The organism is Agrobacterium rosae, assembly GCF_002915175.1.
Lineage (GTDB): Bacteria > Pseudomonadota > Alphaproteobacteria > Rhizobiales > Rhizobiaceae > Agrobacterium > Agrobacterium rosae.
In genome coordinates, this window is the sequence record NZ_NXEJ01000001.1 from 57,395 (window position 1) to 282,753 (window position 225,359).

Here is a 225,359-nt window from a genome sequence, read left to right on the forward strand (position 1 = left end):
CGCGCACCGAAGGATTGGACGACTTGATTTCGGGGTAGTTGATGCGGCGACCAAAGATGGTTTCGACGTAACCCTTGTCGCGCGCGATAGCCTTGGTGTTTTCCATATAGTCGCGGATACCAGGGAAGCGCTCGAAATATTTCTTGATGTAGTCGCCCGCTTCCGAGCGCCCGATGCTGAGTTGGTTGGCGAGGCCAAACGCGGAAATGCCGTAGATGATGCCGAAGTTGATCGCCTTGGCGCGGCGGCGCACTTCGGATGGCATGCCCTCGACCGGAACGCCGAACATTTCCGATGCCGTCATGGCGTGAATATCGATGCCGTTTTCAAAAGCGTTTCTCAACTGCGGAATATCGGCGACATGGGCAAGAACCCGAAGCTCGATCTGGCTGTAGTCTGCGGACAAAAGCCTGTTGCCGGGCGTGGAGATGAAAGCGGTGCGAATTTTGCGGCCTTCTGCCGTGCGCACCGGAATGTTCTGAAGGTTGGGTTCAGATGAGGAGAGGCGGCCCGTGGTGGTGGAGGCCAGTGAATAGGATGTGTGGACCCGCTTCGTTTCCGGGTGAACGTAGCCCGGCAGGGCATCCGTATAGGTGGATTTCAGCTTGGTCAGCTGACGCCAGTCCACGATCTTGCGCGGCAGTTCAGCGCCTTCGGCGGCCAGATCTTCCAGAACCTGGGCCGAGGTGGACCATTGCCCGGTCTTGGTTTTGGAACCTCCGGGCAAGCCCATTCGTCCAAACAGGATATCACCCAGCTGCTTGGGAGAACCGATATTGAACTTTTCGCCCGCGAGTTCGTAAATCTCTTCTTCGAACGCGGCAGCCTTCTGTGCAAGTTCGCCGGAGAGGCGCGACAGGATTTGACGGTCGACGGTGATGCCCCGCTCTTCCATGCGAGCAAGAACCGGCAGCAGCGGGCGCTCCAGCCGCTCGTAGACGGCGGTCAGGCGGTCGGCCACGAGGCGCGGTTTCAGCACCATCCATAGGCGCAGTGTCACATCGGCATCTTCCGCGGCATAGGCGGTTGCCTTGTCGATATCGACGAAATCGAAGGTGACGCCTGATTTGCCCGAGCCCGCGACATCCTTATAGGCAATCGGCTTATGACCGAGCCAGCGTTCGGACAGGGCATCCATGCCGTGCAGCCCCTTGCCCGCTTCCAGCACATAGGACATCAGCATCGTATCATCAAAACTCTGCATGACGATGCCGAGGCGCTTGACCAGCAGGTAGTCATATTTCAGGTTCTGCGCGATTTTGAGAATGGATGGGTCTTCCAGCAGTCCTTTTAGCCGATCCAGCGCATCGCGTGCCGGAATCTGATCAGGGGCGAGCTTGATGCCATCACTGAACAGATCGCCGCCCGAACCGGTCTTGTGGGCAATCGGCACATAGGCGGCGATGATTTCCGTGCCTGTCGCATCCTTGCGATTGTTGGCAATTGCCAGTGAAAAGCCGACCATTTCGGCCTGCATCGGATCAAGCGAGGTCGTTTCCGTGTCGAAAGCAACGACACCTGTCTCACGGGCCATGGCAATCCAGCGATCAAGCTCTTCAATCGTGCGGATGGTCTGATAGGTGGTGATGTCGATCTTCGCAGCAGAGAACATTGCCTCTCGGCTAGAGGCGAGCGCCGCGGGCGTGCTTCCTTCCAGTGTCGAGGCGATGGCCGACGCGTTTTCGACCGCGCTTTCATCGAGCGACATGGGCTTGTCGCCTGCGGCCTCCGTTGCCGCATCCAGATCAGGACCGTGAGCCTGCGGTCCACGCTCCACCTGAACATGGGCGGCATCGATGGCTGCGGCATCAGCACCCGTGGTTTCGGCAACGCGACGGGTGAGCGTGGTAAATTCCATGGCCTTCAGGAAGGCGATGAGCTTGGGGCCATCCTGCGGCTCCAGCGTCAGAGCATCCAGCGGCAATTCCAGCGGCACATCGGTTCTGAGCGCCACGAGCTGCCGTGAAAGGCGCGCCAGCTCCGCATTGGCAACAATGTTTTCGCGGCGCTTCTGCTGCTTGATTTCGCCAGCCCGTTCCAGCAGCGTATCGAGATCGCCATATTCACCTAGCAATTGCGCTGCCGTCTTCGGGCCGATGCCGGGAATGCCGGGAATGTTATCGGTCGAGTCGCCGGTCATGGCTTGCAGGTCGATCATCTTTTCGGGAGCAACGCCCCATTTTTCGATGACATCGGGAACGCCGATCTGCTTGTCCTTCATCGCGTCGTACATATGCACGTTGGCGGTGACGAGCTGCATCAGATCCTTGTCGGAAGAAATGATCGTCACATCCGCGCCTATGGCCTCGGCCTGACGGGCGTAAGTGGCGATGATATCGTCGGCCTCAAACCCTTCCGTTTCGATGCAGGGCAGATTGAAGGCGCGTGTCGCGTGGCGGATCAAACCGAATTGCGGTACCAGATCTTCCGGCGGCGCGGAGCGGTTGGCCTTGTAAAGATCGTACAGCTCGTTGCGGAACGTCTTTGAGGAATAGTCGAAAATGACGGCAAAATGCGTGGGCGTTACACCGACATCGGTGTTGCGCGCATCCTTCAAAAGCTTCCACAACATATTGCAGAAACCGGAGACGGCATTGACCGGCAATCCATCCGATTTGCGGTTGAGCGCGGGAATGGCATGGAACGCCCGGAAGATGAACCCGGAGCCGTCTACGAGGAAGAGATGATCGCCTTTTTTCATGGGAAGCATGGATAGCGCGGGCCATGGTTGGCGTCCAGATAAAGTTCTGCGTCAAGCCGAAAACCCACCGTTTGCAGACAGATTGAAAGACCGCGCGATTTTCACCAGAACGTTACTAATTTGTAATCCGGGCTTCCCTTGAAAAGCCGTATTTGCGGCCTCATTTCTTAGAGGACGGCGACTGATCACGCCGTGTCTGATTGCAGGCTCGTCCCCCGCCGCATCAGACCGGACAAAGGCCTATCCCCCTCTCCGGGCCTTTGTCCTTCAATATAACCGCCATGGCTGTCCCCTCCCGGCCATGGCGGTTTTTTTATGCGCGGTGACGACATGCCTCGCGAAAGCCTGTCACTCTACATAGCCTGATATGTAATCGCGGAGAATTAGATCGCCGCATCACGCGCACAGGGGTTAGATGCGTTTTTCGAGAAACGATTCGGCGACTTATCTTGCGGCACAGCTTGCAAAGACGTTTTCGAAGGCGCTCAGCAAGCGTGCCGTTGCGCTTGGATTCTCTCCCGGTCAGTTTCCGATATTGCTTGAACTTTGGCATGAAGATGCATTGACGCAGCGCCAGTTACTGGACCGCGTTGACGTCGAGCAGGCGACGCTGGCCAACACTTTGTCGAGGATGGAGCGCGATGGCCTCATTCAGCGCAAGCCCCACCCTAAAGACCGTCGTGCGCAGATCATAGAGTTGACGGAAAGAGGACGTGAACTTGAAATGCAGGCCATTTCTGCATCCAAGGAAACGGACGATGCCGTCCTGGGAACGCTCTTGAAGTTCGAACGACAATTGCTGCTCGAATATATGAACCGCACGATTGAGGCGTCCAGAACCGAAACCTGAATTTCCGGCTCGAAACTGCGCGGCCTTTGCTCTATCCTGTTTTGATCTTTGCATGACAGGATCGCGTAATGACTGACATTTCTCCCGTACTTTCGGCGGTTGACGATAACATCAATTCCAGCCTCGAGCGGCTTTTCGAACTGGTCCGCGTCAAATCGATTTCCACCGACCCGGCCTATAAGGCAGAATGCCGCAAGGCTGCCGACTGGTTGGTCCGGGATTTGACGAGCCTCGGTTTCAACGCCTCGATCCGTGATACCCCCGGTCACCCAATGGTCGTTGCCCATCATGATGGCGCAACACCCGATGCACCCCATGTGCTGTTTTACGGTCACTATGATGTGCAGCCGGTTGATCCCATTGACCTTTGGGAAAACGATCCGTTCGATCCGGCGATCAAGGATATCGGCGCGGGTCGGCAGGTGCTGACCGGTCGTGGCACATCCGATGACAAGGGCCAGCTGATGACCTTCGTTGAAGCGTGCCGAGCCTATAAGCAGGTCCATGGCTCGCTGCCGCTTCGCATTACCATTCTGTTTGAAGGTGAAGAAGAATCCGGCTCGCCATCTCTGAAGCCGTTCCTGGACGCCAATGCGGAGGAGTTGAAGGCCGATTACGCGCTGGTCTGCGATACCAGCATGTGGGACCGTGAGACACCGGCCATTGCGGCTGCCTTGCGCGGCCTCGTGGGCGAGGAGATCGTTATAACCGCCGCAGACCGTGATCTCCATTCCGGCCTCTTTGGTGGTGCCGCCGCCAACCCAATCCATCTCCTCACACATATTCTTGCCGGTCTTCACGACGAGACGGGCCGCGTGACACTTCCCGGTTTTTATGATGGCGTCGAGGAAACGCCTGCCAACATCAAGGCATCGTGGGACAATCTCGGTCGCACGGCGGAGTCATTTTTGGGTGAAGTCGGCTTGTCCATTCCGGCGGGGGAAAAGGGACGGTCTGTTCTCGAATTGACCTGGGCGCGGCCGACGGCGGAAGTCAACGGCATCATTGGTGGCTACACCGGCGAGGGCTTCAAGACCGTCATTGCGGCCAAAGCGTCCGCCAAGATTTCATTCCGCCTTGTCGGCGCGCAGGACCCGGCCGCAATCCGCGAGAGCTTCCGTGCCTATGTCCGCTCGAAAATCCCGGCCGATTGCTCGGTGGACTTTCATGAGCATGGCGGCTCGCCTGCCATTCAGCTCTCTTACGATTCTCCAGCTCTGACAAAAGCAAAGAACGCGCTGTCGGATGAGTGGGCAAAACCTGCCGTGGTCATCGGCATGGGCGGATCCATACCTATTGTCGGTGACTTTCAAAAGATGCTTGGAATGGATTCGTTGATGATCGGCTTTGGGCTGACAGATGATCGCATCCACTCGCCAAATGAGAAGTACGACCTGCAATCCTTCCACAAAGGCATTCGCTCGTGGGTCAGAATTTTGGCAGCACTGGGCGGCAAATGACATAAAAGCGCCGCCGGGTTTTCCCGGCGGCGCTTTATAGAGGGCTCGTTGCCTTAAAAAGCAAAAAGGCCGGGCAAGCCCGACCTTTCCTACCGTTTTTGCTTCAGTGCCAGTACATCCGTGGTCAAAGTGCATAAAACGGTTTGGTGTCTCAGCACGGCGCCAACTAAATTTGCTGTCGCTCGCGTCTTCAGAAAACAGACTGCCTTGCTTTGGTTAATCTTTGGTTAACGCACAAGAAGCAATCTATCGGCTCTTCGGACGATTGCCCGAAACACTCATGAAGCCAATATTGGTATGGTGCGGACTGTTTACAAGTCCGCAAATCCTGTTTTTTAGAAAAATCGAATGGACTGCGTCGAGATTGACTGGCTTTGCCGAGCAGACAAATAAAAAAGGCCGGAAAAAATCCGGCCTTTCAAAATCTTATTCAAGCCAGCCAAGTGCCGGCCGAGAACGCCAAATTAGGCAGCGACGATGCTGTCTGCAGACATCTTGCCCGAGCGACGGTCCTGAACGAGTTCATAGGTGATCTTCTGACCATCCTTGAGGCCGTTCAAGCCAGCGCGCTCAACAGCGGAAATGTGCACGAATACGTCCTGTGCGCCATCGTCAGGCTGAATGAAGCCGTAGCCCTTAGTTGCGTTAAACCACTTTACTGTACCAGTCGCCATAACGATGTTCCTTCCGTTGGCAAATTACGTTTGCACTGAAAATCAGCGCGGTGTTCTCGAATTTGAAGGAAAGATCGTCGTATGCGTCTCAAAAAGACGTCGAAGCTCTGGTCGTCAAACAAATATCGATGGCGCAGAATTAATGTCGCACATCGGATATGTCAAGTTTCTTTGATGAGGTTCGGCGTCCCGAAACCAAGCTTTTTTCCATCCGCGCGTGTCGAATTTCGCAGCGATTACTAACGTCTGGCTCGTCGATGATTAGAAGTAGAAAAGCAAAAGCCCGGCGCGGGAGGAGGTGCGCCGGGCTCTTGATACTGACCGACAACTGGGAGGAGGAGTGTTGTCAGTCCAATCGGGCGACGCTGGGAGGAGGAGTGCGTCGCTTCGATGATTTGAAGATACAACAATTTTGCTTTCGAAACAGTCAAAACATTGCAGCACAGCATTGCGTCAGACGCATAGCTAATGGGTAATACCTTGCCCTTTGCTGCATTAGCGCCTAAACATTGCGCATGAGCCTTGAATCAGTCCGAGGATACTTTGCTTCCTTTGCGCCTGACGTCACAGTCCTGGTGACGGAAGCAAGCTCAGCCACCGTCGCCCAGGCCGCGGAAGCCCACGCTGTGGATCCGGACCAGATCGCCAAGACGATCTGTCTGAAAGCCGGCGATACTGTCCTTCTGGTTGTCACTGCTGGCACAAAGCGATTGGACAATCGCAAATTTCGAGATCGCTTCGGTGCCAAACCGCGTATGCTGGGTGCGGAAGAGGTCGTTGAATTTACGAGCCACCCCATTGGCGGCGTTTGCCCTTTCGGACTTCCTTCGCCGTTGCCGATTTACTGCGATGTTTCGCTGAAGAATTATGCCGAGGTCGTGCCCGCTGCCGGTGCCACCAACGCGGCGGTCCGTATCAGCCCTGACCGCATGGTTGCGCTGACGGGTGCCGAGTGGGTTGATGTCTGCCAGTGACGGCAACGTGACATCTCGTGTCCCTTAACCCCACCTTAAATCGCCGCATTTAAGCTTCATCGGGATGAAATGACGATCACAGGGCAGGGTGCAGAACCGCCAAATCATGGAGCGATGTCCCGCAGATGGCAGGTAATGGCAAGTCAGGCCAGCGCGTAGAACCTTCTTTCGGGGATTTTCACGAATCCGGCGACGACCTGCGTCTTGATGCAAGCGACCGGATTAACGGCACCAGAGGGGGCGCTAAAAAGTCCAAACCTTCCGATCCTTTCGAGCCGCAGAAGCGTGAACGCTCCAGAAAAGCGTCGCCGAAGAGCGCGAAACGGTCCAGTGGCGGCATCACAGGCTTTATCCGCTCATGTTTCTATTGGTGCATCGTGCTCGGTATCTGGGGCGGCATCGGTGTTGCAGGTCTTGTGCTGTATTACGGTGCGCGTATGCCAAGTGCCAGCACATGGACGATACCAGAGCGCCCACCCAATCTGAAAATCGTTGCTGTTGACGGCACCGTGCTTGCCAATCGCGGCACGACAGGTGGCGAGGCGCTAGCCCTTGAAGACATGTCGCCCTATCTTCCACAGGCTGTCGTTGCCATCGAAGACCGACGTTTTTATTCGCATTTCGGCATCGATCCGTTGGGTCTGGCCCGCGCCATCTTCACCAATATTACCAGCGGTCGAACGGTTCAGGGTGGCTCGACACTGACGCAGCAGCTTGCCAAGAACCTGTTCCTCTCTCCCGACAGAACGCTTGAGCGGAAAATCCAGGAGGTGCTGCTCGCCTTCTGGCTGGAGCAGAAATACACCAAGGACCAGATCCTTGCGATGTATCTGAACCGCGTCTATTTCGGCTCGAATGCTTACGGGGTTGAGGCGGCATCTCGCCGGTACTTCAACAAGTCCGCCCGCGACGTCAATCTTGGAGAAGCCGCTCTTCTCGCCGGCCTGCTGAAAGCGCCGTCCCGCCTGTCACCTGCGCGTGATCCGCAGGCAGCGGAAGAGCGTGCGCAGGTGGTTCTTCAATCCATGCGCGATGTCGGCTTTATCAGTGAAGACGAAATCAAGACGGCCATGTCGCAGCCGCCGACAAAAGCGAAACGCTTCTGGTCCGGTGCTGAGCACTATGCCGCAGACATGGTGCTTGAAGAAGTCCGCATGCTGGTGGGTGACGTAAAGCAGGATTTGGTTGTCGATACCACGATTGATCTCGATCTGGAAAAAGAGGCCGAGAAATCTCTCTCCGATGTTTTGAAAAGCGAGGGCAAAAAGCTCGGCGCATCGCAGGCAGCGCTTGCCTCCATCGATGGCACCGGGGCTATCAGAGCGATTGTCGGTGGGGCGGATTATACGGAAAGCCAGTTTAACCGTGCCTCAAAGGCAAAACGCCAGCCCGGCTCTGCCTTCAAACCCTTCGTCTATATAGCCGCGCTTGAAAATGGTTTGACGCCGAATTCGGTGCGCAATGATGCGCCGGTCAAAATCGGCAAATGGACACCAGAAAATTACGATCAGAAATATCGTGGTGAAGTTACACTCGCGACGGCTATCGCCAATTCGCTGAACACCATCGCAGCACAACTGGTCATGGAAGTTGGCCCTGAACGGGTGACGCAGGTCGCACACCGTATGGGGATCGAATCGGACTTGCAGGCCAATGCTTCGATTGCACTCGGTACCTCAGAAGTGTCGCTGCTGGAACTGACTGCCGCCTATGCCCCGATGATGAATGGCGGCTTCAAGGCAACCCCGCATATCGTCAAACGCATCACCGACCCTGACGGCAAGGTGCTTTACGAGAACAAATACGACAATCCACCACGCGTTTTGAGCGAAGCCATTGCTGCAACCATGAACAGTATGCTGGTCGGTGTCATCAATGAAGGTACGGGTAAGGCGGCACGACTGAAAGGTTGGCAAGCCGCTGGCAAGTCCGGTACCACGCAATCCTTCCGTGACGCACTCTTCGTCGGTTACACCAGCACGCTGACCACCGGTGTGTGGTTCGGCAATGATGATGGTACGTCTATGAAGAAGGTCACGGGCGGCGGTCTGCCTGCCAAGGCGTGGAAAGAGTTCATGACCGCGGCACATGCCGGGCTCACGCCATCTCCGCTGTTCGGGCTCGGCACTTACGGTGCCCCTGAGATCGGTCAGCCGATGGCGGAAGCGCCACCGAAGTCCATTGGCGATATCATTTCGAATGCTTTGGGTGGCGGGCCGGCACCGACACCGCAAGATTATCCAGCAGCACCCGTTGGCCCTGATCAGACCGCGTCGACATCTCCCTATCCGCCAGCCGATATTCCGGCCCAGCAGTTTCCGCAACAGAATGGCGGTCCGGTTCCCCCTGCTGATGTCGGCGGCGGGGCGCCGCAACGACAGGGCGCTCCAAAGCAGACGACATTGTTCGACGTGTTGATGGGCAACTGAACGGGGAAGACGCAGTCAGCAAAAAGCCCGGCGAACCGGGCTTTTCAAAATCATCAGTTTGTCGCCGCCGGGGCGGGGGCAGGTGCTGCTGCAGCGGGATCCGGCAAAGGTGCGGGGTTGGCTGAGAGCGTGCGAAGATAAGCGATCAGATCGGCGCGCTCGGTCTCTTTCTTGATACCCGCAAAGCCCATGGCTGTGCCTGGAACGTGCTTCTTCGGTGCTTCGATGAAGTAGCTGAGGTGATCGTAATCCCACTTCTCGGTGCTGCCCTTGGAGAAGTCCTTCATGCCAGCGGAATAGCTGAAACCTGCGTGGCTGGCGATCGGGCGGTTGACGACGTCATAGAGGTTAGGGCCGACTTTATTGGGGCCGCCGCTCTCCCCGGTGTGACAGCTCATACACTTCTTGAAAACGGTCTCGCCCTTCGCAGCATCGGCACTGGCCAGAAGCGTCGCAATCGGCGTTGCCACGGCGGCGGCCTCTCCGCTTCCGCTATCGGCACCGCTTGTCTCTGCAACAATGGCGAAACCTTCCTTTTCGGGTGTCGGTGCGTGGAAAATACCTTCCGACGCTATCGATACCGACATAAGGACGAATATCGTGCCCAGAAGGGCTCCGACCGCCATGTTTACATATGAATTCATTGATTTGCGCTCCCTCACAACCGTTCGCATCAAACGGACATCTTGAAATTGCTCAAAAGCTATGGCTTTTGCACAGCCTGCGCAACTTGAATATGTTCCCCGCACCGTGACGTATTGCCACTTTTATTGCGGGATTTGAAGGGTGTTGGATGAATAATCGATATTTCGAAAAAGCCGTCGTCCTAATTCCGGCACGAATGGCTTCTACCCGTCTCCCGGGCAAGCCTTTGGCGGATATTGCGGGCCACCCCATGGTCGTTCAAGTTGCAATGCGGGCACGCGAAGCAGGTGCGGAGCGCATCGTCGTCGCTGTCGATGATGAACGCGTATTCGAAGCCGTCAAAAATGCCGGTTTCGACGTGACCATGACCCGCCAAGACCATCAGTCCGGTTCTGACCGTATCTATGAGGCGCTTCAAAAAGCTGATCCTTACGGCAATGCCGAATTCATCATCAACGTTCAGGGTGACCTGCCAACCATCGAGCCGGAAACGATTCGCGCGTCCCTGCGCCCGATGGATAATGCTGCCGTCGATATCGCGACCCTCACGGTGGAGATCACCGATGAGGAAGAAAAGACAAACCCCAGCGTGGTGAAGATCGTCGGCAGCCCTACCTCCGAGACGCGGCTACGGGCGCTGTATTTTACCCGCGCCACGGCACCCTATGGTCAAGGCCCGCTCTACCACCACATCGGGCTTTACACCTATCGCCGCGCAGCGCTTGAAAAATTCGTGACGCTGAAACCTTCACCGCTGGAACTGCGCGAAAGCCTCGAGCAGTTGCGCGCGCTGGAAGCGGGCATGCGCATCGATGCGGAAATCGTTCAGTCGGTGCCGCTTGGTGTCGACACACAGGCGCAGCTCGACAGGGCGCGTGAAATCCTCGCAGACAAACAGAATTGATGGCGATCCACATGAGCAGCAACCGCATTGCGTTTCAGGGCGACTATGGTGCCAATTCCGACATGGCCTGCCGCGACGTGTTTCCCGACATGGACCCGCTGCCATGCCCGACATTCGAAGATGCTTTCAACGCGCTTGAGAACGGTGATGCCGATCTCGCAATGATCCCGATCGAGAACACGCTGGCGGGCCGCGTTGCCGATATCCATCACCTTCTGCCCGAATCGCGTCTGCACATCATCGGCGAATATTTCATGCCGATACGCTTTCAGTTGATGGTGCTACCGGGCGTCGGCAAAGATGAAATCAAGACCGTGCACAGCCACATCCATGCGCTGGGCCAATGCCGTAAGATCATTCGCTCCAATGGCTGGAAGCCGATCGTCGCTGGCGATACCGCCGGCGCTGCAAAGCAGGTGTCGGAGTTGGGGGACCGCAGCATGGCGGCTCTTGCGCCTCGGCTTGCTTCGGAGCTGTACGGCCTCGATATCCTCGCTGAGAATGTCGAGGATTCGGAAAACAACGTGACGCGGTTCGTTGTTCTCTCGCGCGATGAAAACTGGGCAAAGAGGGCAACGCCGGATGAGGTGATCGTCACCACATTCGTGTTCAATGTCCGCAACATTCCAGCAGCCCTCTATAAGGCCATGGGTGGTTTTGCCACGAATGGTATCAACATGACGAAGCTGGAAAGCTACCAACTGGGCGGCAAGTTCGTGGCGACGCAGTTTTATGCCGACATCGAGGGCCATCCAGATGACGAATCCGTGAGACATGCGCTGGAAGAGCTGCGCTTCTTCTCGGAAAAAGTTCGCATCTTCGGCGTCTATCAAGGCCATGAGATGCGCCGCAAGCTCAACAATCTCTGAGCTTGCGATCTAATCTCACTCTGCCGTCTTGTCCCATTCGATCCAGTCGCGCATCAGCCGGTGCGCGATGGCACCACGCGGTGGTGGAGTGCGGCCATCGGGCGCGCTCATTTCCAGAAGTTGCAGCACTTCGTCACGGGTAAACCAGCGGCAATCTTCCAGCTCGGCCTCATCGCGCGTGATGTCGAAAGACAGGGCTTCCGAAAAGCAGCCGATCATCAGCGTGTGCGGCATGGGCCATGGCTGTGAGGCGTGATAACGCACGCGGCCCACATCGATATTGGCCTCTTCATGCGTCTCGCGCCGCACGGCATTCTCGATCGTCTCACCTGGTTCGACGAAACCGGCAAGGCAAGAATACATGCCCGGCGCAAAGTGAGCTCCGCGACCCAGCAGACACAGATCGCGTTCGATATCGATGGTCAGCATGATGACGACAGGGTCAGTACGCGGAAAAATCGTATGGTCGCAGGCAGCGCAAATGCGTTTATATCCACCGATGCGCAGCTCCATCGTGCCGCCGCAACGGCCACAGAAGCGATTATCAGCGTTCCAGTTGAGCAGGCTGACAGCCTGTGCAACCTCTCCCAAAAGCTCTTCGCCAATCAATTGATCTCGATAGAGTGTCCGCGCATCGACCGGCTTGTAATGACTGGCCAGTGCATCCGCAGCAATCCCCACGGGCACGGCAACACGGGGCTCACCGTTGTCCTTGTAACCCAGCAGAATGGCATTTTCGAAGTCGGGACTGAGTTCAGCTAGCTCGTAGGCGGCAAACAGCGGGTCGAGAACCTGATCGTCATGTTTGAGGACAAGCTTGTTGCCGGCAAAGGCCAGCAAATGCGTTCCCTCGATCTTCAAGGCATTGACCACGCACTCTTCGGTGCGCTTTTCGGCCATGCGGTCGATCGCGTTTTGCGCAAATGCAGTCAGGTTGCTGGGTTCTGGATGAGGGGAATTGGTATCAAAAATGCTTTGTGAGTTCATTAGAGCGCGCCGCCCAGCTTTTTCATAAAATCGTGTCTGTCATCATCCGCATAAGGGACCGGTGTGCCTTGTCCCCATATCGGTCCGGGCCAGCACTCGTCCCCCTCATTGCGGGCGATAATGTGGATATGGAGCTGGCGAACGATATTCCCAAGAGCGCCGACATTTATTTTCGTGGCTCCAGTCAAGTCTTTCAGCGTCGATGCCACCTGATTGGTCTCAAAGGTCAGCATGGCCTGATCGAGTGGCGTCAGATCGAACAGCTCGCTCATGTCGTTTCGCTGGGGAACGAGCACCAGCCATGGCCAGCGTTTATCGTTTTGAAGGCGCAATTGGCACAGGCCCAGCTTGGTAATCAGCACGCTGTCGCGGGCCAGTCTGTCGTCAAGCCGGAATGTGTCCAAGGCATCCTCCCAAATTGTTTTCGCTGTGATAGCAGTTTTTTGACGGCTTGGCTTGCATTTGGTTTTATTATTGCCGATATGTGCCTCGGGAGGTTGGTGGTGGACGAGCCACTCGCCAACCGGGTCAGGTCCGGAAGGAAGCAGCCCTAACGAGCCAGGCACGGGTCGCCGTGCCAGCCTCCCACCTTTTCTTTTTGAAGACGTGCTCAGGTTTTGCCGGGCCAGTTCGGCCACATAGCGGGCAGCACCCAATCACTGGCGAGGCGATGAGCGAAACCGGAACCAATATGCCCCAGACCAAAGAGCAGGGTACAGGTTACCGGGTTCTGGCGCGCAAATACCGCCCAAAAGACTTTTCCGATCTGATGGTTGGCCAGGAGCCAATGGTTCGCACGCTGACCAATGCGTTCGAAAGCGGCCGCATCGCGCAAGCCTATATGCTGACCGGCGTTCGCGGCGTGGGCAAGACGACGACAGCCCGCATTCTGGCGCGTGCACTGAACTACAAAACCGACGAGATCGATAAGCCGACCATCGATCTGCGTATTCCCGGCGAACATTGCCAGGCCATCATGGAAGGCCGCCATGTCGACGTGATCGAGATGGACGCGGCTTCTCACACGGGTATCGATGACATCAGAGAAATCATCGAGCAGGTCCGTTACCGTCCCGTTTCGGCGCGCTACAAAGTCTACATCATCGACGAAGTGCACATGCTTTCGACGCAGGCTTTCAACGGCCTTTTGAAGACGTTGGAAGAGCCGCCGGAGCATGTGAAATTCATCTTCGCGACGACTGAAATTCGCAAAGTCCCGATCACTGTCCTGTCACGCTGCCAGCGTTTCGATCTGCGTCGCATCAGTGCGGCCGATCTTGTCGGCCTTTTTACGGCCATTGCTGCCAAGGAAGGCATCGAGGCCGAGGCCCAAGCGCTGGCGATGATCGCCCGCGCCGCCGAAGGCTCTGCCCGCGATGGCTTGTCGTTGATGGATCAGGCGATTGCCCATGGCGGCGGGCGTGTGGAGGCCGATGCCGTGCGTGGCATGCTGGGTCTTGCCGACCGCGCACGCATCGTTGACCTCTTCCAGCATGTGGTGAAGGGCGATGTCGCATCTGCCTTAGGGGAGTTTACGGCTCAGTACGAAGCCGGGGCCAATCCGGTCGTGGTCTTGAATGACCTTGCCGATTTCACCCACCTCGTAACGCGCATGAAATATGTGCCCGATGCTGCGGAAGATCCGTCACTTTCCGAGGTGGAGCGCGTTCGGGGCGCAGACTTTGCCGACACCATCGCGGTTTCCACCCTTTCCCGCATTTGGCAGATGCTTTTGAAGGGCATCCCCGAAACAGAAAACGCTTCGCGCCCAGCCGGTGCTGCCGAAATGGTGCTGATCCGCCTGTCGCACGCCGCCAATCTGCCCGCGCCGGAAGATGCCGCCCGTCGCCTGCTGGAGCTTTCCAATGGTGACGGCGGTGCATCGAATGGTGCGCCATCAGGTGGTGGCGGCAACGGCAGCGGTGCACGCGCCTATTCATCGACGCAAGCCGTAGCGACAGCTCAATCCTCCCCGCAACGCCAGTCCGCGCCACAGCCGACCGCGATGCTGCGCGCCGTGCCTGACAGCCGACCACAGGAAATGCAGGTTGCAGCACCCAAGCAGGAAGAGCGACCGGAGCCGAAGGTGCCGGTCAATTCCTTGAGTGACATCGTCGATCTCTGCACTCAATATCGGGATCCAATCCTCAAAGCGAAGCTGCGTAATTTTGTCCATGTCGTGCGGCTTGAGCCAGGGCGGCTCGACCTACGGCTCGGCGAAGGTGCGCCCGGCTCACTTCCCGGTGAGATTGGCGTCAAGCTGAAGGAATGGACAGGCATTCACTGGCTGGTCAGTCTGAGCAAAGAGCAAGGCCAAGCGACGCTAGTGGAAGCCGAAGTCAACGCCCGCGATGCGCGCCTTGTTGACGCCCGGCAGGACCCTGATGTTGCCGCCATTCTGGCACAGTTTCCAGGCGCAAAGATTACCGACGTCCGTATTCGCACACCTGTGCCTGATGACATCGAAGACATCGCGCCACCATCCGTCGCGGAATCCAGCGAAGGTGACATCCTTCCCGGCGACGACGTAGAGTTTTAAAAAAAGACAGGAGTTTCGACATGCGTGACATCATGGGCATGATGGGCAAGGTCAAGGAAATGCAGGCCAAGATGGAGAAGATGCAGGAAGAGATTTCTGCGCTTGAAGTTGAAGGCACCTCCGGTGGCGGTCTTGTCACAGTCAAAATGAGCGGCAAGGGTTCGCTGCTTGGCGTGAAAATCGACCCGTCGCTTCTCAAGGAAGACGAGATCGAAATCCTCGAAGACCTGTTGGTCGCGGCTCACAATGATGCCAAGCAGCGCGCCGAAACCATAACCGCTGAAAAGACGCGTGACCTGACAGCCGGTCTGCCGATCCCACCCGGCATGAAACTGCCTTTCTAGTAGGCTTCAAGCTCGCGTCTTAACTTGTAATGGATCGGGGCGGCGAGGAAACGCTGCCTCGTTTCTTCGCTCAGCCGTTTTCCGAATGTCGCCATCGTTTCAGGCACTGAAACCTTGCTGCCTTCGAATGGATCGTAAGATACGGTTTCGCCCGGGGTCACGGCACCTCCTGAAATGACCCGACAATAAATTCCCGGGCGCGCTGCCTTTGTGTAGCGTCTCGCAAAAGTCGGGTCTTGCATCCTCGCTGTGAAGGTTGCGCACGGAATGCGGGCGGATGTGGCTTCGAGAACGACCTCACCAATGGTGAAACGGTCCCCTATATTGATGTCTCTGTTGTCGAGACCGGCGATGACCAGATTCTCACCGAATGTGCCGGGATCAACAGGTTTTCCAAGCGTCTCAGCCCACCAATTGAGCGTTTCCAGCCCCTCGATGTAGATCGCTTGATCAACACCGCCATGGTGCTTGCGATTGCAGATCGCATCCCCGACGATGCCCTCTGCGTCGATCAGAACGGACCCCGTGACCGGCATTTTGAAAATTCCGGTCTTGTAGCTTTTGCCCGGTAATTTTTCGGCTTGCCCGATACAGACGGCATGAAGTTTCATGGCGCTCACCTCCCTCAAACGATTCCGTTTTCTCTTCATATGGGCTAAAAGCAGCAAATGGCAAAACGAGTCACCGGCCCCGAAATCGAAAAACTCATTCAGCTCCTGGCGAAAGTGCCGGGACTGGGTCCGCGCTCGGCGCGGCGTGCAGCCCTGCACCTGATAAAAAAGAAAGAGCAACTGCTCGGACCGCTCGGTCATGCCATGGGCGAGGCCTATGACAAGGTGAAGGTCTGCTCGCGCTGCGGCAATGTCGATACGATGGATCCCTGCACCGTGTGTACGGATGATCGGCGTGACCAGACGGTCATCATCGTTGTGGAAGACGTATCCGATCTCTGGGCCCTGGAACGTTCTGGTGCGATGAACACCGCCTACCATGTGCTGGGCGGCACGCTCTCGCCGCTTGATGGGGTAGGGCCGGAAGACCTGAATATCAAGGGTTTGATAGAGCGTGTCAGCGCTGGCGGCATCAAAGAGCTTATCATCGCAGTGAACGCCACGGTCGAGGGCCAGGCGACGGCACACTATATAACAGACCGCCTGCAGGGGCTTGGTGTCAAGATCACCCGTCTGGCGCATGGTGTTCCAGTCGGCGGCGAGCTCGACTATCTGGACGAAGGCACGCTAACGGCGGCCTTGCGTGCTCGCACGGTCATTTGAGAAGAGGAAGACTTATGCGCTTACGATTTATCGGCCCGGTCCTTGCCGCTGTCATCTGCGCGTTTTCCGCAGGGCCATCGTTTTCGCAAACGATCCCCACAGGTGCTGCCGCTGCAAAATACGATGCCGAGTTCAATACATGGCTGAAAAAAGAAATCTGGCCGGAAGCGCGCAAAGCGGGCATTTCCCAGAAAACCCTTGAGGCAACGCTGATGGGTCTTTCCATCAACTGGAAATTACCCGACCTCATCATCCCCGGCCAAAAGCCACCAAAGGATCAGGCGCAAAGCCAGGCCGAGTTTTCCTCACCTGGCGCCTATTTTTCCGAACAACGTTTGCAGGGACTGGCAGCAACCGGTCGTTCTCTGGCCGCCACCCATGCAGCAACGCTCAAACGCATCGAAGCGACCTATGGCGTTCCCGGCAATATCCTGATCGCCGTCTGGGGCCGAGAATCCGGCTTCGGTCGCGCCAAGCTGCCAAATGTCGTTATCGACGTTCTGGCCACGAAAGCCTACACGTCGACCCGCAAGGAGATGTTCCGCATGGAGCTGATCGACGCGTTGAAGATCGTGGAAAGTGGCGATATTCCAGCGTCGAAGATGATGGGTTCATGGGCGGGGGCGCTCGGCCAGCCGCAATTCATGCCCTCAAGCTATCTGAAATATGCCGTCGATTTCGATGGGGACGGCCACCGCGATATCTGGAATTCCGTGCCGGATGCCTTGGCATCCATAGCCAACTATCTTTCCAAGCGCGGCTGGCAACGCAATCGCGATTGGGGCTTTGAAGTTTCCATACCAGGCGATGTATCGTGTGCACAGGAAGGGCCTGATCTCGCACGTCCTGTCGCCGATTGGGCCAAGCTGGGTATCACCCGAATTTCAGGAAAAGGCTTTCCTGCCAATGACTTGAGTGCAGATGGCATGATGCTGGTGCCTGCGGGGCGCAATGGACCTGAGTTCGTTGTTACGCCGAATTTCTACGTCATCAAGGAGTATAACAACTCCGACCTATATGCCCTCTTCATCGGCAATCTGGCAGATCGCATCGCTTATGGTGCCGGACCATTTCAGGGAAAATGGGGCGATGTCGGCTCCATGCTACGGTCCGACGTGCTCTCCATGCAAAAAGCACTCGTCGCCAAAGGTTATGATGTCGGCAAGGCGGACGGCCTCGCAGGCTTCAAGACGCGCCGGTCACTGGGCGACTGGCAGGCAAAGAACGGCATGCGGCCGACGTGTTTTCCCGATGCGTCCTTGAAGACGAAGCTCCGATAAATAGCTGCCGCCTCAACTGATCCTGATGGCGATATAAAGAAGTACGAGCGCTATAACCCACAGCGCCATCCGCCCCCCGCGGGTATGACGCGCTTCCGCCTTGCCGATGGCCTCTGCGGTCCGCTCATCAAAGCGCAGGCCGTGTTCGCTCATATAAACGAGATCGGCATGCAGCTTTTCAGTCTTAGCTGCGATCTCAGGTGCGGCTTCCGCGAGCTTCACGGCGGCTTTCAAACCGTCTTTCAGGTCGGTGACAATGCGCTTGGGGCCGAGATTGTCACGAATCCAGCTGCTGACGACAGGGTCTGCCGCCTTCCACATGTTGAAGCGCGGGTTGAGAATGCGCGATACGCCTTCCACCACCACCATCGTCTTTTGCAGCATCACCAGTTCAGGACGCGTTTCCATGTCGAACAACTCGGTGACTTCGAACAGAAGCGTCAGCAGCTTGCCCATGGAAATGGTTTCAGCCGGCTGGCCGTGGATCGGTTCGCCGATTGCGCGGATGGCCTGGGCGAAGCTTGCGATATCATGGTGTCCCGGAACGTAACCGGCTTCGAAATGCACCTCTGCCACGCGCATATAATCGCGGGTAATGAAGCCGTAGAGAATTTCTGCCAGGAAGCGACGTTCCTTTTTGCCCAGCCGCCCGGCAATGCCCATGTCCACGGCAACGATCATGCCCTGCGGGTCAACGAATAGATTGCCGGGGTGCATGTCGGCATGGAAGAAGCCGTCACGCAGCGTATGGCGCAGGAAAGACTGGATGAGCGTATCAGCGAGTGCATTGAGGTCGTGACCGGCAGCTTTCAGAGCTGCAACATCCGACATCTTGATGCCGTCGATCCATTCCATGGTGACGACATCGCGGCCCGTGCGTTCCCAATCCACCTCAGGCACGCGAAAGCCGGGATCATCGCGCGTGTTTTCGGCAATCTCGGATAAGGCCGCAGCTTCCAACCGAAGATCCATTTCGATCTTGGTGGTTTGCTCCAATGCGCGTGTGACTTCGACGGGACGCAGGCGGCGCGCGGAACGTATAAACCGTTGCTGGAGGTCGGCAATGAGATACATGGCCTCCAAATCGTTCTGAAACCGTTGGCGCACACCCGGGCGAATGACCTTGACGGCCACTTTCTTCTGGCCCGATGCGGTGCGCACGAAGGCTGGGTGCACCTGTGCAATGGAAGCGGCTGCTATCGGATCTTTGAATTCGAGGAAAAGATCGGAAACCGGACGTCCCAGTGATCCTTCGATATTCGCCTTCGCCGCAGCATTCGGGAAGAAGGCCATACGGTCCTGCAATCGCGACAGATCGTCGGCAAATTCGTTGCCCACCACATCAGGACGAGTGGCCAGAAACTGGCCCATCTTCACATAGGAAGGCCCCAGTCGTTCCACCGCAGTTGCCAGACGGTCGCGACGATCGACCTGCTTTGCTCTGTTGCGCGCGAAAGGTTTGAGAACCGCTTTTGCGAATCTGGCTGAGGGAGGCAGGTCTTCGGACGGCAGAGCAAGTACAACGCCTTCACGCACGAGAACCCAGCCGACCTTTGCAAGCCGGAAATAAGCGCCAAGAGTGCTCATGCGAATGTCTTCTTCCTGCTCTTAAACGCCATGTCGATCAGAGCTTCCAACCGGAATGAAGGGCGGCGATGCCACCGGTATAATTGGTGTATGTGACGCGCGAAAAACCAGCCGTGCGGATCATGGCGGCAAAGTCCTCCTGATTGGGGAACTTGCGGATCGATTCCACCAGATACTGATAGGGCTCTGCATCACCTGTAATCATCTTGCCGAATTGCGGAATGGCATTGAACGACCAGGCATCATAGACCTTGTCTAGAAGCGGCATGTCCACCTCGGAAAACTCCAGCACCAGAAGGCGTCCGCCACGCTTGAGCACGCGGTGCGCTTCCTTGAGCGCCACATCGATGCGCGGCACGTTGCGAATTCCGAAAGCGACCGTATAGGCGTCGAAACTGTTGGCCTCGAACGGCAGCTCTTCTGCATTGGCTTCGACGAATGTCAGATTTTCAGACAGTTTCTTCTTCGCGGCTCGTTCTTCGCCCACGGCGAGCATCGAGCCATTGATATCGAGAACGGTGGAATGCGCCAGCCGGTTGGAGGCTTCGATAATGCGAAAGGCGATATCGCCGGTGCCGCCTGCGACATCCAGCGTCTTGTAGGAGGTGTCCTTGCGCGGGTTCAGCGCGGAAATCATCGCGTCTTTCCAGACCCGGTGCATGCCCGCCGACATGACGTCGTTCATGATATCGTAGCGTTTGGCGACCTTATGGAAGACCTCGTTGACCATGCCCTGCTTCTGGCCTTCATCGACCTTGTGGAAGCCGTAAGAGGTTTCCATGCCGCCATCGGCAGTCGTGCGGGCTTCGGTCATGAGCGGTCTCCATCATTAATTGCGTTGCGGACCATAGCGGAAAGGTGGATGCAACGCTATCTGTTGCGGTGCAAAGTGCCTGCGACATGTATGCCCGCAGGCTTTCGATCACAAGACCGTCGCGATAAACATGTGGGATAAACTCCAGTGCCAGAATTGCCCGAAGTCGAAACCGTAAAACGTGGCCTTGCGCCGACTATGGAGGGTGCCGTGGTCGAAAGGATGGAGCTCGGGCGGCCCGATCTTCGTTTTCCTTTTCCGCAGGGCTTCTCGGAGTTGGTCGAGGGCAAGCGCATCATCTCTCTTGGGCGAAGGGCGAAATATCTGCTGATCGAGCTGGAGGACGGGCTGACCATCGTGTCTCATCTAGGCATGTCAGGCTCCTTTCGTGTCGAGAGCCCGCTTGAGGTAGAAACGCCCGGAGATTTTAATCATCCACGCTCCAAGGACGGAAAGCATGACCATGTGATCTTCCATTTGCGAGGTGCCCAAGGGGCTGTGCGCGTCATCTATAATGACCCGCGCCGGTTTGGTTTCATGCATCTCGTGGATCGAGCCAATATCGATCTCTACCCGGCATTTGTCGAGCTCGGGCCGGAGCCGACCGGCAATGCACTGAGCGCTGATTATCTGGCCAGCCGCTTTGTTGGCAAAAGCCAACCCTTGAAAAGCACCCTGCTGGATCAGAAGGTGATTGCCGGGCTCGGCAATATCTATGTGTGTGAGGCGCTATGGCGCTCACATCTTTCACCACTGCGTGCCGCCGGTACGCTGGTGACGAAAACAGGCAAGCCGAAGGCGCAGCTCATCGAGTTGACACAGAAAATCCGCGACGTGATCGCCGATGCGATTGCCGCCGGAGGCTCATCGTTGCGGGATCATATCCAGACGGATGGTACGCTGGGCTATTTCCAGCATTCTTTTTCGGCCTATGACAGACAGGGCCATGCTTGCCGCACACCGGATTGCAAGGGTACTATCGAGCGGATCGTGCAGGCGGGACGCTCCACATTTTATTGCGCCGCCTGCCAAAAATAACGGGAGAGGACCTCACCATGGATTATGAGACGCTGATTGTCGAAAAACGCGATGCGGTAGGCGTCGTCACGCTGAACCGGCCACAGGCATTGAATGCGTTGAACTCGACGCTTCTCAAGGAATTGCGTCACATATTGGCATCGTTTGCTGCCGATGATTCCATCGGTGCCGTCGTCATCACCGGTTCCCCAAAAGCCTTTGCCGCAGGTGCCGATATAAAGGAGATGCATTCACTGGATTTCGTTGACGTCTATCTTGGCGACTTCCTAGGTGGCTGGGACGAGGTGGCGGCCAGCCGCAAGCCGGTTATCGCGGCCGTGTCGGGTTTTGCACTCGGTGGAGGGTGTGAGCTCGCCATGATGTGCGATTTCATCATCGCTTCGGACACCGCCAAGTTTGGGCAACCGGAAATCACGCTGGGCATTATTCCCGGTATGGGCGGCTCGCAGCGACTGACACGGGCGGTTGGCAAGGCCAAAGCCATGGACCTCGTCCTGACGGGTCGAATGATGGACGCTGCTGAAGCCGAGCGGGCAGGGCTCGTTTCCCGCATCGTACCGCAAGACAGATTGATGGATGAAGCCCTGGAGGCCGCAAACGTCATTGCAAAACTGTCTCGCGCTTCGGTTATGATGGCCAAAGAGAGCGTCAATCGCTCCTTCGAGGTCTCCTTGAGTGAAGGCCTGCGTTTCGAGCGCCGTCTGTTCCAGTCCCTTTTTGCGACGCAGGACCAGAAAGAGGGCATGGCGGCGTTTGTGGAAAAGAGGAAACCTGCCTTTCAAAATCGCTAGTCTCCGTCTATGGATCTGGCCGAAAATCACTCCGCTTTTTTCGGCTAGATCGACGCGAGGATTCGCAATATCAGCGTTTTTGCTGAAAATGCGCGTTGACGGGCAGCGGCTTTAGGGTTATATGCCCGCCCACGGTTAGGAATAGCCATCCGGCTTGTTCCAATTACTCCCGCACTCTTTGGAACACGAGGTCTTCGACAGACCTGATCCTGTGGTTGCGGATTTTGGTTTGAATTCGAAGAGAGGCATACATGGCCAATACAACTTCGGCGAAAAAGGCGACTCGCAAGATCGCTCGCCGTACTGAAGTCAACAAGGCTCGCCGTTCGCGCGTTCGTGGTTTCATTCGCAAGGTCGAAGAAGCCATCGCAACCGGTGATCTCGCAGTCGCAACTGAAGCCCTGAAGGTAGCACAGCCTGAGATCCAGCGCGCCGCTACTCGCGGTGTGATGCCAGGCAACACGGCAGACCGCAAAGTGTCTCGTTTGGCACAGCGTGTTAAGGCACTTTCTGCCTAATCCGGCTAATACAAATTTATTAGAAAAAGCCCGGTCGTTTGACCGGGCTTTTTTTGTTTCTAACGACTTNGGCTAATACAAATTTATTAGAAAAAGCCCGGTCGTTTGACCGGGCTTTTTTTGTTTCTAACGACTTGTTAATGTTTCGACTTTTGACATGACACTTCTGCGTCACAGCGATGACGGAGAAATGCTTGAAAAAACAATGACTTACAAAAGGTCTCTAAAAAGCTCCTGCCCTTACCTTACGAGAGGTTGCTGAAAGGGAGAGTCAAGAGATTTTTTATTTTTCCATCAAATCAGGCTAGGGAAAAACCAAAAAATTGAATCTCATTGATTCATAAGAGATTCTCCAGACAGCCGTCCAAACGATGCAAAATGGCCTGTGTGAGTCAATGGTCGATCTTCCGTTTCGCAGAAAAATCGCCATTGATCTCCACCCCCGATCCTGCCTAAATGCATCTCGACAAGGGGCAAGGATTTCTATCCACAAGCTATCTCGATCCTTGAGTATCGAAGGCATATGCTCCTTTCGGACGAGTTCTGTTTGAGTTCGTTTTTTCAGGTATCAAGGCCGGTTTGGCCGCAATCCAGTGGGTTGCGGGAAAGCGAACCTGTGTCTTGGTCGATGTATGTTAAAGTTGTGTTGTGGAGTTTTTGTTGAGTAATCGCAGGCCTCTCCATGATGATGAGGAAATGGGATAACCGGCTCGCGGTGATACAAATGGACTTGAGGACATATCTTTCGAGGGGAATGTCCGAGAGGGAATAATAGACGAGGGGTATCCCAGACGGACCTTGGTTCGTCGGGCTATGATTGGCAATTTGAAAGGCGGCAATATGCAATTGAATTTGGTGATGGGTGCGGTGGCAAATGGGGACCGCACACCAAAGGCATGTGATGCGGCTGGCACTGATGCGGCAGGGGACAAGCAAGATATGAAGCATGACGCGCTGTTTGAACGTTTTAGCGCGCGGCTAAAGGCGCAGGTCGGTCCTGAAGTTTACGCAAGCTGGTTTGCACGGCTGAAAATTCATTCCGTTTCCAAAAGCGTCGTGCGGTTTACCGTTCCGACGACATTTTTGAAGTCCTGGATCAATAACCGTTACATCGATCTCATCACCACGCTGGTTCAGAGCGAGGATGCCGATGTGTTGAAGGTGGAAATTCTGGTGCGCTCGGCAAGCCGCCCGGCGCGGCCTGTTCAGGTCGATGAGCGTGCTCCTTCCGCATCGGATGTCAGCACAACGGCACAAAGAGCAAAGCCATTCATTCCACCGCAGCCCTCTGCGAACGCACAGCTGCCCAGCACGTCGTCGTCTTCGATGCGCCATTCGGGCTCCGGTCCACTGTTCGGATCGCCACTGGATAGCCGCTTCACCTTCGATACCTTCGTTGAAGGCTCGTCCAACCGTGTGGCTCTTGCCGCTGCTAAGACGATTGCTGAGGCCGGTGCCGGTGCGGTGCGTTTCAATCCGCTCTTTATCCATGCAGGTGTTGGTCTCGGAAAGACGCATCTTTTGCAGGCGATCGCCAACGCTGCCATCGACAGCCCGCGCAATCCACGCGTGGTCTATCTGACAGCGGAATATTTCATGTGGCGTTTCGCAACCGCGATCCGCGACAACGATGCGTTGACCCTGAAAGACACGCTGCGCAATATCGATCTTCTTGTGATCGATGACATGCAGTTCCTGCAAGGCAAGATGATCCAGCACGAGTTCTGCCATCTGCTGAATATGCTCTTGGACAGCGCCAAACAGGTCGTCGTCGCCGCAGACCGCGCACCATGGGAACTGGAATCGCTTGATCCACGCGTCCGTTCGCGTCTTCAGGGTGGCATGGCCATCGAAGTTGAAGGTCCAGACTATGATATGCGTCACGAAATGCTCACCCAGCGTATCGCGACCGCCCGTCAGGAAGATCCGGCTTTCGACATTCCGGAAGAGATCGTGTCTCACGTTGCCCGCAGCGTAACGGCCAGTGGCCGTGAGTTGGAAGGCGCGTTCAACCAGCTGATCTTCCGCCGCTCTTTCGAGCCTAATCTTTCGGTGGAGCGAGTGGATGAGCTTCTGGCACACCTCGTGGGCACGGGTGAGCCAAAACGCGTGCGCATCGAAGACATTCAGCGCATCGTAGCCAGACACTACAATGTGTCGCGCCAGGAACTGGTCTCTAACCGCCGCACCCGTGTCATCGTCAAGCCGCGCCAGATCGCCATGTATCTCGCAAAAATGCTGACGCCGCGGTCCTTTCCGGAAATCGGTCGCCGTTTTGGCGGACGCGATCACACAACTGTTCTGCATGCCGTGCGCAAGATCGAAGAATTGATCGGCGGCGATACGAAACTCGGCCACGAGGTCGAGTTGCTGAAGCGGTTAATCAACGAAAATAATGCCTGACGACAAAACGGCCAAGGAAACTTGGCCGTTTCTGCTTTTATTAGACTGTCTTTGTAGCTTGTCATTTTGGACCGCTCATCGCGATCCAGAGATGGGTGACGGGAAACAGCAACACACCGCCGCCAATGATGGCAAAGGGCAAACTTGTCCAGCCACCGTCACTGACGACAACAGAAGCCATGACCAGTGTGGTGAAAACGAGCGGCGCGAGGCCGCAGTAAAGGCCGATGCGAAAATCACGCCAGTGGTTCAAGAGTTCTTGCGCGCCCTTGAACACATAAATATACGAGAGCTTTGCCAATTTCCATAGGGCGATCGTGCTGGTCCAGGACAGAGTTGCGATTGCGATGATGACGACACTTGCGAGAAAAACCTGGCCTACCTCGCCATTTGCATCGACCAGATACGCCGTAAACCAAACTGGACTGAACAGGATCAGCAAGCCTGCAAAGGGAGCGCTGATAACGGCCACAAGACCGTAGGTTAGGTAGAAGGGCGCTGCGAAGAGCAGAATTTCCAGACAATATATGACGCGAGCCAAGATGTTCGATGTATGGCGAGCCCTCATGCAGCGACCTCCCGCTGCTGTTCTGCGTCTCGCACCTTGCTGCTCAATCTGCGCCAGTTCTTCGAGGCGTAGCGGTGGGCCTGTTTCAAGGCGATCCAGAGTGCCAGTTGCTTGACCGGTGCCAACAATCCGTGCGCGACAAATTCGCTGCGGCGCTCGACGCGGGTGAGGTTCGGACCCATGGGAACCAGTGTAAATTCATCCTCCAGATTACCGATCCAGTCCTCGCACCAGACGGTACTGCCGATCATGCGATAACGCAGCTTTTGGTTGGGGATATAATCGAGAATGCGCTGGTCGATGGTGCCGCGATCCGTCGTGCACTGGCGGGTGTTGCCGAGAGCGCCGTAACCCTCCAGAACCTTGCAACTGACGGGCTTGGGAATGCCGAAGCGAAACAGGAACGGCTTGGAGTTGTCCATTTTGGCATGCAGAAAATGCGGCCAGATGTGGTGGGGAGCGCAATTGAAAACCCATTGGGAATGAATATACATGATCTGATCTCCTTCATTTCTACAATTAGGTAATCAACTAATTATAATCCTGTCAACAGTTAGTTGATTGTCTAATTGATTAATGGTAGAAAGATGCATGTCTATACAGTTGATTTTCGAGGCGCTTGCCTCTCCCGTCAGACGCAAAATCTTAGCCTATGTGGCGCATCACGAGATGAATGCAGGCGATATCGCCGCGCGTTTCGAGATGTCGAAACCGTCGATTTCACAGCATTTACAGTTGCTTGAGCATGCAGGACTGGTGTCTTCGGAAAAGCGGGGCAAGTACGTCTATTATCGGCAGGTGTCGGACACCTTGGCCAATAGCCTGACGGGGTTTGTGCAGGATATCTGCCCGATTGGCGCACCCCTGCGACGTGAAAGCGCAGAAAACGCGCGTAAAGCCAAAACGACGGACGCGGTAGACGCGGCCGAGTGAAGGTCTGTCTGCCGTTTCAAGCTTCTTAAATTATTGCACGGCTAGCGTAATCATAATTGCTGCAAAGCTAATCATCGCGACGCTACCGACGATAATCGATGCGAGCATTTGCGCGGAGATATAGCTGCCGGCTACGCCACCAACGACGGAGGGCCAGGCGCTTTGACCCTTTGGCGGCGTTGCCATCGGATATCCGCAAGAGGGGCAGGCATAGGCCTTGTCGGAAATCTGTGCCTCACATTCCGGGCAGGTGATCAGGGCCATATCAGCGTTCTCCGATGATGAATTCGACGTGCCGGTTCTTCTGGCGTCCCTGCGGGTCATCCCCGCCGCTCATAGTCTGGTTCGGCGCGACGGGAAAGCGTTCGCCTTTGCCCTCCGTCGTCATTTTTGACATGACGCCGTATTCCGAAAGCCAGTCTTTGACCGATGCGGCACGACGCTCGGACAGGCGATCATTATAAGCATCGCTGCCCTTGGCATCGGTGTGGCCGATGATTTGGACGTCGCTTTTGTCCATCGCACTCAGGACTTGCGCCAGTTTGGTGAGAGCGGAGCGGGCATCCGCGCGGATTTCAGACTTATCGAAATCGAAAAGAACGTCGCTTGGGAGATTGACGATGATACGGCCATCCTCCTGACGTGCACCCAGCTCTGTCAAACTAATCTGCGTCTTCACCCGCGTATCTTCGTCCATATCCTGCAATTCGAAGGTGGAGGCCTGCGAGGAGAGGTCGCCGCTGCTTGGCTCTTCCTGCTCAGCAAAAGACGAAGCCGGAAACGTCATCTCTTCGAAAGTGGACTGCTGATCGCTGACCGAACCGACGCCTGTCGTCACGGTGTAGACGGACGCAGTGGCTGGTGTTGCAAGAAGAAGCGCTAAGCAAAACGCCACCCTCATTTTTTCAATTCCAGAGGAATGGTCACGCCCGGCGCATTGGTATCATCACCGGAATTGCCGGGATTGAAAACCAGGACGACATTTGTGACTTCGGCTGGAATGGTGCCGGGAAAGACGAGGTCGCCTTCCATCGTCTTGCCGTTGGAAACCCGCATCCATTTGTTGCTGCTGATCTGGCGCATATGAAGGCGACCTTGATCGCCGTCGGCCCAGGACAGATAAGCATTTTCCCTGTCGTTCATGTTGATGAAGTTCGTCTTATGGCTGTCGAAGCTCGCCCGCAGCCGCACTTTTGTCGCGTCTTCGCCGACAACAACGGATTTAACCTGCACGGTCAAACCCACGGGAACGCTCACCTGACCGCCCGAAATTGCAAAATTCTGTTCTGCGGCCAAAGCCGTCGTGGACAGAAATGCTGTAAAAATAAGAGTTGTTATTTTGAGCAAAATCACCTCCCCAATACTGTGCACATCACATCTTATTGAAAAAGGATGATTTTGAGGCAGGCGTCAACACGCCAGATCTGCAACCACTGAATCCAGAATGAGCATGCCGGATGGCGTGCAGCGTAAGCGGGAGTTGCCGAGGCGTTCGATGAAGCCGTGTTGCAGTAGAAAATCTTCCTTATCAGGATCGAGATCGCGCCCGGAAAGGTCACTCCAGCGGGCAAGATCCACCCCTTCGCGCAGGCGCAGGCCCATCAGCAGCAATTCGTCGGACTGCTCCTCGACATCCAGCATCTCCTGATCCACCATTCCATGGCCATCGCGCTCGACGGCTTGCAGCCATGTTTCGGGATGGCGTTCGGTGGCGGTCGCAAGTTTTGCGCCCCCTTTGGTCAGACGTCCATGCGCGCCTGGGCCAATCCCGGCGTAATCACCATAACGCCAGTATGTCAGGTTGTGACGGCTCTCGGCACCGGGGCGCGCGTGGTTGGAAACCTCATAGGCCGGCATTCCGTGTTGGGCCGTAATCTCTTGTGTGGCTTCGTAGAGAAGCGCGGACTGGTCCCCGTCAGGCACGATCAGCTTGCCGGCCTTGTGCAGGCCGTAGAAGGCTGTGCCCTCCTCAATGGTCAACTGATAGAGCGACAGGTGGTCGACCGCATAGGAAATGGCTTCGACAAGCTCTTTTTCCCATTCCTCTACCGTCTGTTTCGGGCGGGCATAGATCAGGTCAAACGACATGCGCGGAAAAATCTCGCGGGCTAGCCGGATGGCTTTCAGCGCATCGGCCACATCGTGCAGGCGGCCCAGAAATTTCAGGTCACGGTCGTTGAGTGCCTGCACACCCATGGATACGCGGTTGACGCCAGCGGCACGGTAGCCGCGAAAGCGCTCCGCCTCTACGCTGGAAGGGTTGGCTTCCATCGTAATCTCGATGCCATCTGGCACATGCCAGAAACGGGCTATGCCATCCAGAATGGCGCCAACCGTCTGTGGGTCCATCAGCGATGGCGTGCCACCGCCCAGGAAAATGCTGGTCACGATTTTCGCGCCGCTCAATTGGCGCATCGTTTCCATTTCCCGCAGAAAAGCAGCAACGAAACGGTCCTGATCCACCGGCTGGTGGCGGACATGGCTGTTGAAATCGCAATAGGGGCATTTGGCGGCGCAAAACGGCCAATGCACATATAGGCCGAAACCGGGTTCACCCGTGTCCGGCAACATGAAGGTGCTAGGGGCAGGGGAGAGCCTGCTCCCAAGATCGGTCATCATGCGTCGAGACAGGTTTCGACGAATGTCTTGAACGCACGGGCACGGTGCGAAAGCGCCTGCTCATCACCCGGCTTCCAGCCATGCTTTTCTTCAGCGCTCATTTCGCCAAATGTCGTCTCATGTCCTTCCGGCTGGAAAATCGGATCATAACCGAAGCCGCTGGCACCACGGGGTGGCCAGGCAACGGTGCCTTCGATCTCGCCACGGAAAAATTCGGTATGACCATCCGGCCATGCAAGGCACAGAACGCTGACGAAGCGGCAGGTGCGGGCAGAAGGATCTGTCGCGCCGCGTGCTTGAAGCGCATCTTCCACCTTCTGCATCGCCATCGCAAAATCGCGTGTACCGTCAGCCGTTTCCGCCCAGTTGGCAGTGTAAACGCCGGGATCACCGTCGAGCGCGTCGATCACCAGACCGCTGTCGTCGGAAAGGGCAGGCAGACCGGATGCCTTGGCGGACGCCAATGCCTTGATCGCTGCGTTTTCTTCAAACGTCGTGCCTGTTTCGTCGGGTTCTGCGAAATTCAGCTCGGCAGCCGATTTGGCGGAAAAGCCGAGAGGGCCGATGAGATCAGCGATTTCGGCAATCTTGCCCTTGTTGTGGCTGGCAACGACAATGGTTCTGGTTTCAAGCTTGCGCATGGTTTGTCTGTCCCGGTTCAGGCAATTGCCTGCTTTTGCAACTCGACGAGTTCTGCACAGCCGGTTTTGGCAAGTCCCAGCAGCGTCAGGAATTCTTCCTCGCTGAAAGGCGCGCCCTCAGCCGTGCCCTGAATTTCAACGATGCCGCCGGAGCCTGTAATGACGAAGTTTGCGTCGGTTTCGGCAGAGGAATCTTCGAGGTAATCCAGATCGATTACCGGCTGGCTGGCAAAAATACCGCAGGAGATGGCGGCGATATGGTCTTTCAGGACCTTCTCGACCTTGATCATGTTGCGGGTTTCCATCCACTTCAGGCAGTCGTGAAGGGCAATCCATGCGCCAGTGATGGAAGCGGTGCGCGTGCCGCCATCTGCCTGAATGACATCGCAGTCAATGCTGATCTGGCGCTCGCCCAGCGCCTGAAGATCAACTACGGCACGCAGGGAGCGGCCGATGAGGCGCTGAATTTCCTGGGTTCTGCCACCCTGTTTGCCGGAAGAAGCTTCGCGACGCATGCGCTCATGCGTGGAACGTGGCAGCATGCCGTATTCGGCTGTCACCCAACCCTTGCCGCTGTTGCGCAGCCATGGTGGCGTCTTTTCTTCAAGGCTGGCGGTAACGAGAACATGCGTATCACCGAATTTTACGAGACAGGAACCCTCGGCATGCTTGGAGAAGTTGCGCTCAAAAGAAACTTTGCGCATCTGATCGATTTTTCTGCCTGAAGGCCGCATGTGGTTCGTCTCCGTTTTGATCTCCGCCTTCTAAGGCTGCACAGACCGATTTGCAAAGGAAAAGCGGGCAAGGGTACGGTAGATGCGGAATTTCCGTTTTTACTTAAGCGCGCGAGCGACTATATTCCATTGATGAACTGACGGGACGAAGAACGGACGCAATGAGCATCTCTCCTCCAATCGGAAAAGAACCGGGTGCGCTTCTGGATGATCGTTCACGCGAGATATTCCGTCGCATCGTCGAAGGCTACCTCGAAAACGGCGAACCATTGGGATCACGTAGTCTGTCACGCGTGTTGCCGATGTCCCTATCTCCTGCATCCGTGCGCAACGTGATGAGCGATCTCGAGGAATTGGGGCTTATCTATTCTCCGCATATCAGCGCGGGCCGCCTGCCGACGCAGACGGGGCTGCGCTTCTTCGTGGATGCCTTCATGCAGGTGGGTGACCTGCCGGAGGAGCAGCGCGCCAGCATCGACCGTCAGATCGGCCCCGTCTCTGGCCGTGAGCAGCCCATCGAGGGACTGCTGACAGAAGCCAGCCGCATGCTGTCGGGCATGTCACGCGGTGCGGGGCTTGTTCTGACCACCAAAAGCGATGCGGTGCTGAAACATGTGGAGTTCATTCGGCTGGAGCCGACAAAAGGCCTCGCTATTCTGGTGGGTGACCACAATCAGGTTGAAAACCGCATCATCGATCTACCTACCGGCATCACATCCTCACAACTGACGGAAGCGGCCAACTTCATCAATGCGCACCTGTCTGGCCAAACATTGCCGGAGCTGCGCGCGCAGCTGTTGCAACAAAAGACCGAGCTTCAGACCGCGCTCAGCACATTGGCACAGGATTTGGTGGAGCGCGGGCTTGCCGTCTGGTCCGGCGATAATGAGGACAAGCTTGGCCGGTTGATTGTGCGCGGCCGCTCCAATCTGCTGGAGGGTCTGGCCGGTGAGGAAGACATAGACCGTGTTCGCCTACTGTTCGATGATCTGGAGCGCAAGGACAACCTTATCGAAGTCCTTAATCTGGCTGAAACCGGTTCCGGGGTCCGGATTTTCATCGGTTCTGAAAACAAGCTCTTCTCCCTTTCGGGCTCTTCTTTGATCGTGGCGCCCTATCGGGACGACGATAATAGGGTGGTCGGTGCCGTCGGCGTCATTGGTCCGACGCGGCTGAATTACTCGCGCATCGTTCCCATGGTGGATTATACCGCGCAAATCATGGCGCGGCTTTCGAACAAACGGCGCTGATTCTAAAAACACTGGTCGAAAAAGCGGCGCTTTTCCCCACAAGCCTTGATTTTCGCATGGCAAAGTTCGATATCGGGCGCAAGCCATGAACATATGCAAAGCTGGAGTAACGTCATGACCGATAAGACCAACAAAGCCGGACCTGACGCGGACCTCGTTGACGAGGGAGCCGAAGGTGCAACAGTTGAGAACGCTGCGCCTGAGCAGGCCGAGCCCGATCCTGTTGAGGTGCTGAAGGCGGAAAATGCAGATCTGCGCGACAAATTTCTGCGCCTTGCTGCGGAAATGGACAATCTGCGTCGCCGCACGGAGCGTGAAGTAAAAGACGCAAAGGCCTATTCCGTTTCAGGTTTTGCCCGCGACATGCTGGCGGTTTCCGACAATCTGCGGAGGGCGCTGGAAACCATTCCACCCGAGCTCAAAGAAAATGCTGATGCCGCTATCGCCGGTGTGATCGAAGGCGTCGATATGACGGAGCGGTCGATGCTGTCGGCACTCGAGCGTCACGGCGTGCGCAAGATGAATGTCGAAGGCGAAAAATTCGACCCTAATTTCCATCAGGCCATGTTCGAGATTCCAAATACCGCGGTGCCGAACAATACGGTCGTGCAGGTGGTGCAGGCTGGCTTTACCATTGGCGATCGCGTTCTGCGTCCCGCGATGGTGGGCGTTGCCAAGGGCGGCCCAAAGGGTGAAACGCCGACGACGGCAGAACCAGGCACCAGCAGCGTTAACGAAAAAGACGCCTGACGAAACTGTGTCCATCATTCCAACTCAGCGCTGGAATGATGGACCCGTTACCTGCCGAATTGGCGATCCAGCCAGTCATAGGCATAATTCTGTTGGTCAGCCGTAAAGACATGGCCGCCTGGCCATAGTTTGGTTTCGAGGCGATCCAGCGCGTTCCATGCTTCCCAAACCAACCGCATTTTTTCGAACGCATCTTTTACCGATGCAGGGGGAAAGAGTGTATCCGCCGCTCCGGCGAAGATCAGCATCGGGTTTGGTGCAGCAAGGCTCGCAACATCGGGATAGTCAAGATATTGCATCAGCCCCGGATGGGTCATGTGCCACGCTGATCCGCCCCGCAGTTGATTGTTTCCCGGCACCATCAGCCCTTCTGCCGTCGCCATCCAGTTGACGGCTACGGTCGCGTTGATCCTGTTGCTCAGCGCTGCCGCCTGCCATGCCCGGAACGCGCCCATGGAGAAGCCAACTGCCGCTAACCGCTGCTGATCGACCTGCGGCAGGCTCGCCAGAAAATCTGCTGCCCGTGTGTCCTCGAACGCCATGAGGCCAGCCAGGGAGCTTCCCATATTGAAGAAATTTGCAGCAAGCGCCTGTTGTGCATTATAGGTGAGTGGCCCACGATCGGACCAGCCCAATGCATCTGTTGCCAGTACGACGTAACCTCGGCGGGCAAGTGCGTCACCCGGATATCGGCTGGAAAAAAACCTCTCTGCCCATGTCTTGGACGTCTGAAGCTTGGCCTCGTCATCCCAGCTTTCAATTAGCTTTTCCTTGCCGATGTCGAACATCGACCCATGGTCGTGGTACATCACGGCAGCAGGAAACGGGCCTGTGCCTTTCGGCATCAGCAACAATGCAACGACGCGACTGTCGTTCGTCAGATTAAATGCCACCTTGCGGGCGACATAAGCTCCGCGATCCACCTCATCTATCATTTCAGAGGCGAAATCCGTCTGTATCGGATTCTGGAGGGTAAGTTCCCATAGTTTGGACCGAGCAATCTCCTTCCAGCGAGGAAGATTTATTGTCCGCTCGGACCAGCCTAATGAAAAGGCCATCCGCTGTTTCATAGCGGGCGCAAAGACAGGAAGGTTGTCTTCGCTCACGCCGCGCGTCTGGTTGTTGGCCACGTCTGGAGATTTGGTTGGGTCGTCGCCACCCATCAGGCGGCGGTTGCCTGTTCCTGATTGAGGAAGGTGTAGATGGCGGTATCCGAATCTGTCGCACGTAGCTTGGCCACCAGTTCAGGGTCGCGCAGCACGCGGGCAATGCGGGAGAGCGCCTTCAGATGGTCAGCACCGGCACCTTCGGGTGCTAGCAAAAGAAAGACGAGGTCGACCGGCTGGTCGTCCAGCGCTTCGAAATCGACCGGATTATCGAGGCGCGCAAAGACACCGACGATGGAATTGATGCTGGCCAGTTTTCCGTGCGGAATAGCAATGCCATGACCGACACCTGTCGAGCCAAGCCGCTCACGCTGCAATATGACGTCGAAAACTTCCCGTTCCGGCACTCCGGTGATCCGCGCGGCTTTCGCCGCCAGTTCCTGAAGGAGTTGCTTTTTGGAATTAACCTTGAGGGCGGGAATAATTGCATCTTGTTGCAGCAAATCTGCCAACGCCATTCTTTTTATCCTTCATGCCATCGAAACGAACCGGGAGTGCCGCCGATGAGGGCCGCACTCCCTTTCGTTCTGTCAGACTATTCAGCTTTTTATCGTTGCCGCATCAATCCAGCCGATGTTTCCATCGTTGCGGCGGTAAACGATATTCAGTTCCTTGGCAGGGCTGCGGAACAGCAGCACCGGCTCATCTGTCATATCAAGCGCCATCACCGCGCTTGCGACCGTCATCGTTTTGACCTGCTTGGAGGTTTCAGCAACGATCGTCGGCGCGAAATCTTCAGGCACTTCCTCGTCTTCATCAGGCACGGCGTCCATGACCGTGTAAGGAAACTCTTCGAGGATGCTGTTGGCGGACGCACCATTATGGTGATCCTTCAGCTTTCTCTTATATCTGCGAAGCCGCTTCTCAATTCGTGCAGCTGCCGCATCGAAACTTGCCTGTGGATCATTGGCCTCGCCTGCAGCATGCAAAACAACCCCGGTATCGAGATGGATTTTGCAATCGCTTGAAAAGCGTGGCCCGGATTTCTCCACGGTTACTTGGCCAGAATACCCCCCGTCAAAGTATTTGGTAATCGCCAGGCTAATGTTGTCCTCGATCCTCTGACGGAACGATTCGCCGATATCCATATGTTTACCAGATACACGCACACTCATGGAATTTTTCCTTCTTCAGTGATTTGCGTATACCAGCTTACGTCAAGCCAAGCGCTCATCCAAGCGTTTCGAGTCCGTTTCGGTCTCATTCCGGCTTGGCACCTCAGCACAACGAGCACTTTAACGTTGGTGAGCCCCTGCCACCCGTGCGGCGAGCTTCTAGCCTTGGCGGCATGAAGAGTCAATTAAGATTATTAACACTTTGAAATATATTAATTTTTCATTATGCGATCGCGATTTTCGCCATCGCTTTTTTCTCCCGCCGCCTTTGTACGGAGGAGGGAATATTCATGGCTTCACGATATTTTGCGACCGTTCGCCGCGCCAGCTCAACGCCGTTTTTTTTCAGATTTTCGACAATTTCGTCATCCGACAGAACCCCATCGGGTGCTTCTTGCGCAATCATCAGCTTGATGCGATGGCGCACCGCTTCCGCCGAGTGGCTGTCGCCGCCCTCTACCGATCCTATGGAAACACTGAAGAAGTATTTGAGCTCGAACAGTCCGCGCGGCGTCAGCATGTATTTGCGAGAGGTCACGCGGCTGACGGTGGACTCGTGCATCTTGATGGCATCAGCCACTTGCTTGAGATTGAGAGGACGCAAATGGTCGACGCCATGGATAAGAAAGGCATCCTGCTGGCGCACGATTTCGCTGGCAACCTTCATGATTGTTTTAGCGCGCTGGTCGAGGCTGCGGGTCAGCCAGCTGGCTGTCTGCATGCATTCCGATAGAAACTCACCATCCTCGCCGCTGCGCGCTTTGATTTTGGAAACCTGGGCGAAATAGGTTTGGTTCACCAGCACGCGCGGTAGCGTTTCCGGGTTCAACTCGATAAGCCAGCTGCCATCGCTTGCTGGCCTGACAATGATGTCAGGCACAATGATTTCCGAAATCCCGGTTTCAAAACCCGCACCTGGCCGGGGATTCAGCGAGCGGATTTCGGCCAGCATATCCAGAAGATCTTCTTCTCCGACGCCACACAGACGTTTGAGCGAGACAAAATCACGTTTGGCCAGAAGCTCGAGATTTCCAACAAATGCGCGCATTGCCGGGTCGAGACGGTCTTTCTGCGCAAGTTGAATGGAAAGGCATTCACAAAGCGTTCTCGAAAAAATACCCGGCGGGTCGAGTGTCTGGAGAGCGGTGAGAATAGTTTCGACCTCGGCTATGGATTTACCAAGACGATCTGAAACATCATCCAGCGCCTCCGCGGGGATATATCCGGTCTCTTCCAAGTGATCGAGCAACGCGTCCGCAATCAAACGGTCTTTAGGTAAAGAGATGGTGAAGGGGAGTTGCTGACCAATATGATCGCGGAGGGTCTGCTTGCTTGCGACGAAATCGTCGAGATCGTAAGCCTCGGCGGAATCCGCACCGGGCATGGATTTCCATTGCCCGATGAGCTCGGGTGCATCCGCCTTCGACGGCGCTCCATCGTCTTGAAAAACATTCTCGAAACTCGTGTCGAGCTGTTCATTCAGGCTGCTCGCACGGTCACCATACCATTCTTCAGGATCGGGTGGGCTCTCGGCAAACTGTTCGGGAGCTGGTCCAGGTTCATCTAAGCTGTCTGAATTGGCGGGAGAGGAGCCGCTTAAATCGCTATCATTTGCTACAATTTCCAGCAGCGGGTTTTTCTCGACCTCTTGCGCGATGAATTGCGTCAGCTCGATATGCGTCATCTGAAGCAGTTGTATGGACTGCATCAGTTGCGGGGTCATGACCAGAGACTGACTCTGACGCAGCAGAAGACTGGCGGACAAGGCCATGGCGGACGCTAAACTCCCATAAACCCACTTTTCGCCCTCTTTTTTGAAAAAGATCGACGACAAAGTCTCACTTGGCCCAAAAATTGCTTTTTATTTTTGTTTGGTCAAGCTCAACTCGGAGCAAGGAGAAAGAATCTTTGCTGCGAACGCGTCGCAGGCGGCACTTTTTCTAAGTCGCCGCTCAAAGGCTGAAATTATTGCCCAGATAAAGGCGACGAACATCAGCGTTGTTGACGATCTCCGATGCTCGACCGTGGGTCAACACCTCGCCAGCATGAATAATATATGCCCGGTCGATGAGCCCCAATGTTTCACGCACATTATGGTCGGTAATCAAAACACCGATCCCGCGCGCTGTAAGGTGGCGCACGAGGTTTTGAATATCGCTGACGGAGATCGGATCCACGCCTGCAAACGGCTCATCCAGAAGCATGAAGGTCGGGTCAGTTGCCAGAGCGCGGGCGATTTCCAGACGTCTCCGCTCGCCACCCGAAAGGGCGACGGCCGGGGATTTACGCAGCTGTGAAATATGAAACTCTTCCAGGAGCTCATCGAGCTTGCGGTTACGCTTCTTCTCGTCGCGCTCGTGCACTTCCAGAACGGCGCGAATATTGTCCTCGACGGTCAATCCGCGAAAAATGGATGCTTCCTGCGGAAGATATCCGACGCCCAACCGCGCGCGGCGATACATGGGCATGTTGGTGACATCGTTGCCATTGATGGCAATCTTGCCGGAATCGACGGGAACAAGGCCGGTGATCATGTAAAAACACGTCGTCTTGCCGGCTCCGTTCGGCCCGAGCAAGCCAACGGCCTCACCACGTCGAACCACGAGCGATACGCCGTTGACGACGCGGCGGGTGTTGTAAGTCTTCGTCAAGCCTTGGGCGATCAAGGTGCCGTCATAGCGAGACTTGTCGCCGGCAACGCCATCCGTTTCGGGTGCGCGCGCGGAACCAGCGCCAAACAGCTTTGAGATAGATTGTATCTTCACGGGGTACGAACTACTGCTTTTTCTGCGATTTCGGGTCGAGCATGATGCGCACTGGCCCACCACAGCTTTCCAGCTTTGCCTGACCGGTCGTCATGAAAACCGTCAACTTGCAACCGGTGAAAACATTCGTGTCCTGAGACAGGACGACCTGTTTTCCCGAAAGAATAAATGTCTGCGCTGCCATATCGAACTCGCCCTTGTCGGCGGTCGCTTTTTGCGTGCCGGAGGTGAGGTAGACAGAGTTATCTACGAAAATCTTATCGATGTCGGCACCGCCGCTGGTGATCGATGAGCTTGCAGCCGCACCGTCGCCCTTGCTCTTGTAGAGCACGGTCATCTTGCCAGCCTGCAAGGTGGTCGTGCCCTGCACAACCTTCACATTACCTGTAAAATAAGCTTTGTGCTCCTGATCCCGCACTTCCAGCTGATCGCTTTCGATAGCAATCGGCTGGTCATTGGAAAGCTTCAGGCCATCCATGCTGCTGGTTGTATTCTGCGCGGCCACAGGGCCTGCAAGACATGCCAGAGCAACGGCTGCAAAGCAGGCTGCGTTGGTATAACGGGCTATGCGCGAAATCTGCATCATCTGGGTCGGGCTCTCACTTGCCTGCGTTCTGAATGGTCGATGCAGCTATACGAGCTCGTACCTGCCCCGAAAATGTAATCGTCTTGCCATTATCTGCTATATATAAACTATCCGCGTTAATGGAACCTTCTTGGGTCTTGATGGCAACAGGCGTTTTGCTGTCCATCGTTCCGGCTTTCAGGTCGACATTCGCAGATTGGAACTTAGCTTGTATGCCATTGCTGAGATTGATGTCAAAGGGGGCAGTCATTTGCAACCGGTTTGTCGCGCGGTCGAAAATACCCTCCTGCGCGACAACCTGTGCGACAATATCATTCATGGGCACAGCCGCCAGCACTTTTTCAAGCGTCATGAGGTTGGGGCTGGCAATATCCTGTAACGCGCGCTCGGCGTTCATGGAGTAATCGAAGCCCTTGTTGTTGCGCCCGGCAAGCGCCGGCTTTTCCATGACGATCTTGCCGTTTTCCACGGTGGCGCTTTGAAGCGAAACCTCGTCCGGCATCCATGTGCGCGCCAGCGATACGGCAATGAAAGCCAGCGAGATGATGGCGGCTCCGAGCGGAAGAACGATCTTCAGTTTCCTCACCCGCGCGGAATGGCGCAGCGCAAGATGGTACGCGCTCTCATGTCCGCTGGACAGAGGAAAGGCGGGCGCTGGCTGGCTTATTCGTTCAAGCATCTCTTAAAGTGTCCGGGGCAGGTCATCGCAGCCAAAAGGTACAAAGCGACGCCATCATGAGTTTTGGTTGTCTTTGGCACGAGGGCCATGCTCTGCCAATATGGTTTTTCTCTGAAATAGCGCAAGGGCTACGATATTTTTATCAAAACCGTGCTTTCCCGTTTGTTTCCTGCCAAGAGGTGAGTACAAGGCTCATAGGGTCGGCTTTAAAAGCCGTTACTGGTTTATCGAAGGTGAACACATGGATCAGATGGCAATCGCAGATCGCAGACAGTTGCGGCGCAAGCTGACATTCTGGCGCGTTGCGGTCGTGCTGCTTCTGGTCGCAGGTTGTTTCGCAATTTATAGGTTTGCTTTCTCGGCGCCGACGCAAAGCATGCGGCCGCATATTGCGCGCGTCGAAATCAGCGGCATTATTCAAGACGACACCGAGTTGTTGGAGCGGCTGCAAAAGATTGCCGATAGCGATAGTGCCAAGGGCCTGATCGTCTCGATTTCTTCGCCAGGTGGCACGACCTACGGCGGCGAGCGGATTTTCAAAGCCATTCGCGCCGTTGCTGAAAAGAAGCCGGTCGTCTCCGATGTGCGCACATTGGCCGCCTCTGCAGGCTACATGATAGCGACCGCAGGCGACACGATCATTGCCGGCGATACCTCCATTACCGGATCGATTGGTGTGATTTTCCAGTATCCGCAGGTCGGTCCTCTTCTCGACAAGCTTGGCGTGTCCTTGCAGGAAATCAAATCTTCACCGATGAAGGCAGAACCTTCGCCTTTCCACGAACCGCCGGAAGAGGCGAAAACCATGATCCGCAACATGGTCATGGATAGCTATGGCTGGTTTGTCGACCTTGTGGCAGATCGCCGCAAGCTGCCGCGGGAAGACGTTCTCAAACTTGCGGACGGTTCCATTTTCACCGGTCGTCAGGCCGCCGCTGCCAAACTCATCGACACGCTGGGCGGCGAAAAAGAAATCCGCGGTTATTTCGAGACCCGCAACGTAGCCAAGGATCTGCCGATCGTGGAATGGACCGCACCATCCAAGCGCTCGCCGTTCGGCCTGTTCAGTCTTGCCGGGATCGTCAAACTGCTCGGCTATGATGAATTTCTGCCATTCGATGCACCGCGCCAGCTGGGGGCCGACAAGTTGTTTCTTGACGGTCTTGTTTCGGTTTGGCAGGTTAGAGACCGTTAAAAAGCCAATTCTTTCAGGGGGCAACTTTGATTAAGTCTGAACTGGTGCAGATCGTTGCTGCGCACAACCCGCACCTCTACCACCGCGATGTCGAAAATATCGTCAACGCTGTGCTGGACGAGATTACGGATGCGCTGGCAGCGGGCAACCGTGTCGAGCTGCGCGGCTTTGGTGCTTTCTCGGTCAAGAACCGTCCGTCGCGGTCTGGACGCAACCCGCGCACCGGTGAATCCGTTTTCGTCGAAGAAAAATGGGTTCCCTTCTTCAAGACGGGCAAAGAATTGCGTGAGCGGCTGAACCCAGGCATGAGCGACGTCGAAGACGAAGACTGAGCATAGTGGTTGAGGCGGAGCCCTCAAGCTCCTATCTGACGTCGATGCAGGTTTGTCTGAAGGCCCCTAAGACGGAGTATCGTGGATGTCAAAAAAGATCGTCAACCTTTTGGTTCTGGTCCCTCTGGCCATTATTCTGGTGGTATTGTGCGTTGCCAACCGACAGGCGGTGACGCTGGCGCTCAACCCGTTCAGGCCAGACGATAGTTTGCTGTCGTTTTCGGCACCCTTTTTCGTATTTATTTTTCTTGCCGTTATTTTTGGTGTGTTTCTGGGTTCGCTGGTCACCTGGTTTTCGCAGGGTAAATATCGCAAGCGCGCCCGCACCGAAGCCAAGGAAGCCATACGCTGGCATGACGAAGCCAACAGGCACAAGGCTGCCGCCAACACGGTTGCAATCAGTGCGCCGGTCGATGCCCGTATCGCCTCCAAGTAAAATTGCTCGCAACGTGATAGGTTTTGACAGCGCAGCCCTTTGATAATAACGCGCCGTGATGTTATTCGCTGTCGCAAGAGATGCGGTCAGACTTGGAAAGAGCCCCGTTGAAGAAAAAAGACAATCGCCCGGGTGCCAAGCCGCGCGCGGGGCAGGAGCCTCGGCAAAGAAATGCCGCAAAATCGGTAAAGCAAAAAGACGGCGCTCCTCGCAACCGCAATGCGGAATATGTACGCCCGGCTGCAAGTGCCGCCTCAAAGGCTCCCATCAAGTCAAATGTGAAGGACGTCGCCACTGCCAAGGTGAAGATCGCTCCACAGGAGACGGAGCAGGTTCCTCCTCGTCCGCTGAAGCAACGAACAGGCGCTATGCCGGCCGAGCAGGTTCCCGTCATTCTGGAATCTCTGGGCGCAGGTGATTTCCACCTGATTGACACCGGTAACGGGCTGAAGCTCGAGCAGTATGGCCAATACCGCATCGTGCGTCCGGAAGCGCAGGCGCTTTGGCGTCCAAGCCTGCCGGATCGCGTGTGGGAAAACGCAGACTCCATTTTCAGCGGCGATACCGATGAAGATGGCATGGGCCGCTGGCGTTTTCCGAAGGAACCGTTGGAAGAAACATGGCCGCTCTCTCTTCTGGGCGTTAATTTTCTCGGTCGTTTCACCGCTTTTCGCCATGTCGGCGTCTTCCCGGAGCAGATCGTGCATTGGGAATGGCTGAAGCACACGATTGAAGCATCTGATCGGCCGCTGAAAGTCCTAAACCTGTTCGGCTACACCGGTGTTGCCTCGCTGGTGGCAGCAGCTGCTGGTGCAGAAGTGACCCATGTGGATGCTTCCAAGAAGGCGATCGGCTGGGCGCGGGAAAATCAGGCGCTGGCGGGCCTCGAAAATGCGCCGATCCGCTGGATTTGCGAAGATGCGATGAAGTTCATCCTGCGCGAAGAGCGACGTGGCAATACGTATGATATCATCCTTACCGATCCGCCGAAATTTGGGCGCGGCACACACGGTGAAGTGTGGGAGCTGTTCGATCATCTACCGCTGATGCTGGACGTCTGCCGTGATATCCTGTCGCCCAAGGCGCTCGGCCTCGTTCTGACGGCCTATTCCATCCGCGCCAGCTTCTATTCCATGCATGAATTGATGCGCGAAACCATGCGCGGCGCAGGTGGCGAGGTCGCATCCGGCGAGCTTGTCATCCGCGAAGCAGGCCTTGACGGCAAAACGCCGGGCCGCGTGCTCTCCACCTCTCTCTTCAGCCGCTGGGTGCCGAAATGATCGATGACCGACGTGAAAACCGACCAGGCCGGGTAGGGCAGGTCAAAGAGGTCACCAGCCTTGCCAACCCCATCATCAAGGACATCAAGAACCTGACCCAGAAAAAGGGTCGGGAAGAAACCGGCACCTTCATGGCCGAAGGTCTGAAGCTGGTCATCGATGCGCTGGAATTGGGCTGGACGATCCGTACGCTGGTTTATGCCAAAAATGCCAAGGGCAAATCCCTGGTCGAACAGGTTGCGACAAAGACCGTCGCCTCTGGCGGTCTGGTTCTGGAAGTTACCGAAAAGATACTTTCCTCCATCACCCGCCGTGATAATCCGCAAATGGTGGTGGGCATATTCGACCAGAAATGGACGCCGCTGAAGGACATTCAGCCGGAAAACGGTCAAACCTATATTGCACTCGACAGGGTGCGCGATCCCGGCAATCTCGGCACCATCATTCGCACGGCTGATGCGGCAGGTGCATCCGGCGTGATCCTCGTTGGCGATTGCACCGACCCGTTTTCGCTGGAAACAGTGCGGGCCACCATGGGATCGGTTTTTGCCATACCTGTGGCACATGCGACCGTGGATGAGTTTCTGAGCTGGAAGAAATCAGCTGGCGTCAGCGTCGTCGCAACCCACCTTGCAGGCTCTGTGGACTACAGAACGATCGATTACAAAAAGAAGCCGACCGTGCTTTTAATGGGCAACGAGCAAGGCGGTCTGCCGCCAGAGCTTGCGTCGAAGGCCGATCAACTGGCCCGCATCCCACAACAAGGACGCGCAGACTCTCTCAATCTGGCGATCGCGACAGCCGTGATATTGTTTGAAGCCCGCCGCCATCTTCTCGAACTTGCACCGGTAAAATGATGACGAAACCCGCATTGTTCTCGAGACCTATCCCGGCCGTTGCTCTCATCGTCATCGCGCTGATTATCGACCAGATCGTCAAGCTTCTGGTGGAAGCCTATCTGCCCTTGCAGGAGATGGTGCCAGTCATACCCTTCTGGGCGCTTTACCGCACCTATAATCTGGGCGTCGCCTTCTCCATGCTGTCAGGCATGGAAGGCTGGTTCATCGTCACGATGCGTCTGGTAATCGTCGGTTTCGTCATCTGGCTGTGGCGCAAGACGGATGCCGATCGCACCTTCGCACATCTTGGTTTCGCCCTGATCATCGCCGGTGCGGCCGGCAATATATTCGACCGGTTTCTCTACGGTCATGTGATCGATTACATCCTGTTTCACACGGACACCTGGTCGTTTGCCGTTTTCAACTTGGCTGACTCGTTCATCACCATCGGTGCCGGTTGCGTCATTTTGGACGAAATACTGCACGCAAGAACGAAGAAACGCTAAAAATTTAACGTTCGGACCAAGTCAATCAAAACGGCTGCCGTGTTAGCAGTCGTGTATGAGCGAACTGGCGAAACTGAATAACCGGCTTTCTGACGCGTTCGACCCGACCGATACGGCTGGTGTCACCGATGACACTCGGGGTAGGAGGAGCCGGAATGAGCCGTCAGCTCTGCCGTTTTACAACAGCCTTCTTCGCACCGTCACGCTGTTTACGGCAGGTTGCGGCTTTGCTTTCGCAAGCGCTGTGTATCTGGGCGGAAACGTCGCTCTTTACATGGCGGCCTTATCCGTATCGATTTGCCTGTCCTGTGCGTTCTACATGATGTTTCGAGCCGCGGCGTTGCGTCAGGCGTCTCTGCGCGATGCAGAGGTTGTCGAGGCAAGGCAAATGCAGAATGCGGCCCTCGTGGCAGAGATGCACGAGGCCATGGGCGATATCGTTGTGACACGCGATATGAACCGGCGCATTCTTCATGCCAATAGCACGTTTCGCGAAATGACGGGCTGCGGCGACCCGTATGGCAAGACATGCGAGGAAATCGGCATTGCGTTTCGTCCCGGCGACAAAGTGCACAGCTATGATGTCGAGATCGCCACACCCTATGGCCAGCGGATTTTCACATGGCACGATGCGATCGCCCATGACGGAACCAGCAGCCGTTTGGTGATCAGCACTATCGCCCGTGATGTGACCGACGAACGTGCCGCCATCGTCACCCGCGAAGATGCACGGTTGCGGGCGGAAAATGCCAATGCCGCCAAAGGCAGACTGCTGGCAACCGTCAGCCACGAAATCCGCCTGCCACTGTCGGGTATCCTGGGCATGAACCATCTGCTGTCGCAAACCCGTCTCACGCAGGAGCAGCGCAATTATCTAGATGGCATGCGCCAGTCCGGCCAAGCGCTGGTGCAACTGGTCGAAGATCTATTGGACTTTTCCACAATGGAAGCAGGGCGGTTCAGGCTCAATCCACGGGCGGAGAACTTGCGACAGTTGATCGAAAGCGTGGTGGAGATGCTGTCCCACCGCGCCCATGAAAAAGGGATCGAGATCGCCTCCATCTTTGCACCAGATGTGCCTGACTATCTCGATTTCGATCCGGCTCGTCTGCGCCAGGTGCTGTTCAATCTCATCGGCAATGCGGTGAAATTTACAGCCAAGGGCGGCGTACTCGTGCGGGCATCCATGGCGGGCAGTGCACTGTCAATCGACGTAGATGATACCGGTCCCGGTATTAGCAAGTCTGAACAAGCACGCATCTTTGGTGAGTTCGAGCAGGCTGGTTCCACCTCGCAGCGCAGCGCAGGCACCGGGCTTGGTCTTGCCATATCCGCCCGCATCATCAGAGAATTTGGCGGTACTTTGTCCGTCGCTGGTAAGAAGGGCGTGGGCAGCACTTTCACGTTGACGTTCAAACCGACGTCTTCTTTGGTACCAGCCTTACCATCCAGCCGCATCGGCGCGCTCACTCAATCAGATGTGTTGCTGCTTGCGCCACAGGGAATTGCCGCGACGGCAACATCGGATTTGATACGTCGTCTGGGCGGTACGTGCACTCATGTTTCAACACCACGGCAACTCGAAGAACTGAAACGTCAGGCCTCCGGTGGATTGGACCATGTGACTGACATCATTGTCGATCACCGAGTAGCCGGGGCATTTCGTGACATGCTTCAGAACTGGTCGGAGATGCCGGATCGCGGCATACGGCACATTCTGCTCGTTAGTCCGGAGGAGCGCGCATCTCAGCCAAGCGATGGATTCGATGCCTGGCTGATCCGGCCATTGCGGGAAAAATCGCTGACGGATGTTCTGTGCGGTCGCTTGCGCGGGATGGAGCCGCGCAACGCCATCAACGACAATCATCACCCCGGATTTGGTTTCTCGTCTTTGCTGGATGAAACCTCACGGGAACTCGATGTGCTTGTCGCCGAGGACGATCCCGTCAACGCGCGGATTTTACGTGCCGTCATGGAAAAGTCCGGATGCACGGTACGTGTAGTCGGCGATTTCAAGGCGCTTCGAGACGCCCTTTCGGATGAAGCGCGTTTGCCAGACCTCGTCATTTCCGATCTTCATATGCCGGGTGGCAATGGCCTCGATATTCTTCCCAACCTCTGCCTAAAGCTTTCGACCAGCAAGATCCCGATGATTGTGTTGAGTGGCGATACGACGCAAGAAACGCGGTCGATTTTGCTGAATGCAGGCATTGCCACGGTACTGGCAAAGCCTGCCGAACCCAAACGGTTGATCGAGGAGGTTCTTCGACTGTTTCCTCAAAAACGCATCGGTAGAGTTTAGATTTGATCCGCTGTTCGTTACGTTGCCTGCTGTCACTGTTCTGTCGTCAATAAGTGATTTATGACAGCCAGAAACCAACGGTGGTGGGGCGATTCTCCATGGTCACGGAAATTCTCGAATACGATATTCGCGAGCGAAATGTCGCCTGCAATGTGCTTCCCGTTCCCCAAAAACGCAACGATGACGTCTTTGGTCGCATAGGCCCGCTGGAAACCCGGCTTGCCCGAAACGAGCGCGAAATCGACGCCGCGCAGAATGTCCGCTTCCGTGTTTTTGTCGAAGAGATGGGCGCACGCCTTCCGGCAGAGGCCATGCGCCGCAACCGCGATATCGATGCGTTCGACGCCGTGTGTGACCATCTTCTGGTGCTGGACAATTCCATCGAGGGTGATCCGGAAGACCAGATCGTCGGCACATACCGTTTGTTGCGGCAGGAAACAGCCTTTGCCAATAACGGTTTTTATTCGGCCAGCGAGTTCAATATCGAAGAGCTGATCAAGCGCCATCCAACGAAGCGCTTCATGGAATTGGGGCGGTCGTGCGTGCTACCGGAATATCGTACGAAAAGAACGGTAGAACTCCTCTGGCAGGGCAATTGGGCCTATGCCGTCAGGCACCGCATGGACGCGATGATCGGCTGTGCGTCGTTTCCCGGTGTTCAGCCGGAAGCGCACGCACTGGCGCTTTCCTTCCTGCATCACACCTGCGGCGCAAAGGGCGACTGGGCAGCGTCTGCGCTACCGGAACTCTACTGCGAAATGGATATGATGCCATTGGAAGCGATCAATCCACGCCGTGCACTGTTTGCCATGCCACCGCTCATCAAGGGCTATATGCGTCTCGGTGCCATGTTTGGCTCCGGTGCGGTGATTGATCACGCCTTCAATACCACGGATGTGCTGGTCATCCTTCCGGTGTCGTCGATTGCGGATCGCTACATCAATTATTACGGCGGTGAGGCTGAGCGCTTCAACGGCTGAGGGCGCCTAGAGCAAAGCTTCCTGTGGGCAGTAGGCCCTGATGTGTTGTCCTGTCGGGGCGGGACCGTTAGTCTGGCAGTCGCTTCCCGCAACACAAGCCGATATTGAAAAGCCATTGACGGACGTTCATTCCACTGCCTCGCTCATTTCGGAGGAGAGCCGCGCGTCGGCCACGCCGATGATGGAGCAATATATCGAGATCAAGGCAAACAATCCCGGTTCGCTGCTCTTCTATCGCATGGGCGATTTCTACGAGCTGTTCTTCGATGACGCAGCGGAGGCTTCTCGCGCGCTTGGTATCACGCTGACGAAACGCGGCCAGCATCTGGGACAGGACATCCCAATGTGTGGCGTACCCGTGCATGCGGCTGACGATTATCTGCAAAAGCTGATCCTGCGCGGCTATCGCGTTGCGGTCTGCGAGCAGACCGAAGACCCGGCAGAGGCAAAAAAACGCGGCTCTAAATCCGTCGTGCGCCGAGATGTGGTGCGCCTTGTTACGCCCGGTACGCTGACGGAAGAAAAACTTCTGTCGCCGACGGAATCCAATTACCTGATGGCACTTGCCCGTATTCGTGGCAGTGCGGAAGCGCAATTTGCACTGGCCTGGATCGATATTTCCACCGGCGTTTTTCGTCTGGCCGAAACAACACTGACGCGACTTCTGGCCGATATCTGGCGCATCGATCCGCGTGAGCTGATCGTCGCCGACAGCCTGTTTCATGATGAGGAACTGAGGCCGGTCTTTGACATGCTGGGTCGGGTGGCTGTGCCACAGCCCGCTATTTTGTTCGACAGCGCTACGTCGGAGGGTCGCATTGCCCGGTATTTCGGCGTTTCGACGCTTGATGGTTTCGGTTCGTTCTCCCGCGTCGAACTGGCTGCCGCCGCTGCCGCGGTGGCCTATGTCGAAAAAACACAAATTGCCGAACGCCCGCCACTCGCTGCACCCGAGCGGGAGAGTGCGGCATCCACGCTGTTCATCGATCCGGCCACCAGAGCCAATCTTGAGTTGACCAAGACATTGTCGGGTGAACGGGATGGATCGCTGTTGCATTCCATCAACCGCACGCTCACCGGCGGTGGTGCGCGGCTGCTCGCAGAACGGCTGATGTCTCCGCTGACCGACGCGGATAGGATCAATGCGCGGCTGGATGCTGTCGCTTACCTGCTGGATGACGTCTCCCTCTCCGACGGGTTGCGGGATGCACTGAAACAGGTGGCGGATATGCCGCGCGCCCTGTCACGCCTTGCACTGGATCGTGGTGGGCCGCGTGATCTCGGCGCTATCAGACTCGGATTATATGCCGCCGCCAAGGTCGCGGAATTGCTGGATCAGGGATTGTTGCCGGACGAGTTGGCACAAGCACTTGCCGCCCTGAAAGCGCTACCGGTCGAACTTGAAGCGATGTTGGGTGCGACGCTGGCTGAAGAATTGCCGTTGCTGAAACGCGATGGTTGCTTCGTGCGCGAGGGTTCCAACCTGGAGCTGGACGAGATACGGGCGCTGCGCGACCAATCCCGCCGGGTGATTGCCGGGCTGCAACTGCAATATTCCGAAGAAACGGGTATCAAGTCGCTGAAGATCAAGCACAACAATGTGCTGGGATATTTCATCGAGGTCACGGCGGGCAATGCCGATGTGATGATGGCGGATGCGCAGGCCAAAGCCCGCTTCATTCATCGCCAGACCATGGCGGGCGCAATGCGCTTTACCACCACTGAACTGGCCGATCTGGAAAGCCGTATCGCCAATGCTGCCTCGCAAGCGCTGACGATAGAATTGCAGGCTTTTGCGCAGATGGTCGAGGCCGTCGTTTCGCATGCCGAAGCCATCAAGGCTGGAGCGTTCGCCCTTGCCGCTATCGATGTTGCCACAAGTCTGGCTTACCTTGCGGCAGAACAGGCCTATTGCCGACCCGTCATCGATGGTTCGATGATGTTCGACATCAAGGGTGGACGACACCCGGTGGTGGAACAAGCGCTGCGCCGACAGTCCACTGGCCCCTTCATCGCCAATCATTGTGATCTTTCGGCGGTGAATGGCAACCGCAAAGGCGCTATCTGGCTGCTGACAGGCCCGAATATGGGCGGTAAATCAACCTTCCTGCGCCAGAATGCGCTGATTGCCATTCTCGGCCAGATCGGCTCCTTCGTTCCGGCTGAATCCGCGCATATCGGCATTGTCGACCGTCTATTTTCGCGTGTCGGTGCATCGGACGATCTGGCGCGTGGCCGATCCACATTCATGGTGGAAATGGTGGAGACGGCGGCAATCCTCAATCAGGCAACCGATCGCTCGCTGGTTATTCTGGACGAGATCGGCCGCGGCACGGCAACCTTCGATGGTCTTTCCATCGCTTGGGCAGCGGTGGAGCACCTGCATGAGGTTAACCGCTGCCGTGGTTTGTTCGCCACCCATTTCCACGAGCTAACGGTGCTGTCCGAAAAGCTGGGTCGCCTGTCCAACGCCACCATGAAGGTGCGCGAATGGGAAGGCGACGTGATTTTCCTGCACGAGGTCGGTCCGGGGGCGGCAGATCGGTCCTACGGCATTCAGGTGGCAAAGCTTGCGGGCCTTCCGGCTTCTGTCGTTGAACGTGCGCGCGCCGTGTTGACCCAGCTTGAAGACGCAGACCGAAAAAATCCGGCAAGCCAGTTGATCGATGATCTACCGCTGTTTCAAGTGGCGGTGCGGCGCGAGGAAAGCAGACCACAGGGCAATTCCAAGGTGGACGAGGCGTTGAAAGCGCTCAACCCGGATGAAATGACACCCCGTGAGGCATTGGACGCGCTTTACGCGCTCAAGAAACAACTTGGCAAGGCTTAAGACTTAGAGTGCCTGTCCATCACGATTAAAAATCGCTATAGGGCTATGCCGAAAGCATAGCCCGTATGAAATGGATATCGGCATCAATGGCCACGAAAGACCTGGATTTTTCCGCGATACTGGATGTTGCTGCACTGAAACATGAGTGCGAACTCGTCTTTCAGGGCGATGGGCAGCGCGTCGCTGATGTACGCTCAGACCTGTTGCCAATTTTCAAGAAGGCCAGCGCCCAAGGCCGTGAAAGAGCCCGTGAACTTTTGGACACGGAAGGCGGTGGCATCGACTGCGCCCGTCGCATTTCCTGGCTTCAGGACCGTTTGATCGAAGTGCTTTTTGATCTGGCCTGCCAATATGTCTACCCGAACGACGCCCCGAAAATTGCGATTACGGCGGTTGGCGGTTATGGGCGTGGCACATTGGCACCGGGATCGGATATCGACCTGCTCTTCCTGCTTCCGCCCAAGAGCACGCCAGAAATGAACAAGGCCATCGAGTTCGTGCTCTATATTTTGTGGGATATCGGTTTCAAGGTTGGTCACGCCACCCGCACGGTTGATGAATGCATTCGTCTTTCCAAGGCCGACATGACCATCCGCACCTCCATTCTGGAAATGCGCGCCATTTGTGGTACGCAGGCGCTTGCCGATGAGCTGGAGCGTCGCTTCGAGACGGAGGTCGTCACCAATAGTGGCCCGGAATTCATTGCAGCCAAGCTTGCCGAGCGCGATCAGCGCCATCGCAAGGCCGGCGATACGCGTTATCTGGTCGAGCCGAACGTGAAAGAAGGCAAGGGTGGTCTGCGCGACCTCCACACGCTGTTCTGGATTGCCAAATATTACTATCATGTGCGCGACACGGCGGAGCTGGTGAAGCTCGGTGTGCTGTCAAAGCGTGAGCTGAAGCTGTGCGAAAAGGCTGACGATTTTCTCTGGACGGTGCGATGCCAGATGCACTTTATCACTGGTAAGGCTGAGGAGCGGCTGTCCTTCGACATTCAGCGCGAAATCGCCGCCTCACTGAATTACCAGCCGCGCCCAGGCCTTTCAGCCGTCGAGCGCTTCATGAAGCACTACTTCCTCGTCGCTAAGGATGTTGGTGACCTGACTCGTATCCTGTGTGCGGCACTCGAGGATAAACAGGCGAAGGACGTGCCGGGTCTGTCCGGTGTGTTCAGCCGGTTTGCCCATCGGCTTCGCAAAATTCCGGGCTCCGACGAGTTCGTGGAGGATCGTGGCCGCATTGCGCTGGCCAATGCAGATGTGTTTCGCACCGATCCGGTCAGCATCATCAGGCTGTTTCATGTGGCCGATATCAACAATCTGGAACTGCACCCGGATGCGCTGCGCGTCGTCAGCCGTTCGCTGGCTTTGATCAACCACGAACTTCGCGACAATGAAGAAGCGAACCGGTTGTTTCTGGCGATCCTGACCTCGCGGCGCGATCCGGCGTTGACGTTGCGGCGCATGAACGAAGCGGGCGTTCTGGGCAAGTTCATCCCGGAATTCGGTAAGATCGTCGCGATGATGCAGTTCAATATGTATCACCACTATACCGTCGACGAGCATCTCATTCGATCCGTTGCGGTACTGGCTGAAATCGACAAGGGACAGGCCGTCGATACCCATCCGCTGGTCAACCGGTTGATGCCCGGTATCGAGGACCGCGACGTTCTTTACGTGGCGGTGCTGTTGCACGATGTGGCCAAGGGCCGTCAGGAAGATCATTCCATCGCCGGTGCGCGCGTGGCGCGCAAGCTTTGCCAACGGTTCCGGCTAAGCAGCAAGCAGACCGAAACGGTCTTCTGGCTGATCGAGCAACATTTGTTGATGTCCATGGTGGCGCAGACCCGTGACCTGCATGACCGGAAGACGATCACGGATTTTGCCGACAAGGTGCAGTCCATGGAGCGGCTGAAAATGCTGCTCATCCTCACCGTCTGCGACATCAGGGCCGTGGGGCCGGATGTGTGGAACGGCTGGAAGGGCCAGTTGTTGCGCACACTCTACTACGAAACCGAACTTCTACTGTCGGGTGGTTTCTCGGAAACCTCTCGCAAGGAACGCGCCAAGATCGCCCGTCAGGCGCTTTATGATGCGTTGACGGACTGGGGCCAAAAGGCACGGCGCAAATATTCCGGTCTGCATTACGAGCCTTACCTGTTGTCTGTCGATCTTCAGGATCAGATCCGCCACACACGGTTCCTGCGCGAAACGGACAAGCAGGAACAGGCGATGTCCACCATGGTGCGCACGCATTCCTTCCACGCCATAACGGAAATCACCGTTCTGGCACCGGACCATCCCCGCCTGCTGTCCATCATCACGGGTGCCTGTGCGGCGGCTGGTGCCAACATCGCCGATGCGCAGATTTTCACCACCTCGGACGGTCGGGCGCTTGATACGATTCTCATCAACCGTGAATTTCCAATTGATGAAGACGAGACGCGGCGTGCCAACACCATCGGCAAGATGATCGAAGAGGTCTTGGCGGGCAAAAAGCGCATCCCGGAAATCATCGCCACGCGTACCAAGGGTCGTAAGAAAAGCAAGACCTTCAACATTCCGCCATCCGTCACCATTTCGAACGGACTTTCCAACAAGTTCACCGTCATCGAGGTTGAATGCCTCGACCGTACGGGCCTGCTGGCGGACATGACGGCGGTGCTGGCCGATCTTTCGCTCGACATCACCTCCGCTCGCATCACCACCTTCGGCGAAAAAGTCATCGATACCTTCTATGTCACCGACCTTTTCGGCCAGAAGGTCATGACCGAAAACCGGCAGGCGAGCATCGCCTCGCGCCTCAAAGCAGTCATGGCCGAGCAGGAGGATGAATTGCGAGATCGCATGCCATCCGGCATCATCGCTCATCCAGATGTCGCGGCGCTCGCCCCTGCACGAACGGCGAAGGCGTAAATCTCCATGAGCCTGATTGGAAAATTCGCAACCGTCGGCACCGCGACCCTCGGCAGCCGACTTTTCGGCTTTGTCCGGGAAATGCTAATGGCCGCAGCCGTCGGCACAGGCCCGGTGGCCGACGCCTTCAATGCAGCCTTTCGTTTCCCCAACACGTTTCGCCGGCTGTTTGCCGAAGGTGCGTTCAACTCCGCCTTCGTTCCGCTCTTTGCCAAGGAGATAGAAGCCAACGGCATGGAGGGTGCGAAGCGGTTCTCCGAAGAGGTGTTCGGCGTCCTGTTCACGGTCCTGATGGCGCTGACGATCCTCATGGAATTGTCGATGCCGTTCATCGTACGAACGATCATCGCGCCCGGTTTTGTCGATGACCCCGTCAAGTTCGATAACACCGTGCGGCTGGCAACCATTATGTTTCCCTATCTCGCCTGCATGTCGCTGGCGGCGATGATGGGCGGTATGTTGAACTCATTGCATCGTTATTTTGCCGCTGCCATCGCTCCGGTCTTTCTCAACATCATCCTCATTGGTGTCCTGGGTTTTGCCTGGTGGCAGAGCTACGACCCACTGCAGGTTGGTTATGCGTTATCCTGGGGAGTGATGGCCGCAGGCTTTGTACAGCTCGCCATCGTCTGGATTGCTGTGCGGCATGCCGGCATCAAGATCGGCTTTCGCCGCCCGAGCATGACCGGCAACGTCAAACGCCTACTGGTGCTGGCCTTGCCGGCTGCGATTACCGGCGGCATCACCCAGATCAATCTGTTGATCAACACGAACATCGCGTCGGGCGGAGAGGGCGTGATTTCTTCGCTGGCTTATGCAGACCGCATTTATCAGCTTCCGCTGGGTGTGGTTGGCATCGCCGTGGCGACGGTACTGTTGCCTGAACTTGCGCGCGCATTGCGCGGTGGGCATCAGGTAGAAGCCGCCAATCTACAAAACCGCTCCGTGGAGTTCGTTCTGTTTCTGACGTTGCCTGCCGCCGCCGCGCTCCTGGTCATGGCAGAACCGATTGTGCGCTTTCTCTATGAGCGCGGCAATTTCTCGTCCTCTGCCACGATCACGGTCGCGCAGATATTGGGGATATACGGGCTAGGGCTTCCGGCCTTCGTGCTGATCAAGGCTTTCATTCCTGGCTTTTTTGCCCGTGAAGACACCCGCACACCAATGATCTTTGCGGCCATCTCAGTCGTTGTAAACGTGTCTTTGGCGCTGACCCTGTTTCCGACCTATGGCGGCCCGGGTATCGCGACGGCGGAAATCACGGCTGGGTGGGTCAATGCGGCCTTGCTGTTCGGCATGCTCCTATGGCGCGGGCACTGGAAAATCGATGTGCCGTTGCTAACCCGCATTCCCCGACTGTTGTTTGCCGCAGGAATGATGGCGGTGGCTATCCATTATGCGCTTGCCTATCTGGCATTCGAACTTTCGTCGGCATCGTCCATTGCTGTGCGGGCCGGAACGATCATCGGCCTCGTTTTTGCATCCATGTTCGTCTATTTCGGGCTTGCATTCGCCTCGGGTGGCGCAAGCCTCGGCATGGTCAAGCGTGGATTGAAACGCAAATCCAAGGTCACTGCAGTGTCTGAAGATGAGGGCGTGTGATGGACGACTTTTCTGCGTCTCGACATATCGCGCTGGCAACATTGGTCGTCGATGACTACGATAAGGCGAAAGCCTTTTATTGTGATATTCTTGGTTTCGATTGTGTTTCGGACCAGCCGCTGCCGGATGGAAAACGTTGGGTTGTGGTGACACCAAAGGGCAGCGGTGGCATGGGCCTGCTGCTGGCACAGGCCGATGGCGCACAACAGCACCAAGCTATCGGCAACCAAACTGGCGGCCGCGTCGGATTTTTCCTCCACACTCAGGATTTCGCCACTGATTTTACCCTCATGACGACAAGGGGTGTGCGTTTTCTGGAACAGCCGCGCCACGAGGCCTATGGCTCTGTCGCGGTTTTCGAAGACCCCTATGGCAACAAGTGGGATCTATTGCAGCCACGAGGTTGAATTCGTCTAAACCCCTTGATTGCAGGCTGTTGCGGGTGCATAAGCGCGACCAATTTGAAACACGGGGCAAGGCCCTCCACAAGCCTTTTCGAGGACGATCATGAACGCATTCAAGCCCCTGGTTTTCTCTGGCGTCCAGCCCACCGGAAACCTCCATCTCGGCAATTATCTCGGTGCCATCCGCAAATTCGTCGCCCTGCAGGAAGACAATGACTGCATCTATTGCGTGGTGGATATGCATGCGCTTACAGCGCAACTGGTTCATAGCGACCTGAAGGCACAGACGCGGTCGATCGCGGCGGCCTTCATTGCGGCGGGTATCGATCCGGTCAAGCATATCGTCTTCAACCAGTCCGCCGTACCGCAGCATGCGGAATTGGCTTGGGTGTTCAATTGCGTGGCGCGCATCGGCTGGATGGAGCGCATGACGCAGTTCAAGGACAAGTCCGGCAAGAACGCCGAACAGGTATCGCTCGGTCTGCTGGCCTATCCGAGCCTGATGGCTGCCGACATTCTGGTGTATCGCGCAACGCACGTGCCCGTCGGTGATGACCAGAAACAGCATCTGGAACTGGCTCGCGACATCGCGCAGAAATTCAATATGGATTTCAGCGCCAATATTCGAAGCGCTGGCCTCGGCATCGACATTACCGTCGGTAACGAGCCGGTTCACGCCTATTTCCCGATGGTGGAGCCGCTGATTGGTGGTCCTGCGCCGCGTGTCATGTCGTTGAAAGATGGCACGAAGAAGATGTCGAAGTCGGACCCATCGGATTTGTCGCGTATCAATCTGATGGACGATGTCGATACGCTGTCGCGCAAGATCAAGAAGGCAAAGACCGACCCAGATGCGCTACCAAGCGAAGTCGAAGGCCTGAAGGGCCGTGCGGAAGCTGAAAACCTCGTCGGCATCTATGCAGCGCTGTCGGACAAGACCAAGGCTGACGTTCTCTCGGAATTCGGTGGGCAGCAGTTTTCGGCCTTCAAGCCAGCACTTGTCGATCTGGCGGTCAACGTCCTTGCCCCGATCAACAGCGAGATGCGCCGCCTGCTGGATGATGTCAGCCATATCGACGCCATCCTCAAACAGGGCGGCGAGCGCGCAGGGGTGATCGCAGAAAAGACGATGAACGAAGTGCGTGATATCATCGGTTTCCTGCGCTAACCTCCGGGTGCCATCCCAGGTAAAGAGCGTTTTTTAATCCGGGGATTTGATATAATGTCGCCCGGGCCATCGGGCGGTTTTGTCCTGCCGCGACGAACAGAGGAGTACGCAATGGTATCGAAACGGCTTTCGCGTCTCGAAGGACACCGCCGCAAATTTCTCGCGGTCATCGATGGGACGCCCGAATGCGAAAGGGCCGTTCATTATGCCGGTCGCCGCGCCAAGAACTCCAATGGCGCGCTCGTGCTTCTTTATGTGATTCCGGAAGGCGATTTCCAGCAGTGGCTCGGCGTCGAACAGATCATGCGCGCCGAAGCCCGCGAAGAGGCCGAGGCGTCACTGGCCAAGGTGGCGCAAAAGGTGCGTGAGAGCGTGGGAATGGAGCCGGAAGCTGTCATTCGCGAAGGCAATGCAGCCGAACAGATTCACGGCCTGATCGATGAGGACCGGGATATCGCCATTCTGGTTCTGGCAGCGGGATCGACCAAGGAAGGTCCGGGGCCGCTGGTATCCTCCATTGCGGGACGTGGTGCTGCGTTTCCCATTCCTGTCACGGTGCTGCCGGATACGCTCAGCGACGAGGAAATCGACGCGCTCTGCTGAAAAGCGGATTTCTTGAATGTGTTTATCATGTCAGGACTTGAAGTTGACCTTCGTCCGGCGTATTTTGGAAGTATTCTAAATTGCGGGATGTCGATCGCGTATCCCGAAGGAGATTGCAATGTTCATTCAGACGGAATCCACGCCGAACCCGGCAACGCTGAAGTTTCTTCCAGGTAAAGTCGTTCTGGAAAGCGGTACGGCGGAATTCCTGAATGCCGCGCAGGCGCAAGCCTCGCCGCTGGCCGCAGTCCTGTTCGAAATTCCCGGTGTAACCGGCGTCTATTACGGCTTCGATTTCATCACCGTTTCCAAGGACGGCGCGGAATGGCAGCACCTTAAGCCAGCTATCCTCGGCTCGATCATGGAACATTTCATGTCCGGTCGCCCACTGATGGGGACTGCTGTTGCCGCTGAAATCTCTGACGAGGAAGAAGAGTTCTTCGAAGCTGGCGATGAAACCATCGTTGCCACGATCAAAGAACTTCTCGAAACCCGCGTTCGTCCCGCCGTTGCGCAGGATGGTGGCGACATCACCTTCCGCGGTTTCCGTGATGGCACCGTGTTCCTCAACATGAAGGGCGCATGCTCCGGCTGCCCGTCTTCGACGGCAACGCTGAAGCACGGCGTGCAGAACCTGCTGCGCCATTTCGTTCCTGAAGTGCAAGAAGTCGAAGCCGTCTAATAAAGGACGGCTTATCCCATGATCGTACTTTCCATCGACACGTCGGGTGTGGACTGTTCTGCCTGCGTTTATGACAGCGCTGATGATGTCGCGCTGGGCGAAGTCACCGAAAATATCGGCAAGGGCCATGCAGAACTGTTGATGGGTATCATCGACGGTGCTTTGCAGCACGCCTCTCTGGCGCTGAAAGATGTCGAGCGGATTGCCGTCACCATCGGTCCGGGGTCGTTTACCGGTATTCGTGTGGGCGTGGCTGCCGCACGCGGCTTTGCCCTTTCGCTGGGTATCAAGGCGGTGGGCATCACGACCTTGGAAACACTGGCGGCGCATTACCATCTCCAGAATCCCGGCCTGCCAGTGGCTGTGGGGCTCGATGCCAAGCGTGACGAGGCCTATCTCCAGACCTTTGCGGCTGATGGATCACCATTGAGCGAGGCGGCGCTCTTGTCGCTGGATGAGGCGAAAGCTGTACTTGCGGGTTTTGCCGGTACCGTCATCGGTTCTGCCGCCCCGCTTTTCGCAGGCGGCGAAACAGGCTCAGGGCCGGATCGGTTTGCGATTGCAACCGTTGCACGTCTGGGTGCGCAAAAGCCGCAGGGCATGCCCAAACCCGCGCCGCTTTATCTGCGTGGGCCGGATGCCAAACCTCAGTCAGGATTTGCACTGGAACGCCGTCCGGTTGCCTGATAGGGCCATTCAGAGTTTGGATGCGGATGATTCCTTTCGATGTTTGACGATTACCTCAGCTGGAAACCTTACTTCGAGATCGTGACCATGGGCTACGGGGATTGTGTCGAGGTTGCCCAGCTTCACGCATCGCGGTTTCCACGCCCCTGGAATGATGGCGAGTTTTCAAGCCTTCTCAGCCAAAGCAGCGTTTTCGGTGCCGTTGCACGCCAGACCAACGCGTTTTTTAGCAAGCCTATGGGTGGCTTCGTTCTGTCACGCGAAGCTGGCGGTGAAGCCGAAATTCTCACCGTTGCCGTGGGTGATAAGTTCGAGCGTTGCGGGCTCGGTTGGCGGCTGATGCAGGCCGCTATGCGTGAAGCAGGCATGCGGGGTGCCGAAACCATGTTTCTGGAAGTAGACGGCGGCAATGTCTCGGCGGTCGGCCTTTATAAGAAACTCGGTTTCAAGACGGTTGCCGAACGGAAGGCTTATTACACGTCTAAGGATGGTACCAAATCGACGGCGCTTGTCATGCGTCGTGATCTTCGCTAGTTCGTGGTAACGATTTACACTGCGCTTGAGCGCCATTCCAACGAAAGCATCTGAGAGTTAGAAGACGTGATAGACCTTTCGAAAACGCTGGAAGAATTATGTGCCGAGCGCGGTATGCGTATGACCGATCAGCGTCGTGTGATTGCCCGCGTTTTGCAGCAATCCGAAGACCATCCGGATGTGGAGGAGCTTTACCGTCGCTCGTCAGCTGTCGATCCGCGCATTTCGATTTCCACGGTCTATCGCACAGTCAAGCTTTTCGAGGACGCCGGCATCATCGAACGTCATGATTTCCGCGATGGCCGCTCGCGTTATGAAACGATGCCGGAAGAGCATCACGACCATCTGATCGATCTGAAAAACAGCGTGGTGATCGAGTTTCGCTCTGCTGAAATCGAAGCGCTTCAGGAAAAGATTGCCCGTGAACACGGCTTCAAGCTGGTTGATCACAGGCTTGAGCTCTATGGTGTCCCGCTAAAGCCTGAAGATGGCTAAACCAGACATGGGGCCACGGAGCAGATGAAGCGATGATGTGGTTGCGGATGAGTTATCTCATCGTCGTTCTGGCGCTTGTGACGCTGGTTCTGTTGCCAGTGCAACTCGTCAGCCTTTATTTCGACTGGCCGCTCCGACGCTCCCTGCCACGCCTTTGGCACAGGATCATTTGCCATGCGCTCGGCATCAAGGTCCACGTACACGGCACCGTAGAGAGCGCCAAGCCGCTTCTTCTGGCCGTCAACCATGTGTCGTGGACAGATATCATGGTGTTAGGCAGCGTGGCCGATGTGGTCTTCATTGCCAAAACGGAGGTGCGCGACTGGCCGGTCTTCGGTGTCTTGGCGCGTTTGCAAAAAACGATTTTCGTCACGCGTGATCAAAAGCGCAGTGCGGGTGAGCAGGTCAACGAGATCGCTCAACGCCTTGCAGACGGTGAAATCGTCCTTCTGTTTCCCGAGGGAACGACGTCGGACGGCAATCGGCTTCTTCCCATCAAATCATCTCTTTTCGGGGCGGCATCCAGTGCAGCCGAACAGGTGCCGGGGCAGATGGTCCACGTACAACCGGTCACGGTAGCCTATACCGGCATACAGGGCATGGCGATGGGTCGTTATCACCGCAGCGTCGCAGCATGGCCGGGAAGTATGGAATTGGTCCCATCGCTTCTGGGTCTGCTGAAAGCAGGTGCGATCGATGTCGATGTGTCATTCGGTGAGGCGATTCCTTTCCGCCGTGGCGACAATCGCAAGACATTGAGTGCGAGCGCGACGGCGGCTATTCGCAGCATGCTGACTTTCAGTTTGCGTGGTGGATGGCGAAAGTCTCGCTGATTGCGCATTTTTCTGTTTAATATGGCGCTTTAAAACATTAGATAGCGGCCATGACCCAGGAACTGATCGGCCTAGAAGCCACACCATCCGCCCTTCGCGAGGGAGCAAACAGCCGCAAGGTCTTCATCAAGACCTATGGCTGTCAGATGAATGTCTATGATTCCGTTCGTATGGGTGATGCTCTGGCGAAGGACGGTTACGAGCCGACCGAGGATATAGATCAAGCAGATCTCGTTCTTCTCAACACCTGTCACATCCGGGAAAGAGCTGCGGAAAAAGTGTACTCCGCGCTTGGCCGCTTGCGGGATATGAAGAAATCCCGAGAAGAGCAGGGCCGCGAATTCGTGATCGGTGTTGCTGGGTGTGTTGCGCAGGCTGAGGGCGAGGAGATTTTGCGTCGCGCTCCCGCCGTGGACGTCGTTATTGGACCTCAGACCTATCATCGTTTGCCCGAAGCCCTGCGGCGCGTGCGCGGTGGCGAGCGTGTCATTGAAACAGAATATGCTGTCGAAGACAAATTCGAGCACTTGCCCGTTGCGGAAAAGGCAAAAATCCGCTCGCGTGGCGTCACGGCATTTTTGACGGTGCAGGAAGGGTGCGACAAGTTCTGCACCTTCTGCGTGGTGCCCTATACGCGTGGGTCCGAAGTCTCGCGACCCGTGCAGCAAATCGTTGATGAAGCATCGAGACTGGCTGAGTCAGGTGTGCGGGAAATCACGCTGCTGGGCCAGAACGTCAATGCATGGCGGTCCTCCGGGCCGAATGGCGAGCAATGGGGTCTGGCCGAGTTGTTGTACCGGCTGGCCGAAATCCCCGGTATCGCCCGCCTGCGATACACGACCAGTCACCCGCGTGACATGGATGACCAGCTGATCGGTGCACATCGAGATCTGCGCATTTTGATGCCCTATCTTCACCTTCCCGTGCAGTCCGGCTCGGACCAAATCCTCAAAGCCATGAACCGTCGCCATACGTCGGAGGAGTATATTAGGCTTGTCGAAAAGATTCGCGGAGCCCGCCCTGATATTGCCATGTCGGGAGACTTTATTGTCGGTTTCCCTGGCGAGACGGATCAGGATTTCGAAGATACGCTCGCTATCGTGGAACAGGTGAAATACGCGCAGGCCTTTTCGTTCAAATATTCTACGCGTCCTGGCACGCCCGGCGCGGATTTGGTCGATCAGGTTCCGGAAGAGATAAAGAGCGAGCGGCTGGAGCGACTACAGGCTTTGTTGTTGAAACAACAGCAGGAATTTGCCGGTTCTCTGGTTGGAAAGACGATGGATGTGCTGCTGGAAAAGCCAGGCCGCATGCCGGGGCAGTTGATAGGACGATCTCCTTGGCTGCAATCTGTGAATCTTGATGCAAACGACATGAAAATCGGCGACATTGTTCATGTACGAATCACCGCAACGGGTCCAAACAGCTTGTTTGCCGAGGTGGCAGACAGTGAGAGTGGGGACCGACACTGACTTGGACGGGAGCCTGACCGCTTGAACGCACACGAATTGGTATCACCCCCATCGCGCCAGCCACGCCCAGCCGCGACCGACGCCAATCACTTCGTCCTCACGTTCGAGAATAACAGGATAGCGGGAGAGCTATTCGGTCAGTTCGATCAGAACCTCAAATTGCTAGAGCAGCGGCTTAATATCGACGCGCGCCCACGCGGCAATTCGGTTGCCATTACCGGTGATCTCGTTGCAACCAATCAGGCCCGCCGTGCTCTGGATATGCTCTATGAGCGCCTTTTGAAAGGTGGAACAGTCGAGGTGTCCGACGTCGAAGGTGCCATTCGCATGGCCATGGCGGCGGACGATCAGCTGATCCTTCCCACCATGGAGCGCAAAGCCAAAATCTCCATGGCGCAGATTTCGACCCGCAAGAAGACCATCGCTGCCCGTACGCCGACGCAGGATGTATACATGCGCGCGCTGGAACAGTCAGAACTGGTCTTCGGCGTAGGGCCTGCCGGTACGGGTAAAACCTATCTCGCCGTCGCACATGCTGCTCAACTACTGGAGCGCGGCGCGGTGGATCGAATCATTCTGTCACGCCCCGCCGTCGAGGCCGGTGAGCGTCTGGGCTTTCTGCCGGGCGACATGAAGGAAAAAGTCGATCCTTACCTGCGTCCACTTTACGACGCACTGTATGACATGATGCCGGGCGATAAGGTGGAGCGTGCTATTCAGGCCGGCGTCATCGAAATTGCGCCACTGGCCTTCATGCGTGGGCGCACACTTGCCAACGCGGTCGTCATCCTTGACGAGGCGCAGAACACCACCACGATGCAGATGAAGATGTTTCTGACGCGTCTTGGCGAAAAAGGCCGCATGATCGTGACCGGTGACCCCAGTCAGGTCGACTTGCCGCGTGGCATGAAGTCAGGCCTCGTGGACGCTTTGCAGATCCTGACTGATGTCGAAGGCGTGTCCGTCGTTCGCTTCAAGGATGTGGATGTCGTTCGTCACCCCATGGTCGCACGTATTGTCCGCGCCTACGAAGCGCAGACCGCTGTGCCGGATGAAAGCCTTCCGAGAGGCAATTGAAGCAGGACATGACGTCACTCGATATTCAGATCAGTGTCGAGGCCAAAAATTGGCCCTCGGAAGATGAACTTTTCAAGTTGACGAGCCGGGTCCTGGACCCGGCCGTCGATTTTTTGAAATCAGAAGAAAAACAGCCTTTTCCAAAAACGCCGACGGAACTGTCCCTTGTCTTTACCGACGACGCCTCGATCCGCGAGATCAATGCCGAGTGGCGTGAGAAGGACAAGCCGACGAACGTGCTATCTTTTCCAGCCTATCCGTTGGAACCGGGCGGCATGCCGGGACCGATGTTGGGCGATATCGTCATTGCGCGCGAAACGGTGGAGCGAGAAGCCCTTGATCTGGACAAGAGTTTCGAGGATCATCTAACGCATCTTCTGGTGCATGGCTTTCTGCACCTTTTCGGTTACGATCATATGGACGCCGAAGAGGCAGAAGAAATGGAAGGGCTTGAGACTCGCATTTTGGCGAAGCTTGGTCTATCTGATCCCTACGCGGGTCAGGAGCCGCTTTGATGAACAGTTTGGGACCATGAACGAAAATTCTGCACGACCGGCACACGAGGCCAAAGAAACCGGGGAGCAATCCTCATCGGAGGAGGGCAGTAGTCCCTTACGATCCGAATATCACTTCAAACCCAGAGCATCGCTCTGGTCTCGCATCTCGCGGCTGTTGAAGCCCTCACATGGCGAGCGTCTTCGCGAAGACATCACCGACGCGTTAATGACCGATACCGAAATCGGTGCCGCGTTTACGCCCGAAGAGCGGGCGATGCTCAACAATATCCTGCGTTTCAGGGAAGTCCGTGTCGAAGACATCATGATCCCGCGCGTGGATATCGATGGGCTTGATCAGGATATGACCGTCGGTGAAGCGATGATCCTGTTTGAAGAAACCGGTCGCTCACGCATGCCCGTCTATGATGAGACGCTGGATAACCCCAAAGGCATGATCCATATTCGCGATCTCCTGTCCTTTATCGGCAAGCAGGCACGAAACAAACGCCGCGTGGGCTCGCGTGCGACAGCTGCTGCCGACGCCAAGGCTGCAAAATCGCCCCGTGCCAATTTCGATCTCGCCCGCGTTGATCTGGAAAAAACGCTCGCAGAAGCCGGTCTGGTTCGGAAAATTCTGTTCGTGCCATCATCCATGCTGGCCTCGGCCCTGTTGAAAACCATGCAGGCCCAGCGCACGCAACTGGCGCTGGTCATCGACGAATATGGCGGAACCGATGGTCTCGTCAGCCATGAAGACATCGTAGAGATGGTGATTGGTGACATTGATGACGAGCATGACAAGGATGAGACGATGTTCTCACGCCTTTCTCCTGGCGTTCTGATTGCCGATGCGCGTGCCGAACTGACAGAACTGGCAGAAGCCATCGGCCCCGATTTCGATGTGCGTGAGCATATTGAGGAAATCGATACTTTGGGCGGGCTGATTTTCTTCGCCCTTGGCCGCATTCCGGTAAAGGGTGAAGTCGTTCGGGCTGTCTCAGGTTTCGAGTTCCACATTCTCGATGCCGATTCCCGTCGCATCAAGGGCGTGCGTATCGTGCGCAACCAGTCCTCTGAGGGAGAGGATGATCAGGCCCCGGCTGAGGCTGCAAGCGATGTGGTTCTTTCTCTGCCGCCGCCGTCAAGCCATGCGGATAATGCGTCGGCCTGATCGAGGCGACTGTGTTTTATCATTTTGAGACCGCAGGATATTCGTTCTGCGGTCTTTGTATTCAAGCACAGGCCAATGCTGAGGGAAGTGCAGACGGGACGCTGTGGACGCGCGCTTTTTTTTACAGTAAGTCCGGTTAAACAGACGGTGTCGCCTCCCGTGTATCTCGTGTCGGACGGTGCCTTGAAAAGGTGGATACTGCATGGAGCGGCTGGCGGGCAAAATCATGTTGAGCAGTGGTTTTGGGAGAGTATGTACCGCCGTTCTTGCAGGTGCTATCGGTGCACTTGCCTTCCCGCCCGTTGGTTTTTTTGCGGCACTTTTCATCTCTTTTACTTTGCTGGTCTGGTTGATCGACGGCACGACCGGAAGCCCCGAGGGCGGTGCATGGTCGCGCGGCTGGAAAACCTTCGTCATCGGTTGGCTTTTCGGCTTCGGTTATTTCGTGGCGGGGCTGTGGTGGCTTGGTAACGCACTGCTTCTCGAGGCGGATGAATTCGCCTGGGCCTTACCGCTTGCAATTCTCGGCCTGCCTGCCTGCCTTGCCATTTTTTACGGGTTGGCCGTCATGCTCGCAAACCTTCTGTGGTCTGATGGTTGGGGACGGATCGCAGCTCTTGCAGCCTCCTTCGGCCTGATCGAATGGCTGCGCAGTTTCGTTCTGACGGGATTTCCCTGGAATACCGTCGGCTATGGGTTGATGCCTATTCCCTTGATGATGCAGACGTCCAATCTCATCGGCATTTTTGGAATGTCGATGATGGCCGTGTTCATCTTTTCCAGTCCGGCTCTGCTGGGCACCAGGAAGGGACTACTGCCCGGACTGTCGATTGCAGCTCTGATGATGGCATTTCACATCGGGTACGGCGCTTATCGTTTGCACCAGCCGTTGCTGCCAGGCGATGACGCTCTTACGGTGAGAATCGTTCAGCCGGGCATCGACCAGTCCCGCAAGATGCTGAATGCCGACCGCGCCGAAATCTTCAAGGAACATTTGCGCCTCTCAGCCCTGCCGATTTCAGCCGGCCAAAAAAGGCCCGACATCATCGTCTGGCCGGAAACATCCGTGCCGTTCATTCTGACGCAAAATCCCGATGCTCTCGAAGATATCGCAAAGACGCTGGAAGACGGACAAATCCTGCTGACGGGTGCTGTGCGGATGGAGGATGCAGGTGCGGGCAACGCGCCGCGCTATTATAATTCGGTCTACGCTATAGATAGTGAGGGGCAGATCATTGGTGCGACAGACAAGGTCCACCTCGTTCCGTTCGGCGAATATGTTCCTTTTGAAAATGTGCTGCGGCATCTCGGTATCGACAATCTGATTAGCTTGCCGGGTGGTTTTTCACCTGCCGCAACGCGAAATGCGATTACTCTGCCTTCGGGCAAAAAGCTCTATTCTTTTATATGCTATGAAATCATTTTCCCAGGTGAGGTTCCCGCGGACATCGCCACCTCGACAGCCATTATCAATGTGACCAACGATGGCTGGTTCGGCAACACGCCCGGGCCATATCAACATCTGCAACAGGCAAGAATACGTGCCGTGGAAACTGGTGTTCCAGTGATTCGCGCGGCCAATACGGGAATTTCGGCGATAATTGACCCTCTGGGGCAAATTGTCGCAGGGCTTGACTACGGGCAAAAAGGAATAATCGATTCTACTTTAAGTGGTTCATCCTCTGGCGTGGTCACCGCAGATATGCGACAGATACACTTTTGGTTGTTCTTTGGATTATTGCTCGTGTGTTCGGTAATCTCACGGATGGGTTTGATGAATCGGAAGAATTGACCAAAAACCCCTAAAATTGCATAGTGAACTTGTTAGGTTGCACAACGAACATGATATATTCCGAGCTGCGACAATCTTACAGTTCCGGATTGGTACAGGCGTGTAGTCGATAACCCCGAATAGAGCGAATGTCAGGACCACAACAATGACAGAGAATAAGAAGAAGCCAAACCCGATCGACATTCACGTCGGGAGCCGCATCCGCCTACGCCGCACCATGCTTGGCATGAGCCAGGAAAAGCTGGGCGAGAGCCTGGGTATTACATTCCAGCAGATTCAGAAGTACGAAAAAGGGACGAACCGCGTTGGTGCCAGCCGCCTGCAGAACATCTCCGGCATTTTGAACGTTCCCGTATCCTTCTTCTTCGAAGACGCGCCGGGCGATCACACGGTCAGCGCCACCGGCATGGCTGAAGCCTCAAGCTCCAACTACGTGGTAGACTTTCTGTCCTCATCGGAAGGCCTGCAATTGAACCGCGCTTTTGTAAAGATCAACGATCCGAAGGTTCGCCGTCGCATCGTGGATCTCGTCAAGGCGCTTGCAGCCGAAGGCGACACGGAATAACCGCTAAACAGTTTTGGTGAACTTGAAACGGTCCTTCGGGGCCGTTTTTTATTGCGTAAGGATGATTTAGGAATTCCGATATAAAGATATATTTATGTCGTTGTGTCCTTGTTTTTTTGGAGCAATGTGACTAACAACGATGACCGTTTCTTTGAGGGGAATCCCGCATGCGTGCCAATTACCTATTCACCAGCGAGTCCGTTGCTGAAGGTCACCCTGACAAGGTTTGTGACCGCATTTCCGATGAAATCGTCGATTTGATATACCGCGAAGCCGCCAAGACCGGGGTTGATCCCTGGACGGTGCGCATCGCCTGCGAGACCCTTGCAACGACAAACCGCGTGATCATCGCCGGTGAAGTGCGTGTTCCCGATACGCTGTTGAAGAAGGACAAGGACGGCTCCGTGTTCAAGGACGCAAGCGGCCACCCCGTCATCAACCCCGCCAAGTTCAAGGCTGCTGCCCGCAAGGCCATCCGTGATATCGGTTACGAGCAGGACGGTTTCCACTGGAAGACGGCCAAGATCGACGTGCTGCTTCACCCGCAGTCTGCCGACATTGCGCAGGGCGTGGATAACGCTTCCGACAAGCAGGGCGACGAAGGCGCTGGCGACCAGGGCATCATGTTCGGTTACGCTTGCAAGGAAACGCCGGACCTGATGCCAGCCCCGATCTATTATTCGCACCGCATTCTCCAGCTTCTGGCGACTGCCCGCAAAAGCGGCGAAGGCGAAGCAGCCAAGCTCGGCCCCGATGCGAAGAGCCAGGTGACCGTTCGCTACGTCGATGGCAAGGCATCCGAAGCCGTCTCCATCGTGCTGTCCACGCAGCATCTGGATGCCAGCTGGGACTCCAAGAAGGTTCGCTCCGTCGTGGAGCCCTATATCCGCGAAGCGCTCGGCGAATTGAAGATCGCTGACGATTGCCAGTGGTATATCAATCCGACGGGCAAGTTCGTGATCGGTGGTCCTGATGGTGATGCGGGTCTGACGGGCCGCAAGATCATCGTTGACACCTACGGCGGTGCAGCCCCTCACGGCGGCGGCGCATTCTCCGGCAAGGACACGACCAAGGTCGACCGTTCCGCAGCATATGCTGCCCGCTACATCGCCAAAAACGTTGTGGCAGCAGGATTGGCAGAGCGCTGCACGATCCAGCTGTCCTACGCCATCGGCGTCGCGCAGCCGCTGTCGGTCTATGTCGATTTCCACCAGACAGGTACGTTGAGCGAAGACGAAGTCGAAGCGGCAATCCGCAAGGTCATCGACCTCTCGCCATCGGGCATTCGTCGTCACCTCGACCTCAACAAGCCGATCTATGCCAAGACCTCGTCCTACGGCCATTTCGGTCGCAAGGCCGGCCGCGACGGTTCCTTCTCCTGGGAGAAGCTCGATCTCGTCAAGCCTCTCAAGGATGCATTGAAAGCCGCATAAGGCTTGTCAATCGCCGGTGATTGAGAGATACGGTCTGAAGGTTTTGAAACCCGCACAGCGCAATAAACAGGCGCGGTGCGGGTTATCCATATGTGCGAGAGTGTTGAAATGACGGAAGAGCGGCGCTCACGCGCAACGGAAGCGTTTTTTGGTCGGCGTAAGGGCAAGCCGCTGCGCAACCAGCAGGTCGATACGATCGAAAACCTTCTGCCACTGCTGAAGGTCGATCTTGAGACGCAGCCGCCGAAAAATCTTGCGGCGTTGTTTCCCGCAGATGTGAAAACCAGCCGCGTCGAAATCGGCTTTGGCGGTGGCGAACATCTCATCCACCGCGCCTCCGAAAATCCGGATACCGGTTTCATCGGGGTCGAGCCCTTCGTTAATTCCATGGCGAAACTTCTCGGCAGCGTGAAAGAGCGCGAGCTGATGAACATCCGCCTTTACGACGACGACGCAACGCAATTGCTGGACTGGTTGCCGGATGCCTGCATCGACCATATCGATCTGCTCTATCCCGACCCATGGCCGAAGAAGAAGCACTGGAAGCGTCGCTTCGTGTCCGACGTCAATCTGGCGCGGTTTCATCGTGTGCTGAAGCCCGGAGCCAAATTCTGCTTCGCATCCGATATCGACACCTACATAAACTGGACACTTCAGCATTGCGCCGCCCACGGCGGTTTCGAATGGACAGCGCAGACAGCCGCCGACTGGAACACGCCATTCGATAATTGGCCGGGTACGCGTTACGAGAACAAGGCGAAGCGCGAGGGTCGCAGCTCCGCCTATCTCACCTTCATCCGAACCTGAGTTTCAGATTTTCGCATCCACCTCGGATGCAACTGGGATGGACGGCTGCGCACCTTCGCGCGTGCAGGCCAGCGAACCGGCAACGGCGGCGCGGCGAAGAGCTGTCTCGAAGTCGAGGCCCGCATCGAGACTGGCGGCCAGATAACCGCAGAACGTATCACCCGCACCGACTGTATCGACCGGCTCGATCTTCAGGCCCTTGGCCTTGACGAGCTTACCGTTGCGAATGGCGATCACGCCTTCGGCCCCGAGCGTGACGATGATGGTTTGGCCGGTCTCGTCGTGAAGGGCGACAAGCTCCTTTTCCCGCTGGTCATTGGAGAGGCCGTTTTTACCGATCAGCAATTCGAATTCGGTTTCGTTGGCAATGACCATGTCTGCCAGCTGCGAGAGCCGTGCTGCGTCGGGTGTCAGCGGTGCCGTGTTGATGATGGTCGTCACCCGCTTTGCCTTGGCGGCCTTCAGTGCCGTTTCGATGGCCCCGGCTGGAACCTCGAACTGCAACATCAGGATGTCGCCTGCCCCCATTTCGGAGACGGCACGCTCCGCATCGGCTTCTGACACCTCGCCATTGGCAGCGGGAATGACCGAAATCATGTTTTCACCGCCCTTACCAATGAGGATGACGGCGGTACCAGTCGGCACGGCGACGGTTTTGACCAGCGAGAGATCGGCCCGCGCATCACGAAGCAGCGTAAGAGCAGGTGCCGCAAAGGCATCATCGCCGATAGCACCCGCCATCTTCACCTCTGCACCCGCTCGCCGTGCGGCCAGCGCCTGGTTGGCCCCCTTGCCACCGGCAGCGGTTGAAAAGGTCTTGCCGGTCACGGTTTCACCCGGCTTGGGAAGGCGGTCTGAAATGGCAACGAGGTCCATGTTGATGGAGCCGAAAACTGTGATCATGCGGGTCATTCCATAAAGGGCGAAAACGAAAGCGAAACAGGCGGCGACTTTGCCGAGTGGATCACTCGTCGTCAACCACCCTCAGCTTGGCAGTGCCAGCGCGCACCTCCGCCACCCGGCGCAACTGCTCGGCCTCCAGATGCGCGATTTCCTTTTGCGAGGGCGCGAAATCGAGGCTTTCGATCTTGATGCCGCGCGCCAGCACCTTGTCGGACGAGGTCAGCATCATGTCCACATCCTTCTGCACCAGCCCGAAATGCGCCTGCAATTTGCGGGTCCGCTCATCCAGACGCCGTACATCGTCCATCAGCATCGCGACCTCGCCTTGAATGAGGTGCGCCTGTTCGCGCATGCGCTGGTCTTTGAGAACGGACTGGATAACCTGCACCGAGAGCATCAGCAGCGATGGCGAGACGATGACGACGCGCGACCGGTGCGCGCGCTGCACCAGATTTTCGAAATGCTGATGAATATCCGCGAAGATCGATTCCGAGGGCACGAAGATGAAGGCGGTATCCTGCGTTTCACCGGAGATCAGATATTTGTCCGCGACATCGCGGATATGCACTTCCATATCGCGACGAAACTGCTGGGTGGCGGCGCGTTTTGCCTCCGGCGCATCATCCGCCTTCAGGGCATTCCAGGCTTCGAGTGGAAACTTTGCGTCGATGACCAGGGGCGGCGCGTTGTTCGGCATTCTGATGGTGCAATCGGGCCGGAAACCATTGGAAAGCGTCGGCTGCAAATTGTAGGCACCGGAAGGCAGGGCATCGGCAATCAGCGCTTCCATGCGCGCCTGTCCAAAGGCACCGCGCGTCTGCTTGTTGTTGAGGATGGCCTGCAGGCCGATGACGTCCTTGGCCAGATCCTGAATATTGCCCTGCGCCGCATCGATGACGGCGAGGCGTTCCTGCAATTTGCTGAGGTTTTCGTGGGTCGAGCGGGTCTGCTCCGTCAGGGTGGTGCCGATGCGCTGCGACATGCCGTCCAGCCGGTCGTTCAGCGTCTGACTCATCTCGTTCTGGCGGGCGCTGAGGCTTTCCGTCATGGCCGCGATGCGACCATGCAGCTCCGATTGTGTTCTCAGAAGTTCGGTAATTTCATCCCGCGATTGATCGGGAACCGGCGGTTTGCGCCACATGAACGCCGCAGCGATCAGACAGCCCGCTATGAGAATGCCCAAGAGAGCGCCAACCGATATCTGGAGGCTGCCGAGACTGAAAGCTGTCGTACCAAGCGCATTGAGATCGATGTTCATAGCCAAATCTAACAGATTTTGTGTGATTCGTCAGATCAAACCAAGAACATTTCTGGGGCGTAAATGAGTCGCGTTTGTTGCAGATGCGGTCGCTAATATTGGCCTTTATTTTTTGTTTCCTCCAAAGATGAGATGCGTTATGGGGAAGCCATGACGATCAAACCTCTTATTATTTTGCCTGATCCTTTGCTGCGCCAGCAATCCAAGCCCATCGAACAGGTGGATGCCGAGATCACGCGTCTGGCCGACGACATGCTGGACACGATGTATGATGCGCCGGGCATTGGCCTTGCCGCCATCCAGATCGGCGTGCCGCGCCGGATGCTGGTCATCGACATCTCGCGCGAAGACGAAGACCGCAAGCCGGTCGTTTTCATCAACCCGGAAATCCTCAAAGTGTCGGACGATGTTTCGACCTATGAGGAGGGCTGTCTGTCTATTCCCGACTATTACGCGGAAGTAGAGCGTCCCGCGTCGCTGACGGTTGGCTATATCGACCGGGACGGCAAAAAGCAGACGGTGGAAGCCGATGGCCTTTTGGCCACCTGCCTGCAACATGAAATGGACCATCTGAACGGTGTTCTGTTCATCGACCACATTTCCCGCCTGAAACGGGATATGGTCATCAAGAAATTCACCAAAGCGGCCCGCGCAAAAATCTGATCTGCCTGTCTCTAAGGATTAGCAGATCAGGCGACAGGGCAGGGGGCGAGCATGGCACTGCGTATCATTTTTATGGGAACGCCTGAATTTTCCGTTCCCACACTGCGCGCGCTGGTCGATGCGGGCCATCAGATCGTAGCCGTCTACACGCAGCCGCCACGGCCTGGCGGCCGCCGCGGGCTCGATCTCCAGAAATCGCCTGTGCATCAGGCCGCTGAACTACTCGGCATTCCCGTTTTGACGCCGTTGAATTTCAAGGCGGAAGAAGACCGGGCGGAATTCAAGGCGTTCAATGCTGACGTGGCCGTCGTTGTCGCCTATGGCCTGTTGCTGCCCGAGGCCATTTTGAACGGCACCCGCCTCGGCTGCTACAATGGTCATGCCTCGCTGTTGCCACGCTGGCGTGGCGCAGCCCCCATTCAGCGTGCCATTATGGCGGGTGATACCGAAACCGGCATGATGGTGATGCAGATGGAAAAGGGGCTGGATACCGGCCTCGTGGCGCTGACCGCAAAGGTTGCCATTGGCCCGAACACGACCGCTGGCGAATTGCACGATAGCCTGATGCTGGCGGGCGCGCGGTTGATGCGCGAGGCGATGCTGAAGCTGGAAGACGGCGATCTGCCGCTGACACCACAGTCGGAAGAGGGCGTTCTCTACGCCGCCAAGATCGACAAAGCCGAGACCCGCATCAATTTCTCCCGGTCCAGCCAGGATGTGCACAATCACATTCGCGGCCTCTCGCCTTTCCCCGGCGCATGGTTCGAAATGGACATCGGCGGCAAGGCCGAGCGCGTGAAGGTTCTGGAGACGGAACTGGCAAGCGGCATGGGCGAAGCGGGCTCCGTTCTGGACGATGCCCTGACGATTGCCTGTGGTAGCGGCGCTGTGCGGCTGGTTCGGCTGCAAAAGGCGGGTGGCAAACCGATGCTGGCCGCAGACTTCCTGCGCGGCACGCCCGTCGCTGTCGGCACGAGGCTCGGCTGATGCCACGCTTCCGCATGACCATCGAATATGACGGTTCCCCCTATTTCGGCTGGCAGCGGCAAACCAATGGTCCATCCGTTCAAGGCGCGCTGGAAGCAGCCGTGCTGTCGCTGACGACAGAGACGGTCAGCTTTCGTGGCGCAGGCCGCACCGACTCCGGCGTTCACGCCAAGGGGCAGGTCGTGCATGTCGATCTCGTCCGCGCCTGGGAGCCGTATAAGTTGCGCAACGCGTTGAATGCGCATCTGGCCATGGCGGGAGAGGCGGTTTCGGTTCTGGATGTCGAAGCTGTCACCGAGGATTTCGACGCGCGCTTTTCGGCGCTGCGCCGCCATTATCTCTATCGCATCATCTGCCGCAAATCGCGGCTGGCGCTGGAACACAAGCGGGCCTGGTGGGTGTCGAAAGACCTCGACCATGAGGCTATGCATGCCGCGGCCCAGACGCTGGTCGGACGGCATGATTTCACCACCTTCCGCTCTGTTCACTGCCAGGCCAACAGCCCGGTCAGAACGCTCGACCGGCTAGACGTGACGCGCAACGGTGACCTGATCGAGATCCGCGCGACGGCGCAAAGTTTTCTGCACAATCAAATCCGCTCCTTTGCCGGTACGCTGAAACTGGCCGGTGATGGCGGCATGACGGTCGATGATGTGAAGGCAGCACTGGAGGCACGTGACCGCAAGGCCTGCGGCCCTGTCGCGCCACCGGACGGCCTCTATTTCATGCAGGTCGATTATCCCGATGTGATACCGCCACGCCTGCCCAGAACGGAGACGAACAATGACGGTGACGATCTATCATAACCCGGCCTGCGGCACCTCCCGCAACACACTGGCCATGATCAGGCAATCCGGCGAAGAACCCGTTATCATCGAATATCTGAAGACGCCGCCATCGCGCGCCGAGATCGTATCTCTTGCTGAAAAGATCGGCGTGCCGCTGCGCAGCCTGCTGCGCGAGAAAGGCACGCCCTATGCTGAGCTTGGCCTTTCGGACGAGACGTTGAGTGACGAGGCCCTGCTAGATGCCATCGAAGCGCATCCGATTCTTTTGAACCGGCCCATCGTGGTGACGGAAAAAGCTGCGCGATTGTGCCGCCCATCTGAACTGGTACTGGACCTATTGCCGAATGCGCAAATCGGCACATTCACCAAAGAAGATGGCGAAATCGTCAAGGTGCCCTGAGCCTCAGTTCGGATAGACACCCAAGAAGCGTTGCAGAATTTCTGACAAGATCATGCCGGGAACCAGCAGCGTCATGACGAGTGCCGTGACGAGCAACGGCTGTTCGCGGATAAAGAACTTCAGGATACGGGCGAAAGTGAACACCAACGTCAGCAACAGTGCAAACCACAGAATTGCCACCAGCCCCTGCAAGGCCGGAAACAGCAGCGCAATCAGGATGAGTGTGGCGTAGCCATAGGAAAACGGCACGGAGAGCCAGTTTGCCACGACCACAATGGCTGGAAACTTTCCTTTGGAGCCCAAGGCCATCAACAAAATGCCGATGAGGATTAACGGTACCATCCAGCAAATGGCCTCGACCATGGCCAGCCGGAAAAAGAAAATGCCACCGGTGCCGACACCCTTCGGCAAAACGGACAGATAGGCCTCATGCCACCAGTACCAGGACAAAGCCATGGAGGGCAGGCACCACAGAGCCGCATAAAACGAGCGCGTCATGCCGCGATCCGTCAAATCCAGCAAACGCCCCCCGGCAGGATCACCGAGAAACAGGAGCCACAGGCCTCTGACGTATAAAGTTATCTCGTTATACGACGGCATGGTATCCCCGTTTGCTATCCGCAAATCTATTAATAGGCAGCGGATACCCCTAGAAAGCTCGCTAGTTCAGTGCTCATCACATACTGCGGTGCAAGTGTTAGAACGAGCAGGCAAAGGATTTGCCAGGCATGCGCACCGCTTGCAGTTTTTAACAAAGTCCAGAGCCACACGGCGAGAAGCAGAAATCCTCCAGCAAGCACGATTAGGGAAATTGTCGAACTGAAGCTGTCTGCCTGATCTAAGCCATAGGCCAAATAAATGATCCCGACTGATAAGTAGCTTGATGGGACCAGAAACCAGTTCGTGAGAACAATCAGTGCTCCTGTCGATATATTTATTCTCAACAGCGGAACACACAAAAAAATCAGAAGCGGCGTTGTGACAAGAGCAAGGGCTTCGATTGCGCCGACTTTGGCGTAGAAATCGAGGCTGCCTTGATCAGCATCTGGTATTTCAGTGAGAAATTCCAGTCTTTGAAATATGAGGTAGGCAATGATTACCGGGAGTGACCATATTATTGCGAGAAACGACCGCGCTACGCCAATAATCGATGTATCAAAAGCCTGCATGCCATCTTGGTCGCCTTGCCCCAGCAACCAAAGGCCTCTCAAGCTGCGTGCGAACTCGCTACGCAGAAGCATGGTCAAACCAGCGTTCGATGAAGACCTCATAGATGCGGGTCAGGGTTTCGAGATCTGCTACGGCCACGCGCTCATCCACCATGTGCATGGTCTGGCCAACGAGGCCGAATTCCACCACGGGGCAATAGTCCTTGATGAAACGGGCATCCGACGTGCCGCCGGTGGTCGATAGCTTCGGCTCGTTGCCGGTGACCTCTGCCACCGCACCCGAAAGCGATGAAATCAGCGCATTGTTGCGCGTCAGGAAAACGTGGGACGGGCGGTCGGCCCAGATGATGTCGTATGTGACCGGCGAACGATCCGGGCGCAGCACGCCATCGGCGGCGGCCTCATCCAGACGGCGGATAATTTCGGCGCGCAGCGTTTCAGCCGTCCAGGTATCGTTGAAACGGATGTTGAAGGCAGCCGTCGCCTTGGATGGAATGACGTTAGTGGCTGCGTTGCCGGTGTCGATGGTCGTTACCTCGAGGTTCGACGGCTGGAAATTATCCGTGCCGTTGTCGAAGGGCGGGTCCATCAGAGACTGGGTCAGTTGCAACATGCCACGAATGGGATTGTCGGCCAGATGCGGATAGGCGGCGTGGCCCTGCACGCCATGAACGACGATGCGGCCCGACAGCGAGCCGCGACGGCCGATCTTGATCATGTCGCCGAGCTGATCCGGGTTGGTGGGTTCACCCACCACGCAGGCATCCCATGTCTCACCTTTGGCGGCGGCCCATTCCAGAAGCTTGGAGGTGCCGTTGATAGACGGGCCCTCTTCATCGCCGGTGATGAGGAAGGAGACAGAGCCTTGGGGCTTTCCATGTTTTTCGATATAGCGGGAGATGGCCGCGACGAAGCAGGCGATGCCGCCTTTCATATCCACAGCACCGCGCCCGAACATCTCACCATCAGCGATGTCGGCTGCAAAGGGCGGATGGCTCCAGGCGGTCTCGTCACCCACAGGCACGACATCGGTGTGGCCCGCAAACATCAGATGCGGGCCTTGGTCGCCAAGCCGGGCATAGAGATTTTCGACGTCGGGCGTTCCCTCTTCCGTTGCCATCACACGCTCTACCGTAAAGCCGAGCGGGCTCAGCAGGCTGTCGAGCAGCGTCAGCGCTCCACCTTCTACTGGTGTCACCGACGGGCAACGGATAAGGGCGGCGAGATTGGCGACGGGATCGGTGGCGTGCATGGGTCAGTCTACTTCTATCAGTCGCGCAGCAACTCGTTGATGCCGGTCTTGGAGCGGGTCTTCTCATCGACGGTCTTGACGATGACGGCGCAATAGAGGCTCGGACCCATCTCGCCATTCGGGAAGGGCTTGCCCGGCATGGTGCCAGCAACAACCACGGAATAAGGCGGCACTTCGCCATAGGTGATCGAGCCTGTCACGCGGTCCACGATCTTGGTGGACTTGCCGATGAACACGCCCATGCCGAGAACGGCACCTTCGCGAACGATGCAGCCTTCCACGACTTCTGAACGGGCGCCGATGAAGCAATTGTCTTCGATGATGGTCGGGCCCGCCTGAAGCGGTTCAAGCACGCCGCCGATACCGACGCCGCCAGACAGATGCACGTTCTTGCCGATCTGCGCGCAGGAGCCGACGGTCGCCCATGTATCGACCATGGTGCCTTCATCGACGTAGGCACCAAGATTGACGAAGGACGGCATCAGCACGACGTTCTTGGCAACGTAAGCAGAGCGGCGCACGACGGCATTCGGCACGGCGCGGAAACCTGCGGCACGGAACTGGTTTTCACCCCAGTTCTCGAATTTGGAGGGCACCTTGTCCCACCATGTGGATTCGCCCGGGCCGCCGGTGACGATCTCCATGTCGTTGAGACGGAAGGAGAGCAGCACGGCTTTCTTCAGCCACTGGTTCACGGTCCAGTTGCCATCGGCCTGCTTTTCGGCAACGCGCACTTGGCCTGCGTCAAGCAGGTTCAGCGCGGTTTCGACGGCATCGCGAACTTCGCCTTTGGTCGATATGTTGACGCTGTCGCGATTATCGAATGCGGTTTCGATGATTGTTTCAAGGGAGCCAAGATCCGAGATGCTCATGAGAATTCCTTAAACTTCGCTGACTATCGTCACATAAAGGGAAATATCCGCACCGCTGGCCGGACATGGTCAATTGCTCTAAGCGAGTGTTTCAAGGGCGTCAATGTGATTTGGCGCAGGCTGACGAAAGGCATGGACATGGCAAAACTGAAAAATGGCAAGTTGCGGCGCAAGGATGGCGTCTGGGACCCTTTGAAATCCAGCTCGGATGACAAGCAGCAGGCAGAAGGCTTGCCCAAAACCCCGCAATCGGCCTCGCCATCCTATCGCCTGGCCTATGCCGATACCGATTTTCTGTGCCGCGAAGAGTTGCGCCCCATTCGGCTGCAACTGGAACTGATGAAGCCGGAAATGATCCTGACCGAGCGCGGCATCAAATCCACCGTGGTGCTGTTTGGCGGGGCGCGCATTCCAGAGCCGGGCGGCGAAGCCTGGGCGGCGCGCAACGAAACGCAGAGAAAGAACCTCGAGGCCGCCTCGGTCTATTACGACGAAGCTCGCAAGTTCGCAAAACTCTGCGCCGGTGAATCCGAAAAGCATGACCACCGCGAATATGTGGTGATGACGGGCGGCGGACCAGGCGTGATGGAAGCGGGCAATCGCGGCGCATCGGAAGCCGGTGCGCCATCAATCGGCCTCAACATCCTGCTGCCGCACGAGCAGGCACCCAACCCGCATGTGACGCCGGACCTCAGCTTCAACTTCCACTATTTCGCCATCCGCAAAATGCATTTTCTGATGCGCGCCAAGGCGGTCGTGGTGTTCCCCGGCGGCTTCGGCACCATGGATGAGCTGTTCGAAACGCTGACACTAATTCAGACCAAGCGCATGGCACCCATTCCGCTCATCCTGTTCGGTGAAGCGTTCTGGCGCTCCATCATCAATTTCGAAGCGCTGGCCGATTTCGGGACTATTGCGCCAGATGATATGGATCTGCTGCATTTCTGCGAAACGGCTGAGGATGCGTGGAAGGTTGTTGCGGATTTTTATGAGCTTTGAGTGCTCGATGGCCGCACGACGCTCACCGCTCGTCATCCTCGGCCCTGTGCCGAGGATCTAACGAACCACAACATGAAACGTGGTTAGACCCTCGGGACAAGCCCGAGGGTGACGAAGGAGAGGGGAGAACCCGCCCTCAACTTATTTTCAAATCCGCGCAAACCGCTCCGTCAGCAGCGCGAAGAAACCATCCGCATCCACATCGCGCATGACACGGGCATTCGGTTCGCGGCCCGTAACCTTCCACCAGTCGACAACCGTCATGCCGATGGTGAGTTCGGAATTCACCTCGATCTCGACATTGCAATCGCGACCGTCGAACAGTTCCGGCTTGATGAGATAGGCAATCACGGTCGGATCATGCAGCGGGCCGCCGTCGGAACCGTATTTCTCCACGTCGAAGCGTTCGAAGAACTCCAGCATCTCCGCCATGGCAATCGCAGGACGGGTGCCGATATCGCGGATGGCGGCAACGCGGGCCTTGGTGGTGAGAAGCTTGTGCGTCACGTCGAGCGGCATCATGACCAGCGGAATGCCGGAGCGGAAGACGATGTCTGCGGCCTGCGGATCGACATAGATGTTGAATTCGGCAGCGGGCGTGATGTTGCCGCCTTCGAAGAAGCCGCCACCCATCAGCACCAGTTCCTTCACGCGCGGCGCAATATCGGGTGCCTTCTGCAAGGCGGTGGCGATGTTGGTGAGCGCGCCCAATGTGCAGAGCGTGATGGTGCCTTCCGGCTCGTGGCGGATCGTCTCGATGATGAAATCGATGGCGTTCTGCGATTGTGCCTCAAGCACCGGCTCCGGCAAGGTCGGACCGTCCAGCCCGGTGCTGCCATGAACGTGCTCGGCGGTAATCGGCGCACGGACCAGCGGGCGCTCGCAGCCTTCATAGACAGGGATTTCCGTGCGGTTGCAGAGTTCCAGCATGATGCGGATGTTGCGGCTGGTCAGCTTCAGCGGCACGTTGCCTGCAACGGCGCAAAGACCGAGGACTTCGATTTCCTCCGGGCTTGCCAATGCCAGCATGATGGCGGCTGCGTCGTCCTGCCCCGGATCGGTGTCGATAATGATTTTTCTGCGCTCGGCCATGGTCTTCCTGCTTTTGATAAGAGATGTCTTTTCAGGCCTGTTTCCAAAGCTTGTCAAGCAGGTGGCAGTTGAGACTTTTTCCCGACACGCCGTTCTTGCTTTGCAACCCGCATATTCCCATATGAAACCATGCCGCCGCAAACGGGGCAAACCACGTCGCTTGGTTACAAGGACCGAAAGATATGAGCCGTATGACACCTTTCACCCATCCGCTTATGCTGGGTTTCGATGCCATGGAAAAAACGCTCGAGCGGATGACGAAAGCGAATGACGGCTATCCGCCTTACAACATTGAGCGACTGGCAGCCGAAGGCGGCAGTCCGGAGCGGCTGCGCATCACCATTGCTGTTGCCGGGTTCTCCGAAGACGATCTTGAAGTGACGACAGCCGACAATCAGCTCATTATTCGCGGACGCCAGCAGGAACAGGACGCGAAGGACTATCTGTATCGCGGCATTGCTGCACGGCAATTCCAGCGGGTTTTCGTGCTGGCGGAAGGCATGCAGGTCAACGATGCGCGCCTGCGAAACGGTCTGCTGTCCATTGATCTCACCCGCCCGGAAATCTCTAACGTGGTGAAGAAAATTAACATTTCCGTCTCACAGTAGGATTCTGTACGCCAAGCGACTCGTAAGCGGCATGGCGTCTCATGAATGGAGGCTGACATATGCTCTTGAAAGAAGCGCATGCGAGTTTGACGAAGTCGCAACTAGCCCATATCGGGGCAGGCGAAGTCGGATACATCCGAAAGATGCGCGCCGAAGAAGTAAACCGTTGCTTCCCGGAAGCACCAAATATCGATCCGACCCTGGATCTTTGGGCTTTGTTCGGTGCGGATGGTACACCGATCCTGTTGACCGACAATCGGTCCAGCACCTTCTTCAAAGCTGCCGAAGACGAACTACGCACGATAAGCGTTCATTGAACGCCGTTGGAGCGTCTGCTATTACGTCATCTCAAGGCACCCTCGGGTGCCTTTTGCATGTCTACATGACATCGTCAGGCGGTCTGCCAGGACGGGGGTGGTAGCGCGGAAAGGTCCAGCCGAAAATCAGTGCCCCGCTTCGGATTGCAAAAGCGGTGAGAACACCAGCAGCCGATGCGACTAGGAGGGGCATACCCAGCGCGTGGACCGCCGTAAACACGCAAGCGCCTGCCAAAGCGCAACTGATATAGACTTCCGGTCTTAACAACACAGACGGTTCGCCAGCCAGAATATCACGAAGAACGCCGCCGAATGTCGCCGTCATGGTGCCGGTGACAATGGCGACCGTAGGCGAGCCGCTCACGGCAAGGCCTTTGGCTGCTCCCATGACGCAATAAGCCGATAGGCCGATGGCATCGAGCCAGATCAAGAGCCTGTATCGGGATTCCAGCAGGTGTGCCGTGAGATAGACGAGTGCGGCAACAACCACGCAGACCAGAATATAGGTCGGGTTGACGACCCAGAAGACGGGGGAGCGCCCGAGCACGAGATCTCGCAATGTACCACCGCCGATACCTGTCACGGCAGCGAAAAACAGGAAGCCGATCAAATCGAGCTGTTTGCGTGAAGCGGCGAGGGCACCGGTGGCCGCAAAAACGGCAACGCCCGCATAATCGAGAAAAGCCAAAAGTGTCATGGGCAGGCGCTCTCCTCAAATGTTGCGCAAGGGTCAGTGTCACGCAAGGGCCAGACCCTATGGTCCACCGCCGAACCAAGATGACATGATCTATGCTTTCGCTTCTTTAGCGGAAACAGACCTAAAGGAAAATGCCGTGAAACGTCTTCTCGTCGTAACGCTTCAAGCTTTGGTGCTTTTGTTTGTGCCGGTGGTGGCACTTGCCCAGCAGGAGCTCGTGAGCGACCCGGAGATTTACGAGAAGGACCATTTTCGCACCGAATGCAAAGTGGCCGAATTCGGTGAGGGCTTCATCACCCGGCTGGATATCAACAATGACGGGCTGATGGACGCGATCACCAATCGCGGCGCGTTGACTTGTGACGGTGAAAAGGCACGTAGCTGCGGTGACGACGGCTGCCCTTATAATTTCTATGTTCAGGTCAAGGAAGGCGGTTATCTGATGATCGCCACCGCGACGATCTACAGCTACGACTTCGTTCAGCGTTTCGGCAACATGGTTTTCGAATTCAAGATGCATCCGCGCTTTTGCGAGCGTACCGACAGCGAACCATGCTTGATGACAGTGCGTGTGCGGGGCACGAAATTCGTAACGATTTCGAGCAAATAGCGTCAACGAGACCTGTTGATGGCAACACCCTGATTGTAACGGCTTCTGAGCGAACGCGGCATGAAAATGCTGGCGAGAGCAATAACGAACACAAGCAGGCTGACGCTGAGAAGGGCTATCTTCGAATAGCTGCTGCCAAGCACTGCTCCGGAAATAGCGCCCGCAATCATGCCAAGCCATGGTACCAGTTGGATCGTCCAATCCAGTTTGCGTTCACCCAATAGGAAGCGTCCGATGCCGCGCCCGAAGCGGGACAGAGCGCCGGTGACGTAGGTCAAGCCTATGGGCAGTCCTTCCACATGTTCCACGGCGGCGTTGATCATGCCCATGGCAAAGACCACGAGATAGAATGAGCTGAGTTTCCCACCTTGCATCTGTAAAATCGCGGCGAGAAATAGTGCGAAGCCTACCGCGCAAAGAACGGTGAACACGCGTCTGTTGGACCTGTTGGCAATGATGATGCCAATCGCATTGCCAACCACGAAGATAATGATAGCCAGAAAGAGCGTTCCGGCATGGGCATAATCACCCGATTGCAGTGACAGCGCTGCGCGCGTGGTATTGCCCGTCATGAAGGACACGAAATCTCCCGACATCGTCAGGCCGATGGCATCCGTCATTCCGGCAACGAAAGAGAGAGCAGCAACAAGCGCAACACCTGTCGCCGTGCGTCTTGTACGAATGATCTTTCGGCGTCTTAGTCTGGTCATGGATGTTCCGCCACACGGGTTTTAGGGCATCATAGCCACAGGGCAGCAATGACGCTCAAGATGCAATAGGATGCAGGGACCATCACGGAATTGGCGGCGCATTTTTACCCTCATAACGAGTGTTAGTCGCGCTGGTCCGCTTTTTCGTAAAAGAAGAGTTTACAGCGCATGTTTCGGCAATGTATTAGTTGTCAATCCTAGTCAACTTTGTTAGCGGACTGCGCGTTAAGCTGCGGCGGCAAAGTGTGGGCGTGCAGGCACCAGCTGCAAAAGATAGGCGCATAGTTACGGAACTCCGGGAATATCAAGATGGCACCTGAAAAATTGACCTCTTCGAACCTGAACGCTTTACCGCGCAAACGGCACCGATCGACGGCTGCCATTTTGTCACTTGTCGCCTGCCTTTACGCTGGTGCGGGTATTGCGCAGACGCCATCTCCCGCGACAGAGACCGCCCCAGCAACGCAGACGACGACCCCGACAGAGGCTCAACAGCAATCGCCAGAGCCAGCTCCCGCACCAATAGCACCCGCACCTGCACCGGCAGCGCCCACGGTTCAGCAGCCCACGCCCGATGCTGCACCCCAGCCTCCGATCCAGCCCACTCTGGCAGAGCCGCCCGTTGTCCCAGCCGCCAGCGCTGAGCAACGTAGCGATATTCCGCACAACCTGTCACCTTGGGGCATGTTCATGGCGGCCGATTGGGTCGTGAAGGGTGTCATGATCGGGCTTGCCTTCGCATCTCTGGTCACGTGGACCGTTTGGGTCGCAAAATCCATCGAACTTGCGGGCGCTCGCATTCGTGCCGGCTCCACACTCAAGATCATTCACAAGGCAAAAACGCTGTCAGAAGCCACCCAGGCTGCAGACAAAAAAGGTGGCCCCGCCGCTCTTATGCTGCGAATGGCAACCCATGAGATGCAACTGTCGGACGCGGTGGTGGAGCACACCGATGGCGGCGGCATCAAGGAGCGTGTCTCTTCCGTTCTGGGTCGCATCGAAACCCATGCGGGCCGTCGCATGTCTCGCGGAACCGGTGCTCTGGCCACAATCGGCTCGACGTCGCCTTTCGTCGGCCTGTTCGGCACGGTCTGGGGTATCATGAACTCCTTCATCAGCATTTCGGAATCGCAGACGACCAACCTCGCCGTCGTCGCGCCCGGCATTGCCGAAGCCCTGCTGGCAACCGCTATCGGCCTGGTTGCGGCCATTCCAGCGGTGGTGATCTATAACGTCTTTGCCCGTTCCATCACCGGTTACCGTCATTTGCTGGCGGATGTCGCCGCTGGTGTTGAACGTCTCGTCAGCCGCGATCTCGATTTTCGCCGCATTCCGCCGGGCAGCGCTGCAAAGCCCGCGGTCTCACTCGTGGGGCGTTGATCAATGGCTGGTGGTATTCGCGAAAGCAGTGGAGATGAACTCTCCGAAAACCATGAAATCAACGTAACGCCGTTCATCGACGTGATGCTGGTACTTCTCATCATATTCATGGTTGCTGCACCCTTGGCGACAGTGGATGTGAACGTCGATCTGCCAGCATCTTCGGCAAAGCCTGCAGAACGCCCGGAAGAGCCACTTTATCTGACTGTGAAGGACGATCTTTCACTGAATCTGGGCAACGACGTAGTCTCGCGAGAAGCGCTGACGGCGCGGCTGGATGCACGAACCAGCGGCAAAAAGGATACGCGCATTTTCCTGCGCGCCGACAAAGCCGTCGATTACGGACACTTCATGGAAATCATGAACATGCTGCGTGATAGCGGTTATCTCAAGATCGCGCTTGTTGGTCTTGAGGGCGCTGCCGCAGCAAGCCAGGCCGGAGCGGGTCAGCCCGCCGGCTCCGCACCCGCCGGAGCGACGCCATGACCGACCCCTCTTTTCCCCGCACCGGACGCTCCCGGCTGGGAGAATTGGCGCTGTGGACGACAGCCGCGGTGCTGACCGTTGGTGTTCATGCCGGTGCTGCTTACTATCTCATGCAGGAACAGCCCGAGCCCGTTGCCGATGCCGGACCGCCGGCAGCAATCATGATCGAGCTTGCGGCTCTTCCTGAGGCCGTCAACACCGAAGAGACAGTTGAGGCCAATGATGTCGAGGATGTGCAGGAAGTAAAGAGCGTCGTGCCTGATAAGGTGGAGGACGTGCCGCCACCGGTAGAGCCGCCGCAGCCACAGCCAGAACCCGTCGTCGAGGAAACTCCGCCGGAGCCCGAACCCACACCGGAGCCGCCGCAGGAAATTACCGAGCCGCTTCCGGAACCATTGCCCGAACCTGTAGAGGAGATCGACCCTGTTCAGGAGCAGCAGATGGCTGCGCTGGAAAATGTCGAGGTGCCACTGCCGTCCTTCCGCCCGCCTTTGCCTCCGGTCGAAAAAAAGGTGGAAAAGAAAGACGAACCCGAAAAGAAGAAGGTCGAACGCAAAAAGACAGTCGCGCCTGCCGCATCAGCAGCAAAGGATACGGCTAAGGTCGAAACAACGCAGTCGGATCGCACAGCGGCTTCGAAAAACAGCTCCGGTTTGTTTTCATCGTCAGTGTCGCCTGCCAAGTGGAATGCCCGGGTTCGCTCTGCGGTGTCGCGCCGCGTATCGCGTGCAGGCTCCAAGGGTATGTCGGTCACGGTCGCTTTTAACGTGGATGATGGCGGCTCTATCGGCAGAGTGCGGGTTATCAGCTCAACGGGTGACGCCTCTATTGATGGAAAAGTGGTGAACTCCATTGAAAAAGCCTCTGTTGCGGAGCCACCGCCGGGTGCCCAAACGGCCTTCCAGGTGAAAATAGATATTCAGTGACGATGAGCTGATTTGTTGTCCTCGTGTCCTATGGGAGGTCATCGGACTTTTCGCTTTCGCAGAAATGCGATAGGCCTGTTTTCTCACCGGGAAAGCATTCAAGATCATGAAATTCAGCATTGAGCAGGCGGAAGATTTAATCTCTTCCATATTCGAGAAAAATGGTGTCGTGCAGGAGAGTGCTCGCTCCGTGGCGCGAGCGATCGTTGCGGCAGAAGCGGCAGGGCAGGGCGGTCATGGCGTTCGGCGTGTTCCCTCTTACATCAGCCAGTTGCGCGTCGGTAAAATCGATGGAAAAGCGCTTCCCGTTACGACACTGATGCGACCATCTGTTCTGTCTGTGGATGCGGGGTACGGATATGCTTACCCGGCTATTGATGTCGCCGTGGAACGGCTTCCCGCCATTGCGCGTGAGCAGGGCATCGCTTTGGGCGTGATTGGCCGATCGCACCACGCCGGTGTCATGGCGCTGACGGTGGAACGCTTCGCTGAACAGGGGCTCGTCGCTTTCATGGTTGCCAACGCGCCCGCGTCGATGGCTCCTTGGGGTGGCATCAAGCCACTTTATGGAACGAACCCCATCGCTTTCGCCGCGCCGGTGGATGGCGCAGATCCGCTGGTCATCGATCTGGCGCTCTCCAAGGTCGCACGCGGAAAGATCATGGCAGCGCGCCAGAAAGGTGAAGCTATTCCCGATGGCTGGGCGCTGGATGCCAGTGGACAACCGACGACGAACCCCGACGAAGCAATCAACGGCACAATGCTGCCAGCTGGAGATGCCAAGGGTGCAGCCCTTGCCCTGATGGTGGAAGTCATGGCGGCGGGCCTGACCGGTGGTAATTTCGGTTTCCAGGCATCGTCCCTGCTGGATGATACGGGCACGGCCCCATCTCTCGGCCATACACTCATCGTCATCGATCCAGCGATTGCCGGAGATCAGGTTCTTGCCAAGCGTCTTGCCTTGATGGCGGGCGAAATCGAGGGGCAAGAGCACGCGCGCCTCCCTGGACGTCGGAGTCAAGGCATTCGCAAACAGTCACTGGAAAATGGTATTACCATCGATGCCGATATATTGGCGCAGATCGAAGCTCTGTAATTAGCTGTAACGGCCAAGCTGCTCTTCCAGCAGCTTGGCAAAGGCTGCCCCGGCTATGTCAAGCGGGCCGCTATTGTCGATTGTCGTCACATCGAAATCGCCACAAACATCCAGAGAACTGCGTTGAAGTCGGCGCAGAATATCCTCCCGGCTTTCACGTCCTCGGCTCTCCAATCTTGCCGCCAGAACATCTGGTGTGGCGATGACGTTGATGACCTTTAGCGCCGGAAACGCTGCCTTGAAATGGGAAAGAGCCGAGCGCGAGCCATTGGCGATGACAATGTCGCCCAGCTTCAACTTGTCCTGAACCGAAGCTGGAATGCCATAACTCAGACCATGCGCATCCCACGATACGCAAAACTCTCCCTGGTCGAGACGGCGGGTGAACTCTTCCTGCGTCACGGCTTCATGGTCCTCACCACCCGCATCACGACTTCTGGTAATGACCCGACGTGCGAAATGAATATTACGCCGCTGGCCCAGCTTTGCTGCGGCAAACGCCATGAGGGTGTCTTTACCCGCACCACTTGGCCCGACGACGACGATCATCACGCCGGCGCGTTGCGGTAAACCCGAGGTCGAGAGCTCAGCGTCACTCATGCAACACGCCTGCCCTGACGCCAGACGGAGCGTACGATCGGAACGCCGTTGTCTCGACGGACACGCACGAGGTCCGCTCTCAGGCCAAGGGCGATGCGACCGCGATCATCAAGACCGACGGTGCGCGCCGGTGTGGCCGTAACCATGGCAAGCGCCTTGGGCAAGGTTATTCCGTCCACTTGGTCGGCCAGCAGGAATGGCGCGTGAAGCAAGCTGAACGGAACATAGTCCGACGACAGAACGTCGAGAACACCCAGTTGGGCGAGATCACGCGCGGCGATATTGCCGGAATGGGATTTGCCGCGAACGATGTTGGGTGCGCCCATCAAAACGCTCATGCCTGCATTGTGGGATGCCTGGGCCGCCTCCACGCTGGTGGGGAATTCCGCCAAGGTTACACCATGTCCGATAGCCTCTTCGACATGCGCGAGCGTCGCATCATCGTGGCTGGCAACCGTGATACCGTGTTCTGCGCACCGGGCAGACAGAAAATCGCGATGCTTGGCAGAATATTGGGAAGATGCCGCAACACGCCGATCGACAAAAGCCTGGAAAGCCTCATCACTCAAGCCACGCTTCTTCTGGTAAAAAACGATGTATTGATCCATCGTCTGAAACTGTCGCTGACCCGGAGAATGATCCATCAGCGAGATCAGCCTGACATTCGGATCATTTTCGAAACCCTCGAAATGCTCCAGCACATCCGAAGCAGCAACCTCGCACCGCAGGTGTAGAAGGTGATCGGCGCGCAGGCGGTTTTCGTTCTGCGCCTGCTCGATAGCATCCGCCATGCCGCGCATTTCGCCTTTGGCGAAGCCGCCATCCTCGTCTGAGCCGAGGCGAAGGCAATCAAACACCGTAGTGATGCCTGATGATGCAATCTGCGCATCGTGAGCCTGAATGGCAGCGACCTTGTCCCAAGTCACACCGGGGCGTGGTGAGTAATGCTGCTCCAGATGATCAGTGTGGAGTTCCACGAGGCCGGGGATCAGATAATCTCCCTCGCAATCCTCACCTATGCGAGATGCGCCTTCGCTGATATCCGCGATCAGGCGGTCTCGAACAAGAACGGAGCCTTCAAGGATATCGTTTTCAAGAACGATACGGGCGTTGGAAAAAACATGTTCGGTCATGCGTGTACTGCTTTCATATCGTGTCTCTGCCCGTGGCGGGGGCGGCGGCCGTCAGCGGCAACCATGTGTGGACGGTGAAGTCTTCGCCACGGTTTTTTTCAATAAACAGGCCAAGACCGGAAACGGCCAGAGGCCTCTGTGTAAACTCAGAAAACTCACGAGTGAGGACGGCGCTCATCTCCGCTCTCTCATCTTCAGGCACCGGCCCCGTCAGTGTCATGTGAAAACGAAAATCCTCCATCACATGCGGGTAACCCCACAGAGACAGGTTCTGCCTTTGGCTCTCCGTCAGGTTCTGCGGCCGTCTCCGGGCGATATCGCTGTCCGACAAGGGGGCTCGAAATGGCTCGAAATAATTGACGACGTCAGCCGCGAAATCCTGAAGCGGTTGGTGCAGCGCATCTGGTACCAGCGCGAAGAATGGGCCGAGCGAGCCAATGACGATCTTTGGAATATCAAAGGCACGGCGGCTCTCTGCGAAAGCGTGGAATGCCGCGAGGAGATCAGCTTCGCTTTGATTTGCTGAAAGCTCGAACGGAGCTTTCAGCGTTGCATGAAACCCGTAACGACGTGGCTCGGCTGTTATCTCTGCGTAGGTTTGATAGGCGTCGAAGTGAGTGTCGGAAAATGCGTTACGGCCTAACCATCGAGATGCCTTGTCCGTGAGAGCATCATTTTCGGATGGGGTGAAATAGATGGCGTAGCGCACGTCGTCGTACTTTCGAAAATCAAAGAGACCGCAGGGGTATTTGAGCTGAATCGCTCGTGGCCTTCAAGCCGCAACTGCGACTTATGCCTTTCCCATGACGGAATGATGATATGTCGCGGAAAAGCAGTCTAACGATGTCGATTTTTAAGAAGTGGGAGGTTAGCGATGGCGCGACCCTTCCGGCCCCGATGAAACTTCTTCAAGCATCGTGCGTTGTCTTCACGAGTTTCAAAAGATGCAAGGAGTACAATCTAATGGAAATCGGCATTTTGATCACGCTATTCTTCACTGTTTTCGCAGCATCGAGCGTATTTTGCGCCTACTGGTTTGGCGAGAAACAGAACTTCTGAGGTTAACATCGATTATGTCTCAGAAACCAATTTCGAAGTAAAAAAGCGTCGCAAAAATCTGCGACGCTTTTTTTATGTGTACGCGCATCAATGCGCAGCGGACATGTCGCCTAGAACTTCTTTCGAAATAACGGTTGAATCCGCGTTCAGTTTGTAGACCATCGGCACGCCAGTCGCGAGGTTCAATTTGAGAATCTCTTCCTTGCTGAGCTTGTCCAGAACCATTACCAGCGAACGCAGCGAGTTGCCGTGGGCCGCGACAAGCACCTTTTCGCCCCGCAGCACACGCGGCAGAATTTCCGTTAGATAGTAGGGCCAAACGCGCGCACCGGTATCGCGCAGGCTCTCGCCACCTGGCGGTGGGATGTCATAGGAACGACGCCAAATATGCACCTGTTCTTCGCCCCACTTCTCGCGGGCATCATCTTTGTTGAGGCCAGATAGTTCGCCGTAATCACGCTCATTCAGAGCTTCATTTCGAATGGTTTCAAGGTCAGGCTGGCCGACATTGTCCAAAACCATCTGGCAGGTTCGTTGCGCGCGGATCAACGATGATGTGTAGGCCACGTCGAACTTGATACCGTAATCCGCAAGCGCCTTGCCACCGGCATTGGCTTCTTCAACACCAAGGTCTGTCAGGTCAGGGTCGCGCCAGCCCGTGAAGAGGTTCTTGAGGTTCCAGTCACTTTGACCGTGACGAACGAGGACGAGGGTTCCGCTCATTTCGATAGCTCTCCAGAGTTGGTTATTTGTCTTTCGCCAGACCCAGAACGTCCAGCATGGAATAAAGGCCGGGCTTTTGAGCATGTGCCCAGACTGCCGCGGCAATTGCGCCGCGACCGAAAATCGTGCGGTCGCCAGCATGGTGGGACAGTGTAACCTGCTCACCTTCCGCCGCAAAAATCACGGAATGGTCACCGACCACGGATCCGCCACGCAGTGTCGCAAAGCCGATGGTACCTGCCTCGCGGGGGCCGGTATGACCGTCGCGAACGCGCACGGATTTTTCAGTCAGATCGATGCCACGACCCTGTGCCGCCGCTTCGCCCAAAAGCAGGGCGGTGCCTGAGGGCGCATCCACCTTGTGCTTGTGATGCATCTCGAGGATCTCAATATCCCAGCCATTCGCATCGAGCGCCTTTGCGGCCTGCTGCGTCAGAACGCTGAGCAAATTGACGCCAAGGCTCATATTGCCTGATCTGACGATACGGGCATGGCGGGCGGCAGCCTCGAATTTTGTCTCATCGTCAACCGTGCAGCCTGTGGTGCCAATGACATGAACGATCCGTGCCTGTGCGGCAAGACCTGCGAAAACAACGCTTCCTGCAGGGGATGTGAAATCGATGACGCCCTCAGCATGAACAAAGGCATCCATCGCATCGCCGGTTACCGCAATGCCGAGAGGTCCAAGGCCAGAAATTTCGCCAGCGTCACGGCCGATAAACGGTGAGCCTTCACGTTCCACCGCAGCATGAAGCTGTACGCCTGGCGTTTGATGGATAAGGCGAATCAATGTCTGCCCCATACGCCCGGCGGCACCCACCACCACCAGCTTCATACCATCAACGCTCATGCCACCCTACCTATCCTTTGTGGATTAAAGACCGCGAACGCCAGTCGCCTGAAGATTGTTGAGACGAGCGTAAAGACCATCTTCCTGACGCGCAAGCGTCTCGTGTACACCCTCTTCCACAACCAGACCGTCATTCATGACGATGATTTTGTCCGCCTTGACCACGGTCGACAGGCGGTGCGCAATGACAATAACCGTGCGCCCGTTCATGGCGGTATCAAGGGCCTTCTGAACAACGGCTTCCGATTCCGTGTCGAGCGCGGAGGTGGCTTCGTCAAGCAGCAGAATGGGTGCGTTGCGCACCAGTGCGCGCGCAATCGACAGGCGCTGGCGTTGGCCGCCGGAGAGCGTCATGCCGTTTTCACCAACCGGTGTCTCGTACCCCTGCGGCTGCGCGATAATGAAGTCATGCGCGAACGCCAGTCTCGCGGCTTCTTCAATTTCCTCATCGGTCGCTTCAGGACGACCGTAGCGAATATTGTCGCGGATCGTGCCTTCAAAAAGGTAGGGCTGCTGCGAGACATAAGCGAGGTTCTGGCGCACAGACATCGTCGTTACATCAGCGATGTTTTGACCATCTATCAATATCGCGCCGCCATTTGGATCGTAAAAACGCGGAATGAGATTGATGATCGTCGACTTGCCGGCACCAGACGGACCAACAAGCGCGGTGGTTTTTCCACCTTCGGCAATAAAGCTGACGCCCTTTAGAATTTGACCGCCGTCCTTGTAAGAAAACACGACGTCACGCAACTCAACGGTCGCGTTTGCTATCGTCAGCGGCTGCGCGTCTGCTTTCTGGCGCTGTACCGGTTCCATGTCGAGGATGTCGTAGATCATCTGGGCGTTGACGACTGCGCGCTCCAGCGAAATCTGCACGCGCGCAAGCCGGCGTGCAGGGTCATAGGCTAGGAGGAGAGCCGTGACGAAAGCAAAGAATGCACCTGGTGGCACATTGTCATAGATGGCCCGGTAGGCAGCGTAGGCAAGAACGCCAGATACGGCGAGGCCTGCGATGGTTTCCGTCAATGGCGCACTTTTTTCGGTCAGTCGGGCAATACGATTTGCACGCCACTCGGCGGAATCAATGACCCTGTCGACGCGGTTTTCCAGCTGCCTTTCCATGGTGAAGGCTTTGACGATGGCTATGCCTTGCAGCGTCTCTTGCATTGCGCCGAGCACGCGACTGTTGAGGATGACGGCGTCGCGCGTGGCAGTACGCAGACGCTTGGAGATATAGCGCAGACCCAAGACCAAAGGCGGCACGATAAAGACGATGACGATCGAAAGAACGGGATCTTTTATGATCATCACGGCAACCAGCGCGATGAATGTCAGGAGATCGCGGGCAACCGTTGTGACAGTCAGGTTCATGACATCACGAATACCGCCAATATTCTGGCTGACCTGTGCAGCAAGGTGAGCGGAACGGGACTCGCTGAGATATCCCACCGACAACGTCATGAGATGGGAGAACAATCGCTTCTGATATCGCGCGACAATATTATTGCCGATTTTAGACAGCGCCACCGACTGCCCGTAAGTTGCCAGACCACGGATAAAAAATGCTGCGAAGATAGACGCGCAAATGATCCACACGAGATCTGCCCGCCTGTTGACGAAGGCCTCGTTGATGATGGAGTCCATGATCCAGGCCGTAAAGGCCGTCGTACCGGCAACGGTCAGCAGGCAGAAAATTGCAAAAGCATAGCCCGAAATATGATCGCGGGCGTTTTCTGCAAAAATACGCTTCAGGACTGACGTAATTGTATCGGTATCCACAGCATGCCGTTTTTTGGCGGTCTTCACGTTTCATCCACCTTGTGCGGTTTGGAGCAGGCAGGCTGCCCATTCAACCGGCGTCTATATCCACTTGGTCCTGTTTTGGCCAGTCCCGACTTGGTGCCTACCCTTGCCAGCGCCTGCCATCCAGCGTCAGGCCGAAGTCGCCGGGTGTTCGGGCGTAGGTGGAAAGGCCAGCAAGCGCGGCCTGTGGATGCGTCACGACATGGGTTGGAATGCTGCGCATCAGCGCGCTGTGTGGTGCCTTGTCTTCGAAGGCCGCGCGAAATTCCGGCAATTTTAGTGCCGGGATGATTTTCTGCGAGATGCCGCCGGCAAGATAAACCCCGCCACGCGCCATGAAAATCAATGCCAGATCGCCCGCGAGCCGACCGAGATAGCTGCTGAACAAGGAAAGCGTCTCTTTTGCCTGCGGGTTTTCTCCGCTCAAACCCGTGGCCGTGACGTCTGCAGGGTCAGAAAAGACGGGCGTTATGCCATCGGCTGCACAAATGGCGCGGTAAAGATTGACCAGCCCGCGTCCGCATAAAATCTGCTCGCCTGCGATACGGCCTTCAATGGTGTCGAGATGTGGAAACACCTGATAGTCGCGTGCACTGCGCGGACCGATATCGATATGACCACCTTCGCCGGGTACCGGAAACCACATATTGCGGGCGTAAACGAGACCAGCGACACCAAGCCCGGTGCCGGGTCCAAGCACGACGCGTGACGCCATCATATCAGGATGGGCAGGGCCGATGGTTTCTCTGCTGTCGCCACCGAGAGACGCTATGGCGAGAGCCTGCGCTTCGAAATCATTGATAACGATAACGTCTTTAAGACCGAGGTTGACGAGCATCTCTCTGGGTTTGACAACCCAATGGCAATTGGTCAGCGGTATCTCATCGGTCTCGATCGGACCGGCGACGGCAAGGATCGCTGAGACGGGCAGCAATGCGGTATGCTTCAGCACCGCATTTTGAATCGCGTCATCAATAGACGTGTAATCGGCGGTCTTGACGCTCGTCAGTTGGGTGGGCTGGGCGTTCGCATCCGGCAAAATGGAGAAGCGCGCATTGGTGCCGCCGATGTCTCCGATGAGAATCGGAAAGGAAAGTGTGTCGTTCTGCATCGCTGCTCCTGGATCGCCGGGATATCTCAACGTGTTGACTGAAAATCGGTAAGCTGTTCGGCCGTGGCGCGGTTCAAGGCCATGGGAATGTCGTAGACGGTCGCAAGGCGCGTCAGGGCCTTGACATCAACGTCGTGCGGTAGGGAAGAGAGTGGGTCGATGAAAAAGATCAGCATATACACGTCGCCCGTCGCAATCATCGCGCCGATCTGCTGATCGCCACCAAGCGGTCCACTTTTCAGGCGCACGACATTCAATTCTGGACAGGCATCCTGCACGCGGCCACCTGTGGTGCCGGTGGCAACGATTCTGAACTGAGACAGTGCAACTTGATGCCGACGGGCGAAATCCGCCATGTCGTCTTTTTTCTGGTCATGCGCGATCAAAGCGATACAGCGTTGCCCGGTCATATGGTCTCTGCGCCCCAGCCTTGTTCAGATCGCATTGTCTAAATCGATTTGAAGCCTTCTAGCGCAACTTTGCACCATTTGGAAAGCCGGATACGCTCAATTCGATGACGGGCGTGAGGATGGCCGCGGCACATCCGCAGGCGGCATAGGTCCACCCGAACCAGAAGCCTGCGGGACAATCTGTTGGGCCTGAGACGGGGCGTACGAGTTTTGAGCGGCATTGCTTGCCCTGCCAGCCGCAGGCGCGGCAGCGATTGCAGCGCAGGCTTTCGGCAGATCGGACACCATCATCGGACGCGGTGGCTTTGGCGGCTTGGCATTGGGGTCTTTCTTCGGCGTGGCCCAAGGTTCTTTCGTGAACCACCAAGCCAGCGACTTGTCACAGCCATCCCCTGCGCCGACAGGGGCCTGTGGCTTGCAGTTGGGTGCACCGGGCGGGCATTCCAGACGCACATGGAAATGCTCGTCATGCCCGTAGATCGGCCTGATCTTACCCATGAAGGTGCGGTCACCGGTCCATGTCTGGCATAGCTTCTGCTTGATGGCCGGGTTGACGAAGATGCGCTCTACCTGCGGATAGCTCGCCGCCATCATCACCAGCTTGGCATTGAGCGGAGACCATTTGCGGTCATCGACCGTCAGGAATTTGCTTTTGTCGAGCATGGAGATGAAGGGCGTGCTCTCGCGTTGCTCGGCACTCATGACTTGATTTGGCATTTGTCGCCACCAGATGTCGGCGTCGAGACCTATCTGGTGCGATGCATGGCCGGTCAGCATCGGCCCGCCACGCGGCTGCGAAATATCGCCGATCAAAAGGCCTGGCCAGCCGATCTTTTGTGCGTCTTGCGCAAAGCGTTCAATGAAGGAAATCATCTGCGGCTGGCCCCAGCGGCGGTTACGCGAAAGCCGCATAGCCTGGAAACCCTGGCCTTCGGTGGGAAGTGCCACGGCACCAGACTGGCACCCCTTTGCATAGGAACCATAAGATGCGGAAGGACCCGTAGATGGCAGGGAGATGTTGCCAAAGACCTGCTTGGCAGGGGCGTCTTGCGCAAAGGCTGGAACGCCATCCATGACCAGCATTGAGATCATCGAGAGTGCCAGGAGTGATGCCTTGCCCACGCCGCTTGCCAGTTTTTCCATGTCGTCCGCCGCCTGCGATGCTTGAAATGATTCTGTAGGAAATATTACGCTGGAACGCGAATTTGGTGAAAGCATGTTTGCCGATTTCTACGGCATAAACTGCTTGTGAGCCAAATCCCCTATATTTTGCCAATGTTTGTCTTATGGTGCACGGCAATGAAAACGAAAAGGACTGTCGCTTAATGGCATTGGCAACGTTGAAATCCGGTTTGTTCGCTCTGGCTGCCGTATCCTTAATTTGCGTCCCTGTGCCGGGAAATGCGCAGGAGGGTACCAACTGGCGCAGTGGTATTTCAACTGTCGGTGAGTTGAAGCATCCCAACGGTTTCGAACGTTTTGACTACGTTAATCCAGAGGCACCAAAGGGCGGGACGCTGCGTCTGTCGACAGCGGGTACGTTCGATACGGTCAACCCCTTGCTGGCAAAGGGTGAACTCGCGACCGGCCTCGGCCTTGTCTTCGATACGCTTATGAAATCATCCGAGGAGGAACTCTCATCGTCCTACGGACTGCTGGCCGAATCGGTCAGTTTTCCCGATGATTTATCGAAGGTGACTTACCGGCTTCGAAAAGAAGCAAAGTGGGCTGATGGGCAACCGGTCACGGCTGAAGACGTGGTGTTCAGTTTTGAGAAGTCGAAAGAGCTGAGCCCGCAACTGGCTACCTATTACACCAACGTCACCAAGGCCGAAGTGACGGGTGAACGCGAAATCACCTTCACCTTCGATGAGACGAACAACAAGGAACTGCCACAGATCGTTGGACAGTTGCTGATCGTGCCGAAGCATTGGTGGGAGGCAACAGGGGCTGACGGTAAACCACGCGATATATCCCGAGGCACGCTGGAGCCCGTCATGGGTTCCGGGCCCTATAAGATAGCGTCTATCGCGCCAGGCTCCAGTATCACATATGAACTGCGTGACGATTATTGGGGCAAGGACCTCAACGTCAATGTCGGCCAGAATAATTTCAAGACAATTGCCTATACCGTGTTTGCAGATCAGGACGTGGAATTTCAGGCGTTCAAGTCTGCAAATGTCGATTACCGTCAGGAGCAATCATCCAGTCGCTGGATGACGGGTTACGACATTCCTGCCGTAAAAAATGGGCAGATCAAGCGCGAGCAGCTGCCGAATGCGTTCCGCTCGGTTGGCGTCATGCAGGCCCTAGTGCCAAACGGTCGGCGTGAAAAATTACAAAATCCGAAACTGCGTCAGGCGCTGAACTATGCTTATGATTTCGAAGACCTGAACAGAACTCTGGCCTACGGGCAGCTCAAACGCGTCAACAGCTTCTTTTGGGGCAGCGAGCTGGCATCCTCCGGTCTCCCTACGGGCAAAGAGCTGGAGATACTAAATGAGCTGAAAGACAAGGTGCCTGCTGAAGTCTTCACGACAGAGTTTCACAATCCCGTTGGCGGCGATCCGGCAAAGCAACGTGATAATCTTCGTGAAGCGGTCAAGCTCATGAAGGAAGCGGGATATGAACTTCGCGGTAATCGTATGGTGGACGCCAAAACCGGAAAACAGCTGGATATCGAGTTTCTGATCGATTCTCCCGGTCTTGAGCGGACAATTCTCCCCTACATTCAGAACCTCAAAAAAATCGGCATCAATGCGACCATTCGCAGTGTCGATGCTTCGCAATATACCAATCGCGTCCGCAGCTTTGACTTTGACGTCATCATGAAGGTTTGGGCGACGGCACCAAACCCCGGAAACGAGCAGGCCGACTTCTGGGGATCGGCTGCGGCCGATAGGCAGGGCTCGAACAATGTCGCTGGCATCAAGAACCCAGCAGTCGACGCACTTGTTCGCAAGGTCATTTTTGCAGCAAATCGCGAAGATCAGGTCGCTGCTGCCCGCGCGCTGGATCGCGTGTTGTTGGCGAATGCTTACGTCATCCCGCAATTTTATCGCGGCGAAACGTCAATTGCTTACTGGAACACAATCGTTCGACCACAGACGCTTCCTGAATACGGCATAGGTTTTCCGACCGCCTGGTGGTCTGCGAATGCCGGAAAATAACGCAGGCCTTGCTTTATAAGCCAAGCCTTGATTCACATGAGCGATAACGAATCACGCCGCCTGCGGTATTCTCCGCAGGCCCGAAAGGAAACGGTTTGACGAAGCCGATGACAGCCGAGCCTCTTGCCATGCTGGGACGCGCCTAATGGGTGCTTATATTCTGCGGCGTCTTGCCCTGATGATACCGACCATCATCGGCATCATGGGCATTTCCTTTCTCGTCATCCAGTTTGCGCCCGGCGGCCCGGTCGAGCAGGTCGTTGCCCAGCTGTCCGGCTCCGGCGACAGCGCGTCTGACCGTCTATCCGGCGGTGGCGACCTCATGGGTGGCGGGGTGGATGAAAGCGGTTCGAAATATCGTGGCGCGCAGGGGCTGGACCCGGAACTGATTGCCAAACTTGAAAAGCAGTTCGGTTTCGACAAGCCGCCTTTGACCCGCTTTCTGGAGATGATGTGGAATTACATCCGCTTCGATTTCGGCGACAGCTTCTTCCGCAATTCCTCCGTCATCGACCTCATCATCGATAAGCTGCCGGTGTCGATCTCGCTCGGTTTCTGGATATTGATCATCTCCTACGCTATCTCGATCCCGCTCGGCATCAAGAAGGCTGTTTCGGATGGATCGAGATTCGATGTCTGGACATCGGGTATCGTCATCGTCGGTTATGCGGTGCCGAGCTTTCTGTTCGGCATTCTGTTGATCGTGGTGTTTGCTGGTGGTTCGTTCTTCGACTGGTTCCCGTTGCGGGGGCTGACGTCTGACAATTTTGCGCAACTGACGTGGTGGCAGAAGATCATCGACTATTTCTGGCACTTGGCGCTGCCGCTAACTGCGCTCGTTCTCTCAGCCTTTGCCACGACGACACTGCTGACCAAGAATTCCTTCATTGATGAAATCAAGAAGCAATATGTGGTCACGGCCCGTGCCAAGGGCTTGTCGGAACGCAAGGTGCTCTACGGCCACGTCTTCCGCAACGCCATGCTAATCGTCATTGCCGGTTTCCCCGGTGCTTTCATCTCGGCTTTCTTCACCGGTTCGCTTTTGATCGAAAACATCTTCTCGCTGGATGGCTTGGGGAGGCTCGGTTACCTCTCGGTCGTCAACCGTGATTACCCGATCGTGTTCGGAACGCTGTTCATCTTCTCGCTGATGGGCCTCGTCGTCAGCCTTATCTCCGACATGATCTACACCTGGATCGATCCGCGCATCGACTTCGAGCGGAGGGATGTGTGATGACCGTGACAACGTCTGCAATTACCGACGCGCCACCACAAAAGCGACCGTTCTTCTCGCCCACAAGCGTGCGGCGCTGGCAGAATTTCAAGGCAAACCGGCGCGGCTACTGGTCCTTCTGGCTGTTCCTCCTGATCTTCGGCCTCAGCCTGTTTGCTGAGTTTCTGGCCAACGACAAACCGATCATCGCCTTCTACAAGGGCGAGATTTTGGTGCCTGTGATGGTGGATTATCCGGAAGAGAAATTCGGCGGTTTCCTGGCGCAGACGGATTATAAATCCTCCTTCATTCAGGATGAAATCAACGCCAATGGCTGGATGGTCTGGCCACCGATCCGCTATTCCTACCAGACGGTGAACTCAAATATTCCGCATTCCGCACCCACGGCACCCTTCTGGCTGATGGATGCGCAGGAACGTTGCTCCGGTTATCCGCAAGGCGCGGCCGATCCCGGCTGTACGCTCGGCAATCTCAATTGGCTGGGCACCGACAATCAGGCGCGCGATGTCGCTGCCCGTGTGATTTACGGCTTCCGCATATCGGTGCTGTTCGGACTTGCTCTTACAATCGCTTCGGCCATTGTCGGTGTCAGCGCCGGTGCGGTGCAGGGCTATTTCGGAGGATGGACTGACCTTTTGATGCAGCGTTTCATCGAGATCTGGTCGTCGATGCCGGTGCTCTACATCCTGCTGATCATCGCGGCCATCCTGCCGCCCGGCTTTTTCGTGCTGCTGGGCATCATGCTGCTGTTTTCCTGGGTCGGCTTCGTCGGCATCGTGCGCGCCGAGTTTCTGCGGGCCAGAAACTTCGAATATGTCAACGCCGCCCGCGCGCTTGGCGTCGGCAACGGCACCATCATGTTTAGGCACCTGCTGCCCAATGCCATGGTCGCGACGCTGACTTTCCTGCCCTTCATCCTGTCCGGCTCGATCACGACGCTCACCTCTCTCGACTTCCTCGGCTTCGGCATGCCGCCCGGCTCTCCCTCGCTGGGCGAACTGATCGCGCAGGGCAAGAACAACCTTCAGGCTCCATGGCTGGGGCTGACGGCCTTCTTCACCATGTCGATCATGCTGTCGCTGCTGATTTTTGTCGGTGAAGCGGTGCGAGACGCCTTCGATCCGAGAAAGACGTTCCGATGAGTGCCGTAAAGGATACGATGACCGCTCCGCTTCTATCCGTCCGCGACCTCTCCGTAGCCTTCCATCAGGGTGGCAAGGAGAGTGTGGCTGTCGATCATGTGTCGTTCGACATCATGCCCGGCGAGATCGTCGCGCTGGTGGGTGAGTCGGGCTCAGGAAAATCAGTAACGGCGAATTCCATTTTGAAGCTCTTGCCCTATCCGGCGGCCAGCCATCCCTCGGGGCAGATCCTGTTCGAGGGCAAGGACTTGCTCAACGCCTCGATGCGCGAACTTCGCGCGGTTCGTGGCAACGATATCACCATGATCTTTCAGGAGCCGATGACCTCGCTCAATCCGCTGCACAGCATCGAGCGGCAGATTGGCGAAATCCTCGAGCTTCATCAGGCCATCACCGGTATGGAGGCGCGCAAGCGGACGCTGGAACTGTTGTTGCAGGTCGGCATTCGCGAGCCGGAAAAGAGATTGAAGGCCTATCCCCACGAATTGTCCGGCGGCCAGCGCCAGCGTGTGATGATTGCCATGGCGCTCGCCAACCGGCCGAAACTGCTGATCGCCGACGAACCGACGACGGCGCTGGATGTGACGGTACAGGCGCAAATCCTGGAACTGTTGGGCGATTTGAAGAACCAGCATGACATGTCCATGCTGTTCATCACCCACGATCTCGGCATCGTGCGCAAATTTGCCGACCGCGTGTGCGTGATGACCAAGGGCAAAATCGTGGAGACAGGCACGGTCGAGCAGGTCTTTACCGATCCACAGCACGCCTATACCCGCCACCTTCTGGCCGCAGAACCCAAGGGCGAACCGCCGCTATCCGATAGCAGCAAGCCTGTCGTGATGCAGGGAGACGATATCAAGGTCTGGTTCCCGATCAAGGCCGGGCTGATGCGCAAGGTTGTGGATCACGTCAAGGCGGTGGATGGCATCGATATCACGCTGCGCGCCGGTCAGACTGTGGGCGTGGTGGGCGAATCCGGCTCGGGCAAGACGACGCTGGGACTGGCGCTGTCGCGGCTGATTTCCTCCAAGGGGCGTATCAGCTTCATCGGCCAATCCATCGATGGTTATTCCTATGCGATGATGAAGCCGCTCAGAAACCGGCTTCAGGTGGTGTTTCAGGACCCCTATGGTTCGCTCAGCCCCCGTATGTCGGTGGGTGAAATCATCGCCGAAGGTCTGCGGGTGCATGAAAAGTCGCTGTCTGCGGATGAGCGCGACCGGCGTGTGGCGCAGGCGCTGGATGAGGTGGGCCTCGATACCGCCACTCGTTGGCGCTTCCCGCACGAATTTTCCGGTGGTCAGAGGCAGCGTATCGCCATTGCCCGCGCCATGGTGCTCAAACCGCGCTTCGTCATGCTGGACGAGCCGACATCGGCGCTGGATATGAGCGTCCAGGCGCAAGTCGTGGACCTGCTGCGGGATTTGCAGGCCCGGCACGATCTGGCCTACCTCTTTATCAGCCATGACTTGAAGGTCGTCAAAGCACTGGCCAACGACATGATCGTCATGCGTCATGGCAAAGTGGTGGAGAGCGGACCGGCGAAATCGATTTTCGAAGCGCCGAAAGAGGACTACACGCGGGCGCTGATGGCGGCGGCTTTCAATATCGAGGCGGTCAAGACGGCAGCGATCAGCGAGTAGGCGTTTTCAAGAACGCGCTGGCCTTCTTGGGCCAGCCCACGTACGATACAACGAGAACGTGGAAAACAATGAGGCGTGATGTCATCATGACGGCGCGATATATACTTTATCAGCTTGTGGATGCTTTCCGTTAGCGACTCTGCCGCGAACCGAAGATGAAACAACCTGCTGGTGAATGATGGTCGATATTGATTACGCAAAAAGATTTTTTGAAGAAAACCCCGATATTGAAATTCTCGAAGCCTTTGTCATCGATGTGAACGGCGTGCCGCGCGGCAAATGGATACCGCGTGAACGCGCCATCGATGTGCTGGAAAAAGGCATGGCCGTTCCCCGCTCGGTCTACGCGCTTGATATCTGGGGCCGCGACGTGAATGCAGCCGGCCTTGCTGAAGGCACCGGCGATCCTGATGGTCTGTGCTTTGCCGTGCCCGAAACGCTGTCGCGCGTGACATGGCTGGGGCGCCCCACGGCGCAGGTTTTGCTAGCCATGAAAGACCCTGATGGCAACGGCTTTTACGGCGATCCACGCAATGTACTGGCGCAGGTGCTGGCAGGCTTTACCCGTCGCGGGTTAACGCCGGTCGTTGCCACGGAACTCGAATTTTATCTGATCGACCCTGTCCGCTCCGCCCTCGATCCCGTTCGCCCGCCGCGTAGTCGCGAGGGTCGCTGGCATACGGGCCAGACGCAGGTTCTCTCCATTTCGGAATTGCAGGATTTCGAGGGAGTCTTCCACGATATCTCGACGGCTTGCCGCGCGCAGAATGTCGGGGCTGATACGACCCTGCGTGAAAACGGGCCGGGCCAGTATGAAATCAACCTCAACCATGTGCCGGATGCCCTTCGGGCGGCAGACGATGCGGTGTTCCTGAAGCGCATCGTCAAGGGTGTGGCGCGCAAGCATGAGCTTGATGCCACCTTCATGGCCAAGCCTTACGGCATGCAGGCGGGCAATGGCATGCATGTGCATTTTTCCATGCTGGACAGGGATGGCAACAATATCTACGCGGGCGAAAACGGGCCGTCCGAAGCGCTGATGCATTCCGTTGGCGGCCTTCTGGAGAATATGGGAGAGAGCATGGCGGTGTTTGCGCCGCATGCCAATTCCTACCGTCGCCTGCGCCCCAGCGAACACGCGCCGACCTATGCGTCCTGGGGTATCGATAACAGATCTGCTGCCGTGCGCGTCATCGTGGCGAGCAAGCCTGCGACCCGCATCGAACACCGAGTCGCCGGTGCCGACACCAACCCCTATCTGGTGCTGGCCATGATCCTGAGTGCGGCCCTTGCCGGCATGAAGGAAAAGCGCCAGCCGGGTGGTGCGATCTCCGGCGACAGTCATGCCGTCAACCACGAGCCGCTGCCGACGAACTGGGATTATGCGCTTCAGCGTTTTACCCGCTCCAGCTTTGCCTATGCAACCTTCGGCCAGAAATATCGTACGCTATACTCAGCCTGCAAACAGCAGGAATTGTCCGAATTTTCGCTACGCGTGACCGACGTCGAATACGACGCCTATATCAGGACGGTGTAATATGGCTCAAGTGACTGACACTCCAAATCCTGGCCACACCACGTCGTGGTACGCGGCGTCTGCCAACACCAAGACCGTTCGCACCGCGCTTCAGGGCGATCAGGATGCGGATGTCTGCATCATTGGCGCAGGCTTTACCGGCCTGTCGGCTGCTCTGGAACTGGCACAAAAGGGGTTCTCGGTTATTGTGCTAGAGGGCGAGCGGGTCGGCTTCGGCGCGTCCGGGCGCAACGGCGGCCAGATCGTCAACGGCTATAGCCGTGACCTTCACACGATTGCCCGGCGTTACGGCGCGCAGAAGGCCGCGCAGCTGGGCGCAATGTCGCTCGAAGGCGGGCAGATCATCCGTGAACGCGTGGCGAAATACGAGATCGATTGTGATCTTGTCGATGGCGGCTTCTTTGCAGCGTTCACGCCCAAACAGATCACCGAAATGGCTGCCAACAAGGGCAATTGGGAAAAGCACGGCCATACCGGGCTCGAAATGGTCTCCAAGGCCGAGGTCGGGAAATACGTGAAGTCAGATCGCTATGCCGGCGGCATGATCGACCGTTTCGGCGGGCATATTCATCCGCTGAATTACGTTCTGGGCGAAGCGGCAGCGATAGAGCGACTTGGTGGGCGTATCTTCGAAAACTCGCGCGTTATCGCGGTTGAGCAGGGCACAAACCCGGTGGTGCGCACCGCGCAAGGTAAGGTCGCGGCCAAATATGTGCTGGTCTGCGGCAACGCCTATCTCGGCGGTTTGCTGCCAGAAATCGGTGAGCGGATGATGCCGGTGTCGAGCCAGGTGATGGCGACTGAACCGCTGGATGCCGCGCTGATCGAAGAGTTGTTGCCTGCCAATTATTGCGTCGAGGATGCTAATTACATCCTCGATTATTACCGCCGCACCTCTGATAACCGCCTGCTTTATGGTGGCGGTATCGGTTATGGCGGCAGTGATCCGGCAGACCTCACCAGCGTCATCCGCCCCAATATGCTGAAGACGTTCCCGCAATTGCAGAACACCAAGATCGATTTTGCCTGGAGCGGCAATTTCGCGCTGACGCTGACCCGTATTCCGCATATCGGACGCCTTTCGCCAAACGTCTATTTCTCCCACGGCGATAGCGGCCACGGGGTGACGACGACGCAACTGCTGGGCAAGATATTGGGCGAAGCGGTTGCGGGCCATGCGGAACGCTTCGATGTCTGGTCGTCGCTGCCAAACTACCCGTTCCCTGGCGGCAAGACATTCCGTGTGCCGCTGACCATGCTTGGCGCATGGTGGTATGGCCTTCGCGACAAGCTCGGAGTTTAGCGGCTAAAGGGCGGCAGCCAGTCCCTTTAGAGCATTCTCGGTGATCTCTTCAGGCGTGGCGTCGATGCTAACTGTAACGACGCCTGGCTCACCGGTCGGAACTTCCAGCGTCGCCAGCTGTGTCTGAAGCAGCGAGAGTGGCATGAAATGGCCCGTGCGCGCACCCATGCGCTCGGTCAAAAGCGCTTCGCTTCCTTCCAGATAGACGAAGGCCAATGGCCCGCCGCAGGCGTCTCGGAGGCGATCCCGGTAGGTCTTCTTGAGCGCAGAGCAGGATACAACGATGCCATCTGCCTCGTAGCCCTTGTGCAACTCCGCGCCCACGAGATCGAGCCATGGCCAGCGATCGTCGTCGTTAAGCGGCTGCCCCGCAGCCATCTTGTCGACACTGGATTGCGGATGAAGCTTGTCGCCTTCCATGAACGGAACGCCCAATTGCTCGGCCAGTTCTTCTCCGACCGTTGACTTGCCGCAACCGCTGACGCCCATCACGATGATTGCTTGTTTCACGAGTACCTCTGCATCCTAAGATCAATCCTATCCGCCTACCGTATTAGGAAGCGGAGTGGAAACTTTTTACACATATCCGAATTGGCGGGAATACAAACTCAGTAGCCCGCCCGCCGAGCCGCCTTCACCTCCAGTATCGATAGCCCGCTATGGATCAACACGGCAAGTGCTCCGACAATCAGACCACCTTGAAGAATGAAGGCGAGGTTGTTTGATTGCAGGCCGGCAATGATCACCTCACCCAGCGTTCTGGCTGCCACGGTTGATCCGATGGTGGCCGTTGACAGGCTGATGACGGCAGACAACCTGATCCCGGCCAGAATAGCCGGAAGCGCCAGCGGCAGTTCAACCCGCCATAAGCGCTGAAATCCGGTCATGCCCACACCCCGTGCCGCTTCGACCACGGGTTGGGGTAGTGTCGTCAGGCCCGTCAGCGTGTTTTCGAAGATGGGTAGCAGTGCATAGAGAAAAAGCGCAATCAGCGTCGGCTTTTGGCCGAAGCCCATAATCGGGACGGCCAGTGCCAGCACTGCGACCGGCGGAAAGGTCTGGCCAATATTGACGATACTGCGCGACAGCGGCAGGAATTCCTTGCCGAATGGTCTGGTCACCAGAATGGCGAGCGTTACGGCGATGACGATGGCGGCACCGGTCGCAATCGCGACCGTTCCAATGTGAGACAGCGTCAAAGACAAAAGATTCGCCTGAATATAGATGGCGGGGGCACCCGACTGAACCAAAGGCCTGAATAGTGGCTCAAAGACCTCCGGCCTCATGAGAAACACGATGAGCACGATGCTGAGCGCCGTCAGCAGAAAAGGTCCGGAGCGGATGGTCATAACCGGCCCGTCGCGTTTTGCAGCAGGGTTTCACGGCGAATGCGCCCCGCTTTCTGCCCGTCGGGCCCGGTCACGGGTAAAGCATCACATCCTGCCCATAGCATCGCAGACAGTGCATCGCGTTGACTTGTGGTCGCGGGCAAGGGTTCACCGTCCGCTTCACCCGGCTCGGTGATATCCCAAACCGTAGCGACAGACAGCAGCCGGAGGGGTCTTTCACGCTCGCCAATCATGGTGCGGACGAAATCTGTTGCCGGCTTCAGCACAAGATCTGCGGGCGGCCCGTACTGAACGATCTTGCCCCTGTCCATGACGGCAATTCTGTCAGCCAGATGAAAAGCCTCGTCCATATCATGCGTGACTAGGACGATCGTCACGCCGAGCTTTTTCTGGATGGTGAGCAGATCGTCCTGCGCCTTGGCACGGATAATGGGATCGAGCGCGCCAAAGGGTTCATCCATCAAAAGAATGTTGGGTTCTGCTGCCAGCGCCCGCGCAACGCCTACGCGCTGTTGCTGCCCGCCCGAGAGTTCGCTCGGAAACCGCTTGCCATAAAGCGAAGGATCGAGCTGAAAGAGTTGAAGGAGCTCCGACACTTTGGCATCTATCCTGTCCCGCTCCCAACCCAGCAATTCCGGGACTGTGGCGATGTTTTGCGCGACAGTGCGGTGAGGAAAAAGACCGTGCCCCTGAATGGCGTAACCGATGCTACGGCGAAGCTTGTGGCCGGGCATGTCCAGAATATTGTGTCCGTCAATGAGGATAGCGCCGGAGGATGGCTCGACCAGACGGTTGATCATGCGCAGCAGCGTGGTCTTCCCCGAACCGGATGTTCCCACGATGACGGTGATGCTACGCGCCTCGATCGTCAGCGAAACATCATCCACCACGGTAACGCCATCATAGTTTTTGCTGAGATTTTGCACCTCAATCATGGGCGTCGTCCCCGTTTGAAAAGATCGCCCTCGATAAGAGCATCGAGCAGGATGGCTGCTGTGAAGCCGAGAATGACTGTCGGAATGGTACCAAGCAGCACGAGGTCCATCGCCGTTTGCCCGATACCCTGAAAGACAAAGACACCAAAACCACCTCCGCCGATCAGAGCGGCGATGGTGGCGAGTCCGATATTTTGTACGAGGACGATGCGAATGCCGGTCAGGATAATCGGTAGCGCCAACGGAAACTCGATTTTGAGGAGCCGTTGCCAGCTTTGCATGCCCAACCCCCGAGCAGCATCTGTCACGGAATTCGGCACACCTTCCAGCCCCACGACGGTGTTGGAAACGACTGGCAGAAGCGAATAGAGAAACAGCGCAACAAAAGCCGGTGCCATGCCGATGCCGCGGATACCCATATCGGACGCCCCTGGAACATTGGCGGCGATCCACCCCAGAGGCCCAATCAGCAATCCGAAAAGCGCAATCGAAGGAATAGTCTGAACGATGTTGAGTGTGTTCAGTAAGCCTGCACGCAGTTTTTCGACCTTGTGACAGAGAACGCCCAGAGGAATTCCAATTGCAGACGCGGCAACCAGCGAACCGATCGCCAGTTGCAGATGCCGCCACGCTTCCGTCCAGAATATATCAGCGCGAGCGGCATATTCCTTCATGACGGACAGGCCATTCCACTGACCGGACAGAATGATGCCTGTCGATATTGCAAGGGCCGCGAGGAGAAGCAGAACGCGCACATAGGGCTTGGGATCAAGCCTCGCGATCGTGTCCGTCACCATCAGGGCCAAGCCGGCAAACATCAGCCAGAAGCCGCTTGCCGGTGAAACCCGCGCATAAGTGTTGTCTGGGGGTGTCAGGTGAGATGCGGCGAGGCCGATCAGGACCATCAGCGTACAGAGTGCGAGCAGCGATGCGGCAAGCTTCAGTTTTATGCCGACACGGAAGAAGGCAGCAATGGCTGCGATGAGAATGATTGCAATGAGTGTGTAAGAGGCGCTTGCCGGAAGCGCGTCCACTATACCACGCGCGTCGCCCTGCACGATGCGGTTTGCGCGGAACGTCACGAAGGGCAGCGCGGAAACCGCGTAAATCAGAATGCAGGCGATGACCACCCCGACCTTATCAGGCAGGATGGTCAAACGCATTGGCTGATTGAGTGCGCGCTGCAAGTCGGCGCTCTTATTTCAAGAGGCCGCTTTTCGTCAGAAAGTCCGTGGCAACGGTTTTTGCCTGTTCGCCACCCACCTGTACCCGCGCGTTCAGCTCTTGAAGCGTCGCAAGATCGAGCTTCTCGAAGACTGGCTTCAATATCTGTTCGATATCAGGATGCTGCTTCAATACGTCTTCACGGATGATTGGTGCAGGCTGGTAGACCGGCTGCACGTTCTTGTCGTCTTCCAGCACGACGAGGCCAGAAGGGGCAATGCCGCCATCGGTGCCATAGACCATGGCTGCGTTGGCGTTGTTCGTCTGGTTGGCTGCGGCTGCAATGGTTGCCGCCGTATCACCGCCGGAAAGCGTGATCAGCTGCTCCGGTTTCAGCGTAAAGCCGTAGGTCTTTTGAAAGGCGGGAAGGGCTGCCGCGGAATTCACGAATTCCGATGATGCGGCGAGCACGATCTGTCCGCCGCCAGCGATGTATTCGCCGAGTTCGGTGAGCGTCTTTAGATTGTTCTTGTCGGCCACATCCTTGCGAACCGCGATGCCCCAGGTGTTATTGGCGGGCGAAGGCGTCAACCAGATGATTTTGTTGGCGTCATAGTCGAGTGTCTTGGCTTCTTCATAGGCTTTGGCCGCGTCTTTCCATAAAGGGTCATTGGCTTTTTCGAAGAAGTAAGCGGCGTTACCCGTATATTCCGGGTAGATGTCGATTTCGCCAGCTGTGATCGCCTTACGCACAACAGGTGTTGCGCCCAGCTGAATTCGGTCGGTGGTCTCGATATTGTTTTTGTTCAAGACAACAAGGATGATGTTGCCTAGAACACTGCCTTCTGTGTCGATCTTGGACGAAACGACGACCTGTGCCTGCGCGATTGAGGCATAAAGGGCGAGTGCCAGTCCAGCACCGGCCAATTTGATAAAACGCTTCATCAACGATCTCCATTCAGCGAGAGGGTGGAGGGAAAGTCGTCCTCGTGTCGATGTCAGCGATTGTTTCCCCGGTCCGGTGGTCCTAACGAGAAGCAGGCCGAAAGAGTTGCATTCGAACCTCAATTTATGCGCAGATTCTCACGGAGGGGTTCTGGCTTAATCTGGTTTCCTGCGCGCGTCCTTGCCCATCACCAATGGCATCAGCACCGAAAGAAACAACAGGCGCAAGACATGGTGGGAACCGACATAGGCGGTGTCGGCATGCATCATGACGGCCATAGCCGCCATGGTTTCCAGTCCTCCGGGTGCAAAGGCGATCATAACGGCATTAAGAGGTACACCGGTCAGCTTCGAAACGAGTATGGCGATAACCGAGGAAAGCAGCATGACGGCTATGGTCACAACGCCGCCCGCCAGGAACGCCTTTCGCATGTCACGCACAGATGCGCGGGAAAAACGAGTGCCGATCAAGCTGCCGAGAATAATGTAAGTCGGTTGGCTGAGCCAGCTCGGCACGCCACCATTGGTCAAACCGGTGATGTGGATGCCGATCGACACAGCGACGCCGCCTAGGAGCAGTGCTGCCGGAAAGCGCCAGCGCATGAAAATCCAGCCGACTGCAAGCGACGCAAGAATGGTCATGCCTAAAACGACAGGACTTATCGGTGGCGACAGAATGATCGGTTCTATGCTGATGAGGTCGAAATATTCAACGAGCAGCGGTACGGCGAGCGTCAGCGCCAACACGCGGACACTCTGAATGACGCTGACGGTTGCCAGATCGCTTTTTGTCTCGGCGGTGAGGCTGATGATGTAGCTGAGATGGCCGGGTGACGCGCCCAGCATCGCTGTCGTGCGATCATAGCCAAAACCATAGCGCAGAATCCAGAAGGCAATGTAGAGCAGCAGGACGACCGTAATCAGAACCGCCGCAAAACTCAGCGGCCATGTTCTGGCAGCGCCAATGACCTCCGGCGTCACGCTCGTTCCCATGGAAATGCCGACGACAACGAATGTGGCGTTTCGCAATAGGGGAGGGATCGACAGCTTCAAACCTGCCAGTCCGGCAAGGGTGACGGCAAGTGCCGGACCGCAAAGAAAAGGAGCGGGAAGACCAATGACGAAGGCGATGAGCGCGCCGATGCTGCCAATGATGATGGTCAGGATAAAGCTGTAAAGGTCTGGCTTGATGATCATTGCGAATACGAAGGGAATCGGAACAGGCGGAATATCGGTTTGTGCGCCCTTTAATCAGCCGTGGTCAACGTAAGAGCAAAAAGAAAAACCCGCAAACGAGGTTTGCGGGTATGACATTTTCAGTTCGTCAAGCTCAGGCTGCGGGGGCGGTTGCGGCAACCGCGACAGGTCGGCGCTTTGCCATGGTTTCTTCAAGGCCGAGTAGGAAGCTGATTTGTGGGCGTGCCTTGACCAGATCGTCGATCGAATACTGTGTCAAAACTTCGAAGAAGGCGTTGAGTGCCTTGCGTAGTGCAGAGTTCAATCCACAGCTATCAACAAGCGGGCACTCGACGGCACCATCTTCGAAACATTCCGCCATAGCAAAGCTGTCTTCGGTGACTTTGACGACATCGAACAGGCTGATCTTGTCCGCTGGCTTACCAAGCTTGACACCGCCGTTGCGGCCACGCACGGTTTCCACAAGGCCAGCCTTGTTCAGCGGCTGAAGGATTTTAAACAGAAACAACTCAGAAACGCCATAAGCCTTGGCGATTTCGGGAATACGGCTGAGGTTGCCTTCGTTGGCAGCGCAATACATCAACATGCGAACGGCATAATTGGTCTGTTTGGTCAAACGCATGCTGATCTCCTAATCCACTAATGTGGAGTCATATAGTCGCTTTTTCAGTTTAGAACAATTCCAGAAATAAAAAATCTGACAAGATTTGTCGTTCGTAAAATTGCCCCGTTGACCGTCCATTCGATTCATGAACAAACAACTCAAGAATCGAACTTATCGGAGGCGTTTTCCATGGCAAGCATGAAATCCGTGATTTATGCGATTGCGGCGGCATCGTTGGTTGCCAGTGGCGGAATGTCCACAGCTTTTGCGGGTGGCGAGGTCAATGTCTACTCCTATCGTCAGCCCGAGCTGATCCAGCCGCTGCTGGATGCCTTCACCAAGGAAACCGGCATCGAGGCCAATGTGCTGTTTTTGGACAAAGGGTTGGTGGAGCGCATTCAGGCGGAAGGCGTCAATTCTCCGGCAGATATTCTACTGACCGTAGATATCGCCCGCCTTGTCGAGGCCAAGGAAGGCAAGGTCACACAGCCTGTCCTCAACGATCCCGTTATCGAAAAGGACATACCGGCCAACCTTCGTGATCCTGAAGGCGAGTGGTTTGGCCTGACGACGCGCGGGCGTGTCGTCTACGCATCGAAAGACCGTGTTAGCCAGAAGGATATTACCTATGAAGAGCTTGCCGATCCGAAATGGAAGGGCAAGATCTGCATCCGTGATGGTCAGCATTCCTACAATATCGCGCTCTTTGCATCGATGATCGCCCATCATGGTGTGGATTATACCCGCACATGGCTGACGGCGCTCAAGAACAATCTGGCTCGCAAGCCCGATGGCACGGACCGCACCCAGGCGAAATCCATTTATTCCGGCGAGTGTGATATCGCGCTCGGCAACACCTATTATGTTGGCCTGATGCTGACCAACGAGCAGGAGCCAGAGGAAAAGGTCTGGGGCAACGCCGTTCGTGTGATCTTCCCCAATGCAAATGACCGGGGAACGCATGTGAATATCTCCGGCGTAGCGATGACGAAATACGCGCCGAACAAGGAAAATGCCTTGAAGTTGATGGAATTTCTGGCGTCAGGCGAAGCGCAGGAAATCTACGCCAAGCAGGTTTTCGAATATCCGGTAATTCCAGGCGGTCAGCCTTCGGAGGTGGTGAAGAACTTCGGGCCGATCAAGCCGGATACGCTATCGCTCACGGAAATCGCGGCTCACCGCAAGCAAGCGTCAGAACTGGTTGATGAAGTCGGCTTCAATGACGGTCCATCAAATTAGTCGCGTATCGAGCTTCAACGGCCGGTGTAAGTGCCGTCGTCAAGGCGGCACGATCTCAGTGATCAGCGACGTTTGCGCCGCAGGCGGATGACCACGTCGACATGGGCGATTTCCATGCCTTCTGGTGGCTCCGGCAGATTGCCGATCTGCAGGTTGTTGACGGGTATATCCAAGACCTCGTTTTCACCTTCAACAAAGAAGTGGTGATGATCGGAAACGTTGGTATCGAAATAGGTCTTTGCACCCTCGACCGCTAGAACGCGGATCAGGCCTGCCTCGGTAAACTGATGCAGCGTATTATATACTGTCGCCAGCGATACCGGCACATTTGCGCTCACGGCTTCGTCGTGCAGTTCTTCCACCGTCAGATGCCGGTCACCTTTGGCAAACAGAAGATCGCCAAGCGCCACGCGCTGGCGCGTGGGGCGCAAGCCGAAGCGGCGTAACCTTGTTCCAATATCCAGTGTGGCGTCAAATGCCATAAGATGCGGCCCCAAAAGCGGTCAAATAAACTCAATTTAGAAAGCATATAACTTTTACGGGCAATGCATTCAATAGTTTCCGGCATGGCAGCGGTGGCAATTGGCTGTAAAGCGGGCGTTTTTGCAATTTTCCTCTGGTTCAGGACTTACGCTTCCTGTATGCGGGCGCCATGTTACGATAGGACTTTTGCCAGGAGCTTAAGTGGTTGAAGATGCAAGCTGCCCTTGTGGCGCTTCATTTTGAACCTAACTTGCTCTACAGAAGTCCTTTAAACACCAGTGAACGGGGAAGCGGAAACAACATGTCAACGAGGCAATCGAGCTACAATTACGAGGAAATTCTGTCTTGCGGACGTGGCGAACTGTTTGGCCCCGGCAATGCGCAGCTTCCTCTGCCTCCGATGCTCATGGTTCACCGCATCACCGAAATTTCGGAAACCGGCGGTGCCCACGACAAGGGTTTCATCCGCGCGGAGTATGACGTGTCGCCAGATGACTGGTATTTCCCTTGCCATTTTCAGGGTAACCCCATCATGCCGGGCTGCCTCGGCCTTGACGGCATGTGGCAGCTGACAGGCTTTTTCCTCGGCTGGCTGGGCGAGCCAGGGCGCGGCATGGCGTTGTCCACCGGCGAAGTGAAGTTCAAGGGCATGGTTCGCCCTGAGACGAAGCTTTTGCAATACGGCATCGATTTCAAGCGCGTCATGCGTGGTCGTCTGGTTCTCGGCACTGCCGATGGCTGGCTGAAAGCCGATGGCGAAACCATTTATCAAGCGTCTGACCTGCGTGTCGGCCTGTCTAAAGAAAAGACCGCCTGATATTCGACGTTTGCCGTGCGGCGGTTTTTCCGCCACAGGGTAGATGCGTCATGCGGCAAACACAGAAAAGGTCAACTTTATGAGAAGAGTTGTAGTCACCGGCCTCGGTATTGTTTCTTCGATCGGCAACGACGCTGCAGAGGTTACGGCGTCCTTGAAAGATGCGAAGTCAGGGATTTCGTTCTCTCCGGATTTTGCGGAGCACGGCTTCAAATGCCAGGTGTGGGGCAAACCCTCGCTCGACCCGACCGATCTGGTAGACCGTCGCGCCATGCGCTTCCTCAGCCAGGGTGGTGCATGGAATCACGTTGCGATGAAGCAGGCGATTGCTGATTCCGGCCTGGAAGACAGCGACATCGGTGGCAATGAGCGCACCGGTATCATCATGGGTTCGGGCGGTCCTTCCACCCGCACCATCGTTGAGGCATCGGACATTACGCTGAAGAACAACAGCCCCAAGCGCATCGGCCCATTTGCCGTGCCGAAGGCCATGTCGTCTACGGCATCCGCGACGCTTGCGACCTGGTTCAAGATCCACGGCGTCAACTACTCCATCTCCTCGGCCTGCTCGACATCCGCGCACTGCATCGGCAATGCGGCTGAAATGATCCAGTGGGGCAAGCAGGACGTAATGTTTGCCGGCGGCCATGAAGACCTCGATTGGTCCATGTCGAACCTGTTCGACGCCATGGGAGCGATGTCCTCTAAATATAACGAGACGCCAACCGTTGCGTCTCGCGCCTATGACGTCAACCGTGACGGTTTCGTCATTGCGGGCGGTGCTGGCGTTTTGGTTCTGGAAGAGCTGGAACATGCCAAGGCGCGCGGTGCCAAAATCTACGCGGAAATCGTCGGTTACGGTGCAACATCCGACGGTTACGACATGGTCGCACCGTCAGGTGAGGGCGCCATCCGCTGCATGCGTCAGGCGCTGGCAACGGTGAAGGGTGAGGTTGACTATGTGAACACTCACGGTACATCGACACCCGTTGGCGACAGCAAGGAAATCGGCGCGATCCGCGAAGTGTTCGGCTCGAAAATTCCTCACATCCAGTCCACCAAGTCGCTGACCGGTCACTCCCTGGGTGCCGCAGGCGTTCAGGAATCGATCTACGGCCTGTTGATGATGCAGGAACGTTTCATCGGCGAGAGCGCGCATATCGAAACCCTCGATCCTGAATTCGAAGGCGTGAACATCGTTCGCAAGCGCATCGACGATGCGAAGATCGACACGGTTCTTTCCAATTCATTCGGGTTCGGCGGCACCAATGCCACGCTCGTCTTCCAGCGCTATAACGGATAATTGCCCATGAATGGCATCATGCAGGGAAAACGCGGCCTCATCATGGGTGTCGCCAACAATCACTCCATCGCCTGGGGCATATCCAAGGCGCTGGCCGCGCAGGGTGCAGAGCTTGCTTTCACCTATCAGGGCGAAGCTTTGGGCAAGCGCGTAAAGCCACTGGCGGCAGAACTTGGTTCCGACTTCATCGTACCCTGCGACGTGGAAGATATTGCCTCTGTGGATGCCTTGTTCGAGACGGTGCGCGAACGCTGGGGCTCTTTGGACTTCGTCGTTCACGCCATCGGCTTTTCCGACAAGAACGAGTTGAAGGGCCTTTACGCCGATACGACGCGGGCAAACTTCAGCCGTACAATGGTCATTTCCTGTTTCTCATTCACGGAAATCGCCAAGCGGGCAGCAGTCCTGATGACCGATGGCGGCTCCATGTTGACGCTGACCTATAACGGTTCCCAGCGCGTCATCCCGAACTATAACGTCATGGGCGTTGCCAAGGCCGCGCTGGAAGCATCCGTGCGCTATCTCGCTGCGGACTACGGTCCAAAGGGCATTCGCGTCAACGCGATCTCCGCTGGGCCTGTGCGGACCCTGGCAGGTGCCGGCATTTCGGACGCCCGCGCCATCTTCTCCTGGAACCAGAAGAATGCGCCACTCCGCCGCACGCCTGACATAGAAGATATCGGCGGCTCTGCGCTCTACCTGCTGTCCAACCTGTCGCGTGGCGTGACCGGCGAATGTCACTATGTCGACGGCGGCTTCAACATTACGTCGATCCCAACACTGGAAGTGCTTTACAACGCTGACGGCGGTTAAGGTCTCGATAATTCCAGACTTGAAAAAGCCCGGTCAAGCCGGGCTTTTTGCATATTCGCTTACGCGGGATCGAAGCCGAACAGTTCTTCAGGGTTTGTCACAAGTGCCTTTTTACGGGCCGCGTCGGACGGCAACCATGACAGCACCGTATCCAGCAGGTCTGCATCATCTGGATAGTCTTCGGTTGTTTTCGCGTTGTTGTGCGGCCAGTTGGTGCCCCAGATAATGCGTTCCGGGGCATGGTCGGCTATGACGCGAGCGACGGCTGCGATATCTTCGAAATCTGGCCCACCTGAGCGACTCGATTCGTAGCAGCCAGCAAATTTAAACCAGCAATTGCCCTTGTCGATCAGCCGCTTCAAAGCCGCCACCTGCGGGCTGTCGGGTGTGACGCCAGCAAAAAACTTGCCGTGATGATCAAAAATCCAGCGGCTCTTGATAGCGGTGAGCTTCTCCTCGTGGTCGAGAATATTGGAGCCATCGAACTGGACAGCAACGGACCAGCCGAGTTCCTGCGATATGCTGTCAACCTCTTCCAGATGGGTGAGATCGACGGCACCACCTGGTAGATCCATGATGCGTGCACCAACGACACCTGCTTCGACAAGTTCCTGCAACTCATCAAGCGGTGTTTCGCGCGTCACCACCGCGACACCCCTGGCGAGGCTGCCCATTTCCCGCAGGCAGGCGATCAGGTTTCCATTGTCACGCTGGTGGGCGTTTCCCTGGGTTATGACCACACGCTCTATACCGATCCATTTCATCAGGCGGCGATACTCATCCGGCCCAGGTGTGCCCTCTGGCACTGGAGGCCCGCCCTCCTGACCGGGAAAGTCGGGCAGGTACATGTGCATCTGGGTGTCTATGGCACCTTTGGGCATGGGGATGCGAGGGGATTTACCCTCAAACGTTCTGATCAGTGTCATGAAACTCCTCCGGGCATTTGCCCTTAAGTCCGGTATTCAGCCTTGTCGCAACATGGCGCGGTAGCGTTGCTGGCTGCCTTTCAGGTGTTTGCGCATGGCATCGCGGGCAGCAACGGCATCGCCGTCTGAAATGGCATGGACGATCACATCGTGCTCATCCTGAAGCTGCTGCAGATAGGATGCAGCCGTCTGTTCGGATTGTGACGACCTTAATGCCGCGCGCGGTATGATGTTCTGGCCCATGACTTCCAAAAACTCGCGAAAGCGCGGATTGTTGGTCGCATCGGCAATGGCGAGGTGGAGCTTGAAATCTGCTTCCGCCGTCGGCTCTGCCTTGTCTATGCAGTCCTGAACGGCGGATAGACAGCGGATGATCGCTTCTTCCTGTGCGGGTGATCGGCGAACCGCAGCAAGCTCTGCCGCTTCGGTTTCCACGGCGGCACGCAACTCCAGAAGCTCGATAATCGACGAGATGCGGTCGTGGTCCACATCCTGAAACGGCTGCGGTTGCTGTGTCGGCAGGGTCAGCACGAAAATGCCCGCGCCATGGCGGGCTTCCACTAGTTTATCGGCGCGTAGTGCTGCGACAGCTTCACGCACCACGGTGCGACTGACCTTGTAGAGTTCAGTCAGACCCGCTTCACTCGGCAACTTGTCGCCGGGCTTGTATTGCCCGGACAGAATCGACTGCCGCAATGCATCCGCCGTTTGGCTGACGAGGGAGCCACCGGAGCGCCCGATAGCGGAATGTTCTTTCGGGCCGCTCTCGACGGTTTCACTGAAGCTGGTCAAATGTTCACTCCGGGCAAAATGGAGACACAAGCCGGCATGCGTCTCCGTTAAAAAAACAAGTGTCGAAATATCCCGCAATTGCAGGAGATTGGCAATATTTATATTATTTCTGTGGCCATTGATATGATCTCCGATGCTCATATTCCGCGGCTATGTCTGGAAAATCGTCTCATTAGGGGAAATGCGAGGATTTCAAGCAAGGGAATATAAAGGAAGCGGCCATATGGTTCTATCTTATAAAAGCTTTCGGGCCAGACATGCTTGCTCATCATGAAGATAAAAAGCTCTATGCGATCACTGTTGTCAAAAACAAATCCGGCCGCCCGATTTATTCGTTCCCGTGATGGGTCGGCAGCGATCGAGTTCGCGATTCTGGCCATACCTTATTTTCTGATCGTGTTTGCGATCATCGAAACCTTTCTGGCCTTGGTCGGCGAGCAACTGGTGACGAATGCGACAGACACCATGGCGCGCAAGCTGCGGACAGGGCAGATAGCCAGTACCATCACAAAAGAAGAATTCCGAAAGCAGTTCTGCGCGGAGGTATCGATCCTCATTACCTGCTCGGAGGACGAGATCAAGACGCCGCAGAAACTCTATGTTGATCTGAGGCGTTTCAACACCTTTGCCGATATTCCGAAAACCATTCCGTTGACGCTGAACGGTCAATATTACGATCTTGATGATTCGACGTTCGGGTTCACGCCTGGCGGTCCCTCATCCATCAACATGCTGCGCGTCTATTATCGCTGGCAGGTGATTACCGATCTTGTCAGGCCTTATCTCACAAAAATCCGCCCCAAGGATGGCTCAATGCCATCTCATTTTCTGATTGTCGCAACGGACGCTTTCCGCAATGAAGCCTATCAATGATCGCGCCCAGACCATGAGAAAAATTAAGCGAGCCCTGCGCACTCTTGGCGGAACGTTCAATCGTCTGAAAGGTGACCGTCGAGGCGTAGGCGCTGTAGAATTTGCCATTATTTTCCCGATCCTGCTGTCGCTGTACATCACAGCATTCGAGCTTACGATCGGTTTCAGCGTCTATAAACGTGCGACGCGTGCAGCGGGCGCAATCGCGGATTTGACGTCACAGCCGCAGACCGTCAACAAAGCCTATCTCAACACCATGAAGGACGTGGCTGCGGCTATTTTCGTGCCGTACGGAACAACTGGCCTTACCTTGAAGATCAGTGGGATACAGGTTGATGCCAACAAGGTCGCCAAGATCAGCTGGTCATGGGATCAGGACAATAAGCAGCCGTATCCCGTTAATTCGATCGTGAAGATTCCCGACAATCTGAAGCAGGCCAATGCGTTTCTGGTTCATGCGGAGCTGACGATCCCTCACACGCTTCTGATGTTCATGTCGAGCTTGTCGTCAAAGATAACGCCGATCACCATTGGCCGGGATTATTATTTCGCCAAGCGCGAAGCAGACCCGATTACCTGCTCGGATTGCTGACGCTGATTGACAACAAAAAAGCGGCGCAGAATCGAATGTGATTCTGCGCCGCTGTTGTTTCAATTCATCTTATTCGGCAGGCATATCCAGCGTACGGCTGAAATACAGTGCGACAAGCGTGCAGACTGCACCGGACAGAAGATAAATTCCGACCGCGAACAATCCGAATTTAGACGAGAAGCCGAGCGCCACCAGAGGAGCAAATCCAGCGCCAATCAGCCAGGAAATGTCTGACGTGAGCGACGCTCCGGTATAGCGATATTCGCGGCTGAAACGCGATGCCAGTGCTCCACCGGATTGGCCGAAGGATAAGCCCAGCAGAGCAAAACCAATCAACACGAACAGGTAGCGACCAATATCGCCCGAGGACAGGAGAACCGGCGCGATGAAGCTGAAAACCGCAATCATTGCGGCCGCAGCGCCCAACAGCTTGCGACGGCCGAACTTGTCGGAGAGAACGCCTGAAACGACGATCATACCGCCTGCGATGATGGCGCTGACGAATTGAACGAACAGGAAGTCCGAAACTTTCTGGTCGGTGTTGAGCGACACCCAGCTGAGCGGAAAAACCGTAACGAGGTGAAACAGGGCGAAGCTTGCCAATGGCACGAAAGCACCCGTCAGCACCACCCGCGATTGCTTGCGCAGCATTTCAAACATCGGCTTCGGCTCGAGTTCATGCTGTTGCAGCATCGTCTGGAATTCTGGCGTCATAATCATCCGCAGCCGCGCAAACAGAGCCAGAACATTAAGCGCCAGTGCAACGAAGAACGGGAAGCGCCAGCCCCAAGCCAGAAATTCCGGGTTCGACAGCTGTGTCGTGAAGATAATGAAGAACGCGCTCGCAAGACCAAAGCCCATGGCAGCACCCAGCTGCGGCATCATGGCGTACCAGCCGCGCTGCTTTTCAGGCGCGTTCATGGCAAGCAGCGAGACAAGTCCATCCCAGGCACCGCCAAGGCCAATACCCTGACCGATGCGGAAGACGGCGAGAAGGATGGGCGCAATCATTCCAGCTTCGGCGTAGGATGGTAGAAAGCTGATCGCCATGGTGGAGCCACAGAGCGTGAACAAAGCGGTCGCTAATTTGACAGCACGGCCGAATCTACGGTCGATCTGCAGAAACAAAAGGGAGCCGATCGGTCTCGCGATGAAAGCCAGCGAAAATACGGCGAAGGAATAGAGCGTCGCGGTAAGAGGATCAACGAAGGAGAAAAAGACGTGAGGGAAAACCAGCGCGGATGCGATGGCATAGACGAAGAAGTCGAAGAACTCCGTCATTCTGGCCAGAATGACCGCAATCGTGATGCGGTCTGGATCGACAGCTACCGGTGCCGGAGATTGACCGGTTGGTCCTTTGTGTTGCGGAAAAGCCGTGTCGGTATAACTCATAAAATTCCCTCCTGCGTAGGGCAGAGCCCTCATCCATAACGCACCCGCCTCCTCTTGCGTTGCGTCATATGCGGCGGATTGTCACACAGGGGTTTGAGCCCGTCAATTACAGAATGTGCGTAGGGGCTTGCCCAGACCGTATCGTGTGAGATAATGGGGCGCACCCATCCTTTCGGTTCCAAATCCGATTGCCGCAATGATCGCGGTTTAAAGTTTATGCTGCACCGCGACAAACTACCTCATGTCCTTTATGACGTTTGACAATTATACGCGACATTACCAAAAACAGTACGAGTACCAGAACGTGCGCACGCTCATGAAAATTCCATCTGCCCTGTTGGCCATCTCGTCGCTTCTGCTTTTGAGCGGCTGCAATCTCGTTGTGATGAATCCCGCGGGTGACATTGCTGTCCAGCAGCGAGACCTCATCATCACCTCCACGGTGCTGATGCTCCTCATCATCGTTCCGGTTCTTGCTCTTACGCTCTTCTTTGCGTGGAAGTACCGTGCGTCCGCCAAGGCGGAGGATTATGATCCGGAGTGGCACCACTCCACGCGTCTTGAAATGGTGATCTGGTCGGCCCCGGTCGCCATCATCCTCATGCTCGGCACGGTAACCTGGATTGCGACGCACCGTCTCGATCCTTACCGGCCAATTGAGCGTATCGATGAAAACCGTCAGGTGACGGTCGACATGAAGCCGATCACGGTCGAAGTTGTCGCCATGGACTGGAAGTGGCTGTTCTTCTACCCGGAACTCGGCATCGGCAGCGTCAATGAATTCGCAGCGCCCGTCGATGTGCCGATCAATTTCAAGATCACCGGTACCACGGCCATGAACTCGTTCTTCGTTCCTGCGCTGGCCGGTCAGATTTACGCCATGGGCGGCATGCAGACCAAGCTTCACGCTGTGATCAACAAGCCGGGCGTCTATGATGGCTTCTCGGCCAACTTCTCCGGCCCTGGCTTCTCGCATATGCGCTTCAAGTTTCATGGTCTGAGCCAGGAAGGCTTCGACCAGTGGGTTGCCAAGGCCAAGGATGGCGGCAAGGGCTTCGGCCGCATGGAATATCTCGAATTCGCCAAGCCGAGCGAACGCGAGCCCGTGCAGTATTTCGCCAATGTCGATCCGCAACTTTACGATGCCATTCTCAACCGTTGTGTGGAGCCCAACAAGCTCTGCATGCGCGACATGATGCACATCGACGCCAATGGCGGCGGCGGCAAGGAAGGCATCGATATCGCCAAGGCACTGAACTCCGTGGTCTGCACACCGCTTTCGCCCTATGGCATGGCGTCGGGTCCGCAGTCCGTGCCAGCAGCCATCGAAGGTCAGACATTCCAGCCTGCGGCTCTCCCAGATACGAAGGCGCAACTGCCATCGGCAGGCAAGAGCGCGGGCTGAACAGAGTGATTATGCGGCGCTTCGTTCGCGCTGCTCTGAGCGCATCGGTCTTTTCGGTGCGTAGATTCAATGACGTGGGAATGTTCGGTTCGTCCCGGTGGACGAGCGGCACTCCGAAAATCGCAAGAGGCTAAAATGGTCGTCAATACCGATCAAACGTCGTTCCTTTTCGGGAAACTGACGTGGGAATCCATCCCCATCCATGAGCCCATTCTGATCGTGACCTTCGCGGTTGTGGCGCTTGGCGGCGCAGCCGTGCTTGGCGCGCTGACCTACTTCCGGCTCTGGGGATATCTCTGGAAGGAATGGTTCACCAGTATCGATCACAAGAAGATCGGTATCATGTACATCATTCTGGCTCTCATCATGCTGCTGCGTGGGTTTGCCGACGCCATCATGATGCGCCTCCAGCAGGCCATTGCCTCGGGCGGTTCTGAAGGTTATCTGAACCCCCACCATTATGACCAGATTTTCACTGCCCACGGCGTGATCATGATCTTCTTCATGGCAATGCCGATGATCACTGGTTTGATGAACTACATCATTCCATTGCAGATCGGTGCGCGTGACGTCTCGTTCCCGTTCCTCAACAATTTCTCGTTCTGGATGACGACGGCCGGTGCCATCATCACCATGATCTCGCTGTTCATCGGTGAATACGCGCAGACGGGCTGGCTGGCTTATCCGCCGCTGTCAGGCATTCAGGGAAGCCCGAGCGTCGGCGTCGACTATTATATCTGGGGTCTACAGATCGCCGGTGTCGGAACCACGCTCTCGGGTATCAACCTGATCGTGACCATCATCAAGATGCGCGCTCCTGGCATGACATTGATGCGCCTGCCGATCTTCGTCTGGACGTCGCTGTGTTCCAACATCCTGATCGTGGCCTCGTTCCCGATCCTGACTGGTACGCTCGCACTTCTTACGCTTGACCGTTACGTTGGTACCAACTTCTTCACCAACGATCTCGGCGGCAACCCGATGATGTATGTCAACCTCATCTGGATCTGGGGTCACCCGGAAGTCTACATTCTCGTGCTGCCAGCCTTCGGCATCTTCTCCGAGATCGTATCGACCTTCTCGAACAAGCGCCTCTTCGGTTATGCTTCGATGGTCTATGCGACGGTGGTTATCACCATTCTCGCTTACGTCGTCTGGCTGCACCACTTCTTCACCATGGGTTCGGGTGCCAGCGTCAATGCCTTCTTCGGTATAACGACCATGATCATCTCGATCCCGACGGGTGCGAAGATATTCAACTGGCTGTTCACCATGTACAAGGGCCGCATCACCTTCGATGTGCCCATGTTGTGGGCCATGGGCTTCATGATCACCTTCGTCATCGGCGGCATGACGGGCGTTCTGCTCGCTGTTCCCCCGGCTGACTTCGTGCTGCACAACTCGCTGTTCCTGATCGCTCACTTCCACAACACGATTATCGGCGGCGTGGTATTCGGTGTTCTGGCTGGTATCTCTTACTGGTTCCCGAAGGCCTTTGGTTACCGTCTCGACCCATTTTGGGGTAAGATGTCCTTCTGGTTCTGGTTCGTTGGCTTCTACTTCGCCTTCATGCCGCTTTACGTGCTCGGCCTGATGGGGATTACGCGTCGTCTCAGCCAGTTCGAGGACACGTCGCTTCAGATATGGTTCATCATCGCGGCCTTCGGTGCATTCCTTATCGCCCTCGGTATTGCATCCTTCGTCATCCAGCTCATCGTCAGCTTCCTGCGACGCGAACAGCTGCGTGATGTGACCGGCGATCCCTATGGCGGTCGTACGCTGGAATGGTCCACGTCTTCGCCTCCTCCTGCCTACAACTTCGCTTTCACGCCGGTCGTGCATGAAATCGATGCCTGGGCGCATATGAAGAAGCACAATGCAGAACGTCCGGTCGATGGCTTCATCCCCATCCACATGCCGAAGAACACCGGTACGGGCGTTATCATCAGCGCAATCAGCGTCGTCCTCGGTTTCGCACTGGTGTGGCACATCTGGTGGCTGGCAATCGTCTCATTGGTTGCGATTATTGCGGTCTCCATTGCCCACACCTTCAACTACAATCGCGACTATTACATCCCGGTATCGGATGTGACGGAAGTCGAAGCAGAACGTACGAAGCTGCTGGCAACTCAGGCGTAACAGAATGTCTCAAGCACCTGCCCAGAGCGCCAATGGCGCAGAAAAGCCGGTCTTCTATCTGAAGGAAGACCACCACCCGGAAAACGGTACATCTATCGGTTTCTGGCTGTATCTGATGAGCGACTGCCTGATCTTCGCAACGCTCTTTGCAACTTACGCCGTTGTCGGCCGCAGCTATGCAGCGGGCCCGTCCGGTGCGGATCTGTTTGATCTGAAGCTGGTGGCGATCAACACCGCCTTCCTGCTGTTTTCTTCCATCACCTATGGCTTTGCCATGCTGGAAGCGCAGAAGAAGAACATCAACACGACCCTGATCTGGCTCGCCATCACCGGCCTGTTTGGTCTGGCCTTCTTGAGCTTGGAACTCTACGAGTTCTACCACCTGATTCATGAAGGTGCGACGCCACAGCGCTCGGCGTTCCTGTCGGCTTTCTTCGCGCTGGTTGGTACCCACGGCCTGCACGTCACCTTCGGTGTCATCTGGCTGGTAACGCTCATGGTACAGGTCAAGAAGTTCGGCCTGCATCCTGAAAACATGCGCCGCCTGACCTGCCTGTCCATGTTCTGGCACTTCCTCGACGTGATCTGGATCGGCGTCTTTTCCTTTGTCTATCTGGTTGGAGTTCTGTGATGAGTACAAACACACACGACCATAACCACGATCATGGCCATGCCCACGCGCATGGCGACGATCATCACCACGATAGCGGCGAAGATCACGGCTCGTTCAAGAGTTACATGATCGGCTTCATCCTCTCGGTCATCCTGACAGCAATTCCGTTCTGGCTTGTCATGGGTGATGTCATCGACAACCGCACGACCACCGTCATCGTCATCATGATCTTCGGTGTCATCCAGGTTTTCGTGCACATGATCTACTTCCTGCACATGAACACCAAGTCGCAGGGCGGCTGGACCTTCATGTCGCTGCTGTTCACGCTCGTCGTGGTCATGATCACGCTCGTCGGCTCGCTCTGGGTCATGTACAACATGAACAAGAACATGATGCCGACCATGACCATGGAGCAGATGCGCAACATGCCGTAACCGGCACCGTTGCAACGATATCGCGGCCCGCGCAATAAGCGGGCCGCTCTTCTCCGAGAGACAGAAAACCCCATGAATCGGAGAGCGGATTCATGGGGTTTTCTGTTGAGCGGGAAAGCTCCAATGATCATTCAAAATGAAACCACATCCCGCAAAGGCATCCGCCCTGCGGCCATCGTCGTCATCCTTATGACTGTTGTGTTGACCGGCTGCCTGCTGGCGCTCGGCACATGGCAGGTCAACCGTCTGGCATGGAAGCGCGAACTGATTGCCAATGTCGAAGAGCGCGCCCATGCCGCGCCCGTTGAGGCTCCTCCGGCAAGCGAGTGGCCCACGCTGACCGACCCATCGCAATACGAATATCGCCGCGTCCATCTGTCTGGCACTTTCCGCCACCAAGACGAGGTTCAGGTCTATACCGTGTCAGATCTCGGCCCCGGTTACTGGGTGCTGACGCCGGTGCAACGGGACGACGGTTCGTCCATCATCGTCAACCGTGGCTTTGTCCCGACGGACAAGCGGGAACCCTCCGCGCGCGCTGAAGGCGAGGTCGAAGGCCGCGTCGATATCGTCGGATTGATGCGTGCGCCTGAGACGGGCGGCCTTTTCCTGCGCACCAACGATCCGCAGAACAATCGCTGGTATGCCCGCAATATTGCTGAAATCACACAGGCCAAACGTATCGAGAATGCTGCGCCGTTCTACGTCGACGCGGATGCAACCCCCAATCCCGGTGGTTTTCCTGTTGGTGGCAAGACGATGCTGACCTTCCCCAACAACCATCTGTCCTATGCCATCACATGGTACATTCTGGCGGGCATGGTGGTAGCTGCTGGCTGGTATGTCACGCGCAATCTCAATGCGCCAAAGAAAGCCAGGACAGACGATCAAGACAGTGCCTGAAGAAAGCGTTTCACCTTTTTCATCCCGATGATTATATCACTCGTTTGTTATCGCGGCCGTTTGGGCTGCGCTTTTTCTGGGTGACGTATGGCACGAGCCTTTCTTCTCGTTCTCGATTCCTTTGGCGTGGGTGGCGCACCGGATGCCGAAGATTACGGCGATCTCGGTTCGAACACGCTCGGCCACATCGCCGAGTTCTGCGCCGCCGGTGCGGCAGATCGCGCAGGCCTGCGCTCAGGCCCGCTGAAATTGCCGAACATGTCGGCGCTTGGCCTTTTGAACATTGCGACACTGTCAAGCGGCGAGACACCCGCAGGCATAGAGCCGCCGGAACGCATCTATGGCATCCATGGCTGTGCCAATGAGGTTTCCAAGGGCAAGGACACACCATCAGGTCATTGGGAAATCGCTGGTACCCCTGTACGTTTCGATTGGGGTTATTTCCCAACTGAAGGCGATGCCTTTTCCCCCGAACTGGTTGAAGCCATTTGTGAGCACGGCGAGGTTCCCGGCATTCTCGGCAATTGCCACGCATCCGGGACTGATATCATCGCCCGCTTCGGGGCGGAACATATCCGAACCGGCAAGCCCATCTGTTACACGTCCTCGGATTCAGTTTTCCAGATCGCGGCACATGAGGAGCATTTCGGGCTGGAGCGGCTGATCGCCTTTTGCCAGACGGTGCGCAAGCTGGTCGATCCGCTGAATATCGGCCGTGTCATCGCCCGTCCCTTCACCGGTGAAACCGTCGCCACCTTTGAGCGAACCGGCAATCGCCGCGATTTTTCCGTTTTGCCGCCGGAGCCGACTTTGCTTGATCGTCTGGTGGAGATGGACCGCAAGGTGCTGGCCATCGGCAAGATCGGCGATATCTATGCGCATCAGGGCATTTCCCGCGTCATCAAGGCTAATGGCAATGACGCGCTGACGGATGCAACCTTGCAGGCGATGGACGAGGCTGAAAACGGCGATCTCGTCTTCACCAATTTTGTCGATTTCGACATGAACTACGGACACCGCCGCGATGTTGCGGGTTATGCCGCAGCACTTGAGGCTTTCGACGCTCGCTTGCCGGAAATTCACCGCAAGATGCAGCCGGGCGATATTGCCATTCTCACTGCCGACCACGGCTGCGACCCGACATGGCGCGGCACGGACCACACCCGCGAGCGCGTGCCGATCATGGCCTTTGGCCCCGGCATTCGCGAACGCAATATCGGCATTCGCTCTTCTTTTGCCGATATCGGCGAAAGCATAGCGTCCCATCTCGGCATCCCAACTGGCCGCCACGGCAGGAGTTTCTTGTGACGTCCCATCTCTTAAAGGCAGAAATCCATTGCCATCTGGAAGGTGCCGCCCCGCCTGCGTTGGTGGCACAACAGGCCCGGAAATACGGCATAGACAGCAGCAGCTTCCTGCGCGATGGCGCTTACATCTGGACGGATTTTGCCGAATTCATTCGCTGCTACGATGCCGTGGCCCAGGTCTTCAAGACCGAGGAGGACTACGCCCTTCTAGCCGAGACCTATCTGACCGAACTGGCCGGTGAAAACACCATCTACAGCGAACTCATCATTTCGCCCGACCATGGCGACCGTATCGGTTTGAGCGCGGATGCCTATCTCTCCGGCATTGCCGCAGGCATTGCGGCGGCCAAGGAGAAGACGGGCATCGAGGCGCGCATCATCGTCACCGGCGAGCGCCATTTCGGCCCCGAAAGCGTTATTGCTGCTGCGGAATATGCAGCACGCGTCAAACACCCGCTGATCACGGGCTTCAACATGGCAGGTGAAGAGCGCATGGGTCGTGTGGCCGATTACGCCCGCGCCTTTGACATCGCCCGTGATGCCGGGCTCGGGCTCACCATTCACGCGGGCGAAGTCTGTGGCGCGTTCAGCGTGACGGATGCGCTCGATCTCGTCAAACCGCAGCGGATTGGCCACGGCGTGCGATCCATCGAAGACGATGTAGTGGTGGCGCGGCTGGTCGAACTCGGCACGGTGCTGGAAGTCTGCCCCGGCTCCAACATTGCGCTCAACGTCTACCCGGATTTTGAAAGCCATCCGCTGAAGCGCCTCCGCGATGCGGGCGTGCGCGTCTGCATCAGTTCCGATGATCCGCCGTTCTTCCATACATCGCTGGCGCAGGAATATGAGATTGCCCGCCACGCCTTCGGGTTCAGCGATGCGGAGATCAATGCCATGACCCGCACCGCGCTAGAGGCCGCATTCGTGGATGAGGACACACGCGCCAAGCTGGTTACTAAGCTGGATGCGCAGTCTCCAACGGCATAAATCGGGCGAGAACGGAGGTGCAAAATGTGCTTCCGGTCTTGCGAAAGCCGCGCATTCGGTGAAATACAGAGACATCATAGATAAAAGAAAAGGCCAGCTTCATGGACGGCGTCACCGTTATCGCTCATCCCCTCGTGCAGCACAAACTCACCATCATGCGCAAGAAGGAAACCTCGACCGCCGGTTTCCGTCGTCTGCTGCGGGAAATCTCGACGCTGCTGTGTTACGAGGTCACGCGCGATCTGGAAATGACGATGGAAACCATCGAAACGCCGATGCAGACCATCGACGCGCCGGTTCTGGAAGGCAAGAAACTGGTTTTTGCCTCCATCCTGCGTGCTGGCAACGGCCTGCTGGAAGGCATGCTGGAACTCGTGCCCTCCGCCCGCGTCTCGCATATCGGTGTCTACCGCGATCACGACACCCTTGAGGCCGTCGAATATTTCTTCAAGGCGCCCGACAATCTCGATGCGCGCCTGATCATCGTGGTCGATCCGATGTTGGCCACCGGCAACTCCTCCATCGCTGCCGTCGACAAGTTGAAGGAACGCGGCGCGAAGAACATGCGCTTCCTCTGCCTGCTGGCCGCCCCTGAAGGCATCAAGAATTTCCGCGAAGCACACCCGGATGTGCCGATCTTCACGGCCTCGATCGACAGCCACCTGAACGAACAGGGCTATATCATGCCCGGACTTGGTGACGCGGGCGACCGTATGTACGGTACAAAATAACGCGCACAAAAAATGCGCCCTCAGCGATGAGGGCGCATGATCAGAGAGACAGCTCTCTTACTTCATCGTCGGCATGACGAATTCAGCACCGCTCTTGATGCCCGAAGGCCAGCGTGCCGTGACCGTCTTGGTCTTCGTCCAGAACTTGATCGAATCTGTGCCGTGCTGGTTGAGATCGCCGAAGCTCGATGCCTTCCAGCCGCCGAAGGAGTGGTAGGCCAAGGGAACCGGGATCGGAACGTTGATGCCGATCATGCCGATATTGATGCGGCTGGCAAAATCGCGGGCCGCATCACCATCGCGAGTGAAGATCGCAACGCCGTTGCCATATTCGTGCTTCATCGGCAGATCGAGCGCCTCTTCGTAGTTCTTGGCGCGAACGACCGAGAGAACCGGTCCAAAGATTTCCTGCTTGTAAATATCCATGTCGGTGGTCACGTTGTCGAACAGGCATCCGCCGACGAAATAACCGTCTTCATAACCCTGAAGCTTGAAATTGCGGCCGTCAACGACAAGCTTTGCACCTTGCTCAACGCCACTGTCGATCAGGCCACTCACGCGTGTCTGCGCTTCCTTGGTGATCAGTGGACCCATATCGGCCTTGTCATCGGTATAAGGGCCGATCTTCAGTGCCTCGATCTGTGGAATGAGCTTTTCGATGAGACGGTTGGCGGTCTCTTCGCCCACGGGAACGGCAACGGACACCGCCATGCAGCGTTCGCCAGCCGAACCGTAGCCGGCACCCATCAAGGCGCTGACGGCCTGATCGAGATCGGCATCCGGCATGATAATCATGTGGTTCTTGGCGCCGCCGAAGCACTGCGCACGCTTGCCGTTTGCGGCGGCTGTGCCGTAAACATAGCGTGCGATGGGCGTGGAGCCGACAAACGAGATCGCACCGATATCCGGGTTGGTCAGAATGCCGTCAACCGCACTCTTGTCGCCATTGATGACGTTGAGAATACCTGCGGGAAGACCGGCCTCGATCATCAGTTCTGCCAGACGGATCGGTAGCGATGGATCACGCTCGGATGGCTTCAGGATAAAGGCGTTGCCGCAGGCAATCGCGGGCGCGAACATCCACATCGGTATCATGCCGGGGAAGTTGAACGGCGTAATGCCAGCGCCGATGCCGACAGGCTGGCGGATGGAGTACATGTCGATGGCGGGACCGGCGCCTTCGGTATATTCACCCTTGGACAGATGCGGAATGCCGCAAACGAACTCGCAGACTTCAAGGCCGCGAATGATATCACCCTTGGAATCTTCCACCGTCTTGCCGTGTTCGCTGGAAAGTAGTGTCGCCAGCTCGTCCATGTTCTGGTTCAGCAAATCCACGAATTTGAAGAACACGCGCGCCCGGCGCTGCGGGTTGGTTGCTGCCCATTTCGGCTGCGCGGCCTTGGCGCTTTCAACGGCGGCCAGAATTTCCGCGTCGCTGGCCAGTGAAAGCGTTGCCTGCACTTCGCCCGTTGCCGGATTATAGACATTGGATGTGCGGCCGCTGGTGCCCGCCACATGCTTGCCGTTGATGAAGTGACCGATTTCTTTCATGGATGTTCCTCCGGGATTTTTTGATAGCGAACCATCGCACTTCAATTTATACAAATCAATGAGCTGATATAAGAAGCCGTTGTGCGTAAATTGAAGCCCAAAACTGGACCGCCAAACAGTGAGAAAATCGATGTATCAAGACCTTGTCGTCAGAATGGCGGACATCGAAATCGATCCGCTTCACCTAGATGCCTATCGCCATTTGCTTGCCGAGGAGATCGAGGCTTCGGTCACTATGGAAGAGGGCGTGATCTCATTGAATGCGGTGGCGATAAAGGATTGCCCGGAGAAAATTCGTATCCTTGAGATTTACGCCAACTCCGCGGCATATGAAGCCCACTTACAAACACCGCATTTTCTCAAGTACAAGGCAGCTACGGCGGCAATGGTGAGGTCGCTCACGCTGATCGACGTCGAACCCGTGATTTTGCGTAGCAAATCATGAATTGGGATGACGTCCGTATCTTCCTTGCTGTTGCGCGCACGGGCCAAATCCTTGCTGCATCAAAACGTCTCGGCTTGAACCACGCCACATTGTCGCGACGGCTGACATCCCTGGAGGAGGCGCTCAAAACCCGGCTTTTCACCCGCCGCACCAACGGCTGTGAGTTGACGGAAGATGGTGGCCGCTTTCTGATATCGGCCGAACATATGGAAGCCGAAATGCTTGCGGTTCAGGCAAGTCTCGGACGCAGCGATGCCGCGATTAGCGGAACCGTGAGGATCGGTGCCCCGGACGGTTTTGGCGTTTCGTTTCTGGCACCGCGCCTTGGCGCATTGATGTCGCTACACCCGGAACTCAAGATCGAGCTCGTTCCGGTACCACGCTCTTTTTCGCTGTCGCAGCGTGAAGCAGATATTGCCATAACGATTGAAAGACCGGAGCAGGGCAGGCTGGTTTTCTCTAAACTAACCGATTATTCGCTGGGTCTCTATGCGTCGAAATCCTACCTGACGCAGCACGGAACGCCTGGAACCGTTGAGGCGCTAAAACTTCATCGCCGTATCGGTTATGTCGAAGATCTGATCTTCTCGCCATCGCTCAACTACACCGGCGAAATCATGCGGGACTGGAATGCGAGTTTCGAAATTTCCAGTGCCATAGGCCAGACGGAGGCGGTGCGCTCCGGTGCGGGCATTGGCATTTTGCATGATTATATCGCTCGCAGCCATCCGGAACTCGTGCAGGTTTTGCCGCAGGTTTCGATCCGCCGATCCTACTGGACGGCCTTTCATGAGAATGCACGGCAACTTGCGCGCGTCAGAACCGTGGTGCAGTTTCTTCAGAATATCGTATCCAGCGAGCGACGGATGTTTCTGTAATTCATATGGCTGAAGTCTACCTGCCAGATTGCATCGTATGCGATGAGATAAGTTTCGTTGGAATAGACATCTCTCATATACATATCGAACCATCCTTGGGCTTGACTCGGAAAAGGACCTCGCGGAGTCATGGGCTTCTAGGGAGTTCAAAAACAAAATGCCCAATTTCATTCGCCAGCTTTCACCCACGGGTCTCGGGGTGGCTGTCATGCTGCTCGGCATGCTTCTCTTTGCGTTGAACGACGCCATGGGCAAATGGCTGGTCTCAACTTACAGTCTGGGGCAAGTGGTGCTGGTGCGCAGCGTTGCGGCGATCATAGTACTGACCCCGATTTTGTGGAGAGCGGGCTTGAGCAACGTCGTGCGTGTCGAGCGTCCGGGCTTGCAGGCAGCCCGCGTGTTCTTCTCCACCTCCGAACTCTTCTGTTTCTATTTTGCGGTCAAGGCGCTGCCTTTGGCGGATGTCATGACCTATTGGCTGGCGGCCCCCATCTATGTCGCGGCGCTATCGCCGTTTCTGCTGGGCGAAAAGGTTGGCTGGCGGCGCTGGACGGCGATTGCGATTGGTTTTGTCGGCGTCTTGATCGCGCTGAAACCAAGCTCAGCATCGCTGACGTCAGCGGCTCTGTTTTCCATTCTGGGCAGCGCGGCTTTTGCATTCATGATGTTGTCCGGGCGTCAGCTGCGGAATACGCCCGATACGGTTCTGGCCTTCTGGCAGATCGTTGGGGCCGCAATTGCCGGTATCGTCGCCATTGCCGTGACACCTGCGGGCTGGGTGCCGCTGCAATCCGGCTTCGACCTCTCGCTGCTGGCGCTGCTAGGCATTGTCGCTATGACGGCCCACGTGCTGGTCAACCGCGCGCTGAAGCTTGCCGATGCTGCAACGGTGGCACCCTTGCAATATACGCTGCTGCTCTGGGCGGTGGTGTTCGGATGGCTGATCTTTGGCGATGTTCCGCAGTCGAGCATTGTCGTCGGGGCCGGCCTCATCGTCCTGGCAGGCCTCTATATCTTCTTTCGGGAAAACGCGCTTAAGCGCAGACAGGCGAAATCCGCAAATCCACCGCTGGATGACCTCGTCTGATCTTTCGGATCAACGCGCCAGCCAGCCGCCATCGACCGGCAGAACGGTGCCGTGAATATAATCGGCAGCGCTGGAGGCAAGAAACACCGCCGCTCCGCCAAGCTCTTCCGGCTTGCCCCAATGGCCTGCGGGAATACGCGCAAGGATTGCCGCGTTGCGATCCGGGTCGTTGCGCAGGGCTTCCGTATTGTTGGTGTCGAAATAGCCGGGCGCGATGGCATTGACGTTGATGCCCTTGGCAGCCCATTCGCAAGCCAGAAGACGGGTAAGACCGGCAAGACCGCTCTTGGATGCGGTGTAGGAGGGAATGCGGATCCCGCCCTGAAACGACAGAAGCGAAGCGATGTTGATGATCTTGCCCGGCTTGTTTTCCGCCACGAGATGACGAGCAAATGCTTGGCTCAGAAAGAAAACCGATTTCAGGTTCACGTCCATCACCGCATCCCAATCGGCCTCGCTAAAGTCCAGCGAGTCGGCGCGTTTGATGATGCCCGCATTGTTGACGAGAATATCGGCGCGGCCGGACAGGCGCACGGTTTCACTGATGATTTCGCCAACGGGTGCAATGGATGAGAGGTCGGCTTTGATGCTGTAGCTTCGTCCGCCCATGGCCGAAATCGCGGCTTCCGTTTCCTCCATGGACGAACGCCCAACAAGTGCCACGGTTGCTCCCGCACCTGCCAGTGCTGTGGCGATGCCCTGTCCCAGGCCGGTATTGGCACCTGTGACGATGGCCGTTTTGCCGGTCAAGTCGAAGGAAATCGTCATTCCGTGTCTCCATCCATCAATAACTCGCTGTCTGTCTCCTCTATCGCAGACACATCAAGCAGGCAAGAAACAAATAGTATCTCTTTATGAAATGATATTATGACAACGTGCTGCGCAACTGCAGTTTGTAAATTGGCTCAAATAATGCGCATTTGGTCGACTCATAGGCTGAAAAAACAACTTTCACCTTGACGGCATCACGAACTTGAGAGACTAACAAAGACATTCCCATCCCCTGACATCGGGATTTGGGAACCGAACTTTGGTGCCGGGCCCCTCTGGCGAGAGTTTTACGGCGCTCTCGCGATGTCGGTACCGCCTGCTTATGACGCCGGCGGATTTAAACCCATGAAAAATCTGACCATGCATTCCATGCGTGCGCTTTGTGCCATGCCTTCTCCACGTTTTCCCGTTCGCCCAGCTAGCGCGGGAGCACTGTGATGACGACGACAACAAAATCCACACTCACTTATTTCAAATGGGCCTTCATCGTTACGATCGTCGGCCTCATCCTCGGCGGCTATCTCGGCTGGCAGATGACGGGTACCGTCAGCGGTACCGCTACGATCTTCTTCATCTGCGCGGTTCTCGCAGTTCTGGAAATCTCGCTCTCCTTCGATAACGCCATCGTCAATGCCAACAAGCTGAAAGACATGACGCCGGAATGGCAGCATCGCTTTCTGACCTGGGGCATTCTCATCGCCGTTTTCGGCATGCGTATCGTTTTCCCACTGCTCATCGTCGTCATCGCGGCCAATGTCGGCCCTTGGACTGCCATGGTCATGGCGGCAACCGAGCCAGATCGCTATGCGCAGATCATGAAGGATGCGCATCTACCGATTGCTGCCTTCGGCGGCACCTTCCTGATGATGGTGGGCCTGAGCTTTTTCTTCGACCATGAAAAAGACGTTCACTGGGTTCGCTGGTTCGAAGAGAAGATTGCGACCTATTCGTCCATCAAGGGCATCGAGATCGCTTTTGTTCTGATCGTCATGCTGGTCTTCTCGCGCATTATTGCCAGTAGCGCTGATCCGGCTCTTGGGCCGGAGGCAGCCAATGTCTTCTTCAGTTCGGCGATCTGGGGTCTTTTGACCTTCCTTCTCGTTGAAGTTCTGGGCGGTATTCTGGATCGCAGCCAGCAGGTGCTGGAAGGTGCGGCAAAGGGCGGCTTCGGCGCATTCCTTTACCTCGAAGTGCTGGATGCCAGCTTCTCTTTCGACGGCGTCATCGGTGCCTTCGCGCTGACCTCCAACCTCTTCATCATCGCCATCGGTCTTGGCATCGGTGCCATGTATGTGCGCTCGATGACGATCATGCTGGTCGAAAAGGGAACGTTGGCGGAATACCGCTATCTTGAGCATGGCGCGTTCTATGCCATCCTCATCCTGTCGGTCATCATGTACGTACAGAGCCTCGTCCATATTCCCGAAGTCATCACGGGTCTGGGCGGCGCAACGCTCATCGGCATCTCACTTTGGTCTTCGATCCGCTACAACAAGCGCGAACGTGCGCATGAAATCGAAGCCGGTCGGAACGCCGCAGTTTGATGTCCAATTGCATGTTATTTATGCATTGGGTGAGAAAATAAAGCGCCGCCAACTCGGCTTCTGGTTCGAATGAACCGGGTTTCGAGGCTTGTTTGAACTGGCATGCTTCATGCATGTTTACATTCAAGTCCAGAGGGGACGCAAAGCTCGAACGAGCCATTAACCGCCGCCACTACCTGCGCTCTTGCGTGGTCATAGTGGCGGCGGTTTTGTTTTGTTCATTGATTTGCGGGAAGATGCGGTCACAGTGAATGCGGGCAATGCCCCAAGCGAATGGAGAGGGAAATTGTCTGTCGAGCTGTCACCAACGCAAGCGCTGAGCCTCTGGCACAGGGTGGTCCTGGCGCAGGTGGAAGACGATGCGCCGGATATGACATCGCGACAAATGGCGATCCTTCTGCATATCTATCTCATGCCGCCGCCGCATACGGTCCGCGGCCTGGCCTCGGTCCTCGGCGTCACCAAACCCGTCATCACCCGGGCGTTGGACAGCATGGGCACGATTGGCCTTGTGGAGCGGGAGCGTGATCAACGTGACAGGCGGAATGTCGTGATAAAACGCACGGTCGCCGGTGCGCTTTATCTGGAAAAATTCGGCGATCTGATTATTGATCAAGCCCGAAAAGCTTGAATACCGCCTCGAACGATCCGGCGCGCAGAGCCGACACACCAGGACGCAACGATATGACATCCGCAAATACGCCCCTTGACCGCCGCCTGCACATCTTCCGTGCCGATCTGGCCGACGAGACATTAAAAGGTCAGGTCGAGGCTGCTCGCTTTGTGAACGGTACGCCCGCCCAAGTCAAAGTTCCCGTCATTGGCCTGCGCCCAAAGCCTGACTTGGCTGTCGGCATAGATACGGAGCTGCTGCTGGGCGAAACGTTGCACGTGTTTGATAGAGCGGCGGGCTGGGCTTGGGTTCAGGCGGATGCGGATGGCTACGCCGGATATCTACCGGAGACTGCGATTGGCGAGACTATCGCTGCTACGCATCGCATTATCGCAACGCGTACATTTCTTTACCCAGAGGCCGAACTTCGGAAGCCACCTGTTGTGGCACTATCGATGGGCAGCTCTGCGACCTTTGTGGGGGAAGCTGAGACACGCGGTACGCGCTATCTGATGACGGAAAAAGGCGAGGGCGTCATTGCCGCCCATTGCCTTGCCCTGAACCAGCCATCAACGACGGACTACGTTTCGGTCGCGCTGCGCTTTCTTGAGACGCCGTATCTATGGGGCGGACGGTCCGGTTTCGGCATCGATTGCTCCGGCTTGGTGCAGCTTTCCATGGCGATGACAGGAAAATCCGTTCTGCGAGACACGGACATGCAGGTCAGATCGCTCGGGACACCGATCGACCGCGACGAACTGCGCCGTGGCGATCTCGTTTTCTGGAAAGGCCATGTCGGCATCATGGAGGACGAAGCAACATTGCTTCATGCGAATGGCCACACCATGAATGTGTCTCGGGAGAATCTGGAAGAAGCGATAAAGCGGATCGGCTGGCTCTACGAAATGCCGACAGGTTTCCGCCGCCCGTGAGGTTTCACGAAAACGTTTGGATGTAGCCGGTGTTTCGATGTCAGCCGCCCCTATATAACCAGAATGGAACTCACGGTAGGGCAACGCATATGTCACGACTAGCAACAGGCATCACGACTCTGTTTTTTGCCGGTCTTTTCGTGGTCACATCTGCTCAGGCGCAGACGGTCTATGAGAAAGGCTATATGCCCGCCCCGGATGCCTATGCCAATCTTCCGGGCGTGAAAGACCCAAAGACGCTGCAACCAAAAGAGCGTTACACCTGCTATTCGACAACCGTGAACTCTGGTTATCCGGATGGGCCTTATCGCGATGTTTTCGGCAATCGCGGCTTACCGGTGCAGGGTTACCGCTGCTCGGGCTCGCCAGGTGTCTCGATCACGGGTACGCCGGTACCAACGTCCAAAGACTGGTATCCCGGCATCAATCCCCCAGCTGTCGACTTTTGATTGGTCGGGCAGAACCGTCTTTGCCCGAACCGGTCTGGACTTGCCAAGGCTTTATCAGATAAGTCTTGTGTCAGGAGCGGATCAGGCTCCGGGAGGCTTCAGGCCTTCTCAAATGCGCGGCGAAACCGGCTCTGCCGGTGCGGGGGATAGCAGCAGCAATGACGAAGACAGATATAGCGACCCGTGTGCACAACCACACCTGGAAGCTGGACCCGATCATTCGCAGCCTCATCGATACAGACTTCTACAAGCTGTTGATGTTGCAGATGATCTGGAAACTGTACCCGGATGTGAATGCGACATTCTCGCTGATCAATCGCACCAAGACCGTCAAGCTCGCCGATGAAATCGATGAGACCGAACTGCGCGAGCAACTGGATCATGCCCGCACCCTGAGGCTTTCCAAAAAGGAAAGAATCTGGCTTGCGGGTAATACGTTTTATGGGCGCTCACAGATATTCGATCCAGAGTTCCTGTCTTGGCTGGATAGCTACCAACTGCCGGAATACGAGCTGTTCAAGCGTGATGGCCAGTATGAACTGAATTTCCACGGACGCTGGATGGACACGACGCTGTGGGAAATCCCGGCCCTTGCCATCATCAATGAGCTTCGTTCGCGCAGCGCCATGCGCTCGCTTGGTTACTTCACGCTGGATGTTCTCTACGCGCGCGCAAAAGCCAAGATGTGGGAAAAAGTGGAACGCCTTCGGGAACTGCCGGGGCTGCGCATTTCCGATTTCGGCACGCGCCGCCGTCACAGCTTCCTCTGGCAGCGCTGGTGTGTCGAAGCCCTGAAGGAAGGCATTGGCCCGGCCTTCACCGGCACCAGCAATGTGTTGCTGGCCATGGATTCTGACCTTGAGGCTGTCGGCACCAATGCGCATGAGTTGCCGATGGTCGTCGCCGCTTTGGCGCAAAACGACGAGGAACTGGCCGCAGCCCCCTATCAAGTGATGAAAGACTGGAACCGGCTGTATGGCGGTAATCTCTTGATCGTGCTGCCTGACGCGTTCGGAACCGCCTCTTTCCTGCGCAACGCGCCGGAATGGGTAGCGGACTGGACTGGCTTTCGTCCCGACAGTGCGCCCCCGATCGAAGGCGGTGAAAAGATCATCGACTGGTGGCAGAGTGTTGGCCGTGACCCGAAAAAGAAGCTCTTGATCTTCTCAGATGGTCTAGATGTCGATGCCATCATCGACACCTACAAACATTTCGAAGGCCGCGTGCGGATGGGCTTTGGCTGGGGCACCAACCTGACGAACGACTTCGCAGGCTGCGCACCCAAGACAATCGAGAGCCTGAAACCGATCTCGATCGTCTGCAAAGTCATCGATGCCAACGGCCGCCCGGCCGTGAAGCTTTCCGACAATCCGCAGAAAGCGACGGGTGAGCCGGAAGAGGTTCAGCGCTATCTGAAATTCTTCGGTCAGGAAGATCGCAAGGACCAGGACGTTCGGGTATAAGGCGAGGGCGGTTTATCGCCCCCGCGACCAGCTTACTTTTTCGCGAAGTTGCGCGAGATGTAGTGGAACAGTGCCCGGATCGCCTGCGCCTCGCCACCGATGGATGAGTGCGGGCGCTCGCTCAAGGACCAGCCGTAAATATCGAAATGCGCCCACTTCTTCGTCTGCGTCACAAAACGCTTGAGGAAGAGAGCTGCCGTGATCGAGCCTGCCATGCCACCGGCAGGCGCGTTGGTGATATCGGCCGCGCGCGAGCGGATGTCCTTGTCATAGCCCATATAGAGCGGCAGACGCCACAATGGGTCGTCCACATCCATGCTGGCATCGGAAATGCTGTGCGCGAGGTCCTCGTCGTCTGTGAAGAACGGAGGAACGTCGGGTCCAAGTGCCACGCGGGCGGCACCCGTCAGCGTCGCCATATCGATCATCAGGTCGGGTGCATCTTCATCCGCATAGGCCAATGCGTCGGCCAGAACGAGGCGACCTTCGGCGTCCGTGTTGTCGATCTGGACCGTCAGGCCCTTGCGGCTCTGATAGATATCGCCCGGGCGGAAAGCGTTGGACGAGATGGAGTTTTCTACCGCGGGTATGATGACGCGCAGGTCGATGGGCAGACGTGCGTCCATGATCATGAGCGCCAGGCCGAGGACATTGGCAGCTCCGCCCATGTCTTTCTTCATCAGCGCCATAGAGGAGGAAGGCTTGATATCGAGGCCACCGGTATCGAAGCAAACACCCTTGCCGACGAGTGTCAGGCTTGGATTGCCCTTCTTGCCCCATGTCATTTCCAAAAGGCGCGGCGCGCTTTCACTGGCCCGTCCAACGGCGTGAACCAACGGGAAGTTTTCTTTCAACAGGTCTTCACCGGCAATGACGGAGACTTGCGCCTTGTAATGGGCGGCCAGACTGCGGAAAGCGATCTCCAGTTCGTCTGGGCCCATGTCATTTGCGGGAACATTGATAAGATCGCGTGCCAGATAGACACCAGCCAGAATGCGCTTGATTTCCGCATCTTCCGCGTCGCGCGGAATAAGGAGTTTCGCGCCGTTGCTTTTCACCGTGCGATATTTGTCGAAACGGTAGGCACCAAGGCCAAAACCCAGCATCAGGCGATTGACGGTCAAAGGTGCCGTTTCGATATGCCAATCGCCTTCAGGCAACTCTCTCGCCAGTTTTCCGGTAATGAAAGGCAGCTCGGAAGGGTTCGTACCAAGGCCCAGAAGCGCGCCACCGAGAGCACCCTCTGCGGAAGGGATCAAAAGAAGAGCGCCCGCATCCGCCTTGAAGCCCGCTTTGCGCGCCCAGTCCAGAGCAATCGGATCGATCGCACCCTGCTCGATATGGGCGGGGGTGACCGCAAAAACCGGCAGCGTCTTGCCTGCTTTGGAACTGAAATGCGTGGTGCGTTCGATAAATTGATAGGGAGGCATCAGGCTGCTTTCGTAAAGGTCTGGAATCGGCAAATTAACACTCTATTAGGGTTAACAGATTATTGCTGGAGCGGGGGTTGCGGCGAGGAAAATGCGTCGCGCCGCACATTTCGATTAAAACCCAGAGCCGGGGCAATGTCATGATTGCTGTTTCCAACATTTCAGCCCGCCAAAGGACTTTGCTTCGCGGCGTATGCGCAGCGGCGCTCGCCCTTGCTCTCGCCGGATGCTCCACCAATAAGCCGGATCGTATGTCGACGGGGTCCATCCCTACGGTGTCGCATTCCTATGATCAGATGAACATGGAACAGTTGCGGCAGGCGGAAGCTTCCACCGGAAAGGCCTATGCCAGCAATCCGAAGGACCGCAATACCGGCCTCAACTACGCCAATCTGTTGATGATGACGGGCAAAAACAGCCAGGCACTTGCCGTCATGCAGCAAGTCGCGATCGCTTATCCTTCCGACCGCGAAGTGCTCGCATCCTACGGCAAGGCACAGGCCGCCGCCGGACAGTTGGAGCAGGCGCTCAACACCATCAATCGCGCGCAGACGCCGGACCGACCGGACTGGCGTCTCTATTCTGCAGAAGGAGCCGTACTGGACCAGCTGGGCCGATCGAGCGAAGCACGAGCCAAGTACCGTCAGGCGCTGGATCTGAAGCCCAACGATCCCACCATTCTGTCCAATCTCGGCATGTCCTACGTGCTTCAGAGCGACCCTCGCACAGCCGAAACCTACATGCGCTCCGCAGCCTCTCAACCCGGTGCCGATAGCCGGATCAGACAGAATCTTGCATTGGTGGTGGGCCTTCAGGGGCGTTTCGAAGAGGCGGAACGCATTGCCATGCAGGAACTGTCCGCCCAACAGGCTCAGGCCAACCTGACCTATCTGAGAAGCATGCTGTCACAGCAGAACGCGTGGTCGCAACTCTCCGACAAGAACAAGAAAACAGCTGCGAACTGATTGATGGATGCGAGATAAACGCAAGGCGGCCTTACTGGCCGCCTTTTTTGTTTGAACGCCTCAGAACGAGTCGGAAACGCGGATGCCGGCAGGGCCGAGAATAACGGCGATCAGTACGGGCAGAAAGAACAGGATCATCGGCACGGTAAGTTTTGGTGGCAATGCCGAAGCTTTCTTTTCCGCCTCATTCATGCGCTCGTCACGGCCTTCCTGCGCCAGAACACGCAGCGCCTGAGCCAGGGGGGTACCGTAACGCTCCGCCTGAATAAGCGCCTGTACCACGCTTTTAACCCCTTCCAGCTGCGTGCGAAGCCCAAGGTTTTCGAGGGCGGTCCGCCGGTCCTGCAGGAACGAAAGCTCTGCCGTCGTCAGCACCATTTCCTCGGCAAGGGCAGGCGATTGGTCGGCCATTTCTTCGGCGACACGACGCATGGCGGCTTCCATCGAGACACCCGATTCCACGCAGATCAGCATCAGGTCCAAGGCGTCGGGCCATGCGCGTTTGATGGATTTCTGGCGCTTGGACATCTGGTTGGAAACAAAGATATTCGGCGCGTAAAAACCCAGGTAACCAACGACGAGAACCACCATCAGGCGTACGCCGAAGGGCCGCTCTGGCAGGTTTCCCATGACGAAAACCCACAGAAAGGCCAGTGTGAGAAAGATGAATGGAAGAATAAACCGTGCGGCCAGAAACGTGTTTAGCGCGTTCTGCGATCGATAGCCGGCAGCCCGCAGCTTGTTGACGGTATTCGCGTCGATCAGCGCCTCACGCAGGTTGAAGCGCTCGACGATCCGCGTTGCCGATTTGTTGTTGGTGGCGCGCAGTGATGTCTTGCTGCCCTTGGCGACCTCGTTCATGCGGTCGCGTTCCCGGCTTCTGATCTGGTCTCGCTCCGTGGACACAGCCTTCATGCGCTTATCCAGATCGCCCTTTTCGAAATAGGGAATGGCGAGCGTATAAAACGTCGCAAACACGGCGACGGAAACGAGAATGGCGATGATGAGGTGCGGGTTGGTCATGCTGGATATGAGTTCTTGCGACATGCTTTCCGCCTCAAATATCGAAGTTGATCATCTGGCGCATGACGACGATACCGATGGACATCCAGATTGCCGAGGCACCCAGAATGAGATGGCCACGCGGATCGGTAAACAGCACCATGATGTAGTCCGGCGAGGTGAGATAGACGAGCGTCGCCACGATGAAAGGAAGAGCGCCGATGATGACGGCAGATGCTTTTGCCTCCATCGAAAGGGCGGCCACCTTGGCCTTCATCTTGCGCCGTTCCCGCAGCACCTTGGAAAGGTTTGCCAGCGCTTCGGAAAGGTTGCCGCCTGCCTGTGCCTGAATGGTGATGACGGTGCCAAAGAAGTTCACCTCCGGCAAAGGCATGGTCAGCATCATGCGGTTGATCCCTTCCGGGATGCTCATGCCCACCTGTTGTGCTTCAACGACCCGCTGGAACTCGCTTTTGATCGGCTCCTGTCCATCAGACGCAATCAACCGAACGGAATCGTTCAGTGGCAGACCGGATTTGATGGAGCGATACATGACATCGAGCGCGTTCGGAAACTCTTCAAGAAACTTGTTCTGCCGTCGTTTGACGAGAAACCCAAGCACCCAACGGGGCAAACCGAGTGCGCCGACGATGCTCCCACCCAGTGCCAAAAGGAGAGGTGCCCCGTAAAGCAAGGCAACCAGAAACACCGCAAGCCCCATGCCACCACTGATCACATGGAATTTTCGCACAGACATGGTGAGGCCAGCCTGAACGAGCCTGCCACGCACACTTTTGTCTTTTCTGTCCTTGTTTTTTTCTGTCTGCTTTTTTTCAAGATCTTTCAGGTTATCCTGTACGGATTTGCGCCGCTTACTCAGTTCCTGAACGCGGTCGCGTGCGATCTTGATCTTCTCTTTGTCGGTTTCAGCGGCTTTCACACGGCTGACACGGCTTGCGGTTTTCTTCTCGACCTCGATCTGCGGGAACAGGAAGACATAGGCCATCGCTCCTGCCGAAACGGCGACGAGAATCACAAGCAGCATCACCGTCATGTTCATTTGCTATTCCGCCTTGGCCTGAGAGCGACGACGTCTTCGCGACGTCAGAATAAAACTCCCACTCACTACTTTATTGAGACTTGCTTTCCATTTCATCGAGCGCTGCGGCAAGTCGCTTTTCCTCGTTGAAATAGCGTGCGCGATCCCAGAAATGCGGTTTGCTGATACCGGTTGAGACGTGACGGCCGATGATCCGGCCATTGGCGTCTTCTCCGTCCATTTCATACCGCATCAGATCCTGAGTGATGATCACGTCGCCTTCCATGCCGAGCACCTCTGTCACCTGCGTGATACGGCGTGAGCCGTCACGAAGGCGCGCAGCCTGAATGACGATGTCCACGGACGAGGAAATGATTTCCCGCACGGTTTTTGCAGGCAGGGTGAAGCCGCCCATGGCAATCATCGATTCCATTCGGCTCAAACACTCACGTGGCGTGTTGGCGTGGATGGTGCCCATGGAGCCATCGTGACCGGTGTTCATGGCCTGCAACAGGTCAAAAACCTCGGGTCCGCGCACTTCACCGACGATGATACGTTCCGGGCGCATACGCAGGCAGTTCTTGACGAGATCACGCATGGTAATTTCGCCTTCGCCTTCGATATTTGGCGGACGCGTTTCCAGGCGCACCACATGCGGCTGCTGAAGCTGAAGCTCGGCGGTGTCTTCGCAGGTAATGATGCGTTCAGTCTTGTCGATGTAACTCGTCAGGCAGTTGAGAAGCGTGGTCTTACCAGAACCCGTGCCGCCGGAGATGACCACGTTGCAGCGAACGCGCCCGATGATTTGCAGCAGCACGGCACCCTCGGGCGTGATCGCACCGAAGCGCACCAGCTGGTCGAGCGTCAGCTTGTCTTTCTTGAACTTTCGGATCGTCAGTGCCGGGCCATCTATGGCGAGCGGCGGAGCGATGACGTTGACACGCGAACCATCCGGCAGACGAGCATCGCAGATAGGGCTCGATTCATCCACGCGGCGGCCAACCTGGCTGACGATGCGCTGGCAGATGGACAGAAGTTGGGTGTTGTCACGGAACCTGATATCGGATTCGATGGTCTTGCCGCCGACTTCAATGAAAACCTGGCCGGAGCCATTGACCATGATGTCGGCAATGTCGTCGCGAGCCAGAAGCGGCTCCAGCGGACCATAACCGAGAACGTCGTTACAGATGTCTTCCAGCAGCTCTTCCTGCTCGGAAATCGACATCGCGAAGTTCTTGATCGTGATGATATCATTGACGATATCGCGAATTTCCTCGCGCGCGCTTTCGGTGTCGAGTTTGGCGAGCTGCGACAGATCGATTGTGTCGATCAGCGCGGAAAACACCTGCGACTTGGTCTGGTAATAGTCATCTGTCCGCGTTCGCTTGCGCGATTGGGGTGCCGCTGGACTTGACGACGCCGCAGCTGGAGGCGGCGCAAGAACCAGCGTGTCTGCCGCGTCCAGACGTGGTGTTGCCATAGCAGGCGACGGGGCAGGGATGGATGCCACCTGCCCGGTATTCTGGCTTTTTGAAAAGCCCTCGTTGCCGCGTTTTCCGAACATTTGTTTCTTCCGGTATGTCGCTAGAGGCGCGAGACGCGCTTACTTGCGTTTGATCAAGTCCATGAATTTGCCAAGGCTTGCACGTTTCGCCTTACGAACGGAGGATCGACCCGTCACGACGTGAGCGATCTGCGAGAAGGTTTCGGCAATGGGAGATTTCGCATCGATTTCGCTGATCATGCGTCCGCTATTGGCCGCATTACCAAACAGCTGCACATCAAAGGGAATAATGGCGATGGGCTCTATTTCCAACGGCTCGAAGAAATCGGCAGGCGCGATCTCAGGGCGCTTCAGCATGCCGACCTGGTTGAGCACCAGATGCGGAACCTTGTCATTGGGTCTCAGCTTCTTCAGCGCATCCAGAAGGTTTTTGGTGTTTCTGAGATTGGCAAGATCCGGCACTGCCGTAATCACCACTTCGTCTGCCGCCGCAAGCACGGTCTGCGTCCAGTCCGACCAGATATGGGGAACGTCCAGAACGGCGACAGGTGTGCTGCGTTGAAGGAGATCGAGCAGAGGCTGGAATGCAAGCCGCTCGAAATCGTAAGGCCTATCCAGAAGGGATGGGGCAGCAAGCAGGGAAAGATGCTGGGAACATTTGGTCAATAGACGATCGAGAAAGACCTCGTCCAGGCGCTCCGGTGCATATACGGCTTCTGCGATGCCCTGCGCCGGGTCCTGATCAAAATCGATATTTGCGGTACCGAAAGGCAGGTCGAGATCGGCCAATATGGTCTCGGTCGAAAACAGGCTTGAAATGCCGAAGGCGCAATTGTGGGCAATGGTGGAGGAACCGACGCCGCCTTTGGCACCGATAAAAGCGATGTTGCGGCCTAGTGGCTCTGCCTCGGGATCAACGAAAATCGCGGAGATTGACGCCAGCAAATCCGGCATTTTAACGGGCGCAACCAGATATTCGGAAATACCATTGCGGATAAGGTCGCGGTACAGCGCGATATCGTTGTGGCGACCGATAATGATGACGCGGGTGGTGGGATCACAGACTTCCGCAAGCGGTGCCAGGTCGTTCAGCAGATTGGATGGTTCGCGCGCTGTTTCGAGGATGATCAGGTTGGGCGTCGGGCTGGACGAAAACATGGTCGCGGCGGCTTCGACTTCGCCATTGGTAACACGCAGGCTGACCTTGTTCATACGACGGTCGCCGGACAAACGCTCCATCAGGCGCTGCATGCTTTCACTTTCGCAAAAGGCGTGGATCGAGATGCGCGGCAGGGGCCGCAGGTCATCCAGATCTCCCATGCGCAAAGGCTCTTCGGAGTGAAGTTCGTCCGGATTTGCGTGTTGAATATCGTAGTTTACCGGGCTCATTGTGTTTCCTGTTGCCGCATGCGTTGCGTGCTGGACGTCATTCTGTCGTTGCCGTGGTCTTGCCTGCACGATAATTGCCGATCACCACGGAGCGCCGTTCCGCATCGATCGGGCTCATGCCGCGCGGTCCGACAAGGTCCATGGGATTGGCTATCTGCGCAGCCAGATTGTTCTGAGAGGCGCAGCCGAAATTGTACCAGTTCTTGTTGGAATAGGTGTTGTCGGACAGGTCTTCCGGCCATTGTCCGCACTGCCCCGTCATCGCGGTGACGGCAATGTAGCTCAGCCTGATCGGAGCTGCATCGCCCGAAGGTGCCGCCCGGTAGGGGACTTCCACGATCTTTGCCGCTGGTATGCCTGAAGATGCAAGGGTCGCGCGGATATGACGTTTGAGGATGGACGCCGCAGCGGAATTCGCAGACCCCGTTGGCACCTGAATTTGAACGACACCTGATGATGTCGCGGCATAGCTTTGGGCAAAGCCCTTGATGTTGTCGGCCATGCCCACGGTCAGGCGGTTGTCGCCCGCAGACACCGGGATATCGAGCGAATGCTGCGCTTCGGAAAGCGTGATCGGGTGGCGAGTGCGGTAGTCGTCAGGAATGGCACCCGTCGACATAGGGTCGCGTGCACAGCTTTGCGCCAGCGCGGCAGTCGTCAACAGCGCGAGAACAAGTCCGGTGCGACGGATGGAAGGACGGTGGGCGAGCGGTTTCATCTGATGCATCTTTGTCATTTGTAGATAAACCCTACCGAGCCCTGATAGGGCTGTGTGTGAGCCTGCTGCTTGTTGCCGTAGACCTTGTTCACCCGGTTCATGAAATACATGCCGGCATCATTGTCCGGGTTAAAATTATCGTCCGGCCGCGCGATTTCGTTGCGCGACACGGGACGAACGAGATAGGGCGTGGCGATGATGACCAGTTCAGTTTCGTTGCGAATGAAGTCCTTGCTTCGAAACAGCGTGCCGAGAACCGGCACTTTGGAAACACCCGGTATGCCGGACATTGCCTGGCGTACATTGTCCTGCACCAAACCAGCAATGACGATGGAACCGCCCGATGGAAGTTCCACGCTGGTGGAGGCTTCGCGCTTGCGGATCGACAGATAAGTGCTGCCGGGAACGCTAATGCTGCTACCGTTACCGGTCACGGCGCTACCCTCATAGGTAGGCTCCGAGACATTTGTTTCAATTTTTAGGCTGATGCGACCGGGCGACAGAACCACGGGCCGAAAATTCAGCTCGATGCCGTAGTTTACCGTGTCAGTGGTACGTGTAACAGTTGGTTTTCCAGTGGTGTCATCGATGGCCACCTCCTGCTCGGCAGGCAGGCGGAATTCGCCGCCGACGTAGAATTTCGCTTGCTCGCCTGAAATGGCGGTGAGGCTAGGCTCAGCCAGCGTTCGCATCACGCCTGCCTGTTCCATGGCATTGAAATAGCTACCGAGGGTCAACTTGCCGATGCTGCCGGCAATGTTTCCAGTGCCTGCAAGCCCGATTGCGTTGCCAAGGTTCGACGGATTGGAGAATGAGATGCGCCCGCCCAAGTCACTGCCCGAGCCGCTGATGGAGCCGTTAAAGCCGAGCTGTTTCAGAACCTGTCGGCTGACCTCGGCAACGGTGACCTTCAACGTCACCTGATCTTCGCCCTCGATCGTCAGCATATTGACGATGGATGATTGCTGACGGTCTTCGGCAAAGATGGCGACAGCCCCGTCACCATTGCTCTGGCTGGTTTCGGTAATATTACGTGTGGTCGCCTCACCACCCTTCAAGAAAGCGGATGCCAGCTGCACGGCACGCGCTGAATCCTGTGGCGTACGGACCGTTCCCGAAAGAACGATATTATCGGAGACGATTTCGACGCGAATATCCGATTCCGGAATAAATCGGCGCAAATTGGCTTGGAGACCGGAAATATCGCGTTCAACTTCCAGATCAAGGCTGACGATTTCCTGTCCCTGATCACCGAAGATGAAGATATTCGTTTGGCCGACCGCCTTGCCGAACAGGTAAATCCGTCGCGAACTGCGCGTTACGGCATCGGCCATGCTGGGGTCGGCAACGAGAATATCATGCGCATCTTGGGGCAGGTCGATGACCAGCGCCTTGTTCAAGCCCAACTTCAACCGCTTGCGAACACCTTGACCGCTTTCGTTGATCCGCACGATGCTGGCGCTTTGTGCCAGCGCCTCATGCGTCGAAAATCCGAAAGGTGCGTTCATTCCAGGAAAGCCGGAAAATGCGATGCAAAACGCCACTCCGCCCGTGACGGAAGAGCGCATCATTTTTTTCAAGCCGGTGAGTGCGTGAAATCTGGTCATTGTGACGACCCTCCTTGTCCATCCCGGACAATTGAGCCGGATTTGATCACCTGAATTGCCGGTCGTCCCGAGCCGCCGCTCAAGAGGTAATTGGCCGATGTGGTGTCGCTGTCCTGAGCATCGGCAACTGAGCGCAGGGAAAGCGTCAAGCGGTCCGCCATCTGCTGCGCCACAATCATGATTTTTGCCTGCTCAGGCGTCAGTTCCAGCGTTGCGGTTGCACCAACGACAGCGGTCGTGCCGTCTTCGCCTTCCTTGATCTGCTGGTCGATGGCGAGAACACGGACATTGTTGAGAACGTTTTCAGTCAGAAAGCTTCCCGCATCGCCCTTGCGAACCATGATCACGTCGACACGGTCATTGGGCAACACGAAGCCACCGGCACCCGTGGCGACGGAAATCTCCGTGGCCACGGCGCGCATGCCCGCTGGCAAAAGAGCAGACATGATGCGTGTGCTGGAATCGACCACCTTCTCCGGCCGTAGCGGCTCGCCCTCGAACAGTGGCAGGCGCACGACAGAGCCAGTAAGCTCAGTTATGGCGTCGGGCCGTTTGGTTTCGGTTACGAAATTGTCGTTGATGCTGCCCTGCGGCCACGCTGCCCACCGAACAGAATCGGCGCTCAGGCGGCTTCCCACTGGCAGATTTACCGAGGAAACCAGCACGTTGACCGTTGGCTCTTTCTGGATGATGGCTTCCGCCTGTTCGACGACCTGCTGAGGGCCGCCAAGCTGCATCGCCAGCAAACCGGCAAGACCGGCGGCAACGACAGCAACGGAAAGTATGATGACACGCGACGGCTTCATGCTTGGCCCTTGAAAGAGTCAGAATCTCTGATCTGAACCTTGTCCCGCCATTGGTGTAATTATGGTTAATAAAATCTGTCGCATCGTGGTTAATGAGAAATAAACAACACGATTATTTAAAATGCGACTTTAAAGCATGTGCTGCATCGCGAGTTGCACGATTGGTGCCTCGGGGTAGGTCAGGAGGCCGCCGATGGCGATGGCAATGCCGTATGGGATTTTTTTTGCGACGAGCAGGGAGTCTGGGATGGGCAGGCCGCTCGCCATGATCTCCTGCGAGTGCGAACGTAACATCAAGATAGCGACTGTTAGCAGGCCCCCAACAACCGCAACACTTAGGATGAATAGTGCCAAAGACACATTAAATCCAAACCATATAGCTGACACTGAAAGAAGTTTTGCATCCCCACCACCCATTATATTGAGTGCGAAGAGTGCGAAGCAAATCGAAAATACAATAAGTCCACCAGCCAAATTCATTCCGAGCGTATGCCAGTCTAGGCCGATAAAAGGTGCAACGAAAATAAACGAAAGAAAAAGCATTACGGAGACACGATTTGGAATTGTCATGGTGAAAAGATCAGAAATCGCCGCCAAGGCGAGCCCCATAGGAAAAATCAAAAATATCGCTCCAGCAACCATTCTTATTTCCTAGTCCCTCGGCTTTTTTGATAAATCGGAAATCAAAATGAAAAGCCGCCCAATTCTGGGCGGCCGTCATTCGACGATGCCCAGGACTTTTACTGTCCAGATGTGGTTTTTGCTGTAGTCATTTTTGTTCCGATGTTCGTGAACAGTGCGCTGAGCTGTGTGCCGACGACACCAGCACCAGCTATAATGCCCACGGAAATCAAAGCTGCGATCAAGCCGTATTCGATGGCGGTCGCGCCGGACTCGTCTTTCATGAAGCGAGCGAAAATGTTTGTCATGCGGGTTCTCCTAAACTCTTCGTTTGTTGTTCAGCACGCCGACAACTGTTTTCCGTTGTTCGGTTGAGCTCAAATTACAGAAGGTCGATTTCCAACGACTTAAAAAATCTCGTTAAAATTGGGTTAATGAAGGCTGAAATTGAGCATAGTAAACAATAGATCAAAGTAGAAATTCAATATTTATATACCGTCTCGAATCCTTATTCTTCTAAGGTTCCTAGTCGCGCTTATCGCTCGGAATGCGTTCGAAAACGGTGCATTTTCCTGTTCTATTATGGCGCATGGCATGAAATGGCTCATCGATATGTGCCGCACCTTATCGGCGTGATGCCATAATGGGATTCATGCTTAACGCTTCATTCACCAATGCCGCGCATGGTGATTTTTGATGAAGTGTGTAACGAGTGAACCAAGGCTGCCCACATCCATGCTGTCCGTTTCTATAGCTAGAATTGCTGCGACCTTGACGGTGCTTATCGCAACGTCAGCACCGATTATGGCTGCAGACAGCGATATGTTGCGCGTGTCTATGAACCACGCCCGCGTCCTGAAGCTTGATCGCCCTGTCAGCAAAGTCATCATCGGCAACTCAAAGGTTGCGGACGCGACAGTTGCAGACGCCACCACCATCGTCCTCACCGGTCGCAGTTTCGGGACCACAAATCTGGTTCTTCTGGACGCTGATGGCAACGCCATCGTCGATGAGCGGGTGCTGGTATCGATCGACGAAGGCAACACGGTCCGCGTTTTCCGTCAGACAGCCCGCACGGTTTTATCCTGCACCCCGAATTGCGAAGAACACTCCCCCAACGAAGGCGCGGCCGCCAGCGGTCAGTGATATCTTCTAGCGTCTTCTGGATGTTGGATGCGATCGTGCGAGGCTGAATCAACAGTCACATGCAAGCGCTGAACGCAATGCGCAACACTCGATCGCCCCCAAGGGCGATGCTTTTTTATATGAAATTTCAGGTAAGTTATTGATCTGGCTAAGATCAAAAATGGAATGGTGCCCAGAAGAGGACTCGAACCTCCACACCCTTTCGAGTACCAGCACCTGAAGCTGGCGCGTCTACCAATTCCGCCATCTGGGCGACGAGGAGCGATGTACGGGGACAGCCGTCTGGTGTCAACAGCCATTTTTAAGTTTTGTGACGATCTTTGATTTTTCAGCAAAAAAATCGAAAACGGTCATCCGCGCATGCGTTGCCTAGACCTCGGCTGACGTCCAAAAGCAAGAATCAGCTATCCAGACCCTCGTTCTTGGAGCGATCCAAATGGCCGAGGTCGCGGTCTGGGTCGATGATGTCTCGTACACGTTGTTTGAGTTCTTTGGGTCCGGGGAAGCCGCCGTCGCGTTTGCGTTCCCAGATTACATGACCGTCCACCAGGATTTCGAAACGTCCGCCGGTGGCAGGCACGAGCGTCACTTCTCCTAAACTATCCGAGAAGGTTTGCAGCAACTCCTGCGCCATCCAAGACGAGCGCAGGAGCCAATTGCATTGGGTGCAGTAAATGATGGAAATGCGTGGCTTGGCTATTGCGTCTGTCACTTGGATCCTCATCGTTTGTCTGGTTGAAACGATCAGGACATGTTTCTTCAGCAAGCAGATGTTTGCAAGTGTTGATATCCGGGAGTGCTAGCCGATCCGTTTGTAAAACCATGTCGTGTCGCAATAACGGCCATCGGGATGCATCGCATAATCCGGAATGACACCCACGCGTTCCCAACCAAATCGAGGGTATATCGCTTCGGCTTCGCTACCGGTCGCCGTATCCAACACCAGAAGCGTCCTACCGAGGCGGGCGGCCTCGGCTTCCACGCGGTCCATCAGTTTGCGCGAAAGACCAAGCCCGCGAGCAGAGCGATGGACCAGAAGTTTCATCAGGTCGCCCCGGTGCGGCTGGTTGGGTTTGGAGGAAAGTCCCACCTGCACGGTGCCAACGACTTTGCCATCCACTTCTGCTACCACATGGATCGTGTTGCCTTTGTCTACACTCTTCGCGACATCTTGCCATAAGTCTGTCGCGTCGGCTGATGTGAAGGGCAACATGAAGCCCACAGACGCGCCGCCATTGACGCAGTCGGATAAAATTTCGCAAAGATCGGGCAGGGCGGCCAAGGTTTCCTCGCCGTTCAGCATGCGGATAACAGTCATTTGAAACTCCAGAAAATGTCAGCGCTTGCGCTGGTCCAGCACCACCGCATAGCGGGCAGGGAGGTCAGAGGGGTTGTGGAATGTGTGGCCGTCGCCAACCGGCATGAAAAGGCAGTCGCCTGAGGTCATCCGGTGCACCTGATTGCCTGTCGTCATCTCAAGGTTTCCCTCAAGCAGCCAGATATATTGCGTCATGCTCTGGCTTGCAGCATGCGGTGGAAAGCTGACCTTCGCATGGGGTGGGAGATTCACTTCGACAATATCGACGTCGGAACCAACACGGGGAGGTGAGACCGCACGTCGCACGTAGCCGGTATCAGGGTCCTGCCACGTCGGTTGGTCCTGTTTTTTAACGAGCGGCGAAATCGCATCTTCATTTTCTGCAAAGAAGCCCGAAAGCGAAAGCCCAAGTGCAGCGCAAATCCGCGCCAGAAGTGCTGCGGTTGGGCTGGCTTCGCCGCGCTCTATGCGCGAAATCATGGCGCGGCTAACCCCGGAGGCGTTGGCGAGTTGGTCGAGCGTCAGATTGCCTTGCGTTCGCAGATTTTTGATGCGTTCAGCAATGGAGCGCTCAAAATTGTCATTTTGATTTTCCATTATGTGAGAGTAATAATCTCATATGGTGGAGTCAATATCCACGATGATAGAAATTGCGATCTAAAAGATCAGAATTAAGCGCCGAAATCGACCATATCCCTCATCTCGTTGCCGCGCGCGCTCGGTTGCTGGTTGAAAAAGCCCAACTTAAAAGGCTTTTAACCAAATTCCCGCTTTTCCAGCGCAAAGGCCCCTGCTATAGCGCGGGGCATGAGCACAAATTCGACCCGCACCCCGCTTGACCATATCCGCAACTTTTCCATCGTTGCCCATATCGACCATGGCAAATCGACGCTAGCCGACCGGTTGATCCAGTCGACGGGCGGCCTTGCCGAGCGCGACATGTCCGAGCAGGTGCTCGACAATATGGATATCGAGCGCGAACGCGGCATCACCATCAAGGCACAGACCGTGCGCCTACATTACAAGGCGAGTAACGGCGAAATCTATGTGCTGAACCTCATCGACACCCCCGGTCACGTCGACTTCGCCTATGAAGTCTCCCGCTCGCTGTCGGCCTGCGAAGGCTCGCTGCTGGTGGTGGATGCATCCCAGGGCGTAGAAGCGCAGACGCTGGCCAATGTCTATCAGGCCATCGATAATGACCACGAGATCGTTACAGTTCTAAACAAGATCGACCTGCCAGCCGCAGAGCCGGACCGTATTCGCGAACAGATCGAGGAAGTCATCGGCATCGATGCGTCTCAGGCTGTTCTGATCTCAGCCAAGACCGGCCTTGGCATTCCTGATGTTCTGGAAGCCATCGTGCACCAGTTGCCGCCGCCGAAGAGCGAGCTTGGCGAAAAGGGCCCGCTAAAGGCCCTGCTGGTCGATAGCTGGTACGACACCTATCTCGGCGTCATGGTTCTGGTGCGCGTGCTTGATGGCGTGCTGACCAAGGGCCAGACCATCCGCATGATGGGCACGGACGCGAAATATCAGGTAGAGCGCGTCGGCGTTCTGACCCCTAAGATGGTGGCCGTCGACAGCCTCGGCCCTGGCGAAATCGGTTTCATTACAGGATCGATCAAGGAAGTGGCCGATACCCGCGTCGGCGATACCATCACCGAAGACAAGCGCCCCACCGCGCAGGCTCTGCCGGGCTTCAAGCCTGCCCAGCCGGTCGTGTTCTGCGGCCTGTTCCCGGTCGATGCTGCCGATTTCGAAGATCTGCGCGCCGCCATGGGCAAGCTTCGCCTCAACGACGCATCCTTCTCCTTCGAAATGGAATCGTCCGCTGCTCTCGGGTTTGGTTTCCGTTGCGGCTTCCTCGGCCTGCTGCATCTCGAAATCATTCAGGAACGCCTCGAGCGCGAATTCGATCTCGACCTCATCGCAACCGCCCCTTCGGTGGTCTATCAACTGACGATGACGGATGGCTCCGAGCGTGAATTGCACAACCCGGCTGACATGCCCGATGTCGTCAAGATTTCCGAAATCCGCGAACCATGGATCAAGGCAACCATCCTGACGCCTGATGATTATCTCGGTGGTATCCTGAAACTCTGTCAGGACCGCCGCGGCGTCCAGACGGAACTCACCTATGTCGGCAAGCGCGCCATGCTCACCTATGAGCTGCCGCTCAATGAAGTCGTCTTCGATTTCTATGACCGCCTGAAATCCATTTCCAAGGGCTATGCCTCTTTCGATTACCATCTCGATGGTTACCGCGAGGGCAACCTCGTGAAGATGTCGATCATGGTCAATGGCGAACCGGTTGATGCGCTTTCCATGCTGGTTCACCGCACCGCTGCCGACAAGCGCGGCCGCGATATGTGTGAAAAGCTGAAAGACCTCATCCCCCGCCACATGTTCAAGATCCCCATTCAGGCGGCCATCGGCGGCAACGTCATCGCCCGTGAAACGATTTCGGCTATGCGTAAGGACGTGACCGCCAAATGCTACGGCGGCGACGCGACTCGTAAGCGCAAACTTCTGGACAAGCAGAAGGAAGGCAAGAAGCGCATGCGCCAGTTCGGCAAGGTGGATATTCCGCAGGAAGCCTTTATCGCAGCGTTGAAGATGAGCGACGATTGATCTTGTCCCCGGGCTTGATGCGTATAAACTATGCGCATTAAAGCCGGAGGTTGCCATGACATCGAAAGTTTTTTCCCTCCAAGGGTTTTGATCTCAACAAAAAACCGCCTGCCCAAAGGCAAGCGGTTCTTCAATCACCTAACAACCTAAGTTGTTATGGCTGTGTCGACGTGCCACCAGTTGTCGGCGAAGCCGGGGCAGCGTTGTTGGTCGGTGCTGCTGGCGTCATCGGGGCAGGCGCTGGAGCCTGATCGGTGACGGCGGGTGGTGTTGTAGACGATGTCGTGGTCGGATCAGTTGTCGATGGGGCGCTCATCTGCATCCAGATGAAGCCGCCGACCAAGAGAACGGCGATTACCGCAACCCATGGAGCCCAGCCAGCAGACTTGCGGGCCGCTTCCGGCGTCGTGCGCAGTTCTGGACGGTCTGGACGAAGATTAGGGTCACGTGGAAGATTTGGATCGAATGTCATGGTGTTTTCTCCTCTCTTACTATGGGGAGAAAATGCGATTGTGCTTAATTGGTTCCAGAAATCTATAAATGGTAAAAACTGGTAGGTCTAAGATGTCGTGCGCGTCCTATCGATCGCTTCCCTCAAAACCTCCGTCAGTTTGGGGTCGTCGCACTGCGAAACGTTGAACCGCATATGTGTCGATGCGGTGTGTGACTGGCTGAAAATATTGCCCGGTGCCAAAACCACGTTTTTTAAAAGCGCATGACGTGCGACCGCCGCTGCATCGACCCCATCAGGCAAGCTGCACCACAGAAATATCCCCGATTGCGGTTCGATCCATGGCGTGATGCCGAGCCCGCGAAGCCTCGCATCTGTTTCCAGTCTTGCTCTGGACAGTCGCACTTTCACGGCCTCAATGTGACGCCGGTAGCTGCCATCTTTCAATGCGGCCAATACAACTGCCTCACAAAGCTGGTTGCCGGAAAAATTCGTGGCGATCTTCAAGTCGGTCAACGGATCGATCCAGCGCTGCGGTGCCGCGATGTAGCCGCAACGGACGGATGCCGAGAGCGTCTTGGAAAAGCTGCCGATCTGCACGACGCGGTTCAGACCATCGAAGGCCGCAAGTCTTGGCGCTTTTTGATCTTCGAAATCGGCAAAAATATCGTCTTCTATGATCGTCAGTCCGGCCCGTTCTGCCAGCATCAACACCCGATGCGCTGTAACAGGGGAAAGAACCGCACCGGTTGGGTTGTGGATTGCAGAATTGGTGATGTAGAGGCGAGGCTGATGCTCGCTTAGCGCCTGTTCGAACAGCGCGACATCAGGCCCTGAAGGCGTGTAGGGCACGCCGATGATCTTCACCCGGTGGGCGCGCAGCAGAGCGTGGAAATTGAAATAACAGGGGTCATCGACCAGCACGGTCTGTCCCGGCTCCAGCAGAAAACGGCAGAGCAGATCGATAGCCTGTGTGCCGCTGTCGGTCAGCATGATGTGCTCCGGCGCAGCGTGCACACCATTTTCCGACAATCGCCGTGACAGCAGTTTCCGCAGTGGCAGAAGTCCAAGCGGGGTGCTGTAGTCGGTCAACAGATATGGGTCGGCACGCGCCACGCTGCGCATAGCACGACGTATCGCTTCTTCCGGCATCCATGAAGGTGGCATCCAGCCACAACCGGGCTTGATCATGCCATCTTGCCCATCCAGCGCCAGGCGCGAGACCCAGAATGGATCAACCGCACGGTCGAGCTTCGGGCCTATTTCGGCGAGTGAGAGAGGAGCCAGAGCGGCCGCCACATAAAATCCCGATCCCGGCCGGGAGTGGATGGTGCCCTCCGCCACTAGTCGCTCATAGGCTTCGACGACGGTCGAGGTCGAGACCAGCATTGTCTTTGCGAAGGCGCGAACGGATGGAAGCTTTGCTCCCGGTGCAAGGATACGTGCAGAAATACGCTTGCGAATTTCCACCATCACGCTGTTGATGCGAGGCGCGTTATCGTGAATTTTGTTCGAGGTCACATCCATCCGTATTGCTCTTTATACCATAACGGTTTTACAAAACTGTACCGTACTGTCTCTGTCTGCACCATCCATTCCAACTCATAAATCCATCGAAATGGAGCATTGAAATGGATAGGCAGTTGGCTGGTTGGGTGAGCGGTTTTGTGGGCGTGGTTATTTTCAGCGGCTCGTTGCCTGCAACACGTCTAGCGGTCACGGGTTTCGATCCCGTGTTTCTGACCCTTGCGCGGGCCAGTATTGCCGGGTTGCTTGGGCTCGCGTTGCTCGTGGTCTTTCGACAGAAGCGGCCTGCGCGCGCCGATCTCGTGTCGCTGGCCATCGTTTCGCTGGGTGTCGTGGTCGGCTTCCCGCTGCTGACAGCCATGGTGTTGAAGCATATGACCTCGGCCCATTCCGTCGTCTTCATTGGTCTGCTGCCCTTGGCGACGGCAATATTTGCCGTGCTGCGCGGAGGCGAGCGACCGCGTCTCGCTTTCTGGCTTTACTCATGCCTAGGCAGTGCATTGGTCGCCGGTTTTGCGATGACGCAGGGCGGTTCGGCATCGCTGACCGGTGATCTGCTGATGCTGGCAGCCATCGCTCTTTGCGGGCTGGGTTATGCCGAAGGTGCTGCCCTGTCGCGCAAGCTGGGCGGTTGGCAGGTCATTTCGTGGGCGCTGGTTCTTTCCCTGCCAGTCATGCTGCCGCTGGCGCTTTTCACCATGCCTGCTTCGTGGAGCAATATCGCCGGTGCCGCCTGGGGCGGACTTGTCTACGTGTCTCTGTTCAGCATGCTGATCGGATTTATCTTCTGGTATCGCGGTTTAGCGCTGGGCGGCATCGCCGCCGTTGGCCAATTGCAACTGCTTCAACCCTTCATGGGTCTCGTACTGGCAGCAAGCTTGCTGGGCGAAACTGTCAGCATTCCCATGCTGCTGACAACGCTTGGCGTCGTGGCCTGCGTCGTCGGCGCAAAGAAATCGTCTCAGAAGCCGCAGCACCGTTAGCCGTTGCCGCGACGCGATGTCCAGCGGCTCCAGCTTTCCTCGCTACCGCTGAAGACGTTGAGGTCGATCTTGCCTTCGACGCCATGGGACAGGCCTGAGCCGGAATATTGCCAGAACAGCCATTTGCGGTCCGGATAAACCTTGGACGGATGCTGAGCCACGGCGCGCAGCCAGAACGGATAGTTCAGGAATTCGCCCGACAGGTGGTCCTTATAGAAATCCGGTGCCGTGTAGATGATCGGTCGCTGGCCATAGTGGCGTTCCAGCATATCCATGAAGACCTGCATCTTTTCCAGCACCTTGGCGCGGGGCAGGCGCATCTTGCAGCTGGATTCGCCGTTATATTCCACGTCGATGACGGGTGGCAGCGCATCCGGGTCACGCGGCACGTTGCGAATGAACCAGTCCGCCTGGTGGCTTGCCGGGCGGCACCAATAGAAGAAATGGTAAGCGCCGCGCCGAACGCCTGCAGCCTTTGCGCGGTTCCAGTTTGTCTTGAACATTGGGTCCAGATGGTCGCCGCCATCTGTCGCCTTGATGAAGGCAAAGTTCGCGCCGCGTGATCTCAACCGTTCCCAATCGATATTGCCCTGCCAGCGCGACACATCGACGCCATGAACGGGGAAATGTCGAGGCGTAACCCTGCCGAAATTGATCGGTTTGGCATCGCTGAAGTTGGACCGGAAGATGCGTGAACGCACCGCAGGCCCGGCATTGATCGCGGGTGCGGCCGCCATGGCCATCTGCACCGACTTTTCATCCGGTAGGCCAACACCCGCTTGTGGCGACATTGAAGTGTCGATCTGGGGCACGGCGCGGCGGGGTGCGGCTTGTTGATCCACAGCAGCAAAGGCTTTCGGTTCCTCTGGAACCGGTCCACCCCAAGCCAGAACCTTCTGAGCAGGTTCTGGACGAAGCCGCGCTTGCGTTTGGCCAACACTTGCCTGCGGCACCGGTGCCGAGGGCGTTACCGAACTCGTGGTCTCCTTGGAAGGGATGCCAGCCATCAGACCTTCCGGTCCAGAACTGGATGTACAGCCCGTGATGGATAGGCAGGCTAGAATAATGGCTGGCACTGTCGATCGATGCATGAGAACCCGTACGCAAAACAGACGGGCAAGCACAAAATGCACCACCCTGGGACCGTGAAAAAAGATGACTAACGACAAATTATCAAAAAAGGCTGAATCCAATCTTTACGATCGGAAAATGATAAAAAACGTGAGCTGACGTTTGCGTGAGATTATGGTGAGCATGACAGCAAAAAGCGCGGACGAAGCCGCCCGCGCTCGAATTTGAATTTTCAGTCGTGTAATGGTCAAGCAGCGCGACGGTGATCCCGGCGGCTATCCTGTGTGCTATCGAGACGGAACTGCTCCAGCAGACCCAGCAACTGATCCGTCTCTTCGTTCAGTTGCTCGCTGGCGGCACTTGTCTCTTCCACCATCGCTGCATTCTGCTGCGTCAACACATCCACTTCACCAACGGAGCTGTTGATTTGCTGCATGGCAACCGACTGGTCCTGCGAAGCCTGCGTGATCTGTTGAACATGCTCACTGACATGGGAGATTTGCGTGCCGATCTGGGCCAGCGCTTCGCCCGTTTGGCTCACGAGGCTGGACCCCGCAGCAACCTCCTTGTTGGAGACGGCAATCAGTTGACGGATTTCCTTGGCTGCTGCGGCTGACCGTTGCGCCAACTCACGCACTTCATGGGCAACGACGGCAAAGCCCTTGCCCGCCTCACCGGCGCGCGCCGCCTCGACGCCCGCATTCAGGGCCAGCAGATTTGTTTGGAACGAAATGGAATCGATCACCTCGGTAATGTTGCCAATGGTCTTCGATGCATTCTCGATCCGCTCCATGGCAGAAATCGCATTGCCGACGATGACAAGTGAATCGTCGGTGTTGCGGCGTGTCTTGTCGACAATGGTGTTTGCTTCGCGGGCACGGTCCACCGCATTGCGCATGTTGGAGTTGACCTCATCCACGGCGGCTGCCGTCTCCTCCAGCGAAGCGGCCTGACGTTCCGTGCGGCGCGCCAGATCAACGGCGGATTCCGACATCTGCTGGGCATTTCCGCGAATAGCGCCGACGTTTTCAAGAATGCCGCCGATTGTCTCGCGCAGGCGCAGCATGGACTGGTTGAAGTCGACGCGCAGCTGCTCGAGGCGGTCGCTGAATGGTGTATCGATGGTGGTGGAAATATCACCTGCGGACAGACGCTCCAAGCCACCGGCCAAGGCGGTAACGGCAAACTGGATTTGGCGGTCCAGCTCTTTACGCTCGGCATCGTTGGACTGACGCTGCGCCTCGGCAGAGGCGCGCTGTTCCTGCGTGGAGGCTTCAAGTCGAATGCGCTCTTCGGCATTTTCCTTGAACACTTCTAGCGCCCGCGCCATGTCGCCAATTTCGTCGTGGCGGTTTTTGCCGGTGAGCGGAATGTCGATATCGCCCTTGGCCAGACGTTTCATGGAGCCGACAATCCCGAGGATCGGGCCCTTAAACGTCATGACCAGGCCAATGCCGGCAAAGATAGCGACGAAGACGCCGATAACCATGGCAGACAGCGAGATGCCATCCGCCTTGCTGCGCTCGGTATCGGCAGCCGTGCGTTGTTTCTCAGCAAAACTCGTCAAGCTGGCCCAAACGTTGCGGATCTCGTCTTCCGCCATGCGGAATGCGACCTGGCGCTGCTGCGACATGGCGAACAGGTCTGCCGATGCGCGATCCAGCTTTGTTGCCATGGCGTCAATCGACCCGGCGCTCTTGCGCGTCGCCTCAGACATCGTGCTGTCGCCCATCATCTCGCCAGCAGAGACGTTCAGGCGGAAGGCGACATCCCTGAATTTCTCCAGCGACGGCTTGGCAGGGGCGGCAACAAAGCCTGCCATTTCAAGTTCCAGATTTTTGGCATCTTCGGCAATCTGCCGTGCGGTGGCAAGAAACGCCGTTGCCTGTTCGATAGGCTGGTCCAGCTTGCCGAAAACCTCGGTCGCCTGTCGGGATTTCACGGTGGCAAAACCCTGAAGGCGAATGGTGGAGGGGCGCATAAGATTGACCACGCGGTCGATCGCGCCAACTGTCGCGTCGTTGACGATGCCGATATCGAGCTGCGCGCGGATCTGGGTCACGCCCTCGGCCAACTGCTCGATAATCATTTTCTGATCGACCGAGGCTATAGCGACGAGTTCCTTGGCGGTTGTTTCCAAACTGCCGATCGCAGCCTTCACAACGGCGGTCTTTTCCTCCGGCGATGTCACCCTGTTGAAATCGGTGACGACAGTGGCGATGAGATTTGCACCGCGATTGAGTTTGTCGGCCTCGCGCAACAGCAACTTTGCCTTGGTCTCGTCGGTCTGCAGCGTATTTCTAATGTTGGTCGCATTCGCCAGAAGGCCGTTCAGTTCCTTCTTGATGACCGAAAGGTCTGCATCCATGCCCGCGCGGAGTGCCTGCTCCTTCTGATGACTCGACCACAATTCATCGACTTGGTTGGTGATGATTTTAGTCCGGTCGATAGCATCTTTTATTTCAGTGGAATCGCCATCTTCCGTCGCGCGCAGGAAGTTGGCCTGCTCCGCAAGCTGGCGGTGCAGGGTGGCCCGCGTTTCATCATTAGTGTTGTTAAGAAACGATGTCATGCCACCATATACTTCCTTGAACCCCGTCAAGGATTGAAGGATGGTGTTGGAAACATCCATGCGGCTTTGCAGCAGGTTTGATGCATACAAACCCGAAAATCCGACTGCAAGAATACTTGCGACGAATGGCGCGATGAACACGATGACTTTTGTTTGTATCTTAAAACGCGCGAGCAGATTATCGATCATCATTTTTTCCCCAAAGCCTTTTTGTGACTTTCAATTCTTTGCAGCCGAAAAAAACAGCGTACTTTGACTTCTGCAACTGAGGTTTGAAAATAATGTTAATATTCAGTGAGTTCCGCCTTGCGTGGTAAATGGGAAATGGAAGCCGGTGTCTATAAACCAGCTCCCATTTTTGTCCTTAATGGCTCAATCAGTAACCCGCCTTCAATGTTCGCTGGAAGGCACTCACGATCTTCGTCACCAGTTCCTCGTGAATATCCGCTCTGTCGCGCTTAGCCATTGGCTCACAAATCGGATCGATTTCACCGACTGATTTCAAAAATGCATCGACATCTTTTTTGCAGACCGGCAGAAAGCTGAAATGGTTGCTGTCGTCGACCTGCATATAGGTGGCGTCAGGCACATGCTTGGCCAGCTGGTCGGACAGGACGGAGACGGGAATTTCGCCGACACTGCCGAGATTGATGAAGGTCAGCGGAATATCGATGGCCTTCAGGCTGTCTTTGGTGAACGCCACTTCCAACCCCGGATCAACAAGCACCGCAGAGCGGATGCGGGCGTCGTGATTCGATTGTTCGAAACGCGCTTTATCGACGCTACGCAAATCGAACTTTGGAAAGACGATCTGCTCATCGTTCTTGTAGCCGCGCCCACCTGCAAACCACTGGCAATCCATGGAAGTGGCATAGTCCACGCAATATTGCGCATAGGCGTCGAGATCAGCACGCGCACCTGCAAGCTCCATCGCCGCGCTGCCGCCGAGCGAAAAGCCGAGAACACCGACGCGCTTGGCATCGACCGATACAGACCATTCGGCACTGGTGGTCAGCGATGTGACGATGGTGGAGATATCGTCTGTACGTTCCCATATTTTCGGTGTGTCAGCAGGTGTGGAATCGCCGCTCGTCGTACCAGGGTGATCCGGTGCCGCAACCAGGAAACCCGCTTCGGCAAGGGCCGTTGCAATCCAGGCCATGCCAATCGCGCGCGAACCGGAGCCATGCGATAGCAGCACCAAGGGCAGATGATCTCGTGGAAGAGAGGCGTCCTTGATGGCTGGCGCGCCGTCGAAAATTCGATTTTCTCCGACGCTGACCTTTTGGCCTTTGCCGTCGGATGGATACCAGAGCGTGACGGATAAGTCCCTGTTGCGTGCGGGAGAATGAACAGTGATATCGCGCGTGCCAACGTACTGGTCTGCTAGAACAGGCTGGATGGCGAAGACTGACAAAAGAAGTGTAGCGGAAATGGTGTGGCGCATGGAAAGCCTCTTGGGGTTGGAATAACGAGGCCGTTGTCTGCGCATCGCAGTTTTTTCACGCCCTGAAACATGTTTGAGGTCGTGCGCAAACGCGATCTGGTTCATGTAAGAAGGGTCATTGTTCCAGCTTAGGTTTTTCCGCCTTGCTTTTCCTGCCGCTACCTATTGTCGTCTCACTTTTTCTCTGGCTGATGCTGATCTCGATCCTTCGCGGGAATGGCGAAGGAAAGGCCAATCTGCCTTTTCTGGCATTACTCGGGCTGAGCGCCATTCAGTCGACTCTTGTCGGTCTGCGCTGGGGTTATCATGTGGAGTGGCTGAAACCAGCCTTACCCGTCATGGCATCGCTTTTGCCGCCGCTGGCCTATGCCAGTTTCCGAAGCTTGATGAATGATTGGCGCTTGAAAAGCCAAGAGACACTTTTCAGTATCACCCTGCCGCCACTGCTTATCATAGTGCTCTTGACGATTTACCCGCTTGCCATCGATTTGGCCCTGATTGGGCTCTTCGTAGGATATGCGTTTGCCATCGTTATGCTGGGAAGGCGTGGGCCAGATGGGTTGGAGGAGGCACAATTTGCCAGCGTGGCATCCGTTCACCGCGCGCTCTACATCGCCGCCGCCGCTCTTTGCCTCTCCGCTTCGTTCGACGTTGTGATCCTTCTCGATTTTGAGTGGACACGAGGTGAAAATGCCGGTGTCATCATCAGCAATGGCAATCTTATCGGCCTTCTTCTGATTGGTCTCACTGCATGGGTCGCGGGCGACAGCAAGCCTGAAAAACCTTTGGTGCCGATAGAGGCGGAACCCCTAAGCCCCAGCGCAGAGGACCACCAGATCATGGCAAGGCTGGAAGACCTGATGGCTCGGCAGAAGTTTTACCGCGATGAAAACCTCAACCTATCCCGTCTCGCCCGCAAGCTGGCATTGCCCAGCCGCCAGATTTCCAATGCCATCAACCGCGCGACGGGTGGGAATGTCTCGCAATATATCAATCAGTTGCGGGTGAAAGATGCCTGCCGGCTGCTGGAGGAGACGGATCAGTCCGTGACCTCGATCATGTTCGAAAGCGGCTTCCAGACCAAATCCAACTTCAACCGGGAATTTCGCCGCATCACTGGTATGAACCCGCTGGCCTGGCGGGAGCGCGAGGTTTGGAAGCTGGTATCCGCGCATAAAAATGGCCACCCGGCGTAACCGGATGGCCATCCAATACGGACGAAAGATGATTACAGATTGCCGTTGCGCTGCTGGATCATCATGTAGGTGTCATAGGTGTATTCCGCGATCTGAGCCCAGAGATAGGCATCCTTCTTGAACGCCTGCTGGCTTTCGTAAATCTTCTTGAAGTTCTCGTTGACCGAGGAAATCTCAGCATAGGTTTCAAGCGCCGCCTTGTGGCACACGTCGAGAATTTCCTGGCTGAATGGCCGCAGAATGGCACCCTGTGCAACGAGTTCCTTTAACGCCTTCGGGTTGCGGGCATCGTAACGCTCCAGCATGGATGCGCTGCCAGCCGCACAGGCGTCTCTCAGAATGCGCTTGTAGTTGTCCGGTAGGTTGTTGAACTTTTCCAGGTTCACGAAGGCGTGGCAGGCTGGGCCACCTTCCCACCATGCGGGATAGTAGTAATATTTCGCAACCTTGTAGAAGCCAAGCTTCTGGTCGTCATAGGGACCAACAAACTCCGTCGCGTCGATGGTGCCTTTTTCCAGCGCCGCATAGACGTCGCCGCCTGCGATCTGCTGCGGGGTGATGCCGACCTTCTGCATGACCTGACCGGTGAGGCCGGCAATACGCATCTTCAGACCCTTGAGGTCATCGATCGTGTTGATTTCCTTGCGGAACCAGCCACCCATCTGCGCGCCGGTGTTGCCCAGCAGGATGGAGTAGATGTTGTGCTTGGCAAAGAACTCATTCATCAACTCGTTGCCGCCTGCCTGGTTGAACCAAGCATTCGTCTGACGTGCATTGAGGCCGAACGGCACAGATGTTCCGAGCGCAAAGGTCGGGTCTTTACCGACATAATAGTATGAGCAGGTGTGAGCCATTTCCACCGTGCCGGATGTCACGGCATCTGCGGCCTGAAGGGCCGGAACGATCTCGCCACCGGCAAAATGCTGAATGGTGAAGTTGCCGCCAGATGCTTCCTTGACGTGATCTGCAACGATCTGTCCGGCACCGAAGAGAATGTCGAGGCCTTTGGTGAAAGACGATGTCATACGCCAAGTGATCTTGGGGTTTTCCTGAGCAATAGCGGGCGCGGCAAGGGCGGTTGCTGTAACGCCTGCGCCAACGGCACCGGCCTTGCGGATGAATGATCTGCGATCCATGTCGATTGAGCCTTGAATATGAATATCTAGGGCGAACCGTATGGTACGCCTCCCGTCATCTACTAACCATGTCCGGTTGCAGCCTTCAAGATAATCTTGATGATATTGAGTCGGCAGTCTTTGTTTTGCAGTAAAACGAAAATGACATTTCAATCATGGGGCGAATTAGCATTCCTGCACAGCCCTGGGGCTTGTTGATGGGCGGTTTCAGGCCACACGGTTGCGATCCATATCGTCAAAATTAGAATTATTCTAAATTGGCTTGCGCTAACTTTATGCAGGCATTATTTAGAATTATTCTAAATCGGATGGTTCTCATGTTTCGCAGTCTGTTTTCACATTCCAAGCGCCCTTTCGCATCCCTGAGCGAACAGGAAATTCTCTCACTTGCCATCTCCTCTGAAGAAGATGACGCGCGTATCTACCGGTCCTATGCAGATCATTTGCGGGCGGATTATCCGCAATCGGCGAAGGTTTTCGACGAGATGGCAGAGGTCGAGCACGCCCATCGCAACATGCTGATCGGGATGCACCAAGACAGATTTGGTGACACAATTCCACTGATCCGTCGCGAACATGTCAGCGGCTTTTATGAGCGCAAGCCGGACTGGCTGGTCAAGAACCTGTCTCTTGAGGCCATGCGGGAACAGGCCGAACGGATGGAAGACCAGGCCATCCGCTTTTACGACGAGGCCGTCAAACATGTGACCGATGCATCCACCCGCAAATTACTGGGTGATCTGGCTGAAGCTGAGCGTGGGCATCAGGACATTGCCGGAATGCTGGAAGGCAAGCACTTGGTCGAGGAGGCCAAATCCGAAGAGGAGGAAACCGCCAAGCGCCGATTTCTGCTGACCTATGTTCAGCCGGGGCTGGCGGGCCTTATGGACGGATCGGTCTCGACACTCGCCCCCATTTTTGCCGCTGCCTTCGCCACTCAGGATACATGGCAGACATTTCTTATCGGCCTTTCGGCGTCTGTCGGTGCGGGCATTTCCATGGGCTTCACGGAAGCGGCGCATGATGATGGCAAGCTTTCCGGTCGCGGTTCACCCTTCAAGCGTGGTCTTGCATCCGGCATCATGACGGCAATCGGTGGCCTCGGACACACGCTGCCTTACCTCATTCCGCATTTCTGGACGGCAACCGCAGTCGCCGCCGTCATCGTCTTCATGGAACTCTGGGCCATTGCCTTCATCCAGAACCGCTACATGGAAACACCGTTTCTGCGAGCTGTCTTTCAGGTCGTGCTGGGTGGTTCGCTGGTGCTGGCGGCAGGTATCATCATCGGTCATGGCTAAGGTGAGGGGGCTCAAAACGTTGCTGAGCCCCACATCACTCATGCGGCCTGGGGAATGCGAGCGATGACTTTGATCTCGAAGTCGAAACCCGCCAGCCAGTTCACGCCAACCGCAGTCCATGTGGGGTAGGGCTTTTCACTGAAAGCCGTCGCCTTGACAGCCATGATCGTCTCGAACTGCTTTTCCGGGTCGGTGTGGAACGTCGTGACATCGACGATGTCATCGAAGGTCGCGCCAGCGGCTGCAAGAACAGCCTTCAGATTGTCGAATGCAAGCTGCACCTGTTTCGCAAAATCCGGTTCGGCTGAACCATCGTCGCGGCTGCCGACCTGACCAGAGACGAATAGTAGGTCGCCGGACCGGACTGCTGCCGAATAGCCATGCTTCTCATAAAGCGCGTGCCGATCGGCGGGGAAAATTGCGTCGCGTTTGCTCATTTTTGATACTCCAGAATTCAAGGCAGCAGCATCCATTCCCCGCCGTGACGCAATACGCGGCGGACGAGGTCTGATGGCCGGGCCTCTGATGACTTTACTGTACGGAACAAATTTTGATATACGCACCGTATGTCTAAATATCTAGCATACGCTGCGTATGTCAATAGGTATACGTGGCGTATGTTAGTTTGGGGATGAGATATGACACCGAAAACGCGGTCGCAAATGGTCGAGGAAACGCGCGCAAAACTCATCGCTGCTGCGCGAAAAGCCTTTGCATCAAAGGGTTATGCTGCATCCTCCATGGATGAGCTAACGGCGGAGGCCGGGCTGACACGGGGAGCGCTCTATCACAATTTTGGCGATAAAAAGGGACTGCTTCAGGCCGTGATCGACCAGATCGATGCTGAGATGCTGGCGCGATTGCGCGTTGTTCAGGAGAAAGCCGATACGCCTTGGCTGGGTCTGCTGGCCGAAAGCGTAGCCTATATCGAAATGGCGCTGGAGCCAGAAATACAACGCATCATGCTGTTGGACGGCCCGGCAGTCTTAGGCGATCCCGCCAATTGGCCGAACCAGACGGCCTGCCTAAAGCGGATCGAGGAAACCGTTCAGTCGCTGGTCGATGACGGCACGTTGAAGCCGGTCGACGCAAGAGCAACGACATGGCTGCTGAATGGTGCCGTGTTGAACGCGGCGCTCTGGATCGCCGCTGCCGAGGAGCCGCGCGACGCCTTCCCAAAGGCCGTCCAGGCCTTCCGCCAACTGGCTTCGGGCTTGCTGGCGGAGGTTTGACACTCTGCTCGGATATTACCGCAGCGCGCCAACCAGAACGTCGCGACCATCTTCGATAGAAACCCAGCGTCCCGTGTTGAACGAGGCCTGACGCTTGAGATACGTATAGTTCGTATCGGTCCACAGCTTCACATCGTCAGACAGATTGTCGAGAATGAAGTCGCCGTCATTGGTGCGCAGCGTCAGCACCGCATGGCCTTCGCCATCGGGCTTGCGAACGACGGTGATCAAAAGGTCGGAAACGGCAAAGCCGCGTTCCATCAGTTTCCGGCGCTTCAAAAGCACGAAATCTTCACAGTCACCAGCGGTCTTGGGATATTCCCAGACCTCGTCTTTGCCATAAACTTCTAGGTCGGTCATGGCGATGATGGTGGAATTTACTTCCTTGTTGATGTCGCGAACTACCTTCCATCCATACTCCGTCACGCGCGGAGGAGGTGTCAGTTTGCTGCGAATATCGCACTCCGACATATACTTCTGGCAGAACTCGTAATGACCGATAGGCTGGGACGTGATGCCACCGGTCACCATGGCCGGGCTACCCTTGTTCTCGGCCTGTGCGGAGGCCACAGAAAGTATTCCGGCCGCAACTGCCAGAAGCAGTGCCCGCGCCCGCGGTGCGTTCATCATGAAACCCGTCCCTTAAAATCTTAATGAAAAGTTAAGAGACGGCAGGGGTATGTGTCAATCGGAACTCGGTGTCCATGAACGCAAGATGAATAATATGGTTAAGAGCGTGGCCGGTTTGCCTACAAAACAAGGCTTTTGGCCGCTGCCAGCATGCGCTCGATGTCCTGTGGACGCGACAGTCTATGGTCGCCATCGCGAATAAGGCTCAAGACCACATCATCGGCAGGCAGATGCTCAAGCAGTTTGAGGGCGTGCGTGTAAGGTACATCCTCATCTTTCATCCCCTGTAGAATGTACACCGGGCACCCTGTCTGGATAATGCCCTGCAACACGCGGTTGTTGCGTCCGTCCTCGATCAAGGCACGGGTAAAGATGTTGGGCTCTGGGCTATATTCGGACGGTTCCTCGAAATAACCTCGCTCCCTCAGCGAGGTCTTTTCCTCCTCGGAAAGATTGGGCTCTATCAGTTCGGCGGTAAAATCCGGGGCGGGCGCGATCAGCAGCAGGCCTGCAATGTCAGGGCCGACTTGCTGCTTGCGCAATTCCTCCACCAGTCGCAGCGCAATCCAGCCGCCCATCGAGGAGCCGATGACCACGATGCGTTTTGGTGCCGTATGCTGCAGCACGGCCATCGTTTCTTCCAGCCAGCGCGAGATGGTGCCTTTGTTGAAGTCACCTCTGGATGCGCCGTGGCCGGAGTAATCAAGGCGAATGCACGCAAGACCATTCTGTTCGGCAAACCTGTCGAGCTCCACTGCTTTGGTGCCCGTCATGTCGGACCGATAGCCGCCGAGCCAGACCAATGCAGGAGCATCGTCACCATGCATCGTCGCTGCGCGTGAGAGTATCGCGATGTCGCGGGCCTCATCGGCGGTGCCAACTGTCAGGTATTCAATCGTTTGATCAGTCATATCGGTGAGAATCTCCTGCATTTTGCTCTCCATGTAGCGTAAATTCGGAAAAAGCACGACAGGAGGTGATTTTTTTGCGCGGGCATGCTATTGACTTCGCGGCGGCATTCACGACATTTCCGCCATTTGCACCGACAAGCTGGTTTTTGCCGACGCGATCCCGAAACAGATCAGGAGAATACGACCATTCGCAGACCGTTCAAAGCCGATGCCCCCGTCAAAGAGGGCCCGCGCTCCAACAGGGAAATTCGAATTCCCAAAATTCAGCTGATTGATGAAGAAGGCCAGAACCTTGGCGTCATGGCGACGGACCAGGCTCTGAAGATGGCGGAAGACGCCGGTCTCGATCTCGTTGAGATTTCGCCGAACGCAGAACCGCCCGTATGCAAAATTCTTGATCTCGGCAAGCTGAAGTATTCGTCGCAAAAAAAGGCGGCAGAAGCGCGCAAGAAGCAGAAGATCGTTGAGGTCAAGGAAATCAAGATGCGCCCCAACATCGACACCCATGACTATGAGGTGAAGATGAAGGCCATGAACCGTTTCTTTGACGAAGGCGACAAGGTAAAGGTGACTCTGAAGTTCCGTGGCCGCGAAATGGCTCACCAGGAACTCGGCATGAAGCTTCTTCTGCAGGTCAAGGAAGACACTCTGGCAATTGCCAAGGTCGAAGCCGAGCCAAAGCTGGAAGGCCGTCAGATGATGATGGTTCTGGCACCTAAGTAAGTCGAAAACGTCTGAATTGCAGGCGTTTACGTCCCGTCGCAGGGGAATTTATCATTCCCCGTTGCTCTTTTTCATAACTACGGTTATAGGAGCGCGTCCGAACGGTCCGGCAGGGCATGCCGAGTCCGTTCTAGAATAGCTTGAAAGCAGGCTTCGTCTGCCTGTCTTTCGATACAAAAAATGGAGTAGCAAAATGCCCAAGATGAAGACGAAATCTGCCGCTAAAAAGCGGTTCAAGATCACAGGCACCGGCAAGGTTCTCGCAGCCGCCGCCGGTAAGCGCCACGGCATGATCAAACGGTCCAACAAGTTCATTCGCGACGCGCGCGGAACCATGGTTCTGGCCGAAGCTGACGCCAAGAAGGTCGTCAAGAACTACCTGCCGAACGGTCTTTAAGACTTTTCCGCACTTTTGGACATTTTAAGGAGATCATGACATGGCACGCGTAAAACGTGGCGTAACTTCCCGCGCCAAGCACACCAAGACACTCAAGGCAGCCAAGGGCTTCTACGGCCGCCGCAAGAATACAATCCGCGCAGCTAAGGCTGCTGTGGACCGTTCCAAGCAATACGCTTACCGCGACCGCAAGGTTAACAAGCGCAACTTCCGCGCTCTGTGGATTCAGCGTATCAATGCTGCTGTTCGCGAATTCGGCCTGACCTATGGCCGCTTCATCGACGGCCTGAACAAGGCTGGCATCGAAGTCGACCGTAAGGTTCTATCGGACATGGCTATCCATGAGCCAGCAGCATTCGGCGTTCTCGTAGACAGCGCCAAGAAGGCTCTTGAGTACCTCAAGGATGCCGGCACCACCAACGAATTTGAAACCGCTGTAAAGTAATTACGGCGCGAACAAATTGTTGTTCATTTTGAAACCTGCGCCGGGCCACCGGTGCGGGTTTTTTCGTTTCGACCAAGGTCGTATGCAAATCGCAAAGCGGACATTATGCCCGCATATGAGTTCTGAATGCTGGAAGCCGCCGATCCACAGGAGCAAGCACAGGGATTTCACGTCCATCTCGAGGACGCGGATATTGCTGCCTTGATGCAGGTGCTGCTGACCAGTGACGGACGGATACAGCAGCTGAACCTTTCGGTCGGCTCTGTCTGGATCAAAAGGCAGGGCACCGAACAAGCGCCGTGGTGGATAAAGCTTCAGGCGCTTGCGGCGGCGGCCCTGCCGTATAAGTTTTTAAAGCCGTCACCCATTCTCAAGCCTGTCGACATGATGGAGCGTGAAAAGCGGCGGATGATGGAATTCGGCGCAAAGGGTTTTCCCGTCCCCGACATCATTTATTCCTCGCAGACGGCCATCGTCATTTCCGATGTCGGGCCCACCGTCCAGCGCCTTTTGAAAATGAAAAGTCGTGCTGGGGAGAGCGATCATGACACGCTTCTCATCGACTGCGCCGCAGCGATCGGCGACCTGCACGCCGCTGGCTTGTGCCACGGGCGCCCACATGTGCGGGATTTCTTCTTGCGCGATGGCCGCGTCGGTTTCATGGACTTTGAGGAAGAGCCACAAGCCGTCATGCCGCTTGAAACCGCGCAGGCGCGGGATATCTGGCTGCTGTTTCTGCCCATGACGACCCTCGCCAAGAATGGCAGGGAGACACTCGATGCCGCCTACAAAGCGTGGGCAACGCGCGCGCCGGAAGCGGCAATCGCAGAATTGCGCAGGCTCGTGCGTGTTCTGGGCCGTTTTTTGCCGCTCGCCCGGTTGATTGGGCGCGTGCAGATGGGTAGTGATCTGCAACGCTTTATCGAGGCGACCGACTATCTGAAGAACGCCGTTGAAACCGAAGCCGCAGGCTAAAGCCCGGCGAGGCAGGAAAATATGACCGAACTTGATACCTTGAAATCACAATTGATATCGGAAATCACGTCTGCCGGCGATGAAGCGTCAATAGAAGCCGTGCGCGTGTCAGCACTGGGTAAGAAGGGTTCGGTCTCCGATCTCTTGAAGACGCTGGGCTCGATGACGCCGGAAGAGCGCCAGACGCGTGGTGCCGCCATCAACCAGCTCAAGAGCGAAGTGACGGATCTCATCTCTGCCCGCAAGGCGGAGTTGAAGGACGCCGCTATCTCGGCACGTCTTGCGGCTGAAACATTGGATGTCAGCCTGCCGGTTCGCCAGTCACCAGCAGAGCGCGGACGTATCCATCCAATCAGCCAGATCGTTGATGAGATCACTGCCATCTTCGCCGATATGGGTTTCTCCATTGCCGAAGGGCCGGATATCGAAACCGACTATTACAATTTCACGGCACTGAACTTCCCCGAAGGCCACCCGGCCCGCGAAATGCACGACACATTCTTCTTCCAGCCGGATGAGAATGGTGAGCGCAAGGTGCTGCGCACGCACACCTCTCCGGTGCAGGTGCGCACAATGGAAGCACAGAAACCACCGATCCGTATCGTCATTCCCGGCAAGACCTATCGTCAGGATAGCGACGCCACCCACTCGCCGATGTTCCATCAGGTCGAAGGTCTCGTCATCGACAAGAAGTCGAATGTCGGCAATCTGCGCTGGGTTCTGGAAGAATTCTGCAAGACCTTCTTCGAGGTCGACAGCGTCGTCATGCGCTTCCGCCCATCCTTCTTCCCCTTCACCGAGCCAAGCTTCGAAGTGGATATCCAGTGCGACCGCTCCGGCCCCATCGTCAAGTTCGGCGAAGGTAAAGACTGGATGGAAATCCTCGGCTGCGGCATGGTTCACCCCAACGTCCTGCGCGCCGGCGGTCTCGACCCGGATGAATATCAGGGCTTTGCCTGGGGCATGGGGCTGGACCGCATCGCCATGCTGAAATACGGCATGCCTGATCTGCGCGACTTCTTCAACGCCGACGTCCGCTGGATGACCCATTACGGCTTCCGCCCGCTTGATATGCCGACTTTGTTTGGTGGTTTGAGCAGTTAAGCTATGCCGACCGTTCTTCGCAAATATGGCTACCGTTTTCACTTCTACTCAGGTGATGGCCATGAGCCGCCGCACATTCATATTGATGGAAGCGGTAGCGAAGGTTTGGTTGGATGCTGTGAGACTAGCACAGGCAAAGGGCTTCAATCAGCGAGATATCGCTCGTATATTGGAAACGGTTGAGGAACACAGGGACCAGATGATGGAGGCGTGGCATGACTACTTCGGATGATGCATACCCTGAAAGCGATCGCCCTGTGGAAGCATGGTGCGATCCGCATGAGGTCCATGTTCGCCTAGCGGATGGTAGGCACGTTTCCACGCCGCTTTGGTGGTATCCGAGGCTCCTGAACGCTACACCTGCTCAACGCAATACGATTGAACTGATGCTTGCAGGTGTGCATTGGCCGGAGGTCGATGAGGACCTTTCCGTCGATGGCATGCTGAAAGGTCGCAAGGCCCCCCGGTGCCAAAGCACCGCAGCAAGCCGCATAGCCTGGCAAGCTGAACGCCAAGACCGCTCGACCAGAAGAGACAAATACCGTTAAGGACGCATAGACATGAAATTCACACTCTCCTGGCTGAAAGAGCATCTGGAAACCGATGCGTCTCTCGAACAGATTTGCGAACGCCTGACCGCCATCGGTCTCGAAGTCGAGGATGTTGATGACAAGGCGGCTTACAAGCCTTTCGTAATTGCCAAGATTTTAACGGCGGAAAAACACCCTGAAGCTGACCGTCTCAAAGTGCTGTCCGTCGATGCGGGTGATGGCAAGCCGGTCCAAATCGTCTGCGGTGCGCCGAATGCGCGGGCCGGTCTCGTCGGCGCGCTGGCGCGTCCGGGCGACTATGTTCCGGGCATCGATGTGACTCTGGCCATCGGCAAGATTCGCGGTGTGGAAAGCCACGGCATGATGTGCTCCGAAAAGGAGCTCAACATGTCCGATAGTCATGATGGCATCATCGACCTGCCGCAGGATGCGCCGGTCGGCACGTCCTTTGCGACCTATGCCGGTCTCGACGATCCAATGATCGAAATCAACCTGACGCCCAACCGCCCGGATTGCACCTCGATCTACGGCATCGCGCGCGATCTGGCGGCCTCTGGTCTCGGCACACTGAAGACAAAGCCAGCGCCGACCTTCAAGGTCGAAGGCGCGACCTCGGTCGACGTGAGCCTCGATCTGGACGATGCGGCACTCTGCCCCGGTTTTGGCTTGCGCCTCGTGCGCGGCGTTAAGAACGGCCCCAGCCCGAAATGGATGCAGCAGCGCCTTCTCGCCATTGGCCTTCGTCCTATCAACGCGCTGGTGGATATCACCAACTACATGACCTTCGATCAGGGTCGCCCCATGCACGTCTTCGATGCGGCCAAGGTCAAGGGCAATCTCGTCGTTCGCCGTGCCAAAGATGGCGAAACCATCCTCGCGCTCGATCAGCGTGAATACAAGCTTGGCCCGACGAATGTCGTCATTGCCGATGATAACGGCATCGAATCCATCGGCGGTGTCATGGGTGGCGAGCATTCCGGCTGCGATGAAAACACCGTGGACGTGCTGATCGAATCCGCGCTGTGGGACTCGATCAACATTGCCAAGACTGGCCGTTCGCTCGGCATCATTACTGATGCGCGCTACCGTTTCGAGCGCGGCATCGATCCCGAATACATGGTTCCGGGTCTGGAGCGCACGACCGAACTAGTGCTGGAGCTGTGCGGCGGCACGGCGGCAGAAACGAAGGTCGTCGGCTACAAGGGTTTTGAGCCCAAATGGATCGACTTCCCGCTGTCCGAAGTCAAGCGCCTGACAGGTCTGGATGTTTCGGTGCAAGAAACCCTCGAAATCCTCAAGGGCCTTGGCTTCGGCATCGAGGGCGCTGATGAGCGCGTCAGCGTCTCGGCTCCCTCATGGCGTCCAGATGTGGATGGCAAGGCCGATCTGGTGGAAGAGGTCATGCGCATTCATGGCGTCGATAACATCAAGCCGGAACCGCTGGAAAGCTTCGGTGCCGTCAATGGCCGTATCCTCACCACGCTGCAAATCCGCACCCGGACGGCCAAGCGTTCGCTCGCCAGCCGTGGCATGCTGGAAGCGGTGACATGGTCCTTCATCCCGGAAGCGCAGGCAAAGCTGTTCGGCGGTGGTTCTCCCTCGCTGAAGCTCGCCAACCCCATCGCTGCCGATATGTCCGACATGCGTCCTTCGCTGCTGCCTGGCCTGTTGACGGCGGCGCAGCGCAATGCCGACAAGGGGCACGGCGATGTAGCAATCTTCGAAGTCTCCGGCACCTATGAAGGCGACACGCCCGAAGCGCAGCGGCGCGTGGCCGGTGGCGTTCGCCGTGGAACGGCATCGCTGGCTGGCTCCGGTCGTATGTGGTCCAACACGGCCAAGGGCGGCGGCAAACCGGTAGATGTTTACGATGCCAAGGCCGATGCGCTGGCGGTTATCGAAGCCTGCGGCCTGCCGATGAGCAATGTGCAGATCGAAGCAGGCGCACCCGGCTGGTATCACCCCGGCCGCTCCGGCACCATCAAGATGGGGCCAAAGGTCATCTTGGGTTACTTCGGTGAATTCCATCCGAAGACCCTGTCCGAACTGGATGTCTCCGGTGCCTATGCGGGTTTCGAAATCTACCTCGACGCCATGCCCGAGCCGAAGAAGAAGGCGACCCGCACCAAGCCTGCGCTGGAGCTATCGCCGTTCCAGACCGTCAAGCGCGACTTCGCCTTCGTGGTGGATCGCTCCGTCGAAGCAGGCTCCATCATCAAGGCGGCGACCAGCGCCGACCGCAAACTCGTGACGGGCGTTAATGTCTTCGACGTCTTCGAAGGCGCATCCGTCGGCGAAAACAAGAAGTCCATCGCCATCGAAGTCCAGATTCAACCGGTCGACAAGACCCTGACGGATGAAGATTTCGAAGCGCTGACGGCAAAGATCGTCGGCAATGTCGAGAAGTCGACGGGCGGCGTTTTGCGCGCTTAAACCTCACATATGTTGAAATAAAGAAGGCCGAGGAGATGTCCTCGGCCTTTTGTTTTTAACGGTTCGCCATAGCCGCCATCTGCTCTGGGTAACGCCCACCGGCAACCTTCGCCGGAGACAGCAACTCACCCAGCTTCGCAGCCTCCTCCGCACTCAGCGCAACATCCGCCGCTGCGACGTTCTTCTCCAGATTGGCGATCTTCGTTGTGCCGGGAATAGGGACGATGAAATCGCCCTGGGCCAGCACCCAGGCCAACGCCAGTTGCCCGGCTGTCACGCCTTTTTCCGCAGCCATCTCTTCAAGTAACGTGATGAGCGCCAGATTGGCGTCGAAGTTTTCCGCTTGGAAACGGGGCAGGGAGCGGCGGAAGTCGGTTTCGGAGAGGCCGTCGAGTTTCTTCAGGGCGCCGGTCAGCACGCCACGGCCCAGCGGGCTGAAGGGCACGAAGCCGATGCCGAGTTCGCGGCAGGTGTCGAGCACGCCGTTGGTCTCGACATCGCGGGTCCACAGCGAATATTCGCTCTGAAGTGCCGCGATGGGGTGGGTGGCATGCGCCTTGCGGATCGTTTCTGCATTGGCTTCGGACAGGCCGAGATGACGGATTTTGCCTGCCTGCACCAGTTCGGCCATGGCACCGACCGTTTCTTCGATCGGCACGTTCGGATCAACCCGGTGCTGGTAGAAGAGATCGATGACATCGATGCCCAGACGCTTGAGAGAGACATCGGCCACCGCGCGGACATTTTCCGGTCTGCTGTCAGTGCCCACCATCATTTGCCCCGCTGGCTTGGTGGCATCGATCTTGAAGCCGAATTTCGTGGCGATGGTGACCCTGTCGCGATAGGGCTTCAGGCCTTTGCCGACGAGAACTTCATTGGTGAAGGGGCCATAGACCTCTGCGGTATCGAAGAAGGTCACGCCAAGTTCGACAGCGCGGTGCAGTGTTGCGATGGAGGCGCTTTCGTCTGCGGATGGGCTGTAAGCGTGGCTCATGCCCATGCAGCCGAGGCCAAGCGCTGAAACGGAGAGGTTGTTTCCGAGAATTCTGTTTTGCATCTGTCTGCCTTCCATAAAGGAACCGCCCGTCGCTACGGGCATGAGGTCAAGATAGCCTGGCAAGACGGCGAAAATAATCGCTGCAATTCATGTTGGCTTGTTCTATCATTTAGAACAATGAACCGTGTGCAACTTTCCCAATTGGCCGTTTTGGCTGCCGTTGCAGAAGGCCGCAGCTTTCGCAAGGCGGCAGCGGAGCTTGGCATTGCACCCTCTGCCGTCAGTCACGCCGTGTCTTCGCTGGAACTCAGCCTCGGCTTGCGCCTGCTTCACCGCACCACCCGCAGCGTCTCGCCAACGGAAGAGGGCAGGCGCTTGCTGGAAACGCTGGCGCCAGCACTCGCCGATATCGATGCGGTTATCGGCGCGCTGGCCGAACATGGTGGTCGCCCCGCCGGGCCACTGCGCATCACCATGCCACGCCTTGCGGCGGAAGACATCGTCGTGCCACGGCTAGGCGAGTTTCTTGCGCGCTACCCGAATATTTCACTCGAGATTTCCACCAATGACCGCTTCGAGGATATTGTTGCCAAAGGCTTCGACGCCGGTTTGCGGCTGGGTGAAAATCTGGAAGCGGATATGATTGCGGTTCGCGCCAGCGCCGCATGGCGCGGTGCGATCGTCGGCTCACCTGAATATTTCGAGAAGCACCCGTTACCGCAGCATCCGCGCGATCTCATGCAGCATCGCTGCATTCGCCGCCGGTTTTCGAGCGGTTTGATCTATCGCTGGGAACTGGAGAAGGATGGCAAGCCGCTGGTTGTCGATGTGCAGGGGCCGCTAATCCTTTCCGATCAAAGCCTCATTCGTGCTGCGGCAATCGATGGCGCGGGTCTGGCTTTTGTCTTTGAGCAGCGCATCGAGAGCGATGTTAAAGAGGGGCGGCTGGTGCAGGTGCTGGAAGACTGGTGTGCACCCTTCGATGGCTTTTACATCTATTATCCCTCGCGCCGACAGATGCGACCGGCGCTGAGGGCTTTCGTGGATTTCTTCCGCATCAGAACTTGATCCGGTAGCGAATGTGGCCGTCGCTTCGAACATAGCTGTCATAGAGCTTGCGAGCCTGCGCATTGTCCTCATTGGTGTGCCAGTAAAGCCGTGACCAGCCCTTGTCCTTGCAGATTGATATCAGGTCATCGATCAGCGCGCGGCCTATGCCTTTGCCACGAATATTGGCGTTGATGAACAGGTCTTCCAGATAGCAATCCGGTGTCTTCACCCAAGTACTGTCATGGAAGTGGTGGATGGCAAAGCCAACCACCTGTCCGTGGAGCACCGCAAGGCGCGCAGATACGCGCGATGCGGGGTCGATAATGCGTTCCCATGTGTGGGCGGTCACCTCGTCGGCAAGATCGACATTGTAGAAGGCGAGGTAGTCGCTCCACAGACCAAGCCACTCGGCTTGGTCCTGACTGCTGGCATCACGAATGCTGAGATCCATTTACGCGCCAGCCTTATCCAGAAGAACCACCATCTCGTCAGTCAGCTTCAGTTCCGTTGCGCGCTTGAAGCTTTCCAGCTGTGAGAGGCTGGTGGCGCTGGCGATCGGTGCGGTCACGGCCTTTTTGCGCAGCAGCCAAGCGAGCGCGATATCGGCCAGCTTTGCCCCGGTTTCGGCAGCAATCGTATCCATGGCACCCAGAATGGCCAGACCACGCGTATTGACGTAATCGCCAACGCGGTAGGAACGCGCAACACCTTCCGTATCCGCCTTGCTGCGATATTTGCCGGTCAGGAACCCGGCGGCAAGGCTGTAATAGTTGATGACGCCGATGTCTTCTTTTGCCGTCAGCTCGGCAAGTGGGCCTTCGAACCGCTCGCGTGTGTAGAGATTATATTCCGGCTGCACGACATCGAAACGCGCCAACCCGGTTTTCGCGGAGACATCGAGCGCTTCTTGTAGCTCGGGCGCGTCATAATTGGAGCAGCCGATGGCGCGCACCTTGCCTTGCTCCTTCAGCTTGGTGAACGCGCCCAGCGTTTCCTCGATTGGCGTCTCCGCGTCAGGCTTATGGGCGAGATAAAGGTCGATGTAATCGGTCTGCAGACGGCGCAGCGATGCCTCGACTGCTTCGGCGATCCGCTCGGCCTTGAGGCCTTTGTCATAGCCAACCTTGGAAACGATAATAGCCTTGTCGCGGGCCACGCTTCCGCGTTTCAGCCATTTTCCGATGATGGCTTCCGACTCACCGCCCTGATGGCCATCAACCCATGCGGAATACACATCCGCCGTGTCGATGGTGTTGAAGCCTGCATCGAAGAAGGCATCCAGCAGCTGGAAGGAGGTGTTCTCATCCGCAGTCCAGCCGAAGACATTGCCGCCAAAGACGATCGGGGCGATGGAAAGGCCGGTTCGGCCAAGCGCGCGTTTCTCCACGGATGATACTCCCTTTGTTTTTCTGATGTTTCGCAACAGTAGCAAGCGGATGGAGCCATAACCATTGAATTTCCTTGATGGCTGGACCCCTGCTTGCGTGATGGAAACGACATTCAGGAGGAAAGGGTTCGGTAAAAACTTGGCGGCTCTTCATGATGTTGCTGCCATACACGGCGAAGATGACGCGCAGAGGCGAAGCCTGACCTCTCAGCCACCGCTTCCATATCAAGCCGGGAATGAGCCAGAATATCGCGGGCGAGGTTGACGCGCATCAGGTTGATATAATCCACCACGCTGACGCCGGTGTGTTCACGAAACAGCCGGGAGAGATGCCGCTCACTCAAGCCTGCTGTTTTGGCAAGCAGCCCGAGTGACCATTCGGCGGCGGGATCGGCTACGATGGCGTCCTGTGCCTTGTGGACGGATGGGTGAATGTGGTTGCGGCCGGAAAGCCAGGGCGAAATCTGCGGATCATTCGCTGTGCGCCTGATATAGATGACCATGATCTGGGCTATGCGCGCGGCAATCACCGGACTGGTGAGAGACGACACGATGTGCAGCAAAAGATCAATGCCGGTGGAAATGCCAGCGCTGGAAAAGCGGCGGCCATCTTCCACGAACAGTCGGTTGTCCAACACCTGCGCTAAGGGCGCGAGCCGCCGCAATTCACCCATGCAATCGGCGTGAGTGGTGCAGTGGTGACCATCGAAGACGCCGGCCTCGGCGGCAATCAGTGCGCCGGAGCAGATAGAGACGATTGTGGTATCGTCCCGCACTTTTTTGCGCAGCCAGTCCGCGAGAATGCGCCGTTCAGATCGGCCTTGCTTTGTTTCCGCCAGAGAGCCACCGGAAATAACCAACATGGCATTGTCGGGCAGGGCATCTGGCAAGGCTTCTAGCCCGGCCAGCGAAAGACCTATCGTTGTCGTCTGTGTGTCGCTCGCTGCAATATATTTGCAATCGAAGCGGATTTGGTCTTGTTGCTGGTTGGCATAACGCAAGACCTCCAGCGGCCCCGCGACATCCAGCAACAGCGTTTGCGGCGGCAGCACCACGAAAACCGGAATGATCTTGGTCGATGTGCCGCCAGTCATCATCATGCGGCCTCTTTCCGTGCCTGCAACGCTTCGTCTACCGTCACGATGCGCGCGAAGCGACCGGCGAGCACCAGTTCCGTGCGTGTCGCGATATCCTCTACCGAGAAGACCTTGCCGGATGCATGCGTCATCGGAAAAGTCAGTGTCGCCTCGGTGACGAAATCGACCGTATAGCCCAGATCTGATCCCTGCCGCGTGGTGGTTTCGCAGCACTGCTCGGTGCGAATACCGGAAACGATCAGCCGGTTGATGCCGTGCTTGGTCAACCACACATCGAGACCCGTTCCGATAAACGCCGAATGGCGGTTCTTGCGAAAGGTCACGGCGGGCTCAATGCGAATGCCGTCCAGTGCGCGGATGAAACCGCTCTCCTCGGCAAAGGCCCGGTCGCCATCGACATGGAATATCTGAATGACGGGAATACCCGCTGCGTCTGCGCCATCAATCAGCTTTTGCTGGGCGGCGAGATAGGCAGGCAGGCCGCTCTCATCGAAATAGGGTGCCTGCCGAAAGGATTCCTGCACATCGATAACCAGCAGTGCTGTGTGTAGATGGGACATTTTCGGTATCTCCAATTTCTGATGAATACACTCTGCTCCCTTAAACATAAAGCCGAAAGTCCAGTTCGCGCCGAATAGAGGACATTTCCGGCCATCACATGTCTGAATCAGGGCTGGCTTTTCGAGCGGTTGCTTGTCGTCCCTGTCATGCTAAGGTGCCGCCCATCATAGTGGAGGCAGGCATGTTGCGTTTTGGAATTCTATCGACGGCGAAAATCGGCCGGGAGCTCGTCATCCCCGCCATTCAGGATGCCGAAAACGCCGTCGTCACCGCTATCGCCAGCCGAGATTTCTCCAAGGCGCGGCAGCTCGCAGACCGTTTTTCCGTGCCGCATGCCTTCGGCTCCTACGAAGAGATGCTGGCCTCTGATGTCATCGACGCAGTCTACATCCCGCTGCCCACCGCCCAGCATGTGGAGTGGTCCATCAAGGCCGCCAATGCTGGCAAGCATGTACTGTGCGAAAAGCCAATTGCCTTAAAGGCCGATGAGATCGATAGCCTGATTGCCGCGCGAGACCACAACAAGGTTCTCATCTCCGAGGCCTATATGGTGACCTATGCCCCGGTGTGGCTGAAGGTGCGCGAGTTGCTGGCCTCCGGTTCCATCGGCACACTGAAGCACGTGCAAGGCTCTTTCACCTATTTCAACCGCGATCCCGGCAATATGCGCAATATTCCCGAACTCGGCGGCGGCGCGCTTCCCGATATCGGCGTTTATCCCACAATCACCACGCGTTTTGCCACCGGTAAAGAGCCGAAGCGCGTTCAGGCCGTGGTCGAGCGTGACCCGGAATTCGGTACCGATATCTATGCCAGCGTGAAGGCGGATTTCGGAGATTTCGAACTCAGCTTCTACATTTCCACCCAGCTTGCGGGCCGCCAGCTCATGGTCCTGCACGGCACCGAGGGTTACATCGAAGTCAAGTCACCCTTCAATGCCGACCGCTGGGGTGCCGAAGAAGTCGAACTTACCAACCAGAACCACGGCCAGTCACAAATCTTCCGCTTTCAGGATAGCCGCCAGTATCGCAGGGAGATCGAAGCTTTCGCCACTGCGGCAAGCGGCGGTAAGGGCGAGGTCGTTTCCCTGGAAAGCTCGAAGAACAGCCAGCGCTTTATCGATGCGATCTACCGTGCTGCTGAAAAGGATGGCTGGGAAACGTTCTAGAGCGGCCTGCCCACCTTTTTTCTTGCTCTGATGTAGCCCGCAACGGCAAGAGCGAGGCCGCCACATGACGCCGCGAGAAATGCCATCGGCCATTGCACGAACGGGTTTCGGGTGATGATCAGCGCGAAAATGCCAAAGCTGGCACATGTGCTGACGCCACTGAGCACGATCAACAAAACGCCGCCGCTAGGAGCAGCTCTTTGTAGGCGATTGAGAGTATAGGTAAGACAGGGGAGCATGATCGCGACGCTCAACAAACGGACGACCACGATGTCAAGATTGGAACCAATCGAGATCCCAAGCGTGACAAAACCGTCCAGTACAATGAAAGCGGCGTTGATCAGGATAAATACGGGCAAATTCACGGGTCGATGTTCCGTTTCAAGACATTCGAAACGGTACTTTATCGTAAACGTGCAACGCCGCTACCGATTAAGCGGTGCGCAATCCTCTAACTGCCACCATCGCACCAAAAATGCCCGCAATGCCGACATTATAGCCTGCAAGCGCAATCAGAAGTGACAGTACGTGTACACCAGATGCTGACACCAACGCCGCAGCAGCAAAAACGACTGCAATCAGGATGCCCGTGGCTGCGACAGCCGTAACAGAGCGCAAAGCAAGCGCAGCTACGCCGAGTGAAATTCCGAGAATAAATACCATGATGCCGCTCCTCCTCCAGAGGGCCTGAGGAAAGGCACCGTCATCCTCAAAGACCCGTATTTCTCCTCCGTATATGCACGTTCAACCGCCAAACTAGCAGATTGTTGCAATTTTGTGAAATTTAATCGTCAGGAAATTGTCAACTCTGCGTCATGAAGCCGATTTGCGAATCGCGGGCCATGGGGTAGAAACGGGCATGAGCGATATTTTCAGCCAGCCACTCACCAACCTTGCCGAATTTTCGGTTTCGGAGCTTTCCGGCTCTATCAAGCGCACGGTGGAGACCGCTTTTGATCAGGTGCGCGTACGTGGCGAAATCTCCGGTTATCGCGGCCAGCACACATCGGGCCACGCCTACTTTTCACTGAAAGACGACCGCGCCCGCATCGATGCCGTCATCTGGAAGGGCAGCTTTTCCAAGCTGAAATTCCGCCCGGAAGAGGGTATGGAGGTCATCGCCACCGGTAAGATCACCACCTTCCCCGGTTCATCCAAATACCAGATCGTCATCGAAAGCCTGGAGCCAGCCGGTGCCGGTGCACTGATGGCGCTGCTGGAAGAGCGCCGCCGCAAGCTGGCCGCCGAAGGTCTGTTCGATCAGACGCGCAAGCGCCGTCTACCCTATATGCCGAGGGTCATCGGCGTCGTCACCTCGCCAACCGGCGCGGTCATCCGCGATATTCTGCACCGCATTTCAGATCGTTTCCCCGTGCATGTGCTGGTCTGGCCGGTCAAAGTGCAGGGTGAAGGTTCCGGCGAAGAAGTCGCCAATGCCATCAGGGGCTTCAATGCGCTGGAGATTGGCGGGGTCATTCCGCGTCCCGATGTGCTAATCGTTGCGCGCGGCGGCGGCAGTCTGGAAGATCTGTGGAGTTTTAACGACGAAATCGTCGTGCGCGCTGCTGCCGAGAGTGCGATACCGCTAATATCGGCTGTCGGCCACGAAACCGATACGACACTCATCGACCATGCCGCCGATGTACGCGCGCCCACCCCCACGGGTGCCGCCGAAATGGCCGTGCCTGTCAAGGCCGATCTGGAAGCCCAGCTTGCAGGTCTCTCCGCCCGTCTCTCCGGCTCCATGTCCCGCCAGATGGACAATCGCCGCCAGGGCGTGCGCGCGCTCGTGCGCGCGCTTCCCTCGCTGGATCAGCTTCTCGCCCTGCCGCGTCGCCGTTTCGATGAAGCGGCCAGTGGCCTCGGTCGCGGGCTGGAATTGAATACACTCAACAAACGCCGCAGCTTCGAGCGTACCGCGTCGGGCCTTCGCCCGGATGTGCTGGCCCATGGCCTCAAACAGCAACGCCAGCGCATTCAGGAGCGCATGCAGCGCGCCGAAAGCCTAGTTGAGCGCCGCCTGTTGCAAGCGCAATCGCGCGTCTCATCGTCGGACTCGTCTCTGCGCGCACTGCCAGCCCGGTTGCTCGGCCAGCTGGAACGCCAGAAGGAAAGGGTGGCCAGCGCCACGCGCCGCACCGATACCGCCGTTCTGCACCGCATGTCGCAAAACCGGGCTGGCATCGCCGCCCATGATCGCATTTTGCAGTCGTTGTCCTACAAGAACGTGCTGAAACGCGGTTACGCCGTCATCCGCGATGAAGACAACCGCCCACTGACCCGCGCCGCAGCCGTTGCCTTAGGTGCTGTGGTATCGATGGAGTTTGCCGATGGCCGCGTTTCGGCCGTTGCCGGTGGTGCGGATGTCCAACCCGCCGAGACGCTGACGCCAGCGCCCAAGAAGAAGACGGTGAAAACGACCCCGTCAGACCCCGTGGATCAGGGCAGTTTGTTCTAAAAACATCTCTCTTCCGTCATTCCGGCCTTGAGCCGGAATCCAGTTGTCGCGCGTCTGCGCGGAAAGAGAGTCTTTGCGCTTCAGACGTAGCGCAGCTAGACCCCGCATCAAGTGCGGGTGACGGAGGAGGGGAAGCGCTCACTCCAAATCCGCCAGAAACACCTTGAGCAACCGGTTGAACTCCCGCCTGTCATCCTCACTCACCGCGGCCATCAGCCGATGCTGGTTCGCCACATGGGCCGTCACCGCCTCGTCCACCGTGGCAAACCCCTTGTCCGTCAGAGCAATCAGCACACTGCGCCGGTCTTCTGGATTGTCGATGCGCTCCACCAAGCCAGCCTTTTCCAGCTGATCGATGCGGTTGGTCATGGTGCCGGAGCTGACCATGGTCATGGCCAGCAGCTCACCGGGGGAGAGGCGGTAGGGTTCGCCCGCCCGGCGCAAGGTTGCCAGCACGTCGAAGGCGGAAGATGACAGGCCATGTTGCAGGAGAACGGCCTCCACCTCACGCCCGAGATGGGTGGACAGCCGGTGCAGGCGGCCCATGATGCCCATGGGTTCGACATCGAGGTCCGGGCGCTCCTTTGCCCATTGCGCCAGAATTCTATCGACGTGATCATCTACGGGTTTTTCACTCATGGGAAAGAGATATCATCAAGTATCTTGACGTCAAGATAAAAACGCCTATCCTGAATTTATCTTGACATAGAGATTCTTGAAATGAAGAAAAATACGAATTACATTGCCGATGTCGTCATGACGGGCATTGCTCCGGCTATCTGGGGCAGCACCTACATCGTCACCACATCGTTTCTGCCACAGGGTTATCCCATGCATGTCGCCATGCTACGGGCATTGCCTGCCGGTCTGTTGCTGCTGCTTCTGGTGCGCAAACTGCCTTTCGGCATATGGTGGGGCCGCGCCTTTATTCTCGGTGCGCTGAACTTCGCCTTCTTCTGGGCCATGCTGTTTGTTTCGGCCTATCGCTTGCCCGGCGGCGTGGCCGCTACCGTCGGTGCTGTGCAGCCGCTGATCGTCATTGCGCTATCGCGGCTGTTTCTGGGAAGAGATATTCGCGCACCCACCATCATCGCAGGCCTGATCGGCATGGCGGGCGTGGCGCTTCTGGTGCTGACACCGCATGCCGCGCTCGATCCCGTTGGCATTGCAGCCGCCCTTGCAGGCGCGGTTTCCATGGCTTTCGGAACGGTGCTGACACGCCGCTGGCAGCCGCCGGTTTCCAACCTCACCTTTACGGCGTGGCAACTGACGGCGGGCGGGCTGCTGCTGGTGCCGGTGGCGCTCTTTCTGGAGCCTACTTTGCCAACTCTCACGAGTCAGAATGTGCTGGGCATGGCCTATCTCGGGCTGATCGGTGCGGCCTTCACCTATCTCCTGTGGTTCCGCGGACTGGCCCGCATCGAACCCTCCGTGGCGGCATCGCTCGGGTTTCTGAGCCCCGTCACCGCCACACTTCTGGGCTGGCTGGCGCTCGGTCAAAACCTTGCGCCGGCGCAGATTGCCGGTTTTATCATGGTGCTGTTCAGCGTCTGGCTCAGTCAGAAAAGCCAGGCCCCACGATAATGCTTATCAGGCCCACTCGCCCTTGCGCATCACAGGCACCTTCGAGCCATCGGCTCTGACACCGTCGATATCGACCTTGTCGGAGCCGATCATCCAGTCGATGTGGATAAGGCTGGAATTGCCACCCTGTGCCTTGATCTGGTCTTGGCTGAGCGAGGCGCCATCGAGGAAGCACTTGGAATAGCACTGTCCCAGCGCAATGTGGCAGGACGCGTTTTCATCGAACAGCGTGTTGTAAAACAGAATGCCGCTTGCCGAGATGGGGGAGGAATGCGGCACCAGCGCCACTTCGCCCAGACGCCGCGCGCCTTCATCCGTATCCAGCACCTTATTCAGCACCGCTTCGCCCCTGGAAGCCTTGGCCTCCACGATGCGGCCGCCTTCGAACTTGACCTGGATGTTGTCGATCAGCGTGCCCTGATGCGACAGCGGCTTGGTGCTGGAGACGTAGCCATCCACCCGCAGCGCATGCGGCGTGGTGAAGACCTCTTCGGTTGGAATGTTCGGGTTGCAGGTCACGCCGTTCTTGGCCATCGACGCACCGCCGTGCCATTCATGGCTGTCTGCCAGACCAATGGTCACATCCGTGCCGGGGCCGGTGAAATGCAGCGCGGCGAAACGCTCGCCATTCAGCCACTTGGAGCGCTTGGCCAGATTGGCATTGTGCTCCGCCCAAGCGGCAACCGGGTCGGCCAGATCGACGCGGGACGCGGCGAAAATCGCATCCGCCAGCTTCTTCACGGCCTCGTCTTCAGGAATGCCGGGAAACACCTGTTTGGCCCAGGAAGGGTTGGGGTATGAGATGATGTTCCAGTTGATGTCGAAGTTGGAAATCTTCTCCAGCGCCGGCTTATAGGCCATGGAATTGGCCTTGTTGGCGCGCGCCACCTTGGCCGGGTCAGCATCGGCTAGCAGCATGGGGTTGTCGCCGGAAATCGCTAGACGGGCGGCGCCATTGGCATAGGCTTTCGCCATGCCCTCATAGAGCCAGCCGGAAGCCTTGTCGAAATTGGCGTCGCTGGCATGGGCGTAACGCGCAAGCGTCGTCTCTTCGTCGGAATAGAAGGTCGTCACCAGGCCACTGCCCGCCATATAGGCATGCTTGGTCAGAAACCGCACCAGCGGCAGGGCTGCCAGCGGCGCGGTGATGACCAGATCCTGATCCTTCTGCAATTGCAGCCCGACCTTGACGGCAACTTCGGCCAGTTTTTCGAGTTTGACGGGATCGATGGGAGAAACTGTCATGATGCGCCTTCACGTCTATATTGCGAGGCGCAAAACATAGCCCATTCGCGGCGAAAGCCAACCGGCTTTCTGCTATTCGCTCACCAGCGGTGCCGCGATGGCTTTCAAAACTGACTGCGCATCCCTGGGCGAAAGGCGCACCTGCAATCCCCGTTGCCCGCCATTCATATAGACGAGATCATGGCCCATCGACTGGATCTCGATGGCTGTCGGCACCTGCTTTTTCTGGCCAAAAGGGCTGATGCCACCGACATGGTAACCGGTGGCGCGTTCGGCATCGGCAGGCTTCATCATCTGCGCAGATTTGCCACCAAAGGCCGCTGCCAGCTTCTTCATGCTGACCTCATGGTCGGAAGGCACGACAACGCAGACCGCTTTGCCATCTACCTCTGCCATCAAGGTTTTCAGCACCAGATGCGGCTCAGCCCCGATGGCCTCCGCCGCCTGAAGACCGATGCGTTCGGCATTCGGATCGTATTCATAGGTCACGGTGGTGAGGGAAATACCGGCCTTGGTCAGCACCTGCGTCGCGCGCGTCGTCTTCGACATGGGTTTCGCCTAACAGAACAGCGCCGCATAGGTGTCCGGCTTAAAGCCAACGGTAACCTTGCCATTGGCTTCCAGAACCGGACGCTTGATCATCGATGGCTGCGCCGACATCAGCGCAATCGCCTTCGCGCGCGTCAGGTCTGTCTTCTCGGTCCCATCCAACTTCTTGAAAGTCGTGCCAGCGCGGTTCAGCACCGTTTCCCAACCGGCGGCATCGCACCAGGCATTGAGATGGGCCGCATCGATCCCGGCGCTTTTGTAGTCATGAAACGCGTAATCGATGCCTTCAGCGTCCAGCCAGTTGCGGGCCTTCTTCATCGTGTCGCAGTTCTTGATGCCGTAAATCGTAATCGTCATATCATCAGCCTTTTCATGCCCTCCCAATGAATAGCAAAATATCAGCCGCATTCAATTGCCATCAACCTATGCAAATTTGCATGATCTGTCATCCAAACGAGTTCGAGCTAAGCTGCATGGCTTGTCTGCCATATCATGAGTTGTGCAAAAGCCCTCGAATGCTCATATTCTGGGCAACACGAAGGAGAGACCCACATGCGTAACGTTGCTAAGACATCCCGTAAATTCTTTGGCGAAACCTTTGCCGTTTTCGGTGCGGCTCTTGCAGTTTCCGCCGCTGTCCGTTCCCACCGCAAGCCAGCCGGCGCTGACCTCGACGCCCTCGGCATCGACCGCAAGGCTTTCGACAAGGTTCAGCTCTAATCTTGAATTGTCGCTGGCGAGGCATGATGGCCTCGCCTTGGCATGAGGCGGAATACGCCTTTTGCGTCGTAGTTGCTTAGCTGAATTAGTGCTTGGCATGTCGCCCTATCGTCCTGTGTGTGGACGTAAAACCCACATATCTCAGTTTTATCCTAGATTATTGCCACTGCGGGAATTTCATCTGTTCACCGATGGCTCGGTAGTGATTGCGATCAGCCTGTAAGCGCCACCGCCCGCATTGTTCATGTAGCGTCTCGCCATAGTGACTGAAGACGAGTTCAAAGTCGCTCACAGTCCAGCAATATGCGTGCGATACACGCATCGGTTCTATCTCTCCACATCCATAAATGATTGTCATATGCGGCGTGAAAGTGCTTTGGCATATGTGGGGCAGATTGCGCGAGCGCAACCTCGTTTGCAGCATCTGTGTGAGGCACGTCATCTCAGGAATCACCGACGCACTCTTCAAAGCGAGACTCTTGCGATTTCCGAAGTGAGCCGCCGTGTCCATAGTCATGGGGATTGGGTGCGCTGAGAAGTCCTGTAGCACCGTTTTAAGGCGTGCAATCAACCTGTCGGGGCGGGTTTGGAATGCCCCAATACAGAGCAAGCTGACATGCAGAAGTTCGGCGGGATACGCACTCCGCGTCGTCCGGCCCAAAGCATGTATCTGAGCGTCGTTGAAAATTGTCTCAGAAAGAGCGCTGGGCGGTTTTGTCATCAGCAACAATTTGCTGAGTTTCTGCCGATTATGGCCCCGCATCGTAGCAGGCGCGAGCCAGTCAAAAGACAGTTGCCGCGGTTGGTCCGCTGACGCTGCACTATCACCCATGATGATGCTCCCTGGCCTCATGCCAAGGCCAGAAAGCTACCATCAATCAATTCAAATAAAAAGAACAAAATAAGAACAAATAAGCGGGGAAAGAACCCCGCCTTTTGTTATTCCCACTCGATCGTGCCAGGCGGCTTGCTCGTCACGTCATAGACCACGCGGTTGATGCCCTTGACTTCGTTGATGATGCGGGTTGCCGCACGGCCCAGAAAGTTCATGTCGTAGGGGTAGAAATCCGCCGTCATGCCATCGACGGAGGTCACGGCGCGCAGGGCGCAGACGAAGTCGTAGGTGCGGTAGTCGCCCATGACGCCCACGGTCTGCACCGGCAGCAGCACGGCAAAGGCCTGCCAGATGGTGTCGTAGAGACCGGCCTTGCGGATTTCATCCAGATAGACGGCGTCTGCCTTGCGCAGAATGTCCAGCTTTTCACGCGTCACAACACCGGGGCAACGGATGGCAAGACCCGGGCCGGGGAAGGGGTGGCGGCCGATGAAGCTTTCGGGCAGGCCAAGTTCGCGGCCAAGTGCGCGCACTTCGTCCTTGAACAACTCGCGCAGCGGCTCCACCAGCTTCATGTTCATGCGCTCTGGAAGACCGCCGACATTGTGGTGGCTCTTGATGGTGACGGATGGGCCCCCGGAGAAGGACACGCTTTCGATGACGTCAGGGTAAAGCGTACCCTGCGCCAGAAACGCTGGAGAACCCTTGCCATCCGAGGCGATCTTGGCTGCTTCGGCTTCAAATGTCTCGATAAACAGGCGACCGATGGTCTTGCGCTTCACCTCAGGGTCGGAAACGCCAGCCAGTTCCGTCAGGAACAGATCGGACGCCTCTACATGCACCAGCGGAATGTTGTAATGGTCGCGGAACATGCTGACGACCTGCTCGCTCTCGGCCAGACGCATCATGCCGTGATCGACGTAAACGCAAGTCAGCTGGTCGCCAATCGCTTCATGGATGAGGATGGCCGCAACGGAGGAATCGACGCCACCAGACAGTGCGCAGAGCACGCGCTCGGTGCCCACCTGCTCGCGGATCTTGCGGATCATCTCGGCGCGGTAGGCCGCCATCGTCCAGTCGGATTTCAGGCCGACGATCTTGTGCACGAAGTTGGACAGAAGCTTGGCACCGTCAGGCGTGTGCATCACTTCCGGGTGGAACATCGTGGTGTAATAACGACGCTCTTCATTGACGGCGATGGCAAAGGGCGCATTCTCGGACGTCGCCGCCACTTCGAAACCGTGCGGCAATTGCGTGACGCGGTCGCCATGGCTCATCCACACGGGGTAGCGTCCGCCCAGTTCCCAGAAGCCGTCAAACAGCGGGCTCGCCTTCTTGATCTCGATATCGGCGCGACCGAATTCCGCCGCATGCCCGCCTTCAACGGTTCCGCCCAGCTGGGTGCACAGCGTCTGCTGGCCGTAGCAAATGCCGAGGATCGGAATACCGGAATCAAACACCGCTTGTGGTGCGCGTGGGCTTCCCTCTGCCGTGACAGATGCCGGGCCGCCAGAGAAAATCACGCCCTTCGGCTTCAATGTCTCAAACGCTTCCGCCGCATTCTGGAACGGGTGGATTTCGCAGTAGACTCCGGCTTCGCGAACACGGCGCGCAATAAGCTGCGTCACCTGGCTGCCGAAATCGATGATGAGGATGCTGTCGGGATGGGCTATCTGGGTCATGGCGAGCCTTTAAAGAAATCCGGGGCTTTAGGCAACCCGTGACATGGCCTGAAAAGCCAGAAAATAAGCGATTGCGCAAGAGATTTAGAGCGAAATGCTGCCATCTTCTATGGCGCGGCACAGCCTGTCCACCGCATCTGCCAGCTTCTCGTCGATGACATGCAGATACTCCGTCCAGTCGGAAATATGGCTCACATCCGCCTTTCCATCGGAGATGCCGCGCAAACCGATAAGCGGAATATCGAAACGTTGGCAGGCGCGCAAAATGGCAAATGTTTCCATCTCCACCATTTCAGCATCCACCCCTTCATAGGCTACGCCGGACACGACATTGGCACCGGTGGAAAGCCGCGCCTGGGCCACGCCGGAAATGCGCAGCGGCAGGGCGATTTCGGCGGGAAGATCAAGAAACGGTGTGCAGCCTTTTTCGAAACCGAAGGCAGAGGCATCCATGTCGCGATAGGACACAGAGGTGGCTTGATAAACCTCTGCCTGCTCCAGCACGCGCGATCCCGCAGAACCAAGCGAGACGACGAGATCGGGCAGTTGATCGGCAGCGTGGAGAGCGCTCAACGCTGCGGTCAGCGAAATCGCCGCTTCCACCGGGCCGACACCTGTCATCAACGGCTTGAAACGTGCCTTCAGATGCGGGCCATATTCAGCATCCGCCGCCATCACGAACAGCAGGCGCTTGCCAGCAACATCTACCATTTCAGAGCTCATTGAAATCTTCCCGGCCCTTCATCGCCATCATCGTCGCCGTCATGGAAGCAATCAGTTTTGCCGGTCCGGAATCGGACACTGCATAGGCGCGACCGTCTGCCACGATGATGTTGCTGCCCGGCTTGGTAATTTCACCACGAAACAGAAACCGTTCGCCCCGCCCGGGCGACATCAGGTTGACCTTGAACTCGATGGTCAAGACAGACGCATCCGGCTCGATGATGGTATAGGCAGCGTATGTGCAGGCCGTATCCAGCGCGGCGGCAATGACGCCGGCATGGAGTATCCCATGCTGCTGGGTGAGTTTGGGGTGAAACGGCAGCTCGATTTCCACCAGCCGGTGCTCGATGCGTGAAATTTCGGCCTTGATCGCCTGCACGACGCCCTGACGTGCGAAGCTCTTCTCTATCCGCTGGCGATAATCGCCGGGATCGGTGAAATCCATTCCCCTGCCTTTCCTTGCTCTTTGACAAGACATGGCGCGTGCATCGCCACATGGCAAGGGGAGTGCATCTGCTAATTGAGATAAACGATGCTGGCGTTGAGCAGCGTGGCAAAGGCCACCCACACCGCATAGGGTACGAAAAGCCACATCGAAATGCGGTCGCGCGTAGACGTCATGATGATGAAGGCGATCACGCAAATCAGCATCGGCACGATGAGAATAAGCGCGCCAGTGGGGCTTTGCATGGTGAAGAAGATAGGCGACCACAGGAAATTCAGCAGCATCTGGCTGCCCCATAGCTGCATGCGCCCGCCCATGCGGCTTTGCAGCCAAGTGCGCGCACCGGCAATGGCGATCATAACGTAAAGTGCGGTCCAGACCGGCCCGAAAATCCAGTTGGGCGGGTTGAAGAACGGTTTGTTGAGCGTCTGATACCATTCGCCCGGCACATTGTTCATACCGATGAGCGCGCCGATGGTAACGACGGCGAAGACGAAAATGAGATAGACCAGCGCTTTTTTCATGTGACATGAAAGGCGCAGAAGATGCTTTGGTTCCAGCGCTATTTCAATAATTTAGCCGGCAAGTCTAACAATGTGCTGGTCCCACGCCACAGCGCTGGTTTTGGCCGCGAATTGCCCGTCATAGGACGAGGTGACAATGCCCTTCGCGGCGGCTGCAACGCCCGCCGCCTCGCGAAGCATCGTCTCTTTGACAACCCTACCGCTTTTCTCATCCAGCATCACCGTCGCATTGCCGTTGGGCGACGTCAGGCCGATGATACCATCTCGGCGGTTGACGGCGATAGCGCCGACATAATTGGCCAACCGCGCCGTCGTTTCCTCCGGCAGATCAATGAAACGCAGATCGTCGCCCTTGGAAAAATGCCCCACTAGCGGCGGCATGGCGTTGCGCGGTCCCTCATACTGGCAGGCAAACCAGATGCGCCCGTCGCTGCCCAGATCGACATGGCGGGTGGAGAGCTGGCGCAAATCTTTCGCAAGCCCATGCCGCTGGATCAGCCGTCCCGTCGCCGCATCCAGTAGCACCAGCGAAGGCTCCATCGTGTCGATGTTCAGTTTTGTGCGCCCGAAATCCGGGTGGGTCTCGATGCCACCATTGGCGATGATGATCATTCGCCCATCGTCGCTCACTGTCATGTCATGCGTGCCGATGCCGCGCGCATCATATTCGCCGATGCGCCTGAAGCCATCGCGGGCATCATAAAGACCGATCACGCCGCGATTGCGGTCGAAGTCGTTTTCGCTGGCGTAAAGGATCGATCCGTCGGGCGAAAACTGGCCATGTCCATAGAAATGCCGGTTCTCCGGCGTGTGCATGACGATGGGCTCGCGCCGTCTGGCCGGATCAAATGCCATGAAGAAGGTGCCAGGCCGACGCGCAAACGCAACCGTCACACCGGTGGCGCGGCTGGTCGCCATGCCATGGGCGCGGGCAGGCAGAACCAACCGGTCGATGATCTCGCCCGCCTCGCTCACCGTCGCCACACCGTATGAACCGTCACGGTCGCGGAAGGCCGAGGCGAAAACGGCATCCGTCTGCTCCAGCGCGTAAAGCGAACGCGGCGCAAGCGACGCCAGAAACGGCAATCCCGCCGCTTTGATAAAGGTGCGCCGGTCGATCAGCAGCCGTTTGTCGCGCGCCACGGCTCAATCCCCATCCGCAAAGGAAAAGCCGGAACTGAGGCCAATGGCCCCGCCATATTGATCGTTGATGCGGTAGATCAGGTCCTTGCCGTTCAGAAGCAGATAATCGACCTTGGCGCGTTGCTTGTCGTCATCAAGCGCCTTTTCGACATCGGGTTCGATGGTGGATGCTACTCGAACCATGGATTTGGCAATGAAATCGATGGAGCTGATGATGGAGCGCTGGTCGGGCGGCAGAAGATCGCTCATGCCAGCCTTGTGCAATAGGCCCTGCACCGCAGCCACATTGTCGCCAATGCTCGTCCATGTCAGGCCCGAGCGCCAGTAGATCGCGGTGCGCGGAAATTTCACATTGTCCGGGCCTTTGTAGAAGGTCTCGATGCGCTGGTCGCGAATGGCTTCGGAGCCGTGCACCAGAATGCCCAGCAGCGCCACCAGCGCCTCGCGTTCATCACGAAACACGGGATTATCCGGCCCCGGTTCCTTCCAATTCTTCGCCGTACCGTCAGGCGCATCCCAGAGGTCGGAAAGCTCAGTGCCGATATTGGCGATATTGCCAGCAATAGCCGCGCCATAACGGCAGCGGAAACTGTTTTTCGCAGCCGTCACATCATCGGAACCAGTGCCGTAAAGCACATATTCCAGCGCGCCAAACCCCTGCGCCGCGACACTTTTCGCCCGCAGTCCCTGCGGCGTCGTCACGCTCTCGTCTTTTTCCGAAAGGTAACGCTGCACCTGCTTGAGACCAAGGCCCTTTTTGTCGGGATAATACAGCACCCGCTCGAACCGGTTCTGCTCGATAACGGGACCGACGCGGACTATCTCGATCCCTGCCCATGCATGCGTCGCATCGGCAAAGCCCGCTTTCGCCGCTGCCATCGTGTCAGCGGAAGGGGCGGCGCACAGCGCCTGCATCTTGCCCTCAAGCGCCTTGGCGCTATCGCGAAAACCATCATAGCCGGGGCGGATGAAGCCATCCACGGCCTTTGCCATCACGCTGCGCACCTTCACCGGGTCGAGAGGCGGTGGTGGCATCAGCTCCACATCCTGCGCCAGCGCCGTGCTGAAGCTCATCAGAAAAGCGAGCGGCAGAAGGGCATGAAATTTTCGCATCGCATTGTCCATCACAGAGACTCCAGAAATGTCAGCAAAGCCTGTCGGTCAGACTTTTGCAAGGCAGCAAAAGCATCGCGCGCTGTTTGTGCCTCGCCGCCGTGCCATAGGATTGCTTCGGTCAGGCTGCGCGCCCGCCCGTCATGCAGGTAAAAGCCATTGCCGTTGACGGCTTGCGTCAGGCCGATACCCCATAGCGGCTGGGTGCGCCAGTCGCGCCCGCCAGCCTCACCCACCTGCTGCCCATCCGCTAGGCCATCGCCCATGTCGTGCAGCAGAAAATCGGAATAGGGCCAGATCAGCTGAAAGGAATGCAGCGGGTCGTTCGTGTCGCGCTTGGTGACGAATTTCGGCATGTGACAGGATGCACATCCCGCCGCATAAAATTGCTGCTTGCCGCGCAGAACTTGCGGGTCATCAACATTGCGGCGTGCAGGCACGGCCAGATTTTCGGTGTAGAATGTCATCAGATCGAGAACCGGCGAGGGCGCTTCCACATCGCCCAACCGCTTCTGCACGCCGGTCGGCATGGAAAGACAGTCGGTCTGCTTGTCCGTGCAGTCGCCAAAGGCATTGGGCGCATCCGGCGAGGATATGCCGATATCGTGAGACAGCGCATTGGCGGCCTGATCCCGCACTCTGGCATTCTGCGCCTTCCAGCCGAAACGACCCAGCTTCAACGCGCCGCTGCGGTGATCGCGCACCCATGCCGGTCTGCCACCGCCAGGCCTGGCATTGGCGAGAATATCCTCATCCGCAATGGCCTCGATCAAGCCCAACCCCAGCGTCGGCTGGGCAATGCGGGCAGACAGCGTAGTGTCCGGTTCCAGCGGCCCATAACTCAGCCCCTCGATGCCATAGCTTGGCTTGCGGAGCGATACGGTCTCGCCATCACCCAGCGTCACCGTCTGCTCCTCATAGGATATGGCAAGCTTGCCCTCGGGATTGAGGCCAGGAACCGCAAGGTTCTGAAGCTGCCTGCCATAGGTCGCGTCAGGAAAATTCAAGACATCGTGGCTGGCTATCGCCTTTGTTTCTTCCGGCGTGCGGGCAGGGCGGGCAAGCCGCAGGAACATCGACACCGCATCCTCATTCTCCACCGGCGGTCGCCCGCGCCCGTCCTTGATGTGGCAGGTCTGGCACGACCGGGCATTGTAAAGCGGTCCCAGCCCGTCGGACGCCTGCGTGGACGACGGCGAGGACACCCACAATTTCTGAAACAGCGCATTGCCCAGCTTAAAGTCCTGGCCGCGCTCGAAGCTCATGTTGGCGGATGGTTGGGAGAAGGGATCGGTTGTGGCCGTGGTGGTTGCCGCTCCGGCGGACATGGCCTCGGATGGTTCGGCTTTCGAGAAATCCGCTGTGGGGCGTGTGATCCGGGTTACGCGCGTAAGGTCTGCGGTGGAGAGATCGTTGCGGGTAGTGGTTTCGGCTCCGGTGCCGCCCAATACACTATGGTGCGCTTGGCTTACCCCCCTCTGTCCTGCCGGACATCTCCCCCACAGGTGGGGAGATTGGCAAGTGGCGACCTCTCGCATATCTTCAACGTCGCGGATGAAGCGGAGAGCGTGAGACTGGCTGATCTCCCCACCTGTGGGGGAGATGTCCGGCAGGACAGAGGGGGGTGAGCCAAGCGCACTGTCGTGGGTTATGGCGATACTACTAGCTGCCAAGATAAACAGAAGACAGAAAAGGCGTAGTTGCCGCAAATGTCTCATGAAACCTTACACATCGGGTTTAGGGACGCGGTCGCGCCACTGTCATGCCAGTTCGCGGCCTGATGGAGAGTGAACCTTGTTTTTCGCAAAATGATCCGCCTGCAAAACGTCTGGCAGCAGTAGACAGGCCGCATGTCACCACGCGGCCCGCATTATATCGTCTTACTTGAACACCGCGTTCGGGCTGTCCAAGCTGTCAGAACCTTCCAGCTGGATTTTGCCGAGATCAAGCGCCGCAATCACGCGTTCAATCGTCTTGGTCTGATCCAGAAGCCCGTCAATTGCCGCCTGCACAACGGCGTTACCGTCCTTGTTACCTTCGGCAATCATCTGGTCATAGGCCTCAACCGTCTGGCCGCGCTTTTCCATGGCGTGCATGGCATCCAGCGTTTTGTTCAGCTTGGCCTTCATTTCCGCATCCAGCGTCTTGTCGCTGGCAGCGACGAGTTCGGAAAGAGAGGGGCCGGTCAGTTTCTTGCCGTCTACCGTCGTGTATTCGCCGCTGTAGGCAGCAGCGATGCCGATGGCGTCGTTGAGGTGCGAATTGTAGGTGTTGTCCGAGAAGCAATCATGCTCTTCTTCTGGATCGTGCAGCAGAAGGCCTAGCTTCATGCGCTCGCCCGCCAGTTCGCCATAGGACAGAGAGCCCATACCGGTCAGAATGGCGGTCAGGCCCTTCTTCGGGTCAGCTTCCACCGTCTTTGCCGCTTCGCCATCCGGTGCCCAGTTGGCCACCATTTCCTTCAGGTCCGAGACCAGCAGCGTGGAGGCGGCCTTGAGATAATCGGCGCGGCGGTCGCAATTGCCGCCGGTGCAATTCTTGGTGTCATAGTCGGTGTAAGGACGGTTGCCCGCACCGGGTCCGGTGCCATTCAAATCCTGGCCCCACAGAAGAAACTCGATGGCATGGTAGCCGGTGGTGACGTTGGCTTCCACTTCGCCCGCTTCCGCAAGGCTCTGAATCAGTTCCGGCGTAATCTTGGAGGCATCCACCTCTTCGCCACCAACCTTGATCTTTTTGTTGGCGATGATGTTTGCCGTATAAAGCTCGTTCTCGTCGCTTTCGGTACCATAGGAGCTATCGACGTAATCGATCAGGCCTTCGTCCAGCGGCCACGCATTGACCTTGCCTTCCCACTCATCGACGATCGGGTTGCCGAAGCGATACACTTCCGTCTGCTGGTAGGGCACGCGGGCCTTGATCCAGGCTTCGCGTGCAGCCTTCAGATTTGCTTCGCTCGGCGTTGCGATCAGCGCGTCGATGGCCTTGTCCAGTGTTTCCGCTGTCGTCAGCGCATCCTGATATTTCGCATGGCCCAGTTCAGCATAATGCTTGACCACGGCTGCCGGATCGGTCGCGGCGCGGACGGGAAGTGCGGTGAGGGTCACGGATGTGGCCAGAAGCGCAAGACTTGCGCCTAAAACGGTTTTGCGAAACATGATCTCTCCTATCAGCTCTCTCGTAACGAGGCCGTGAAGGCGAGTTCTGAACCAATCACAAACTTGTGTCAAATATTCTAGTTTAGAAGCTTTCCAAGCAGGCTGCCGGATTTTGACATCCCTCAAATCCGGCAATCCCGTTGGCTGTAAAACGCTCAGGCGTTCCGCTTCATCGAGCAGAAAAAGAAGCCGTCCGTATCGGTCGTGGCAGGCGTCAGCGTTATGGTCTCGCCATCGGCCGAATGCGGCTTTGCGGCATCGGCACCAAAAATGCCCGTCCAGCGATCCAGCGCAGACCGGATGGAAAACTCTGAGTTCTCCGCGCAGAAACGGCGCACCTGACGCTCGTTTTCTTCCGGCAGAACCGAACAGGTCACATAGAGCAACTCGCCGCCGGGCCGTACGAAGGTTTTGGCTTGATCCAGCGCCTGAGCCTGTTGCTCGACGCGCTCTTCCAGATTGCGCTGCGTTAGCCGCCATTTGGTGTCGGGGCGGCGGCGCCATGTGCCGGTGCCGGTGCAGGGGGCGTCGACCAGAACGCGGTCGAACTTGCCGATGTAGCTTTTCAGTCCCTCGGCGCGATCATGAACCTGCACATTGCGCGTGCCAGCCCGCTTCAACCGCTCGATGATGGGGGCCAGACGCTTGCGGTCGGTATCGAAGGCGTGAACCTGCCCCTTATTGTTCATGCTGGCAGACATGGCCAGCGTCTTGCCGCCGCCGCCCGCGCAATAATCGAGAACCTGTTCGCCTTCCTGCACACCGGCCAGATCGGCCACGATCTGTGATCCCTCGTCCTGAACCTCGAACCAGCCTTTCTGGAAGGAAAGCTCGGCGGTGACATTGGGCAGGCGTGATGGACCTTCGCCAGCGGCAATGCGCACGCCCTGGCGGGCAAGGCGCGTGGCCTCGGCACCAGCGTCCGCCAGTGCTTTCACGACCTTTGCCCGGTTGGCTTTCAACGTGTTGGCGCGCAGATCGAGCGTCGGGCGCTGGTTCAGCGCCTGTGCCTGTCGCAGCCAGTCTTCTCCGAAGGAGGACTCGAGAGACGCCTGTACCCAGTCTGGAATATCGCCCTGCACATGGGCAGGGGCATCGGATAGCGCGCGTGATGCAAAGGCGCTCAGCGTGGTTTCGGCCAGAGGCTCGGGCGCAAATTTGTCGCCGTCGAATTCCGCCAGCAGCTGTTCGGCGGATTTGCCCCATTGCCGCAGCATGACGGCGTAGCCAAGCGCGTTTGCGCTATCATCGTCCATCAGCCATGCGTGGGAAAGTTTCATGCGAAGGGCATCGTAGACGATGTTGCCTATGGCGGCTCTGTCGCCGGAACCGGCAAAACGATGCGCCAGTCCCCAGTCTTTCAGTGCGTCGGCGACGGGGCGTCTGCGCGCCTCGATATCTGCCAACACTTCTATAGCCCCGGCTAAACGCCCGCCCAAACGCATTGTCTACCTCATCATCATGAATGGCGGTTGGTAGACGCGAATGGTGGCGAGGGCAAGTCTTTGCGAAGAATTCGCTAAAGAACCGTGGCTTCGCTCACGCGCTTACTTGGAAGCGATGACCTCGTAACAGACTTTTGCCGTGCCGGAGCTCACCATACCGATGTTCTTGGCGGCAGCCTTGGAAAGATCCAGAACGCGACCCTTGATGAACGGACCACGGTCGTTGATGCGAACGACAACGGCCTTGCCATTGTTGGCGTTCGTGACTTTGACCTTGGTGCCGAACCTTAGCGAACGATGCGCCGCTGTCAGCGTTGCAGGATTCATTCGCTCGCCGGAGGCTGTTTTGGAGTTCAGCGCATACCAGGATGCGCCGCCACAGCCATTCGCTGCATGTGCTGCAAGTGGAGTGAGGATGGAACAAGCGGCTATAGTCGCAGCCGCAAAAGTCATGCGTCGTATATTCGTCAAACTGTGCTTCCCTGATACTCGGCCCCGCGCCGATAAACTAGGCTAACTGAACTGAGGTGAGTGTAGAGCGAGGGAAAAATGGCAAAAAATGGCCGAGCGCTAATCACGAAGTGTTACAGAGTGTAACATTTGTGATTTGAAAAAGCAGTCTCGATTTAGATAGCCTTCGATGCTTTCAGGAAAAATTTATTTAGAATCAACAATAAGCAAGAAATTCGTTGCGCAACCGCAATCATGTGAGTCGGATCACGAAATCATGATGAAATATTTTTCCAAAGCATGAAAATTTTAGCCAAATTTGCGCATTAACAAAAGGTTAAATGGCCAAAATGCGATTAATTCCTTCCTGAAAAGTGCCTTTGGAAGGATTTTTCATCGCAATGAATGTGAACGTTTATTCATCTCGCCACAGGCCATCGTTCCAGAGTTGCTGCAGGGACTGTCGGTAATTCGGATAGCTAAAGACAAACCCCAACTCTTGCAGCTTGTGGTTCGAGACGCGTTTGTTCTCTCCGTAGAAGGAGCGTGCCATGGGGCTGAGTTCGGCCGTCTCGAATGCCTGTTCCTCTGGCGGCTCCATGTCCATCAGGTCGGCAGCGAAGGCGACGACATCCTGCGGCGGGGCCGGCTCGTCATCCGTCACGTTGAAAATACCGCCCATATGTCTGTCGATCAGGAAGTCCGTCGCCGCGCCAATGTCCTCCACGCGGATGCGGTTGAACACCTGGTCCTTCTTCACCAACCGCCGCGCCGTACCTTTTTCCAGATTGACGAAGCCGTTGCGCCCCGGTCCGTAAATGCCCGATAGCCGCAGGATACAGACGGGGATGCCAGCCTTATCAGCCGCCGCTGTCCACGCGTCTTCCGCCTCCACACGCTCGGTAGAGCGGGCAGAGACCGGGCGGCAGGGTGTGTTCTCATCCACCCATGCACCGTCATGGTTGCCATAGACACCCACAGTGGAGAGATAGGCGGCCCACTGCAATTTTGGCATCACGCTTTTGAGGTCGCCATCGCAAAGCCGCAGCAGCGGATCGCCAGACGCACCGGGCGCTATCGATTGAACGAGATGCGTGACATTGCCAAGTTCTGCGCGCAACTCATCGCTCAACGTCTCTCCGTTAAAGATGAAGGGCGCTATCGCCTGGCATTGCAGGGTCATGATATTGTCTTCACCGCGTGTCGTACCGGATACTCTGGCCATCCTGCCTTGAAGGGCTTTGGCGATGGCCTTGCCGGAATATCCGGCACCGAAAATCATCAGATGCGACATTTACACTCCTGCCATCCGCCATTCGTCCAGCACGTTCGAATCGTCTTCCGGCGCGCGGGTCGTTGCGTAGGTAGTGAAGCTTTCGCCATCCATCAACCGTGAAAGCGCCCACACGGCCATGGCGCGGACCTCCGGCGAGCTGTCCTGTGCCAGCGTTTGACACTGCGCAATGAAGCCGCTGTCACCGGAATTTCCCGCTGCAATCAATACGTTACGCACGAAACGATTGCGGCCGATGCGCTTCACCGGCGACCCGCTGAAGAATGTCCGAAACGCCGCATCATCAAGCGTCAGCAGAAAGGTGATGGACGGTTCTTTCAGGTCGTCACGCGCTTGCAGCTTCATCTCGGAAGCGCTTGCGGCAAACTTGTTCCACGGGCAGGCAGCCAGGCAATCATCGCAACCATAGATGCGGTTGCCGATCATCGGCCTGAACTCAAGTGGTATCGGGCCTTTGTGTTCAATCGTCAGATAGGAAATGCAGCGCCGCGCATCGATCTTGTATGGCGCTGGGAAAGCATTGGTCGGGCAGGCGTCGAGACAGGCCCGGCAGGAGCCGCAATGGTCCCTCTCTGCCTCATCCCGTTGAAGCTCGGCCGTGGTAAACATGCTGCCCAGAAACAACCAGGAACCATGTGTGCGGCTGACGAGATTGGTGTGCTTGCCTTGCCAGCCAAGTCCAGCCGCCGCCGCCAACGGCTTTTCCATCACGGGAGCGGTATCCACGAAGACTTTGACGTCTTCACCAGCCCTTGCGGCAAAGCGGGTCGCGATTTCCTTCAAACGTCCTTTGATGACGTCATGATAATCGCGGTTGCGGGCATAAACGGAAATGGCACCTTTGTCCGGCCTATCCAGAATGCCGCGCGGGTCTTCGTCCGGCCCGTAATTCAAGCCGAACATCACCACGGAACGGACGTCGCCCCACAATGTCTTCGGGTCTGCGCGGCGCTCTTGCGTCTCTTCCATCCAGCCCATGGTGCCGTGAAAGCCGTTGTCGATAAATTCCCGCAATCGTTCCGGAGCCTGCGGAATGCTGTCCGGTGCGGTGATGCGACAGAGATCGAAGCCAAGCGAGAGCGCTTCCGACCGGACGAAATCCGTCAGCTTAGCCGCGCGCACCTGCTGCTTCTGCAATGCCGTATCGATGGCGTGTCTCCCGCGATTGCTGCCGGTCGGCACCGGCATGACGCGTCATTATATAGCAAGCTTTTGTATCAGGCTAAAAATCGAGATCGGCATAATGGGAGGAGGGAGCAAGACGCGGCACGCGTTCGGCCAGAAGCGGGCGGAAGGAGGGGCGTGATTTGACGCGCTGGTACCATTCCTTGGCAATCGGTGCTTCCAGCCAGTTGATCTCGCCGAGATAGTCGAGAATGGAAACGGATGCGCCTGCGGCAAGGTCGGCATAGCTCAGCCTGTCGCCCGCCAGCCACGTGCGGGATCCCGCCAGCCATTCCAGATACTTCATATGCTGATGAACATTCGAGCGTGCGGTGCGCAACAGCTTGCTGTCTGGCGGGCCACCGCCTTGGGCGGTGGACATTTGCAGCTTGTAGGCGCGTTCACGCACCAGCGGGCGCGTCACGTCGGTCTCCATCTTCTGCAGAAACCATTCCGTCAGACGGCGGATTTCCGCGCGCTGGAACGGGTCTTCAGCCAGCAAGCGCCTGTCACGTTTCAGGACACCATGGGTCTCATCCAGAAATTCGGCCAGAACATAGGGACCACAGAGCGAACGCATATTGTCGTCGAGATAGACCGGCAGCGTGCCTGCCGGGTTGAGTGCCAGAAACTCCCGCCGCTTTTCCCAGGGCTGCTCCTCGACCAGATCAGCCTGGAAACCGTATTCGGTCAAAATGAGCCGAACGAATCGCGAGGCAGTCGACATTGGAGAATGATAGAGAGTTGGCATTGGCACTCAAATTTTTTGATTAAGGGATGGTTTTGTCTTTTATCGCCAAGAGGCGGACAAGCGGTCGCTTTTGCAGAAACTATAAGTCCAGCTTTTTTAAGACAAGTTTAACGTTGGCTCTGATGCCACTGCTCTTTCAGGGTAAATAGATGTCTTTGCCCATGAAAAAAGCGCCGTCGACGGATCGATGGCGCTTTTAGAAAATTCAGCAAAGACTGCTTTGCTTAAAATCAATCAGTTTGCCGAGATCGAGCTCGTAGCGCATGGATCGACGCCATATGCTGGCGAACAACCGGTTTTGCCAGCGGCAACCGTACCCGGTGCCATGAACGAACCTGCTAGAACAACCAAAGCCGCACACGCAAAAAAGAGTGCGATAGACCTGCCCATTTGATACTTGCCTTTCAGACGATGAACGAGACGGACCAGGCCGCCACGCGATGATTGTTAGGTTCGAGAATGTGTGTTGGATGTGGCGTTTAGCAATAAAGCAGGTTGCTGAACACCGGGTTAATGTGAACTCTTGTCCACAGTTGCGCTTGTGCCACGCTTGTACCGATGAAACGCTGTTTTCATGATGTGCCCCCACATAATGGTATCGGACGGTGGATGAATCCACCGCCGTCCGGAAGCATAACTCTTCACTTGAAAATTGGTTGCATGCCTTTTTTAGGCAGCTTTACCCGCATTGCTGAACTGCCCGTGGGTGCGGTAGCTGACCATATAGGAAGGCAGAACGGAAGCCACGCGCACGGGCGTGATGCCGATGCCGTCGAGTGTCAGGCCAGCATTTTCCGCCTCTTTCGACACCACATTGTCTGTCTTCAGCATCGTCACCTGATCCACCGTCAACGGCGGCGTGATCAGCGGCACCATCGACGCGATCTTGCCCATCAGCGAGGCGATGCCGAAGGGCAGATTGACCAGCGGGCGCTGGCGATAGGTGGCGGCGAGAACCGCCTCGAGACAGTCGCGGAACGTCATGATGTCCTGTCCGCCCAATTCGTAGGTTGTGCCGGGCTTCAAGGCACCATCGACGCTGCGGGCAGCGACTTCGGCCACGTCTTCCACATAGACCGGCTGGAACTTGGTGTGGCCGCCGCCGATCAGCGGCAAGAACGGCATACGCTGCGCCATGCCGGCAAATTTGTTGAAGAAATCATCTTCCGGTCCAAACACGATCGAAGGACGCAGAATGATGGCATCCGGCAAAACGGAGCGGATCGCGGCTTCGGCGCGGCCCTTGGTGCGGGCATAACCAACGGTCGAATTGGCATCGGCACCGATGGCGGAAATATGCGTCAGTGTCGCACCGGCATTCTTGGCGGCTTCTGCCACGGCACGCGCGCCGAATTCCTGCACGGCGTCGAATGTGTTGCGGCCACTTTCAAACAGAATACCGACGCAGTTGACCACGTGGTCGGCACCTTCAACGGCCTTGTTGATCGAATCCTTGTAGCGCAGGTTGGCCTGGGCGAAGGAAATCTGCCCGACATTGCCCAGCGGCTGCAAGAAACCCGCCAGATCAGGGCGGCGAACGGCGACCCGAATACGATAGCCGCGCTTGGCCAGAAAACGCACCACATGCCGTCCGACGAAGCCCGAACCGCCAAAAACGGTGACGAGAGGGGGAAGGTTGGCCAAAGGCATGGGAGGCTCCTGCGAAGCGTTGAATATATGCGTTTCCGTCTCTTAGCTTAAAGCAGATACAACGGGAAGAGAGAACCGTATTCGCATTGAAAGTCCCACGAATACGGAGCCGATGACGGTCAGGCGCCCTCGACTATCATGAGGTCGCTATCGGCGGTTTCCTTGCGAATTTTCAGCGCAGCCTGATACTCCTCGGAATGATAGCAATCCAGCGCATGCTGCACCGAAGGAAACTCGATCACGACATTGCGGGCCCGACCTTGTCCTTCAAGCTGTGTCACCGCACCGCCGCGTGCCAGAAAATTTGCGCCAAACCGCTCGAAGGCAGGCTTTGCTGTGGAAACATAGTCCTTGTAGCGTTCCGCGTCATTCACATCCACGCGGGCAATCCAGTAACCTTTTGCCATCGTCTTCTCCTTAAAGTGCCTGTGTCATCTCATCCAGAATGGCGCGCGCAGCGACCTTCGGGTCGGCAGCCTTCACGATAGGGCGGCCCACAACAAGGTGGCTTGAACCGGCCTTGATGGCGTCGAATGGCGTGACGACCCGTTTCTGGTCACCGGCATCGCCACCTTTAGGGCGAATTCCGGGGGTCACCACCGCCATGTCGGCTCCCACGATCTCACGCACGCCAGCAGATTCTTCCGCTGAGCAGACGATGCCGCCCATGCCGGCATCGCGTGCTTGAGCGGCGCGTTTCAAGACCAGCGAACGGGCGTCACCCTGATATCCGGCCTCGATCAAATCCGCATCATCCATCGAGGTCAGCACGGTCACGCCCAGCAGCGTCAGGCCTGAACCCTCCGCCGCCTTTACCGCGGCGCGCATGGCCTTGGGGTAAGCGTGCAGCGTCAGCATCGACATGCCCATCTTGGCGATGTTTTCAACCCCCGATGCGACCGTGTTGTCGATATCGAGAAGCTTCATATCGAGGAAGATTTTCTTGCCGCTGGCAGTCAGTTCCTTGGCGAATTCCAGCCCGCCCGCAAAAGCCAGCTGGTGGCCGATCTTGTAGAACAGGACATCATCGCCCAATGCGGTGACGATCTTTTCGGCCTCGGCCACGGTTGGAAGGTCAAGCCCGACGATCAGGCGCTCGCGTGCGGTCATAGTGTCATCCCCTGCCACGTTTCCATTGCCGTCCAGTCGCATGTGATGCGCCTGTCTGCAAGGGTAAAACAGAAGAGATTTCCACCGCCCGGCGGCTGGTCGGCGCTTCGGGTAATCTCGCTTCCTGCGAGGTGGCATTTCAGCAAGGTCCCCACGCCGCCATGCCCGATAAAGGCGATCGGCTGCGTCGGATCATGGCTGGCGAGGATCGCATCTATGGCGGTTACGATGCGGGCTTGCGCATCGACCGCCGTCTCCCAGCCCTTATAGCTGGCCTGCGGATGGGCGAAGAACCAGTCCGCCGCCCGTTCGAACTGATCGGGTGGCAGAAAGCCCGTCGCACTGCGGTCATTCTCGTGCAGATCATCAGCAGTCTCATAGGCGACACCGCTGGCAGCGGCCAGAATCTGTGCCGTGTCGACGGCCTTCTTCTCGGTGCTGGAAACGATACGTCGCAGGGATTTGGCAAAGGGCAGGGCGCTTGCTCTTCTCGCCCGCGCCCGTCCGATGTCGGACAGACCCCATGAAGGGACCGGGACATTCGCCTCGATCCTGACCTGCGGGTGGGTAATGTAAAGTGCGTACATGAACGCAGGTTAACTTAGGCGCGGGTGTAGGTCCACAGCTGCGCCGGGGGAATGTTGCGCACCACGAAGTCGTAGTGGCGGATGTGGTAGAGATGCGGTTGCGCGACAATCGGCGATACCGGACCATAGGAAATCTGGATCACCGGACGTCCATGTGGAACCCGCTTCAGCAACTCGTCCAGCAGTTTGATCCGCTCGGCCATCGGGAAGTTCAGCATCGGCACGGCAGAAATCACGCAATCGAACATCTGGTCTTTCTGCGCCGCCAATGTCGTATCCAGATCGAAGGCGTCGCCATTAATGAAGTTCACACCCGGATAATTGCGCAGCAGTTGCTGGTAGAAGTCGGTGGAATATTCGATGGCTGTGACGTTTTCCGGCTTCACGCCGCGCGCCAATATCGCCTTGGTGATGCAGCCGGTTCCAGGCCCAAGCTCCAGAACGGGAAGGCCGGATTGTGGGGTAATGACGCTGGCCATGCGCCGCGCGGTCACACCGGAGGTCGGAACGATTGCTCCAACCTTTTTCGGCTGGTTCACCATTCCCTTGAAGAAACGAATTTCCTCTTCGAATTTTCTGCCGAAGCGCTGTTTCAGGCTCAGTCCCATTCGGTCCCCCTCTATGTTCCGTCAAAACAACATTTGGTGAAACTGTGGCGATATGTTGTTTTGCTCTGTCGTAAAGACAATGAAAAATGTCGCAATAGGAAAATCTTAACAAACTCTTGCAAATCCGCAAACAAAAATGCCGGTGAGGGCATCACCGGCATTTTCCGCAGTTTTACTAAATGAGAGAGCCCTAAACCCGCATCGGCATCAACACGTAGAGCGCATCGTCGCCCGCAGTATCGCGCACCAGCGTCGGAGACCCGGCATCGGCCAGCAGGAAAATCGCGTCTTCGCCGGACAGCTGCGCGGTGATATCCAGCAGGTATTTGGCATTGAAGCCGATTTCCATGCCGTCATGCTCGTAACCCACGGCCACTTCTTCCGTCGCGCTGCCCGAATCCGGGTTGTTGACGGTCAGCGTCAACTGCCCCTCGGTAATCGCAAGCTTCACGGCACGGCCACGCTCGGAAGAAATGGTCGAGACGCGGTCCACCGCCTTGGCGAAAGACTGGCAATCGACGCGCATTTCCTTGTCGTTGCCGGTCGGAATGACGCGCTGGTAATCCGGGAATGTCCCGTCGATCAGCTTGGACGTCAGAACGATATCGCCAATCGCAATGCGGATCTTGGCATCGGAAACCTCGACTGTGACTTCCAGTTCAGGGTTGTCGACCAGCTTCTGCAACTCGCCAACCGTCTTGCGGGGAATAATGATGCCGGGCATTCCTTCGGAACCCGACGGTGCATTCACATCGGCGCGCGCCAGACGGTGACCGTCGGTGGCGACAGCGCGCAGCTTCAGGTCATTGCCGCTTTCAATCGTGTGGAAGAAAATGCCGTTCAGATAATAACGCGTCTCTTCTGTCGAAATCGCAAATTGTGTGCGGTCGATCAGCATCTTCAGGTCGGCGGCCTTCAGCTTGAAGACATGGCTAAACGTTCCGGCGGTCAGGTCGGGGAAGTCGGTTTCGGGCAGGCACTGCAACGAAAACTTCGAGCGACCGGACGCAACCGTCATGGTCGAACCATCGGGGTTGGTGGCCAGAAGAACCTCGGAACCATCCGGCAGCTTGCGCACGATTTCATAGAGCAGATGCGCAGGTACGGTGGTCGAACCAGCCTGTTCCACCATGGCAGGTGTCGCCTCGGTGATTTCGAGATCAAGGTCGGTCGCCTTCATGTCGAGCTTGGCGTCGGATGCGCGCAGCAGCACGTTGGACAGAATCGGGATCGTGTTACGCCGTTCCACCACGCGGTGAACGTGGTTCAGCGATTTCAGAAGGTTCGACCGCTCGAGGGTAATACGCATGAAGACTTCCGCTTTCAACCGATGCGATCCTGTATAGCGCGGATCGCCAATATAGTGTCTCCGGCATTTTGGGCCGGATAATGTGGACGGGCAAAATGGCAGAGTTATCGAGGAAAAGGCAAGAGGCCAGACCGCGTCATTCCTCAATTTTCCACTCTATACATTTGCTTACATGAGTTGAGCGCCAAGAACTGCCCTTGTTCGAAGGCCCCGTCTTGCCCATAAAGACATGGAAATGAGACATGACGGGAATGATGCAGTGACAGATGATGCTTTGAGCGAACAGTCTACAGAAGACGCAGACGCCACAGGGCGCGGTTTTAAGGTCGGCGGCTTCACGGTTCCGGCACGCCCCATCGATGCCGCACTCTATCTCGTCGCCACCCCCATCGGCAATCTCGGCGATATCACCATAAGAGCGCTGGAAACGCTGGCCTCCGCCGATGTGCTGGCCTGCGAAGACACCCGCGTCACTCGCATTCTGCTGGACCGTTACGGCATTCGCAACCGTCCCTATTCCTATCACGAACACAATGCCGAAGAGGCAGGCCCGAAACTCATCGCTGCGCTGGATGCCGGAAAATCCGTGGCTCTGGTGTCTGATGCAGGAACGCCGCTGGTCTCCGATCCCGGCTATCGCCTCGGGCAGATGGCGCTGGACGCAGGCCACCGCGTCGTGCCTATCCCCGGCGCGTCGGCACCGCTCGCAGCACTCGTCGGTTCCGGCATGCCCAGCGACGCCTTCATGTTCGCAGGTTTTTTGCCGGTCAAAGACAAGGGCAAGCGCGATCGCTTTTCCGAACTGTCCAAGATACCGGCGACCATGATGTTCTTCGAATCCCCCCACCGCATCTGTGCCACCATCAAGGTCGCGTCTGAAGTGCTGGGGCCGAACCGCCGCGCCGTCGTCTGCCGCGAACTGACCAAGACCTTTGAAGAATTCCGCCGTGGCACGTTGGGCGAGCTCACGGAGTTCTATAATGAAGACCGTATCGTCAAAGGCGAGATCGTGCTGTTGATAGAGCCGCCCTCCTATGACGAAATTCCCGATATGGAAGATGTCGAAAAGCTGCTGAAGGACTTGGTGTCCACCATGCCCGCAGCGAAAGCCGCCGCCGAAGCCGCCAAACTCACAGGCCTGCCGCGCAAGGAGCTCTACCAGCGTATTCTCGACCTGAAGGATAATGATGGCGCGTGAGGCGAACAACAAACGCCGCGCCGAACAGCGCGGTCACAGGGCTGAATATTGGGCGGCCTTGTACCTGATGGTCAAAGGCTACCGCATCCTTGCCCTGCGACACCGCACGCGACTGGGAGAGATCGATCTGATCGTCCGAAAGAAAGACGTTATCGCCTTTGTCGAGGTCAAGGCGCGCAGCACCGAGACCGGCGCGGTCGATGCCGTCAGCTATGCCTCGCAAAACCGAATTCGCGCTGCCGCAGACCTGTGGCTGTCCCGCCGAAAGGATGCCGCTGCTTTGTCGCAACGCTTCGATATCGTCGCGGTCCTGCCGCGCCGCCTGCCCAAACATTTCATCGACGCCTTTTGAAAGGGTAGCCTATGCGCAGCGAGCGGGAAAAAATGGCCGCTGGGGAATGGTATTGCTGCTTGGATGAAGAGCTCGATGCCCTTCGCGCAAAGGCAAGGCTCGCCGTCCACCAGCACGCTACCATGGCACCGGATGCGCGCGGCGCGATGGCACCGCTTCTGCGAACCCTTCTTGGATCGGCCGCAGATGGTGCCTTCATCGAAGCGCCGTTCCATTGCAGTTATGGCTTCAACATATCGCTCGGCAAAAACACCTATCTGAACACCGGATGCGTCATCCTCGATTCCGCCCCTGTCAGAATAGGTGATGGATGCATGCTTGGCCCGGGCGTGCAGATCTACTGCGCCGACCATCACCGGGACATACAGTCCCGCGCTCAAGGTATCGAGATCGCGAAACGCGTCATGATAGGCAACAATGCCTGGATCGGCGGCGGCGCAATCCTATTGCCCGGAATAACCATCGGTGAGGGCGCGATTGTCGGTGCAGGCTCCGTTGTCACGAAAGACGTTGCACCCGGTCAGACTGTCGTCGGAAATCCGGCGCGAAAGATCATCCCGAAAGGTGCCGATACTCGCATTTGATGCATCCTTTTCGTCGTGCTGCTTGATTAGGTTGTGCTGTAATAAATCTGACATGAAATTGTAAAAACCCCGTCATGGAAGGGGCCTATTCGCATCCTCAGCCAACAAGGGCGGTAGAGGACGAAACTATGATCAAGAAATTTTCCATGGCCGCAATGGCCATCACGTTTTCGGCGACGTCTTCCATGGCGGCGACCAACATCACCTGGTGGCACGGCATGGGTGGCCGCAATGGCGAAGTCATCAATGAAGTGTCCCAGAAGTTCAACGCCGCCCAGAGCGCGTGCGCTATAACGCCGGTTTCCAAGGGCTCTTACGAAGAAGCTCTGGCCAGCGGCATCGCTGCCTTCCGTTCGGGCGAACAGCCGAACATTCTTCAGGTCTTCGATGCCGGTGCCGCCACCATCATCAACGCCAAGGGCGCTGTCATTCCTGCTGAAGACATCATCACCAAGGCTGGTTACAAGTTCGACCGCGAAGCCTTCATTCCCGGCGTACGCAGCTTCTTCGCTGCCGCTGATGGCAAGTTCGTCGGCATGCCATTCAACTCTTCCGCTCCGATCATGTATTTCAACACCGAAGCCCTGAAAAAGGCTGGCGTTGAAGCACCAAAGACTTGGGAAGAGTTTGAAGCAGCGGCACCAAAGCTGAAGGAAGCCGGTTTCATTCCGCTCGTTCAGACGCAGCTGACATGGGAGTTCACCGAGAACTTCTTCTCGCGCAACAACCTGCAATTCGCCACCAACAACAATGGTTACGACAGCGTTGTCGACACCAAGCTGAAGGTCACCGACCCGAACCTCGTCATGATGTTCGACAAGCTGAAGTCCTGGAAGGATCAGGGTTATTTTGCTTATTACGGTGCTGGCTGGAACGATAACCAGAAGCCGTTCGAAGAAAACAAGGTCGCACTCTGGATCGGTTCTTCCGGCTCCTTCGGTGGCCTGCAGAAGACGGCACAGATGCCGTTCTCGGCAACATTCCTTCCTTACTGGGGCTCCATCAAGGGCGCTGGCACCAACTCCTTCATCGGCGGCGCGGCCCTGTTTGCCATGTCCGGCAAGCCTGAAGGTGAAAACAAGTGCGTTGCCGACTTCTTCCAGTTCCTGACATCGCCTGAAATCCAGAAGTTCTACCACCAGGCAACCGGTTACGTTGCCATCACGCAGGCAGCATACGAACTGGCCAAGAAGGAAGGCTACTACGAAAAGCAGCCAGTTGCCGAAGTTGGCATCAAGCAGCTTTCCCTTCCAGGTGGCGAATGGTCCAAGGGCTACCGTCTCGGCTTCTACCCACAGATTCGCACTGTGATGGAACGCGAATACGGCCGCATCTTCTCTGGCGAAGTTCAGCCAAAGGAAGCTCTCGAGATCATCGAGAAGGAAGGCAACGAACTTCTGGCACGTTTCGCCAAGACCGCTGGCTAATCAGCTTTAGCTTGAAAAAGACGAACCTCCCTTCCTGACGAGGGGAGGTTCGTTGGTTGCTTGGAAGGCTCGTCCAACACTCCATCGTCATCCTCGGGCTTGTCCCGAGGATCTAACGAACCACAACATTGAACGTGGTTAGATCCTCGGGACAAGCCCGAGGATGACGTCGAGTAAGAATGCAAAGCCCCTCTATAATCCCGGCCTCCCTCCATTCACTTGGCAGGCCCACAACACATAAAGGTTTGCGCGCGTGGCCTATACGTCTTCACAACCGCGTCCCGTGCGGTTCCTACCCGGCTTCATCGCCAAGGCAAAAAAGCCCGTGGTAAAAGCTGAACCGGCAAAACGGGTGCAGTTTTCCTCTTCCGCGCTGCCCTATCTGTTGATCGCACCCCAACTGCTCGTCATTTTCGTGTTCTTCTACTGGCCTTCCGTTCAGGCCGTTCAGTCCTCGTTTTACATCGAAGACCCTTTCGGTTTCGGGTCCACCTTCGTCGGCCTTTCCAACTACTCCGATGCGCTGTTCAGTACCGAATATCTCAGCATCGCCAAGTTCACGGTTGTCTTCACCGTGCTCGTCACCGTTTTTTCGCTAGCGCTGGGCCTGCTTCTGGCAGTCAAAGCCGATGCGATCATTCGCGGCGCGTCCGCTTACAAAACGATGCTGATCTCGGTGTACGCCATCGCCCCGCCGGTGGCTGGCCTCATCGGCATGATGTTTTTCGATCAGCACATTGGCCCCTTCGTGAAGATTGCCGCGACCCTTGGCTGGCACATGCAGGTGGGTGTCAATTATTTCGACACCGCCTTTGCCATGATCTTCGTGTCTGTCTGGAAGCAGATCCCGTATAATTTTATCTTCTTCCTGTCGGGCCTGCAAAGCGTTCCGGTCTCGGTGCGCGAAGCCGCATTCATCGATTGCCGCTCCGGTTTTCGCCGGTTCTGGACGGTCATCATGCCGCTGCTCGCGCCCACTGCATTCTTCCTGCTCATCATCAACATCACCTATGCGCTGTTCGATACCTTTGCGGTGATCGACGTGATGGTGAAGGACAAGGCTGCCAACAACCCCATTACCCTTGTCTACAAGGTGTTTCTGGATGGCTTCCGCGGCAACGATATTGGTGGCTCATCGGCGCAATCCGTCATTCTGATGATCGTGGTCTTCGTGTTGACGGTCCTGCAATTCCGCTTCCTCGAAAAACGCATCCATTACGGTTGAGGGATATCCGACATGTACAAGACAAAACCCCTCGACCACCTCATTCTCATCATCGGCTCGCTGTTTTTGATGGTGCCGGTTCTCGTCGCCTTCATGACGTCGACCCATACCGCTGCCGAAATCCACATGAATGGTCTCGCCATCCTGCCGGGCGACAATTTCGTCGGCACCTATGAGAAGGTTCTCACCCAGAAGGGCGGCTTCACCGGTCAGGTGACCGGTCTCAACATGGTCATCAACTCGCTGATCCTCGGCATCGGTTTTGCGGTTGGCAAGATCGTGCTGTCGATGCTGGCGGCCTATGCCATCGTCTATTTCCGCTTTCGCTTTGCCACGTTCGCCTTCTGGATCATCTTCACCACGCTGCTCCTGCCGCTCGAAGTGCGCATCATGCCGTCCTATGAGGTCATGAGCAAATTGGGGCTGTTGAACTCCTATACCGGCCTCATCGTGCCGCTTCTGGCCTCGGCCACCGGTACTTTCTATTTCCGGCAGTTCTTCAAATCCGTGCCCGATGAAATCCTGGAAGCCGCCCGCATTGATGGGGCAGGGCCGGTCAAGTTCTTCATCGATATTCTGCTGCCCCTGTCGCGCACCATGATGGCCGCCATCTTCATCATCATGTTCGTCTATGGCTGGAACCAGTATCTCTGGCCCATGCTGATGACCAATGATGAGAGCTTCTTCACCATCATGCGCGGTATCAAGTCGATCCTCCAAGTCTGGGTCGGTTCGCAAATTCCCGATTACAACGAAGCTTTCGCGCTTGCCGTTCTGGCCCTGCTGCCGCCTGTGTTGATCGTCGTCATCTTCCAGAGCTGGTTCATCAAGGGCCTCACCGAAAGCGATAAATAAGGATACCTGAAATGGCCGAGATCGAAATCACACAGGTCTGCAAGGATTACTCAAACGGCATGCGCGCCGTGCACGATGTGGATATCTCCATCAAGGATGGTGAGTTCATCGTGCTTGTCGGCCCCTCGGGCTGCGGCAAGTCCACCCTTTTGCGTATGGTCGCTGGTCTGGAAGAAATTTCCGATGGCACCGTCTCTATCGGTAACCGCGTCGTCAATGACGTCGAACCCGCCGATCGCGACATCGCCATGGTGTTCCAGAACTACGCGCTCTACCCGCATATGTCGGTGCGTCAAAATCTGGAATACGGCCTGAAAAACCGCAAGACGCCAAAGGCCGAAATCGATGCGCGTGTGGCGGAAGCCGCCCGAATGCTGGAGCTTCAGCCCTATCTGGATCGCAAGCCCCGCGCTCTCTCCGGTGGTCAGCGCCAGCGTGTCGCCATGGGTCGCGCCATCGTGCGCAAGCCAGCTGCTTTCCTGTTCGATGAGCCGTTGTCGAACCTCGATGCCAAGCTGCGCGTCTCCATGCGCGGCGAAATCAAGCGCCTGCAACGCCGCCTCGGCACCACCTCCATCTATGTCACCCATGATCAGCTGGAAGCCATGACATTGGCAGACCGTCTGGTGGTGCTGAATGCCGGTCGTATCGAACAGATCGGCGCGCCGCTCGAAGTCTACCACAAGCCTGCGTCCACCTTCGTTGCCAGCTTCATCGGTTCGCCTGCCATGAACCTTCTCACGGGCGAACTGCATGGTGATCGTCTCGCCATCGGCCCAACAGTTCTGTCGCTCAACGGTTATGCGCCCGCATCTGGTCCAGTGACCGTCGGTATGCGCGCCGAGGATTTGCGCTTCGTTCACGGTGCAGAGCCGGGCATGCCGTTCCGCGTCGAATATATCGAAGAGCTTGGCTCGCAGCGCTTGATCCACGGTATGCTGGGAGAGCAGGCACTGACCGTTGCCTGCGCATCAGAGACCGATATTCCGCAGGAATTGTCGCTTTCCATCGCGCCGGAAAAGCTGCATTTCTTCGATAAGGAAAGCGGAAAGCGTATCGAAGCCGCAGCCGCCGCCATCCCGCAGCCAGCGCAGCAGCTGGCAGCCGCCCACTAGACCTGTTGAAAATGCACTTCCGTTAAACATGATTCAATTTATGGAAGAGCATTCTTACTCCATTTGTGTTATTGCGTTCCCGTTGCAAAGTGGGGACGCAATATGGTTTTACATGTCGTGATCGCAAGTGTGGCTGCATTGGCAGGGCGCTCGGTGCCGTCTATGCCACTGTCGAAAAAGCGTGAGAAAGCCGAGCCCGTGGTCTCCGCTCCCTCCCATGCCATGCACATGCAACCGTCTCCCATCAATCCGGACTGGATCATCGCTGGTGAACCCGTTGCCCGCATGGCAGACCATTCCAAAAGCGGCGACCGTGCTGCCTATACCGCCCTTTGGGATTGCACAGCAGGCACTTTCCGCTGGTTCTTCGCCTGGGATGAAACCGTCCACATCCTCGAGGGCGACGTGCATGTCACGGCGGAAGATGGCTCCGTCCATATGCTGCAGGCGGGCGATGTCGCCTATTTCAAAGCTGGCACCTGGGCCACATGGCGGGTGGACAGTTACGTCCGCAAGGTCGCCTTCCTGCGCCGCCCGTTCCCAGCGCCCATCGCCTTTGCCTACCGCTTGAAGAACAAGCTGTTGCCGGCCAAAACGCCGTCGCTTTAAGCCCTGATAACGTCAATAAAACTCATAGATACGCTACCCCGTAGCAGTTGCCTTTGAAGCTTGCCTGCCCTACACATTTCGGGCTTTCAAAAGGAAATTGCGCATGGCCAAAATCAAGAACGTCGCGATCCAGATGGATCATGTCTCCGGCATCAACATTGCGGGCGATAGCACCTTCGCGATCAGCCTTGAGGCGCAGGCTCGCGGTTACCGCCTGTTTCATTATACGCCGGACCGCCTGTCCATGCGCGATGGCAAGATTTACGCCACCGTCGAACAGATGCAGCTGCGCGATATCAAGGGTGATCACTTCTCCTTAGCCGAACCGGAGCGCGTCGACCTCGCCACCATGGATGTCATCCATCTGCGCCAGGACCCGCCCTTCGACATGGCCTACATCACCTCCACCCATCTGCTGGAGCGTATCCACCCCAAGACATTGGTGGTGAACGATCCCGCCTGGGTGCGCAATTCGCCGGAAAAGATTTTCGTCACCGAATTCGCCGACCTCATGCCAACCACGCTCATCACCAAGGACGTGGCCGAGATTTCCCGCTTCCGCGAAGAGATGGGCGACATCATTCTGAAGCCGCTCTACGGCAATGGCGGCGCAGGCGTCTTCCACTCCACCCGCGATGACCGCAACTTCTCCTCGCTGCTGGAAATGTTCGGCCAGATGTTCCGCGAGCCCTATATCGCGCAGCAGTACCTGCCCGACGTCCGCAAGGGCGACAAACGCATCCTGTTGGTCGATGGAGAGCCGGTCGGTGCCATCAACCGCGTGCCTGCGGAAAACGACGCCCGCTCCAACATGCACGCCGGTGGTCGCCCTGAACCAACGGAACTGACAAACCGCGAAAAAGAAATCTGCGAACGCATCGGCCCCGCCTTGCGCGAACGCGGCTTCCTCTTCGTCGGCATCGATGTCATCGGCGACTACATGACCGAAATCAACGTCACGTCTCCGACTGGTATTCGTGAAGTGAAGAAGTTCGGCGGTGCCGATGTTGCGAGCCTGTTGTGGGATGCGATAGAGCGCAAGCGCGACGCTCAGGGCTGAGCCGAAAAGCAACAATGTGTGGAAAGGTTCGGCAGAGTGTGTGGCTCACCCCCCCTCTGCCCTGCCGGGCATCTCCCCCACAGGTGGGGAGATCGACTCGTGGAGACCTTTCGCCCTATCAAAGGCTGCGGATGGAGCGAGGAGCAAGCGTCTAGCCGATCTCCCTCCTTGTGGGGGAGATGCCCGGCAGGGCAGAGGGGGGTAAGCCCCACCCACAAACCTCTCCACCAAAAATACTCCCCAACCAAATCAACACCTTACCCAAAAAACCGCAAAACCCTCAAAAATCCTCCCGCACTTTTCTCCACGGCGCGCGAATCACCCGCACAATCTCCCCGTTCCGCTCTCGGATACACCGCAAGGCGTTGCGGCGAGGCGGGGCCGGCGCTTGTGGTGAAGGGATACGCAAACCTTCACCATCGGGGTCTGGTAGCGATTTCCCCGGTGGTACGGGAAAAGGGGCAGCGCCGGTTTCGGATCGGCTGGCGCAACCCTTCTACCGTCCGCATCGGCCCGCTGTGCCTTGGCCCGCAGACCTTTGAAGGTTGCGGTGTCGGGTCACGGCGGTCCGGTGCGTCCGCCACCGGGTGTACCGACAGCTCATCGGCTTCTGGTCGAACGCGACCGTGAGGAGCTTGAAGCGAAAGTCAGGCGGTACACAGGAACACGCTGCATCTGCCCCGCACCAGAGATGGCGCGGACGGATCGCTAAGAGAAGCATCGGCCGGGGCTGGCGGATGTGGACCTTGCGAAAAACGGATCGACCCTGCTCCGCGCCTCAATCAATCGGCGCAGATCAGGACGAAGGCAGATGTGGCCGAACTGGCAGGCGGGATGTTTCAGCAATGAAGCCCCGCCGCCCGGAAGGTGAAGGGTCGGACCTTGAACATGTCCGACCGGTTCTCCGGCAAGGTTTCGCCTTTGCCATCCGGGACACGCCAGCCATGGCAAGAAGATCGCTGGCGGACACAAACCGCCGAACGGGGCGCTGAAAGGTGCCATATCTAAACGACCCAACGAGGCAGCTTGCAGCGCCCCGTCCGAATACCATGGCCGTGAATGGTTATGGACACTGAGAAGAGATCAAGCCACGGGCAGATGCTGCCGCGTGAACGGCGAAGCTTGCGTAAGCGGTGGCCGGGATTTTTGATAGTGATGGGATTGGATGATGGCAGGTGTGGCTGAGGGCAATTGTTTTGCCTCATGCAGCAATAGCTACCAGATGTAACGGTAGCAACCCTCATCCTGAGGTGCGGAGGCGAAGCCGCAGCCTCGAAGGACGGGGGTTGCGGATTTGGGGCAGAGTGCGCGACTGGATGCTTCGAGGCTTTGCCCTTCGGTCAAAGCACCTCAGCATGAGGGCGGAGGGTGTGGTTGTCCCACCCGTTGAGAGGGCGGAATATGCCGCTCACCCCCCTCTGCCCTGCCGGGCATCTCCCCCTGAGGTGGGGAGATCGGCAAGAGGCGCGCTTACTACCCAACAACACGCTATAGAAAAGGATAGGTCGGCCAGAAATGCCGTTGCCCCGCATCAACGTTCAAGATGTCCGGTGAGCCAGCCCCCAGCCAATCTCCCCACCCGTGGGGGAGATGCCCGGCAGGGCAGAGGGGGCGAGCTTGCTCCTGCGTTAAATTTATATCGTTCTACTGCTGGATAAGGCTGCTACCAACGTATCAGACCCTACAACCCCAACCCCTCAAACAGCGCCGTCGACAGATACCGCTCCGCAAAGGACGGAATGATCACGACGATTGTCTTGCCCGCACTTTCATCCCGCGACCCAATCTTGATGGCGGCGGCAAGGGCGGCACCCGAGGAGATGCCGACCGGTACACCTTCTAACCGTGCGACCAGGCGGGCGGTTTCGAAGGCTTCGTCATTGGTGATGGCGATGATTTCGTCGTAGATTTTGGTATCCAGAACGGCGGGCGCAAAGCCGGCACCGATCCCTTGGATTTTGTGCGGGCCGGGCGTACCGCCGGAGAGAACCGGGCTGTCGGCTGGTTCCACGGCCACGATCCTGACGTCGGGTTTGCGGGATTTCAGCACCTGGCCCACACCGGTAATCGTGCCGCCCGTGCCGATACCGGACACGAAAATATCCACGTCGCCCTGGGTGTCGTTCCAGATTTCTTCCGCCGTCGTGGTGCGGTGGATTTCGGGATTGGCGGGGTTTTCGAACTGCTGCGGGATGATGGCGTCGGGAAGCGTTGCGGCCAGTTCATGCGCCCTGGTGATTGCACCTTTCATGCCCTTGGGGCCTTCGGTCAGCACCAGTTCCGCGCCCAGCAGCGCCAGCATCTTACGGCGCTCGATCGACATGGTTTCGGGCATGGTCAGGATCAGCTTGTAACCCTTGGCGGCGGCGGCGAAGGCAAGAGCGATGCCGGTATTGCCGGATGTCGGCTCGATCAGCGTCGTCTTGCCGGGCGTGATCTTGCCCTGCGCTTCCAGCGCTTCGATCATGGCAACGCCGATACGATCTTTGACGGAAGCGATCGGGTTGAAGAACTCCAGCTTTGCCAGGATCGTTGCCTTGACACCCTTGTCTTTCGCCAGTTTGTCGAGACGCACCAGAGGCGTATCGCCGATCGTCTCAGTGATCGATGCGTAAATCCGCCCGCGTCCGGGTTTTCTGGCTTCAGACATAGTGCGCTCCCATGGTGTCAAAGACTACAATTTCGCGCAGAATAGGAGGAATGCCGCAATGAAGCCAGAGAACGAATGTGCATATATGTCGCAACTGTTGGCATATCATTCCAGAGAGGTAGGCTTGATTGGAAAACCAACCTCAAACGGAGCGCGCTGCGATCACCGCTGCGGTACCCGCAAGAATGCTGGCGGCGGTGCGGTTGAGAATGGTCAGCGCACTCGGGTGCTTCAGCAGCGTCCGCGCTCTGGAGGCCAGCAGGATGTAAGGCAGTAGAACCGCCATCAGGACCACGAAGGTGACGGCCAGAAGCGTCGCATATTCTGTGCTGCCGATCATGCGGATGTCGATCAGGGTCGGCACTAGCGCGACGTAAAACAGCATGGTCTTGGGGTTGCCCAGCGTGATGAACAGGCCGGACAGGAAGGACATGGTGATGCTGGTGCTTTTCTTGGCTTGCAAATCCTGCGGCAATAGCCCTGCTGTCCAAAGTTTCCACGCGATGTAGAGAAGATAGGCCGCACCGGCGAATTTCAGGATCATGAAGGCTTCCTGAAAGGTCTGCGCCACAAAGGCGAGGCCCAGAATGACGGCCGTCAGATAAACCATGTCGCCCAGCACGAGACCGAGCCCCATGAAGAAGGTTTCACGAAAGCCGGATCCCAGCGCCCGTGCCACGATGGCCGTCATGCCGGGACCGGGAATGGCAGCCGCAATGAAGAGAGCGGTGGCATAGGCGAGGAGGGTGGCGATGCTCACGGTCAAGTCCTTCTGAAATCGATACATCGATATAGCATGAGGACAGAGATTGAAAAGTGGAAAGGCCGGAATGCACAAAGCCCGCTGTGAGGCGGGCTTTGCTGGTCTGGTATTCAAAAAGTGATTACAGGAACGGACGATCCGGCATGTCATCGATGCTGATCACGCCATCATTGTTCTTGTCGAGGCGCGTGAACATTTTCTCGCCAGCGGCTATAAATTCTGCCTTGCTGATCTGGCCGTTGCCATCGGCGTCGACCATGGCGAACATCGCATTCATTCGGCCACCGTGGCCGCCTTTGCCACCCATGCCACCGTGACGTCCTTCGTGCTTGCGTCCTTCCTGACCTTTACGGTCAGCATGGTCAGGGCCGCCTTTTTTGCCATCGGGGCCGTCCGCATTGGCACGCTCAGGGCGTGGGTTGGCGGCGCGGAACGCTTCCATCTTAGCCTTGCGGAAATCACGCATTTCCTTCGGCGTGATAGAGCCGTCCTTATTCGCGTCGATCTCGGTGAAAAGCGCGTCCTGACGGGCTGCAAATTCTTCCTTGGAAACCTTGCCGTCCTTGTTAGTATCGGCCGTCTTCAGCAGATAGACATAGGCAAGTTCAGGACGCATGGACGGGCCGTCTTTGCCAGGGCCTCCACGCGGTGCAGCCATGGACATGGTTGCTGTGGTGCTGAGCATCAGGGCAGCGCCGAGAGCAGTGAGGGCGATTTTTCGTTTCGACATCGTCATTACCTTTCAAGTGGTGTCCCTGAGTTGGAAGGTAGGTGACCGATGGCGCGTGCACCACTTAAAGATCAGTAATGTGCATGACAAATCGGTAACATGCGTCAGCCGCGCAGAGCTTTCAGAAAGCCTGTCAGATCATCGGTGATGAAATCGATATGTTCGTCGCTGACATCAGGAATTTCCCAGCGCTCCATGAGGATGCCTTCGAGATTGCGCGGCACGAGAAGCACGGTCTTCATGCCCAGAGCCTTTGGCGCGGTGAGGTTTCGCGGCAAATCCTCGAACATCGCTGCCTTGGTCGTATCGAGCTTGGCAAGGGCGGCGAATTTCTCATAGGTCGCGCTGGCGGGCTTTGGCAGATAATCGGCGGCGACGATGTCGAAAATATCCTCGAAGTGGTCGAGAATACCCAGCGCGCCAGCCGCCGCCTGTGCATGGGGAACGCTGCCATTGGTCAGAATGAACTTGCGCCCCGGCAGCGCTTTGATGGCTTCGCCCAGCTCCGGGTTTGGCAGCAAAGCGGAATAATCGATGGCGTGAGCGCGCTCCAGAAAGGCATTGGGGTCGATGCCGTAATGGATCATTAGGCCCTGAAGCGTGGTGCCATGCTCGTGGTAATATTGCTTCTGCAGCTTGCGCGCCTCGTCCGGCTCCAACTGCAGCAACTCGGCGACATAGGCCGTCATGTTCTTGTCGATCTGCGAAAACAGGTTCACCTCGTGCGGGTAAAGCGTGTTGTCGAGATCGAACACCCATTCGGTCACATGGGAAAATTGCGCGGCGTCAGGCTGATTTTTTGGTTTCGTGCTCATGGCCTCTTATGCCCTGTCATCCGCATAAAGAAAATCGAAAAGGCGACGCCAACGCAGCTTTCCGGCCTTGGGGGCCATCGCCAGCGCATGATAACCCAAGGGTATGGAACTCTGGATACCCATCACCATCGCCGCTGCTTTCATGCAGAACCTGCGCTCGGCCTTGCAAAAGCATTTGCAGGGCTCGCTCGGCACGCGTGGGGCCAGCTTTGTGCGCTTCGGTTACGGCTTTCCGATCGCTATTCTCTATGTGCTGTTTCTGCATTTCGGTGCCGAGCAGATTTTTCCAACCTTCAGCACCGGCTTTTTCATCTGGGCGGTGGTGGGTGGGTTGGCGCAAATCTTCGCCACCATGATGCTTGTGCATCTGTTTTCGCTGCGCAACTTCGCCGTCGGCACCGCCTATTCGAAAACGGAACCGGTACAGGCGGCTGTGTTCGGTTTCGTCATACTGGGTGAAAAACTGACGCCGGGTGCGATCATGGCCATCATTGTCGGCGTCATCGGCGTGATGACGATATCCATGGCGCGGCTGCCGTTGTCGTGGCGAAACACCGTTACGGCGCTGACCAGCCGCACCGCGCTGATCGGCATTGCCTCGGGCGGCGTCTTCGGCATATCGGCGGTCGCTTACCGAAGCGCGTCGCTGTCGCTCGAAGGCGCGGGACCGATCATGTCCGCAGCCGTGACGCTGGCCTGCGTGACGACGTTTCAGACGGCGTTCATGTTGGTGTGGATGGTCTGGAGAGACAAAAGAGAGATTGTGCAGGTCCTCGTCACCTGGCGATCATCTGCGCTTGTCGGCATAGCCGGTGTGCTGGGGTCGGCGGGCTGGTTCACAGCGATGACGCTGCAACAGGTGGCTTACGTCCGTGCACTTGGGCAGATCGAACTGGTCTTCACCTTCATGGCGTCGTGGTTTCTGTTTCGCGAACGGGTCAACGCCATGGAGCTTGCAGGATGCCTGCTGATCGTCAGCGGCATCCTGGGTTTGCTGTTCTGGTAATCAGGGAACGATGAGGGTGCCTGCACCTTCGGTAAAGATTTCCAGAAGAACCGCATGTGGCGTCTTGCCGTTGAGGATGACGACACCCTGAACGCCTGCCTTGATGGCTTCGATGCAGGTTTCGACCTTGGGGATCATGCCGCCGGAAATCGTGCCGTCCTTGATCAGCGCGCGCGCCTGAGACACCGTCAGCTCCTTGATGAGTTCCTTGTTCTTATCGAGGACACCCTCGACATCGGTCAGGAACAGCAGGCGGCTGGCGTGCAGTGCACCGGCGATGGCACCTGCAAAGGTATCGGCATTGATGTTGTAGGTCGCGCCATCACGGCCCGGAGCCACGGGCGCGATGACCGGGATCATTTCGGACTTTGCCAGAAGGTCCAGCAGCGTGCGGTCGACTTCAACCACTTCGCCGACGAAGCCGAGATCAAGCACGCGCTCGATATTGCTGTCGGGATCAACAACGGTCTTCTTGGCCTTTTCGGCAAAGACCATGTTGCCATCCTTGCCGCAAAGGCCGATGGCCCATTCGCCGGTCTGGTTGATGAGGGCGACGATTTCCTTGTTGATCGAACCGGCCAGAACCATTTCGACAATCTCGACGGTCTTGGCATCGGTGACGCGCAGACCACCTTCGAATTTCGATTCGATGCCCATCCTGCTCAGCATCGCGCCGATCTGCGGGCCACCGCCATGCACGACAATGGGATTGATGCCGGACTGCTTGAGGAGAGCGATGTCTTCTGCGAAAGCCTTGCCGAGACTGGTGTCTCCCATGGCATGACCGCCATATTTCACGACGATGGTCTTATGTTCGTATTTCTGCATGAAAGGCAGAGCTTGTGCGAGAAGCCGGGCCTGCATTTCGCTTTCGGAAGTCGTCATGGGAAATAACCTCGTCATTGATTGCCGCGCTTTTAACCCAAGTTTTTGACGGATGAAACAACGGACAGCCACTCAGCCGCAGAAAAATCAAACGTGAACGCGTGGGGATAGCCAATCTGATTGACATATGTGCCCAATCGGACCAGCTTTGTGGTCGGGGAAGTGCGCGTCGGCAAGGGGTAGCTGACTGATCGCCGTTTGCGGTGGCGCTATAAAGCCAGGAGTTCGACGCCGAATGACCTTGCCGGATCGGGAAAAACGAAGCGGTTTGAAAGATGAAGTGCTTGCAGGTGAATATGTGCTGGGAGCACTCAGCGCCGACGCAACTGCGCAGCTTGCCAAGCGCGTGAAGACGGATCGCCAATTTGCAGCCATTGTGCGCCGGTGGCAGGACAACCTTGGTCATGTCAGCACAGATGAGCGGCGCAGTTTCAGGTCCTATATGGACGCATCCATGGATCATTCCCTGCGGCGATCCGATGACAGCCTGCACCGCAGCATCTACGGGCGATTCAGCATTATATCGGCGCTTTGGAATTCGGTGCGTTTTTGGCGTCTGGCCACATCGGCTGCGCTGCTATGGGCCGCTGCCCTGCTGTTTTCAGCCGTCTGAAAACTGTCTGTCCCTCAATCCTGTAACATGTAGAGGAATAAGGGAAGGGGAGGCGACTGACGCCGCCACCCTCTCAATTTCAGATGATGCCGACCGTCTTGCAGATCTCGGCGCGAAGAAGGTCGAGCCCAGCAGACTTTTCTGACGATGTTGCCAGAACCTCCGGGTAGGCCGCTGGACGCTTGCGGATTTTCTCCAACGTCTCGTTGACGAGGCGCGGAACGCCAACATCTTTGATCTTGTCGGTTTTGGTCAACACGACCTGATAGGATATGGCCGCCTTGTCGAGGATTTTCAGAACGTCCTCATCATTGGCCTTGATGCCGTGGCGGGAGTCGATCAGCAGGTAGACGCGCTTGAGAGTTGCACGGCCACGCAGATAATCGAACACCAGCTTCGTCCAGGCATCGACATGGTCCTTGGGTGCCTTGGCGTAGCCGTAACCCGGCATATCGACAAGCGCCATCGGAGGCATATCGCCAGCTTCACCGGAATAGCCTTCAGGAACGAAGTAGTTGAGTTCCTGCGTGCGGCCCGGAGTATTGGACGTGCGCGCAAGCCCCTTATGGCCGACGAGCGCGTTGATGAGGGAAGACTTGCCGACGTTGGAACGGCCTGCAAAGGCAATCTCCGGCGGACCTTCAGGTGGCAGGAATTTCATCGCGGGAACGCCGCGAATGAAAATCCAGGGCCGACCGAAGAGGGGCTTTTCCGTTACCGGTTGGCCGCCATTGATATCGCTGGTCATTTGGTTTCCACCGGCTTTCGTTTGAACAATCCCCTGATGTTGTCAAACAACTCGATCTTGGCACCGTGGCGCTTCATGATCACAGCCTGCTGGCTGATCGAGAGGGTGTTGTTCCATGCCCAGTAGATAACGAGACCTGCGGGGAACGACGCCAGCATGAAAGTGAAGATCAGCGGCATCCAGGTGAAGATCATCGCCTGTGTAGGATCGGGAGGCGTCGGGTTCATACGCATCTGCATGAACATGGTGATGCCCATGATGATAGGCCAGACGCCGATCATCAAGAAGTGCGGAACATCGTAAGGCAGAAGGCCGAACAGGTTGAACAGCGAGGTCGGATCCGGCGCAGACAAGTCGTGAATCCAGCCGAAGAACGGCGCGTGCCGCATTTCGATTGTGACGTAGATGACCTTGTAGAGCGCGAAGAAGACCGGAATCTGCAACAGCATCGGCCAGCAACCGGCGACCGGGTTGATCTTCTCTTCCTTATAGAGCGCCATCATCGCCTGCTGCATGGCCATGCGATCATCGCCATGCTTGGCTTTCAGCTCCTCCATCTTCGGCTGCATACGCTTCATGTTGGCCATGGAAGCATATTGCTTGGAGGCCAGTGGGAAGAACAGCAGCTTGACGACGATGGTGGTCAGCAGGATGGCCACACCGAAGTTACCAAAATAACGGAAGAAGAAATCCATCAGTTTGAACATCGGCTTGGTGATGAAGTAGAACCAGCCCCAGTCGATCAGGCGATCGAACTTCGGAATGTTGTATTGCGTCTCGTAACGGTCAACCAGAGGAACTTCCTTGGCACCGGCAAAGACCATGTTCTTGAGTTCGATGGACTGACCGGGGGCCACTGTCATGGCGTCGCTGCGATAGTCTGCCTGATAGCGCGGCTGACCGTCCGTAAAGTGCGAGTAGCGTGTTTCGACCGCAACGTTCTGTGGCGGTACGATGGCCGCAGCCCAATACTTGTCGGTGATACCGAGCCAGCCACCCATAGCCTTCGGCAGCGTAACCGGCTTTTCCTCGATGTTCTTGTAGGTATCTTCCGTCAGGCCCGCATCCGTGCCGGCAACGCCCAGAAAGCCTTCGTGAATAACGAAGACCGCAGGGGTCGTCGGCTTGTTGTTGCGAGTAATGCGGCCATAGGTCGAGAACGACACAGGCGTCTGGCCAGGGTTGTCGATCTTATCGGTGACGGTGATCATGTAATGATCGTCAATGGAGATCGTGCGTGTGAACACGACGCCGACATCATTGGTATAGGTCAGCGCAACCGGTGTGGCTTCAGTCAGCTTTGCACCTTCAGGCGCCGTCCAGACTGTGGAAGGGCCGGGGGCCGAACCTGTTGTCGCTTCGCCAGCGATATAGCCCAGTTCGGTGAAGTAGCCGTCATGGGTATCGGAAGGGGAAAACAGCGTGATGAGCGGGCTCGAGTCGTCTACCGTCTCGTGATAATCCTTGAGACGAATGTCATCCAGACGAGCGCCCGTCAGGCTGATGGAGCCTTGAATGGCGTTGGTGTCGATCTGAACGCGTTGCGACTTCGTCAGCGATTCCTCACGTGAAACCGTGGCTGCCTGCTGGCCGGTTGCGCCGGGCAGGGTGCCCGTCGGCGCGGCGGTGCCAGGTGCTGCATTTGTCGTCGTCGTTGTCTGCTGCGTGGCCTGCTGCGCCTGTCGAGCCTCTTCGGCGCGGCGCTGCTGCTCG

General features: G+C 56.8%; 229 protein-coding genes, 1 tRNA gene, 1 other RNA gene and 1 pseudogene (2 of these 232 running past the window's edge). 117 read left to right on the forward strand and 115 right to left on the reverse strand.

Annotated elements, in window-relative coordinates; all coding sequences use genetic code 11:
• Positions 1-2,701: the 5' portion of a DNA polymerase I gene (polA, locus tag CPJ18_RS00285; RefSeq protein ID WP_103656896.1), read on the reverse strand. 290 nt of this gene lie to the left of the window's left edge; the window shows 2,701 of its 2,991 coding nt (coding positions 1-2,701); its start codon is at positions 2,699-2,701; its stop codon lies off the left edge, out of view.
• A gap of 415 nt (positions 2,702-3,116) precedes the next feature.
• Between polA and CPJ18_RS00290 the strand changes: the two genes are divergently transcribed.
• Positions 3,117-3,551 (forward strand): MarR family winged helix-turn-helix transcriptional regulator, encoded by a 435-nt coding sequence (locus CPJ18_RS00290; protein ID WP_103656574.1) that lies wholly within the window; start codon positions 3,117-3,119, stop codon positions 3,549-3,551.
• 68 nt (positions 3,552-3,619) lie between these two features.
• The gene (locus CPJ18_RS00295; RefSeq protein WP_103656575.1) at positions 3,620-5,011 is read left to right on the forward strand and encodes a M20/M25/M40 family metallo-hydrolase; all 1,392 of its coding nucleotides are present in this window, start codon (positions 3,620-3,622) and stop codon (positions 5,009-5,011) included.
• Between the two features lie 464 nt (positions 5,012-5,475).
• On the opposite strand, the gene CPJ18_RS00300 is transcribed toward CPJ18_RS00295, so the two are convergent.
• Complete coding sequence (locus CPJ18_RS00300; RefSeq protein ID WP_045230211.1) at positions 5,476-5,685, reverse strand: cold-shock protein; 210 nt, start codon at positions 5,683-5,685, stop codon at positions 5,476-5,478.
• A 515-nt stretch (positions 5,686-6,200) separates the two neighbouring features.
• Between CPJ18_RS00300 and CPJ18_RS00310 the strand changes: the two genes are divergently transcribed.
• Both CPJ18_RS00310 and CPJ18_RS00315 read left to right on the forward strand, forming a co-directional pair.
• A complete protein-coding gene (locus tag CPJ18_RS00310) occupies positions 6,201-6,659 on the forward strand; it encodes a YbaK/EbsC family protein (protein WP_103656576.1) in 459 nt (152 codons plus the stop codon).
• Between the two features lie 125 nt (positions 6,660-6,784).
• A complete protein-coding gene (locus CPJ18_RS00315; protein ID WP_103656577.1) occupies positions 6,785-9,088 on the forward strand; it encodes a transglycosylase domain-containing protein in 2,304 nt (767 codons plus the stop codon).
• A gap of 53 nt (positions 9,089-9,141) precedes the next feature.
• On the opposite strand, the gene CPJ18_RS00320 is transcribed toward CPJ18_RS00315, so the two are convergent.
• Positions 9,142-9,732, reverse strand: coding sequence for a c-type cytochrome (locus tag CPJ18_RS00320; RefSeq protein WP_077119824.1), 591 nt, complete (start codon positions 9,730-9,732; stop codon positions 9,142-9,144).
• Positions 9,733-9,881: 149 nt separating this feature from the next.
• Between CPJ18_RS00320 and CPJ18_RS00325 the strand changes: the two genes are divergently transcribed.
• Positions 9,882-10,637 (forward strand): 3-deoxy-manno-octulosonate cytidylyltransferase, encoded by a 756-nt coding sequence (locus CPJ18_RS00325; protein ID WP_103656578.1) that lies wholly within the window; start codon positions 9,882-9,884, stop codon positions 10,635-10,637.
• An 11-nt stretch (positions 10,638-10,648) separates the two neighbouring features.
• Positions 10,649-11,506: a prephenate dehydratase gene (locus CPJ18_RS00330; protein ID WP_407026445.1), complete on the forward strand. Its 858-nt coding sequence runs from the start codon at positions 10,649-10,651 to the stop codon at positions 11,504-11,506.
• A gap of 15 nt (positions 11,507-11,521) precedes the next feature.
• Here the strand turns inward: CPJ18_RS00330 and nudC are convergent, their stop codons facing one another.
• Entirely contained in the window at positions 11,522-12,493 is a 972-nt protein-coding gene (nudC, locus tag CPJ18_RS00335; RefSeq protein ID WP_103656579.1) for an NAD(+) diphosphatase, read from the reverse strand.
• Positions 12,493-12,897: an HIT domain-containing protein gene (locus tag CPJ18_RS00340; RefSeq protein ID WP_077119819.1), complete on the reverse strand. Its 405-nt coding sequence runs from the start codon at positions 12,895-12,897 to the stop codon at positions 12,493-12,495. Before CPJ18_RS00340 ends, nudC begins: the two co-directional genes overlap by 1 nt.
• Before the next feature lie 88 nt (positions 12,898-12,985).
• Between CPJ18_RS00340 and ffs the strand changes: the two genes are divergently transcribed.
• The 3 genes from ffs to CPJ18_RS00355 all read left to right on the forward strand — a co-directional run bounded on the left by ffs (position 12,986) and on the right by CPJ18_RS00355 (position 15,376).
• Positions 12,986-13,082, forward strand: an RNA gene (gene ffs / locus CPJ18_RS00345) — signal recognition particle sRNA small type.
• A gap of 81 nt (positions 13,083-13,163) precedes the next feature.
• On the forward strand, positions 13,164-15,032 hold the full coding sequence (locus CPJ18_RS00350; protein ID WP_103656580.1) for a DNA polymerase III subunit gamma/tau: 1,869 nt from the start codon (positions 13,164-13,166) through the stop codon (positions 15,030-15,032).
• A gap of 20 nt (positions 15,033-15,052) precedes the next feature.
• Positions 15,053-15,376: a YbaB/EbfC family nucleoid-associated protein gene (locus CPJ18_RS00355; protein ID WP_103585382.1), complete on the forward strand. Its 324-nt coding sequence runs from the start codon at positions 15,053-15,055 to the stop codon at positions 15,374-15,376.
• On the opposite strand, the gene CPJ18_RS00360 is transcribed toward CPJ18_RS00355, so the two are convergent.
• Entirely contained in the window at positions 15,373-15,987 is a 615-nt protein-coding gene (locus tag CPJ18_RS00360; RefSeq protein WP_188348529.1) for an MOSC domain-containing protein, read from the reverse strand. The two genes, CPJ18_RS00355 and CPJ18_RS00360, sit on opposite strands and share 4 nt — an antisense overlap.
• Before the next feature lie 57 nt (positions 15,988-16,044).
• Between CPJ18_RS00360 and recR the strand changes: the two genes are divergently transcribed.
• Entirely contained in the window at positions 16,045-16,650 is a 606-nt protein-coding gene (recR, locus tag CPJ18_RS00365) for a recombination mediator RecR (protein ID WP_077102023.1), read from the forward strand.
• Between the two features lie 14 nt (positions 16,651-16,664).
• The gene (locus CPJ18_RS00370) at positions 16,665-17,930 is read left to right on the forward strand and encodes a lytic murein transglycosylase (protein ID WP_103656582.1); all 1,266 of its coding nucleotides are present in this window, start codon (positions 16,665-16,667) and stop codon (positions 17,928-17,930) included.
• Positions 17,931-17,942: 12 nt separating this feature from the next.
• Here CPJ18_RS00370 and ubiB read toward each other — a convergent pair whose 3' ends face one another.
• Together ubiB and ubiE are read right to left on the reverse strand one after the other, a co-directional pair.
• Positions 17,943-19,517: a 2-polyprenylphenol 6-hydroxylase gene (gene ubiB / locus CPJ18_RS00375; RefSeq protein ID WP_103656583.1), complete on the reverse strand. Its 1,575-nt coding sequence runs from the start codon at positions 19,515-19,517 to the stop codon at positions 17,943-17,945.
• 37 nt (positions 19,518-19,554) lie between these two features.
• Entirely contained in the window at positions 19,555-20,331 is a 777-nt protein-coding gene (ubiE, locus tag CPJ18_RS00380) for a bifunctional demethylmenaquinone methyltransferase/2-methoxy-6-polyprenyl-1,4-benzoquinol methylase UbiE (RefSeq protein WP_103656584.1), read from the reverse strand.
• A 147-nt stretch (positions 20,332-20,478) separates the two neighbouring features.
• Between ubiE and mutM the strand changes: the two genes are divergently transcribed.
• The 4 genes from mutM to dnaA all read left to right on the forward strand — a co-directional run bounded on the left by mutM (position 20,479) and on the right by dnaA (position 25,081).
• Positions 20,479-21,369 carry a bifunctional DNA-formamidopyrimidine glycosylase/DNA-(apurinic or apyrimidinic site) lyase gene (mutM, locus tag CPJ18_RS00385; protein WP_103656585.1) on the forward strand — a complete coding sequence of 297 codons (891 nt, stop codon included), beginning with the start codon at positions 20,479-20,481 and terminating at the stop codon, positions 21,367-21,369.
• 17 nt (positions 21,370-21,386) lie between these two features.
• Positions 21,387-22,160: an enoyl-CoA hydratase gene (locus CPJ18_RS00390; protein ID WP_103656899.1), complete on the forward strand. Its 774-nt coding sequence runs from the start codon at positions 21,387-21,389 to the stop codon at positions 22,158-22,160.
• Between the two features lie 251 nt (positions 22,161-22,411).
• A complete protein-coding gene (gene rpsT / locus CPJ18_RS00395; protein ID WP_067649628.1) occupies positions 22,412-22,678 on the forward strand; it encodes a 30S ribosomal protein S20 in 267 nt (88 codons plus the stop codon).
• A 939-nt stretch (positions 22,679-23,617) separates the two neighbouring features.
• Positions 23,618-25,081 carry a chromosomal replication initiator protein DnaA gene (dnaA, locus tag CPJ18_RS00400; protein ID WP_244554112.1) on the forward strand — a complete coding sequence of 488 codons (1,464 nt, stop codon included), beginning with the start codon at positions 23,618-23,620 and terminating at the stop codon, positions 25,079-25,081.
• Positions 25,082-25,142: 61 nt separating this feature from the next.
• On the opposite strand, the gene CPJ18_RS00405 is transcribed toward dnaA, so the two are convergent.
• Together CPJ18_RS00405 and CPJ18_RS00410 are read right to left on the reverse strand one after the other, a co-directional pair.
• Positions 25,143-25,649 (reverse strand): hypothetical protein, encoded by a 507-nt coding sequence (locus CPJ18_RS00405; RefSeq protein WP_103656586.1) that lies wholly within the window; start codon positions 25,647-25,649, stop codon positions 25,143-25,145.
• Positions 25,646-26,143, reverse strand: coding sequence for an SRPBCC family protein (locus tag CPJ18_RS00410; protein WP_188348528.1), 498 nt, complete (start codon positions 26,141-26,143; stop codon positions 25,646-25,648). Before CPJ18_RS00410 ends, CPJ18_RS00405 begins: the two co-directional genes overlap by 4 nt.
• Positions 26,144-26,240: 97 nt before the next feature.
• On the opposite strand from CPJ18_RS00410, the gene CPJ18_RS00415 reads away from it, so the two are divergent.
• Positions 26,241-26,582: a metalloregulator ArsR/SmtB family transcription factor gene (locus CPJ18_RS00415; RefSeq protein WP_153366851.1), complete on the forward strand. Its 342-nt coding sequence runs from the start codon at positions 26,241-26,243 to the stop codon at positions 26,580-26,582.
• A gap of 30 nt (positions 26,583-26,612) precedes the next feature.
• On the opposite strand, the gene CPJ18_RS00420 is transcribed toward CPJ18_RS00415, so the two are convergent.
• The 6 genes from CPJ18_RS00420 to rph form a co-directional block, all read right to left on the reverse strand.
• Positions 26,613-26,846: a zinc ribbon domain-containing protein gene (locus CPJ18_RS00420; protein WP_103656587.1), complete on the reverse strand. Its 234-nt coding sequence runs from the start codon at positions 26,844-26,846 to the stop codon at positions 26,613-26,615.
• A gap of 1 nt (position 26,847) precedes the next feature.
• Complete coding sequence (locus CPJ18_RS00425; RefSeq protein WP_103656588.1) at positions 26,848-27,483, reverse strand: OmpA family protein; 636 nt, start codon at positions 27,481-27,483, stop codon at positions 26,848-26,850.
• Positions 27,480-27,929 carry a hypothetical protein gene (locus CPJ18_RS00430; RefSeq protein ID WP_146258625.1) on the reverse strand — a complete coding sequence of 150 codons (450 nt, stop codon included), beginning with the start codon at positions 27,927-27,929 and terminating at the stop codon, positions 27,480-27,482. Before CPJ18_RS00430 ends, CPJ18_RS00425 begins: the two co-directional genes overlap by 4 nt.
• Positions 27,930-27,992: 63 nt before the next feature.
• Complete coding sequence (gene hemW, locus CPJ18_RS00435) at positions 27,993-29,198, reverse strand: radical SAM family heme chaperone HemW (protein ID WP_167397797.1); 1,206 nt, start codon at positions 29,196-29,198, stop codon at positions 27,993-27,995.
• Positions 29,198-29,842 (reverse strand): RdgB/HAM1 family non-canonical purine NTP pyrophosphatase, encoded by a 645-nt coding sequence (gene rdgB / locus CPJ18_RS00440; protein WP_103585358.1) that lies wholly within the window; start codon positions 29,840-29,842, stop codon positions 29,198-29,200. Before rdgB ends, hemW begins: the two co-directional genes overlap by 1 nt.
• Positions 29,843-29,859: 17 nt before the next feature.
• Positions 29,860-30,576, reverse strand: a complete 717-nt coding sequence (gene rph / locus CPJ18_RS00445; protein ID WP_077119788.1) for a ribonuclease PH — start codon at positions 30,574-30,576, stop codon at positions 29,860-29,862.
• Between the two features lie 161 nt (positions 30,577-30,737).
• On the opposite strand from rph, the gene hrcA reads away from it, so the two are divergent.
• Positions 30,738-31,826 carry a heat-inducible transcriptional repressor HrcA gene (gene hrcA / locus CPJ18_RS00450; RefSeq protein WP_103656590.1) on the forward strand — a complete coding sequence of 363 codons (1,089 nt, stop codon included), beginning with the start codon at positions 30,738-30,740 and terminating at the stop codon, positions 31,824-31,826.
• A 114-nt stretch (positions 31,827-31,940) separates the two neighbouring features.
• Positions 31,941-32,576 carry a nucleotide exchange factor GrpE gene (gene grpE, locus CPJ18_RS00455; RefSeq protein WP_077119785.1) on the forward strand — a complete coding sequence of 212 codons (636 nt, stop codon included), beginning with the start codon at positions 31,941-31,943 and terminating at the stop codon, positions 32,574-32,576.
• A gap of 47 nt (positions 32,577-32,623) precedes the next feature.
• Here grpE and CPJ18_RS00460 read toward each other — a convergent pair whose 3' ends face one another.
• The 7 genes from CPJ18_RS00460 to lptC form a co-directional block, all read right to left on the reverse strand.
• Positions 32,624-33,739, reverse strand: coding sequence for a dienelactone hydrolase family protein (locus tag CPJ18_RS00460; protein ID WP_103656591.1), 1,116 nt, complete (start codon positions 33,737-33,739; stop codon positions 32,624-32,626).
• Positions 33,739-34,200 (reverse strand): PTS IIA-like nitrogen regulatory protein PtsN, encoded by a 462-nt coding sequence (gene ptsN / locus CPJ18_RS00465; RefSeq protein ID WP_067649605.1) that lies wholly within the window; start codon positions 34,198-34,200, stop codon positions 33,739-33,741. Before ptsN ends, CPJ18_RS00460 begins: the two co-directional genes overlap by 1 nt.
• Before the next feature lie 81 nt (positions 34,201-34,281).
• Positions 34,282-34,857, reverse strand: coding sequence for a ribosome hibernation-promoting factor, HPF/YfiA family (gene hpf / locus CPJ18_RS00470; RefSeq protein WP_077102055.1), 576 nt, complete (start codon positions 34,855-34,857; stop codon positions 34,282-34,284).
• A gap of 223 nt (positions 34,858-35,080) precedes the next feature.
• On the reverse strand, positions 35,081-36,628 hold the full coding sequence (gene rpoN, locus CPJ18_RS00475; RefSeq protein WP_103656592.1) for an RNA polymerase factor sigma-54: 1,548 nt from the start codon (positions 36,626-36,628) through the stop codon (positions 35,081-35,083).
• Between the two features lie 181 nt (positions 36,629-36,809).
• Positions 36,810-37,598: an LPS export ABC transporter ATP-binding protein gene (lptB, locus tag CPJ18_RS00480; RefSeq protein WP_077102334.1), complete on the reverse strand. Its 789-nt coding sequence runs from the start codon at positions 37,596-37,598 to the stop codon at positions 36,810-36,812.
• A gap of 34 nt (positions 37,599-37,632) precedes the next feature.
• Entirely contained in the window at positions 37,633-38,208 is a 576-nt protein-coding gene (locus CPJ18_RS00485; RefSeq protein WP_103656593.1) for an LptA/OstA family protein, read from the reverse strand.
• A gap of 13 nt (positions 38,209-38,221) precedes the next feature.
• The gene (lptC, locus tag CPJ18_RS00490; protein ID WP_103656594.1) at positions 38,222-38,887 is read right to left on the reverse strand and encodes an LPS export ABC transporter periplasmic protein LptC; all 666 of its coding nucleotides are present in this window, start codon (positions 38,885-38,887) and stop codon (positions 38,222-38,224) included.
• A gap of 241 nt (positions 38,888-39,128) precedes the next feature.
• On the opposite strand from lptC, the gene sppA reads away from it, so the two are divergent.
• The 27 genes from sppA to trmB all read left to right on the forward strand — a co-directional run bounded on the left by sppA (position 39,129) and on the right by trmB (position 68,324).
• Positions 39,129-40,082, forward strand: coding sequence for a signal peptide peptidase SppA (gene sppA, locus CPJ18_RS00495; protein WP_103656595.1), 954 nt, complete (start codon positions 39,129-39,131; stop codon positions 40,080-40,082).
• A gap of 26 nt (positions 40,083-40,108) precedes the next feature.
• Positions 40,109-40,414, forward strand: a complete 306-nt coding sequence (locus CPJ18_RS00500; protein WP_042616207.1) for an integration host factor subunit beta — start codon at positions 40,109-40,111, stop codon at positions 40,412-40,414.
• Positions 40,415-40,499: 85 nt separating this feature from the next.
• Complete coding sequence (locus CPJ18_RS00505) at positions 40,500-40,850, forward strand: lipopolysaccharide assembly protein LapA domain-containing protein (protein WP_077119771.1); 351 nt, start codon at positions 40,500-40,502, stop codon at positions 40,848-40,850.
• A gap of 107 nt (positions 40,851-40,957) precedes the next feature.
• Positions 40,958-42,130: a class I SAM-dependent methyltransferase gene (locus CPJ18_RS00510; RefSeq protein ID WP_103656903.1), complete on the forward strand. Its 1,173-nt coding sequence runs from the start codon at positions 40,958-40,960 to the stop codon at positions 42,128-42,130.
• A complete protein-coding gene (locus CPJ18_RS00515; RefSeq protein ID WP_103585342.1) occupies positions 42,127-42,987 on the forward strand; it encodes a TrmH family RNA methyltransferase in 861 nt (286 codons plus the stop codon). The genes CPJ18_RS00510 and CPJ18_RS00515 overlap by 4 nt, the downstream gene beginning before the upstream one ends.
• Positions 42,987-43,475 (forward strand): signal peptidase II, encoded by a 489-nt coding sequence (gene lspA / locus CPJ18_RS00520; protein ID WP_077102071.1) that lies wholly within the window; start codon positions 42,987-42,989, stop codon positions 43,473-43,475. The genes CPJ18_RS00515 and lspA overlap by 1 nt, the downstream gene beginning before the upstream one ends.
• Positions 43,476-43,530: 55 nt before the next feature.
• A complete protein-coding gene (locus CPJ18_RS00525; protein WP_103656596.1) occupies positions 43,531-45,777 on the forward strand; it encodes a hybrid sensor histidine kinase/response regulator in 2,247 nt (748 codons plus the stop codon).
• Between the two features lie 98 nt (positions 45,778-45,875).
• Positions 45,876-46,757, forward strand: coding sequence for a l-ornithine N(alpha)-acyltransferase (gene olsB / locus CPJ18_RS00530; protein WP_103585336.1), 882 nt, complete (start codon positions 45,876-45,878; stop codon positions 46,755-46,757).
• Positions 46,758-46,935: 178 nt separating this feature from the next.
• Positions 46,936-49,587 (forward strand): DNA mismatch repair protein MutS, encoded by a 2,652-nt coding sequence (gene mutS, locus CPJ18_RS00535; protein ID WP_103656904.1) that lies wholly within the window; start codon positions 46,936-46,938, stop codon positions 49,585-49,587.
• A gap of 86 nt (positions 49,588-49,673) precedes the next feature.
• A complete protein-coding gene (locus CPJ18_RS00540) occupies positions 49,674-52,502 on the forward strand; it encodes a [protein-PII] uridylyltransferase (protein ID WP_103656597.1) in 2,829 nt (942 codons plus the stop codon).
• A gap of 6 nt (positions 52,503-52,508) precedes the next feature.
• Complete coding sequence (gene murJ / locus CPJ18_RS00545; RefSeq protein ID WP_103656598.1) at positions 52,509-54,104, forward strand: murein biosynthesis integral membrane protein MurJ; 1,596 nt, start codon at positions 52,509-52,511, stop codon at positions 54,102-54,104.
• Positions 54,104-54,511, forward strand: a complete 408-nt coding sequence (locus CPJ18_RS00550; protein ID WP_103656599.1) for a VOC family protein — start codon at positions 54,104-54,106, stop codon at positions 54,509-54,511. The genes murJ and CPJ18_RS00550 overlap by 1 nt, the downstream gene beginning before the upstream one ends.
• 100 nt (positions 54,512-54,611) lie before the next feature.
• Positions 54,612-55,676, forward strand: coding sequence for a tryptophan--tRNA ligase (gene trpS / locus CPJ18_RS00555; RefSeq protein WP_103585328.1), 1,065 nt, complete (start codon positions 54,612-54,614; stop codon positions 55,674-55,676).
• Between the two features lie 111 nt (positions 55,677-55,787).
• On the forward strand, positions 55,788-56,279 hold the full coding sequence (locus tag CPJ18_RS00560; RefSeq protein ID WP_077102085.1) for a universal stress protein: 492 nt from the start codon (positions 55,788-55,790) through the stop codon (positions 56,277-56,279).
• 118 nt (positions 56,280-56,397) lie between these two features.
• The gene (locus tag CPJ18_RS00565; RefSeq protein ID WP_062451583.1) at positions 56,398-56,961 is read left to right on the forward strand and encodes a NifU family protein; all 564 of its coding nucleotides are present in this window, start codon (positions 56,398-56,400) and stop codon (positions 56,959-56,961) included.
• A gap of 18 nt (positions 56,962-56,979) precedes the next feature.
• Positions 56,980-57,648, forward strand: coding sequence for a tRNA (adenosine(37)-N6)-threonylcarbamoyltransferase complex dimerization subunit type 1 TsaB (gene tsaB, locus CPJ18_RS00570; RefSeq protein WP_103656600.1), 669 nt, complete (start codon positions 56,980-56,982; stop codon positions 57,646-57,648).
• A gap of 39 nt (positions 57,649-57,687) precedes the next feature.
• Positions 57,688-58,182, forward strand: a complete 495-nt coding sequence (locus CPJ18_RS00575) for a GNAT family N-acetyltransferase (protein WP_077102089.1) — start codon at positions 57,688-57,690, stop codon at positions 58,180-58,182.
• A 114-nt stretch (positions 58,183-58,296) separates the two neighbouring features.
• On the forward strand, positions 58,297-58,677 hold the full coding sequence (locus tag CPJ18_RS00580) for a Fur family transcriptional regulator (protein ID WP_153366875.1): 381 nt from the start codon (positions 58,297-58,299) through the stop codon (positions 58,675-58,677).
• Positions 58,678-58,709: 32 nt separating this feature from the next.
• Positions 58,710-59,510, forward strand: coding sequence for a lyso-ornithine lipid O-acyltransferase (gene olsA / locus CPJ18_RS00585; protein ID WP_103656601.1), 801 nt, complete (start codon positions 58,710-58,712; stop codon positions 59,508-59,510).
• Positions 59,511-59,560: 50 nt separating this feature from the next.
• The gene (miaB, locus tag CPJ18_RS00590; protein ID WP_103656602.1) at positions 59,561-60,982 is read left to right on the forward strand and encodes a tRNA (N6-isopentenyl adenosine(37)-C2)-methylthiotransferase MiaB; all 1,422 of its coding nucleotides are present in this window, start codon (positions 59,561-59,563) and stop codon (positions 60,980-60,982) included.
• 21 nt (positions 60,983-61,003) lie between these two features.
• Positions 61,004-62,059: a PhoH family protein gene (locus tag CPJ18_RS00595; protein WP_077102097.1), complete on the forward strand. Its 1,056-nt coding sequence runs from the start codon at positions 61,004-61,006 to the stop codon at positions 62,057-62,059.
• Between the two features lie 8 nt (positions 62,060-62,067).
• Entirely contained in the window at positions 62,068-62,574 is a 507-nt protein-coding gene (ybeY, locus tag CPJ18_RS00600) for an rRNA maturation RNase YbeY (RefSeq protein ID WP_103656905.1), read from the forward strand.
• Positions 62,575-62,590: 16 nt separating this feature from the next.
• Entirely contained in the window at positions 62,591-63,727 is a 1,137-nt protein-coding gene (locus CPJ18_RS00605) for a hemolysin family protein (protein ID WP_103656603.1), read from the forward strand.
• 202 nt (positions 63,728-63,929) lie between these two features.
• The gene (lnt, locus tag CPJ18_RS00610; protein ID WP_103656604.1) at positions 63,930-65,519 is read left to right on the forward strand and encodes an apolipoprotein N-acyltransferase; all 1,590 of its coding nucleotides are present in this window, start codon (positions 63,930-63,932) and stop codon (positions 65,517-65,519) included.
• 145 nt (positions 65,520-65,664) lie between these two features.
• Positions 65,665-66,084, forward strand: coding sequence for a helix-turn-helix domain-containing protein (locus tag CPJ18_RS00615; protein WP_103656605.1), 420 nt, complete (start codon positions 65,665-65,667; stop codon positions 66,082-66,084).
• A gap of 167 nt (positions 66,085-66,251) precedes the next feature.
• Positions 66,252-67,517, forward strand: a complete 1,266-nt coding sequence (gene metK / locus CPJ18_RS00620) for a methionine adenosyltransferase (RefSeq protein ID WP_077102105.1) — start codon at positions 66,252-66,254, stop codon at positions 67,515-67,517.
• Between the two features lie 108 nt (positions 67,518-67,625).
• Positions 67,626-68,324 carry a tRNA (guanine(46)-N(7))-methyltransferase TrmB gene (trmB, locus tag CPJ18_RS00625; protein ID WP_103656606.1) on the forward strand — a complete coding sequence of 233 codons (699 nt, stop codon included), beginning with the start codon at positions 67,626-67,628 and terminating at the stop codon, positions 68,322-68,324.
• A gap of 3 nt (positions 68,325-68,327) precedes the next feature.
• On the opposite strand, the gene CPJ18_RS00630 is transcribed toward trmB, so the two are convergent.
• Positions 68,328-69,227, reverse strand: a complete 900-nt coding sequence (locus CPJ18_RS00630) for a ribokinase (protein ID WP_103656906.1) — start codon at positions 69,225-69,227, stop codon at positions 68,328-68,330.
• 61 nt (positions 69,228-69,288) lie between these two features.
• Positions 69,289-70,491, reverse strand: coding sequence for a DNA recombination protein RmuC (locus CPJ18_RS00635; protein ID WP_421423509.1), 1,203 nt, complete (start codon positions 70,489-70,491; stop codon positions 69,289-69,291).
• A gap of 144 nt (positions 70,492-70,635) precedes the next feature.
• On the opposite strand from CPJ18_RS00635, the gene def reads away from it, so the two are divergent.
• Genes def through arsC form a run of 4 tightly spaced genes read left to right on the forward strand, consistent with a single transcriptional unit; the run spans position 70,636 to position 73,323 of the window.
• Entirely contained in the window at positions 70,636-71,148 is a 513-nt protein-coding gene (gene def / locus CPJ18_RS00640) for a peptide deformylase (RefSeq protein ID WP_103656907.1), read from the forward strand.
• Between the two features lie 51 nt (positions 71,149-71,199).
• Entirely contained in the window at positions 71,200-72,135 is a 936-nt protein-coding gene (gene fmt, locus CPJ18_RS00645) for a methionyl-tRNA formyltransferase (RefSeq protein WP_103656608.1), read from the forward strand.
• A complete protein-coding gene (gene truA / locus CPJ18_RS00650; RefSeq protein WP_103656609.1) occupies positions 72,135-72,941 on the forward strand; it encodes a tRNA pseudouridine(38-40) synthase TruA in 807 nt (268 codons plus the stop codon). Before fmt ends, truA begins: the two co-directional genes overlap by 1 nt.
• Positions 72,919-73,323, forward strand: a complete 405-nt coding sequence (gene arsC / locus CPJ18_RS00655) for an arsenate reductase (glutaredoxin) (protein ID WP_103656610.1) — start codon at positions 72,919-72,921, stop codon at positions 73,321-73,323. The genes truA and arsC overlap by 23 nt, the downstream gene beginning before the upstream one ends.
• Positions 73,324-73,326: 3 nt before the next feature.
• On the opposite strand, the gene CPJ18_RS00660 is transcribed toward arsC, so the two are convergent.
• The 4 genes from CPJ18_RS00660 to dapD are packed head-to-tail and all read right to left on the reverse strand — an operon-like array spanning position 73,327 to position 76,616.
• Positions 73,327-73,923 (reverse strand): hypothetical protein, encoded by a 597-nt coding sequence (locus CPJ18_RS00660; protein WP_103656611.1) that lies wholly within the window; start codon positions 73,921-73,923, stop codon positions 73,327-73,329.
• A gap of 29 nt (positions 73,924-73,952) precedes the next feature.
• Positions 73,953-74,564: a hypothetical protein gene (locus CPJ18_RS00665; RefSeq protein WP_103656612.1), complete on the reverse strand. Its 612-nt coding sequence runs from the start codon at positions 74,562-74,564 to the stop codon at positions 73,953-73,955.
• The gene (gene dapE, locus CPJ18_RS00670) at positions 74,551-75,744 is read right to left on the reverse strand and encodes a succinyl-diaminopimelate desuccinylase (protein ID WP_103656613.1); all 1,194 of its coding nucleotides are present in this window, start codon (positions 75,742-75,744) and stop codon (positions 74,551-74,553) included. The genes CPJ18_RS00665 and dapE overlap by 14 nt, the downstream gene beginning before the upstream one ends.
• 17 nt (positions 75,745-75,761) lie before the next feature.
• Complete coding sequence (dapD, locus tag CPJ18_RS00675) at positions 75,762-76,616, reverse strand: 2,3,4,5-tetrahydropyridine-2,6-dicarboxylate N-succinyltransferase (protein WP_103656614.1); 855 nt, start codon at positions 76,614-76,616, stop codon at positions 75,762-75,764.
• Positions 76,617-76,754: 138 nt separating this feature from the next.
• Between dapD and CPJ18_RS00680 the strand changes: the two genes are divergently transcribed.
• On the forward strand, positions 76,755-77,615 hold the full coding sequence (locus tag CPJ18_RS00680; RefSeq protein ID WP_103656908.1) for an LOG family protein: 861 nt from the start codon (positions 76,755-76,757) through the stop codon (positions 77,613-77,615).
• A 147-nt stretch (positions 77,616-77,762) separates the two neighbouring features.
• On the opposite strand, the gene CPJ18_RS00685 is transcribed toward CPJ18_RS00680, so the two are convergent.
• Positions 77,763-78,707: a nucleoside hydrolase gene (locus CPJ18_RS00685; RefSeq protein ID WP_103656615.1), complete on the reverse strand. Its 945-nt coding sequence runs from the start codon at positions 78,705-78,707 to the stop codon at positions 77,763-77,765.
• Between the two features lie 182 nt (positions 78,708-78,889).
• On the opposite strand from CPJ18_RS00685, the gene CPJ18_RS00690 reads away from it, so the two are divergent.
• On the forward strand, positions 78,890-79,315 hold the full coding sequence (locus CPJ18_RS00690) for an Hsp20 family protein (protein WP_077102123.1): 426 nt from the start codon (positions 78,890-78,892) through the stop codon (positions 79,313-79,315).
• 59 nt (positions 79,316-79,374) lie between these two features.
• Positions 79,375-79,632: a BQ00720 family protein gene (locus tag CPJ18_RS00695; protein WP_067649505.1), complete on the forward strand. Its 258-nt coding sequence runs from the start codon at positions 79,375-79,377 to the stop codon at positions 79,630-79,632.
• A 61-nt stretch (positions 79,633-79,693) separates the two neighbouring features.
• Here CPJ18_RS00695 and CPJ18_RS00700 read toward each other — a convergent pair whose 3' ends face one another.
• A complete protein-coding gene (locus CPJ18_RS00700) occupies positions 79,694-80,329 on the reverse strand; it encodes a trimeric intracellular cation channel family protein (protein ID WP_077102125.1) in 636 nt (211 codons plus the stop codon).
• Positions 80,330-80,414: 85 nt separating this feature from the next.
• On the opposite strand from CPJ18_RS00700, the gene CPJ18_RS00705 reads away from it, so the two are divergent.
• Positions 80,415-80,939, forward strand: coding sequence for a hypothetical protein (locus CPJ18_RS00705; protein ID WP_103656616.1), 525 nt, complete (start codon positions 80,415-80,417; stop codon positions 80,937-80,939).
• A gap of 2 nt (positions 80,940-80,941) precedes the next feature.
• Here the strand turns inward: CPJ18_RS00705 and CPJ18_RS00710 are convergent, their stop codons facing one another.
• Positions 80,942-81,649 (reverse strand): YoaK family protein, encoded by a 708-nt coding sequence (locus CPJ18_RS00710; protein ID WP_103656617.1) that lies wholly within the window; start codon positions 81,647-81,649, stop codon positions 80,942-80,944.
• Positions 81,650-81,958: 309 nt separating this feature from the next.
• Here CPJ18_RS00710 and exbB point away from each other — a divergent pair, with 309 nt between their 5' ends.
• The 4 genes from exbB (at position 81,959) to CPJ18_RS00730 (ending at position 85,537) form a co-directional block, all read left to right on the forward strand.
• Positions 81,959-83,029 carry a tonB-system energizer ExbB gene (gene exbB, locus CPJ18_RS00715; protein WP_103656618.1) on the forward strand — a complete coding sequence of 357 codons (1,071 nt, stop codon included), beginning with the start codon at positions 81,959-81,961 and terminating at the stop codon, positions 83,027-83,029.
• Positions 83,030-83,032: 3 nt separating this feature from the next.
• Complete coding sequence (gene exbD, locus CPJ18_RS00720; protein WP_103656619.1) at positions 83,033-83,515, forward strand: TonB system transport protein ExbD; 483 nt, start codon at positions 83,033-83,035, stop codon at positions 83,513-83,515.
• Positions 83,512-84,441, forward strand: a complete 930-nt coding sequence (locus CPJ18_RS00725) for an energy transducer TonB family protein (protein WP_103656620.1) — start codon at positions 83,512-83,514, stop codon at positions 84,439-84,441. The genes exbD and CPJ18_RS00725 overlap by 4 nt, the downstream gene beginning before the upstream one ends.
• A gap of 106 nt (positions 84,442-84,547) precedes the next feature.
• Positions 84,548-85,537 carry an Ldh family oxidoreductase gene (locus CPJ18_RS00730; RefSeq protein ID WP_103656621.1) on the forward strand — a complete coding sequence of 330 codons (990 nt, stop codon included), beginning with the start codon at positions 84,548-84,550 and terminating at the stop codon, positions 85,535-85,537.
• Here CPJ18_RS00730 and phnN read toward each other — a convergent pair whose 3' ends face one another.
• The 9 genes from phnN to mepA form a co-directional block, all read right to left on the reverse strand.
• A complete protein-coding gene (gene phnN / locus CPJ18_RS00735; protein ID WP_245445266.1) occupies positions 85,538-86,137 on the reverse strand; it encodes a phosphonate metabolism protein/1,5-bisphosphokinase (PRPP-forming) PhnN in 600 nt (199 codons plus the stop codon).
• On the reverse strand, positions 86,134-87,270 hold the full coding sequence (locus CPJ18_RS00740) for an alpha-D-ribose 1-methylphosphonate 5-triphosphate diphosphatase (protein WP_103656623.1): 1,137 nt from the start codon (positions 87,268-87,270) through the stop codon (positions 86,134-86,136). Before CPJ18_RS00740 ends, phnN begins: the two co-directional genes overlap by 4 nt.
• Before the next feature lie 13 nt (positions 87,271-87,283).
• Entirely contained in the window at positions 87,284-87,979 is a 696-nt protein-coding gene (locus CPJ18_RS00745) for a DUF1045 domain-containing protein (RefSeq protein WP_103656624.1), read from the reverse strand.
• 437 nt (positions 87,980-88,416) lie between these two features.
• On the reverse strand, positions 88,417-89,052 hold the full coding sequence (locus tag CPJ18_RS00755; RefSeq protein ID WP_103656626.1) for a 2,3-bisphosphoglycerate-dependent phosphoglycerate mutase: 636 nt from the start codon (positions 89,050-89,052) through the stop codon (positions 88,417-88,419).
• Between the two features lie 22 nt (positions 89,053-89,074).
• Positions 89,075-89,902 carry a 4-hydroxy-tetrahydrodipicolinate reductase gene (dapB, locus tag CPJ18_RS00760; protein WP_103656627.1) on the reverse strand — a complete coding sequence of 276 codons (828 nt, stop codon included), beginning with the start codon at positions 89,900-89,902 and terminating at the stop codon, positions 89,075-89,077.
• Between the two features lie 24 nt (positions 89,903-89,926).
• Positions 89,927-91,711 (reverse strand): ABC transporter ATP-binding protein, encoded by a 1,785-nt coding sequence (locus tag CPJ18_RS00765; RefSeq protein WP_103656628.1) that lies wholly within the window; start codon positions 91,709-91,711, stop codon positions 89,927-89,929.
• Between the two features lie 97 nt (positions 91,712-91,808).
• Entirely contained in the window at positions 91,809-92,819 is a 1,011-nt protein-coding gene (locus CPJ18_RS00770; RefSeq protein WP_103656909.1) for a glucokinase, read from the reverse strand.
• A gap of 26 nt (positions 92,820-92,845) precedes the next feature.
• Positions 92,846-93,229 carry a methylglyoxal synthase gene (locus CPJ18_RS00775; protein WP_103656629.1) on the reverse strand — a complete coding sequence of 128 codons (384 nt, stop codon included), beginning with the start codon at positions 93,227-93,229 and terminating at the stop codon, positions 92,846-92,848.
• A gap of 96 nt (positions 93,230-93,325) precedes the next feature.
• Positions 93,326-94,372, reverse strand: coding sequence for a penicillin-insensitive murein endopeptidase (gene mepA, locus CPJ18_RS00780; protein ID WP_103656630.1), 1,047 nt, complete (start codon positions 94,370-94,372; stop codon positions 93,326-93,328).
• A 182-nt stretch (positions 94,373-94,554) separates the two neighbouring features.
• Here mepA and CPJ18_RS00785 point away from each other — a divergent pair, with 182 nt between their 5' ends.
• The 6 genes from CPJ18_RS00785 to CPJ18_RS00810 all read left to right on the forward strand — a co-directional run bounded on the left by CPJ18_RS00785 (position 94,555) and on the right by CPJ18_RS00810 (position 103,261).
• Entirely contained in the window at positions 94,555-96,399 is a 1,845-nt protein-coding gene (locus tag CPJ18_RS00785; RefSeq protein WP_103656910.1) for an extracellular solute-binding protein, read from the forward strand.
• Between the two features lie 145 nt (positions 96,400-96,544).
• Positions 96,545-97,633, forward strand: a complete 1,089-nt coding sequence (locus CPJ18_RS00790) for a microcin C ABC transporter permease YejB (protein WP_077119695.1) — start codon at positions 96,545-96,547, stop codon at positions 97,631-97,633.
• The gene (locus tag CPJ18_RS00795; RefSeq protein WP_103656631.1) at positions 97,633-98,775 is read left to right on the forward strand and encodes an ABC transporter permease; all 1,143 of its coding nucleotides are present in this window, start codon (positions 97,633-97,635) and stop codon (positions 98,773-98,775) included. The genes CPJ18_RS00790 and CPJ18_RS00795 overlap by 1 nt, the downstream gene beginning before the upstream one ends.
• On the forward strand, positions 98,772-100,421 hold the full coding sequence (locus CPJ18_RS00800; protein ID WP_103656632.1) for an ABC transporter ATP-binding protein: 1,650 nt from the start codon (positions 98,772-98,774) through the stop codon (positions 100,419-100,421). The genes CPJ18_RS00795 and CPJ18_RS00800 overlap by 4 nt, the downstream gene beginning before the upstream one ends.
• Positions 100,422-100,596: 175 nt before the next feature.
• The gene (locus tag CPJ18_RS00805; RefSeq protein WP_077102165.1) at positions 100,597-101,958 is read left to right on the forward strand and encodes a glutamine synthetase family protein; all 1,362 of its coding nucleotides are present in this window, start codon (positions 100,597-100,599) and stop codon (positions 101,956-101,958) included.
• 1 nt (position 101,959) lies between these two features.
• Positions 101,960-103,261: an NAD(P)/FAD-dependent oxidoreductase gene (locus CPJ18_RS00810; RefSeq protein ID WP_103656633.1), complete on the forward strand. Its 1,302-nt coding sequence runs from the start codon at positions 101,960-101,962 to the stop codon at positions 103,259-103,261.
• A 3-nt stretch (positions 103,262-103,264) separates the two neighbouring features.
• Here CPJ18_RS00810 and CPJ18_RS00815 read toward each other — a convergent pair whose 3' ends face one another.
• The 7 genes from CPJ18_RS00815 to rirA form a co-directional block, all read right to left on the reverse strand.
• On the reverse strand, positions 103,265-103,750 hold the full coding sequence (locus tag CPJ18_RS00815; RefSeq protein WP_153366870.1) for a gluconokinase: 486 nt from the start codon (positions 103,748-103,750) through the stop codon (positions 103,265-103,267).
• Positions 103,751-103,869: 119 nt separating this feature from the next.
• A complete protein-coding gene (locus CPJ18_RS00820; protein ID WP_103656634.1) occupies positions 103,870-104,610 on the reverse strand; it encodes an ABC transporter permease in 741 nt (246 codons plus the stop codon).
• Positions 104,607-105,545, reverse strand: a complete 939-nt coding sequence (locus CPJ18_RS00825; protein WP_103656635.1) for an ABC transporter ATP-binding protein — start codon at positions 105,543-105,545, stop codon at positions 104,607-104,609. Before CPJ18_RS00825 ends, CPJ18_RS00820 begins: the two co-directional genes overlap by 4 nt.
• Entirely contained in the window at positions 105,542-106,702 is a 1,161-nt protein-coding gene (locus tag CPJ18_RS00830) for an ABC transporter permease (protein ID WP_167397816.1), read from the reverse strand. Before CPJ18_RS00830 ends, CPJ18_RS00825 begins: the two co-directional genes overlap by 4 nt.
• 40 nt (positions 106,703-106,742) lie before the next feature.
• The gene (gene osmF / locus CPJ18_RS00835) at positions 106,743-107,654 is read right to left on the reverse strand and encodes a glycine betaine ABC transporter substrate-binding protein OsmF (protein ID WP_103656637.1); all 912 of its coding nucleotides are present in this window, start codon (positions 107,652-107,654) and stop codon (positions 106,743-106,745) included.
• 156 nt (positions 107,655-107,810) lie between these two features.
• Positions 107,811-108,851, reverse strand: a complete 1,041-nt coding sequence (locus CPJ18_RS00840) for an AbrB family transcriptional regulator (protein WP_103656638.1) — start codon at positions 108,849-108,851, stop codon at positions 107,811-107,813.
• Positions 108,852-108,984: 133 nt separating this feature from the next.
• The gene (gene rirA / locus CPJ18_RS00845; protein ID WP_103656639.1) at positions 108,985-109,473 is read right to left on the reverse strand and encodes an iron-responsive transcriptional regulator RirA; all 489 of its coding nucleotides are present in this window, start codon (positions 109,471-109,473) and stop codon (positions 108,985-108,987) included.
• Between the two features lie 171 nt (positions 109,474-109,644).
• Here rirA and CPJ18_RS00850 point away from each other — a divergent pair, with 171 nt between their 5' ends.
• Positions 109,645-110,694, forward strand: coding sequence for a Fe(3+) ABC transporter substrate-binding protein (locus CPJ18_RS00850; protein WP_103656640.1), 1,050 nt, complete (start codon positions 109,645-109,647; stop codon positions 110,692-110,694).
• Between the two features lie 62 nt (positions 110,695-110,756).
• Here CPJ18_RS00850 and irrA read toward each other — a convergent pair whose 3' ends face one another.
• Positions 110,757-111,176 (reverse strand): iron response transcriptional regulator IrrA, encoded by a 420-nt coding sequence (gene irrA / locus CPJ18_RS00855; protein WP_077102181.1) that lies wholly within the window; start codon positions 111,174-111,176, stop codon positions 110,757-110,759.
• Positions 111,177-111,478: 302 nt separating this feature from the next.
• Between irrA and fabA the strand changes: the two genes are divergently transcribed.
• The 3 genes from fabA to fabI all read left to right on the forward strand — a co-directional run bounded on the left by fabA (position 111,479) and on the right by fabI (position 114,110).
• Positions 111,479-111,994, forward strand: coding sequence for a 3-hydroxyacyl-[acyl-carrier-protein] dehydratase FabA (gene fabA, locus CPJ18_RS00860; protein WP_067649430.1), 516 nt, complete (start codon positions 111,479-111,481; stop codon positions 111,992-111,994).
• A gap of 79 nt (positions 111,995-112,073) precedes the next feature.
• Complete coding sequence (fabB, locus tag CPJ18_RS00865; protein ID WP_077102352.1) at positions 112,074-113,297, forward strand: beta-ketoacyl-ACP synthase I; 1,224 nt, start codon at positions 112,074-112,076, stop codon at positions 113,295-113,297.
• 6 nt (positions 113,298-113,303) lie between these two features.
• Entirely contained in the window at positions 113,304-114,110 is an 807-nt protein-coding gene (gene fabI / locus CPJ18_RS00870; protein WP_103656641.1) for an enoyl-ACP reductase FabI, read from the forward strand.
• A gap of 59 nt (positions 114,111-114,169) precedes the next feature.
• Here the strand turns inward: fabI and CPJ18_RS00875 are convergent, their stop codons facing one another.
• Both CPJ18_RS00875 and CPJ18_RS00880 read right to left on the reverse strand, forming a co-directional pair.
• The gene (locus tag CPJ18_RS00875) at positions 114,170-115,036 is read right to left on the reverse strand and encodes an amidohydrolase family protein (protein ID WP_103656642.1); all 867 of its coding nucleotides are present in this window, start codon (positions 115,034-115,036) and stop codon (positions 114,170-114,172) included.
• A 36-nt stretch (positions 115,037-115,072) separates the two neighbouring features.
• Entirely contained in the window at positions 115,073-115,828 is a 756-nt protein-coding gene (locus CPJ18_RS00880; protein ID WP_245445268.1) for a FadR/GntR family transcriptional regulator, read from the reverse strand.
• A gap of 288 nt (positions 115,829-116,116) precedes the next feature.
• Here CPJ18_RS00880 and CPJ18_RS00885 point away from each other — a divergent pair, with 288 nt between their 5' ends.
• Both CPJ18_RS00885 and CPJ18_RS00890 read left to right on the forward strand, forming a co-directional pair.
• Entirely contained in the window at positions 116,117-116,701 is a 585-nt protein-coding gene (locus tag CPJ18_RS00885; RefSeq protein WP_103656913.1) for a TadE/TadG family type IV pilus assembly protein, read from the forward strand.
• A complete protein-coding gene (locus CPJ18_RS00890; RefSeq protein ID WP_407026447.1) occupies positions 116,685-117,293 on the forward strand; it encodes a TadE/TadG family type IV pilus assembly protein in 609 nt (202 codons plus the stop codon). The genes CPJ18_RS00885 and CPJ18_RS00890 overlap by 17 nt, the downstream gene beginning before the upstream one ends.
• A gap of 69 nt (positions 117,294-117,362) precedes the next feature.
• On the opposite strand, the gene CPJ18_RS00895 is transcribed toward CPJ18_RS00890, so the two are convergent.
• Complete coding sequence (locus tag CPJ18_RS00895; RefSeq protein WP_077119672.1) at positions 117,363-118,685, reverse strand: MFS transporter; 1,323 nt, start codon at positions 118,683-118,685, stop codon at positions 117,363-117,365.
• A 316-nt stretch (positions 118,686-119,001) separates the two neighbouring features.
• On the opposite strand from CPJ18_RS00895, the gene cyoA reads away from it, so the two are divergent.
• The 8 genes from cyoA to upp all read left to right on the forward strand — a co-directional run bounded on the left by cyoA (position 119,002) and on the right by upp (position 127,204).
• Positions 119,002-120,090, forward strand: a complete 1,089-nt coding sequence (cyoA, locus tag CPJ18_RS00900) for a ubiquinol oxidase subunit II (RefSeq protein WP_077102358.1) — start codon at positions 119,002-119,004, stop codon at positions 120,088-120,090.
• A gap of 135 nt (positions 120,091-120,225) precedes the next feature.
• On the forward strand, positions 120,226-122,229 hold the full coding sequence (gene cyoB / locus CPJ18_RS00905; RefSeq protein WP_077102192.1) for a cytochrome o ubiquinol oxidase subunit I: 2,004 nt from the start codon (positions 120,226-120,228) through the stop codon (positions 122,227-122,229).
• A 4-nt stretch (positions 122,230-122,233) separates the two neighbouring features.
• A complete protein-coding gene (cyoC, locus tag CPJ18_RS00910) occupies positions 122,234-122,860 on the forward strand; it encodes a cytochrome o ubiquinol oxidase subunit III (RefSeq protein WP_077102194.1) in 627 nt (208 codons plus the stop codon).
• Positions 122,860-123,276, forward strand: coding sequence for a cytochrome o ubiquinol oxidase subunit IV (gene cyoD, locus CPJ18_RS00915; RefSeq protein WP_077102196.1), 417 nt, complete (start codon positions 122,860-122,862; stop codon positions 123,274-123,276). The genes cyoC and cyoD overlap by 1 nt, the downstream gene beginning before the upstream one ends.
• Before the next feature lie 123 nt (positions 123,277-123,399).
• The gene (locus CPJ18_RS00920; RefSeq protein WP_167397800.1) at positions 123,400-124,179 is read left to right on the forward strand and encodes an SURF1 family protein; all 780 of its coding nucleotides are present in this window, start codon (positions 123,400-123,402) and stop codon (positions 124,177-124,179) included.
• An 87-nt stretch (positions 124,180-124,266) separates the two neighbouring features.
• On the forward strand, positions 124,267-125,487 hold the full coding sequence (locus CPJ18_RS00925; RefSeq protein ID WP_103656645.1) for a phosphopentomutase: 1,221 nt from the start codon (positions 124,267-124,269) through the stop codon (positions 125,485-125,487).
• Complete coding sequence (locus CPJ18_RS00930; protein ID WP_103656646.1) at positions 125,484-126,473, forward strand: adenosine deaminase; 990 nt, start codon at positions 125,484-125,486, stop codon at positions 126,471-126,473. The genes CPJ18_RS00925 and CPJ18_RS00930 overlap by 4 nt, the downstream gene beginning before the upstream one ends.
• A 101-nt stretch (positions 126,474-126,574) precedes the next feature.
• Entirely contained in the window at positions 126,575-127,204 is a 630-nt protein-coding gene (gene upp, locus CPJ18_RS00935; RefSeq protein ID WP_077102204.1) for a uracil phosphoribosyltransferase, read from the forward strand.
• Between the two features lie 57 nt (positions 127,205-127,261).
• Here upp and CPJ18_RS00940 read toward each other — a convergent pair whose 3' ends face one another.
• Entirely contained in the window at positions 127,262-128,758 is a 1,497-nt protein-coding gene (locus CPJ18_RS00940; RefSeq protein WP_103656647.1) for a CoA-acylating methylmalonate-semialdehyde dehydrogenase, read from the reverse strand.
• Between the two features lie 130 nt (positions 128,759-128,888).
• Here CPJ18_RS00940 and CPJ18_RS00945 point away from each other — a divergent pair, with 130 nt between their 5' ends.
• The 3 genes from CPJ18_RS00945 to CPJ18_RS00955 all read left to right on the forward strand — a co-directional run bounded on the left by CPJ18_RS00945 (position 128,889) and on the right by CPJ18_RS00955 (position 131,168).
• Positions 128,889-129,203 carry a putative quinol monooxygenase gene (locus CPJ18_RS00945; RefSeq protein ID WP_103656648.1) on the forward strand — a complete coding sequence of 105 codons (315 nt, stop codon included), beginning with the start codon at positions 128,889-128,891 and terminating at the stop codon, positions 129,201-129,203.
• The gene (locus CPJ18_RS00950) at positions 129,200-130,081 is read left to right on the forward strand and encodes a LysR family transcriptional regulator (RefSeq protein WP_103656649.1); all 882 of its coding nucleotides are present in this window, start codon (positions 129,200-129,202) and stop codon (positions 130,079-130,081) included. The genes CPJ18_RS00945 and CPJ18_RS00950 overlap by 4 nt, the downstream gene beginning before the upstream one ends.
• 157 nt (positions 130,082-130,238) lie before the next feature.
• Positions 130,239-131,168, forward strand: a complete 930-nt coding sequence (locus tag CPJ18_RS00955) for a DMT family transporter (RefSeq protein WP_103656650.1) — start codon at positions 130,239-130,241, stop codon at positions 131,166-131,168.
• 9 nt (positions 131,169-131,177) lie between these two features.
• On the opposite strand, the gene kduD is transcribed toward CPJ18_RS00955, so the two are convergent.
• Positions 131,178-131,936: a 2-dehydro-3-deoxy-D-gluconate 5-dehydrogenase KduD gene (gene kduD / locus CPJ18_RS00960; RefSeq protein WP_103656651.1), complete on the reverse strand. Its 759-nt coding sequence runs from the start codon at positions 131,934-131,936 to the stop codon at positions 131,178-131,180.
• Positions 131,937-132,376: 440 nt separating this feature from the next.
• Between kduD and CPJ18_RS00965 the strand changes: the two genes are divergently transcribed.
• The 5 genes from CPJ18_RS00965 (at position 132,377) to pncB (ending at position 136,940) form a co-directional block, all read left to right on the forward strand.
• The gene (locus CPJ18_RS00965; RefSeq protein ID WP_103656652.1) at positions 132,377-133,483 is read left to right on the forward strand and encodes a DUF475 domain-containing protein; all 1,107 of its coding nucleotides are present in this window, start codon (positions 132,377-132,379) and stop codon (positions 133,481-133,483) included.
• A 286-nt stretch (positions 133,484-133,769) separates the two neighbouring features.
• Positions 133,770-134,114: a MarR family transcriptional regulator gene (locus CPJ18_RS00970; RefSeq protein ID WP_103656915.1), complete on the forward strand. Its 345-nt coding sequence runs from the start codon at positions 133,770-133,772 to the stop codon at positions 134,112-134,114.
• Positions 134,115-134,167: 53 nt separating this feature from the next.
• Positions 134,168-135,028 carry a C40 family peptidase gene (locus CPJ18_RS00975; protein WP_103656916.1) on the forward strand — a complete coding sequence of 287 codons (861 nt, stop codon included), beginning with the start codon at positions 134,168-134,170 and terminating at the stop codon, positions 135,026-135,028.
• Positions 135,029-135,117: 89 nt separating this feature from the next.
• Positions 135,118-135,477 carry a hypothetical protein gene (locus CPJ18_RS00980; RefSeq protein ID WP_077119650.1) on the forward strand — a complete coding sequence of 120 codons (360 nt, stop codon included), beginning with the start codon at positions 135,118-135,120 and terminating at the stop codon, positions 135,475-135,477.
• 158 nt (positions 135,478-135,635) lie between these two features.
• Entirely contained in the window at positions 135,636-136,940 is a 1,305-nt protein-coding gene (pncB, locus tag CPJ18_RS00985; RefSeq protein WP_103656653.1) for a nicotinate phosphoribosyltransferase, read from the forward strand.
• 32 nt (positions 136,941-136,972) lie between these two features.
• Here pncB and CPJ18_RS00990 read toward each other — a convergent pair whose 3' ends face one another.
• On the reverse strand, positions 136,973-138,370 hold the full coding sequence (locus tag CPJ18_RS00990; RefSeq protein ID WP_103656654.1) for a leucyl aminopeptidase family protein: 1,398 nt from the start codon (positions 138,368-138,370) through the stop codon (positions 136,973-136,975).
• A gap of 140 nt (positions 138,371-138,510) precedes the next feature.
• Between CPJ18_RS00990 and CPJ18_RS00995 the strand changes: the two genes are divergently transcribed.
• The gene (locus CPJ18_RS00995) at positions 138,511-139,335 is read left to right on the forward strand and encodes a tetratricopeptide repeat protein (RefSeq protein ID WP_103656655.1); all 825 of its coding nucleotides are present in this window, start codon (positions 138,511-138,513) and stop codon (positions 139,333-139,335) included.
• Positions 139,336-139,395: 60 nt separating this feature from the next.
• Here the strand turns inward: CPJ18_RS00995 and CPJ18_RS01000 are convergent, their stop codons facing one another.
• The 9 genes from CPJ18_RS01000 to CPJ18_RS01040 all read right to left on the reverse strand — a co-directional run bounded on the left by CPJ18_RS01000 (position 139,396) and on the right by CPJ18_RS01040 (position 148,329).
• Entirely contained in the window at positions 139,396-140,382 is a 987-nt protein-coding gene (locus CPJ18_RS01000) for a type II secretion system F family protein (RefSeq protein WP_077119642.1), read from the reverse strand.
• Between the two features lie 10 nt (positions 140,383-140,392).
• Positions 140,393-141,397 carry a type II secretion system F family protein gene (locus CPJ18_RS01005; protein ID WP_103656656.1) on the reverse strand — a complete coding sequence of 335 codons (1,005 nt, stop codon included), beginning with the start codon at positions 141,395-141,397 and terminating at the stop codon, positions 140,393-140,395.
• 70 nt (positions 141,398-141,467) lie between these two features.
• Positions 141,468-142,940 carry a TadA family conjugal transfer-associated ATPase gene (locus CPJ18_RS01010; protein ID WP_103656657.1) on the reverse strand — a complete coding sequence of 491 codons (1,473 nt, stop codon included), beginning with the start codon at positions 142,938-142,940 and terminating at the stop codon, positions 141,468-141,470.
• A gap of 39 nt (positions 142,941-142,979) precedes the next feature.
• Entirely contained in the window at positions 142,980-144,269 is a 1,290-nt protein-coding gene (locus tag CPJ18_RS01015; RefSeq protein ID WP_103585216.1) for a CpaE/TadZ family protein, read from the reverse strand.
• 37 nt (positions 144,270-144,306) lie between these two features.
• Positions 144,307-144,996 carry a CpaD family pilus assembly protein gene (locus CPJ18_RS01020; RefSeq protein WP_407026451.1) on the reverse strand — a complete coding sequence of 230 codons (690 nt, stop codon included), beginning with the start codon at positions 144,994-144,996 and terminating at the stop codon, positions 144,307-144,309.
• Positions 144,997-145,001: 5 nt separating this feature from the next.
• Positions 145,002-146,594: a type II and III secretion system protein family protein gene (locus CPJ18_RS01025; protein ID WP_103656658.1), complete on the reverse strand. Its 1,593-nt coding sequence runs from the start codon at positions 146,592-146,594 to the stop codon at positions 145,002-145,004.
• On the reverse strand, positions 146,591-147,400 hold the full coding sequence (cpaB, locus tag CPJ18_RS01030; RefSeq protein ID WP_077102239.1) for a Flp pilus assembly protein CpaB: 810 nt from the start codon (positions 147,398-147,400) through the stop codon (positions 146,591-146,593). The genes CPJ18_RS01025 and cpaB overlap by 4 nt, the downstream gene beginning before the upstream one ends.
• Before the next feature lie 129 nt (positions 147,401-147,529).
• On the reverse strand, positions 147,530-148,042 hold the full coding sequence (locus CPJ18_RS01035; protein WP_103656659.1) for an A24 family peptidase: 513 nt from the start codon (positions 148,040-148,042) through the stop codon (positions 147,530-147,532).
• 98 nt (positions 148,043-148,140) lie between these two features.
• Positions 148,141-148,329 (reverse strand): Flp family type IVb pilin, encoded by a 189-nt coding sequence (locus tag CPJ18_RS01040; protein WP_103656660.1) that lies wholly within the window; start codon positions 148,327-148,329, stop codon positions 148,141-148,143.
• Positions 148,330-148,825: 496 nt separating this feature from the next.
• Here CPJ18_RS01040 and CPJ18_RS01045 point away from each other — a divergent pair, with 496 nt between their 5' ends.
• Positions 148,826-149,167, forward strand: a complete 342-nt coding sequence (locus CPJ18_RS01045) for a pilus assembly protein N-terminal domain-containing protein (protein WP_103656917.1) — start codon at positions 148,826-148,828, stop codon at positions 149,165-149,167.
• 166 nt (positions 149,168-149,333) lie between these two features.
• Here the strand turns inward: CPJ18_RS01045 and CPJ18_RS01050 are convergent.
• From CPJ18_RS01050 to CPJ18_RS01065, 4 genes are all read right to left on the reverse strand, one after another.
• A tRNA-Leu gene (locus CPJ18_RS01050) sits at positions 149,334-149,420 on the reverse strand.
• A gap of 147 nt (positions 149,421-149,567) precedes the next feature.
• Entirely contained in the window at positions 149,568-149,879 is a 312-nt protein-coding gene (locus CPJ18_RS01055) for an Rdx family protein (protein ID WP_103656918.1), read from the reverse strand.
• 87 nt (positions 149,880-149,966) lie between these two features.
• On the reverse strand, positions 149,967-150,485 hold the full coding sequence (locus CPJ18_RS01060; RefSeq protein ID WP_103656661.1) for a GNAT family N-acetyltransferase: 519 nt from the start codon (positions 150,483-150,485) through the stop codon (positions 149,967-149,969).
• An 18-nt stretch (positions 150,486-150,503) separates the two neighbouring features.
• Positions 150,504-151,082, reverse strand: a complete 579-nt coding sequence (locus CPJ18_RS01065) for a helix-turn-helix domain-containing protein (protein ID WP_153366847.1) — start codon at positions 151,080-151,082, stop codon at positions 150,504-150,506.
• 198 nt (positions 151,083-151,280) lie between these two features.
• On the opposite strand from CPJ18_RS01065, the gene lepA reads away from it, so the two are divergent.
• Positions 151,281-153,119, forward strand: a complete 1,839-nt coding sequence (gene lepA / locus CPJ18_RS01070) for a translation elongation factor 4 (protein ID WP_167397817.1) — start codon at positions 151,281-151,283, stop codon at positions 153,117-153,119.
• Positions 153,120-153,273: 154 nt separating this feature from the next.
• Here the strand turns inward: lepA and CPJ18_RS01075 are convergent, their stop codons facing one another.
• Positions 153,274-153,591, reverse strand: coding sequence for a hypothetical protein (locus CPJ18_RS01075; protein WP_077119618.1), 318 nt, complete (start codon positions 153,589-153,591; stop codon positions 153,274-153,276).
• A gap of 87 nt (positions 153,592-153,678) precedes the next feature.
• A complete protein-coding gene (locus CPJ18_RS01080; protein ID WP_197710889.1) occupies positions 153,679-155,097 on the reverse strand; it encodes an aminotransferase-like domain-containing protein in 1,419 nt (472 codons plus the stop codon).
• A gap of 104 nt (positions 155,098-155,201) precedes the next feature.
• On the opposite strand from CPJ18_RS01080, the gene CPJ18_RS01085 reads away from it, so the two are divergent.
• A complete protein-coding gene (locus CPJ18_RS01085) occupies positions 155,202-156,080 on the forward strand; it encodes a DMT family transporter (protein WP_103656664.1) in 879 nt (292 codons plus the stop codon).
• Here CPJ18_RS01085 and CPJ18_RS01090 read toward each other — a convergent pair.
• From CPJ18_RS01090 to CPJ18_RS01100, 3 genes are all read right to left on the reverse strand, one after another.
• On the reverse strand, positions 156,077-157,171 hold the full coding sequence (locus tag CPJ18_RS01090) for a glycoside hydrolase family 25 protein (protein WP_077119941.1): 1,095 nt from the start codon (positions 157,169-157,171) through the stop codon (positions 156,077-156,079). The two genes, CPJ18_RS01085 and CPJ18_RS01090, sit on opposite strands and share 4 nt — an antisense overlap.
• Positions 157,172-157,398: 227 nt before the next feature.
• A complete protein-coding gene (locus tag CPJ18_RS01095) occupies positions 157,399-159,912 on the reverse strand; it encodes a methyl-accepting chemotaxis protein (protein WP_167397802.1) in 2,514 nt (837 codons plus the stop codon).
• Between the two features lie 187 nt (positions 159,913-160,099).
• Positions 160,100-161,170, reverse strand: coding sequence for an alpha/beta hydrolase family protein (locus CPJ18_RS01100; protein WP_103656920.1), 1,071 nt, complete (start codon positions 161,168-161,170; stop codon positions 160,100-160,102).
• 143 nt (positions 161,171-161,313) lie between these two features.
• Between CPJ18_RS01100 and CPJ18_RS01105 the strand changes: the two genes are divergently transcribed.
• Positions 161,314-162,366 carry a helix-turn-helix domain-containing protein gene (locus tag CPJ18_RS01105; RefSeq protein WP_167397803.1) on the forward strand — a complete coding sequence of 351 codons (1,053 nt, stop codon included), beginning with the start codon at positions 161,314-161,316 and terminating at the stop codon, positions 162,364-162,366.
• Positions 162,367-162,398: 32 nt separating this feature from the next.
• Here CPJ18_RS01105 and CPJ18_RS01110 read toward each other — a convergent pair whose 3' ends face one another.
• A complete protein-coding gene (locus CPJ18_RS01110) occupies positions 162,399-163,502 on the reverse strand; it encodes a TRAP transporter substrate-binding protein (protein WP_103656666.1) in 1,104 nt (367 codons plus the stop codon).
• Between the two features lie 317 nt (positions 163,503-163,819).
• On the opposite strand from CPJ18_RS01110, the gene mbfA reads away from it, so the two are divergent.
• Positions 163,820-164,803, forward strand: a complete 984-nt coding sequence (gene mbfA, locus CPJ18_RS01115; protein WP_103656922.1) for an iron exporter MbfA — start codon at positions 163,820-163,822, stop codon at positions 164,801-164,803.
• A gap of 38 nt (positions 164,804-164,841) precedes the next feature.
• Here mbfA and CPJ18_RS01120 read toward each other — a convergent pair whose 3' ends face one another.
• Positions 164,842-165,240, reverse strand: coding sequence for a RidA family protein (locus CPJ18_RS01120; RefSeq protein WP_103656667.1), 399 nt, complete (start codon positions 165,238-165,240; stop codon positions 164,842-164,844).
• 201 nt (positions 165,241-165,441) lie between these two features.
• Here CPJ18_RS01120 and CPJ18_RS01125 point away from each other — a divergent pair, with 201 nt between their 5' ends.
• Positions 165,442-166,035: a TetR/AcrR family transcriptional regulator gene (locus tag CPJ18_RS01125; RefSeq protein ID WP_103656668.1), complete on the forward strand. Its 594-nt coding sequence runs from the start codon at positions 165,442-165,444 to the stop codon at positions 166,033-166,035.
• A 15-nt stretch (positions 166,036-166,050) separates the two neighbouring features.
• On the opposite strand, the gene CPJ18_RS01130 is transcribed toward CPJ18_RS01125, so the two are convergent.
• Together CPJ18_RS01130 and CPJ18_RS01135 are read right to left on the reverse strand one after the other, a co-directional pair.
• Positions 166,051-166,665, reverse strand: a complete 615-nt coding sequence (locus CPJ18_RS01130) for a transglutaminase-like cysteine peptidase (protein ID WP_077102280.1) — start codon at positions 166,663-166,665, stop codon at positions 166,051-166,053.
• A 119-nt stretch (positions 166,666-166,784) separates the two neighbouring features.
• A complete protein-coding gene (locus CPJ18_RS01135; protein WP_103656923.1) occupies positions 166,785-167,576 on the reverse strand; it encodes an alpha/beta hydrolase in 792 nt (263 codons plus the stop codon).
• 186 nt (positions 167,577-167,762) lie between these two features.
• Here CPJ18_RS01135 and infC point away from each other — a divergent pair, with 186 nt between their 5' ends.
• From infC to pheT, 8 genes and pseudogenes are all read left to right on the forward strand, one after another.
• Positions 167,763-168,299 (forward strand): translation initiation factor IF-3, encoded by a 537-nt coding sequence (infC, locus tag CPJ18_RS01140; RefSeq protein ID WP_067649815.1) that lies wholly within the window; start codon positions 167,763-167,765, stop codon positions 168,297-168,299.
• A gap of 193 nt (positions 168,300-168,492) precedes the next feature.
• On the forward strand, positions 168,493-168,696 hold the full coding sequence (rpmI, locus tag CPJ18_RS01145) for a 50S ribosomal protein L35 (protein WP_045230036.1): 204 nt from the start codon (positions 168,493-168,495) through the stop codon (positions 168,694-168,696).
• A gap of 40 nt (positions 168,697-168,736) precedes the next feature.
• Positions 168,737-169,141: a 50S ribosomal protein L20 gene (gene rplT, locus CPJ18_RS01150; protein ID WP_045230035.1), complete on the forward strand. Its 405-nt coding sequence runs from the start codon at positions 168,737-168,739 to the stop codon at positions 169,139-169,141.
• Positions 169,142-169,267: 126 nt separating this feature from the next.
• Positions 169,268-170,116, forward strand: coding sequence for a BUD32 family EKC/KEOPS complex subunit (locus tag CPJ18_RS01155; protein ID WP_245445272.1), 849 nt, complete (start codon positions 169,268-169,270; stop codon positions 170,114-170,116).
• Between the two features lie 21 nt (positions 170,117-170,137).
• On the forward strand, positions 170,138-171,220 hold the full coding sequence (gene pheS, locus CPJ18_RS01160) for a phenylalanine--tRNA ligase subunit alpha (RefSeq protein WP_103656669.1): 1,083 nt from the start codon (positions 170,138-170,140) through the stop codon (positions 171,218-171,220).
• 3 nt (positions 171,221-171,223) lie between these two features.
• A pseudogene (locus CPJ18_RS01165) lies at positions 171,224-171,452 on the forward strand (DUF4160 domain-containing protein).
• The gene (locus CPJ18_RS01170) at positions 171,436-171,768 is read left to right on the forward strand and encodes a DUF2442 domain-containing protein (protein WP_167397804.1); all 333 of its coding nucleotides are present in this window, start codon (positions 171,436-171,438) and stop codon (positions 171,766-171,768) included. Before CPJ18_RS01165 ends, CPJ18_RS01170 begins: the two are co-directional and overlap by 17 nt.
• 12 nt (positions 171,769-171,780) lie before the next feature.
• Entirely contained in the window at positions 171,781-174,204 is a 2,424-nt protein-coding gene (gene pheT / locus CPJ18_RS01175) for a phenylalanine--tRNA ligase subunit beta (protein ID WP_103656670.1), read from the forward strand.
• A gap of 55 nt (positions 174,205-174,259) precedes the next feature.
• On the opposite strand, the gene CPJ18_RS01180 is transcribed toward pheT, so the two are convergent.
• A complete protein-coding gene (locus CPJ18_RS01180; protein WP_103656924.1) occupies positions 174,260-175,261 on the reverse strand; it encodes an aldo/keto reductase in 1,002 nt (333 codons plus the stop codon).
• A gap of 117 nt (positions 175,262-175,378) precedes the next feature.
• On the opposite strand from CPJ18_RS01180, the gene CPJ18_RS01185 reads away from it, so the two are divergent.
• On the forward strand, positions 175,379-176,269 hold the full coding sequence (locus tag CPJ18_RS01185) for a LysR family transcriptional regulator (protein WP_103656671.1): 891 nt from the start codon (positions 175,379-175,381) through the stop codon (positions 176,267-176,269).
• On the opposite strand, the gene CPJ18_RS01190 is transcribed toward CPJ18_RS01185, so the two are convergent.
• The 4 genes from CPJ18_RS01190 to CPJ18_RS01205 all read right to left on the reverse strand — a co-directional run bounded on the left by CPJ18_RS01190 (position 176,259) and on the right by CPJ18_RS01205 (position 179,295).
• The gene (locus CPJ18_RS01190; RefSeq protein ID WP_103656672.1) at positions 176,259-176,702 is read right to left on the reverse strand and encodes a GNAT family N-acetyltransferase; all 444 of its coding nucleotides are present in this window, start codon (positions 176,700-176,702) and stop codon (positions 176,259-176,261) included. The genes CPJ18_RS01185 and CPJ18_RS01190 overlap by 11 nt on opposite strands.
• Entirely contained in the window at positions 176,703-177,638 is a 936-nt protein-coding gene (locus tag CPJ18_RS01195) for an aldo/keto reductase (protein ID WP_103656673.1), read from the reverse strand.
• A 113-nt stretch (positions 177,639-177,751) separates the two neighbouring features.
• Entirely contained in the window at positions 177,752-178,735 is a 984-nt protein-coding gene (locus tag CPJ18_RS01200) for a GlxA family transcriptional regulator (RefSeq protein WP_103656925.1), read from the reverse strand.
• Positions 178,735-179,295: a cysteine hydrolase family protein gene (locus CPJ18_RS01205; protein ID WP_103656674.1), complete on the reverse strand. Its 561-nt coding sequence runs from the start codon at positions 179,293-179,295 to the stop codon at positions 178,735-178,737. Before CPJ18_RS01205 ends, CPJ18_RS01200 begins: the two co-directional genes overlap by 1 nt.
• 182 nt (positions 179,296-179,477) lie before the next feature.
• Between CPJ18_RS01205 and CPJ18_RS01210 the strand changes: the two genes are divergently transcribed.
• On the forward strand, positions 179,478-180,464 hold the full coding sequence (locus CPJ18_RS01210; RefSeq protein WP_103656926.1) for a Gfo/Idh/MocA family protein: 987 nt from the start codon (positions 179,478-179,480) through the stop codon (positions 180,462-180,464).
• On the opposite strand, the gene CPJ18_RS01215 is transcribed toward CPJ18_RS01210, so the two are convergent.
• The gene (locus tag CPJ18_RS01215; protein ID WP_103656675.1) at positions 180,461-180,829 is read right to left on the reverse strand and encodes a hypothetical protein; all 369 of its coding nucleotides are present in this window, start codon (positions 180,827-180,829) and stop codon (positions 180,461-180,463) included. The two genes, CPJ18_RS01210 and CPJ18_RS01215, sit on opposite strands and share 4 nt — an antisense overlap.
• A 67-nt stretch (positions 180,830-180,896) precedes the next feature.
• Positions 180,897-181,127, reverse strand: a complete 231-nt coding sequence (locus CPJ18_RS01220) for a hypothetical protein (RefSeq protein ID WP_103656676.1) — start codon at positions 181,125-181,127, stop codon at positions 180,897-180,899.
• Between the two features lie 196 nt (positions 181,128-181,323).
• Between CPJ18_RS01220 and xseA the strand changes: the two genes are divergently transcribed.
• Positions 181,324-182,922 (forward strand): exodeoxyribonuclease VII large subunit, encoded by a 1,599-nt coding sequence (gene xseA, locus CPJ18_RS01225; protein ID WP_103656677.1) that lies wholly within the window; start codon positions 181,324-181,326, stop codon positions 182,920-182,922.
• A gap of 138 nt (positions 182,923-183,060) precedes the next feature.
• Here xseA and CPJ18_RS01230 read toward each other — a convergent pair whose 3' ends face one another.
• A complete protein-coding gene (locus tag CPJ18_RS01230) occupies positions 183,061-183,561 on the reverse strand; it encodes a MarR family winged helix-turn-helix transcriptional regulator (RefSeq protein ID WP_103656678.1) in 501 nt (166 codons plus the stop codon).
• An 81-nt stretch (positions 183,562-183,642) separates the two neighbouring features.
• Here CPJ18_RS01230 and CPJ18_RS01235 point away from each other — a divergent pair, with 81 nt between their 5' ends.
• Positions 183,643-184,506: an EamA family transporter gene (locus CPJ18_RS01235; RefSeq protein WP_103656679.1), complete on the forward strand. Its 864-nt coding sequence runs from the start codon at positions 183,643-183,645 to the stop codon at positions 184,504-184,506.
• Between the two features lie 6 nt (positions 184,507-184,512).
• On the opposite strand, the gene CPJ18_RS01240 is transcribed toward CPJ18_RS01235, so the two are convergent.
• The 3 genes from CPJ18_RS01240 to CPJ18_RS01250 all read right to left on the reverse strand — a co-directional run bounded on the left by CPJ18_RS01240 (position 184,513) and on the right by CPJ18_RS01250 (position 186,657).
• On the reverse strand, positions 184,513-185,751 hold the full coding sequence (locus tag CPJ18_RS01240; RefSeq protein WP_103656680.1) for an aminopeptidase: 1,239 nt from the start codon (positions 185,749-185,751) through the stop codon (positions 184,513-184,515).
• Positions 185,752-185,823: 72 nt separating this feature from the next.
• Positions 185,824-186,300 (reverse strand): Cys-tRNA(Pro) deacylase, encoded by a 477-nt coding sequence (ybaK, locus tag CPJ18_RS01245; RefSeq protein ID WP_103656681.1) that lies wholly within the window; start codon positions 186,298-186,300, stop codon positions 185,824-185,826.
• Positions 186,301-186,309: 9 nt separating this feature from the next.
• Positions 186,310-186,657 carry an ArsC family reductase gene (locus CPJ18_RS01250; RefSeq protein ID WP_103656927.1) on the reverse strand — a complete coding sequence of 116 codons (348 nt, stop codon included), beginning with the start codon at positions 186,655-186,657 and terminating at the stop codon, positions 186,310-186,312.
• A 195-nt stretch (positions 186,658-186,852) separates the two neighbouring features.
• On the opposite strand from CPJ18_RS01250, the gene CPJ18_RS26705 reads away from it, so the two are divergent.
• On the forward strand, positions 186,853-187,020 hold the full coding sequence (locus tag CPJ18_RS26705) for a hypothetical protein (RefSeq protein WP_164470680.1): 168 nt from the start codon (positions 186,853-186,855) through the stop codon (positions 187,018-187,020).
• Between the two features lie 157 nt (positions 187,021-187,177).
• Here CPJ18_RS26705 and CPJ18_RS01255 read toward each other — a convergent pair whose 3' ends face one another.
• From CPJ18_RS01255 to CPJ18_RS01320, 14 genes are all read right to left on the reverse strand, one after another.
• On the reverse strand, positions 187,178-187,852 hold the full coding sequence (locus tag CPJ18_RS01255) for a 2'-5' RNA ligase family protein (protein WP_167397805.1): 675 nt from the start codon (positions 187,850-187,852) through the stop codon (positions 187,178-187,180).
• Positions 187,853-187,959: 107 nt separating this feature from the next.
• Complete coding sequence (gene guaA / locus CPJ18_RS01260) at positions 187,960-189,537, reverse strand: glutamine-hydrolyzing GMP synthase (protein WP_103656683.1); 1,578 nt, start codon at positions 189,535-189,537, stop codon at positions 187,960-187,962.
• Positions 189,538-189,621: 84 nt separating this feature from the next.
• A complete protein-coding gene (locus tag CPJ18_RS01265; protein ID WP_103656684.1) occupies positions 189,622-190,260 on the reverse strand; it encodes a 5'-methylthioadenosine/S-adenosylhomocysteine nucleosidase in 639 nt (212 codons plus the stop codon).
• Positions 190,250-190,705, reverse strand: a complete 456-nt coding sequence (locus CPJ18_RS01270) for a PaaI family thioesterase (protein ID WP_077119568.1) — start codon at positions 190,703-190,705, stop codon at positions 190,250-190,252. The genes CPJ18_RS01265 and CPJ18_RS01270 overlap by 11 nt, the downstream gene beginning before the upstream one ends.
• A gap of 71 nt (positions 190,706-190,776) precedes the next feature.
• The gene (locus CPJ18_RS01275) at positions 190,777-191,229 is read right to left on the reverse strand and encodes a TspO/MBR family protein (protein WP_103585154.1); all 453 of its coding nucleotides are present in this window, start codon (positions 191,227-191,229) and stop codon (positions 190,777-190,779) included.
• Positions 191,230-191,280: 51 nt separating this feature from the next.
• Complete coding sequence (locus CPJ18_RS01280; protein WP_103656685.1) at positions 191,281-192,372, reverse strand: DUF1513 domain-containing protein; 1,092 nt, start codon at positions 192,370-192,372, stop codon at positions 191,281-191,283.
• 3 nt (positions 192,373-192,375) lie between these two features.
• The gene (locus CPJ18_RS01285; RefSeq protein ID WP_103656686.1) at positions 192,376-193,497 is read right to left on the reverse strand and encodes an imelysin family protein; all 1,122 of its coding nucleotides are present in this window, start codon (positions 193,495-193,497) and stop codon (positions 192,376-192,378) included.
• Complete coding sequence (locus CPJ18_RS01290) at positions 193,497-194,933, reverse strand: di-heme oxidoreductase family protein (RefSeq protein ID WP_245445274.1); 1,437 nt, start codon at positions 194,931-194,933, stop codon at positions 193,497-193,499. Before CPJ18_RS01290 ends, CPJ18_RS01285 begins: the two co-directional genes overlap by 1 nt.
• Positions 194,934-195,365: 432 nt before the next feature.
• Positions 195,366-196,643 (reverse strand): imelysin family protein, encoded by a 1,278-nt coding sequence (locus CPJ18_RS01295; protein ID WP_103656688.1) that lies wholly within the window; start codon positions 196,641-196,643, stop codon positions 195,366-195,368.
• 155 nt (positions 196,644-196,798) lie between these two features.
• Positions 196,799-198,088: an RsmB/NOP family class I SAM-dependent RNA methyltransferase gene (locus tag CPJ18_RS01300; RefSeq protein WP_103656689.1), complete on the reverse strand. Its 1,290-nt coding sequence runs from the start codon at positions 198,086-198,088 to the stop codon at positions 196,799-196,801.
• A gap of 102 nt (positions 198,089-198,190) precedes the next feature.
• Entirely contained in the window at positions 198,191-198,559 is a 369-nt protein-coding gene (locus CPJ18_RS01305; protein WP_103585147.1) for a septal ring lytic transglycosylase RlpA family protein, read from the reverse strand.
• Between the two features lie 394 nt (positions 198,560-198,953).
• Positions 198,954-199,832: an SDR family oxidoreductase gene (locus CPJ18_RS01310; protein ID WP_103656690.1), complete on the reverse strand. Its 879-nt coding sequence runs from the start codon at positions 199,830-199,832 to the stop codon at positions 198,954-198,956.
• On the reverse strand, positions 199,833-201,020 hold the full coding sequence (gene queG / locus CPJ18_RS01315; protein ID WP_103656691.1) for a tRNA epoxyqueuosine(34) reductase QueG: 1,188 nt from the start codon (positions 201,018-201,020) through the stop codon (positions 199,833-199,835).
• A 34-nt stretch (positions 201,021-201,054) separates the two neighbouring features.
• Positions 201,055-201,747, reverse strand: a complete 693-nt coding sequence (locus tag CPJ18_RS01320; RefSeq protein ID WP_077107458.1) for a glutathione S-transferase family protein — start codon at positions 201,745-201,747, stop codon at positions 201,055-201,057.
• Positions 201,748-201,934: 187 nt separating this feature from the next.
• Between CPJ18_RS01320 and CPJ18_RS26710 the strand changes: the two genes are divergently transcribed.
• Positions 201,935-202,141 (forward strand): hypothetical protein, encoded by a 207-nt coding sequence (locus CPJ18_RS26710; protein WP_167397794.1) that lies wholly within the window; start codon positions 201,935-201,937, stop codon positions 202,139-202,141.
• Positions 202,142-202,416: 275 nt separating this feature from the next.
• On the opposite strand, the gene CPJ18_RS01325 is transcribed toward CPJ18_RS26710, so the two are convergent.
• The 6 genes from CPJ18_RS01325 to dnaN all read right to left on the reverse strand — a co-directional run bounded on the left by CPJ18_RS01325 (position 202,417) and on the right by dnaN (position 207,011).
• On the reverse strand, positions 202,417-203,397 hold the full coding sequence (locus CPJ18_RS01325) for a complex I NDUFA9 subunit family protein (RefSeq protein ID WP_103656692.1): 981 nt from the start codon (positions 203,395-203,397) through the stop codon (positions 202,417-202,419).
• 119 nt (positions 203,398-203,516) lie between these two features.
• Positions 203,517-203,804: a DUF1330 domain-containing protein gene (locus CPJ18_RS01330; protein WP_103656693.1), complete on the reverse strand. Its 288-nt coding sequence runs from the start codon at positions 203,802-203,804 to the stop codon at positions 203,517-203,519.
• A 10-nt stretch (positions 203,805-203,814) separates the two neighbouring features.
• Entirely contained in the window at positions 203,815-204,507 is a 693-nt protein-coding gene (gene pyrF / locus CPJ18_RS01335; RefSeq protein ID WP_103656694.1) for an orotidine-5'-phosphate decarboxylase, read from the reverse strand.
• Positions 204,504-205,094: a histidine phosphatase family protein gene (locus tag CPJ18_RS01340; protein WP_077107454.1), complete on the reverse strand. Its 591-nt coding sequence runs from the start codon at positions 205,092-205,094 to the stop codon at positions 204,504-204,506. The genes pyrF and CPJ18_RS01340 overlap by 4 nt, the downstream gene beginning before the upstream one ends.
• 14 nt (positions 205,095-205,108) lie before the next feature.
• Positions 205,109-205,702 (reverse strand): phospholipid N-methyltransferase PmtA, encoded by a 594-nt coding sequence (pmtA, locus tag CPJ18_RS01345; RefSeq protein WP_103656695.1) that lies wholly within the window; start codon positions 205,700-205,702, stop codon positions 205,109-205,111.
• A gap of 190 nt (positions 205,703-205,892) precedes the next feature.
• The gene (dnaN, locus tag CPJ18_RS01350; protein WP_045230012.1) at positions 205,893-207,011 is read right to left on the reverse strand and encodes a DNA polymerase III subunit beta; all 1,119 of its coding nucleotides are present in this window, start codon (positions 207,009-207,011) and stop codon (positions 205,893-205,895) included.
• Between the two features lie 229 nt (positions 207,012-207,240).
• On the opposite strand from dnaN, the gene rsmI reads away from it, so the two are divergent.
• From rsmI to gshB, 9 genes are all read left to right on the forward strand, one after another.
• Positions 207,241-208,209: a 16S rRNA (cytidine(1402)-2'-O)-methyltransferase gene (gene rsmI / locus CPJ18_RS01355; RefSeq protein WP_407026448.1), complete on the forward strand. Its 969-nt coding sequence runs from the start codon at positions 207,241-207,243 to the stop codon at positions 208,207-208,209.
• Positions 208,196-208,561 (forward strand): YraN family protein, encoded by a 366-nt coding sequence (locus CPJ18_RS01360; RefSeq protein ID WP_407026449.1) that lies wholly within the window; start codon positions 208,196-208,198, stop codon positions 208,559-208,561. Before rsmI ends, CPJ18_RS01360 begins: the two co-directional genes overlap by 14 nt.
• 11 nt (positions 208,562-208,572) lie before the next feature.
• Positions 208,573-209,145 (forward strand): sugar O-acetyltransferase, encoded by a 573-nt coding sequence (locus CPJ18_RS01365; protein WP_103656696.1) that lies wholly within the window; start codon positions 208,573-208,575, stop codon positions 209,143-209,145.
• Between the two features lie 128 nt (positions 209,146-209,273).
• A complete protein-coding gene (locus CPJ18_RS01370; protein ID WP_103656697.1) occupies positions 209,274-210,572 on the forward strand; it encodes an extracellular solute-binding protein in 1,299 nt (432 codons plus the stop codon).
• A gap of 253 nt (positions 210,573-210,825) precedes the next feature.
• A complete protein-coding gene (locus CPJ18_RS01375; RefSeq protein WP_083716661.1) occupies positions 210,826-211,797 on the forward strand; it encodes an ABC transporter permease subunit in 972 nt (323 codons plus the stop codon).
• Between the two features lie 12 nt (positions 211,798-211,809).
• On the forward strand, positions 211,810-212,652 hold the full coding sequence (gene ugpE, locus CPJ18_RS01380) for a sn-glycerol-3-phosphate ABC transporter permease UgpE (protein ID WP_077107449.1): 843 nt from the start codon (positions 211,810-211,812) through the stop codon (positions 212,650-212,652).
• A gap of 11 nt (positions 212,653-212,663) precedes the next feature.
• On the forward strand, positions 212,664-213,767 hold the full coding sequence (locus CPJ18_RS01385) for a sn-glycerol-3-phosphate import ATP-binding protein UgpC (RefSeq protein ID WP_103656698.1): 1,104 nt from the start codon (positions 212,664-212,666) through the stop codon (positions 213,765-213,767).
• Between the two features lie 102 nt (positions 213,768-213,869).
• Positions 213,870-214,376, forward strand: coding sequence for a cupin domain-containing protein (locus CPJ18_RS01390; protein ID WP_103656699.1), 507 nt, complete (start codon positions 213,870-213,872; stop codon positions 214,374-214,376).
• Between the two features lie 103 nt (positions 214,377-214,479).
• Positions 214,480-215,436, forward strand: coding sequence for a glutathione synthase (gene gshB, locus CPJ18_RS01395; protein ID WP_103656700.1), 957 nt, complete (start codon positions 214,480-214,482; stop codon positions 215,434-215,436).
• Between the two features lie 1,681 nt (positions 215,437-217,117).
• Here the strand turns inward: gshB and cysK are convergent.
• From cysK to CPJ18_RS01425, 4 genes are all read right to left on the reverse strand, one after another.
• Positions 217,118-218,086, reverse strand: a complete 969-nt coding sequence (cysK, locus tag CPJ18_RS01410) for a cysteine synthase A (protein WP_103656702.1) — start codon at positions 218,084-218,086, stop codon at positions 217,118-217,120.
• A 142-nt stretch (positions 218,087-218,228) separates the two neighbouring features.
• Positions 218,229-218,846 (reverse strand): LysE family translocator, encoded by a 618-nt coding sequence (locus tag CPJ18_RS01415; protein WP_103656930.1) that lies wholly within the window; start codon positions 218,844-218,846, stop codon positions 218,229-218,231.
• Between the two features lie 124 nt (positions 218,847-218,970).
• Positions 218,971-219,585 (reverse strand): EF-hand domain-containing protein, encoded by a 615-nt coding sequence (locus CPJ18_RS01420; protein WP_103656703.1) that lies wholly within the window; start codon positions 219,583-219,585, stop codon positions 218,971-218,973.
• 98 nt (positions 219,586-219,683) lie between these two features.
• A complete protein-coding gene (locus tag CPJ18_RS01425) occupies positions 219,684-220,394 on the reverse strand; it encodes a pyrimidine 5'-nucleotidase (protein ID WP_103656704.1) in 711 nt (236 codons plus the stop codon).
• Positions 220,395-220,497: 103 nt separating this feature from the next.
• Between CPJ18_RS01425 and CPJ18_RS01430 the strand changes: the two genes are divergently transcribed.
• On the forward strand, positions 220,498-221,400 hold the full coding sequence (locus CPJ18_RS01430; protein WP_103656705.1) for a DMT family transporter: 903 nt from the start codon (positions 220,498-220,500) through the stop codon (positions 221,398-221,400).
• Here the strand turns inward: CPJ18_RS01430 and argB are convergent, their stop codons facing one another.
• A complete protein-coding gene (gene argB / locus CPJ18_RS01435) occupies positions 221,401-222,285 on the reverse strand; it encodes an acetylglutamate kinase (RefSeq protein WP_077105350.1) in 885 nt (294 codons plus the stop codon).
• Positions 222,286-222,520: 235 nt separating this feature from the next.
• Here argB and CPJ18_RS01440 point away from each other — a divergent pair, with 235 nt between their 5' ends.
• The gene (locus CPJ18_RS01440) at positions 222,521-222,898 is read left to right on the forward strand and encodes a hypothetical protein (protein WP_103656706.1); all 378 of its coding nucleotides are present in this window, start codon (positions 222,521-222,523) and stop codon (positions 222,896-222,898) included.
• Between the two features lie 79 nt (positions 222,899-222,977).
• Here CPJ18_RS01440 and yihA read toward each other — a convergent pair whose 3' ends face one another.
• Positions 222,978-223,646, reverse strand: coding sequence for a ribosome biogenesis GTP-binding protein YihA/YsxC (yihA, locus tag CPJ18_RS01445; RefSeq protein ID WP_077105348.1), 669 nt, complete (start codon positions 223,644-223,646; stop codon positions 222,978-222,980).
• Positions 223,643-225,359: the 3' portion of a membrane protein insertase YidC gene (gene yidC / locus CPJ18_RS01450; protein ID WP_103656931.1), read on the reverse strand. The gene runs 89 nt beyond the window's last position; 1,717 of the gene's 1,806 nt are visible here — the last part of the coding sequence; its start codon lies beyond the right edge, outside the window; its stop codon occupies positions 223,643-223,645. The genes yihA and yidC overlap by 4 nt, the downstream gene beginning before the upstream one ends.

What these genes read in the sequence shown, in the direction of transcription:
- CPJ18_RS00290 (WP_103656574.1), top strand. Translation starts at nt 3,117, where the DNA reads ATGCGTTTTTCGAGAAACGATTCGGCGACTTATCTTGCGGCACAGCTT.
- CPJ18_RS00295 (WP_103656575.1), top strand. Translation starts at nt 3,620, where the DNA reads ATGACTGACATTTCTCCCGTACTTTCGGCGGTTGACGATAACATCAAT.
- CPJ18_RS00300 (WP_045230211.1), bottom strand. Translation starts at nt 5,685, where the DNA reads ATGGCGACTGGTACAGTAAAGTGGTTTAACGCAACTAAGGGCTACGGC.
- CPJ18_RS00310 (WP_103656576.1), top strand. Translation starts at nt 6,201, where the DNA reads ATGAGCCTTGAATCAGTCCGAGGATACTTTGCTTCCTTTGCGCCTGAC.
- CPJ18_RS00315 (WP_103656577.1), top strand. Translation starts at nt 6,785, where the DNA reads ATGGCAGGTAATGGCAAGTCAGGCCAGCGCGTAGAACCTTCTTTCGGG.
- CPJ18_RS00320 (WP_077119824.1), bottom strand. Translation starts at nt 9,732, where the DNA reads ATGAATTCATATGTAAACATGGCGGTCGGAGCCCTTCTGGGCACGATA.
- CPJ18_RS00325 (WP_103656578.1), top strand. Translation starts at nt 9,882, where the DNA reads ATGAATAATCGATATTTCGAAAAAGCCGTCGTCCTAATTCCGGCACGA.
- CPJ18_RS00330 (WP_407026445.1), top strand. Translation starts at nt 10,649, where the DNA reads ATGAGCAGCAACCGCATTGCGTTTCAGGGCGACTATGGTGCCAATTCC.
- nudC (WP_103656579.1), bottom strand. Translation starts at nt 12,493, where the DNA reads ATGAACTCACAAAGCATTTTTGATACCAATTCCCCTCATCCAGAACCC.
- CPJ18_RS00350 (WP_103656580.1), top strand. Translation starts at nt 13,164, where the DNA reads ATGAGCGAAACCGGAACCAATATGCCCCAGACCAAAGAGCAGGGTACA.
- CPJ18_RS00355 (WP_103585382.1), top strand. Translation starts at nt 15,053, where the DNA reads ATGCGTGACATCATGGGCATGATGGGCAAGGTCAAGGAAATGCAGGCC.
- CPJ18_RS00360 (WP_188348529.1), bottom strand. Translation starts at nt 15,987, where the DNA reads ATGAAACTTCATGCCGTCTGTATCGGGCAAGCCGAAAAATTACCGGGC.
- recR (WP_077102023.1), top strand. Translation starts at nt 16,045, where the DNA reads ATGGCAAAACGAGTCACCGGCCCCGAAATCGAAAAACTCATTCAGCTC.
- CPJ18_RS00370 (WP_103656582.1), top strand. Translation starts at nt 16,665, where the DNA reads ATGCGCTTACGATTTATCGGCCCGGTCCTTGCCGCTGTCATCTGCGCG.
- ubiB (WP_103656583.1), bottom strand. Translation starts at nt 19,517, where the DNA reads ATGAGCACTCTTGGCGCTTATTTCCGGCTTGCAAAGGTCGGCTGGGTT.
- ubiE (WP_103656584.1), bottom strand. Translation starts at nt 20,331, where the DNA reads ATGACCGAAGCCCGCACGACTGCCGATGGCGGCATGGAAACCTCTTAC.
- CPJ18_RS00390 (WP_103656899.1), top strand. Translation starts at nt 21,387, where the DNA reads ATGGATTATGAGACGCTGATTGTCGAAAAACGCGATGCGGTAGGCGTC.
- rpsT (WP_067649628.1), top strand. Translation starts at nt 22,412, where the DNA reads ATGGCCAATACAACTTCGGCGAAAAAGGCGACTCGCAAGATCGCTCGC.
- dnaA (WP_244554112.1), top strand. Translation starts at nt 23,618, where the DNA reads ATGAAGCATGACGCGCTGTTTGAACGTTTTAGCGCGCGGCTAAAGGCG.
- CPJ18_RS00405 (WP_103656586.1), bottom strand. Translation starts at nt 25,649, where the DNA reads ATGAGGGCTCGCCATACATCGAACATCTTGGCTCGCGTCATATATTGT.
- CPJ18_RS00410 (WP_188348528.1), bottom strand. Translation starts at nt 26,143, where the DNA reads ATGTATATTCATTCCCAATGGGTTTTCAATTGCGCTCCCCACCACATC.
- CPJ18_RS00415 (WP_153366851.1), top strand. Translation starts at nt 26,241, where the DNA reads ATGTCTATACAGTTGATTTTCGAGGCGCTTGCCTCTCCCGTCAGACGC.
- CPJ18_RS00420 (WP_103656587.1), bottom strand. Translation starts at nt 26,846, where the DNA reads ATGGCCCTGATCACCTGCCCGGAATGTGAGGCACAGATTTCCGACAAG.
- CPJ18_RS00425 (WP_103656588.1), bottom strand. Translation starts at nt 27,483, where the DNA reads ATGAGGGTGGCGTTTTGCTTAGCGCTTCTTCTTGCAACACCAGCCACT.
- hemW (WP_167397797.1), bottom strand. Translation starts at nt 29,198, where the DNA reads ATGACCGATCTTGGGAGCAGGCTCTCCCCTGCCCCTAGCACCTTCATG.
- rdgB (WP_103585358.1), bottom strand. Translation starts at nt 29,842, where the DNA reads ATGCGCAAGCTTGAAACCAGAACCATTGTCGTTGCCAGCCACAACAAG.
- rph (WP_077119788.1), bottom strand. Translation starts at nt 30,576, where the DNA reads ATGCGGCCTTCAGGCAGAAAAATCGATCAGATGCGCAAAGTTTCTTTT.
- hrcA (WP_103656590.1), top strand. Translation starts at nt 30,738, where the DNA reads ATGAGCATCTCTCCTCCAATCGGAAAAGAACCGGGTGCGCTTCTGGAT.
- grpE (WP_077119785.1), top strand. Translation starts at nt 31,941, where the DNA reads ATGACCGATAAGACCAACAAAGCCGGACCTGACGCGGACCTCGTTGAC.
- CPJ18_RS00460 (WP_103656591.1), bottom strand. Translation starts at nt 33,739, where the DNA reads ATGGGTGGCGACGACCCAACCAAATCTCCAGACGTGGCCAACAACCAG.
- ptsN (WP_067649605.1), bottom strand. Translation starts at nt 34,200, where the DNA reads ATGGCGTTGGCAGATTTGCTGCAACAAGATGCAATTATTCCCGCCCTC.
- hpf (WP_077102055.1), bottom strand. Translation starts at nt 34,857, where the DNA reads ATGAGTGTGCGTGTATCTGGTAAACATATGGATATCGGCGAATCGTTC.
- rpoN (WP_103656592.1), bottom strand. Translation starts at nt 36,628, where the DNA reads ATGGCCTTGTCCGCCAGTCTTCTGCTGCGTCAGAGTCAGTCTCTGGTC.
- CPJ18_RS00485 (WP_103656593.1), bottom strand. Translation starts at nt 38,208, where the DNA reads ATGATGCAGATTTCGCGCATAGCCCGTTATACCAACGCAGCCTGCTTT.
- lptC (WP_103656594.1), bottom strand. Translation starts at nt 38,887, where the DNA reads ATGCTTGAACGAATAAGCCAGCCAGCGCCCGCCTTTCCTCTGTCCAGC.
- sppA (WP_103656595.1), top strand. Translation starts at nt 39,129, where the DNA reads ATGGATCAGATGGCAATCGCAGATCGCAGACAGTTGCGGCGCAAGCTG.
- CPJ18_RS00505 (WP_077119771.1), top strand. Translation starts at nt 40,500, where the DNA reads ATGTCAAAAAAGATCGTCAACCTTTTGGTTCTGGTCCCTCTGGCCATT.
- CPJ18_RS00515 (WP_103585342.1), top strand. Translation starts at nt 42,127, where the DNA reads ATGATCGATGACCGACGTGAAAACCGACCAGGCCGGGTAGGGCAGGTC.
- lspA (WP_077102071.1), top strand. Translation starts at nt 42,987, where the DNA reads ATGACGAAACCCGCATTGTTCTCGAGACCTATCCCGGCCGTTGCTCTC.
- CPJ18_RS00525 (WP_103656596.1), top strand. Translation starts at nt 43,531, where the DNA reads ATGAGCGAACTGGCGAAACTGAATAACCGGCTTTCTGACGCGTTCGAC.
- olsB (WP_103585336.1), top strand. Translation starts at nt 45,876, where the DNA reads ATGGTCACGGAAATTCTCGAATACGATATTCGCGAGCGAAATGTCGCC.
- mutS (WP_103656904.1), top strand. Translation starts at nt 46,936, where the DNA reads ATGATGGAGCAATATATCGAGATCAAGGCAAACAATCCCGGTTCGCTG.
- CPJ18_RS00540 (WP_103656597.1), top strand. Translation starts at nt 49,674, where the DNA reads ATGGCCACGAAAGACCTGGATTTTTCCGCGATACTGGATGTTGCTGCA.
- murJ (WP_103656598.1), top strand. Translation starts at nt 52,509, where the DNA reads ATGAGCCTGATTGGAAAATTCGCAACCGTCGGCACCGCGACCCTCGGC.
- CPJ18_RS00550 (WP_103656599.1), top strand. Translation starts at nt 54,104, where the DNA reads ATGGACGACTTTTCTGCGTCTCGACATATCGCGCTGGCAACATTGGTC.
- trpS (WP_103585328.1), top strand. Translation starts at nt 54,612, where the DNA reads ATGAACGCATTCAAGCCCCTGGTTTTCTCTGGCGTCCAGCCCACCGGA.
- CPJ18_RS00560 (WP_077102085.1), top strand. Translation starts at nt 55,788, where the DNA reads ATGGTATCGAAACGGCTTTCGCGTCTCGAAGGACACCGCCGCAAATTT.
- CPJ18_RS00565 (WP_062451583.1), top strand. Translation starts at nt 56,398, where the DNA reads ATGTTCATTCAGACGGAATCCACGCCGAACCCGGCAACGCTGAAGTTT.
- tsaB (WP_103656600.1), top strand. Translation starts at nt 56,980, where the DNA reads ATGATCGTACTTTCCATCGACACGTCGGGTGTGGACTGTTCTGCCTGC.
- CPJ18_RS00575 (WP_077102089.1), top strand. Translation starts at nt 57,688, where the DNA reads ATGTTTGACGATTACCTCAGCTGGAAACCTTACTTCGAGATCGTGACC.
- CPJ18_RS00580 (WP_153366875.1), top strand. Translation starts at nt 58,297, where the DNA reads ATGCGTATGACCGATCAGCGTCGTGTGATTGCCCGCGTTTTGCAGCAA.
- olsA (WP_103656601.1), top strand. Translation starts at nt 58,710, where the DNA reads ATGATGTGGTTGCGGATGAGTTATCTCATCGTCGTTCTGGCGCTTGTG.
- miaB (WP_103656602.1), top strand. Translation starts at nt 59,561, where the DNA reads ATGACCCAGGAACTGATCGGCCTAGAAGCCACACCATCCGCCCTTCGC.
- ybeY (WP_103656905.1), top strand. Translation starts at nt 62,068, where the DNA reads ATGACGTCACTCGATATTCAGATCAGTGTCGAGGCCAAAAATTGGCCC.
- CPJ18_RS00605 (WP_103656603.1), top strand. Translation starts at nt 62,591, where the DNA reads ATGAACGAAAATTCTGCACGACCGGCACACGAGGCCAAAGAAACCGGG.
- lnt (WP_103656604.1), top strand. Translation starts at nt 63,930, where the DNA reads ATGGAGCGGCTGGCGGGCAAAATCATGTTGAGCAGTGGTTTTGGGAGA.
- CPJ18_RS00615 (WP_103656605.1), top strand. Translation starts at nt 65,665, where the DNA reads ATGACAGAGAATAAGAAGAAGCCAAACCCGATCGACATTCACGTCGGG.
- metK (WP_077102105.1), top strand. Translation starts at nt 66,252, where the DNA reads ATGCGTGCCAATTACCTATTCACCAGCGAGTCCGTTGCTGAAGGTCAC.
- trmB (WP_103656606.1), top strand. Translation starts at nt 67,626, where the DNA reads ATGACGGAAGAGCGGCGCTCACGCGCAACGGAAGCGTTTTTTGGTCGG.
- CPJ18_RS00630 (WP_103656906.1), bottom strand. Translation starts at nt 69,227, where the DNA reads ATGATCACAGTTTTCGGCTCCATCAACATGGACCTCGTTGCCATTTCA.
- def (WP_103656907.1), top strand. Translation starts at nt 70,636, where the DNA reads ATGACGATCAAACCTCTTATTATTTTGCCTGATCCTTTGCTGCGCCAG.
- fmt (WP_103656608.1), top strand. Translation starts at nt 71,200, where the DNA reads ATGGCACTGCGTATCATTTTTATGGGAACGCCTGAATTTTCCGTTCCC.
- truA (WP_103656609.1), top strand. Translation starts at nt 72,135, where the DNA reads ATGCCACGCTTCCGCATGACCATCGAATATGACGGTTCCCCCTATTTC.
- arsC (WP_103656610.1), top strand. Translation starts at nt 72,919, where the DNA reads ATGACGGTGACGATCTATCATAACCCGGCCTGCGGCACCTCCCGCAAC.
- CPJ18_RS00660 (WP_103656611.1), bottom strand. Translation starts at nt 73,923, where the DNA reads ATGCCGTCGTATAACGAGATAACTTTATACGTCAGAGGCCTGTGGCTC.
- CPJ18_RS00665 (WP_103656612.1), bottom strand. Translation starts at nt 74,564, where the DNA reads ATGCTTCTGCGTAGCGAGTTCGCACGCAGCTTGAGAGGCCTTTGGTTG.
- dapE (WP_103656613.1), bottom strand. Translation starts at nt 75,744, where the DNA reads ATGCACGCCACCGATCCCGTCGCCAATCTCGCCGCCCTTATCCGTTGC.
- dapD (WP_103656614.1), bottom strand. Translation starts at nt 76,616, where the DNA reads ATGAGCATCTCGGATCTTGGCTCCCTTGAAACAATCATCGAAACCGCA.
- CPJ18_RS00680 (WP_103656908.1), top strand. Translation starts at nt 76,755, where the DNA reads ATGGCAAAACTGAAAAATGGCAAGTTGCGGCGCAAGGATGGCGTCTGG.
- CPJ18_RS00685 (WP_103656615.1), bottom strand. Translation starts at nt 78,707, where the DNA reads ATGGCCGAGCGCAGAAAAATCATTATCGACACCGATCCGGGGCAGGAC.
- CPJ18_RS00690 (WP_077102123.1), top strand. Translation starts at nt 78,890, where the DNA reads ATGAGCCGTATGACACCTTTCACCCATCCGCTTATGCTGGGTTTCGAT.
- CPJ18_RS00695 (WP_067649505.1), top strand. Translation starts at nt 79,375, where the DNA reads ATGCTCTTGAAAGAAGCGCATGCGAGTTTGACGAAGTCGCAACTAGCC.
- CPJ18_RS00700 (WP_077102125.1), bottom strand. Translation starts at nt 80,329, where the DNA reads ATGACACTTTTGGCTTTTCTCGATTATGCGGGCGTTGCCGTTTTTGCG.
- CPJ18_RS00705 (WP_103656616.1), top strand. Translation starts at nt 80,415, where the DNA reads ATGATCTATGCTTTCGCTTCTTTAGCGGAAACAGACCTAAAGGAAAAT.
- CPJ18_RS00710 (WP_103656617.1), bottom strand. Translation starts at nt 81,649, where the DNA reads ATGACCAGACTAAGACGCCGAAAGATCATTCGTACAAGACGCACGGCG.
- exbB (WP_103656618.1), top strand. Translation starts at nt 81,959, where the DNA reads ATGGCACCTGAAAAATTGACCTCTTCGAACCTGAACGCTTTACCGCGC.
- exbD (WP_103656619.1), top strand. Translation starts at nt 83,033, where the DNA reads ATGGCTGGTGGTATTCGCGAAAGCAGTGGAGATGAACTCTCCGAAAAC.
- CPJ18_RS00725 (WP_103656620.1), top strand. Translation starts at nt 83,512, where the DNA reads ATGACCGACCCCTCTTTTCCCCGCACCGGACGCTCCCGGCTGGGAGAA.
- CPJ18_RS00730 (WP_103656621.1), top strand. Translation starts at nt 84,548, where the DNA reads ATGAAATTCAGCATTGAGCAGGCGGAAGATTTAATCTCTTCCATATTC.
- phnN (WP_245445266.1), bottom strand. Translation starts at nt 86,137, where the DNA reads ATGAGTGACGCTGAGCTCTCGACCTCGGGTTTACCGCAACGCGCCGGC.
- CPJ18_RS00740 (WP_103656623.1), bottom strand. Translation starts at nt 87,270, where the DNA reads ATGACCGAACATGTTTTTTCCAACGCCCGTATCGTTCTTGAAAACGAT.
- CPJ18_RS00755 (WP_103656626.1), bottom strand. Translation starts at nt 89,052, where the DNA reads ATGAGCGGAACCCTCGTCCTCGTTCGTCACGGTCAAAGTGACTGGAAC.
- dapB (WP_103656627.1), bottom strand. Translation starts at nt 89,902, where the DNA reads ATGAGCGTTGATGGTATGAAGCTGGTGGTGGTGGGTGCCGCCGGGCGT.
- CPJ18_RS00770 (WP_103656909.1), bottom strand. Translation starts at nt 92,819, where the DNA reads ATGCAGAACGACACACTTTCCTTTCCGATTCTCATCGGAGACATCGGC.
- CPJ18_RS00775 (WP_103656629.1), bottom strand. Translation starts at nt 93,229, where the DNA reads ATGACCGGGCAACGCTGTATCGCTTTGATCGCGCATGACCAGAAAAAA.
- mepA (WP_103656630.1), bottom strand. Translation starts at nt 94,372, where the DNA reads ATGGAAAAACTGGCAAGCGGCGTGGGCAAGGCATCACTCCTGGCACTC.
- CPJ18_RS00785 (WP_103656910.1), top strand. Translation starts at nt 94,555, where the DNA reads ATGGCATTGGCAACGTTGAAATCCGGTTTGTTCGCTCTGGCTGCCGTA.
- CPJ18_RS00790 (WP_077119695.1), top strand. Translation starts at nt 96,545, where the DNA reads ATGGGTGCTTATATTCTGCGGCGTCTTGCCCTGATGATACCGACCATC.
- CPJ18_RS00795 (WP_103656631.1), top strand. Translation starts at nt 97,633, where the DNA reads ATGACCGTGACAACGTCTGCAATTACCGACGCGCCACCACAAAAGCGA.
- CPJ18_RS00800 (WP_103656632.1), top strand. Translation starts at nt 98,772, where the DNA reads ATGAGTGCCGTAAAGGATACGATGACCGCTCCGCTTCTATCCGTCCGC.
- CPJ18_RS00805 (WP_077102165.1), top strand. Translation starts at nt 100,597, where the DNA reads ATGATGGTCGATATTGATTACGCAAAAAGATTTTTTGAAGAAAACCCC.
- CPJ18_RS00810 (WP_103656633.1), top strand. Translation starts at nt 101,960, where the DNA reads ATGGCTCAAGTGACTGACACTCCAAATCCTGGCCACACCACGTCGTGG.
- CPJ18_RS00815 (WP_153366870.1), bottom strand. Translation starts at nt 103,750, where the DNA reads ATGGGCGTCAGCGGTTGCGGCAAGTCAACGGTCGGAGAAGAACTGGCC.
- CPJ18_RS00820 (WP_103656634.1), bottom strand. Translation starts at nt 104,610, where the DNA reads ATGACCATCCGCTCCGGACCTTTTCTGCTGACGGCGCTCAGCATCGTG.
- CPJ18_RS00825 (WP_103656635.1), bottom strand. Translation starts at nt 105,545, where the DNA reads ATGATTGAGGTGCAAAATCTCAGCAAAAACTATGATGGCGTTACCGTG.
- osmF (WP_103656637.1), bottom strand. Translation starts at nt 107,654, where the DNA reads ATGAAGCGTTTTATCAAATTGGCCGGTGCTGGACTGGCACTCGCCCTT.
- CPJ18_RS00840 (WP_103656638.1), bottom strand. Translation starts at nt 108,851, where the DNA reads ATGATCATCAAGCCAGACCTTTACAGCTTTATCCTGACCATCATCATT.
- rirA (WP_103656639.1), bottom strand. Translation starts at nt 109,473, where the DNA reads ATGCGTTTGACCAAACAGACCAATTATGCCGTTCGCATGTTGATGTAT.
- CPJ18_RS00850 (WP_103656640.1), top strand. Translation starts at nt 109,645, where the DNA reads ATGGCAAGCATGAAATCCGTGATTTATGCGATTGCGGCGGCATCGTTG.
- irrA (WP_077102181.1), bottom strand. Translation starts at nt 111,176, where the DNA reads ATGGCATTTGACGCCACACTGGATATTGGAACAAGGTTACGCCGCTTC.
- fabA (WP_067649430.1), top strand. Translation starts at nt 111,479, where the DNA reads ATGTCAACGAGGCAATCGAGCTACAATTACGAGGAAATTCTGTCTTGC.
- fabB (WP_077102352.1), top strand. Translation starts at nt 112,074, where the DNA reads ATGAGAAGAGTTGTAGTCACCGGCCTCGGTATTGTTTCTTCGATCGGC.
- fabI (WP_103656641.1), top strand. Translation starts at nt 113,304, where the DNA reads ATGAATGGCATCATGCAGGGAAAACGCGGCCTCATCATGGGTGTCGCC.
- CPJ18_RS00875 (WP_103656642.1), bottom strand. Translation starts at nt 115,036, where the DNA reads ATGACACTGATCAGAACGTTTGAGGGTAAATCCCCTCGCATCCCCATG.
- CPJ18_RS00885 (WP_103656913.1), top strand. Translation starts at nt 116,117, where the DNA reads ATGCGATCACTGTTGTCAAAAACAAATCCGGCCGCCCGATTTATTCGT.
- CPJ18_RS00890 (WP_407026447.1), top strand. Translation starts at nt 116,685, where the DNA reads ATGAAGCCTATCAATGATCGCGCCCAGACCATGAGAAAAATTAAGCGA.
- CPJ18_RS00895 (WP_077119672.1), bottom strand. Translation starts at nt 118,685, where the DNA reads ATGAGTTATACCGACACGGCTTTTCCGCAACACAAAGGACCAACCGGT.
- cyoA (WP_077102358.1), top strand. Translation starts at nt 119,002, where the DNA reads ATGAAAATTCCATCTGCCCTGTTGGCCATCTCGTCGCTTCTGCTTTTG.
- cyoB (WP_077102192.1), top strand. Translation starts at nt 120,226, where the DNA reads ATGGTCGTCAATACCGATCAAACGTCGTTCCTTTTCGGGAAACTGACG.
- cyoC (WP_077102194.1), top strand. Translation starts at nt 122,234, where the DNA reads ATGTCTCAAGCACCTGCCCAGAGCGCCAATGGCGCAGAAAAGCCGGTC.
- cyoD (WP_077102196.1), top strand. Translation starts at nt 122,860, where the DNA reads ATGAGTACAAACACACACGACCATAACCACGATCATGGCCATGCCCAC.
- CPJ18_RS00920 (WP_167397800.1), top strand. Translation starts at nt 123,400, where the DNA reads ATGATCATTCAAAATGAAACCACATCCCGCAAAGGCATCCGCCCTGCG.
- CPJ18_RS00925 (WP_103656645.1), top strand. Translation starts at nt 124,267, where the DNA reads ATGGCACGAGCCTTTCTTCTCGTTCTCGATTCCTTTGGCGTGGGTGGC.
- upp (WP_077102204.1), top strand. Translation starts at nt 126,575, where the DNA reads ATGGACGGCGTCACCGTTATCGCTCATCCCCTCGTGCAGCACAAACTC.
- CPJ18_RS00940 (WP_103656647.1), bottom strand. Translation starts at nt 128,758, where the DNA reads ATGAAAGAAATCGGTCACTTCATCAACGGCAAGCATGTGGCGGGCACC.
- CPJ18_RS00945 (WP_103656648.1), top strand. Translation starts at nt 128,889, where the DNA reads ATGTATCAAGACCTTGTCGTCAGAATGGCGGACATCGAAATCGATCCG.
- CPJ18_RS00950 (WP_103656649.1), top strand. Translation starts at nt 129,200, where the DNA reads ATGAATTGGGATGACGTCCGTATCTTCCTTGCTGTTGCGCGCACGGGC.
- CPJ18_RS00955 (WP_103656650.1), top strand. Translation starts at nt 130,239, where the DNA reads ATGCCCAATTTCATTCGCCAGCTTTCACCCACGGGTCTCGGGGTGGCT.
- kduD (WP_103656651.1), bottom strand. Translation starts at nt 131,936, where the DNA reads ATGACGATTTCCTTCGACTTGACCGGCAAAACGGCCATCGTCACAGGT.
- CPJ18_RS00965 (WP_103656652.1), top strand. Translation starts at nt 132,377, where the DNA reads ATGACGACGACAACAAAATCCACACTCACTTATTTCAAATGGGCCTTC.
- CPJ18_RS00975 (WP_103656916.1), top strand. Translation starts at nt 134,168, where the DNA reads ATGACATCCGCAAATACGCCCCTTGACCGCCGCCTGCACATCTTCCGT.
- CPJ18_RS00980 (WP_077119650.1), top strand. Translation starts at nt 135,118, where the DNA reads ATGTCACGACTAGCAACAGGCATCACGACTCTGTTTTTTGCCGGTCTT.
- pncB (WP_103656653.1), top strand. Translation starts at nt 135,636, where the DNA reads ATGACGAAGACAGATATAGCGACCCGTGTGCACAACCACACCTGGAAG.
- CPJ18_RS00990 (WP_103656654.1), bottom strand. Translation starts at nt 138,370, where the DNA reads ATGCCTCCCTATCAATTTATCGAACGCACCACGCATTTCAGTTCCAAA.
- CPJ18_RS00995 (WP_103656655.1), top strand. Translation starts at nt 138,511, where the DNA reads ATGATTGCTGTTTCCAACATTTCAGCCCGCCAAAGGACTTTGCTTCGC.
- CPJ18_RS01000 (WP_077119642.1), bottom strand. Translation starts at nt 140,382, where the DNA reads ATGTCGCAAGAACTCATATCCAGCATGACCAACCCGCACCTCATCATC.
- CPJ18_RS01005 (WP_103656656.1), bottom strand. Translation starts at nt 141,397, where the DNA reads ATGAACATGACGGTGATGCTGCTTGTGATTCTCGTCGCCGTTTCGGCA.
- CPJ18_RS01010 (WP_103656657.1), bottom strand. Translation starts at nt 142,940, where the DNA reads ATGTTCGGAAAACGCGGCAACGAGGGCTTTTCAAAAAGCCAGAATACC.
- CPJ18_RS01015 (WP_103585216.1), bottom strand. Translation starts at nt 144,269, where the DNA reads ATGAGCCCGGTAAACTACGATATTCAACACGCAAATCCGGACGAACTT.
- CPJ18_RS01020 (WP_407026451.1), bottom strand. Translation starts at nt 144,996, where the DNA reads ATGCATCAGATGAAACCGCTCGCCCACCGTCCTTCCATCCGTCGCACC.
- CPJ18_RS01025 (WP_103656658.1), bottom strand. Translation starts at nt 146,594, where the DNA reads ATGACCAGATTTCACGCACTCACCGGCTTGAAAAAAATGATGCGCTCT.
- cpaB (WP_077102239.1), bottom strand. Translation starts at nt 147,400, where the DNA reads ATGAAGCCGTCGCGTGTCATCATACTTTCCGTTGCTGTCGTTGCCGCC.
- CPJ18_RS01035 (WP_103656659.1), bottom strand. Translation starts at nt 148,042, where the DNA reads ATGGTTGCTGGAGCGATATTTTTGATTTTTCCTATGGGGCTCGCCTTG.
- CPJ18_RS01040 (WP_103656660.1), bottom strand. Translation starts at nt 148,329, where the DNA reads ATGACAAACATTTTCGCTCGCTTCATGAAAGACGAGTCCGGCGCGACC.
- CPJ18_RS01045 (WP_103656917.1), top strand. Translation starts at nt 148,826, where the DNA reads ATGGCTGCAGACAGCGATATGTTGCGCGTGTCTATGAACCACGCCCGC.
- CPJ18_RS01060 (WP_103656661.1), bottom strand. Translation starts at nt 150,485, where the DNA reads ATGACTGTTATCCGCATGCTGAACGGCGAGGAAACCTTGGCCGCCCTG.
- CPJ18_RS01065 (WP_153366847.1), bottom strand. Translation starts at nt 151,082, where the DNA reads ATGGAAAATCAAAATGACAATTTTGAGCGCTCCATTGCTGAACGCATC.
- CPJ18_RS01075 (WP_077119618.1), bottom strand. Translation starts at nt 153,591, where the DNA reads ATGACATTCGATCCAAATCTTCCACGTGACCCTAATCTTCGTCCAGAC.
- CPJ18_RS01080 (WP_197710889.1), bottom strand. Translation starts at nt 155,097, where the DNA reads ATGGATGTGACCTCGAACAAAATTCACGATAACGCGCCTCGCATCAAC.
- CPJ18_RS01085 (WP_103656664.1), top strand. Translation starts at nt 155,202, where the DNA reads ATGGATAGGCAGTTGGCTGGTTGGGTGAGCGGTTTTGTGGGCGTGGTT.
- CPJ18_RS01090 (WP_077119941.1), bottom strand. Translation starts at nt 157,171, where the DNA reads ATGCATCGATCGACAGTGCCAGCCATTATTCTAGCCTGCCTATCCATC.
- CPJ18_RS01095 (WP_167397802.1), bottom strand. Translation starts at nt 159,912, where the DNA reads ATGATCGATAATCTGCTCGCGCGTTTTAAGATACAAACAAAAGTCATC.
- CPJ18_RS01100 (WP_103656920.1), bottom strand. Translation starts at nt 161,170, where the DNA reads ATGCGCCACACCATTTCCGCTACACTTCTTTTGTCAGTCTTCGCCATC.
- CPJ18_RS01110 (WP_103656666.1), bottom strand. Translation starts at nt 163,502, where the DNA reads ATGGATCGCAGATCATTCATCCGCAAGGCCGGTGCCGTTGGCGCAGGC.
- mbfA (WP_103656922.1), top strand. Translation starts at nt 163,820, where the DNA reads ATGTTTCGCAGTCTGTTTTCACATTCCAAGCGCCCTTTCGCATCCCTG.
- CPJ18_RS01120 (WP_103656667.1), bottom strand. Translation starts at nt 165,240, where the DNA reads ATGAGCAAACGCGACGCAATTTTCCCCGCCGATCGGCACGCGCTTTAT.
- CPJ18_RS01125 (WP_103656668.1), top strand. Translation starts at nt 165,442, where the DNA reads ATGACACCGAAAACGCGGTCGCAAATGGTCGAGGAAACGCGCGCAAAA.
- CPJ18_RS01130 (WP_077102280.1), bottom strand. Translation starts at nt 166,665, where the DNA reads ATGATGAACGCACCGCGGGCGCGGGCACTGCTTCTGGCAGTTGCGGCC.
- CPJ18_RS01135 (WP_103656923.1), bottom strand. Translation starts at nt 167,576, where the DNA reads ATGACTGATCAAACGATTGAATACCTGACAGTTGGCACCGCCGATGAG.
- rpmI (WP_045230036.1), top strand. Translation starts at nt 168,493, where the DNA reads ATGCCCAAGATGAAGACGAAATCTGCCGCTAAAAAGCGGTTCAAGATC.
- rplT (WP_045230035.1), top strand. Translation starts at nt 168,737, where the DNA reads ATGGCACGCGTAAAACGTGGCGTAACTTCCCGCGCCAAGCACACCAAG.
- CPJ18_RS01155 (WP_245445272.1), top strand. Translation starts at nt 169,268, where the DNA reads ATGCTGGAAGCCGCCGATCCACAGGAGCAAGCACAGGGATTTCACGTC.
- pheS (WP_103656669.1), top strand. Translation starts at nt 170,138, where the DNA reads ATGACCGAACTTGATACCTTGAAATCACAATTGATATCGGAAATCACG.
- CPJ18_RS01170 (WP_167397804.1), top strand. Translation starts at nt 171,436, where the DNA reads ATGACTACTTCGGATGATGCATACCCTGAAAGCGATCGCCCTGTGGAA.
- pheT (WP_103656670.1), top strand. Translation starts at nt 171,781, where the DNA reads ATGAAATTCACACTCTCCTGGCTGAAAGAGCATCTGGAAACCGATGCG.
- CPJ18_RS01180 (WP_103656924.1), bottom strand. Translation starts at nt 175,261, where the DNA reads ATGCAAAACAGAATTCTCGGAAACAACCTCTCCGTTTCAGCGCTTGGC.
- CPJ18_RS01185 (WP_103656671.1), top strand. Translation starts at nt 175,379, where the DNA reads ATGAACCGTGTGCAACTTTCCCAATTGGCCGTTTTGGCTGCCGTTGCA.
- CPJ18_RS01190 (WP_103656672.1), bottom strand. Translation starts at nt 176,702, where the DNA reads ATGGATCTCAGCATTCGTGATGCCAGCAGTCAGGACCAAGCCGAGTGG.
- CPJ18_RS01200 (WP_103656925.1), bottom strand. Translation starts at nt 178,735, where the DNA reads ATGATGACTGGCGGCACATCGACCAAGATCATTCCGGTTTTCGTGGTG.
- CPJ18_RS01205 (WP_103656674.1), bottom strand. Translation starts at nt 179,295, where the DNA reads ATGTCCCATCTACACACAGCACTGCTGGTTATCGATGTGCAGGAATCC.
- CPJ18_RS01210 (WP_103656926.1), top strand. Translation starts at nt 179,478, where the DNA reads ATGTTGCGTTTTGGAATTCTATCGACGGCGAAAATCGGCCGGGAGCTC.
- CPJ18_RS01220 (WP_103656676.1), bottom strand. Translation starts at nt 181,127, where the DNA reads ATGGTATTTATTCTCGGAATTTCACTCGGCGTAGCTGCGCTTGCTTTG.
- xseA (WP_103656677.1), top strand. Translation starts at nt 181,324, where the DNA reads ATGAGCGATATTTTCAGCCAGCCACTCACCAACCTTGCCGAATTTTCG.
- CPJ18_RS01230 (WP_103656678.1), bottom strand. Translation starts at nt 183,561, where the DNA reads ATGAGTGAAAAACCCGTAGATGATCACGTCGATAGAATTCTGGCGCAA.
- CPJ18_RS01235 (WP_103656679.1), top strand. Translation starts at nt 183,643, where the DNA reads ATGAAGAAAAATACGAATTACATTGCCGATGTCGTCATGACGGGCATT.
- CPJ18_RS01240 (WP_103656680.1), bottom strand. Translation starts at nt 185,751, where the DNA reads ATGACAGTTTCTCCCATCGATCCCGTCAAACTCGAAAAACTGGCCGAA.
- ybaK (WP_103656681.1), bottom strand. Translation starts at nt 186,300, where the DNA reads ATGTCGAAGACGACGCGCGCGACGCAGGTGCTGACCAAGGCCGGTATT.
- CPJ18_RS01250 (WP_103656927.1), bottom strand. Translation starts at nt 186,657, where the DNA reads ATGACGATTACGATTTACGGCATCAAGAACTGCGACACGATGAAGAAG.
- CPJ18_RS26705 (WP_164470680.1), top strand. Translation starts at nt 186,853, where the DNA reads ATGCGTAACGTTGCTAAGACATCCCGTAAATTCTTTGGCGAAACCTTT.
- CPJ18_RS01255 (WP_167397805.1), bottom strand. Translation starts at nt 187,852, where the DNA reads ATGGGTGATAGTGCAGCGTCAGCGGACCAACCGCGGCAACTGTCTTTT.
- guaA (WP_103656683.1), bottom strand. Translation starts at nt 189,537, where the DNA reads ATGACCCAGATAGCCCATCCCGACAGCATCCTCATCATCGATTTCGGC.
- CPJ18_RS01265 (WP_103656684.1), bottom strand. Translation starts at nt 190,260, where the DNA reads ATGAGCTCTGAAATGGTAGATGTTGCTGGCAAGCGCCTGCTGTTCGTG.
- CPJ18_RS01270 (WP_077119568.1), bottom strand. Translation starts at nt 190,705, where the DNA reads ATGGATTTCACCGATCCCGGCGATTATCGCCAGCGGATAGAGAAGAGC.
- CPJ18_RS01275 (WP_103585154.1), bottom strand. Translation starts at nt 191,229, where the DNA reads ATGAAAAAAGCGCTGGTCTATCTCATTTTCGTCTTCGCCGTCGTTACC.
- CPJ18_RS01285 (WP_103656686.1), bottom strand. Translation starts at nt 193,497, where the DNA reads ATGGACAATGCGATGCGAAAATTTCATGCCCTTCTGCCGCTCGCTTTT.
- CPJ18_RS01295 (WP_103656688.1), bottom strand. Translation starts at nt 196,643, where the DNA reads ATGTTTCGCAAAACCGTTTTAGGCGCAAGTCTTGCGCTTCTGGCCACA.
- CPJ18_RS01300 (WP_103656689.1), bottom strand. Translation starts at nt 198,088, where the DNA reads ATGCGTTTGGGCGGGCGTTTAGCCGGGGCTATAGAAGTGTTGGCAGAT.
- CPJ18_RS01310 (WP_103656690.1), bottom strand. Translation starts at nt 199,832, where the DNA reads ATGTCGCATCTGATGATTTTCGGTGCCGGATATTCCGGCAAGGCCATC.
- queG (WP_103656691.1), bottom strand. Translation starts at nt 201,020, where the DNA reads ATGCCGGTGCCGACCGGCAGCAATCGCGGGAGACACGCCATCGATACG.
- CPJ18_RS01320 (WP_077107458.1), bottom strand. Translation starts at nt 201,747, where the DNA reads ATGCCAACTCTCTATCATTCTCCAATGTCGACTGCCTCGCGATTCGTT.
- CPJ18_RS26710 (WP_167397794.1), top strand. Translation starts at nt 201,935, where the DNA reads ATGGCGCTTTTAGAAAATTCAGCAAAGACTGCTTTGCTTAAAATCAAT.
- CPJ18_RS01325 (WP_103656692.1), bottom strand. Translation starts at nt 203,397, where the DNA reads ATGCCTTTGGCCAACCTTCCCCCTCTCGTCACCGTTTTTGGCGGTTCG.
- CPJ18_RS01330 (WP_103656693.1), bottom strand. Translation starts at nt 203,804, where the DNA reads ATGGCAAAAGGTTACTGGATTGCCCGCGTGGATGTGAATGACGCGGAA.
- pyrF (WP_103656694.1), bottom strand. Translation starts at nt 204,507, where the DNA reads ATGACCGCACGCGAGCGCCTGATCGTCGGGCTTGACCTTCCAACCGTG.
- CPJ18_RS01340 (WP_077107454.1), bottom strand. Translation starts at nt 205,094, where the DNA reads ATGTACGCACTTTACATTACCCACCCGCAGGTCAGGATCGAGGCGAAT.
- pmtA (WP_103656695.1), bottom strand. Translation starts at nt 205,702, where the DNA reads ATGGGACTGAGCCTGAAACAGCGCTTCGGCAGAAAATTCGAAGAGGAA.
- dnaN (WP_045230012.1), bottom strand. Translation starts at nt 207,011, where the DNA reads ATGCGTATTACCCTCGAGCGGTCGAACCTTCTGAAATCGCTGAACCAC.
- rsmI (WP_407026448.1), top strand. Translation starts at nt 207,241, where the DNA reads ATGGAAATGAGACATGACGGGAATGATGCAGTGACAGATGATGCTTTG.
- CPJ18_RS01360 (WP_407026449.1), top strand. Translation starts at nt 208,196, where the DNA reads ATGATGGCGCGTGAGGCGAACAACAAACGCCGCGCCGAACAGCGCGGT.
- CPJ18_RS01365 (WP_103656696.1), top strand. Translation starts at nt 208,573, where the DNA reads ATGCGCAGCGAGCGGGAAAAAATGGCCGCTGGGGAATGGTATTGCTGC.
- CPJ18_RS01370 (WP_103656697.1), top strand. Translation starts at nt 209,274, where the DNA reads ATGATCAAGAAATTTTCCATGGCCGCAATGGCCATCACGTTTTCGGCG.
- ugpE (WP_077107449.1), top strand. Translation starts at nt 211,810, where the DNA reads ATGTACAAGACAAAACCCCTCGACCACCTCATTCTCATCATCGGCTCG.
- CPJ18_RS01385 (WP_103656698.1), top strand. Translation starts at nt 212,664, where the DNA reads ATGGCCGAGATCGAAATCACACAGGTCTGCAAGGATTACTCAAACGGC.
- CPJ18_RS01390 (WP_103656699.1), top strand. Translation starts at nt 213,870, where the DNA reads ATGGTTTTACATGTCGTGATCGCAAGTGTGGCTGCATTGGCAGGGCGC.
- gshB (WP_103656700.1), top strand. Translation starts at nt 214,480, where the DNA reads ATGGCCAAAATCAAGAACGTCGCGATCCAGATGGATCATGTCTCCGGC.
- cysK (WP_103656702.1), bottom strand. Translation starts at nt 218,086, where the DNA reads ATGTCTGAAGCCAGAAAACCCGGACGCGGGCGGATTTACGCATCGATC.
- CPJ18_RS01420 (WP_103656703.1), bottom strand. Translation starts at nt 219,585, where the DNA reads ATGACGATGTCGAAACGAAAAATCGCCCTCACTGCTCTCGGCGCTGCC.
- CPJ18_RS01425 (WP_103656704.1), bottom strand. Translation starts at nt 220,394, where the DNA reads ATGAGCACGAAACCAAAAAATCAGCCTGACGCCGCGCAATTTTCCCAT.
- CPJ18_RS01430 (WP_103656705.1), top strand. Translation starts at nt 220,498, where the DNA reads ATGGAACTCTGGATACCCATCACCATCGCCGCTGCTTTCATGCAGAAC.
- argB (WP_077105350.1), bottom strand. Translation starts at nt 222,285, where the DNA reads ATGACGACTTCCGAAAGCGAAATGCAGGCCCGGCTTCTCGCACAAGCT.
- CPJ18_RS01440 (WP_103656706.1), top strand. Translation starts at nt 222,521, where the DNA reads ATGACCTTGCCGGATCGGGAAAAACGAAGCGGTTTGAAAGATGAAGTG.
- yihA (WP_077105348.1), bottom strand. Translation starts at nt 223,646, where the DNA reads ATGACCAGCGATATCAATGGCGGCCAACCGGTAACGGAAAAGCCCCTC.